The sequence below is a fragment of the Maribacter sedimenticola genome (assembly GCF_900188415.1).
GTDB lineage: Bacteria > Bacteroidota > Bacteroidia > Flavobacteriales > Flavobacteriaceae > Maribacter > Maribacter sedimenticola.
On the sequence record NZ_FZNV01000005.1, the window covers coordinates 1 to 188891 of the forward strand.

Below are 188891 nucleotides of genomic sequence, written 5' to 3' on the forward strand. Positions count from 1 at the left end.
AGCCTTCAACTCGAGGTAACGGTTCAACCGTTCGACTGCAACTCCGCAGGGCTGCAGACAAGCTATAGCATCAACGGTGCAGCGGCGGTAACGGCACAGACTCAGGTGACCATTACGGAAGGTGATGGCCTTGACCTTGGCATCTTGCCTTCCTCTACGGCATTCTCGGTATCGGGACCAAACGGGAACGACAAACCGTTGAACACCGATATCCTGAACATTGTAGATGCACAGGGCGCGGATGCAGGCACGTACACCTTTACCACTACCGAGGGCTGTAGCCTTCAACTCGAGGTAACGGTTCAACCGTTCGACTGTAGCACCGCAGAATTAGAACTTCAATATAAAATAAATGAATCTGAGGAATTTATCAATGCAAAATCAGCTATTGTATTAGAAGGAGATGTTTTGATTATTAAATTCTCGCAAGAGAATATTAGTTTTTCTTTAAGCGGCCCCAATCAAAATTCAAAACCAAATAATAAAACTGATTTTCAAATAATTGGAGCTAAAATTGAAGATGAAGGAAATTATATTTTTACCACTAGCAATGGATGTGTCTATAATTTTGAACTTACGGTAACGCCTAATGAAGCTTTAGCAAATCCAACATTAGAAGTTATTAAAATATATCCAAATCCAGTTTCAGATGGAATTCTATATTTAGGATTAAATCAATTCATGAATCAAGCTTTAACAGCTAATCTATATGATATATATGGCAAGCATATTATTTTTAAAGAGATTAATTCAAATCATGAGAGTGAGGAATCTTTAAATATTCCTACTTTAAGTGGAGGTATATATATTTTAGAAATATCACTTAGTGGTTCGGATGAAACAATTCTTAAAAAGGTGATAAAATTAGATTAAGCCAATTTATAATGAAGGTAAAAGCTACTATTTATAGTAGCTTTTATTTTTATATTAATTTAAGAGTTATAACAATAATCTAAAAAAGCATCTGTTTAACATTTAAAATATATTTAAAGGTAATTAACTAGTAAATTTGAATTATCAATATAAGCTTTATAAATAAGTACAGAATGGACATTTCAGAATTAGGTTTTAAACCTCAATATAAAGTATTAGTAACAGGAGGGGGTGGTTTTATAGGTTCCAATATAACCGAAGCACTTTTAAATAATGGAAATAGAGTCATATGTTTGGATAACTTTTCAACCGGTAGAAAAGAAAACATTAATTCATTTCTTAGTCATCCTAATTATCGTTTGATTGAAGGTGACATAAGAGATTTAAATACTTGCAAACAAGCATGTGAAGGTGTCGATTACATTTTACATCAAGCCGCATTGGGCTCTGTTCCTAGATCAATCAAGGATCCAATTACTACGAATGAAGTAAATGTAAGTGGATTTTTAAATATGTTAATTGCTGCCAGAGATGAAAAAGTAAAAAGATTTATATATGCCGCAAGTTCATCAACATATGGGGATTCAAAAAAACTTCCAAAAGTTGAAGAAATAATTGGGCAGCCTCTTTCTCCTTATGCGATTACTAAATACGTGAATGAATTATATGCTAAAATTTTCAGTACTACATATGGCCTTGAAACTATAGGACTTAGATATTTCAATGTTTTTGGCAGAAAACAAGATCCAAATGGAGCTTATGCTGCTGTTATTCCAAAATTTGTTATGCAACTTAAGAATTTAGAATCACCTGTAATTAATGGTGACGGTACTTTCTCGCGAGATTTTACATATATTGATAATGTTATACAAATGAATGTAAGGTCAATGACCACTGATAATTCAAATGCTATTAACACAGTTTATAATGTAGCATATGGCGAAAGAACTGACCTAAATACTCTTGTCTCACTATTAAAAGAACAACTTTCTAAATTTGATCCCAAGATAAAAAATGTGAAAATAAGTTATGGCGAGCAAAGACAAGGGGATATTCCTCACTCTTTAGCATCTATAATAAAAGCAAAAAATCTTTTAAAATATAATCCTAGCCATAGTATTGAGGAAGGGCTAGAGGAAGCCGTAAATTGGTATTGGGAAAATTTAAAAAATTAAACAATGAATTTAACAGTAATTGGCACAGGCTATGTAGGTTTGGTAAGTGGAACTTGTTTTGCTGAAATGGGCAATACGGTAACCTGTATTGATGTAGACGAAAAAAAAATAGAGAATTTAAAAAAAGGGATAATACCAATTTACGAACCGGGATTAGAAGCAATGGTCAATCGTAATGTCCTGAACAAAACACTCAAATTTAGTAACAATCTTTCTATAAATTTAGAAAAGTGTGATATCGCTTTCATTGCTGTTGGCACACCCATGGGTGATGATGGTTCTGCAGACTTACAATATGTGCTCCAAGTTGCAAAGGAAATTGGAAGTTACATGCAACATTCTTTAATCGTTGTTGATAAGTCTACTGTTCCTGTTGGTACTGCTGATAAAGTTCGGGATACAATTCAAAAGGAACTTGACAATAGAAATGTTAATATTTCTTTCGATGTTGTTTCCAATCCAGAATTCTTAAAGGAAGGTGATGCAATTAATGACTTTATGAAACCCGACCGTGTAATAGTCGGTTCTGACAATGAAGTAGCACAAGAAAAAATGAGAGCATTATATTCTCCATTTTTTAGAAGCAGTATGGATAGGCTCATAACAATGGATGTCCGTTCTGCTGAAATGACAAAATATGTTGCCAATGCAATGTTGGCTACCAAAATTTCATTCATGAATGAAATAGCCAATATCTGCGAATTAGTTGGTGCAGATGTAAACAAAGTAAGAATTGGAATTGGTTCTGACAGTAGAATTGGTTATAGTTTTATTTATCCAGGTAGTGGATATGGTGGATCTTGTTTTCCTAAAGATGTCAAAGCGCTGAAAAAAACAGCAGAAGAGCATGGCTACAATGCTAAATTAATAACATCAGTTGAGGACGTAAATAATGCACAGAAATTAGTTATTGCAAATAAAGTAGTCGAAAGATTTGGTGAAGATTTGAACAATAAAACCTTTGCTATATGGGGATTGGCATTTAAACCAGAAACTGACGATATGAGAGAAGCCCCATCAATCTATATTATTAAAGAATTATTGAAAAGAGGAGCAAAAATTCAGGCATATGACCCTAAAGCCATGGATAAAGCTAAACATTTTTACTTAAAAGGAATTAAAAATATTTCGTATTTTAATTCGAAATATGAAACTCTGCAAAATGCAGATGCTATGATATTATTAACTGAATGGAAAGAATTTAGATCTCCTGATTTTGAAGAATTAAAAACACAACTTAAGCACCCGTTAGTATTTGACGGAAGAAATCAATATAACTATGAGCGTATGAAAATTTTAGGTTTCGAATATTTTCAAATAGGTAAAAAATAAATTAATATAATTATACTAATATGTCTTCAACTAAAATTGCCATTATAGGCCTTGGTTATGTGGGTTTGCCTTTAGCTCGTTTATTTGCGACTAAATACCCTGTCGTAGGTTTTGATATTAATGAAAAGCGAATAAAAGAATTACAATCGGGTGTCGATAGCACCCTAGAAGTTTCAAATGAAGTTTTGCAAAAATCTTTGGTTACCAAACCCGGTAATGATATTGGCCTTTATTGTTCAAATGATTTAAATGAAATCAATGATTGCAATTACTTTATTGTTACCGTACCTACACCAGTTGACAGTACTAACAGGCCAATACTTACACCCTTATTCAAATCAAGCGAAACTGTTGGTAAAGTTTTAAAGAAAGGTGATACAGTAATCTACGAATCTACAGTATATCCTGGAGTTACTGAAGATGAATGTGTACCTGTATTAGAAAAAGTTAGTGGCCTTACCTTTAATAAAGACTTTTATGTAGGGTACTCGCCAGAACGAATTAACCCTGGAGATAAAGAACATACAGTAGAAAAAATATTAAAAGTTACTTCCGGTTCAACACCCGAAATAGCTATTAAAATTGATGAATTGTATAAATCTGTTATTACTGCAGGAACATTTTTGGCTAGTTCTATAAAAGTTGCAGAAGCTGCTAAAGTAATAGAAAATTCACAACGTGATATAAACATCGCATTTGTAAATGAATTAGCTAAGATTTTTAACCTAATGGGTATCGACACTCATGATGTTTTAGAGGCTGCAGGTACAAAATGGAATTTTCTTCCTTTTAAACCCGGTCTAGTCGGTGGTCATTGTATTGGAGTTGATCCTTATTATTTAGCGCAAAAGGCTCAAGAATTTGGATATCATCCTGAAATTATTTTAGCAGGTAGACGCATGAATGATGGAATGGGTAAATATGTTGCCTCTGAAGTTGTCAAGCTAATGGTTCAGAAAGATATTAAAGTTAAAAACTCTAAAGTGTTAGTTTTAGGAATAACTTTTAAAGAAAATTGCCCAGATGTTAGAAATACAAAAGCTGTAGACGTAATTAAAAATTTAGATTCCTATGGTATTGAAACCAAAGTTTTAGATCCTTGGGCCAAACCTGAAGAAGTTCTTCATGAATATAATATCAAATCTTTTAAAGATATAGATTCTAATGAACAGTTTGATGCTATTGTTCTTACAGTTTCTCACAAAGAATTTTTAGAAATAGATTTAAGCATGCATTTAAAAGAAAATTCTGTGTTATATGATGTTAAAGGTGTTTTAACTAAAAATGTTACAGGTAGGTTATAACTGATAAATTATATACTTTTAAAAATGAACCCTTTTAAATATTAATTTAAAAGGGTTTTTATTAATCCAAATCCACTGAAGCTTAACTTATTTACTTAAAATATGTTAAATATTCCCAAAAAAGTGCATTTCATCGAATATTTAGGTACTTAAAAGTCCAAATATATATTTCATACGTTTATTTAAATGTCGGCATATTATAAAAAGTGCATTTTATCGAAAAAAAGTGACATTTTACCGATGCGAAAATTATAATGGATATTTTTATAACCCAGATTGCTTTAACATTAAATGCCCTACTTATGAAATTAAAAAATTGTTTTACATTCTCGTTATGCTTGATTTGCATACTTTTACATTTATCCTGTTCAAAAGATAATGATTTATTATCTGAATATGTATCTATAGATTCGTCAAAAATTGATGACAATTCTCAATTTGCCGTAGATGACATTTTTTTTATGGATTCTTCATCTAGTATAGTTTTAGATGTTCTAGCTAATGACAATCTTTATAACGGTAACAATATTAAAATAATTAGTGTTTCTGAACCAAAAAATGGTATCGTTATTATCAATAATGATAATACCTTGACTTATACTCCAAATACCGGAAATACAGAAGCAGAGGAGCCTGTTATAGAGGAGCCTGCAACAGAGGACACTTCAACAGAGGACACTTCAACAGAGGACACTTCAACAGAGGACACTTCAACAGAGGACACTTCAACAGAGGACACTTCAACAGAGGAGCAACCTATAGATAACTTTACGTATGATATTGAGGTACAAAATGAAGATAATACAACCACTACTTCAACTGGAAATGTTATTGTAAATACATCTACCACAGACAAAGTATCGGAAGATGTTGCCTTTTGGCAAAGAAAATTTGACCAAGAATTTAACGACCCAGACAATCAGGTGGATAGTATCGATGCCACACAGAAATCAGAGAGCGCTAACGAAAATCAAGAATACTATTTTTTAGCTTATTATTTAGATGCTCATATATCTATGTGGCAAGCTACTGGTGAATATAAGTATTTAGATAATGCACTGAAGTTAATTGAGAATACTATAAATGACGCACAACCTTTAAATATTAAAGGTAAACAATTTCTAGGATGGCCAACTAATCCAAATCACCCTGAAGCATCAGCAAAAGGGTATCCACTATGGGAATCATTTATGTTTCGATTTGTTTCTTCACTCTTAAGAGTTATGCATAAATCCCCAAATCTTCGTTCCGATAGTAACATTCAAAAACGTTATGAAACCATTCTAAATTTTACAATTGAAAATATATGGAATAAATGGGAACATGATGGTATACATAATATGTATAGGATTAATACGCACATGTCTTCACATTGGGCGAGAATTGGAATGGATCTTTATCTTATTACGGGCGAGTCCAAATACAAGCTTGTATTTGATAATATATCTCATGGTACAATGATTGGATGGCCTTCAAATTTGAAGAATCAAATTAAAACTAATTCTGAAATAAGTTCTGCTTTAGTTTGGAATCAAAATTGGACTAATGCAGCAATTCAGGATACTTCACATGCCGGAGCGATAGTGTCTTTTTGGGTAGCCGCATATGAAAATTCCATGTATTGGGATAAAAATCATATCGATGGTTTAATTTCAACATTGAAAAATGTAATATGGACAAAATCCATGGGCGATAGATTTACTAAAAATGTTGACGGAACAGGTGGTTATGATTACTATGGCAGGCTTCACGAATGGCTACATTTAGGTAGATTTGACTCTGAGATACAACAACAAATTAAAGAGAATTATACGGGTGCTAATTTGACATATTACGGGATTCAACCACTGGGTATTGCGGCATTAAATGCAAAAATTTTACTAGATGGTGCTCCAGTATATCCAGAACAATAAAAAATTAAGTTTATTTTAAATATAAATGGTCGGGTTTTTTATCCGGCCATTTTTGTGTGATGTAAAAACATGCTTTAAATTCACGAAAAATTTATAGCAATTACATCTAATTTTCCTTTATAAATTTGAATCTTTAATATATAATATAATTATTATAAATGATTGATATTTCTATTGTAGTCCCAACATATAAGCCCATGGCTTATTTATATGAATGCTTAGATTCCTTAAGCAATCAAATTACAGTAAGCTTTACATATGAAGTGATTATTGTTTTGAATGGATCTGATGATTCCTACAAATGTGAAATAGAAAATTATTTGAAAAGGAAAAAATTAACAAACTTTATCTTCTTTGCCTTACCCAACCCAGGTGTATCTTATGCTAGAAATTTGGGAATACAAAAAGCTAAAGGAAATTACCTTTTTTTTATGGATGATGATGACATTCTAAATGAATCATATTTTGAATTGTTATTTAAACACGTTAAACCAAATAGACTAGTTTGCGGAAATATGAAAAATTTTGAACAAGATATTTCTGAAACCGAAAATAGTTATATGTCCAAGTTATTTGTAAATAATAATTTAGAAGAAGGGACAATAATTAAATTTAAACGTGTTTTTTCTATTTGTACAGGAAAACTTATTCCTAAATCAAGTATCAATAATACACTTTTTGACACAAAAATTCAGATTGGTGAAGATTCATTATTTATGTCTACAATTTCAGATAAAATACAAGATGTTGTTTTGGTTAAAAATGCAATATATTTTAGAAGAATACGATTAGGTTCGGCTATGGGACAAAAGAAAAGTTTTAAATATCAGCTCAAAAATTCTAAATATTTAATATCTAAACATTTAAATGTTTATTTATCCAATTTCAAAAATTACAGTTTCATTTTTTTTACGGTCAGGATATTAGCAATCCTTAAAGGATTTATTTGGCGTTCTGTTTTTAGATAAATTTTAAATAAAAACATACAAACATATAATAATCAATTTACTGGTAATAAGATTTATACCATTTTACAAATTTCTCTATTCCCAATTTTAATTCTGTTTTAGGTTTGAATCCATAATCTCTTGATAAACTTTCAGAATCTGATAGTGTACTAAATACATCACCGGGTTGCATGGGCATCATTTTGATAATAGCTTTTAAATTCAGACTTTTTTCAATGGCATTAACCATATTCATTAGTTTGACAGTTTGATTATTTCCGATATTATATATTTTGTACAAATGATTACTTATATTACCAGATTGAACAATTCGAACCATACTTTCAATTACATCATCAATAAATGTAAAATCTCTTTCTAACTTTCCTTGATTAAATATTTTGATTTCTTCATTTTTTAAAATAGCCTTTGTAAATAAAAATATTGCCATATCAGGTCTACCCCAAGGTCCATAAACTGTAAAAAAACGAAGTCCTGTGGTTTTTAATTTATATAAATGAGAATATGAGTGCGCCATAACTTCATTGCATTTTTTTGTTGCCGCATATAGACTAACAGGTTTGTCTGTATTGGCAGAAACATTAAAAGGCACTTCATTATCTATACCATAAACACTAGAACTACTGGCGTAGATAAAATGTTTTATTTTGAACTGTCTACAACATTCTAAAATATTAAAATAGCCTACCAAATTACTATCTATATAGGCTTTAGGGTTTTCAATACTGTATCTCACACCTGCTTGTGCAGCTAAATTACAAACCACATCAAATTTTTCTTTCTTAAAAATCAATTGTAGATTTTCCATATCTTCCAATTGGGTTCGTATAAATTTAAAATTCCCAGAACTATTAACCACTTCAAAATTCCATTTTTTAGCTTGCATTTTAGGAATACCTAACTCAAATAATCGATCATATTTTAAATTTGGATCATAATAATCATTTACCGAATCAAGCCCGACAACCTTATACCCAATATGTAATAATGCTTGGGTTAAATGATACCCAATAAAACCTGCGGCGCCAGTAATTAATATTTTCATATACAATATATTTAAGAATAGAAATGCTATCCTTATAATTTGTTTCAAAAATAACTAAGTAAATAATGATAACATCACTTTGATAATATTAAAATTTACTCTTAATAAGATTTGAGCCAAACTATATATTTATTAGAATACTCATTTATAAAAATAATCTGGTATATTATTATATACAAAATATTTCATAACCGATTTAATTACTATTTATCCAATTTATTAACGATAGATAAATGCTTATCTCTAAATTAGCTGAAATAAAAAGCATCTATATTTATGTTTTATACATTGAATACTATTTTCTTATTATAGATTTTTACATTACCATAATTTAAACTGAATAAAAGCAATATTGATTTTTAATTCCAATACAATTGTTTAACGAAAGTGACATAAAATATAATAGTAATCTTGGCTTAGGGCTCCTGATAATACTAACAATTGTGTTTCTCAATGCTTTAGGACCATATTTACAACTACAAAAGGTAACGACCTATGGTTTAGTGCCACTACTTTTTTTAATATCAGCTAAATTTTATTATTTAAATCCGTTTCAGAAAAAAAAGGAATTTTTAATAATTGTTTTAATTTTTCTTACAAGTTTAATATCAGCTTATACTTATGTAAATTATGAGCAACTGATAACAGGATATACACGACAATTCAGTGTAATTCTAATTGTATTTATTCCTTTAGCGTTAAATTATAAATATGATTATACAGATTATTTTCACATAGGTTTTATCATATCTATTTTGACACTTATCTATATTATGTATACATCTGGTCAATTCGATTTAATAAATTTCGCTAAAGATTCAGATTCACGAGATAAATTATTAATTAATGCAAACACATATTCCTATTTAATGTTTTTTGCTAATTTCTCTCTGTTTTACTTATATCAAAAATATAAGAGTAAAATATTGTTAATACTATTGATTGTCATTCCAATACTATTTGTAATAGTTTCTTTTGTTACGCAATCAAGATCGGGAATTCTAATTTTAATAATGTCCAACGTTATATATTGGCTTGTCATTAACAAGATTGAAACCCCCACAAAATTTCAAAAAATTTTTAGAATAGTTACCATTGTTTTAATTTTTTCATTTTTAGCGTTTCAATTCTGGGAGTATTATAAAGACTCGAGCATTAAGAATAGATTTGATGTAACTACAAACAGAGTTGATGCAAGAGAAATTTTACTAGTTGAGTCTTTTGATATTTTTGTTGACAATATGATTTTTGGTGTAGGTTTAGACCAAATTCCAAATTATACAAGTTTAAGATTATTTTCACATAATACTTATGTAGAAATTTTAGCGGAACAAGGTATTATTGGAGGTCTTTTGTTATTATTTTTATATGGCCTACCACTAAGGATGTGTATTAAAAATATTGTCAAATATTCTAATGATTCAATATTGAAGATAAATCTTCTATTTCTTATCATGTTTTATTTTTACAATAATTTCTATCCTTTCTACAAATTTGGATTTTCCATGCTTTATTTCTTTCTAATTCTAAGCATACAGTTCAAAAAAATAGTTGAACTCCAAAATAATTCTTCAAACAAAATTGTTATCCACAAGAAAGCAGAATCAATTAACACGAAAAAATATTTAGGTCACTAGCTCATAATACTATGTCTATAAAAAATAAAGCCATAAGTAGTTTTGGGTGGATTCTTACTGAGGGATTATTTAGCCAAGGATTTCTTTTTATGGTAGGAATAATTTTAGCAAGACTATTAACCCCTGTTGACTTTGGTGTCATTGGAATTATTACTGCAATCATAGCAATTTCAAATAGCGTTGTAGAAGGAGGTTTTGGAAGTGCATTGATTAGAAAAGTTGATGCAGATACAATAGATTATAATACTATTTTCTACTCTAACCTTACCATTGCAATAATTATCTACTTTTTTTTATTAATTGGAGCCACAACATTAGCCGGCTATTTCGATGTAGCTGTTTTAAGCAAAATAATTCCATTTGCAGGAATTTTATTAATAATAAACTCTTTTTCTATAGTTCAACGGGCTATCTTAACAAAAGTTCTAAATTTTAAAACACAAGCATTAATTTCAATAATAGCTTCTTTTGGTAGTGGCCTGACTGCCATAATTATGGCCTATCAGAATTTTGGTATTTGGAGTTTAGTAACTCTTGCTATTCTTAGACCTTTATTAAATAGTATATTACTTTGGTATCATAGTAAATGGAGGCCTTCTTTAATTTTCTCAATAAAAAGTTTTAAAGAGCTTTTCAATTATGGATATAAATTATTGATTACCAATTTAATACATAGTTTTTATAGAAATATTTATTACGTTCTTATCGGAAAATATTTTAATACACAAACTTTAGGGTATTATACAAGAGCAGAACAATTTCAAGCACCATTTTCCTCAAATATAACTACGGCTATTCAACGATTAAGTTTTCCAATACTTTCTAAAGTTCAAAATGACCATGAATTATTAAAAAGTAGGTTTATCAAATTTTTAAGATTTAGTATGTTTCTTAATTTTACTGTCATGTTTGTCATTGCTGCAATTGCAGAACCAATGGTCATTTTACTTGTAGGTGAAAAATGGAGGGCGTCAATTTTATATCTACAATTGCTTTGCGTGCCTGGTATATTATATCCTTTACAAATATTACATCTCAATTTATTATTAGTAAAAGGTTATTCTAATTTAAATTTAAAATTGGAATTAATTAAAAAAATGATTTTAATTCCTTTGGTTTTAGGCACTGCTTTACTAGGAATTGAAGCATTATTAGCAGGAATTGTTATTTTTGCTTTTATTGAATTTTTTATCAATAATCATTATACCAAAACTATCATAAATTATAGTTTAAAAGAACAATTAAAAGATATTATACCTTTTATATTGTTAGGCATAGCTTTATTCATAATAATGTACACAATAACTTTTATTGATATGGGTTATTTAGCTATGGTTATTATTCAACTTACTATTGGTATTACTTTTTTTATAAGTACAAATGAATTTATAAAACTTCCAGAATATTTAGAGATAAAAGATAAAATCATTGAATTCTTTTACAAGGCAAGAAAACATGAAAAATAAAATTCAAGTAGCATTTTTGCTTTCAAGAATTTTGGTAGATGGTGGCATCACTAGGGTTACCGCAATGCTGACACAGCAATTTGCAAATGATGAAAGGTTTCATATTCATGTAATTAGTTATCAACCAATTCAAAAAGGAGGCTATCACTGGGATTCTAATTTATCGTATTATGAACTTGTTGGTGAAGGTGTAAAAATGAAAAGAGGAATTTTCAAGGCCACATCTAAACTAAGAAAAATTCTAACTCAACAAAATATAACGACGTTAATCAGCTGTGGTCAAGAAATTGGTCCATTAGGAGCTTTAAGCACTTTAGGTAAATCAACAAAATTTGTGTATTGGTCTCACTCTAGTTTTAAGGGTAAAACACATAGTAAGTTTAAAATTTTGAATGAACTTTTTACCACTACATTTGCTGATGTAATTATAAGCTTGACCAAGGTTGATAAAATTAATTACAAAAAAGGGACTCTTGCCAAAAAGGTAGTGCAAATATATAATCCAGTAGATCCAACTCTTCTAGAGCAAACACATAATTATAATCCATCATTAAATAAAATCATAAGCGTTGGCAGACTATCATTTCAAAAAAATTTTCTTCTTTTAATTGACGTGGCTAAAAAAGTAATTATTTCTAACCCCAACATTCAATGGGATATTTATGGTGATGGATATCAAAGGGATGAATTAAAAAATAAAATCCATGAATATGGATTAGAACAACATGTTATTCTCAAAGGTCATGCTACAAATATTTATGAAATTTACAAAAACTATTCGTTAATGGTGATGACATCTAGGTTTGAAGGGTTTCCAATGAGTTTAATTGAAGGATTGGCAACAAAATTACCTTTAATTAGTTTTGACATACCAACAGGTCCAAATGAAATTATAGAAGAGGGGGTTAATGGTTTTTTAATTGAACCAGAAAATGTAGATGCAATGGCATATAAAATTGAAGAATTACTTTCTGACCAAAACAAACTTAATTCCTTTTCCAAAGCAGCCTTTAAATCTAGTGAAGCCTTTAGTATGAAAACCATTTATGACAAATGGGTTTCCCTATTCATTTCACTTGCAAAATAAACTGGAGCCATAAAAAAATTATTAATAAACGCTACCTAACCTATCAAATGACCATTCTCTATTTATATCAATATTTCACCACCCCCAAAGTATCTGGGGGAACAAGAGCTTATGATTTGGCTAAGAAGTTTGTTCAAAATGGACACGAAGTAATTTTTATAACTACATCTCATGGATTTTCTTATAAACCTGAGGGACGATGGCAATATCTAGAACTTGAACAAATGAAATTTCATGTCCTAAATATTGAAAGGACATCGAATTCTACTTCTTATTTTAAAAGGATTATTAATTTTTTAAAATTTATTTGGTTTGCCAGTTTTAAAATCTTAAAACTAAAAGGAGATGTTGTTTTAGCTTCGTCTACTCCTCTAACCATTGGCATTCCTGCCTTAATAAAAAAGTGGAAAGATAAAACACCTTTTATATTTGAAGCACGAGATGTGTGGCCCGAAGCGGTAATTGCTATTGGGGCAATTAAAAACAAAATGGCTCAATCATTATTATATAAATTAGAAGCTACAATTTACAAAAATGCTGCAGCGATTATTCCACTATCAATAGATATGAAAGCCTCTATAACAAAACGATATCCAAATTTAAAATGCCCTATAATAAGTGTTGAGAATATTGCTGCCTTAGAGCGTTTTAAAAATGAGTATAATCCTAACGTTTCGTTTATAGAAAAAAAATTAGGTTTTAAGCCAAGATTTACAATTTTATATGCTGGTACATTTGGAAGGGTAAACGGATTAAGTTACGTAATAGAACTCGCTGCGAAACTCAAAACTATAGATCCTACTATTGTTTTTGTTTTAATAGGTTTAGGGGCTGAAAAAGAGATGTTAATCGATAAGGCAGAAGAGTATGGTATTTTAAATAAAAATGTTTTTATTTTTGGACCTGTCCCTAAAGAGCAACTTCCTCAATATTACTATGAATCTGACATGGGAAGTTCATTTGTTATAGCGATTAAAGAGTTATGGGCAAATTCTGCAAATAAATTTTTTGATTCCCTCGCAGCTGGTAGACCGGTATTGATAAACCATGAAGGATGGCAAATGGATGTTTTAGAACATACTAATTCAGGTTTTGTTCTTCCATTTGATCTAAGTAAACTAGATGATCAAGTTTTGAATAATTTTATCGACTATACCTTAAACGCTTCCTTATTAAATAACCAAAAAAACAATTGCCTTAATTTAGCAGAAAGGTATTCGTTAGATGCTGCAACAAAAAAATACTTAGAATTATTTAATTCCATGGGTTTGCCCTAATAGCATCTTAAATTTTATTAAATCTAATTCAGTTATTTAAGTGTTTAAACTCCCTAAAGAAATTAATAAATTATAATTTGGATTAATAATCTATTAATTAATGGATTATAAATTAAGTAAAAATTAAAATGAAAATAGCGTTACTATTAAGTAGAATAGAACAAACAGGAGTAACAACTCATACTTTAGATTTAACTAAGGGATTAATAGATGAAGGACATGAGGTATTTCTTATTACCGGAGGTAAAGTTCAAGAAGACAATAATAGAATTGACGCATTTTATGAGCAATTTATTAGCTTAGGTGCACAAGTTAAAATTTTTAAAACTCCCAAGGGATCTTTAATAAATAAAGCAATTGTTACCGTAAGTTCAATATTTAATATCATTAAACTGATCAAATCTTGCAATCCAGATATAATTCATGCACAATCACCATATATGACTTTTATACCTTGGTTAATGGGTAAAAATTTCACTACTACTATTCACAACACCAAGCTGAAAAAAAATATAAAATTTAAGAACCCAACACATCTTATTGCAATAAGTAAGGAGTCTGAAATAATGAGTCAAAAGGTTTTTGGAATATCACCTAAAGATATTACAATAGTAAATCATGGCGTATCAGAAAGATTTGGGACATCTATTTCTGAAAGTAAAAAGAATCAGCTAAAAGATAAATTCAAAATACCCAAAGACAAGATAATAGTTGGTTTCGTTGGTCGGCTTACAAAAGATAAAGGGTGTGATATTCTATTTAATGCCATAAAAAAATTAAATGACACTGTACTTTCACAAAGTCATTTCATTTTCGTAGGTAGCACTAAAGATTCTGCAGACCATCAATGGCTTCGGCAAAATCTTGAAGAAAAAAATATTGACATTTATTGTTCTATTGTTGATTTTCAAGACCCAAAACCATTCTATGACATTTTTGATATTTTTGTACTCCCCTCTAGATTTGAATCATTTCCATTAGTTATTTTAGAAGCAATGATGAGTGAATGTGCTACTGTACGAAGTCAGGTAGAGGGTGCTCTTGAACAAATACACCATGGTGTAAATGGTATGCTTTTTCCAAATGAAGATGTTAATGCATTAAGTCTTATTCTTCAAAAGCTGATATTGAATGATGCATTTAGAACTGAGCTAGCCAATAAAGGAAAGTCAAAAGCGTTAAAAGAGTATACCATACCCGTAATGACAAAAAACACTTTAAAAGTATACGATAAAATTAGGCTGAATTGATTTACATAAAACAAACACCTACAAATTCTTAATTTAGGTATCATTAAAAGTACTTCAGATTATGTATAGCTACATTAAAAATATATTGGATTTTATTTCGGCATTATTAGCCCTATTATTATTATCACCAATTTTTGTACTTATTACAATTGTTCTGTTATTTTCCAATAAAGGAAAACCCTTTTTCATTCAAAAAAGACCAGGTAAAAATGGAAAAATTTTTAGTATTATTAAGTTCAAGACCATGAATAATAATAAAGATTCTAATGGCAAACTTTTACCAGATTATCAGAGAATAACATCATTTGGGAATTTTATAAGAGAAAAATCATTAGATGAAATACCTCAACTTTTAAATGTAATCAAAGGAGACATGTCTATTGTAGGCCCACGGCCCCTACTCGTCTCATACCTCCCCTTATATTCAACAGAGGAAGCAAAAAGACATCTAGTTAAGCCCGGTATTACAGGATGGGCTCAAGTAAATGGTAGAAACGCTATTAGTTGGAAACAGAAATTTGAATATGATGTTTGGTATGTAAACCATATAAGTTTCATGACTGATTTAAAAATACTTTTCAAAACCATAGGTAAAGTATTTAAATCTGAGGGAATATCTGCTAGTGAAGAAGTTACTATGGAATTATTTACAGGCACAAAGGATTGACAATAATGATAGAGATTATAACTGATGGAAAAGAATGGAAAAAAAGGTTAATGAAATTTGATTTTTATGACTTTTACCACACCTTTGATTATCATCATTTATCTAAAAAAGATAGAGAAACACCCTTACTTATGGTGTATTCTCAAGATGAAATTAATATTGCTATACCTTTTTTAAAGCGAGAGATTGAAGGAACACCTTATTTCGACTTAACTTCAGTATACGGCTATGCAGGTCCAATCTATAATAATCTTCCTGAAAACTTTGATAATACTATCTTTAGTAACGAACTGAAAGATTACTTAATACGTAATAAAATAATTAGTGTTTTTTCAAGGCTAAATCCATATTTTAATCAACAGTCTCTGATTTTAAATAATTTAGGTGAGACACCTATTAGTGGAAAAGTAGTAAATATAGATTTAACTAAAAGTATAGAAGAACAACGCACCCAATACGGAAAAAGCACAAAAAACCGCACCAATAAATGCCGGCGAATAGCCACTGTGAAAGAAGTCACATCGCAAGAAGATTTAGAAACTTATATTGATATATATTATGAAAATATGGACCGTTTAGGTGCTAAAGATTCATATTATTTTTCAAAAGAGTATTTTTTCAATTTTCTGAAATCTAAAGATTTTAAAACGCGTGTTTTATTAGTTATTGAGAATGAATCAGGTAAAGCAATGGCGGGATCTATGTTTGTGGAAACTAATACTATTGTACAATTCCATTTATCTGGGACTCGTACAAAATTCTTGAATTGGGCTCCAGCAAATCTTTTTTTAGATGAAATGAGATTATTAGCTACTGCAGAAGGCTATCAAATTTTTAATCTTGGTGGAGGTTTAGGCGGGCAAGAAGATTCATTATTTAATTTCAAAGCTTCTTTTTCAAAGGACCATAGAGATTTTAGGCTTTGGAAGTATATTGTTAATAATACTGCTTATTCAGAATTATCAAAAGATAAAGAAGGTGACTTTTTTCCTTTATATAGAAAATTATAATCCCCAATTCATTTTAAATAATTAAAATTTGGTTAATTGATTTCTAATATATTTTAATCCAAATATTTTACACGAATATCACTTAAAATCTTTGAAAAATTTGATTGTATTTTGGTTATTAAAATTTGTCGCAAACTTTCTATTTTAAACAAATTAAACAGTTTATTTCGTAAAATATCGATAAGCATACTTAAAAAGAAAGTTATTAAAACTGCGGTAATTGCATGCAAAATTAAATACTCCGAATTAAGATATTCTCTATTCTTAAAAACTTTATCCCAAATAAATGAGCGTAAGATTATATTATCATGAATTAAATATATTCCAAAAACTGTAGACGCCATCGTATTAATAACTGAACTATTTTTAATAGTTACATTCTTAAAATAAGAAAATAAGCTAACAGAACAAATTATTATGAAGGGGCTATTTTCACTTATAAAAAATAATGGATTAGCAAAATTCAGATAGTCTAAAATTATAATAGTTACAAAAATTCCAAAATAAGAGATAAAAAATATAGTTAAATTAACTAAACCACTTTTAGCAAACAATTTTGGATACATCTGAATGTAACCACCTAAAACATATAGAAAAATAAACCAATCAATACTGCCAAAACCTAAATTAATTGGATTTATTACATTCAATAAAATTATGGTAATCAAAAAAAATAAATGTTCCTTTTGATTCAAATTTTTGATAAAAATATTAATATATGGAATTAGTAAAAATAATACTACGAATGAAGTTATAAACCAATAGCTATTAAAAAGAACAGGTAAAAAACTTTTTAAAATTATAGTTATGTCTATTGGTATTAATTGAAAATACTGGTTCAAACTAAAGATTAATAATGAATAAAACCATGTTTGTGTAACTAGTTTTAAAAGACTATTGAATTTTATAGTTGATCTTACCATAAAAAAACCAGTAATCATCACAAATAAATTCACCCCTAGTTTACCTCCTATGCTTAAAAATTGAACAAATAATTTATTAAAGTTCAATGATGTATTCATATTCCAATCACCATGAATACTGTAATGGTGCGTTACAATTAATAACATTGCTATTATCCTTAAAAGCTCAAAATTTGAATTTCGTAATTTCATTGAAAGGTTAATACTTAATGAAAGCAATAAATTTAAATTAGATTAAATTCAATATACCGTTAATAAAAAATTTAATTTAATGTCCAGAAACTAGATATATTATTAGTAGTGCTTTATTAAAAATAACACTAATTAGAAAACTATTAGAAGTCATAAATATTGTTTAAACAAATAATTAACCAACATATACATCAAACTAAAATTATTTTAATTAGCGCATTAACTTTAATAAAAGTTAAATCTAAACAAGATTGTTAAAAATAAATGCATTTCATCGAATATATTGGTAGTTAGTAGACTAAAAATATGATTGCTCCGTATTATTACCAAGAAAAAGAATGTCTTTCAACAAACAAAGCCCCAAGCTTTTGAATACTAAAAAGAATACCTACTTATGAACCTAAGAAAAAGTCCTTTGATGATATTTATCATCATATTTATTTGTGCCCTTAATTTTACATCTTGTAGTAAAGATGCCGACCTTTTATCTGAATATGTTATTCAAGATGAACAAAATGATACTTCCTTAAGTATACTTATAGATGATAATTTTACTGCTTCCCTAAATAGTACGGTTATTTTGGATGTTCTGGCCAATGACAATATTGCCAATATCGAGAATATTAAAATCACCTCTATTAGTGATACAAAATTTGGTGTTATTGAAATTTTAGGGGATAATACCTTAAAATTTGAAGTTCCTGAAGTTTTACCCGTAGAGGTGGTAGAAGAAACTGAAGAAGTTAATAATGAGTCTTCAGAAGAAACAACTACTAATGTTGCAGTAGAAACTATAGTATATACTACTGAAACAACAAATGCAGATAATGTTGTTGAAATAGATTCTGCCACTGCTGAAGTGACTATTATAGAAGAAAAAACTAATCAGTTCCAATTTAAATACTCTGTTTCAGATTTAGAGTCTTTTGTTTATCAGGCTTTATATAGTAACGAATTACCTGCATCATTAAATGATGTAAATAATATCACTTATAGTGGAGAATATGAACGCTTAATAGCACTTGTTGAACATGGAGATCAGTGTGATATTTATAATTTAGATGCAATGCAAGGAATGATTGCGTCATTTGAAGCATCTGGCAACAAAAAGTTTTTGGATGATTTACTTATTTTAATAAACAATTTATTTAATAAAGCTTCGCCTTCTAATACATTACCTAGTGGGCAAACAGGTAATTTTGGAGATCAATTTTTAAGTTGGTATACGGACCAAAATACAGATTTAACAGGAACCAGTCCTGGTTCTGGTCAATATCAATTATGTGAATCAAGGAGTTTTATGCATATTGCCAGATTATTATGGGTTTTAAAGCATAGTCCAAATTTAAGATCTGAAAGCGTATTAGTAAATGGTAAAACATATCAAGAACATTATGAACATATCTTAAATTTTGTAGAGCAAAATTTCTGGAAAAAATGGCTTACAAGAAATTCACTTACTTACCAACACTCCGGAGTTGATAGTTCTGCAGGTTGGGCATATATTGCGTGGCATTTGTGGAGTTGTACCAATAAAGAACAATATAAACTCATTTATGATAAATTCAATTCAAATATTGGAATACAGGGAACTACTGGTGGCATGCGTGAGCATTTAGATACAAACATTAAAAACAATGAAGCCTACCAATGGAATACAAGTTTTAATGACAATTCATATCAAGGAAGACAAATAACAGATCATGGACATGCTGCTAGAGTAGTCAAATTTATGGTTGAGGATTATACTATTGGAAATAGTTTCTATAATAAAACGGATATGGTAAAATTATCGAACACGATAAATGTCTTTTGGCCTAAGTCCTTAGAAGAAAAAAATGAAATCTATTATTGGATGGACGGTGAATATCAATCTGGTTTTAATAAGACAAGAAATTTTATGCCTGAGGGTTGGTTTTGTCTCGGTAGATTTGACCCTGTTTTACAAAACCGATTTGAACAAATGAACCATACTTATTTTATTTCAAATAGAACATTATCAGTATATTGGGGCGAATTAGCATATAATAGAGCTTATTTAGAAGGAACAATTAAATATCCAGAAAATTTTTACAGCCTCAAAAATATCACTGAATGAAGTATTTTTTGATTTAACTTAAATAATACTTATAAACTTTTTTCAAAGTATTCATTGTTTGCTGCATACTAAAATTAATCGTATGCTGTCTTAAATTTTCATTTGGTGCATCTAGTGCTTTTTCCAGAGCTAGAGCAAGGGTCTCTGGGTTATCATCACATGCTGAACAGCTTATTGTTTTTTTTGCAATGATTTCTAAATCACTAACTTTTGTACTAACAAATGGTTTATTACATGCTAACATCTCTTTAACAACGTTGGGCCACCCTTCATGAGAAGAGGTAAGTAATAGAACATCCATACCATTCATAAAATCACATACCTTATTATGTGGAATTTTGCTCATAATAATCAGTTCGGTATTGGGCCTCCGTTCTTTTAATAACTCAAATGCCTGTCTTGCCAGCCAAAAACGTTTCACAGGAGTGTTGATATCTACAGCAGCAAATAAGACCTTTTTAATAGTATTGGTATTATTGATAGGTTTTGGTTTGAAAAAATCCAAATCAATAGGATCGACGATTGTCGTCACTTTAATATTTGGGAATTTATTTAAAACCTGACTTCTCATAAGATCTGACATAACTATCACATGCTGTGTCCTATTAAGTGAAAATCGTGTCATCTTATTACCCAAGATGATTCTGCCACGGTCTAAAAAAGAAGGGTCAGGTGCCGTATACCAATCAGAACCTTTTAAAGAAATTATTTTTGTGCCGTGCAACAAACTAGTAATAAACCCAACGGCAGAACCATATTGGGCATGTACAATATCATAATTTCTTGAAAGTTTTCTAAGATGTAAACAATGTTTAAGAAACGAAATAGGGTTTCGTAAATTTTTTAAATAATAAATATCGACCTCTTCTTGTAGAAATTCATATTGATTAAACATCCATCCTCCTCCCTTTCCGGTGCCTTTTTCAAAGTTATGAATCCAAAGTATTTTTTTTCTTTCATTATTATCACCCATTAGAAGACTTTATTTTTTTAATTAATTCTATCAATTTAAAAACATTTACCTCTGTTGAAAATAAACAAATTGCAGATTGTTTGATTTTATTACTTTGTATTAAAAAATCTTTGTTACCAATAATGTTGGATATTGCCTTTGGCAACAAATCAAAATTACCTTGGCAGTCTATTCCTAAATTATGATGTGTCATTAAACCATCGGGATCAGAGTTCAAGGCCACCACTGGTGTTCCACACATCCATGCTTGTATAAAAGTGTTAGAAAATCCCTCAGAAACTGAGGTATTTACCAAAACACCTGTGGTTTGCAGAAAAGAATTGATAAATGTATTTTCTTTACTACCATGATACGTTAAATTTTGGCATGATTTTATTTTTTCAAGCAGCCCTTTCCCATACTGGTTATCAGGTAATTTACCTATGACATGAAATTGATATTTATCATTCTTTAAAAGAGCTGGTAGTTGTAAGAATAGCTCCAGCTGTTTTACTTCACGGGCATTACCTATCCATAGAATACGCTTTATGTTTCTTTCAATTCTCTCATCAATTATCTCAGGATGCATGTTAGGGATTTTAGCCATAGGCTCATAACCCCACTCATTAATCTTAGAAATTTGATAATCTGTTTGACATATAATACTTGGACTTGTTTCTAATATTTTCCTAAACAAATACCGTTTTAGAGAACTACGTAATTTTTTTGAGAATTCAACAGAGTAATTATCCGCAATATGCAAAATAAACGGAATTTGTTGCTGTTTTGCAAACTTCGATAGATGAAAGGTAAAGGTATTCAGTATCCGCTGGTAAATTAAAATAGGTGCTTCATCCTTGATTATTTTATGAACCCTACACATAAAATCTTTATACAAAAAAAATCTTGCTTTAATAGCAGTATCTATTACTAATTCGTACACCTTAAAACCATCGTAAAAAGAAACCTTTTCTTTTTCATGACCTCCAGAAATAAATACAATTTCATAACCCTTTTTAGCTAATTCTTGTGCAATTATTTTAGATTGATACTCGGCTCCTCCTTTTATTAAAGGATAAAATGGCACAAAAAAACAGGCTTTAAACTTAGTCATTAATATTATTTATTTCACTACTATCTTAAATAGGCAAGTGTTTATTAATTTTTGAGAACTTTAAATCTCAGTCTTTTAAAAACATATGAAGTTATATCGCCCATACTAACAAAATTAGAATGCTTAGTATAAAGCTGAAGTAAATACTTTAGTTTTCCTTGAACAAAATATTCATGAAGATAAACAAGGATTCTATCTTTTTGATATTTTTCTTCATGTCTAGATAGAATCTCTATTGTATCAACTTGATATACTCTTGTTTTTTTTGGATTAGGTAAATTATAAGATGCCCGATTCTCCGCATCTTGTATATAATAAGATAGAACTTTATCAATTAAATAAATTTTATGTTTTCGAGCTAGTTTTTCAAAAACCTCCATGTCTTCACCATGACTTATACAAGTACTAAATAAACCTGTTTGAATCAACGTAGATTTTCTAACGCAGAAAGCAGACATATTGAGAATATGAAATCCTATTTCATTACTAACAGCAAAAAAATCAACATATCCTTTTTTATGCGCAACATAGGACTTAATAACATCTCCATTTGAAGTTCTAGTTTCATAATCTGTAGTAATCACTTGAACCTCTTTTTGTTCCTCTATTACCTCGACTATATTTTTTAAAAAATCGATGTGCCAAACATCATCAGCATCTAAAAATGAAATCCATTCATATTTTGCAGCATGTACGCCTGTATTTCGAGTACTAGAAACACCTCCATTATCTTTTTCTATAAGGCGAATTCTTTCATCCGTTATTCCATTAACAACCGCAACACTTTTATCGGTAGAACCATCATCAACTATTAGTAGTTCAAAATTTGTGTAAGATTGGCAAAGCACAGAAGAAATTGTCTTTTCTATGCTCTGTTCTTTGTTATATAATGGAATAATTATACTAATCATATTTCGAAATTTACATTAGTAAAATTTAGTCGAGATTTTTCAATCATCTCATTTTTAAATTTAGGAGGAATATAACTCTCCTTATTCTCTAAGATTTCTGAAATTTGATATACAATTCTATTAGGGTCAACATCTCCATCACCCAGAATGTAATTAGAATTTTGACCTACATCGTTTAGAAAATCAGTACATTTTTCATGATATTCAATTAAAAAAAAAGGAATATTAGCAAAACAAGCAAAGATTGAAGCGTGTAATCTACTAGAAATCATAAGGGAACATTCACTAATTTTATTCCATGTTTCTTCAACAGATTTATTATACTGAATAATTTCATAATTAATAAGGCCACTCTTATTTATAACCTCCTGAGTTACACTAAAATCACCTACCTTATCATTATCATTAATAATAAAAAAGCGAAACATATAGTTTCTTTTATTTTTTAAAGATTTAAGTAGTTCTATTATAAAATTCCTTCTTTTTTTTTCTTTATTTAAATCACCATTAAAATGCGATTCCTCATTATTAAAACTAATTCCAATCATTTCTTTATTCATTTCGAAAGATTTTTCTTTTACAGAATAAACTTCAGGAAGTAAAGCTGCTAGATCAAAAGAAGCAATAGGTTCAAAATCAAGATTTAAACTTTTTAAGAAATTGTAAGACCTATTATCACGAACACTTATAAATTCCATAATTTTTAAATACTCAATTATCTGTTTTTCATGTTCAATATTTTTAAATGGGCCAACTGAGACACCAACTGCACCTAGCTTGATTTTGTTACCTTGTTGTTTTAAAGTACTCGCTACATCTTTTATACTCCCTTTTTCAACACTATTAAATATGGAGCCACCAGCCATTATCAACCATTTTGTATTTCTCAAAAGCATTGCTTGTTGAATAGAATAGGTTTTTGGTATTGTAAGAGGAAATCCTTTTGCTCCTGCTTTAGTAGAAGGTAAATTCACTGTTTTTGCAAGAAAACGAATATTATCTACATTCCAATATTTATTACTTGCCCATTGAGCAACTTCAACAAAAGCATCGTCACCAGTATTTCGCATACCATAATATCCACTAAAAATCACATCCGTTTTAAACATATTAATTTTTTGTATTAATTTTTTTTAATGTTAATCTTCTAATAGGATTTAATATTAATTCACGCTCATAGGAATTCATACTAATAAACCAAAATAGAGGTAAGTAGATAACACTATAAATCACTATTCCGTAGAATAATTTAACAGGCGTATTAAGGTTAAAATTCATTAATGATAAATGAGTGATAACGGCTATAACAAAGGGCACAACCGCCATTTTCAAAATCTCAGTCCAGAATTTAATCATATTTAAAGCTTGTTTCTTGTGATAATAAATATTCATTATAAAAACATTACCTAAAATTAAAGCACCTGAAATTGCATATGCTACCCCTATACCGCCATACTTTTTAACCAAAATAAATTGCATAATCAAACTAACAATTGCCATAAAAAAATAGAGCCATGATCTAAACTTCATTTGATTTCTAGCCTGTAAAATAGTCATCCCCAATGTTTGTATAAGAGGTATAGAAAGAGCTATAAAAAAAAGTACAGTAATACTGTAAGCTTCCCTATAATCGGGTCCTGCCCACAAAACAATAAATTGTTTGCCAAAAAGTAAGAAACCACTTAAAATAAATGCAATAATAATAAACTGAATTCGACCAGTACGAATAAATAGATTGGAAATCTCCACCTCGTTATTTAATTTGGTTATCATTCTTGTAACTTTAGGAAGAAATACGCCAGATATTGCTAAAGACATGCCCATAAACATACCTTGAAATTGAATGGCTACAGCAAAAACTGCAACGGCGGCAGTACCGATATACATTCCTAATATAAATTGACCTGTACTCCAATATACCTTGTCAATTATAATAATAAGAAAAATATAAAAAGAATAAATACTAATTTCTTTCAGCAACCCTAGTTGCATATTCTTAAAAGAAACCTTTATTTTAATTTTTGATTTACAGTACCAAAAATTTATTGCTAATGTTAATAAATTAAGTATAGTTGCTAAAACAACCATCCCTATAGCCCTATACCCTATTTCCAAAAGAAGAATCATTATTAATGTATTTAATATTATTCTACTTAATGCAACCACTTTTACAAAGACAAAATTTTCATAAGCAGAAATGATAGAGCCAAAGATGCTCAAAGGAAAAGTAAAGGCTATATTAAAAACCATGAGCAACATCATAATTTTAGCCTTACCAAGCTCATCTAGACTCATAGTTTCACCAAATAAGTATTCAACATTAAAATAAAGTACCAAACCAATTAGAAAAGATAATAGACCAATAATAGAATAAAGAATAATGAAAAGTCCAAACATTGAATTTTGTTCTTCTAATTTTCCTTCAGCCCTAAATTTTGCAGTATAACGAATAATTGCATTACCAAATCCAAAATCTAAAATGGTTAAATAAGCAATCACCGAACCTACCAGCGCATATAATCCATACTCACTCTTTCCCATCATACGTAGCATATACGGAGTATAGAGCAACCCAACAATATTACTAACCCCCAATACTAAATAGGAAAGAAGAGCTCCTGCTTTTAATTGGTTTATAGCCATAGAGTACTAATAATTGATTTTTAATTTGAAATTATAAAATTGATTGTTTTATATATATACAATTCTTAATCTTGGAATTATATGAAATTTTAAAAAAACTTTCATATTAGTTTAATTCTTAACATTTAAGTCTAAGTTGGGATTATTCTCATAATAAATTGACGAAATAAAAATGGCAAAAAATATCCAAGCGAAAATTAATGTCATAGCCCCACCCGATTTCAACATATTTAATAAAACCACAAAAAATAGAACCAATTGAATAAATTCTCCTTTTATCTTATACACAATAAGTAATTGTTTTATAATCCTAAATAAAAATAGTAGAAAAGCAATAAAACCAATAAAGCCATAAATAAGCCAAACTTCTAAAAGAACATTATGAGGTTCGGTATATATGCCACTGTATATTTTCATTGAAGGTAAAAGACCAGAATTACCAACACCAAACATCATATTATCTTCAATAATACGATATGCAGAATCCCAAAGATGTGTGCGACCTGCTGTATCACCTTTATTTACTGTAGTTTCTATTCTTGCTTTGAAATCTTTATCATTGTCCATGATATAAATAAACAAATAGGTAGAAAACCCTAAGCCCAATAAAAATAAACCAATCTTACTTAACCAATTAGTCTTTATTAGTAGTAAAATCAAAAAGATACCTATAAAAAATGTTAATAATCCACCTCTAGAATTTGTTGAAATTAAAAGATTTAAAATAGGTAAACTTAGAATTAGAAATTGAATTATATTTTTAAAGTTTAATTTTTTTTTAATTAAAATAGAAATTAATAATAATAACGCTAATGCTGTTTTCATTGCTGTTTGGTTTGCATTTTCACCAAAAAGAAAGAGTCTTTTATCAATATATTCAACACCAACACCAAATAATGTAAATAAAAAAGCCATAGTGAACATTGCTAATATATATACATTTAAGACCCCCTTTAATAAATGTGGAAAAAGAATCATATTCGCAGTAAGTAATATCATTAACAACACTAATTGAAATATTCTAAAATTTAACACATCAGCTATACCAACAACATATATATCATTAAAGACCGATGAAAAAATTCCGGAAATAATTAAAAATAACAGCGGAGATATAAAATATAGTAAATTTTTAAAGTTTAAGAATTGTTTTAAAAAAGGAAGAACTGATAATATATATGGAATTGTAGCAATTCTAGCCAAAGAAAAATCTTTTGCAATATAAAAAGGATCCCAATATTCAAAACATGCAGCAAATATCAAAACATATAAAAATAATCTATTTAAATTTTTAAATACTTGCACCATGAAACTATTTACACCTAGTTATATCTTGAGGGTTCACCATTGTGGCAATGAACCTAAATTCTACAATATTATATTGTTTTTAATACTTAAAAATTAAGGTTTAATGTTATAAAGTTTTATTAGTACATCAACGATTCTTATAGCAGCATTACCATCCCATAATTCAGGAACCGAACCCTTTTGCCATTTCCCAGCTACAATTTTCGTGATTGCTTCTTCCATTAAACCAACATCACTACCTATCAACATATTGGTCCCAAAATCACAAGTTTCCGGTCTTTCTGTCGAATTTCTTAAAGTTAAGCAAGGTATTCCCATAACAGTAGTTTCTTCCGTGATACCACCTGAATCTGTCATAACTAAAAAGGAGTTTTTGACCAAGAAATTAAATTGTAAATAGCCTAAAGGTTCAATATAGTGTACATTAGGTAAATTTAAGTTTAACCCCTCTAAAAGTTTTTTTGTTCGAGGATGTACAGGAAAAATTATTTTAAAATCTTTTGCAATTCTACTTATATTTTGCATAAGATCGGCAAACACCTTTTCTTCATCTACGTTGCTAGGCCTATGTAAAGTAAGTACAATATATTTTTGAGAATTTAGACCAAGCCTATTAAATATTGGCGGTTCATTAAATTTAGAAATGTTATTTAGCAATGTATCAATCATAACATTACCCACAAAAAATATTTTACCTTCCTCAACACCTAACTTCAATAAATTCTCATTTGCATACGTCGATGTCGTAAAATAAAAATCTGTCAAGCTATCTGTAACAATTCTATTTATCTCCTCAGGCATACTCATATCACCAGATCTAATGCCTGCCTCAACATGGGCAACTTTCACACCTTCTTTTTTTGCTACAATTGAACAAGCCATCGTAGAGGTTACATCACCGACCACTAATACCAAATCAGCCGGAAATTTGAAAAGTTCCTTTTCAAAGCCAATCATAATCGCCGCAGTTTGTTCGGCTTGTGAACCACTTTTTACTTCCAAATTAATATTTGGTAAAGGAATTCCTAATTCTTGAAAAAAAGTATCACTTAAATTTTTATCATAATGCTGACCGGTGTGGATTAGCCTAAACGAAATATCTAATCCCTGATTTTGCTTTATTTTTATTGCGTCGATTATTGGGGCAATTTTCATGAAATTGGGCCTTGCTCCTGCTACTATAGATATTTTCATATTTTTTAATGTATGATTTAAGTATTTCCTTATGCATTTATTCAATAAACATTCAAACTTACGACTAAGGATTATTTCTTTTTAATATTATCGATAAAAACATATATTTAAATGATAATCCTTTTTACTAAAAAAACAAGTTGAAACTATTAATTTGAAGTAAATGTATTCTCAATTGCGGTAATCATTTTCTTGGCTAATTGATTTTTATCAAAATTGTATTTGGCATATTCATATGCCTTATCTCCCATTTCTTTCACCACAATTTCATTGTCAGCGAGATAAATCAATTTTTCAACAAGCTCATCTTCATTATCTGGGCTAACAGTAAAACCTGTTCTGGTTTCATGTAACATTTGTTTAATCCACCCATTGGTTGTTTGTATCACAGGGACTGATGCTGCCATGCTTTCAAACAATTTATTTGGAGAGGATGTCGCCAACATCGGAGTATTCTTTAAAGGAATTAAAGAGGTAAATGCATTTTTTACATAATTAACCAATTCATTTTTTGGCATTAAGTCTAAAAATAAGATGTTTTCAAGGTTTGAAGATTTGCTTTTTAAATCTTCTTTTAATTTTCCATCACCAATAAGAACGATTACAATATCTGTTCTATCTAATTCTTTAAGCTTTAAAGCTGCTCTAAATAATAATTCAGAGTTATTTACCATCCCAATATTACCAGTATAAATAGCAAATTTTTTATTTGTCAACGCTTTTAAACTTAATGGTTTTTTAGGCTCAGAGAACAAATCAATGTTTGCAGAATTAGTAACTGATATTACATTTGTTTTTGGATATCTTTCTAGAATATTATCTCTCATACCTGGTGATAAAGCAACCACCAAACTTGATTTTTGATAGCATTTCTTTTCAAACCAGTACGAAAATTTAGCTACAAATCTATTTTTTATAATCCCCAATTCAATTGGGGCCTCTGGCCATAAATCCCTAACTTCAAAAATTAAATTAGTTTTTTTAAACATTTTTGCAATTAACCCTGGAAAGCCAACAGTAATTGGTCCAGAACTACAGATAATTATATCATATTTAAATTTTAAAGCATAATACGTAGAAAAACTCATGTAAACTATAAACGTATAAAGCCGTTTCCAAATAGGTTGTTTATTGTCAATTACAACATTAATGATTTTTAAATTAATTCCATCAATTAATTGATTTTCGATTAGTTTGGTTGCTTGTAAGTCTGACTTAGAATATATACTCGTTACTACAGTAACTTCGTGGCCTTCTTCCACCCAATTTTTTGTGAATTCATACACCCTCGTACTCCAAGAACCTTTTGGTGTAGTGAAATATTGATAGAAATAGATTATTTTCATTTTAATTCAATTGTTAGGAATAAAGGTAATATTTATAGATTTTTCAATGTAAATAACGGCTACCTTAGCATTTTATTCCTTTAAAACGTTTATTATTTTTTTTTAGAATTACCAGTCCATTTTTTTTTAATACATAATGTGTAATTCAAACTAATAAATTGCGTTGTTAGGTGTATAACAATTTATTTAGTAACAAATAAAACACTTCATTTTGAATTGGCAATTAACCAATCCCGCTTTAAATAGAGAAATTGAAGGGTTCGCTTCTCATTCAAGTATTAATAAAGGGGAAACAATAAAACTCTATATTAATACCAAGTCCGCTTATCTATCCCTTTGTGTTTATAGAATGGGTTGGTATGCTGGTGCAGGTGCTATACAAGTAATCAGGCCCATAACTATTGAAGGTTTTCAGCAAGTTATACCTTTACCCCAAGAACACACTGGTTTAATAGCTTGTGACTGGAATCATCCTTATGAATTAGAAACAGATTTAAATTGGACATCGGGTGTTTATTTAGCTAAACTGGAAGAACAAGAATACAAAAAACAAAGCTATATAATATTTGTAGTAAGAGATGATGAGACATCTGCGGATATTCTTTTTCAACTACCAGTAACCACATATCAAGCTTACAACTATTGGGGTGGCAAGTGTCTTTATAATCATGGTAGCGGTTCTTTAGAGAATTGGGGGGCGGTTTCTGGCACAAAAGCTCAAAAAGTATCTTTCGACAGACCTTATGCTAAAAGTAATAATCCGAAAGCGGCATATGGCATGGGCGCTGGCGATTTCTTGACCAATACCAGACCAGTAACTACTCATAATTATCCTATAAGCAGCGCAGGTTGGGACTACAATATGGTAAGATGGCTAGAAAAAAATGGTTATAATGTTAAATATTGCACTAATATAGATATTCATGATAATCCTCATATCTACCTTAATAGTAAAATATTTCTTTCAAATGGTCATGATGAATACTGGTCATACGAAATGCGAAAAAACCTAACAGATGCACGTGATACTGGCACAAATTTAGCCTTCTTTTCTTCTAACACCATGTATTGGCAAATACGATTTGAACAAAACCAATTAACTGAGCAAAAAAACAGGATAATTGTATGTTATAAAGAAAAACACTTAGACCCTATACAATCTGAAAAATCTACCATTAATTTTGAAGACATACCCGAACAAGGTTCTCAGGCCAAACTAATTGGCGTGCAGTATTTTGCAGACCCTGTCCTTGGAGATATTAAAATAACTAACCCTAACCATTGGATATTTAAAAATTCTGGAGTAAAAAAAGGCACAAGATTAAAAGGGTTGTTAGGGTATGAAATTGATGGGGTCTCCAAGGATTCACCTGATAACATTACAATATTGGCCTCTACCAAATGTAGAAAAGTGAATTCTGGTTCCAAATTCATAGTAAACCATATGATTCGCAAAATAACTAATCCAATATTTCGATTTATTAACCGAATTTTAAATTTAAATAAGGAAATCACCAATTTTCAACGCATATTGGTGTTATTAATAATTGCAACAACTGCAAGCATTATTGGCATGATTATAAATGAATTCATACCATTGATAGGCTTTCTCACGGCTATCGTATTATTTTTAATATGGTTTTTAAAATTAAAATTGACTGCCCAATATGAGTCTAATATGACCATATACAATAGCGAATGTGGAAGCAAAATATTTGCAACTGGAAGCATGCAGTGGTGCTGGGGACTAGATAACTATAATGTTCCTGAATTAAGAAATGACCATACTTCGATAAGTGCCGAAATTATAACCAAAAACCTCTTGAAGGATTTTGGAGCATCGCAAAAAAATATATCTTAATATATAAATGAACATAATAACCAACCATTTTAATGGACCAACCCAAACTGAAAATTGCTTTAATATTAGAAGGTAATAAAATAGATAGATGGCAATCAGAGATGATTTCTATTCTTACAAGTTCTTATTATGCCGAGGTAAAATGGTTGATTAGATTGAATCGAAATAAATCAAATACCAAAACAAATCATCCATTTTATAAGAAATCTTTTTGGTATCAATCATTTTTAAAATTAGACCAAAAAATTTTCAAGGTAAAGCCAAATGCTTTTGATCAGATTAATTTTAATTCTATAAAATTACATGAAGAAATTAAAATATCAAGCACTGAAACATTCTTAAGCGAAGAATCTAAAAAAAGGTTAAATAAACTTATTGATAAAGAAGTCGATGTCATATTAGATTTATCTAAGACAAAACCTGAATTAAATTCACTAAACTTATCTAAATACGGAGTATGGCACCTTACATTTTCAGATTACACACCTAAAAATCCAAACTTATCAGGATTACATGAAGTTTTACTCAAAAAGGATTTTATCAATTCTAGGCTTATTGTAGATTTTGAGAATCACAGTAAAACACTAATTAACTCAAAATCTTTTGTTGATTTATCTAGTATTCATAAATCTAGAAATTCTGTTTTTTGGAAAACATGTTTATTCATACCAAGGCAAATTGAAAACCTCTACAAAGACCGTCAGAATTTTGTTTCTAATTTAAATGATCTCGAACCTGAGTCATTATTAAATGAGCTCGAAGATATTCCATACTTATTTTCGTTATTTAAGCACATATTTCTAACTGTAAAAAATATAGTGAGAAATCAAATTTTCAAACATTTTAGATTTAATCAATGGATACTTCTATTTAAATTTTCTGAAAATTATCAAACACAAAATTATTCTCAGGAATATTCAAGAATTACACCTCCCAAAGATCGTATTTGGGCTGATCCTTTCATTTATTATAAAAATGAAAAATGTTTTATCTTTATTGAAGAAATGTTGATAAACCAGAACAAGGGATTTATATCTGTAATGGAAATATATTCAGATGGCACATATTCAAAGCCCGTATCTATTATTGAAAATGATTATCATATGTCTTATCCTTTTTTATTTGAAGATAATGACCAATTATACATGATTCCTGAAACTGGTAGTAATAAAACGATAGAGCTTTACAAATGTGTGGATTTTCCTTATAAATGGGAATTTAAAAAAGTCCTACTTGAAGGAGAAAAAGCTGTAGATACAACTCTTTTCAAACATAATGAGAAATATTGGATTTTTACAAATAAAAAAGAAATGGTAGGTGCTTCAGCACATGAAGAACTATTCCTATACTATACCGATGATGTTATCGATAAAAAATGGATAGCTCATCCAAAAAACCCGATTGTTTCTGATGTTAGTTGTGCAAGATCAGCAGGCAACATTTTCGTTAAGGATAATAAAATATATAGACCTGCTCAAAACTGTATTATACGATATGGTTATGGATTGAAAATCCAAGAAATAACAGTGCTTAACGAAAATGAATACGAAGAAAAAAATATTGACTCTATTTACCCAAATTGGTCAAATGATTTATTGGGAACGCATACCATAAACCATACAGATGGTCTAACAATTATAGATGCACTTATTCAAAGATCGAAATTTTAAATAATCAGAAATCCAATTAAATTTTATGCTAACTAACTCTTATCCTATTTCATTTACTTCATATGAATTAATAGATGAAAGGGGGCCTCAATTAAATAAAATAATACAAACGGTTGAGGAAATAGATTATTACGGGTATATGAAAAATACAATTATAGGTATGTCTACTTCAATGATTGATACTCTAATAATAGGCAATGAATTTAGATTTACAAATATTAGAACAAGAAAAGATTCATACCTTTGGATAACATTACTAAAAAAAGGATTTAAGGCATATGGAATTAATCAAGTTTTAGCAAAATATAGGGTTCGAACAAATTCAATTTCTGCAAATAAAATTAAAGCTGCGAAAAGAGTTTGGTATCTATATTACAACTTGGAAAAACTTGGAATCTTTAAATCGACATATTTCTTTAGTTTTTATATTTTTAATGCTATAAAAAAAAGAATATAGTTTTATCACCAGATGTTAATTTCTATGCTAATTAACTGAAAATAAATGTAGTAAAATACTTATTTAGACTTAAATTGATTGAATTAAACCATAAATTTTAGTAGTTAAACTAGTTTATTATAATTTTACAAGAAAATTGTAATTCTCACGTTATATTTGTTCTCAAGTATGTTTTTGATAAATTGTACTAGATATAATTGTAATTAAATTCCTAAATATTATTTATGATTCCATTTTCTCCTCCATATATTAATGATAATGTCATTAAAGAAGTGGTAGATTCCTTAAAATCTGGATGGATTACGACTGGCCCAAAGGTCAAGGAATTAGAACACGAAATTGGTAAACTAGTCGGTTTGCCAAATGTACTTTGTGTCAATTCATGGACATCTGGTGCTATTATGATGTTACGTTGGCTTGGATTAGAAAAAGGAGATGAAGTTATAATACCATCATATACCTACAGTGCCACAGCTCTTGCAGTAATACATGCTGGCGGAGTACCTGTTATGGTTGATGTACACGATGATTTTAATATTAATATAGATGCGATACAGAATGCTATAACACCTAGAACTAAAGCAGTAATGTCTGTTGATTTCGCAGGATATCCATGTGATTACAGTGCTATAAAACAACTTCTTTCAAGTGAGAAAGTTATAAGTCATTTTAAGCCTACATCTGAAATTCAAAAAAAATTAGGGCGTATTCTATTTATTTCCGATGCTGCTCATTCTTTGGGTGCGGTATATAAAAATAAAGGTATTGGCCACTTTTGTGATATATCTATTTTCTCATTACATGCGGTAAAAAATATTACTACGGCAGAAGGTGGAGCTATTATAATTAATATGCCTGAACCCTTCAACAACGAAGATTTGTACGGAGAACTTCGATCCATGACTTTAAATTGTCAAACAAAAGATGCTTTTTCTAAATCTCAGGGAGGTAATTGGAAATACGATATTACAGGACTAGGAATGAAAATTAACATGGCAGATGTTAACGCTGCTATAGGCCTTGCTCAAATAAAAGAATACCCTGAATTATTAAAAAGAAGAAAGTCCATTTTTCAAAAATATAATACTGAATTCAAAAAATTAGACTGGGCTATTGAACCACCTATGTCTAGTAACAATAAAGAGTCTTCGTATCATTTATATCCTTTACGAATTAAAAACATAAATGAAAGCCAACGAGATGATATTATTAGTTTAATTAGTGCACAACAAATAGCAGTAAATGTTCATTTCATTCCACTTCCATTATTATCTTATTTTAAGGGATTAGGTTATCTAATAAAAGATCATCCAAAAGCATATGATAATTATGTGAGTGAAATTAGCCTACCTATTTATCCTCAATTATTGGATGAATCTATCGACTTAATAATTAAGACAACCATTGATTGTTACGAACAAGTAATAAGCACTGTTTCAAAAACAGTTTAATATGTTAAAACGTATTTTTGATATATTAATGGCCCTTATTGGGATAATACTTCTTCTTCCTATTTTTATTATTATATCGGTGTTTATAAAATTAGATTCATCAGAACCTATTTTTTATAAACAAATAAGAGTTGGATTGAATAATAATGATTTTAAATTATTAAAATTTAGAACCATGGCTTCAGGATCGGATAAAAAAAGTTTAATAACAATTGGGAATAACGATACTAGAATAACAAAGCCTGGAACTTTTTTACGCAAATATAAATTAGATGAATTACCGCAGTTAATTAATGTGCTTTTAGGAGATATGAGTTTAGTTGGTCCTAGACCAGAAGTTAGACGATACGTTTCTTTATATGATAAATTACAATTAAGAGTTTTATCGGTTAAACCAGGAATTACTGATCTTGCTTCTATTCAATTTAGTAATGAGAATGAATTATTAAAAGGGCAAGCCAACCCAGAGAAATTCTACATTGAAAACATAATGCCTAAAAAATTAAATTTAAATCTTGAATACATTCAGAAAATGAATTTTTTCTATGATTTAAAACTAATTATATTAACTATAAAAAAGATTTTATAAATATTCAAACTTATTTATTTAGATGCTAATCATTTCAAAATTTTTAAATTTATATCTTATCTACTCTTAAAGTTTCTTTTAAATATTAATCTTTTATTTTGGGTTAAATTTTATTTCGATAAAAGCAAAATCAAATGAATTAAATCATATTTTACTTTCCCTAAATTAGTATTTTCGCGCAAGTAATTTAAAATAAAAATTATTTGCGAATTTTATATGTCATCTATTTCCCCCAATTGATATAAAATGAAAATTATAAATACTTTTTTTGTCTTATTGGTATTTGTTTTATTTCACAGCCATTGTTTATGTCAAGATGTTTCTTATCAAGAAGCTTTTACCAATCTAAATTTTAATTTTCCGGTAGAGATCCAGAACAGTAACGATGGTACAAATCGTTTATTTGTTGTGGAACAGCCGGGTATCATAAAAGTGTTCCCTAACAGGGCCAATGTATCCGCAGGCGAACTATCCACGTTTTTAGATGTCAGTTCCATTGTTACTTATAGTGTTGGTCAAGAAATAGGACTTTTAGGTCTTGCATTTCATCCAAATTATGCATCTAACGGATATATCTATATTTACTATATAGACCGTCCCAGCAATTATAGAATTAACATAGCACGCTATCAAGTCGATAGCTCCAACCCAAATAGAATTAATCCAAATTCAGGTTTGGTACTTGCCCAGTACACCAAAAATCAAGGTGATTCTAACCATAATGGAGGTAAAATTGCTTTTGGTCCTGACGGTTATCTTTATATTTCCGTTGGCGATGGTGGTGGCGCCGCTGATCCACAAGGAAACAGCCAGAATTTAAATTCTGCTTTTGGTAAAATATTGCGCATAGATGTTGATATAGATGGTAACAACACCCAATCTCCCAATGGTAGCTATGAGATACCCTCTAACAATCCAAGAGTCGGTCAATCAGGGTTAGATGAACTCTATGCATGGGGTATACGGAATACATGGAAATTTTCATTTGATGATAACGGCAGATTATGGGGTGCGGATGTTGGTCAAAATTCCTATGAAGAGATAAATTTGATTACGAGTGGCGGCAATTATGGTTGGAACAAGTTTGAGGCCAATTCAGAACCAAGTTATGGAAGAACGACCACTTTATCCACATCACCAGATATTAAACCTATATTTTTCTACGACCATAGTGCCTCTGATGTTTCAATAACAGGAGGGTACGTGTATAATGGCTCACTTACAAGCGCAAGTCTTCAAAATAAATACATCTATGCCGATTATATTTCCGGAAGGGTTTGGGCACTAAGTTATAATGCTAGTAATGGGAGTACAAGTAATGAATTGTTGTTCCAGACCAGTGGGCAATACATATCCAGTTTTGGAGAAGATGAAGCAGGTGAACTGTACTTTTCGGATTATGGATCCAGCGTAAAAGTTTATAAATTAACGGAAACGGTTACGGGACCTGTAACCACACCGGTTAATGGTATTGGCGAATGGAAATCAATCACCTCCGGTACAAACGGCATAGTGGAAACAATTGCAGAATCCCCAGCGGAAATGAAATATGTGGGAGGTAATTTTAGTACAGCAGGTGGAATTGGTGTTAATAACCTGGCCGTACTTAACGCTTCAGATGAATGGCAAGCATCCATAAATGGTAGTAACGGTATAATTTACTCCATAGATGTGGCACCGGATGGTACGGTTTATGCCGCTGGTGACTTTACGACAATAGGGGGAATATCCGCCAATAATATTGCCAGATGGAACGGTTCATCCTGGGCTGCGGTAGGAACGGGCACCAATGGACCTATCCTAAAAATAAAGACAGATGCAACAGGTGCCCTTTATGCAGGCGGTACCTTTACAGATGCTGGAGGACTTACCGCAAACAATATTGCCAAATGGGAAAATAATGTTTGGAGTACGTTGGTCGATGCTTCTACAGGTATTGCAGGAACCAATAATGAAATTAGGTCTATTACATTTGACGATAACAATATGATATACGTTGGTGGTAATTTTGACACGGCCGGTGGGGTTTCTGCGGCAAGAATTGCCCAGTGGAATGGCACTAACTGGTCTGCTCTTGGTACAGGTACCAGTGGATTTGTGCAAGCAATCGAATCATCTGGTAATTATTTATATGTTGGTGGAAACTTTTCTATTGCTGGTGGCAATACGGTCAACAGAATTGCCAGGTACAATAAGACCAACCAATCTTGGGAAGCGCTTGGTAACGGTTTAAGCGGTAATGTTAATGCTATTGTATCCAATGGCTCCTATGTTTATGTAGGCGGAACTTTTGACACTGCAAGTGACAACGGAAACGTAGACAAAATAGTGAACAACCTCTCTAGATGGAGTGCAGCAAACGGGTGGGAAGCATTAGGACCCAATACCGATGTGGGTGTAGATGTTAGGGTAAATTCTTTGGCATTTACCAACAATGGCTCCGAGCTCATCGTTGGTGGAAATTTTGGCACGGCCGGAAATTTAAGTACCAACAATATTGCGATCTGGAGTGAGAATTTTTGTACTGAAGATAGTATAATACCTGAATATAGGGTAAACGGAGTGTTTGATAGTGGCAGCAATTCAATTACGGTCAATGAAGGTGATGAATTACTTTTAAGCATATTACCAAATGGCGTAAACTTCACCATTTTATTGCCAAATGGCACCACGGTTAATGGGGATTATGATTTAGGCTCTATGAACACTGCACTTTCCGGATCATATACCTTCGAGACCGAGCAAGGCTGTACGGAAAATTTGGAAATTATAGTTCAGGGCACAACGTCAAATGATACGGACAACGATGGTGTCATAGACGCAAATGACAATTGCCCCAATACACCAAATGGAGAAACCGTAAACGCCAATGGTTGCTCCCAGAGCCAATTGGACGACGATAATGATGGGGTTGCCAATATTGATGATTTATGTTTAAATACCCCAGATGGTGAAGCTGTGGATGTCAATGGATGTTCTTCTAGTCAATTAGATAGTGATAATGATGGGGTGTTCAATAATGTAGATACGTGTCCTAATACCCCTGAAGGAAATACGGTAGATGAAAATGGATGTTCATTAAACCAATTAGATAGTGATAATGATGGTGTAAATGATGCAAACGACGATTGCCCCAATACTCCATCCGGAGATGTAGTGGATGAAAATGGCTGCACCGTTCAAACTCCTTTAGATAGTGATAATGATGGTGTAATAGATGTCAATGATGGATGTCCGGATACCCCTGAAGGAGAACCAGTAGATTCTAATGGATGCCCAATACCACCGCTTGATGGAGATAATGATGGTATTAATGACGATGTTGATCAATGTCCAAATACACCGGCAGGTGCAACGGTAGATGAAAACGGATGTTCGCTTTCCAACTATGACAACGATCAATTTAGAATAACTACCAATGGGGCCACCTGTATAGATTTAAATAACGGTTCCTTAATGATACAATCCAAAAACACAGATAATTTCATAGCCACCCTTACGGGTCCGGTAGAGGAAATAGTTCTGCCTTTTTCAGAAGAACTTACCATATCCAATTTAGCAAATGGTTCGTATGACTTATGTATCACATCCATTAATTTTCCAGATTATTTAAATTGTTCTAAGTTTACAATTGTAGAACCAGAACCGTTACAAGTGCAATTAGATGTTGATAACATAACCAATAGTGTAGCACTTAAAATGCGGGGTGGTAATGAATATACCGTTGAAGTAAATGGTAAGAGCATGGTAACCACCAACAGTGAAATTAATTTGCCGTTATATGAAGATGTCAATATAATCAAGGTAACCTCTAATCAATTATGTCAAGGTATTTTTGAAGAAACCGTTATTTTGGAAAATATGTTTCTCATATATCCTAATCCGGTAGAAGATGTACTAAACATTGATTTGAAATCATTAACTTCAGACACTATAGATATCGCAATATATACTGAAGCGGGGCAATTGATTTCTGTAGAAACATATCTGGTAGAATCAAAAATTATAACCTTGAATACAAGTAATTTGGTAACGGGAGTTTATTTTTTAAAATTAAAAAATGAACAATTGGATAAATCTTTCAAGCTTATTAAGTCATGAGAAAAAGCTTGTTTTTTTTATTGATCGCTACCTGTTTTTCCTGTGGAGTAGATTTAGATGTTCTGGATATACTGGGCACTGATCAGACCATAGCTTTAACCTTTCCAGAAAATGATTCGGAATGTACAGAGGGCACCATAGTCTCTGACACACAGAGCGAATTAGTTTTTAAATGGCTTGATGAAAATAATTCTAGTCCGTATACCGTTCATTTAACCAATGTCTTGGCCGCTAGTACAGAAACATACGATAGCAATGAGCAGGAATTGGCAATTATTTTAGATCGTGGAGTAGTTTACTCATGGTTCGTAACAGGTAAATTGAACACAAGCAGTGAAACCTGGAATTTTTATAATGCTGGCCCTGGTGTGGCATCTACCATTCCATTACCTGCCATAGCCATTTCACCTGTATCTGGCGCTACAATATCCCAAACGAGTACAGCGGTTAATTTAATATGGCAATCGGAAGATGAGGATAATGACATTATTGGCCATGACCTTTATTTTGGGGAAACAGATGACCCAGAAATTTTTGCAGCAGATATTCTTGAAACAAGATTTGATGCCATTGAAGTTACTTCAGGTAAAGTGTATTACTGGAAAGTAGTTACCAAGGATAGTAACGGTAACGAATCAACTTCACCAATATTTACATTTACGGTAGCTTAATAATGTATTAAAAAATTTATTTGCCCCTTAATTAAACTACAATTTTTGAAAATAAAAAACCCCGCACATTTTATAATGAACGGGGTTTTTCTTTTTAATTATTTTTAAAATTCCAATACCTCAAATTCTGACCTTCTGTTGACCGCATGTTTCTCTGCTGGACAATATGTATTGTCATCACATTCATTCAACAAGCGTTGTTCTCCAAAAGCTTCTGTCATTATTCTTTCAGGTGCAACACCTTTACTTAATAAATATTCCTTTGTTCTAGTGACCCTACGCTCTGAAAGCCAATCATTATATGTAGAAGTACCTCTAGAGTCTGTATGAGATGTAACTTTTAATTTTAAAGTCGGTATTTCCTCAAAAATTTCCGCCATTGCATCTAAAACCTTCTTGGAATCATTGTTTACAAATGAGGAGTTCAAATCAAAATAAACATTGCCCAATTGCTCTATTCTTGACTTTATGGCCTGCTTCTTACGATTAAGCTCGTCTAATCTTTTCTTTTCCGCAGCGGCAAGTGCATCTTCCTCTTTCTGCTTTTTCAATTGGGCTGCCAATAATGCCTCTTCCTTTAGTCTATTGACTTCATTGATAGAATCTCTTTGGCGTTGCTTTTCTTTTTCAATAGCGGCCATAAGCGCCAATTTTTCCTCACCGCGTTTAGAAAGCCCTTTTTCAATACCAAATTGGTAAACCACACCTGCGGCGTGCTGTATATGGTTGGTAACCTCATTACTGGTCGTCATGGCCCATTTACCAGTTGAGTTAAAATCTAGTCCCCAACGGTCAGAAAACCACGTTCTAAACCCAACAACGGCATTATAGGTTCCCCTACCCTCATTATTGGCATCGGTATAACCAACACCAACTCCAATATAGGGGTCAAACCATCCGGTCTGACCAATAATTTTATTTATATCATAGGTTACCCTACCATCAAAGGCATAATAAGGTATATCTTCTAGAATAATCTCCCCATCTATAATATTCCCCTTCATATATTTGTTATACGATCCTATAGCTTCAACCCCTAGACCATTTTTAAAATATCTTCCAATGCTTACGCGAGAAGGATAAGGTACAATATTCCATTCCTGTCCAACATTGAAAATACCATCGAACACATTTCCTGAATCATCTACGGCATTTAAACCAACACCAACAATCCAAGAACTTTGAACAATGCTATCCTTGGAAGTAATTTGTAATTCATCTTGGGCAAAGGCAGAAAAACCAAAGCCTAGTAAAACCAAAAAAGTTAAAAGTTTTGAAGTTTTCATCATAATTAATTTGGGTTAAGGTGTAAAATTAAGAGAAAGTATTGAATTCTTTATAGAAGTACTATGAACAACATTATAAATCGATAGTATGTTGAAAATCCGCAATTTACCGGTGAAATCTTATTCTATGACAACAGATTCCGCATGAATTGGGAGTTTGTAGACGGTTACGGGTCTGGTTATTGCAGTCAATTCCGTATTCTTTTTAGACTTTGTCTTTCGCAAGATGAGATTTTTACCTGTACGTGATTTAATTTTTAAACCGGAATTTACATTTTCTTCCCCCGGGCTCCATACGATAACCAGCTCCTTACTAAAATCAATTTTTGGTATTGGCAGTCCTGGTTTTCTTGTTCTATTGAAAACTCCAAAAAACTCAGAGAGCGACCTTTGATCTTTGATGACCAAAAACTGTTCTGTGTTATGCCCACCATAATTATCCTTTACCAAAATCTCCATGGTTGTTGAATCTGTATTTGCAGTACTTTGTTGTCCTTTACAGGACAGCAAGAAGAAAAAAGCCAAACTGCCGGTAATCAATATAGATTTAAGCATTGTTAAACCGTCCTTTATAAGCTCTTTGATATACCTCCTCATATAAGGGCAAGACTTTTTGAATATCGAACTTATGGGCTTCTTTTACCGCATTGTTCTTAAATCTTTCCAACACTTCATCATCACTTAAAATAGTAAGTGCCTTAGAGGCCATATCTTCAATATCACCAACCTCACTAAGAAAACCGCTTACACCATCTTTATTGACTTCTGGTATACCACCGGCATTACTGGAAATTACCGGCACCTTATTGACCATGGCCTCCAATGCCGCAAGACCAAAACTTTCTGTTTCGGAAGGCAATAAAAACAAATCCGAAAAACATAAAATTTTATCTATCTCATTGCTATTGCCAAGGAATATAACCTTCTCCGCAATGCCCAGATCTTCACATAAACGTTCCGCTCCCTCTTTTTCCGGCCCTTCACCTACCATAATCAATTTAGCAGGTATGGATAGTTGAATCTTGCTAAATACCTTTACTACGTCTGCAATTCTTTTAACTTTTCTAAAATTACTGATATGGGTAATAATACGTTCATCATCATTGGCCATATTTGACCGTTGACAATCGGTAAAGGAAGTACTGTATTTTTTAGTGTCTATAAAATTAGGAATCACTTCAATTTCACCCTTAATATCAAAAATTTCCAAAGTGCCTTTCTTTAGACTTTCAGATACGGAGGTTACAACATCAGACTGATTAATACTAAAGGTTACGGCAGGTTTATAAAAAGGATGCTTGCCTACCAAGGTAATATCCGTACCATGTAAGGTCGTAATCATAGGCACATAAATACCTTCTTCTTCTAACATCTTTTTAGCCATATAGCCCGCATAAGCATGCGGAATGGCATAATGCACATGCAACAAGTCTATTTTATGTAATTTAATAGTATCTACCAGTTTACTTGATAGCGCCAACTCATAGGGCTGGTAATGAAATAAAGGATACTCCGGTACATGGACCTCATGAAAGAAAATCCTATTGTTCAATAATTCTAAACGAACGGGTTGTTTATAGGTAACAAAATGGACTTCATGTCCCCTATTGGCCAGGGCAATTCCTAATTCTGTTGCTACAACGCCACTACCGCCAAAGGTAGGGTAACATACTATTGCTATTTTCATCATAGCAAAATTACCTTTTTAATTTAAAATTGAGTCGTAAATAACTTGTTGAATTCTAGTTCTTAACCCAGATTTAACTAAAAGGGTATTGGAAGCAGACGGATACGTTCTGTTCGATAAAAAAACATACACAATTTCCTCCTCTGGATCGGCCCATGTGTAAGTACCCGTAAAACCGCTATGTCCAAAGCTTTTTCTGGAAACACAGCCACATGTTGGGCCGCTATGCTCTAACTGCGGTTTGTCAAAACCTACTCCCCTACGCACGTTTTTATCGCAAAAATAACAGGTATTGAATTTTTTAACGGTCCGGGAATCAAAAAACTTGACACCCCCATAATAACCATCTTGTAAATACATCTGCATAATTTTTGCCACATCATTGGCATTGCTAAATAGCCCGGCATGACCACCAACCCCACCTTGCATGGCTGCTCCCATATCATGAACATAGCCTTGCACAGTTCCGTACCTATAGTAATTATCCTCCTCTGAAGGGACAATGGCTTGCTTATTAAACTTATCCAAAGGATTGTACGTTGTTTTGTTTGCCCCTAGGCGGCCGTAAAGAAAATTTTGCGTTAAAAAATTTAATGGTTGGCTATAGTTCTTTTCTATTACTTTTTTCATGACATAATAGGGAACATCACTATAGCGATATCTGTTGGGCTTAAGGTCTTGTCTCCCAATTCTATTATATATACTGTCTTGATAAGCATCTGTCAAATATAGCTGGTCGTATACTTTTGTAGAAAAACCCGGCATAGGTTCCGTTCTATAAAATTCAGAGGAAGGTTTCCTATCCTTGTCCAAGGTATCGATATAAAATGCGATCCAAGCGGGCAAACGTCCATAATGGGAAAGAGCTTTCAGAACGGTTACGTTCTTTATTTCCGTATCAGAATAGTTGGGGACTAATTCCTCAAAAGTATCATTAAGTTCAATAGCTCCCTCTTCTTCCATTTTCATGACCATGGGCAATGTTGCAAGTATCTTGGTCAATGAAGCTAGATCATATATATGTTCATTGGTAATATTTTCTTTACTATCATAAGTAGGTTTACCAAAACTTTTTTGATAGACGACCTTTCCTTTTCTGGCTACCAATATTTGCGCACCCGGGAACATCAAACTATCCAAACCACCCTGGACCATACGGTCTATATTGGCCAATCCTTTGGAACTTAACCCTACCCTTTCCGGCAAGCTATACCCTAGCCTACTCAGAGATGCGGTCTTAATACCTGTATTGACCGGAAACTCCCTATGTGACGAAACCGGCAATTTACCGGATGCACCAACCGCCCCAAACAACACTTCAGCTGTTTTCTCCTGAGCTATATCACTATTTTGATACGCCATGACAACGGCATCTACACTTGCTAAATTTGCAATAGCCGAAAGTGCATATGGTTTTGCAAATACACATAAAATTAAATTAGAGGTCCGTTCATTGGCTATCTCCTGTAAGTCCCGTAATTCCTTATCCGAAAATTTGTATGATTTCCATGGGCTTTCATTGCTTTTATGGTGGCCTACGATAACCAGATTAAATTCCTTTAGTTTTATTTTTAACTGATTAATGTCATTTGCCTCAACTACCGTTACTTCTGTAAATTTTTGGAGGGCTTTTAAAAAAGCCTCGTTTTCCGCATCGCCAGATTTTACGTAAGCTATTTTTTTATTGTTCAAATTTTTAATGGCCACAAGGTCCATATTATTCTTTACCACGGTAATGGCATTTTCTATAGCTTCTTCATAAATGATATCGTTCTCCAGGCTGTTCAAATCCTCATATAGCCGATCTATGATCACGGGCCTGTAATTTTGTAGACCGGCCTTATATTTAGCCATAAGAATTTTTTTGACCGAATATGCCAAACGTTGTTCAGTTAACCTCCCTTTTTGATAAGCATTGGTTAATTTCTTCTTGGCACTTACAATATTTTCCGGCATTAACAACATATCGTTACCGGCCATAAAAGCTTTTAATTCTACCTCACCATCCGCACCTTGGGTAGAAACACCTTTCATATTAAGGGCATCTGTAAATATCAGTCCTTCATACCCCAAATCCTCTTTCAATAGTCCCGAGATAATCTGTTCAGATATAGAGGAGGGCATACCCTTTTTCAGCTCCAAGGCAGGAACCTCAAGGTGTGCCACCATTATACTACTTAATCCTGAGGCTATTACCTTTTTAAATGGATAAAGTTCTAGACTATCCAAACGGTCTTTGTTAAAAGGTATTACCGGTAAATTATGGTGAGAATCTACAGCGGTATCACCGTGTCCGGGAAAATGTTTTCCATTTGCCAAGATCCCTGCACGCTCCATTCCTTTGATAAAAGCAATTCCTTTTTGGACAACATTATCACGATCCTCACCAAACGAACGGTTTCCAATGATAGGATTTTCAGGATTAGTATTAATATCCAGATCAGGAGCAAAATTAATATGGACTCCAAGCCTTTTAGCATGTTTACCGATTTGATACCCTACTTTCTCCACGATCGTACTGTCCTGAATTGCTCCTAAAGTCATATTCCATGGAAAAGCATATGTAGAATCCAATCTCATGGACAAACCCCACTCGGCATCCATCCCAATTAACAATGGGATATTTGCAACACGTTGATATTCATTGGTTAGTTTAGCTTGGCGAACTGGTCCGCCCTTAGAAAAAATGACACCTCCCAAATGCTCTTTTTCTATAAGATCTTTAATTGCATTGGTTGACTGTTTGCTCTGATCTGAAGCAACACTTACCATAAACAACTGACCCAATTTTTGATCTAAACTCATTTGGGCATACTGCTCCTCTACCCAACGTTGCTGTGCAAGGCTGTCTACAGTGACCAAAGGATTTTGGGCATGGGCAACAAACCCATAAAAACAAGCAGTTAATATAACTAAAAATAAGCGCATAGTACGATGTGTAATGAGATAACTATAATAGAATTAAATTATTGTATTTCATCGATAAAACCCAATAAACAAAAGGAAAATGAAAGTAGTCGTCTATAAGAAACGGGCATGCCAACTTTCTGAAGCCGGCACTTCCCAAAACTCTTGGTATTCACCTTTATCGGTTACCAAATTATTGAAGACTATGGTATTCTTGGATATGGCTTTTTGTTTGGCCATTGCTTTAAAATCAAGCAAACTTTTATAGGCAATGAATTCACCTTGCTTATAAGACACATTCATTTTATCAAGTAACATTACATCATATTTTTTCTCCAGCTGCTGTATAAAATGTACAGAGGCATCTATAGAACAACCTGTGGCATTTTGTGCACTTTGATCTAAAGCAATGACGATAAAACGTCTATATCTTATTTCATAACCAGCGTTTAGATCATTGCCATGCGCCGTCCACCCCTGTAAAAAGGAATCCAAGTCCGTTTGTAACGAAACAAGTTCTTCTTGGGTGAAAGACCTGTTGCATTGATATATCCAAACTCTGGCGTTATCCGGTAATGTATTGAAATCTACTAACAAGTTATGTTATTTTAAAAGTTAAATTGGGACGTAGCATATTATAAATCTTCTGCAGTAGCTATTAACTCTGCGATATCCATAACGGCAACACTATTTTCTTTTTCTTTATTTTTTACTCCATCGGTCATCATGGTATTGCAAAAGGGACAACCTGCAGCAATGATTTCAGGTTGTGTTTCCAACGCCTGTTCTGTACGTTCAATGTTAACATCCTTATCTCCTTTTTCAGGTTCCTTGAACATTTGGGCACCACCAGCCCCACAACAAAGTCCGCGCTGCTTACAATTTTTCATTTCTACCAGTTCTGCATCTAATTTTCTGATTAGATCTCGTGGCGCTTCATATACGTCATTGGCCCTACCTAAATAACAAGGGTCATGAAAGGTTATACGTTTACCCTTAAAGGTACCGCCCTCCATAGTAATTCTACCTTCGGAAAGAAGTTGTTTTAAAAATTGCGTGTGATGAACAACCTCATAGCTACCTCCAAGACCAGGGTATTCATTTTTAATGGTATTGAAACAATGCGGACATGCCGTAACTATTTTTTTTATCTCATAGGCATTCAGCACTTCAATATTGGTAACCGCCTGCATTTGAAATAAAAATTCGTTCCCTGCACGTTTAGCTGGATCTCCGGTACAACTTTCCTCAGTACCCAATACAGCAAAAGACACATTGGCCTTGTTCAGAATCTTAACGAAGGCTTTAGTGATTTTTTTTGCTCTATCATCAAAACTACCTGCACACCCTACCCAAAATAAAACTTCAGGTACTGTACCAGATGCAAAAAATTCTGCCATTGTAGGCACTTTTAATTCGTTTGCCATAATATACTTTAAGATTCCTTACTCCAGTTTAAACGGTCCATTTGATTAAATGGCCAAGGTGCTCCATTATTTTCAATATTACCCATCATGTTATTCAAATCTGAAGGAGCCGCAGATTGTTCCATTACTAAATACTGCCTCATATCCATAATTATGGACAAAGGATCTATACTAATGGGGCAGGCTTGCACACATGCATTGCAAGAGGTACATGCCCATAATTCTTCTGGGGTAATATAATCATTCAATAATTGTTTGCCATCATCCACAAACTCCCCTTTGTTTTTATCCATAATGGCGCCAACCTCCTCCAATCGATCACGCGTATCCATCATGATTTTTCGGGGTGATAATTTTTTACCCGTTTGGTTTGCAGGGCATTCACTTGTACATCTTCCACACTCCGTACAAGTATAAGCGTTTAAAAGCTGTACCCAACTTAAATCCTGAACATCAGAAGCACCAAACTTATCAGGTACCGCCGCATCCTCTGCTGGTTCCGCATAAGGGTCTGCTTCTGGATCCATCATCATACGCACTTCATTGGTAACGGCATCCAAGTTTTTAAACTGTCCTTTGGGGGTCAATTTTCCATAATATGTATTTGGGAAAGCCAAAAGAATATGTAAATGTTTGGAATAATAGAGGTAATTCAGAAAAAACAATATTCCAGCAATATGCAACCACCAAGCTATTCGTTCAATTAGAATTAAGGTTGATACGGACATATTTTGAAAAAAAGGCGCTATAAAACTACTTATCGGATATGAACCGGCATTTACATAATGCTCCGCACCCATTTGCTGTAATTGATAATCTGCCCCGTTCATGGTCAGAAAAAGTACCATTAACACAAGTTCAATATAAAGAATAAGGTTACCATCTTGCTTTGGCCAACCTTTCATTTCCGGTTTTAAAAAACGCTTGAGCTTTATAATATTTCTTCTTGCCCAAAATATAATCACCGCTACAATGACCAGAAATGCAAGAATTTCAAAAGATCCAATTAAAAAATCATACACCGGTCCTAAAACGGAAAAAAGCCTATGTGTTCCTAATATACCGTCAAGGATAATTTCAAGTACTTCAATATTGATTATAATGAAACCTACATAAACAATGATGTGCAATATTCCTGCTATTGGCCTAACGACCATTTTGGTTTGTCCCAAGGCTATCTTAGCCATGTTTGTCCAACGTTGTGCTTTGTTATCCGTAAGATCAGCATCCTTACCTAAGAAGATATTTCTCTTAAGTCTTGAAACATTTTTGACAAAAAAACCGATCCCAGCGACCAGTAATACGATAAAAATTATATTGGGGAGATACTGCATATATTTATTCTTCTATTTTCTCTGCGGGGTCATCTTCAGGAACCGTATATTCCTTTTGTTTTTTGCCGAAAACCGAAACGTTGACATAGCGTTTGGGGTTCAACCTAAAATCCTGTAAGAGCAAATCCAGCTCTTTACTGGAATTATTTAAATTATTGTAAAGTTCCTTGTCCGTCATTAACATGCCTAAAGTACCATCACCGCTTTCTATTTTTTGTGTTACCTCGTTCAAGTTTGCCAAGGTAGCTTTTAAACTGGTTAACGTTTCACCCAATCCTGCCGCATTTAAAGAATCGGACAAGTTTGCGAAATTTGTGGTCAACTTCTCAAAATTTTGCAAAGAATTATCCAAACTTTCTTTATTGCCATTTAGAAGGGAATTTAATGAAGAAGCACTACCGTTTAAGCTAACGATAAGGTCATTTAACCCTACAATAACTTCTTTCAACTCTTTTTTTGTTTCTGTATCCAATACGGAATTTACATTTACCAACACTGAATCCGCACCAGAGATTGCAGATTCAAATTTACGCACCAACGGGGTAAGTTTCTGTTGCGCCAAATCTGTAATACCAGGTCTTGTCTGTGTTGTAAGGGTATCTCCTGATTGCGCTTCTCCCGTAGCATCAAAAACCGGTTTGATCTGTAATCCTTTACCACCAATAATTCCGGTATCATACAGTTCTACCACACTATTCTTTGAAAATTTAAATTCGTTACCAACCGTGAAAGTTACCAACAAATTTCCCTGTGCATCTAAAAACTTAATATCATTGACCTTCCCTACATTAAAACCGTTAATAGAGACCGAGGTGCCCGGCTGTAAGCCTCCAACGTTAGCATATACTGCATAAAATGTTTTGCTATTGTCAAATATGGGAGATGATTTTAAGTAACTAAACCCCATTATGAACAATAGAATTCCTCCTATAACAATAATACCCGTTTTTAATTCTCTAGATAGTTTCAAGCAAATATAATTTTAGTACTCTCAAAATTAGGAATAAAATTTACACTTTAAGGGGTTAAATCAGAAACCTGGTCAATTGCTTCTTGAATAGGAATTCTTTCCCCTAGTCTATATGCCACAATGTATGCGGTTTTGTACCCTTTATCAACCGCCCTGGACTGCATCATTTTGGCTTCCCTGTAAGATTGAGTTTCTCCGTACATATATCGGTACAAATTTTTAAAAGGTTCTTGTGACAAGTTGGTCAAACCTTTAAAATTAGCAGCATCAAGCGGCACATTTTTACTACTTGCCATTAATTGTATTTTAAAAACTATAGAAGACGCTACTTCCTTGGGCGTTATGGCCTCTTTATTCTTTTTGACCTCCACTACTGGCTCGTCGATGATTTTTTCAGGAATCTCATTTTTAGTAGTAGCTGGTGTAGTGGTGGTCTTGGCCACATCGTTTTCTTTTTGAACTGCCGGTTCTTCTTTTTTTACCACAACTACATCTTTCTTATCTTCTATTTTCTTGACCGCTTCATCCTTAATAGTATTTGCCTTTGTCTGCGCTACTGTAGTCTCAACAACACGCTCGGTAGGCTTGACCCCTTCCTTATAATTTAAGATAGCCTGGGCAATTGCCTTTCCCATTTCGGTCTGGCCTTTTTGTGAGTTCAGATAAGCACCCTCATCTTTATTGGTCAAAAAACCGGTTTCAACCAACACGCTGGGCATAAAGGTTTGATGCAAAACAATGAACCCTGCTTGCTTTACCTTTCTATCCGTTCTTTTTAAGGATTTTGAAAAATTTTCCTGAATCATGGTAGCCAACGCCACACTCTGATCTAAAAATTCTTCCTGCATAATCGTAAGTCCTATTACGGATTCCGGCGAGTTGATGTCGTAATCCGCGTACCGGTTCTCGTAGTTATCCTCTAAATAAATTACGGAGTTTTCTTTCTTGGCTATTTCAAAGTTCTGTTTGTTTGCGTGCAACCCAAGCACAAAAGTTCCCGCTCCATGGGCGTCTGATGTATGGGAGTCACAATGAACGGAAACAAATAGGTCCGCGTTGGCCTTATTGGCTATTTCCCCTCGTACGAAAAGATCTACAAAAGAGTCGTCCTTACGGGTATAGATCACCTTGATATCCTTGTTCTGTGATAACAACTCGCCCACCTTTAACACAATATTCAATGCAATTTTCTTTTCTAAATAACCATTGCCCAAGTTACCTGGATCATGACCTCCATGACCGGCATCGAGCACCACAATAAAGGGATCGTCAGATTTGATTTCTTCCACGGGAACAACAAATGATTGAAGCAGAAATGTCGTTGCCAAAACCAGTAATGTGCAAATAGCTTTTATTTTCATAAGTATTAGGGATTCTCTAGCCCCATATAATGGTTAAATTTATTGTAAGACCCTACATAGGGAATAAAAAATATATGTAAGTTTGGCATCTGAAACAATGGCTCATTGTACTGCCAAACCTTTACAAAAATAGGATATATAGCCTTGCAATCAAACAAACAACACTTACTTTTCCTATTAGCCATTATTATTGGCTCCTTTTATGTCCATGCACAAGAAGGTAAGATTACACCGTTAAATATCAAAGTTCAGGTCGATAGCATCTCTGCACCACTGTTCCCTATTGAGCGTGTAAGGGACACCACCGTTACAGACTCGTTGGCCATAGATTCACTAAATCAAAAACCACCTTTGCTATTAGATAAAATAACCTATAAGGCAAAGGACTATGTAAAACTTAGCCAAAAGGAAAACAAAATATATCTCTATAACGAGGCTGAAATCTATTATCAGGATACCGAGTTAAAAGCCGGCATCATCATAATGGATTATATAAAGAATGAAGTCTATGCAGGCAGAATAAAAGATTCTTTGGGTAATTATAGTCAATTACCCTATTTTAAACAAGGTAGCAATATTGTCATCCCAGATTCCATACGGTTTAATTTTGACACTCAAAAAGCGTTGATCTGGAATTCACGCACAGAACAACAAGCCGCCGCCGGCGCACTAGGTAGTGATGTCATGAAGGTGTATGCGGAAATTACCAAAAAAGAAAACGATTCTGTTTATTTTTTAAGTGAAGGAAAGCTTACCACCTCTGCAGACACCATTAATCCAGATTATTATATTCGCATTAGAAAAGCCAAGTTTGTCCCCAAGAAAAAAGTAATTGCCGGATTCAGCAATCTTTATATTGCAGATGTACCTACACCTATTGCTATGCCTTTTGCCTATTTTCCCTTAACGGTAGGCAGGTCTGCAGGCGTGCTGATGCCCTCTTTTGGCAATGACCCCAATACGGGCTATTTCTTACAGGATATGGGGTATTATGTTCCTTTGGGCGATTATGCCGATGTTACCTTGTCCGGAGATTTTTACACCAATGGAAGCTATGCGTTCAGGAGCGCCTCGCAATATATTAAGCGCTATAAATTTAGGGGAAATGTTAATTTAAGGTTTGAGAATCAAGTAAGAAGCCAAAAAGGATTTAGCGATTACAGTCTATCACGTAATTACAATATTCAATTTTCACATTCGCAAGACCCAAAATCCAGTCCAAATTCAAGGTTCTCTGCGTCCGTAAACTTAGGTAGTAGCGAATACTACCGCAACTCACTACAGCAACGCAACTTGCCTAATACGCAAAACAATACCTTATCCTCCTCTATTTCATATTCCAAGACGTTTCCCGCGTATCCGTCCGTAAATATGAGTTTAACGGCTACCCATTCGCAATTGACATCACCAACGGCAACGGCTTCGGACACGGACAATATCAATATGACCCTCCCTACTTTTCAAGCAAGCATGGAACGTATATATCCGTTTGCAAAAAGGGACGGAATTAAAAAAGGAATTATACAGAACATCAATTTCCAATATGACGTCAATGCACAGAACAGGTTGACCACCAATGATGAGGATTTTCTGACCGCTAGAATGTTCGATAATGCAAAAGTTGGGGCAAGACATCGCATTCCTTTAAACACCAACTTTAAGGTCGCCAAATTTTTTAGTGTCAGTGTAGGTGGTAGTTATGAGGATGTTTGGACCATGGAAACGTATAACAAAAGTTTTGATCCGGAGACTGAAACAGTTATAACCGATACCATAAGTGGGTTTGACAGGTTTAACAAATATAATTTTAGCAGTAGTGTAGGAACTACCTTGTACGGTACGTTTAATTTTGGGGAGGACAAAAAAATACAAGCTATACGCCATACTATGAGACCTTCCATAAGCTATGGGTATGCCCCATCATTTGATCAGTTTTATGATGAGTATATAGATGAAGATGGTGAAGTAGTACAGTTCAGCAGGTTTCAAGGTTCCCTTTATGGAGCGCCTTCTCTAGGTAAATCCAACAGTTTAGGGTTTTCGCTTGCCAATACGTTAGAAGCCAAAGTACGGGATAAGGACAGTACTAAATTAGAACCTAAAAAAGTATCGTTATTAAGTAACTTCAACATCTCTACAGGGTATAATTTTGAATCTGACTCTTTACGTTTAAATCCGTTGAACATTAATGGCGGTACCAATATATTGGACAATAAAATGTCCATTAACTTCTCCGCAGCTTTGGATCCATACGCCATTGACAATAACGGTACAAGAATAGACACGTGGAATGCGGATAACGGTGGGAGCTTGTTTCGCCTTACTAGAGCCAATGCAAATATTTCTTATGCCATTAGTAGTGACATGTTCGGCAAAAAGGAAAAAGATGACAAAGAGGACGAGGAGGAAGACCCGTTTGACTACGTAGCCCAAAGCGGCGGAAGGGACGACGACCTATTTGGCAGGGCAGATAATTTTAATGACAATCCTATTGATAAAGATAAGGGGCAAGATGTAGAAAACCCTATTTATGGAACAAAAATACCGTGGAACTTAAGGTTGGCCTATTCCGCCAGCTATTCCAACTCTGCACGGCAGAACGAATTTAGCAGCCACTCTTTAATGTTTACGGGAGATATTGAACTGGCACCCCGCTGGAAAGTAGGTGGTTCATCCGGTTACGATTTTAAGAACAAAGGTTTTACGCTTACCCAATTAAGGTTTCAACGTGATCTTAAAAGTTTCTCCATGCGTTTTAACTGGACACCTTTTGGACAATACAAAAGATGGTATTTCTTTATTGGTATAGATGCTTCTATTCTAAAAGACCTTAAATGGGAAAACCGCAGTCAGCCCTTTAGTAATTAATATAAACGACCAAAATCATGAAACAAATTATAAACACCAAGAATGCCCCGGCACCAATTGGCCCATATAACCAAGCTATATTAGCCAATAACACGTTATATATTTCCGGACAAATTCCACTTAATCCTGAAACAGGTGACCTGGTAACCGGTGATATTAAAAAGGAGACGGAACGGTCCATGGAAAATCTTAAGGCAATTTTAACCGAAGCGGGAATGACTTTTGAACATGTCGTAAAATCCTCTATTTTCTTGAGCGATATGAATCAATTCTCAGCGGTAAACGAGGTTTATGGCTCCTATTTTAATGCAGAAACGGCCCCTGCTAGAGAGACCGTTGAAGTTGCGAACTTACCTAAGTTCGTAAATGTTGAAATTTCTATGATTGCCATAAAATAAGTGCTTACATATTTGCACGGTGAAATTCTACGAGACCCTCTATAGGTCTTTGGCGAATAACGCCTACGATCAAATCATTTCTTTGCAATACAGATGTAAGTTCAGCTTTTAAATAATGGGCAATACTACCAACAAAATTAATTGGCACCTTTGTAGCCAACTCAAACTGCATAACGTAGTTATTGATAAATTGCTGAAATCCTTTATCAATAACCCCTTTGGCATAAGGATGTTCCTTGTTCTCGATTAAAAAACGCGCAAAAGTTGCCAAATATGTATTGGGATTAGGTTGCTTATAAAGATTTTCCTTAATCACATCAGGATCAAGGTCATGCTGTTTTGCAAATTTGTGAGCCAAATCTGCCGGCATTTTATGAAAATAATAATCCCTGATCAATTTTCTGCCAAAGAAGTTGCCACTACCATCATCCATGGGAATATACCCTAAGGAAGTCACTTTTTGGAACAATTGGTTACCATCGTAATAACTGCAATTGGAACCTGTACCCAGAATACAAACAATACCTTGGTGGCCCACTTTTGTTGTGGCAAATATTGCGGCATAAGTATCCTCTTTAACTACCGCCTTTGCATTTGGAAAGAAATCTTTAAAAATACTTTTTAAAAAAATCTTCATACGGTCCGTTCCACAACCCGCACCATAAAAATATAGATGAGATACCTTTTCCCTATTTTTAGAAAGTTCAAAGTTGTTCGCCATGCGATCTTCAATAACATCTTTCGTTAAAACCTCTGGACTTAACCCTAAGGTCTGAGTCAAAAAAAGTTGCTCCCCATTATCATCCAGTGCGATCCAATCTGACTTGGTAGCACCACTATCTACTATTAAAATCATATACAGCTTGTCTTTAAAAAATAATCCTGAAAATAAGGAAAAAAAGCCTCATTTTCAGGAATTATCCTTGTTATACTAAAATGTTTGTTATAACGTATTTACATGCTGCATTAGGTCTACCATTTTATTGGAGAAACCAGCCTCATTATCATACCAGCAAATTAATTTAAAGAACTTGGAATTTAGCTCTATACCAGCTCCGGCATCAAAAACACTTGTATGGGATTCACCTATAAAATCTTGTGAAACCAAAGCTTCCTCGGTATAACCAAGAACACCTTTCAACTCCCCTTCAGAAGCAGATTTAAATGCTTTTTTGATTTCCTCGTAAGAAGTATCCTTTTGTAAACGTACGGTCAAATCCACAACGGAAACATCCGCAGTTGGAACTCTAAACGCCATACCGGTCAATTTCCCTTTTAAAGCAGGAATTACTTTGGTTACGGCAACTGCAGCTCCAGTAGAAGCAGGAATAATGTTCAACATTGCACTTCTACCACCTCTCCAATCTTTTCTTGAAGGACCATCAACGGTCATTTGAGTAGCCGTTGTTGCGTGAACCGTTGTCATCAAAGCTTCTTCAATACCGAACTTGTCATTTAAGACCTTGGCCATAGGTGCCAAACAGTTGGTCGTACAAGAAGCATTAGATACTATTGAATCAGAAGCTTTAACTTCTTTATGGTTAACACCCATTACAAACATTGGGGCATCTTTAGAAGGAGCTGAAATCACTACTTTTTTAGCACCTCCGTCAATATGGTATTGAGCAGTTTCCAAAGTTGTGAATATACCTGTACATTCCGCTACGGTTGTTGCACCAACTTCATCCCACTTACAATTTTTTGGGTCTCTTTCCGCAGTAATACGTACTGTTTTACCATTAACTACCAAGTGACCGTCCTTAACCTCAACAGTACCATCAAAAGCACCATGAACCGAGTCATACTTAAGCAAATATGCCAAGTGCTCAACATCTAACAAATCATTGATGGCAACTACATCTACATCACCACGTTTTACCGTTGTTCTAAAGACCAATCTACCTATTCTTCCGAAACCGTTTATTCCTACTTTTAAATTTGACATTTTTTCTGTTTTAGTTTTTAAATTATGTTGTCATTATTTCAGAAACCCTAATGAGCTCCTTATCTATTTTCGTATGACCCTTGATCGCTTTTTCAATTGGAGTCAACGTAATTTGATTATCTTGAATACCGACCATTAAGCTAGTTTTACCTTCCAACAAAGCTTCTACGGCCTTTACGCCCATTCTACTTGCCAATACCCTATCATAACAGGACGGGGCACCGCCTCTTTGCATATGACCCAATACGGATACACGAACATCATATATTGGCAGATGCTCCTCTACGTATTCCTTAAGTTCAAAGACATTTTTACCAGACTTATCACCCTCTGCCACAATCACGATACTTGATGATTTACCAGACTCCTTACTTCGCTTTAAGGACTCTAACAATCTGTCAAGACCCAAGTTTTCTTCCGGAATCAATATTTCTTCAGCACCAGCACCAACTCCTGCGTTCAGTGCAATATGGCCTACGTCCCTGCCCATTACCTCTACGAAGAAAAGCCTATTGTGAGAACTTGCCGTATCACGTATCTTATCTATACATTCCACAACCGTATTCAAGGCCGTATCATACCCCAAAGTAAAGGTGGTTCCAAAAATATCGTTATCGATCGTACCCGGAATTCCTATTACGGGAAAGTTATATTCCTTGTTAAAAATCATGGCACCGGTAAAACTACCGTCACCTCCTATTACAACAAATGCATCTATACCTGCCTTTACAAGTTGATCATGGGCTTTCTTCCTTCCTTCCGGAGTCCTGAAATCATTACAACGTGCAGATTTAAGTATAGTTCCGCCTTTGTTGATTATATTGTTTACACTACGGGCATCCATTACCTTGAAATCCCCTTCTATCATACCTTGGTAGCCCCTATAAATGGCGACACAATCTACCTTTAAGTAGGCACAGGTACGTACAACTGATCTTATGGCCGCGTTCATCCCTGGAGAATCGCCACCTGAAGTCAGCACCGCTATTTTTTTTATTACTGAAGACATGGAAAAATTTAAGCCAACGAAATTACAAAATCAAAATGCAATAAAGAAATATACTAGCTCTGCTTTTTAAAGGAAATCCAAGAAAACGTTTTCGGTGTTATATTTAATTGTAAAATCTTGGAATTTTCTTTGTTTCCTAACAACTATTCTACAAAAATTTAGCGATAAATTGATTTAGGCTTATCATAGAATCTAATTAGGCTATCATTACCCATAGTAGCGGTAGGAACAGGGTTAACCTCCTTAGGTGTTTCCTGTACCGGCTTCTTTGCCAATATTTTCTGAAAAAGTTCCTTAAAATTATTAAAATCCACCTCATAAGTTAAGCCTGCACCTTGTGTAGACCCTTGCTGATCGGACAGGTATGCCTGAATTTCACTTTGCCTACTAAAGAATATGGCGCTCAAGGTGCCCTCCTCATTTAACAATACCTGAATCTCAAAATCTCCTGCAACCAATGTTTCACTCGATGCCCCAACCGGAACACCCACCTTACCATTGAATAATATCCTATCCGAAATTTGTGTAGAAACGGTGACCCCGATCCTATCATCTGTTTCAATGTCCGCAGACCTATCCAATATACCTTGCTCATAACTGAGGCCTAAATTGAATTTATCATTGCCCCCGCTCAGGATAGAATTTAATATTCCGGAAGCACTTTGAACCAAGTTTCCGGTAATGGCCTGTTGGTTAATACCACTTTGAGAATTTACAAAAGTGCCCTGTGCCAGTAGGAAAATTGCGTTTTTCTCCTCTACGGTTGGATCTTGAAGGCGATATTCCAATTCCGATTGTACAATGGAATTGGTTCCAGGAAAATCAATCCCAAAATCTATATCGGGACTTTGAAGTTCACCGGTAAGACGAATTATCACATCCGTAGGTATTCTTCTGGTAAAGCCGGGGTCGTCCAACAAAGGGGCCGGATTTGCATTTAGGGAATAGATGGCCTCCATATCCAATAAGGCCTCTAAAGGTTTTTGGTCCCAGTTTATGGTTCCGCCAGGTTCCACCTTAAATTTCTTATCTATAATGCCCCCAAATTTGTAATTATATTCCCCCGTAACCACTACGAAGTCACCATACATTTCAAACTTACCATTAGTATTTATTTGTATCAGGATAATACCTTCCCCCGTCCCTTTCAAGGAACTTCCGGTTTTGGTATCCGTAACGATTTCCACCTCTGCCTCTGGTGTGACATCAAGGTTAAACTCCAACTCTAACCCTTGATAATCCTTTAATTGTCTTTGGCGCTCAATGGTACGTTTATCATTTTTTTCTATAAAATTGATAAAGGAATAATCCCCTACACTGGCAACATCGCTCAAAGGAATCTTTAAAGAGGTACCTTCTGCCGTAGCACCGTCAACCGTAATGTTCAAAGCTGTTGTTGGTCCAAATATTCGGCCTTTTCCATTGAGGTATCCGGTACCGTAGTAAAGGTCACCTTCCTTAAATTCAGTATTTAAAATTAAAAAACGTTCATTGTTCGTATTCACATCCAGATCCAATACCCAATTATCAAAATAACTATGTGTAATGGTACCATCTAAATTTGCTTTTGTTCCTTTTGCCACATCCTGTAAGGCAATTTGCTCAAAATTAAAGGTTTGGTTGGCAAGTACTACGCGGGACCTGGGCGCAAAGCTATAATCTACATTAAGATACGGCACAGCAATACCCGCATTATCCAAGGTTAACAGGCCATCAAAATTTGGATTATCCACACTACCCGTAATCCTGACCCTACCGTCAATATCTCCCCTAATATGATCTATGACCCCCTCACCCAATGGACTGAACGGTTCTAGGTCAAAGTTGTTAAAATTAGCGATTAAGTTAGCCTTAGGTATTGCTTCTTTATTTTCAATTTTACCTACCACACTGAACTTTTCCAGATTATTTTCAGAAAGTTGGGAATTCACTTGAAATTCCGTTAAATCCTTATTTCCTATTATATTGATGACGAGGTCTCCCAACGGTATATCATTAATACCAAAATCGCCTATATTAAGATTGGAAGATGGTAGATATATTCCATCTTTCTGTAAAATATTCAAGGTACCATTGACCTCGCCTTGCAGTTTAAGACTATCTATTACCGGGGTAATCTTGTCTAAAGACACAATTTTAAACTGTAGCTGAAGGTCTTTATAGGTAGAATCCGCAAGCTGCCCCTTTAACCTTATTTGCTCCTTTTCCTCATTGTTCATTACAATTTCCTGTATTGTAATACTGTCAAGAGCCCTGTTTAAAATAACTTTATTCTTGCTATCTCCATCTTTATTGAGCACCCATTTATTTCCCTTGAAATTTACATCTGAAGTCTTGAGCCCTATTACGGATTTGTTCTGCTTATTAAAGGTGTGGTAAAAGTTTAGGTTATAGGAATCATCAAAATCACTACCGCCCTTAAACTCCGATCTAAAGAACAACGTATCTTTTAGGGTAGTGTTGATCAGATTAAAATCCTTAAAATTATAGTACGGGGTATCTAACTCTCCTACGGACACAAATGTATTGAATAGAGGGTTCTTATTATCTATCCGCACTTCTATTTGATCGGCCGCCGTACCAAAGGCCTCTATACTTGGAGATTCAAAATTCAATTTAAAATCACCTTCATCTGCAATAATATTACCTTTTATAAACGTATTGGGGTCAAACCTAACCTCTGGAAAAAACACATCTACGATCTTGTTGTAAATCTTGAAGTTAAACGAAAGGTTTTGACCATCAGATATTTGAAAAGGTCTGTAATTGGTATAAATACTACCCAAAGAATTCTGGACTAACTTACCAAGTTCCCTTACCTTAAAATTACCTTTCATATACCCGGTAATGATATCGGGAGAATTTATTTGAATTGTTCTGGAATTTTCATTGTCAAAACTTGATGTTATGGCAAAATCATCAAAATAATAGGTGTCGTTTACATTTTGATAATTGGTTTTGGTAAACTGGATGTCCCCTACGATATTATCCAAAGAGGTACCCGTAATATCCATACTTACATTTCCTTTAAAAATACTGACACTATCATTTATGAAATTCAATCTTTTTAAATCCGCATAATCAACTGAGGCTATAAAGTTGAAATTGTTTCTTGATTCGGCAACATTGGCCAACCCTTTAAAACTGAATTTCAAGTTTTCATCATTACTTACCAAGGAACCATCAAACAATTGATCCTTGACAATACCAGATACTCTTAAGTCTTGATAATTATACTTGTTAAACTCAATGGAATAAATTTGCCCAATAACCTCAGTGTTCAATTTTTCCTTTACAAACCCTTTTCCTTCAACATTAAAATCCAGGGTGGTCTTTCCCAAGTTTTTATTTTCGGCAAAATCACCAAGGTCAAAATCGATCAAAGAGATGAACCCCTTATAAGTTGCATTATCAATATTATTAAAATTGCTTAATACTATATCTGCATAACTACTACCAATAGCCGTATTTAAGTTGACTTTTGCATCTATGGAAGAATTGGTTATGAACGCGTTTCCCCTAATGGTAAACTGCCCCAACTTACTAAATGTAGAAGGCAAGGAATTTCCAATTAAATTGGGCAGTAAGGCATTTAGCTGGTAATAACTGCTGGTTACGTTTTTCATGTCGGCATCCAGACTGAAAGGCTTTTGTTTGCTGAACAAATTCTTAAAATTAAAATCGCCCCTAATACCCGTATTGTCTGAAAACAAAAACAGATTATCCGTATTTAAATCATTGAGAACACCATTGATATCTGCGCTGAAGGTAACTTCCTTACCTTTTCCAAATTCGTTGTAGAGTAAATTTACCTCATCAAAAGCCACTTTAGACTCCTTAAAATCTGCCACAACGTTTACCTTGTTCAAAAAATCACGAAAATCTTCCCGGTTATAATTAAATACCAAATTCCCGTCCAATTTGGAGAGTGGGGTATTGATTTTTAATGAATCAAACCGCATTTGCTGCTTGGTATATTTAAAATTGGTAGCCAATTTATTCAGTTTTAAGCCCCTATTGCTAAAAAGGGACATATCTTGGATATCTGCGGAAACCTCCGGTCCAAGAATCTGAAAATTACCGGCATTTATATTTAAGCTATCAAAATTAAGAATGGTCTCTTTCTCAAGGTTTTCATCCAGGTATTTAAATCTACTTTTTTGGATTTCCACATAGGAAGATGACAACTTAAAAGGGGGGGTACCCGGAGCCCTAGGCTTACCATCGTCCAATTTATCCACAAAAACCTCTAGGTTGGTATCTTGTTCGCCGTAATAGGTCTTTAACTTAAAATTGAGTTCATCTACCTCTATATCCCCAAATTCCAAATTACCCTGCGCAAGATTACCAATACTTAGGATAGAGGTTCTTAGTTCATTAACGTAAAACAATGTGTCTTTTTGATAGTCCTCAATAAACACACCTTCCAGAGCAGTATCCCAAGAAATCAAGGATAATTTTAAACGCTCAATATTGATATGGGTTCCATATTGGTTGTTGATTTTTTTGGTGGCATATTGAGCCAATAACGTTTGTACAAAAGGCAAAGAAAAAATTAGGGTACTAAAAACGCATATCAGTAGCAACACCAATACAATTCTTATCAATATTTTCCTAAGTTTTTTGATAGGGCTATATGTTTTACCTTTGTTATTCAAATTTTATTCCAAACATGCTGGAACACAAACCAATTTACATTCTTGCAATAGAGTCTTCCTGTGACGATACTTCTGCGGCAGTTTTAATGAACGATAAAGTGCTAAGCAACGTGGTGGCAACCCAAGCTATTCATGAGGAATATGGGGGGGTCGTACCAGAATTAGCATCTAGAGCGCATCAACAAAATATTGTTCCTGTTGTGGACCAAGCAATAGCCAGAGCAAATATCGATAAAAAACAATTATCCGCCATAGCATTTACACGTGGACCTGGTCTTATGGGATCATTGCTGGTAGGCACCTCTTTTGCAAAATCCTTATCATTAGGTTTAGACATTCCTTTAATAGAGGTCAACCACATGAAGGCCCATATTCTGGCCCATTTTATAGCGGACGAAAAGATGACCTCCCCCAAATTTCCTTTTTTGGCCTTGACCATTAGCGGAGGCCATACCCAAGTTGTACAGGTAAACGATTATTTTGACATGAAAATAATTGGCCAGACCTTGGACGACGCCGTGGGAGAGGCTTTCGACAAAAGTGCAAAAATCTTGGGATTGCCTTATCCAGGGGGTCCATTAATAGATAAACATGCGGCCAATGGAAACCCACATAAATTTGAATTTCCTATACCAAAGGTTAAAGATTTAAATTTTAGTTTTAGTGGTTTAAAAACCAATATTCTTTATTTCATACAACGCAATACAAAGGACAACCCCAATTTCATAAACGAGAATTTAGAGGATATCTGTGCATCAATTCAATATACGATTATTGAAATTTTAATGCGTAAATTGAAAAAAGCCGTAAAACAGACAGGTATTAAAGAAGTGGCCATTGGCGGAGGAGTGTCAGCAAATTCCGGGATACGTAAAGCATTGACAGATGCCCAGGAAAAGTACGGATGGAAAACCTATATACCCCAATTTCAATACTGCACGGATAATGCGGCCATGATAGGAATTGTTGGGTATCATAAGTTTAAAAATGAAATCTTTTCAAAGCAAGATATCACCGCACAAGCTAGATATGTGATATCTTGATGTTTAAATAGATCATATGCAATTATTCTACAATCCAAATCTGGAAGAAAAAGACACCGCGTTTACATTTGACAGCAGTGAGAGCAAGCATATTGTTAAGGTATTGAGGAAAAAAAATGGCGATGAACTAAACATTACCAATGGTAAAGGATTCTTGTTTACCGCCAAAATTATTTCAGACAATGTAAAAAAATGTGAAGTTGAAATTAATTCCTGCAATAGAACCTACCCAAAAGCATACAGACTACATTTGGCAGTGGCCCCCACTAAAATGAACGATCGTTATGAATGGTTCCTGGAAAAGGCCACCGAAATAGGGGTAGATGAAATTACCCCCTTGATTTGCAAACGTTCTGAACGCAAAATTGTAAAATTGGACCGTATGCAAAGGGTCATTGAAGCAGCTATGAAACAATCTTTACAGACCTATTTACCTAAAATAAACGAACCAATTGCCTTTTCTGAATTTATGGACCAACCTACCAATGGGTTAAAGTTCATAGCGCATTGTGAGGAAACCGAACGTCATGAACTAAAACGAAGAATAGCCGCCGATCAAGATGTTACCATATTAATTGGCCCCGAAGGAGATTTTACGTTAAGTGAAATAAAAAAGGCATACACCGTAGGATATCAACCCGTTGCCATGGGCAATACAAGGCTCCGTACAGAGACCGCAGCCATTGTAGCTTGTACTATCGTCGCCTCAATTAACAACGGATAAGGAAATAATTTCAATACTAGACAGGCCCAAAAGTTTTTCCATTACCTAATTTACTAAATTTGGGCATGAAAAAATTTGTGGTCTTAATAGCTATCATGCTTACATCCATTATACTGCATGGACAAGAAATTGCCATTTTAAAATATAATGGTGGTGGCGATTGGTATGCCAACCCAACGGCATTGCCTAATTTAATTAAGTTTTGCAATTCCAATATTGGCACCACGTTAAAAAATAAACCGGAAACGGTAGAAGTGGGTAGTACATCTATTTTTCAATACCCATTTTTACACATGACAGGCCACGGCAATGTTATATTATCCGATGATGAAATAGAAAATCTGCGTACATATCTTTTATCCGGTGGATTTTTACATATCGATGATAACTATGGTATGAAGCCGTATATTACAAGAGAAATAAAAAGGCTGTTTCCTAACAAACCTTTAGAGGAATTGGGATTGGACCATCCAATTTTCTCTATAGCATATAAATTTCCACAAGGGCTACCTAAAATCCATGAACATGACGGTGAACGTCCACAAGCTTTTTCCATTGTTCATAATAACAGGATTGTTCTATTGTTCACCTCCGAAAGTGATTTAGGTGATGGTTGGGAAGACCCTACCGTGCATAATGACCCAGATGAAATAAGACAAATTGCCTTGAAAATGGGAGCCAATATCATCTCCTATGCTTTTAAAAATTAACTATGACCGCAAAAACCATTTCTAAAGGAATACTAAGGGCTGTTGGCGTAATGGTGGGTATTGTACTCCTACTCTATTTTCTTTATACGATTAGGTCCGTATTGGCCTATTTGACCATTGCGGCCGTGGTGGCACTTATTGGCAGCCCTTTGGTCAGGTTTTTTAGGCTTAGGCTAAAACTTCCAAATATTTTGGCCGTAATAATCACCATGCTTTTAATGGTCGGTATTTTAGCCGGTATTTTTGCCTTGTTCATACCCCTACTCTCGGAACAAAGTAAAAACCTATCTCTTTTAGATATAGATGGTTTACAAAAAAGCATTAACACCCTTTACCATCAGATCACCAATTATTTGGGGCTTTCATCCAATATGGTGGAAAATGTCATTGACGATGTTAAATTGGAAAGGAATATTTTAGAAGGTCTTGATATTGGGTTTATTCCCAACTTTTTAAACTCATTTCTAACAGTTTTAAGTTCGGCAAGCATTGGCTTGTTTTCTGTACTCTTTATTTCTTTTTTCTTTTTAAAGGATAGAAAACTTTTTGAATATGGATTGCTCATATTTGTCCCAAAGGATAAAAAACAAGGCACTACAAATTCCATTGAAAAAATAAATGGATTGTTATCAAGATATTTTGTTGGATTATTGTTACAGATTTTCATTCTATTTATAATCTACACCATAGTATTGCTCATTGTAGGTATAGAAAATGCGGTGGTTATTGCCTTTCTTTGCGCATTGTTTAATATCATTCCATATATTGGCCCAATTATAGGTGGGGTAATGATGTTGACCTTGACTATGACCAGTAACTTGGGTCAAGATTTTAGTGAAATTATCTTACCAAAGACAGGCTATGTGTTAATAGGATTGGTTTTTGGGCAGCTAGTTGATAATTTTTTCTCCCAACCTTTTATTTTTTCCAACAGTGTAAAATCCCATCCATTGGAAATATTCTTGATCATCATTATTGCAGGTCTTTTATTTGGTGTAGTAGGTATGATTGTTGCCATACCGGGATATACCGCAATTAAGGTGATTTTAAAAGAATTTTTATCGGACAATCAAATAGTAAAATCACTCACGCAAAATCTATAAACTTTAGTGAATCCTGCAGTTTTAAGTGATGAAGTTCAACAGTTCATTAATGAACATCTATCAACTGACGTTCATAAATTACTGTTGAAAAAATCCCCTTTTGTAGAGATTACATCCAAAGAATTGGTGGAGCAAATAGAATCCAAGGCAAAAGCAAAGCATAAGTTACCTACTTGGTTCAATACGGAAAAAATCTATTACCCCAATAAACTAAACCTTTCCCAAACGTCTTCAGAAATTACGGCCGCTTATAAAGCTTCATTATTGCATGGCTCATCATTAATTGATTTAACAGGTGGTTTTGGAGTAGATACATATGCTTTTGCCAAAATAATGCAACAGGTAGTCCATATTGAAAAAAATATGATGCTTTCAAAAATTGCAGGCCACAATTTTGAACAATTGGGTATAGCTAATATTGACTTTCATAATGAGGATGGAGTAGCTTTTTTAAGGTCCAATGACCTTATATATGATTGGATTTTTATTGACCCCTCTAGAAGAGATAAGGATAACAAAAAAGTCTTCTATTTAAAAGACTGCGAACCTAATATAACTGAACAGTTTGATTTTCTTTTTAGCAAGGCCAACAACATCATGGTAAAAACAGGTCCTTTATTGGACATTAATAATGGTCTTACCCAAATGGCCCATGTAAAGGAAATTCATATTATTGCCGTGTCCAATGATGTAAAGGAGCTGCTATGGATTTTAAACAAGGACTATACCGGTGAGCCACACATTAAAACAATAAATTTCAAAGACGCCAACCCACAACTATTTGACTTTATTCTAAGTGATGAAAAAAATGCACTCGCTAATTATTCATTACCTAGACAATACCTCTATGAACCTAATGCTTCTATTTTAAAATCCGGAGCCTTTCAACATATAGCAAATGCTTTTTCCCTTTATAAACTGCATTTACATTCCCATATATATACCTCGGACAAATTAATTAGTTTTCCAGGTAGGCGATTTAAAATTTTGGAAACTTTGGATTATTCCAAAAAATCCATAAAGCAATTAAAATTGAACAAAGCCAATTTAACTACCAGAAATTTTCCAGATACCGTTAAGGAAATAAGGAAAAAACTCAAATTAAAGGAAGGCGGATTCAATTATCTCTTTTGTACCACCACCTATGATGAAAGATTAAAAATCCTAATTTGCCAGCAAATCTTTTAAAAAGAAATAGGCCTTATTTATATTTTTTTTAACTATAAGTTTTCTTAAAAATATAGGGAAAAACTATTCTCTACACACCACTATAACGTTTTAGAAAGCGCAACTACAACGTTATATTTTTAAAAAATTACATACAATTATCAGTTATAATGTTAAAATTTTAACATTTAAAAATATAAATTCTACTTGGCTTTATTTTTTAAAAAATCAACAAATACGGGCAGTTCAAGAGTTTTCGTGTAGTTGTTTTTTAAAATTGCCAATTATGGACTCCATAATTTTCATAAATGATTTATGCCTATTTGACATTTAATTGCTATTATTATATCGGATTTTGATTTTTTTAACATTTGATAGCTCAATCAATTAAACAACAAATCAACTTGCCGAAATTTATTTAAACTAACAAACAACAACGATTATGAATCAAAAACGTGATTTCAGGTCGGTAAAGTTCCAAAAAAGGTCTTCCTTTTTTAAATCTGGAATTTTATCGGCACTCATCTGTCTTGGAGCCCAAATGGCACAGGCAAATGAGAAAACAAAAGCTTCAACAGAATTTGAAGTTAACACAGTACAATCTACAGTTACGGGTACGGTAACAGATGAACTTGGAACGCCACTCCCAGGAACCAATGTGGTAGAAAAAGGTACTACGAACGGTACCCAAACAGATTTTGACGGTAACTTTACACTAAATGTTCAACCAGGAGCAACATTAGTGTTTAGCTATATAGGGTTTCAAGCTAAGGAAGTAGCGGTAAATGGTCAATCCGTCATAAACACTTCCTTATCTGAAGATGCAGCGGCCTTGGATGAAGTTGTAGTAACAGGATATCAAGTACAGACCAAAAGGGAAACAACAGCTGCAGTTTCTATAGTAGCAGCTGAAGATTTAGCAGCGGTACCTTCTGGAAACATAGAACAACAATTACAAGGTAGGGTTGCCGGTGTTACCGTATTGACAAATGGTCAACCGGGTACTACAAGTCAAATTAGGGTTAGGGGTTTTAACTCATTTGGTAACAATGCACCGTTATATGTAGTGGATGGAGTCCCAACGCGAAATGTGGACTTTATAAATCCAGATGACGTACAAACCGCAACTGTACTTAAAGATGCGGCCGCCGCCTCTATCTATGGTGCAAGAGCTGCAAACGGGGTAATAGTATATACCACCAAACAAGGATCAAGATCAAAAAGAAAAACTACCATGACATTAAATGTCAACAGTGGTGTTGTTGACCCAAATGTTGCCGGTGCCCCACAAATGCTAAGTCCGTTAGAAATGGCAAGGTATACGCATATAGGATATGAGAACAATGCAGCCGCCAATGGTACTGCTGTTCAATATACACATCCGCAATATGGTACCAATGCTACGCCAACAATTCCAGACTACTTACATGCAAATGGCCAGAACGGAGTAAGTGCTGCAAATGTAGATTTAGCCGCTGTAAGAGCAGCATATGAATCTGATCCAGATAACACGTTCTTGATCAGACCTAATTTACAAGGTACCAACTGGTATAAGGAAATTACGCGTATAGCACCCCAGAGCAGGGTTTCTTTAGGATTTGATGGTGGAACGGAAAATGGTCGTTTTTACATGGGTATTTCAGCACAAAACCAAGACGGTATAGTTCTGGCCCAGGAATTTTCTCGTTACGCAGCCCGTTTTAATTCTGAATGGGACGTTACGCCTTGGTTGAGCGTTGGTGAAAACTTTCAGGTTACTTACAGATCTGCTATTGGTATTGCCGGTGGAGCCGGTGGTGTAGAAGTAGCGGATGATGAATCTGAAGTTCTTTCCGCTTTTAGAATGCCTACCATAATTCCGGTAAGGGATGAATTTGGCAGCTATGCAAGTACGAAAGCAGCTGGTTTCAACAACCCAAGAAACCCTGTAAGAAGATTAAAACTTAACAATGGTGATGACAAATCATACAACATTGGTGGATTTGGAAATGTTTATGCATTGATTAAACCTTTAGAAGGTTTAACCTTACGTTCCAGTCTTGGTGGTAGTTATGGTAATTACCATTATGTAGATTACAACTACAGATATTTAGGGGATTCTGAGCCAGAAGCCAGTAACTCATTCGGCGAAGGTAGTGGCTATGGTTTTTCATGGACGTTTACAAATACCTTTAGCTATGAAAAACTTTTTGGGCAACATAAGCTGACCGCTTTTGGTGGTATAGAGGCATTGAATACCGGAAGAGGTAGAAATATTTCAGGTTTTGGTATCAATCCATTTTCTACAGATTTAGATTTTCAAAGCTTAAGTGTTGTGCAGAGTCCTGTAGTCCAAAGTAACCAGTTTAAGGGATCTACCTACTTTTCTACTTTTGGAAAGTTAGATTATAACTTTAACGAAAAGTATTATTTAACAGGTGTACTTCGTCGTGATGGTTCATCTCGTTTTGGTGAAAACAAAAGATATGGTGTTTTCCCTGCAGTTTCAGCCGCTTGGAGGGTTATTGACGAACCATTTATGCAAAACCAAGATATCATTTCTGATTTAAAAATTAGAGGTGGTTGGGGTGAAATGGGTAGTGATTCCAACGTATCGCCCAATAACCAATACTCTTTATTTGCTTCTGATCGTGGCAATACGTTTTATCCAATTGATGGTCAAAACAGTGGTGCCAACGAAGGATTTGCCGCAAGTAGAATTGGAAATCCAAATGCACAATGGGAAACCTCTGAAACAACGAACATAGGTTTTGACCTTTCCATGTTCAATAATAAATTGGAATTTATCCTGGATTGGTGGAAAAAAGACACTAGAGATCTTCTTTACCAAGTGCCGTTACCAGGTGTAGCAGGTAATTACGCCGCTTCACCATCAGTTAACATTGGTGGTATGAGCAACAAAGGGGTAGACTTCCAGATAATTGGTAGAGGTAATATTACCGAAGACCTTTCTTTTGAAGTAACCAGTACAAATTCATTCCTTAAGAATGAAATTACCGCTTTGGCTCCAGGTATTGATGCTTTTGGTGATAACATTGCCTATAGAGGTATAGCACCAATTCGTAATTCCGTAGGAGAATCCATTTCTACGTTCTTCGGTTATAATGTAATAGGATACTTCAACTCAGCTGAAGAAGTTGCAAATTCACCAGATCAAGCGGATAAGGCCCTAGGTCGTTTTAGATATGAGGACGTAAACGGTGATGGCGCCATTACTCCGGACGATAGAACGGTTATTGGTAGTGCAGTACCGGATTTTACCGGTGGTTTGGATTTAATCTTACGTTATAAGAACTTAGAGTTCCAGACCTATTGGTATGGTTCCGTAGGTAATGAAATTTTCAACCAATCCAAATGGTTTACTGATTTCTTTGGTACGTTTGAAGGTTCTGCAAAAGGTGTGGCCGCTTATGGTTCATGGACACCGGAATTAGGTAACAATGCAACTGCCCCAATTTGGGAAAGTGCCTCTAACTTAAGTACGAGTGGAGCATCTAACTCCTGGTATGTAGAAGACGGTAGCTACTTAAGGTTGGTTCAACTGAGAATAGGTTATAATTTCGATGCAGACTTAGTTGAAAGCATGGGACTTAGCAAGTTTTCCGTAGGATTATCCGCAAACAACATTTGGACAATTACGGATTACAGTGGACTTGATCCACAAGTTGCCGGACCAGATACCAACTTTGGTATAGATGTAGGTAACTTCCCAGTAACTCCAAGCTACGCAATTACCTTAGAAATAGGCATTTAAGAGTTAAAACATAAAATTAACAATACAATATTTAGTAACTTTAAGAAAAAGTAAACTATGAAAACATTTAAATTAAAAAAAACGTCGTTACTCTTAGGCGCGTTGCTTCTAGCATCGATGTCATGTAGCGATGAATTTTTGCAGGTAGCCCCAACGGACTCCCTTGCAGATTCACAGGTTAGTACCAAGGCAGGTATTGACGGTTTATTGATCGGTACATATTCTGCCCTGAACGGAGTTTTTGGAAATAGATTTGAAGGTCCTAACCACTGGGCCACAGGATCAGTTGTTGGTGGAGATGCCAACAAAGGAACAGATGCAGGGGATTATAGCTCCCTTAATCCCATTCAACGTTATGAGGCCAGTCCCGTAGACCCTAACAATGATTTTAACAATCTTTGGAGAGGTAGGTATGAAGGGGTAAGCCGTGCCAATAAGGTGTTATCGGCCATTGCCAATTCCACTGAATTGACCGCTGCAGATGCTACAAGACTTTCTGGGGAAGCTAGAATGTTAAGGGGCCACTTTTATTTTGACCTTAAAAAGCATTTTAACAATATTGTTGTTTTTGATGAAACCGTAGCTCCAGAAGATTTGGCAACATTGCCAAATAATGGTGATGCTTGGGCTATCATTGAATCTGATCTTCAATATGCCTATGACAACTTACCTGCGGTAAACGGTGCCGGTAGAGTAAACAAATGGGCAGCAGGAGCACTTTTGGCAAAGGCCAAATTATACCAACAAAAATTTGGTGAAGCCAAGGACTTGTTTGACGATGTAATTGAAAATGGTGTAACATCCAACGGTCTTAAGTATGATCTGTTAGATGATTACGCGCAAATTTACAATGCAGAAAATGACAACCATGCAGAAGCCGTCTTTGATGTGGAATCTGCAAATAATACGGGTAACGTACAAAATGCAAATGCCTTTGACGACTTGAACTACCCTTATAATACCGGTCCTGATGGTCCTGGTAACTGCTGTGGATTCTTTCAACCAAGTTTTGAAATGGCAAATTCATATAGAACAGGTGCAGACGGACTTCCTTTATTGGATAAATCATATAACAACCCAGAAAATGTGGTGAAAAATGATTTTGGTCTGGAAGCGGATGAACCGTTCGTTGAAGATGATGGTCCGTTAGATCCTAGAATTGATCATGCTATAGGAAGAAGAGGTATTCCTTATTTAGATTGGATAGAACATCCAGGTAAAGCTTGGATCCGTAGCCAACCTTATGCCGGTCCCTATTCCCCTAAAAAGTATATCTATTACAGAAGTCAGGAAAATAGCTTTACGGATGGTAGTTCCTGGACACGTGGTTATGCAACAATGAACTATACCATCATCCGTTTTGCAGATGTACTTCTAATGGCTGCAGAAGCAGAAATTGAAGCACCGGGCGGTTCATTGGACAAAGCATTGGAATATGTAAATAGAGTGAGAAGAAGAGCTGCAAATTCAGAACATTGGGTAAAAGAATATGATTCTGATGAGAATGCCGCAAATTATGTAATTTCTGAATATACGTCGTTTCCAAATGCAGATTTTGCTAGGGATGCCGTACGTTTTGAAAGAAAACTTGAACTTTCTGGCGAAGGTCACCGTTTCTTTGATTTAGTAAGATGGGGTGTTGCAGCAGAAGAGCTTAATGAATATTTGGATTATGAATCTACATTACTGGTAACCAAGTTTGGTGGTGCTAGTTTCGTAGCTGGGAAAAATGAGTACTTCCCTATTCCACAAGCTCAAATTGATATTACTGGTTCTGATGTCCTACAACAAAATCCAGGATATTAATTCATAGAAATCACTATTGAATACATAAAAAAGGCTACCAATCATGGTAGCCTTTTCTTTGTAAATCTTTTTATGTTCCCGCATATTTGTATATGCACATTAATAATGAAAATGAATAGATTACCACAACCCCTATTTCTATTATGTAGTTTTTTCCTATACTTGGGATGCAATGATAATAATCCCAAAAAACTTTTTACAGTCCTTGATGCAACTACCACCGGATTAAATTTTTCCAATCCCATTTTTGAGAATGATTCCATAAATATTATTGACAATGAATTTGTATACAACGGTGCCGGTGTAGCCATTGCAGATATAAATGGTGACGGTCTTGATGATATTTTCCTAGCTGGAAATCAGGTAGACAATGCCTTGTTTTTAAATGAAGGAAATTTAAAATTCAGAGATGTAAGCAAGGAATCAAACATTGGTAAGACAGATAGTTTACAATGGTCATCCGGAGTCACAGTTCTTGACATTAATTTAGATGGTCTTCAAGATATCTATGTTTGTAATACTTTCAGAAAAGATAGTACTCAAAGAAAAAACTTATTATTTATAAACCAAGGAAACAACAATAAAAACGTTCCGGTTTTTAAGGAAGAAGCTTCCAAGTATGGATTGGATGATACAACATATTCCTCGCACGCCCAATTTTTTGATTATGATAATGATGGTGATTTAGATGTTTTTATTGGGGTTAACCGTATAGAAGGCATCAACCCAAATCAGTTTAGTCCCTTAACAGATGATGGCACCTCTAAAAGCAAAGATATTTTATATGAAAATGTATTTGTAGATAGCATATCAGAACCAAGGTTCATAGATGTATCGACCAAGGCAGGCATACGCTATCATGGTTACAGTCATAGTACGCTCATACATGATTTTAATGAAGATGGTTGGTTGGACATTTACGTGGCCAATGACTTTTTAAGCAACGACCTAATTTACATCAACAATAAAGATGGATCATTTACCAATAAGGCGGGAGATATATTTAAACACTTTAGCCTTTCATCCATGGGCAGTGATATTACTGATGTGGATAACGATGGGCGCATGGATATATTTACCACAGAAATGCAGCCCTACTATAACAAAAGAAAAAAACTTTTTCAGGGCCCGAGCAGTTATCAAAAAGAAATTTTTACCAAGAAATTTTTATATGAACACCAGTATACCAGGAATACTTTACAGCAAAACCTTGGTGTAAGTCCAGAAACAGGTCTACCCATATTTGGTGAAATTGGCATGTATATGGGCATACAGGAAACAGATTGGAGCTGGGCTCCATTATTTGCTGATTTTGACAACGATAGTTGGAAAGATTTGCTCATCACCAATGGATTCCCAAAAGATGTGACCGATCGTGATTTTGGTGATTTTAGAATCTCGGCAAGTAGATTGGTAAGCAAACAAACCTTGATCGATGCCATACCTGAAATTAAAATTCCAAATTTCATCTTTAAAAATATAGAGGGGAAAATGTTTTATGATGCTACCCAAGATTGGGGACTGGACTTCGGTACATTCTCTAATGGTGCGGCTTATGGAGACCTTGATAATGATGGGGATTTGGATCTTGTCATCAACAATATTAACGACCCGGTCTTACTTTTGGAAAACAATGCTAACGAATTGTTTCCTGAAAAGAATTACCTAAGAATAAAGCTATCCGGGGATAAAAAAAATCCAGAAGCATTTGGTAGTACCATAGTAACTTATTACGGTAATAAGGTACAGCGACAGTCACTTTTAACGGGAAGGGGTTATTTATCTCAGCCAGAGAAAACGTTCCATGTGGGTTTAGGAAAATTCCAAAAAGTGGATAGCCTAAAAATTATTTGGCCAAATGGTGACATTCAGCTTGAAATAAACCCTGCTCTTAATAAACTAAACGAATATACGTACCGTCCTGTCAACAAATTATCACTTCTAAAAAAGAATCCGGTTTTTAAAAAAGCTTCGCAAAACTTGGGCTTAAACCATGTCACTAAGGATGATGACTTTATCGATTTCAACTTTCAAAGAACCATACCGCATAAATTTTCACAATATGGTCCATCTATCGCTGTAGGTGATATTAATGGAGATGGCTTAGACGATATATTCATTGCAGCAAGTAGAGGGCAAGAGGAAACTTGGTTTATACAAACCGCTAATAGCACATTTAAAAAAACTATGGTATCCTATAAAAGTGATGAAAAATTAGAAGATGATTCCGGTTCATTATTATTTGATGCCGATAATGATGGAGACTTAGATCTTTATTTGGCAAGAGGTAGCGCCCAATATCCTGCAGGTCATGAATTATATAAGGATAAATTATTATTGAATGATGGATTTGGAAATTTTACAGAAGCCACCAATTCTATCCCAAATATGTTTTCAAATACAAATTGTGTAAAAGCTGCCGATATTGACAAAGATGGCGACCTAGACCTTTTTGTAGGTAGTAGGGTTTTACCATTTTCTTACCCTTCTGCGGATAGATCGTACATTTTGGAAAATCAATCCAACGGAACTGATATAAAATTTGTAGATGCTACTTCCAAAATTAATGCAGATTTAAAGTTTCCAGGATTGATAAGTGATGCCATATGGTCCGATTTTAACAATGATTTTTGGCCAGATTTAATATTGGTCGGTGAATGGATGCCCATTAGGTTCTTTGAAAATAAAAACGGAACCCTCATAGAACAAAAGGAAAATGCCAATATACAAGATAAACATGGCTGGTGGAACAGTATAGCTGCTGGAGATTTGGATAATGACGGTGATGTAGATTATGTAGTTGGCAATGTTGGCCGTAATTTAAATTTCACAGGAACCAAAGAGCAGCCTGTAAGGCTTTATGCCAAGGATTTGGATAATAATGGTACCATAGACCCCCTTTTATCATTTTATCTCAGGGATAGTCTTGGGACCAAAAAAGAATATCTGTACCACCCCTGGCAAGATGTTACCAAACAATATGTTGGCATTAGAAAAAAATATAATTCATTTGGTGAATTTGGTGCAGCCACTCTAGCAGAAATGTTCAATGATGGGCTATTGCAAGATGCCGTAAAACTTAAACTCAATTACATGGAAACTTCTTTAATAGAAAATATGGGAAGTGGCAAATTTAAGATTCATGCATTACCTATAGCAAGTCAATATGCACCAATTTACGGTATTATGCTACAAGATATTAACGCTAATGGATTCTTGGATGTTATGCTTGTGGGCAATGATTTCGGAATGGAAGTACAACAAGGTATGGCAGATGCTTTCAACGGGCTTTTAATTAAGAATGAAGGTAATTTAAAATTAAGCCCCGTATCTCTTGAAGATTCACATTTTTGGGTACCTGGTGACGCAAAATCATTGGTAAATGTGCACTTACAGGACAATAAGGAATTGGTTATAGCTTCGCAAAATAATGATTCATTGAAAATCCATGAATATAATGACCAAAGAATAGGCTCACCTATCAATTTTAAACATGGTGAAGTAAAGGCACGTATAACGTTTAAAAATGGAAGAAAAAGAATTCAGGAAGTGTATTGGGGCAATAGTTTCAATTCTCAGTTCACACCACGTGTGTTCATGACCGCTAGCGTAAAGGAACTAGACTTTTACGACGTAAACGGGGCAATAACCAGAAATATCATGAATTAAATAGGACACCTTTAAAACAATATATTAACTGAATTTAAATACTACTATTTACTTCACATGTTTATACAGTAAATTATGAAAGTTTACAACCGTGTATTTTAAAATTCAGCGTAAATTAAGGGTGTCATTTAAACCAATCTATACCAAATGCGTTTTCTATCAACCTTTACAATTCTAATTACATTTCTTGTTTTATGTTCATGCACAGAAGATCCCAAGACCTTGTTTGAAACTCTTCCGGCATCTGAAACGGGAATTGAATTCAATAATCTTATCGTTGAGACAGATAGCTTTAATATTCTTACCAGTGAATATATTTTTAACGGTGGCGGTGTAGCCATTGGTGATTTCAACAATGATGACAAACCAGATATTTTCTTCAGCGGAAATCAAGTACCCAACAAATTATACTTGAACCAGGGAAATTTTAAATTCAAGGATGTTTCAAAGGAAGCAGGTATAGAATCTATAAATACTTGGAATACCGGTATTGCACTTGCGGATATCAATAACGATGGGTTTTTGGATATATATGTGTGTTCTGCAATGCTTAACGAAGAAGAGAATAAAAAAAACCTTCTCTTCATTAACCAAGGATTAAATAATAACCAAGTTCCAGTATTCTCAAATAAGGCGGAAGAATACGGTATTGAAGAATCGGGCAACAGTATGGGAGCCACATTTTTTGATTACAATAAGGACGGTCTTTTAGACCTATATGTATTAAACAATGTGGATATACATGTACTTCCTGCAAATTATCGTAAAAAAACAACTGATGGATCTGCCCTTAGTAATGACAGGTTATACAAAAATAATGGTAACGGCACATTTACAGATGTTACCCTAGAAGCAGGTATTACTATAGAAGGTTATGGTTTAGGTTTAGCTATTTCAGATTTGAATTATGATGGTTGGCCGGACATTTATGTCAGTAATGACTACTTGACCAATGATGTTCTTTACATTAACAACCAAGATGGCACGTTTAGTAATAAAATCAAGGAGCAGGTAAAACACCAGAGTAAATTCTCTATGGGCAATGACATCTCGGATTTTAACAATGATGGCTATCTGGACATTCTGACCTTGGACATGCTTGGAGAAACCAATCAAAGACTTAAAACTACATTATCAGGACATAAGTATACAGAATATATTCTTAATGAAAGGTATGACTATGAATATCAGCACACTAGGAATATGCTTCAAAAAGGCAATGGTAGTAATCTTCCTTTTAGTGAAATAGGATTATTGGCAGGAGTATCCAAAACAGATTGGAGCTGGTCTCCCCTATTTGCAGATATGGACAATGATGGCTATAAGGATATTTTGATCACCAATGGTTTTCCCAGGGATATTACCGACCTTGATTTTGGTGATTTTAAGTTTAATGTTAGTAGATATTTAAGTCCTGCACAAATCTTGGATTCTATTCCAAAAATTAAAATACCCAATTATGCCTTTAAAAACAACGGAAATAATACGTTTGAAGATGTGAGTACTACTTGGGGACTTGGGGTTCCATCATTTTCCAACGGGGCTGCATTTGCAGATTTAGACAATGATGGTGACTTGGATTATGTCGTAAACAATATAAATGACAAAGCTTTGCTTTTTAGAAACACCGCAGATAAGCTAGATCAAAAAAAACATAATTTTTTGACCATAAAGCTAACTGCAAACAATGCCCTTACTGTTGGTGCCAAATTGGTTCTAACATTGTCAGACGGCACATTTCAGTACCATGAACACAATACCTATAGGGGCTATATGTCCACAGTAGAAGATATTGTTCATTTTGGTTTGGGTCAAAATAACGAAATACAAAGTGTGGAGGTGTTATGGCCAGATGGCAAATTTCAAAAATTGGACAATATTAAGGCCAATGAAAAAATAGTACTGGAACACGCAAATGCAGCTTTGGTTTCATTGAATGAACTAAAATTTCCCCTAGCCCAAAATCTCCCTGAAACAATTTTCCAGGAAGTCTCAAAATCCATTGGCATACAATTTAAACATGTGGAAACGGATAAGATAGATTTTAATATTCAGCGAACGTTACCGCACAAGCTTACACAAAATGGCCCGCAAATTGCCGTGGCGGATATTAATGGTGATGGCACGGAAGACTTCATTATAGGAAGTTCTTCCGGAACTTCGCCACAATTGTTCACACAGGATACCAACGGTACTTTTAGTCAACGATCTCTATATATCGATGAGGAAGATTTTAAGTTTGAAGAAGAGAGTATAGTATTTTTCGATTTGGAGAACGATGGCGATTTAGATCTATATCTAGTATCTGGCAGTAATGAATTTGCTTTGGGCGACACATCTTATAACGACCAACTTTTACTCAATGATGGTAATGGTAATTTCACTCAATCCAAAAACAAAGCACCTGAAATAAACTCAAGCGGATCGGTAGTCATAGCCAATGATTTTGACAAAGATGGCTTTACAGACCTTTTTATTGGAGGACGAACACCTTATGGCCAATACCCTACCCCAGAAAAAAGTTATTTATTAAAAAACATAAACGGAACCTTAAAAGATGTTACCAATGAACTAGCTCCCCAAATAAATGAACTGGGTATGGTAACGGATGCTATTTGGGCAGATGTGGACATGGATAATTATGATGATCTTATAGTAGTAGGTGAGCTAATGCCCATTTCTATTTTTAAGAATAATGGTAGTGGTTTTCAAAAGCTAGAAAACACGGGAGTTGATAATTTACGTGGTTGGTGGGAAAGTATTTCTAAAGTTGATATGGACAATGATGGAGATCTGGATTTTATAATAGGCAATTTAGGTACCAATAATTTTTACCGCCCAACACTGGAAAGACCTACTACGGTGATCGCCAAGGATTTTGACAATAATGGTACCATAGACCCTGTTGTATTTTCCTATTTTAAAGAAAGCTTTGAAAATCCGGTCCAAAAATCTTTTCCTGTACATTTTTGGGCGGACTTAAATGGGCAAAGTCCTATGTTCCGCGCAAAATTCAATTCGTTTAAATCATATTCCAAAGCAACAATCAAAAATCTTTTCAATGAAAGTGAAATAAAAGGCGCAACTACATTGACCGCAAATTTTGATAAAAGTATTTTTCTTGAGAATCTTGGCAATGGAACTTTTAGTCATTCCGAATTACCTATAGAAGCTCAATTTGCCCCAATCAACGACATAGCTATCCTAGATTATAATAATGACTCATTAAAAGATATCCTTTTGGTTGGAAACAATTTTGGAAATGAGGTATTTATAGGTAGAAATGATGCATTTAACGGTTTGCTTATAAAGAATGAAGGAAACGGTAAATTAACCACCATACCAACTCCGGAAAGTGGGTTTTTAGTACCTGGAGATTCAAAAAGCATGGCTATCGTTAACAGCAATAAAGAAAAATTCCCATATTATATAGTTACCCAAAACAGGGATTCCCTAAAGGTATTTCAGAAAAATTAATACGTTTACGACACCTTAAAATATCGGTTGGTAAAACAAGAAAGTTTACCAACCGATAATATTTTGGTTAAATACTGCCATAAGTGGATTCTCTAATTGAGATTTAGAATAATATCACATTCCCGTTAATTAAATTATCGTTATTTATTTAGCATTTTAGTAACCAATAGATGTAATCTTCCCCATTTATCACTGTAGGATTTTACGACCAACAACATCTCATAGACGATAAACGCCATTCCTAAATAGCTTAATGCAATATTTTAAAATATAACGTAAATTATTGGTTATTTCATAAAATATTAACTAATATTATGATAATTTAATATAATTTTTAACCTTGATTAAGAATTATTAATAAATCAACAATTTAACTAAACAACAACTTATTATGAACAAAAAACCAGATTTTAAATCGGTAAAATCCAGAGAAAGCTTATCATTTCTTGGCAAAGGATTTTTACTGATTGTAGCATGCATTTGCACCCATAGTATGGTTGCAAATGAAAAACTGAATGTTATGGCAGGTATTGAATCGCCGGTACCCCAGTCAGTAGTCACCGGTACTGTATCCGATGAAATGGGGCCGTTACCCGGCGCCAGTGTTCTTGTCAAAGGAACTACAAATGGTACTCAAACAGATTTTGATGGTAATTTCACCATTGAAGCCCCTAATGATGCAATTTTGGTCATCAGCTACATAGGGTATAAGACAATGGAGGTTGCCGTTGACAGTCAAACGACCATAAATGTAACCCTTCTGGAAGATGCCAGTAAATTGGATGAAGTAGTCGTTACGGGATATGGCACTCAGGCCAAAAAAGACTTGACCGGTGCAGTATCCGTTGTGGATACTGATGAGCTTTTAGCTACACCTGCCACCACTTTTGCCCAACAACTTCAAGGTAGGGCTGCCGGTGTCAGTATCGTTAACGATGCAAGACCAGGTGGGGAAGCCACCGTACGTATTAGAGGTTTTGGTACAGTTGGCAACAATGACCCATTATATGTAATTGATGGGGTCCCAACCCAGGCCCAAGCCAATTTGAACCCTAATGATATAGAATCCTTACAAATATTAAAAGATGCTTCTGCAGCATCCATTTATGGATCCAGGGCCGCAAACGGTGTAATTATCATTACGACCAAGAAAGGAAAAATGGGAAAACCTACTATTTCCTATGATACCTATTACGGAATGCAAACTGCGGACAATGACGTGGAGGCGTTGAACGCCAGGGAGCTGGGACAATATTTATATTTGGCAGATTTGTATGCCGGTAAAACCCCAGGTCATGGTCAATATACGTTTGGGCCCAATGGTGAGGTTACCATACCGGATTATGTATTTCCTAGTGGAGCCAATGAAGGCGATGCTGGAACTGACCCAAATCTCTATGCATTGGAAGAAGGTAACATCTACGCCATTACCAGATCGGCAGATACGGATTGGTGGAAAGAAGTAACTAGGTCCGCTCCTATTCAAAGCCATAACATCTCTGCTTCCGGTGCTACGGACAAAGCCCGTTACGCATTTTCACTTGGTTATTTTACGGCAGATTACATTACTAAATTCAGTAGTTACGATAGAATTTCCTTAAGGGCAAATACAGAATTCAAGGCCATAGGCGACAAACTGACCATTGGTGAGAATTTTACGGCCTCTTTTGATAATACTAAAGGACAATATCAAAATGATGAAGAACAAAACGCCGTATCCGCAGGATATAAACATCATCCCCTATTGCCTATCTATGATATAGCAGGAAACTTTGCAGGAAGTAGAGGTGCCAACTTGGGTAACAATTTCAACCCGTATGCTTCATTAAAGAGAAATGAGGACGATCGCGTGTATAGATTAAGACTGTTGGGTAATGTTTTTGCTAATTACGAGCTTACAAAAAACTTAGCCATAAGATCAAGTTTTGGTGTTGACGTGCGTGCCCAAAGAGAAAGGGACTTAGGTAGGCCACAACCGGAATATGTTGAAGGTAATTTTATCAATAGTTCAGAATCAAGGGAACAATATGAATACCAATGGACATGGACCAATACCCTAAGTTATACCAAGACATTTAACGAAGTTCACAATTTTCAGGCATATGTAGGTATAGAATCCATTCAACAATTTGAAGAGCGTTTTGGAGCAAGAAGGGAACGTTTTGCCTTTGAGACCCCTAATATTCTTAGCTATTTAAACCTTGGTAATGCTACCACCTCAACTAATTATGGCTTCGTTGAGCAAGATTACTCCTTGTGGTCTCAATTTGGAAAGCTAAACTATGATTATCAAGGAAGGTATTTAGCCCAATTCATTTTAAGAAATGATTCATCCTCAAGGTTCCAATCTGCTTCAAGAAGTGCGGTATTCCCGGCATTTAGTTTAGGATGGAGGGTTTCTGATGAAACCTTTATGAGCAATATAGAATGGATCAATGATTTAAAGGTCAGATATGGCTGGGGCCAAACAGGTAACCAACAGATTGGGGACTATAATGCATTTACCACCTTCCGTTCTGATATTGGAACCGGCGGTTATCCAATTGATGGTAGCACAGGTTCACCAACCATAGGCTTTTCCACCCGCGCATTTGGTAATCCAAACGCAAAATGGGAAACTACTACGTCCAATAACTTTGGGTTGGATTTATTAATGTTCAACAGTAAAGTAAACTTCAATTTAGATATCTGGAATCGTGTTACAACAGATATGCTGTTCCAAGTTCCTGTGACCTACACGGCCGGTCAAGCAGATGAACCTAGGTTCAACGTGGGCGGTGTCACTAATAAAGGTGTTGACTTTACCTTAGGGTTTAATGATACCAAAGGTGATTTTGGCTACGGCATAAGTGCTAACGTTTCTCAATACACCAATAATGTAGACCAATTAAGCGAAAGTGCGGATACTAGGTTTTTTGGTAGTTCAAGAAGGGTTCCGGCATTAACCGTAACCCAAGCAGGATCTCCGTTATCATCTTTCTATGGTTTTAAAACCGTTGGCATATTTCAATCGCAGGCAGAAGCGGATGCATGGCCAGAGTATGGAGATTACAACGCTCCTGGTAAGCTAAAGGTTGCGGATATCAATAATGACGGGGTCATAAACGATGATGATCGTACCGTTATAGGCAACCCCCATCCAGATTTTACGTATGGTATCAATTTGGACTTTACCTACAAGAACTTAGCATTGAATATTTTCGGAAACGGGTCACAGGGTAATGATATCTATAATTACGTACGCTATTTCGCAGATTTTAACACCTTTCAGGGAAATAGGTCAAGGAGGGCGCTATATGATGCTTGGCAACCCACAAATCCCACTGCCGATCCAAGTACATGGGTAGCCGCCAATCCTAACGCTACCGTTCCTATAATGGATGCCAACGACCAGATAAGTAGTAGACCATCATCCTATTTCATAGAAGATGGTAGTTTCTTTAGAATTAAGAACGTTCAATTAACGTATAGTTTTACTGAAAATCTGCTGTCCTCCATTGGTGGAATTTCAAGGGCATCTATTTATATACAGGGACAAAATTTAGCCACATTTACAAAATATACTGGCTTAAATCCTGAAATACAGACGGGTAACAATACCAACCTTGGGTATGACGGTGGTTTCTTACCGGTATCAAGAACCTTTTTAATGGGCCTTAACATTACCTTAAACTAATTGAAATGCATAAAATATATATCATGAAAAAGAGGAACATATTAATCACGGCTTGTGTCACCGCCCTGGTGTTTATAACAGGATGTAGTGATGAATTTTTAAATAGAGAACCCGAGGGCAGTTTCAGCGAAAGTGATGTTGCAACTGCAGATGGGGTTGAAGGACTTTTAATTGGCGCATATACCATGGTACCGGGAGGTGGACTAGAAGGCCAAACTTGGCACAATGACATTCATAGTTGGGTATTTAATATTGCCTCAGATGATGCCCTAAAAGGTACTGATGCCGGTGACCAACCAGAACAATCGTTCATAGAAGGATATGACTTTCAATCCTTTAATATTCATATAAGGGATAAATGGAGAGGACTTTATAAGGGTGTAGCCGCCACTAATATTGTTCTTACCACGCTAGCGGAAGTAGAGGATATTAGTGATGAAAGAAGAGCCCAAATAGTGGCAGAAGCAAGATTCTTAAGAGGATTGTTCCATATGGAGGCGCGAAAAATGTGGAGAATGCCAACTTATATAAGTGATGAAAATTTCGCCTTAAACGATCTTGAAAGCACGAAAATTCCGAACGACAGGGAAATTTGGCCATTGATCGAAGCGGATTTTGAGGCTGCGGCAGCAGTGTTGCCCGCTACGCAAGGAGATGTAGGAAGACCAACTAGTTGGGCCGCAAAAGCGTTTTTGGGCAAAGCCAAGATATATCAAGGGTTTGACGAGAACGGCACGGCCAACCTGACCAAGATGGGCGAAGCAAAAGTAATTTTCGATGATATTATCGAAAATGGTCCTTTTACTTTAATGGATAAGTTTGAGGATAACTTTAAAGTTGCCACACGTAATAATACCGAATCTATCTTTGAGGTACAATACGCAATTAGCAGTGCATCTGGAGATGCAGCCAATAGAGGTATTGGCCTGGCACACCCGTATACCGATCCTTGGGGTTGCTGTGGTTTTTACCAAGCGTCTCAAAACTTGGTGAACGCATATAAAACCGAGGAGGGATTACCACTATTGGACACGTTCAACGAAACCAACGTATCCGCAGATGTGGATGAAACCACAACATTGTCGACCTATACAGGTACATTGGATCCCCGTTTGGACCATACGGTAGGAAGACCGGGTATTTTATATAAGGGCTTTAAAATTTACCAAACAGATTTTGTCAGGGACCTTTCGTATGCCGGACCATTTTTCTCCATGAAGCATGTTGCGGAACCTGAAGCTTTTGGTCAAGGAGGATGGGGAAATCTTTCTGCCAACAATTATAGGATCATGAGGCTAGATATGATATATCTATGGCTTGCTGAAGCAGAGGTTGAATTAGGTGATTTGGAAAGGGCTCGTACCTTGGTCAATGAAATAAGAAGTAGGGCGGCTAATCCTGAAGGATTTGTACCCCTTGCCACCCAAGGTACGGACCGAAACGATTTTACCATTGAAGCCGGTACACCTGCTGCCAATTATGAAATTGCAACCTATGATGAAGTTTGGACAGACCCCGTCTTGGCAAGAAAAGCGGTTAGATTTGAAACACGATTGGAATTTGCCTTGGAAGGTCACCGATTTTTTGACCTACAGCGTTGGGGAATTGCAGCAGATGTATTAAATGCATACATAGCAAGCGAATCTGAGTTGAGGACGTATTTATCGGGAAAATCCTTTACAAAAGGAAAACATGAATATTTTCCTATACCCATAGAAGCCATAGATCGCTCTGCAGTGGATGGGCAACCAACCATAACCCAAGACCCTAATTATTAAAATTTAAGTTTTATCATTTGTTCGTTCAAGAGAGGTTGAAATTTATGTTCAACCTCTCTTTTCGTTTAAAGGTTTTCAGTCATATATCCCTATTAAATGGGTACGTATGTAAACCGGTATTTCATCTTCCTGACCCTCAACGCTTAGTTTCATAACTTTGGATGGAGATAATGGCATATGGCAAGAAATACAATTTTGGTCTACTGTATGTTTAACATCCAAATTATCAGTATTGATACTATTAACATTATGGCAGGTTAGACATTTATTGTTGAAATGGTCAGCATTGCCACGCTCGGCTTTATGTGGGTCATGACATGTCATACAATCCATTTTAGGAGTATTTACAAAACATGCACTTTTACTCAAAAGTCCCATTTGATTTCCATGTACATCCAGTTCCAATGGAAGGTTATAACTTCTAAAGTTTTTAGAATATAATGATAGTGTGTCCCCAGCTAAAAAAGAGAAAGGGTTACCTTTTATTTGTTGAGCCTGAAGTCCGGAATGGCATACCGCACAGGCATCTAAACGTTGTTGCCTAGAATACGTACTATAGTCATCAACATAAGCAGCAGATTTTGAATTGGGCGTATTTCGATGGTATACCACATGTTTTTCCAAAGGACCATGGCATCTTTGACAATCTATACCTAACAGCAACTTTTCACGATCATAAGTATTACTATTACCCTTTGGGTTGGTATTCTTTGCAAAGGTTACATGGCATTTTAAACACGTATCATCAACTTCTCTACGCACGGCGTATTCCGGAAAGCTTGGACTATTGACCCACGAACCTGTAGGCTGAAAATAGGATGGCTGTAATTGATAAAGTTCATTACCGTTCCAAGTTAGATAACTCTGCCCTTTTACACCGGAACCAATGTCCAAATCTAATTTTGACCTTACTTCCAAGGTGTCTCCAAACTTTGCTTTTGCATATTGATAGAGATGATTGTTTAACTCGGTCATTTTAAAACGAACACCGGTAAGGTTCAGTTCATTGTAACCCTCGGTAAAGCTTCCTTTTACATGTTCGTTATCCGCAATAGCTGAAGTGTTGTAATGAGCGGTTTCCAAATGAGATTTGTAAATATCCGGATGACATTCCATACATGTTTCAGAACCAACAAAATTAGCCCCGTTATAATGTGTAGCCACTATTTCAGGCTCAAGATAATCCGAAATCTTCATAGAGTTCCTTATGGACCAAATCCCATAAGCCAGCAGCAGGAGCAGAATTAAAATTAAAGTGTATTTAATATTCCGTCTGCTATCCATGCCCTATACCTCTAACTAGTTTAATTCCTGATTCATAAACCAGTCGTACAATGCATCGGTCTCATAAGCCTTTATCCATGCACTATGCCCAACATTTGGATATTTGGTAAATAGGACATCATACCCCATTTCCTTAAGTCGATCCACCATAGTTTCAGATTCTTCAATTGGGATAGACTTATCCTTTTCTCCATGAAACACCCAAATTGGCATTTTTTTATTGATCCAAGATGCATAGGGCACCGGCGTCATACCACAAACAACGGCCATTGCGGCAAAGGTTTCAGGGTACTGAACCGCAAGTTCCCACGCAGCACCTCCGCCTCTACTAAGGCCCGTTAAGTAGATACGTTTTTTATCTATTCTATTGGTCGCCACTATAGAGTCCAACAATTGTTTCACGGCCCTAGTGTTCCACCATTTTTTTTCATTGGGGTTTTGAGGGGCCAAAATCAAAAAAGGAAATTTCTTCCCTTGGGCAATAAGTTTTGGAGGTCCATTTCGTTTAACGGTCACCAGGCTATCGCCAGATTCGCCTCCACCGTGCAAAAAAAGCAAAATAGGAAAATCCTTTTCTGGCTCGGTTTCGTAATTTTCCGGATAGTATAGGTAATAGGCAAGATGCTCCCTTACATTGGTCTCCATGGCATCATCGATTAAGATTGCTCTTTCTTGGGAAGCACAATTTTGAAATAGCACAAGTAGAATTACATATAAAATATACTTCATTGATGACAGTGAATTAGTCTATCAAATGTACCAAAAAAGGATGGGTTACAGTTTAAAATAATAATACGCTAAAGGAATTATAATCCTACCGGTGAAAGCCCATATAACCTGTTTGTATAAAAAAAGAGCTAAAATGTTTTAGCTCTTTTTTTACTTTAAAGTGTATTTACCTATCTATATAAGGTAAAATGGCCAACATATCTTATTTCTGCGGTATTGGCATTGACAACATACCAATAATCTCCAGTAGGCACTTCTTTACCTTCGTAGGTTCCGTCCCAACCACTTACCTCGTCCAGAACTGCTACAACCCTACCGTAACGGTCATATATTTTAACGACAACCCCATCAAACAGGTCTCTATTGTTAGGAGACCAAATATCGTTCAGGTTATCTCCATCTGGTGAAAAGAAATTTGGAAACTCCAACATTCCCGTAAACTCAAATGGCACATCTAATTGCAGCTCACATCCCATTTGGTCCACTACCCTAACATTTACCATTCCGCTTTCATTTGTCGTATACGTAGTTTCCGTACCATAAGACCTACTATTAAAGAAAAATTCGTAGTTACCAAAACCACCTGTGGCCACGGCCACAATTTCATTTGGACCAGTTTTATCAACGGAAAGACTTAAGGGCTCATAACTATCTATAGAAAATTCCACACTATTTGTACACCCATTCTCATGATAGATATAGACTGTATGGTCCCCAGGTGGCAAATCTCCCCAAATATATTCCTCCGTTGCATTGGCACTAATAGGGTCTGTAGGATCTATGGGGTCTAAAGCGAACATTAATTGTGATGCCTGAACATCTCCGCCCCAGTTGATCGTAGTGGTATTTGTTGGAAATATACCATCACAACCGTATTGAACTTGTGGTTCGGCAGAAAGGTCAACCCCAATATTTACGGTAAAAACTTCCATGGTTCCACAGAGATTTACATCCTGAACATAGATTGCATAAGAAGCCCCTCCTTGTAAGTTTTCTATACGATCGCCTAAATAGGGTTGAAAAGTTGCCGTTCCTGTTTCATCAACTGGATCGATCATTTCAATTTTATATTCATAGTATGGGGTATTACTGACCAATACGTCCGTGAAAGGGGTACCACCAATAATGTTAAAGGACATTGAGCCATCATTGGCACCTATACATAGTTCTGCCATGGTCTCTATATCCACTATCTGTATTTGATCGGGAGCCTCAATGGTAATGACATCTTTTTCAAAACAACCATTTTCGTCCTGTATCAAAATTTCATAAGATCCGGCTTCAAGTTCATCAAACGTATAACTGCCAGGATTTTCAGCATCGCTAAAGAATTCATTAAAATTAGGTGCGATCGCAAATTGTATTAAACCAACACCTCCTTCACTAACGGTTATAGTTATAGAACCGTCCTCCTCACCGCTACAGGTGACATTGGTAGCAACGGCATCAAAAACAATAGGTTCCGGTCTAACAATCTCAAATGGTCCCGCTATATCCATACAAGTGGATCCACTCGTTACCGCTATATAATAATTTGTTCCTTCCGGAAGGCCTTCAAAAGTTCCATTGTCCTGAGGTCCCCTAACCATAGTAGCGGTTGCAACAGGGTTAAAAGCATCAATTGGATCACCTTCAAAAAGGTAAAACAGGTCTTCGCCCACACCACCATTAACAAAGGATTCTATACGGCCATCCAACTCAGAGGCACAGGAAATATCATCAGGTAAATTGGGCAATAACGTAATTCCGGTAGCATTGGTCATAGTAATACCGTTACTCCTAATTGAAGGACAAGCACCGGCGGAATTTACCTTTCTCACATCAAATTGATAAGTAATTCCTTCTACTCCGGATATTAATATTGAAGTACCGTTCATAGGTTCGTAACCACCTATTGCCACATTGTTCTCTACCCTTAAATACTCATAAGAAAAAGAAGGATCGGGATTTTCAACGGTCAACCTCATTTCGCCGTCACCACCACAACCTGGTACTCTGGTCTGCACCAAAAGGGGTTGGATCGGCGGAGGTGGGTCAACATAATAGGCATCGGTAACAAAAGAACATCCAAAACTGGAAGAAACCTCAATTGCATACCAACCAGCACTAATGTAACCTCCACTATCACCAATAAAGGTAGGTGTATTCTGTAATCCACTTTGGGAAACGATATCCGTATTATCATTACTATTAAGGTAAAGCAAAGTGTAATTATATCCTGCACCGGCAAAACCACCACTTGCACCGGCAATTGCCGTAGCACTATCGCCAGAGGTAATATCAAAAGCCTCCAGTACCGCATTGTTCCCATTAGGGCAGTCAAGGCCTTGGGGCTCTCTAATACCTGCTACAATTTGTGGAACTTCATCCAATTCAATTTCAAAAGTGTCCGTACACAGTTCAGAATCACGTATTTCCACTTGATAAAAACCATAAGATAATCCCGTAAAGTTATTGACGTTAGAAAATGCCGCTATTTCCGTGGTATATGTTGCCCCACCATCTGCGCTCATTAACAAACGGTATTCATAAGGAACGTTGTCCCATCCTCCGGTACCTGTGGCTTCTATTTCACCTGTATCGTTCGTACAACTAACATTACCAATTGCAACTGCATTAACCGTTAACGGTCCGTTAGGGGTTCTAATATTAGCTACGTTACTGGTTGCCGAACAGAATGGCATACCTACGGATACTATATCCACAATCAGGTTTCCACCGGGTAAATTCTCTATTCTTGCTTCATCACCATTACCATCCGGATAATTGGCCGTATTGAACGTTCCCGTAGCCAATGGAGTTGTTCTTGAAATGTCATCCGCCTCATAGACGGTATAATCAAATATACCGGAATAATCACTGACCGTAATGAACAATGCGCCATCATTTCCTGGGTTAGCACAACTTACGGGTTTAGCCTCGCTTATGACGACCCTTGGTTGCAGAGGTTCAATAACCGTATGAACCGGCATAGGATACGTACAGCCAACCGTATTATCAACAACTTCAAAAAGATAATCGCCGGCAGCAGGCAATAAGACATCTACATAGTCATTTCCTGTTGTATTATTTACAGGAGTAACGCTTGCGACCGAAATTGTATTCACCGTAAAATCCGTAGTACCCAAAACTTGGATACGTACCACTTCATCATCCCTACAATTTAGAGGTTCCACATTAATTATAGATGGAACCACATCCGTAGGCGGGTAGATTCTAGGCACATCAAAAGTAGTTTGACATCCATTACCATCTATTGCATAAACGGTTATGTCCTGTGGATAACCATTATCCACAATTTCAAACGTATTGCCAGATTGATAGTTGGAGAACCCGGTGATACTATACTGATACCCAGATCCAACAGTGCCCGGATCTAAAACATTTATTGAAATAATGGTTGAGCTATAACGGTTTGCACCCGGTTCACAAGCAAAATCCGGAGCCGAAGCTTCTATTGAAAATACCGCAGGTTCGCTAATTGTTACCTCTACAAGGTCCGTACATCCCAGATCTGTTACAACCTCAGCAACATAATCCCCTGCACTTAAACCTGTAAATGAACCAGACAGGTTAGTAGTCGTTGGCGTTGCCGAACTGGGTAATGGTAAGGTACCTGTGTATAAATTATATGCGGCAATCCCATCCACATCTGATCCACCGGCCAATATTATGTTGATACTACCGTCATCCGCCCCGTTACAACTTATATTGTTTGCCCCGTCAGCTATAATACTAGGAGCCGTAGGTATGGTACTTATAATATCATATACGGTAAACGGACAATAAATGGTACCGTCATTTACAAGATCATCCACCAGCACAACTTGGTATTCCCCTGCCGGTATTCCTGTAAATACTCCTGTAGCATTATCAGCGATATAATTTCCTAAGCTATCCTGTAATTCAAAATTAAAATTACCGCTACCACCATTGGCATAAACCGTAATTTCCCCATCAGAATCCGTACAATTTGGTGGTCTGGAGAATTCACCTGTTGCGGATAATACCTGATACACTTCAGGATCGGCAGCACCAACACAGCCGTTTGCATCCATAACATCTACATGGTACACCCCTACACTGTTTACGGTAAAGGTTGTGGTCCAAGGATCGGTATCATTGGCCCTGGTACCTAATTGACTTACACCGCCCAAGGTAAAGGTTGGCGTATTAATATAGGCCGGTAAGGATAGATCAATGGTAAAGCTAGCCGCAGTTACATCACATTGGTTACTTACCAAAAAAGTGGGCGCCGGCAATGGTGGGTCTTCCGTAATTATTGCCGCTGAAATCCTATAGGAGCAATTTCTGGAATCCCTCACCCAAATATCATATTCAATTCCCGCTCCGGGAGCACCAGGCAACGTAACGGTAGAGGCATCCGTAAAATCGTCAGACGGATCACCGGGAGTAAGTGTTCCATTTTCATCTACAGGGGTACCTGCAGGCACGTAAGCATATTCATAAGGACTACCGGTAGCAAAAGGTGCACCACCACTACCCCTTACGGTAAGTTGGCCTTCCGCATTACAGTTAGAGTTTATATTTTCCAAAATATCCACCCTTGGAGCATTCAAAAGAGCTTCTGCCTGTGCACCATCTGAACATTGTGTACCATTATCAAAAACCAAGATACTATAAGCACCTTCTGGAACTTGGTATGTGAAATTTGTTTCTGATCTTGTTTCGGCAATAAACAGGTCTCCTGTCTCTGTATTTCGTATTTCAATATCCAATAACCCCGTAGTACCTGTAACAGAATAGGTCAATCCTACTTCATTTCCAGGAATACAGGTAGCATTATCAATAGCAAGGTTTACGTCTACGGTAGAAGGTCCTTGCGGCACCCCAATAATTTCTTGGTACATACAACCCGAGAACGTATCTACTACCTCAACCGTAAATACCTCCCCAAATTGAATATTTGGAAAACAATACCTTCTTATTTCACTTGGAGGTGTACCTCCCAATGAAATATACGGCGGATTAGTACCATCTAAAATACGGATATCAAATGGTCCAGTACCACCAACAATATCTACGCAATAGGGAAATCCGCCCGGTGTACATGTTGGCGGCAATAACGTATTATCCGGTTGAATCTGTACCGTTGCATTACCAATTGTAACCGTATCCACATCCCTACAACCTCTAGAGTCCAAAGTAACCAATTGATAGTTTCCTTGTACAATATCTGGATGGGTGATGTTTAAAGGGTAAATTGTTGAACCATCCGTTTCCACTCTAGTAATTTCATTTCCAAAAAGGTCTTCAACGATATACACAAATTCTGGCACACCTCCACTTACGGTAGTTATTTCAATACCTCCGGAAACCACATTACCAATACAGGTAGCATCAATTGGCGCAACCGTTGCATTTGGTGCCACTGTACCATCTGCAGCTACCGTTACTGTTACAACACCAGGTATTAAACAACCTCTACCATCCTTGACCACGTACTCATAATCACCGATCGGTAACCCAGAATATGTAGTTTGAGAAGAATATTGGTATGCACCGTCATCTGCCACGGAATAACTTAAACTACCGGCAGGTCCAAATTTAATTTCATACGGTGGTATACCTACCGTAGGATCTGGCGTAATATCTATAAAACCACTGTTGGCATCGCCACAACTGGGACCAACAACTCTATGCGTAGCGGTAATGGTAGATGGAGCTTCAAAAATGATAGGTTCGCTTATATCCGTACAACCATTATTGTCCTCTACAGAAACGGTATATGTACCATGTTCCAGGGAACCAATTGCAAAATCAAATGAATTTGATGGCAATTGAAGACCTGTTGCGGACGCTACCGGAGACCCATCCTTGAAAATGGTATATGAGGTATTGGTCAAATCGGATATATTACCACCATTAACAGTAATACCCATGGTACCGCTACCGGCACATGGTATTTCATCAACAACGGATAATTGAACATTGATCTGTGGTGGTATTGTTATATTAACAGAACTTCGACAATTGTTATCATCCTGCACTTCAATAGTATAAGTTCCCGGAAACAAATTGTTGAACGTAGGTGATGCGGTAAAGCCCCCGTTATTTATTCTATAAACATGTCCTGTTCCCCCACCTGAACTTGTAACGGTTACAGACGGAGTATTGGTTGGCGAATAACACAGGTCTGCAGCTGCAATACTAATACTTGGTGCAGTCCTAGCCTCAAGGTCAAAGGTAAAGGTGGTACTACAACCTTCACTATCAATAGCCGTTAATGTATATACATCGGATGGATCTAGCGCATCCGTAGTTTCTGTCAGATTACCGAATATGTTACCTGATACGACTCCAGTATTATAACCGGAAGGATATTCAAGTGCATATTTATATCCTCCCCATCCTCCAGTGGTTATTGCTTCTACCCTACCAATATTATTATTATCACAACTCATTGGTGTTACTACACTTGAGGTCAAGTCCAAGGTGGTCGCTTCCTCAATATCAAAAGAAGCGGTATCCGTACACCCTGTATCCGAGTCCGTTATAGTAATGGTATATGTACCTGCACCGGATAATGGCAAGATAACTTCAGCGTCATTTTGGGGCCCACCGGTATAAAGTCCACCATTTATATCATAGGTATATGTATTTGAAAAACCATCAACGATAAAAGTACCGGAACCATCTGCAGCACCGCTACATACCCTTAAATCTCCTCCAGATTTTACGCGCACTCTAATAGAGCTGGTAACTATAGGCCTAAAACCTTCCGTATAGGTACATCCGTTTACATCAGTGATTTGAAAAATATAAGCTTGTGAAGTCAGTAGACCAATAAAAGTATCATTGTTACCATTATCAACGTAAGATGGGCTAATAATTTCATACCTATTGATGGCCGCATTGCTGGTTGGCGTCAATTGTACATCAGATGTCCCGGCGGAACAACTCACGTTAGATTGTACAAAAGCCAAATCCGTAGGTGGATCAATATCCAAAATTTCAATTGACGTCAATTCCAATCGGCAACCACCGGCATCACGGATTATAGGTGTGTACGTACCCGGAGACAAATCAGAATAAGAGGTAATACTCGAAAAATGCACACCATCTATACTAAATTCATAACCGCTACCAGAACCACCTGAAAATGGTCCCACAAAATCTATTTGTCCACCTACGGTACCACTACTGGTACAGGTAACATCAGAAACTTTATTGGCCGATCCCGTTAAAGAGCCTACCGTATTAACGGTAATGGAAGGCATTGCCAAGGTACACTCAAAGTCGCCTTGTTGATAACGAACTTCTATATCATTATATGTACCTGCAGCAACAGATATCTGGGGAGTGCTCACCCAAGGGGCAGAGGCACTTTCACGAAAAGAGATATTATACCCCCGTCCATTGTTTATGGTAAAATCCAATTTAGCACCACCATTACTACAGCTACCATCAATACCGGCCACAGTTACATCTGGTGGAGACAGTGTTTCAACATCTGATGAAGCACTAATGGTACAACCATTACTATCCGTAATAATAAAATCATAGGTACCAGCGGAAGTTACGGTAAAGATCGTACTTCCCGTATCCGTAGAAGCATTACCAAAAGCAGGTTGTACCGCACCATTGTTCACCGTAAATGTATAAGGCGCAGAACCGCCATTTGTATTTAAAATAATATCCACACTTGAAATATCCGAACAGCCAAAACTGCTATTGACCTCTGTAGAGGCGTCCAAGGCAGAGGCACCCGCACCAATGGTCAACGTATTTCCATTAACATCTAAATGCTGCCTTGGAGGATTGATTCCGTTACCCGGATCACCCGTACATTGATAGGTTTCCACTTGTACGATATAAGAACCAAAACCTACCGCAGAGAACGTATAGGAACTGTCTGGCATAAATGCGGTAAATTCCTGACGTACACCGTTGGAATTCAGCAAAGTATATTTGTAAGGCCCTGGCACTCCTGAAGCATTTACGGTGATGCTACCGGTGTCGCCATTACATAGCGCATCTTGGAAAGTTGCGGTAATATCAATATTTCTTTCTTCAATAATTATAGGCTCATAAGGATATTCACAGGTATTCGCCGTATTTTTTAATCGAGCTTTAACATTATAGGTACCCGCTGCCAAATTAGGGAATATAGGTCCTTGCCAAGCCCCAAAACCACTGCCATCGTTAATACTGAATTCATAAGCACTGGACAAGTTGGTAATTTGGATCCTACCATCTACTCCACAGATGAAGTCTTGCTTTTCATAAGTTTGGTTTATGGTACTTTTCTTAACTTTAAAATAATAGATTTGACCATTGGCTACAACACGATATTCCGCACCTTGTGTAGAAGGCACGGAACTGGCGTCCAAGGTAAAGGTCTGTTGATCGGCAACTTCCGTGTAACATGCACCGGTATTTGGACATTCCGTATTAATATCCGGACTACACGACCCACCCAATACTTGCCATGAGACATTACTGTAAGGCCCACCGGAAAGACTTATGATACGGTCATCATAGTCACCGCAAAGATTAAAGCGTGCGACCGTAAAACCGTTGTCGTCACAATTTTCAAGATTATCCGCCCCTTGAATGATTGTTGCAAACATTGCCGTTGAAGTTGCTTTGGCAACAAGTTGCGCATTCTTTTTCTTGGTTTGTTGGGGTTGTTTTTTTTCTGTGGTAGAAACAGCCTTATCAAAAGCTAAAGACACTTCCTCAAAAAGGGTACTTACCTTAGAGTTGGCTATTGCAGTTGTACCAGCTACGGATATCAATATCAGTAATAGTACAACCAACGTATACCGTTGTTGTTTTGGGAGCATAGGTTAAGTGAAATTTTAAGAACAATGCGATTTGGGATCTTTACCGTTCTTTGTTGTAATTTTTTATACTTATATTTTATCTTTAAATAATGATTAGTCCTTTAATATATTTCTAACGTCTCAATATGAAAAAAAGTATCGTTCTACAGCTTTTATTTGTTGTAATGCTCAATTCCTCTTGTGCACAAAATATTGAAAACAAAGTAATTACACCAAACACTTCTGTTTTTGACGCAGAGTTGTTCGTCGATCAGCTACAGATTCCATGGGGGTTTGCATTCCTTCCGGATAAAAGTATATTGATTACAGAAAAATCGGGAAAATTGATTCATTTTAAGGATGGCAAAAAATCGATGATCGGTAATGTTCCCGATGTTTATCAGCGTGGTCAGGGTGGGCTTCTGGATATTGCCCTGCACCCGAATTACGACAAAAACGGATGGATTTATATCACTCTCGCCTCTGCATCGGGCGATGAAAAAGGAGGTAACACCGCACTAATGAGGGCTAAATTGAGCAATGATAAACTAACGGATGTTGAACAATTGTACAAGGCCGTACCCAATACCACCAAAGGCCAACATTTTGGGTCCAGAATAGCGTTTGACAATGAAGGCTACCTCTACTTTTCCATAGGGGAAAGAGGCGACCGGGATATCAACCCACAGGACATAAAACGAGATGGCGGTAAAATCTATCGATTACATGATGATGGCAGAATTCCAGCGGATAATCCTTTTATAGGTGTGGATGGTGCCAAAACGGCAATCTATAGCTACGGACACCGTAATCCCCAAGGATTGATAAAACATCCCGTTACGGGAGAAATTTGGGACAATGAGCACGGACCTAGAGGCGGGGATGAAATCAACATTATTAAAAAAGGAGCTAACTACGGATGGCCATTGGCCACTTATGGCATTAACTATAGCGGTACACCAATAACGGATCAAAAGAGTATTTCCGGTATGGAGAACCCCGTACACTACTGGGTGCCTTCCATTGCCCCTAGCGGTATGGCCTATGTAACGTCAAACAAATATAAGGGATGGAAAGGTAGCTTACTGGTAGGGTCTTTGGCCTTTCAATACCTTGAACGTTTGGAACTGAACGGAAACAAGGTGACCTTACGCGAGAAACTTATGCCAAATTTAGGAAGGGTCAGGGCAGTAAAGGAAGGCCCGGATGGCTTAATTTATGTAGCGGTAGAAGGAAAAGGAATTTACAGGTTAGTCCCCAAAAAATGATTATTCAGGAACTATTAATTCTGTTTAAAAAAGTATAAATTCAATTACCCTTAACAGACTCTACCGCTAATTTAACGGACCCATATTTTTTGAGAAGTTTTTCAGCTTCCGCATAGCCAATACCTAAATCCTCCATAATGTAGCGGGTTCCTCGGTCCACCAGCTTATCATTGCTCATTTGCATATTTACCATTTTGTTCCCCTTTACCCTTCCAATTTTTATCATCAACGCGGTAGAAATCATGTTCAATGCCAATTTTTGCGATGTACCACTTTTCATTCTTGTACTACCGGTAAGGAACTCTGGACCAACATTGATTTCTATGGGGACATCTGCAATTTTAGCAATCGGCGACCCAGGGTTATTGGTAATGGCAGCAGTAAAGATCCCATTGGCCTTTGCCGCTTTAAGCCCACCAACCACATAAGGCGTACTACCGGATGCTGCTATACCAACTACAACATCCTTTTCCGTAATTTGATGCTCTTTTAAATCTACCCATGCCTGTTCCATTGCATCTTCTGCATTTTCTACAGCTTTTCTGATCGCAGTATCACCGCCCGCGATAAGACCTACCACTCGTTCATGGGGCATTCCAAAAGTTGGGGGTATTTCAGAAGCATCCAGAATACCTAAACGACCACTTGTACCTGCACCTATGTAAAACAGTCTACCACCTTGATCAAAACGGTTTGCCAGCGCATCTACTAAAATTGTAATCTGTGGTATGGTTTTTTTTACCGCAGCCGCAATTTTTTCATCCTCCTCGTTCATTTTTTGCAAGATTGTTGCGGTATCCATCATTTCCAAATGGTCGTGATTGGATGGCATTTCGGTAATTTTTTTGTAATCCATATACTTAAATAATTTTTATATCATGGTTTTTAAACGCATTGAGCAGGGTGTTTTCCGGTTTTAATTCCGTAATCATAGTATTAATGGAATTGATATCACAGGTTTTATAGCGGTGTTGTGAGTTCAATTTTTCAGAAATGGACAACAGAACCGTTTTTTTTGATGCCTTGATTACCGCTTTTTTAATCTGAACGATATCCCAATCAAACTCCGTTAGCCCATAAATAGCATCTACATAACCCGTACCTATAAAACTATAGTCAAACCTAATTTCCGATAAATGGTGTATGGCATTTGCCCCAATTGCTATCTGTGCTTCCTTTGCAATTTGTCCTCCAATGGAAATTACACTGATATTTTCTTTATTGGAAAGTTCCATTGCGACCGGCAGACTTATTGTAAAACAGGTAAGGTTTAGGTTTTCCGGTATAATTCTGGCCATTTCCAAACAAGTTGTGCCCCCATCTATAAAGATAACGGCACCATCTTTCAATAAACTTATTGCCTTGGTGGCGATCGCCATTTTTTGGTCTAGCTTATAAATTTTGGTATTACGTGCACTATTGCTCATAAAACCCATGGATATGGCACCACCGTGTACTTTTCGTAATTTTTTCTCCGCATCCAGCTCCTTAACATCTCTTCTAACGGTATCGATAGATACATCCAAGGCCTCTGCGATATCGGTCAATAAAATTCTATTATGAAGATCTACCTCATTTAAAATAGTTCTGTGACGTTCCTCTTTTAGCATTTTACAACAACATATTTTAGCGAATTAAGGCAAAGATAACATTTTAATTTACTTGCCGTTTTATGACGTTAAAGTTAATAAAACAACATATCAATATTAATTAACAGCAAAATAAAGCAAATTTTATTGCAAAAAACGGCATAAATGCAAAATAGTGCATATATTTGCATGAATTTAAAACCAAAATTTTATTGCTGTCCTATGAAAAACGCCTTACAAGATTCTAAGATTGATATCAGCCATAAACCCATTGGCCAATTTGAGGAAACTCGTTTTGAAAAAATCCATAATGTAATCTTCCAAGATTCCAACATTGCATCCATTAAAGTTGCGGAAGAAATTGCCAACCTGATCAAGAAAAGACAGGGGCAAAAAAGAAAGTGTGTACTAGGACTGGCAACCGGCTCTTCCCCAATTAGGGTATATGAAGAATTGGTACGTATGCACAAGGAAGAAGGATTAAGTTTTAAAAACGTGGTTACTTTTAATTTGGATGAATATCTACCTATGGAGCCCAATAACATACAAAGTTATTTTTACTTCATGCACGAACATTTGTTCAACCATATAGATATCCCAGAAGAAAACATTCATATTCCAGACGGTACGGTCAGCAGTGATGAAACTACCGCTTATTGCCTTTCCTACGAAAGAAAGATCAAAGAACATGGAGGTCTTGATTTTCAATTGTTGGGCATAGGTAGAACAGGCCATATAGGTTTTAACGAACCAGGATCACATTTGAATTCCGGTACAAGGGTCATAACCTTGGACCACATTACTCGCGTAGATGCGGCTCCATCGTTCTTGGGAATAGACAATGTTCCCAGAAAAGCCATTACAATGGGTATTTCAACAGTAAAAAAGGCTAAACGCATTATACTCTTGGGCTGGGGTCAAAACAAGGCGGATATTATCAAAAAAACTATAGAGGGGGAAATATCCTCACATGTACCCGCCACCTACTTGCAGGACCATGACAATTGTACGTTTGTTCTAGATACAAGTGCCGGTACCGAGCTTACCAGAAATAAGACTCCATGGCTGGTAGATGCCTGTACCTGGACGGACGAGCTAAAATCCAAAGCTATGGTTTGGCTATGCGAAACTACCGGTAAAACAATATTGAGTTTAACGGATAAGGATTATAATGACAATGGTATGGCAGATCTCTTAGCACAGGAAGATGCCTATAACCTAAACATTAAAATGTTCAACAAACTTCAGCATACCATTACAGGTTGGCCCGGGGGCAAGCCCAATGCCGATGACACCCACAGACCGGAACGCGCAACCCCGGCACAAAAAAGGGTCATTATCTTTAGTCCACACCCAGATGATGACGTCATTTCAATGGGCGGTACTTTTGACAGGTTGGTTGAACAAGGTCATGATGTACATATTGTCTACCAAACCTCAGGAAATATTGCGGTATCTGATGTTGATGCAAGAAAATATGCGGAAATAGCGATGCAGATCACCCCTTCTTCCGAAGCGGAAAAAATCATAAAATCCATTACGGACAAAAATGAGACCAGGATAGATTCTCCCGAAGTCAGAAATCTAAAAGGTAAGATCAGACGCGGGGAAAGCTATGCGGCAACAAGATATATGGGACTACAGGATGAAAATGTACACTTCTTGGACCTGCCATTTTATGAAACAGGAACCATTAAAAAGAAAAATTTAAGCGCTAAGGACATTGCATTAATGGTGGAGATTATTAGTAAGATAAAACCTCATCAAATTTATGCCGCAGGAGATTTGGCAGACCCGCACGGAACGCATAAAGTTTGTCTAGATGCTGTTTTTGCAGCCTGTGAGCAATTGAAATCAGAACCGTTTATGAAAGATTGCTGGTTATGGCTGTATAGAGGAGCTTGGCATGAATGGGATATCAACGAAATTGAGATGGCCGTACCAATGAGTCCGGGGCAGGTATTGAAAAAACGAAATGCCATATTTTGCCATCAATCTCAAAAAGATGGGGTCATGTTCCAAGGAGATGACTCTAGGGAATTTTGGATGCGCGCCGAGGAACGTAACCGTGACACGGCCAATAAATATAAGGCGTTAGGACTTTCTTCCTATGCCGCTATGGAAGCCTTTGTACGCCATAAATTCAATTAACATATTCTTTATTCAAAAAGGCCTATTTTAGTTCTAAAATGGGCCTTTTTCATTCCTATATATGTCAAAATACATCATCTTAATAATTTGCATTCTTTTATTTCATTCCTGTGGAGTTTTTAAAACCTATGAGAAACATCCTAAAACAGAATTTAGAGGGGTTTGGATCGCAACCGTAGTAAATATTGACTGGCCAAAAAATGGAAATGACACTTCTAAGAAACAAAAGGAAGACTATTTAAAAATTCTAGATTTTTACCAAAAAGAGAATTACAATGCAGTCATTGTACAAATACGTGCTGCAGGTGATGCCTTTTACGATTCTGAATTTGCTCCTTGGTCTAGATTTCTGTCCGGTGAAGAAGGAAAAGCTCCAGAATGGAATACCGATGTGCTGGACTGGATGATCAAAGAAGCGCATTTGCGGGGAATGGAATTTCATGCATGGTTAAATCCGTACAGGGCAACTTTCGATGAAAATTTTGAAGTTCTTTCAAAATCCCATGATTACTGTACCCACCCAGAATGGATGGTGCATTACGGAAAAAAGAATTATTACAATCCCGGGTTACCAGAGGTTCAAAAAAGATTCTCTGAAATTGTGGGTGAAATAGTTACCAATTATGATATAGATGCCATACATTTTGATGATTATTTTTACCCCTATAGAATTAAGGATGAAATCTTCAATGATTCAACAGCATTTAAAACCTATGCAAAGCCAAATCAAAATTTAGAGGATTGGAGACGTAGTAATATTGATTCTTTGGTACTACAGACCCACCGCACCATTAAATCCATTAAACCATATGTCCAGTTTGGAATAAGTCCGTTTGGGGTATGGAAAAATAAAACAACAGACCCAAGTGGGTCCAATACCAAAGCTGGTCAAACTACCTTTGAGGACTTATATGCAGATCCGTTATTATGGATGAAAAATGGGTGGATAGATTACTTAGCTCCACAAATTTATTGGAGCATGGATCTCAAAGCGGCACCACACGCAACTTTGGTAGATTGGTGGGCCAATAACAGCTACAATACCAACATATATATAGGTAATGGCGCATATAAAGTCAAAAACAACAGTGACCCCGCCTGGAACAATCCAAAGGAACTTCCTCAGCAATTAGAACTGGCTAGAAAAACCCCTGAGGTATTTGGAAATATTATGTTCAGTGCAAAATCATTAATGAACGACAATGAGGATGTTGTGAACGCAATACGCAAAGATTTTTATAAGGTACCGGCCTTGACCCCTTCATTTTCATCCTTGAACATAACAGCAGTGCCTACACCGCGTTTGGCAATTACTGAACTAAACGATCAAGAATTTATTCTGCACATAGAAGATATCGTCAATATGAGATATGCAGTGTTATACAAATCTGGCCGTAAGGTAAAGGAGGCATACAAAATGAAGAAATTGGTAAAAAAAATATTTTTGGATGAAAACCCCAACACCATAAGTATTCCAAAAACAGCTATTAGCGACAATTTTATAGCCCTTAGTTTCATAGACAAATATGGTGTAGAAACAGCGGCAACCGTAATTAATATTAAGAAATTAAAAAAGAATGGTACAAAAAGATAAAGGAGCTTGGGCATGGGTACCGGTCTTATATTTTACACAAGGTTTGCCTTATGTTTTAGTAGTTACCGTATCAGTAATCATGTACAAAAAACTTGGTGTAAGCAATGAAGATATAGGTCTATATACCAGCTTATTGTACTTGCCTTGGGTGTTAAAACCACTATGGAGCCCTTTTGTGGATTTAAAAAGCACAAAGCGTAACTGGTTTCTAGCCATGCAATTGCTAATAGCTATTGCCCTATTGGGCGTAGGCCTTACCCTACCTACCAATATGTTCTTTATCTCCTCCCTTGCTTGTTTCTGGATGGCCGCTTTTGCTTCTGCTACCAATGATATTGCTTCAGATGGTTATTATATGCTGGGACTAACGGAAAAAAAACAATCTTTTTTTGTGGGGATGCGCAGTACGTTTTATAGATTGGCCATGGTCACGGGAGAAGGATTAATTGTTGTTTTGGCAGGTTTCCTTGAAAATAAGTATGGTGACAATACCAAGGCATGGAGCATTACCATGTCCGCGGCAGCATTCTTAATGCTGATCATGACGGTGACCAATTTTTTTGTAACCCCAAAATATGAATCGGAAAATGGGATAAATAACGAAAAAGCTACTGGCTTCTTGGAAGTTTTTTCTTCATTTTTCAAAAAGCCGGGTATAGGAATTGCTCTAGCTTTTATTTTAACTTACCGTTTAGGAGAATCGCAATTGGTTAAAATGGCATCGCCTTTTTTGTTGGACACACCAGATAAAGGCGGCTTAGGATATTCCACGGAACAGTTGGGAACCATATTTGGTACGGCTGGCGTAATTTTTCTATCCATTGGAGGTATATTGGGAGGAATCTTGATTTCTAAGGATGGATTAAAAAAATGGATGCTACCTATGGTCCTTTCGTTAAACCTTCCAAATATTTTATATGCGGTGTTGGCATTCACGAATACCACCAACATATATGCAGTGACCGCAACGGTTATATTTGAGAAATTTGGCTATGGGTTTGGTTTTGCAGCCTTCTTGATGTATTTAATCTATATAGCGGATGGCAAATCAAAAACATCACATTATGCAATTGCTACTGGTTTTATGGCCTTAGGAATGATGCTGCCCGGCATGATCAGCGGTTATATGCAACAGTGGTTAGGTTATGACGGCTTTTTTATCTGGGTGGTCATTGCGGCCCTCCCTGCCCTATTACTATTAAAGTTTATAACCTATCCAGCAGATTTCGGTAAAAAAACAGCAGTTCCCAATGAATAAGATTATGCTAACCCAAGAGACACTAGACCAACTTACAACTACGGAAAAAGTAGGTCAATTATTTATGCCTGCCGCTTTTATCAATGATACCGAAGATGAGATACGAGATCTAGAAAATTTAATAGCCAATTACCATATTGGAGGATTGTGTTTTTTTCATTCCAGAGCAAGTGCAGCTACAAATTTTGAAGGAAAGAAAAAGATAGCTCACAATGCGCACAGTTTTGAGGTGCTTAAACAACTGATTAACCGTTACCAACAAGCAGCTAAACACCCCCTTTTAATAGCAATTGATGCGGAATGGGGGTTGGCAATGCGTATTGAAAATACACCACAATACCCTTATGCCATAACCTTAGGGGCTAATACCGACAATTTGGATTTGGTGTTTGAAGTTGGAAAACAAATTGCAATAGACTGTAAAGCGGCTGGTATACATTGGAATCTCTCTCCGGTAGTGGACATAAATACCAACCCCAATAATCCAGTAATTGGTTATCGTTCCTTTGGTGAAAACAAAGACCATGTAACCTCATTGGCAACCGCATATGTAAATGGAACGCAGAGCGAAGGCATCCTTACGAGTATTAAACATTTTCCAGGACATGGTGATACTGCTACAGATTCACATTTAGGATTACCTGTAATAGACAAAACCAAGGCCGAGCTTTTGGAAAATGAACTATATCCTTTTCAACAGCTCATTAAAAATGGGGTAAATTCCATAATGGTAGGCCATTTATCAGTACCTGCACTGACAGCGGATAGAAGTTTACCCTCTAGTATCAATAAAGATATTATTACGGGAATATTAAGAAACGAAATGGGTTTTGACGGAGTAGTCATATCCGATGCGCTGAACATGCATGCCGTATCAAAAAACTATCCTACACCAGGGCAATTAGAATGGCTGGCATTTAATGCCGGAAATGACGTTTTGTGTTTTGCGGAGCATATAAAAGAAGGTATCGACATGATACTAAAAAACGCATCAATTGCCCAAATTAACAAAAGTCTTGAACGAATTTGGAAGCTTAAAACAAAGGCTTTTCAAAATACAGACCCAAATATTGAGCTCACCAACCCTAGTTCCTTAAACCGAAAGATTGCAGAGCGATCGCTCACGTTACAGGTTGGTACTACAAAGGCAATTGAAAAATTCAGACAAACAAATCACTGCACTATTACAATAAAACGCTATAGTGCTGATCAATCCGAAAAAGAAATATTAGCATCCTTGAAAGAAATGCAGAATGATGTTGCAGATGAGACAGATGCGTTGATACTACTGACCCCACCACAAATAAAACCCACGAACAATTTTGGATTCCTGAAGGAAGAAATTGAGTTCATAAATCATCTTATAAAAAGAAAAAACGTAGTGCTGTATCATTTTGGCAATCCCTATGCCCTTAAATTTTTTGATATAGACAAGACAACAGCTACGGTAATTGTCTATCAAAATTTTAAGGAATTTCAAGACGTGGCCACCGCTCATTTTTTGGGAACAATTGAAGCTCATGGAAGACTTCCGGTGGCATTAAATTAATTAGATCATTTAAATATCATTCAAATGAAGGTTTATAAAATTCTTGGTCTTATGTCCGGCACATCTTTAGATGGACTGGACTTGGCATACTGTCACATTTGGGAAAACAAAGGGTCTTGGAAATTTGAAATTAAGGCCTCCAAAAGTATATCGTATTCCAAGGAAATGTTAGTTGAACTTAAAGATGCTATTGGTTTATCCGCCGAAAAACTGATTGAACTTCATAATACATATGGAACTTGGCTTGGGGAACAATCCTTACAATTTATTAAAGATCATCATTTAGAAGTTGAGTATATAGCCAGTCATGGCCATACCACGCACCACCGTCCGGAGATGGGACTTACTTTCCAAATTGGATCAGGTCAACATTTGGCCAATGTCAGCGGAATTAAGGTCATTGCGGATTTTAGGACCAATGACATGGCCCTTGGCGGTCAGGGAGCTCCTTTAGTCCCCATTGGCGACCGACTTTTCTTTGACGAGTATGACTTCTGTCTAAATCTTGGGGGCATTAGCAATATATCCTTTGAGGTAAAGAACAAACGTATTGCCTATGATATAGGTTTGGCAAATATGATATTGAACTATATCACCAGAAAAGTTGATTTGGAATATGATGAAGATGGAAGATTAGCAAGCAGCGGGGCCATAAATGAAACGATGTTAAAACGACTGAACGATTTACAGTACTACCTTTTGCCCCATCCAAAATCAATTGGTTATGAATGGTTTTTGGAAGAAGTCTTACCAATCGTTGAAGAAACGGAAGACACCATAGAAAATTTACTCCACACCAGCATTCACCATGTGTGCGATAAAATAGCACAACAGGTAAAATTGAACACAAAGAAAAAAACGCAACGATTATTGGTAACTGGTGGCGGTGCATTAAACTCTTTCCTTATAAGGATATTACAGCAAAAGCTAGGTCAGGGCACAGAAATCGTTATACCAGAAAAAATAATCATTGAATTCAAGGAAGCACTTGTATTTGCATTAATGGGGGTGTTAAGGGTAGAACAACAAACAAATGTTCTGTCTTCTGTTACAGGAGCCAAAAAAGATTCCTCTAGTGGAGTATTGTTCATACCAAATTGAACTTTTTTACCTAATTTACTGGATTGTAAATCAACTTAAAGATGTCAGAAAAACAAAAGAAAGCAACTGCTTACTGGAAAGAGAACGTAAAATATCTTTTCATTTTATTGACTATTTGGTTCCTGGTTTCGTTCGGTGCGGGAATTTTATTAAAAGATGCCTTGGATTCCATTACCATAGGTGGATTTAAACTAGGGTTTTGGTTTGCACAACAGGGTGCCATCTATGTGTTTGTTATCCTCATATTTGTATATGTAAGGCTCATGAACAAATTGGATAAAAAATACCAATACAACGACTAGACCATTCTCTAACCAACCAAAATTACCAACAATATGAGTGTTCAAACCTGGACGTATATTTTAGTAGGGCTTACCTTTGCCCTTTATATCGGCATAGCTATTTGGTCAAGGGCCGGTTCAACAAAAGATTTTTATGTAGCCGGTGGGGGCGTATCTCCCCTTGCCAATGGCATGGCTACCGCAGCGGATTGGATGTCAGCTGCATCATTTATTTCAATGGCCGGAATAATTTCATTTGCAGGCTATGACGGTTCCGTTTACCTAATGGGCTGGACCGGCGGGTATGTACTGTTGGCACTTTTATTGGCTCCCTACCTTCGTAAATTTGGAAAGTTTACGGTGCCTGATTTCATAGGCGACCGCTATTATTCAAAAACAGCTCGCATTGTGGCCGTCATCTGCGCACTTATCGTATCCTTCACGTATGTAGCTGGGCAAATGCGTGGTGTAGGTGTCGTTTTCTCCAGGTTTTTACAAGTAGATATCAATACAGGTGTAATTATAGGTATGGTGATTGTCCTATTTTATGCGGTTCTTGGCGGAATGAAAGGCATAACCTATACACAGGTTGCCCAGTATTGCGTATTGATATTTGCCTTTATGGTTCCAGCCATATTCATATCCATACAAATGACAGGCAACCCAATTCCACAATTGGGCATGGGGGCTACCCTCAACGATGGTTCCGGTACTTATTTACTGGAAAAGTTGGATGGTCTCTCCACTGAACTTGGTTTTAATGAATATACCAATGGGTCAAAATCTATCACCGATATATTTGCAATAACACTTGCCTTAATGGTCGGAACCGCAGGTTTGCCCCATGTTATCGTTCGTTTCTTCACCGTAAAAAAAGTAAAGGATGCACGTAAGTCTGCAGGGCTGGCGCTTTTGCTGATTGCCATACTATACACAACGGCACCAGCGGTAGCCGTTTTTGCAAAAACAAATTTAATTGATACGGTAAGTAACCAAGAATATTCCAGTATGCCCGTTTGGTTTAAAAACTGGGAGGAAACCGGCCTACTTTCTTTTGATGATAAAAATGAAGATGGAAAAATTCAATATGTAGCGGATAAAGTAAAAAATGAGCTTACGATCGACAATGACATTATGGTATTGGCAAATCCTGAAATTGCAAACTTACCTGCTTGGGTAATTGCCTTGGTAGCAGCAGGTGGTCTTGCCGCCGCACTTTCAACCGCCGCAGGTTTATTGTTGGTGATATCAGCTTCCGTTTCCCATGATTTGGTAAAAAAGGTATTTAACCCCAACATATCGGACAAGGCAGAATTATGGGTGGCAAGAGGTTCTGCAACTGTTGCAGTCGCAATAGCAGGTTACTTTGGCATTAATCCGCCTGGTTTTGTAGCTGCCGTAGTGGCTTTGGCATTTGGGCTGGCAGCGGCTTCATTTTTTCCGGCCATTGTACTAGGTATTTTTTATAAAAAAATGAATAAGGAAGGAGCTATTAGCGGTATGGTAGTAGGAATTCTACTTATGCTTTTTTATATGACTAAATTTAAATTCGGTTGGTTTGGTGGAGGAACACAAGACGACTGGTGGTTTGGTATTTCACCGGAAGGATTTGGTAGTATTGCCATGATCGCTAACTTTATAGTATCGATCATTGTTTTACAATTTACACCTGAGCCGCCGGAAGATGTTCAAGAAATTGTGGAGAATATTAGAATTCCAAGCGGAGCAGGAGAAGCAACCGGTCACTGATTTGAAAACAACTTTTATCAACAACCATAGGGATGTAAAATCCTTGAATAATATAATTAACGCATACAATGAGTAATTATCACATTAAGCATTTAGAGGAATATTTTCAGGTTTATAGAAAATCCATTCGAAACCCTGAAGCCTTTTGGGAGGAAATTGCAGAAGAGCATTTTGTTTGGCGCAAGCGCTGGGACAATGTGTTGAGCTGGGATTTTAAAAAACCGGAGATTAAATGGTTTGAAGGGGCAAAACTGAACATAACGGAAAATTGTTTGGACCGCCACCTACCCACAAGGGGAGATAAAACGGCCATAATTTTTGAACCTAACGACCCCAAGGAAGAAGCAACCCATATTACCTATAGACAATTACATGAACGGGTATGCCGCATGGCTAATGTACTTTTAGACCACGGTGTTAAAAAAGGAGATAGGGTTTGCATCTATTTACCCATGATTCCCGAACTGGCCGTAGCCTTATTGGCATGTGCTAGAATTGGCGCTATCCACTCTGTAGTATTTGCAGGTTTTTCCGCAAATGCGCTATCTACCAGAATTAATGACAGTGACTGTAAGATGGTACTCACCTCAGATGGATCCTTTAGGGGTTCCAAGTCTATTGACCTAAAAGGTATAGTTGACAAGGCCTTGGAAGACTGCCCAGGTGTAGAACATGTATTGGTAGCAAAACGTACAGGCACGGATATACATATGGAAAAAGGAAGGGATAAATGGTTACAGCCCTTGTTAGATGAAGCATATGCGGATTGCGTAGCGGAAATCATGGATGCAGAAGACCCACTGTTTATCTTATACACTTCTGGTTCAACCGGCACTCCAAAAGGTATGGTACATACTACCGCAGGATATATGGTCTATACGGCCTATACTTTTAAAAATGTTTTTCAATATCGAGAACATGATGTGTACTGGTGTACTGCGGATATTGGATGGATAACCGGACATTCTTATATAGTGTACGGACCATTGGCCAATGGTGCAACCACCTTAATGTTTGAAGGGGTTCCCTCCTACCCGGATTATGGTCGTTTTTGGGAAGTTGTAGAAAAGCATAAAGTCAATCAGTTCTATACAGCACCTACCGCTATTAGAGCATTGGCCAAAGAAAATCTGGATTATGTAGAAAAACATGACCTTTCTAGCCTAAAGGTTTTAGGATCTGTAGGCGAACCCATCAATGAAGAGGCATGGCATTGGTACAATAATAATGTGGGGAAGAAAAACAGTCCTATTGTTGATACCTGGTGGCAAACAGAAACCGGTGGTATTATGATTACCCCAATACCGTATGTTACACCAACGGCCCCAACGTATGCAACGCTGCCATTTATTGGTATTCAACCAGCTTTAATGGATGAAAATGCAAAAGAAATCAAAGGGAACCAAGTAGATGGCCGACTTTGTATTAAATTTCCATGGCCTTCAATTGCCCGTACTATTTGGGGCAATCATGACCGTTATAGAGACACCTATTTTAGCGCTTATGAAGACATGTATTTTACGGGTGATGGAGCCCTAAGGGATGCTGTAGGATATTATAGAATTACTGGTAGAGTCGATGATGTTATCATTGTATCCGGTCATAACCTTGGAACAGCACCAATAGAGGATTCCATTAACGAGCACCCTGCCGTAGCAGAGTCCGCAATTGTAGGTTTTCCACATGATGTCAAGGGTAACGCCCTATATGGTTATGTTATTCTAAAAGAGACGGGAGAAAGTAGGGATAGGGACAACCTTAGAAAAGAAATCAATCAACAGATTACAGAACAGATAGGGCCAATTGCAAAATTGGATAAAATCCAGTTTGTTTCTGGCTTGCCAAAAACGCGTAGTGGTAAAATTATGCGCCGCATTTTACGCAAGATTGCAAGTAACGACACCAGCAACCTTGGAGACACAAGTACACTTCTAAATCCAGAAGTTGTTCAAGAAATTATGGATAATGCCCTATAATTTCAAATCATAGAAAAAGTTTTAAGTGTAAATTTCGCCAGACATATTTAAAAAATGGGTCTGGCGAAATTTATTTTATACGGGAAATAGATATATCAATATCAGCATTCTCCCAGCTTTGAATTAATTGCCCTCAATTTCTTTTACCCTTTATACATAATTTAGATTTTGATAAGCCAGTTTTAATCCGTGTAAAGCCCTTCCGTTTTTATAAAGTCTAACTAAGTCTTCATTGTACATTCTTATTACATCTTGGTATATGCCAGCTTCTATATAAATAGCTCCTAGGTGATGCCTTACCCAAAAAAATCAATCTGGTGGTTCGGTATAATTCAGAGCATTTTCAAGTTGATATCGGGCTCCATGCCCGCGTTATAATTTGGACCTAGCACATGAACGGTCTATGCAAAATATTCTCTACCCTACCCATATTCTTACAAGCAATGATAATAAGAAACAGTTCTAAAAAATAAACGGTTGTGTTTTTTACAATTCTCAACATTAAGCTTTTTAAACAATGAAGTTGAAAATATATGTTCATCAATACCAACAACTTAACGTGCGAACAGTGTAGAATAACGTATAAATTACAATTCGTTAAATCTCCGGACAGCCAGATGCTACTAGAAAATATTAGTTGTAATTATTTGGAAAACGCATGGTTGTTGGCAAATAATGGCCTTGTCTTAAAGGTCATGAACAACACTACGGAAAGTAGTCCGCAAATACCTAAGCCTGCAAACAAGGCCCAAACGGAATCTTTTATAAAACTACCTACAAAGATAGAAATAGGAATGGACAAAATAGTGGATACAAAACCGGTTATTGCCGCTCCTATACCTGCTATATGGCCTATTGGTTCCATGGCAATGGAGCGCATATTGCCCCAAATAAAACCAAGACACAAAAACAAGAGCGATAGAAAAACCAAAAGTATGGTAATATTAGGGTCATGGGAATTAACGAACAAAATGCTATAGGTCAACGCTATTGTCGTAAATGCTACCAAAGCCATAAACGAAAGGTTGCGCATGCCAAAACGTAGTACCAAAGTGCCGTTCATTAATGTGGAAAGTCCTACGGACAATGCCAGGCCGGCAAACACGTAAGGAAAAGTATCCGTTAGACCATAAAGGTCTTCAAATACATGTTGGGCAGAACTTAAATACACCAAAAAAGACCCTGTTATAAGTCCGGAAATAATTGTACAGGAAACAGTTTCCTTATACTTGAATATTTCCTTGGTCCCTTTGATGAACACTTTAAAGGAAAATGGAACTTTGTAAGCCGGACTCAATGTTTCTTGTTGTCTCTTAAAAAACCAAATGCCTACGATTAGGGCAAAGAACAATTGCATATAAAAAATGCCCTGCCAACCTGTATACCCCATTACCGCTTTTCCAATGGCCGGTGCCACAACAGGCACCAAAATAAAAAATGCGGTTACAAAGGACATGATCTTGGCCATATAGTCTCCACGATAAGTATCCCTAATAATGGATATACTTATCGTCCTGGGCGCAGAAAGTCCAACACCCTGTAAAATTCTGCCTACCAGCATAATTTCAAGGTTTGGTGCCACCAAACAAATGATACTGGCAATAAAAAAGATGATAAATCCAAAATAGACAATTGGTTTTCTCCCTAAACTATCTGACAAAGGTCCAAAAAACAACTGCCCTACACCCAGTCCAAGAAAAATCATGGTGACCAACAGTTGATTTTGCGTAGGGTCCAAACTGTTTATTGCGATACCAATATCTGCCATTGCCGGTAAAATTGCATCTATGGTAAGTGCCACAATGGACATTAACGAAGCCATTAATGCTACAAATTCAAAATTTGGTTTTGTATGTTCTTGTTGCATCATGCAAAAATAAGGCTTACCATCTCAAGGGGTGTTAATAAAAGTTGAATTTTAAGTTTTATGCATTTTTGATATTCAAATATGTATTTTTGCATCAAAGCAATTGGTATGTTGATTATTGGGATAGCCGGAGGGACCGGGTGTGGAAAAACAACGGTAGTAAATCAAATTATAAATGAATTACCTAATGAGGAAGTGGGTGTAATTTCCCAAGATTCCTATTACAATGATCTCTCACATCTATCACTTGAAGAAAGAAGAAAAACCAACTTTGACCACCCAAATTCTATTGACTTTGCACTTTTGGAAGAGCATTTAAATGCATTGCGAAACGGCAAATCCATTGAACAGCCCGTGTATTCATTTTTAGAGTGCAATAGAACGGCCAAAACAATCCTTACCCACCCTACCAAGGTAATTATCGTAGAAGGTATTTTGATCATGACGAATCCTGCCATCAGAAAGATGTTCGACATTAAGATTTTTGTACATGCAGATACGGATGAGCGACTAATTCGCAGATTAAAAAGAGATGTAAACGAACGAGGTTGGAATTTAGATGAGACCCTAGAGAAGTATCAGGCCATAATAAAACCTATGCACGAGCAATTTATTGAGCCAACCAAGGAATATGCGGATATTATAATACCAAATAATAAATACAATACGGTTGCCGTTGAAATCGTAAAGAGTATAATCAACGAAAAATTAATGCAGTCCTAATGTCGTTCAAAGATCTAAAACAAAAGAAGTGGTTTAAGGTAGTGACCAATATGTATGTATTGGTACTTTCCGCTTTTGTTATTTGGATGCTTTTTTTTGACACCAACTCCTTAATGATTCATTTAGAGTTGAGGAAAGAAATCAAGAAATTGGAAAAAACCCAGGATTTTTTGAAAAAGGAAATTGCAAAGGATAAAAAGATTATAGAAAAACTCTCAAGTGAAGGGGAATTGGAAAAATTTGCCAGAGAAGAGTACTACCTTAAAAAAAAGAATGAGGAAATCTATCTAATTGAATATGAGGATAGCCTAAAACTAAAGGAAAAGGAGTAGACAATTGCATGCTTAATAAGTTGTTGAAAGAAATTTAAAGGCCGTATACTACAAAACATAAGCCTTTCATTTTAAATAAATTAACGCTTTTTTAATGAATTCAATTTCATTATTCACTTAGTGTTAACAAAATCCTTTCATAAGCCCCGTAAATAATTGTATTTTTACGGCCTAACTTACTTTAAATATGGGCAAGATTATTGCTATAGCCAATCAGAAAGGTGGGGTAGGTAAAACTACCACTACAGTGAACTTAGCCGCCTCGCTAGGTGTATTGGAAAAAAAAGTGTTGTTGATCGATGCTGACCCACAAGCCAATGCCACATCTGGCCTTGGAATAGATGTAGATGGAGTGGAATTGGGCTCTTACCAATTATTGGAACATACTAAGAGTGCAAAGGAGACGATTATACCAACCACTTCCCCAAATGTAGACCTTATCCCGGCACATATAGATTTGGTGGCCATTGAAATAGAACTAGTGGATAAGGATGAGCGGGAATATATGATGAAAAAGGCCATTTTGGACCTTAAGAACGATTATGACTTTATCCTTATAGACTGTGCCCCTTCCTTGGGTCTTTTGACCTTGAATGCACTTACTGCAGCAGATTCGGTAATAATTCCTATACAATGTGAATATTTTGCCCTTGAAGGATTGGGAAAACTTTTGAATACCATAAAAAGCGTTCAACGATTGCATAATGCGGAATTGGATATTGAAGGAATGTTATTGACCATGTATGATTCTAGGTTACGATTGTCCAACCAAGTGGTAGATGAAGTAAGAAAACATTTTGGCGATATGGTATTCGATACGGTTATACAGCGTAATGTACGATTGAGCGAAGCACCAAGTTATGGGGAAAGTATTATTAAATATGATGCTTCTAGTAAGGGAGCGACCAACTATCTGAATTTGGCAGATGAGATAGTCAAAAAAAATAAGCAGACGGTTTAATATGGCAAAAGCGACAAAAAAACAAGCTTTAGGTAGAGGACTTTCGGCTCTATTAAAAGATCCGGAAAATGATATTAATACGGCAACCGATAAAAATGCAGATAAGGTAGTAGGCAATATTATTGAGCTGGATTTGGAGCATATAGAGGTAAATCCTTTTCAACCACGCTCCAACTTCAATGACGAATCCATTAAGGAATTGGCTACTTCTATAAAAGAATTGGGTGTTATTCAACCCATAACGGTTCGCAAACTAGGTTTTAACGAATACCAGTTGGTTTCTGGCGAAAGAAGGTTTCGTGCATCCAAACTGTTGGGACTGGAAACCATACCCGCTTACATTCGTATTGCAAATGACCAGGAGTCTTTGGAAATGGCATTGGTCGAAAATATTCAGCGCCAGGATTTAGACCCTATTGAAATAGCACTCTCATATCAGAGATTGATAGATGAGATTAACCTTACCCAAGAAAAATTAAGTGACCGTGTTGGTAAAAAAAGGTCTACCATAGCAAACTATTTAAGGTTGTTGAAATTGGACCCAATTATCCAGACAGGTATGCGCGATGGTTTTTTAAGCATGGGGCATGGCAGGGCCTTGGTCAATATTGACAAGAAACAGGATCAGTTGGCACTTTATGAAAAAATCATTACCAACAACCTATCTGTTAGGGATACTGAAAGTGCAGTTAAATCCTACCATACGGACGCTTCTGATAAATCTTCAAAAGAAGTAAAGAAAACGGGAAAAAAGGACCCCGCAGTTTTTGTACGTAAAGGAATCAAGGAACTTACCGATGCCCTTTCCGTGAAAGTGGACATCAAAGCTTCGGATAAGGCACAGGGAAAAATTACTATTCCTTTTAAATCACAAGAAGAATTTGACCGTATCAAAAAATTGATTACTGGTGCGTAGCAAGCTATCCCTTTTAACTTTTCTATTAATAGTATCAGGTTTTTGCTATGCGCAAGAAGAGGAACCAACCGTACCTACAGTGGTAACGGATAGCGTACCAGAAATACGTGAGAATGAAGTTGTGGTAATCAATGATTCTGTTGCATTAAAAAAAACAGAACGGGAATTTAAGCCCTTAGCGCCAAGTAAAGCCGCTTTTTATTCCGCATTGGTTCCCGGACTAGGTCAAGTCTACAATAAAAAATATTGGAAAGTACCTCTAGTCTATGGTGCCATAGGTGGAAGTATATATGCTTACACTTGGAACAATGACAATTATCAAAGCTTTAGAACTGCATTTAAAAGAAGGTTGGCCGGTTTTACGGACGATGAATATTATGATATCAACAATGATAATTTACCGGGTGATCCACCAGATTTAGATCAAGATGATCTGGAATATCAACAGGAACGGTTTCAAAGTGACCGCGACCTGTGGTTGGTAGTTGCCATTGGCATGTATGCGTTGAATATTGTGGATGCCAATGTAGATGCACATTTAAAACAATTTAATATTGACGATGATTTAAGTATAGATTTTGAACCTTACTTTGACTTAAATCAGGTGACCAACAGCCCAAATTACGGTATGGCCCTAATTATAAAATTTTAAGAATGAGAATCGCACTTTTTGGATATGGGAAAATGGGCAAGATGATAGAGCAGATAGCTTTATCTCGTGGTCATGAAATTGCGGCAAGAATTGATGAAAATACAGGTCAAATTGATTTTGGCGCCATGGATGTGGCAATAGATTTTAGCATGCCCAATGCCGCCTATAACAATATTAGCACCTGTTTGAACAATAATATCCCAGTCATATCCGGTACTACAGGATGGTTGGATCGCTATGATGATGCGGTGTCACTTTGCAATAAGAACAATGGTGCATTCATTTATGCATCTAACTTTAGTTTAGGGGTGAACATTTTTTTTGAACTGAATAACTATTTGGCAAAAATGATGCAAAACCTCCCCGAGTATAAAGTTTCCATTGAGGAAATCCATCACACTCAAAAATTAGATGCCCCAAGTGGTACAGCCATAACTTTGGCAGAAGGTATTATTGAAAATTCTGACTATGGGCAATGGAAGTTAGACGAGGATACCCAGGGTACAATACCGATAACGGCAAAAAGAATTGGCCAAACACCGGGTACACATACTATAGATTATACTAATAACATAGATAGCATTGAGATAAAGCATACTGCCCATAATAGGGAAGGATTTGCGCTTGGTGCAGTAACCGCTGCAGAATGGATTGTTGGCAAAAAAGGTGTATTTTCCATGCGCGATGTGTTAAACCTTGGTTAAAAAACGTAACAATAGATAGTTGTAAAGACTGATGGATCATTGATGCCTTACACTGTGGTTAGCAGTGGGTCTTGATTATAAAAACAAAACATATGAATGCAACCCAGTGGATAATTTTTATTTTAATTGTTCAAGTCATACATTTTTTAGGCACTTGGAAACTTTACGTCAAAGCAGGAAGAAAAGCTTGGGAGGCAGCAGTTCCCGTATATAATGCAATAGTGTTGATGCAAATTATCAAAAGACCTAAGTGGTGGGTTATTTTGCTTTTCATACCTATTATCAATCTATTGATGTTCCCGGTAATTTGGGTGGAGACCATTAGAAGTTTTGGAAGAAACAGTACGTTGGAGACATGGATAGTAATAGGTACCCTTGGTTTCTATATTTATTACGTAAACTATTCCTTGGAAGTATCCTATATTCAAGATCGCAGCTTACAACCTAAGACAGCAACGGGAGAATGGATAAGTTCCATACTATTTGCTATTGTGGCCGCTACATTGGTTCACACTTATTTTATACAGCCCTACGTAATACCTACGGGCTCGTTGGAGCGTACATTGCGCATTGGTGATTTCCTTTTTGTAAGTAAGTTTCATTATGGGGCAAGAACACCAATGACAACGGTTGCAGCACCTATGGTGCATGACACCTTGCCCATATTGGGAACACCTTCATATTTAAAAAAACCACAACTACCCTATTTTAGGCTGCCCGGTTTTACCAAGGTAGACCGTAATGATATTGTAGTATTCAGTTGGCCAGCAGATACGGTCCGTGTATTCTTTAAAAAAGAAAAAGGGGTAAAAAAACCAATTGATAAAAAATCAAATTATGTAAAACGGTGTGTAGGACTCCCAGGGGATTCATTGGAAGTACGTAATGGCTATGTATTTATAGATGGCAAACAATTGGAATTACCTGGAAGTGCCAAACCACAGTTTGATTATACCATTTATAGTGCTAAAGGAGTTTCTTCCAGATTACTGTTGCAAAAAGGTATAACCAGTTTTACCCGTAAGTACATTTCAGGACCCATAAATCAAGAGCAGGTCAACGGGTTACAAGGTTATGTGGTAGGCTTTAATCAATCCGCCAATGGGCAAATAGAATTATATACCGGTAGTTCAGGGATACCGGCCAATGTAATTTCCAATTATAGACTATCCTTGAAAGAAGTAACGGATCGGGAACGAACCATACCCTTGACCGCTGATATGGTAAGGGCACTTAAGTCAGATTCTAGCATAGATTCTGTGGTTCAAAATGTCCAGCCAAAAGGTAAAAGAGGAACCAATTTATTTCCACAGAGTACGGACTATCCTTGGAACTATAGTCAAATGGGACCAATTTATATTCCTAAAAAAGGGGCTACCGTAGATTTAAATTTAAAAGTATTACCGCTCTATAAAAAAATAATAAGGGAGTATGAAGGCAACGAAATATCCGTTGCAGGAAATCAGATTAGTATTAACGGCACACCAACGGACACCTATACCTTTCAGCAAGATTATTATTGGATGATGGGTGATAATAGGGACCATTCAGAAGACAGTAGGGCTTGGGGCTATGTACCTGAAAACCATATTGTAGGCACCCCTATCTTCATTTGGATGAGCTTTGATAATTTTGTCGATGCAAATGGAAACCCGAATAAAATATGGAAATGGAAACCTAGATGGGACCGCATATTCACCACCGTTAACGGTGAAGGACAACCACAATCCTATTTCAAATATTTCTTGATTCTTTTAGGTGTTTATTTTGTTGGAAATTGGTTCTGGAAACGAAAAAAATCAAAATAGGTATAAATAAGTAGTTTAGGCGATTGTAACGTAACTACCTGATCATTATAAATATACTTTGACGTAATTAAAAATATATAATGAAGATGAAACTAATTCATCCTACATATTTTCCAAATATCCATACATTTAGTTTTATCGCAAATGAAAGTATCTGCTGGGAACTAGAGGATAATTACCAAAAGCAGACTTTTAGGAACAGGACATATATTTCTACGGATCGCGGAAAACATATTTTAAGCATACCAATTGTTCATGTAGGGAAAGAATTTGGAAGACAACGCTATAAGTCAGTGGCATTGGACCACACCTATCCTTGGCAACGCCAACATTGGAGAACATTGGAAACAGCTTATAGAACCTCTCCTTTTTTTGAATTCTATGAAGATGAGATAAGACCGCTATACACCCAGCCTTTTGATTTGTTGATGGATTTTAACTTAAAGACCATTGAAGTAATATTAGATTGCCTTCAATTACAAATGCCCTCAGAAACAACCAGCTCTTACGAAGACAAACCTGCTTTATACAAGGACTACAGGTTTTTGGTAAATGCCAAATTAGACCATGATCTACATTTTGAACCTTACACCCAGGTTTTTGGCGATCGGCATGGGTTTATCCCTAATTTAAGCATATTGGACCTCTTATTTAACTTGGGTCCAAATGCACTGAGTTATTTGAAGCAAGGTATTTTGCCTAAAACACATGGTTAGATTTATTGCCCACTACGGCATACATTTTATAGTACCCTTAGTTATCGCCTTTTATTTTTATAAGGAAAATAGATTACTGGCTACGCTTATTCTTTTATCAGGAATACTTATTGATCTTGATCACGTTTTGGCCACCCCAATGTTTCAGACAAATAGATGCAGTATAGACTTTCATCCGTTGCACAGTTATTTAGCCATTGCTATTTATATATTGTTATTTACGTTTAAAAAAACTAGAATTTACGGTTTGGCGCTTCTACTGCATATTCTGGCAGATACGGTAGATTGCCTTTTTATTCGTTCCCAATTTTAATCGTAGCCATAATAGGCTCATGATCAGAGAGATTTATTTCATAATTATGATGAGACAGTACTTCATAGACGGGGTCTACCAGAATAAAATCTATCCTAAAAGGAAATTTCCAAAAATTAATGGTTTTGCCATATCCATTTCCCTTTTTCAAAAAAGTATCGTTTAAACTACCCTTTATGGTAAAATACGAATTGGAAAATTGCGTATTGTTGAAATCTCCGCAGACAATTATAGGATATGGACTTTTATTGATAAGGCTGCGCACAATAGTAGATTGCTGTTGTTGCTTGGAGAATGAGTTTCGTAGTCTTACGAACAATTTATCCGATCGTTCCCTCTTAATACTGGAAGGTCTTATGTTTAAGGATTCTAAATGTAAATTATAGACCCTAATAGTATCTTTTTGAACTATAACATCTGCATAAACCGCACTGTTAGATGACTCGGGAAACTCTATTATTTCCTTATTGATGATCTTGTGTTTTGAATAAATTGCCTGAATTACCTTATCCTCGTCAACATCAAAATTAAAATCAACATATTTATACGGGTATTCTTCAAAAAAGTGCGAGCGTATTTTTCTATAATCGAACTCTTGAAAACAAACAATATCCGGATTCTCTCGTTGTATAAATTTTACTATGGTATCTCCAGCCGTACTCTTCCACTCATCTTCCTTTCCCCTAAACCCTAAACTATTAAAACTCATAATGGATAGGGTATTAGAAGTATCTTCCACTTCTTCAATGCTATTGAATACTACAAACGTATCCAAAGCAAAATATCCATAAATTAGGACCGAGAGCGATAATAGCATTCTAATATTGAACTTAAAAAGCCAATAAAGAAAAAACAGCATATTCACGAACACCAAAACCGGTACGGCCAAACTTACAAAAGCCAAACTTGCTGATGCTGTATATGGTACAATACATGCCAGCAATAGAATGAGGAAAAAAATCATGTTTAAAGCAAACATGATCTTAGCGAAAAATGAAGATATTCGCATATACTAATTTTCTTTGCCCGCTTTAAATAAAAAATCCTTTTCTGCTTTGGAAAGGCTCTCATAACCGGACTTACTGATTTTATCCAAAATGGCATCTATTTTTTTCTGATGCGTTTTTTTGTCATAATCCTGAGAAGACCCAAAGTTAGCAGTTCTCTTCTTGTTTTTATAAACCGTTTTCATAGGGGCTTTTTTACCTGTGGTCTTGAACACGTTGACCACATTGTCCATTAATTTTGAAAAACCGGAACCTATATCCGTACCTTTCAATAACTGACTGGCATAAAAATATCCTAGAAATGCACCTCCCAAATGTGCTAAATGTCCACCGGAATTACTTATGGGCAACTGAATCAGGTCCAAGAGAACCACCCCGGCACCTACCATCCAAAGCTTTACGTTAAAAAAAATGAGTCTAACTTCTTGATTTGGCAAATAGGTACAAATAAAAATAAGAACCGCACTGGCCCCCGCAGAAGCCCCTATCAAATAGGCATTGGTATTAAAAAAAGCAGGAAATATATTGTAGCCCAGTACAAAAGTAAGCCCTCCTAGAATGACCCCCAAAAGGTATACCGTTAAAAAACGCTTGGCATCAAAAAGGTTAAGGAATATTCTACCAACAAAATATATGAGCAACATGTTCCAGAACAGATGACCAATGCCTCCATGAAAAAAAGAATAGGTAATGATGGACCATGGCTGATAAACAATATCCATCAAGTTATTGGGTAGCTCAAACCATTGTACAATGCTATTTTTAGAAATCCCCAATAAAAAAGGTACAAGTCCGTTGACGACAAAGACCAGTACATTTATGGCAATAAGCTTTTCAGCTACGTTTAATCTACTCCATTGATATCTTATATCCGGTTGTGCCATAATTTAATTCCACCTATTGTTATTAAATTGATTTTTTTTCCAGTACCACATCATTAGGAAGCCGAACAATGCACCACCTACGTGGGCAAAATGTGCAATACCTTGACCAAACAAACTATAGCCCGTTACCCCAGAAAATAAATCTAAAGCTATTAAAACCGGAATAAAATACTTGGCCTTAATTGGTACTGGCAAAAACAATAAAAATAGTTCACTGTTAGGGTAAGACATACCAAAGGCCACCAAAACTCCGTAGATGGCCCCAGAAGCTCCCACTACTGGAGTATTAAAGGCTCCCAAAAAGTTATCTATGGTAGATTTACCTGCAATCTCATACCATTGCGTACTATACTGCCCACTATTGATAATTTCCAGAATATTACTTTCAGTCAACCCTGCACTCAAAAGGGCGTTCATACCCGCATTGTAATAATAATAATTGACACCTATATGAATCAAGGCCGCCCCAAGTCCTGCTGAGATATAAAAGAACAAAAACTTGTTTCTACCCCACATACGCTCCAAAGGTGAACCAAATGCATACAATGCATACATGTTGAATAAAATATGCATAAACCCACCATGCATAAACATGTGGGTAACAATTTGCCATAATTGAAAATGGTCGTTTTTAGGAAAATACAGCGAAAACCACTCGTACATTTGGTCTCCGTACATATTCGTTGCAATAAAAAACAGTACGTTTATTATTAGCAAATGTTTAATGGTCTCGGTCAATCTACCCATTTATATAAATTTTCGTTCTATATCGTTCTCTGTAATCATTATATATACTTTCTTATTAAACGGGCTCAAGGTAGATTCCTTACAGGCGAACAAGTCATTGACCAGTTTTTGCTGTGAAAATTCATCCAAGGTTTCTCCCGTTTTTACGGATAGCGTTTTGGCCAATGTTTTTGCCAACATATCACTTTGTGAAAAACTATCTCCTGGAACTTCCTGCTGAAAATCTGACATAAGCTGCTCCATGATCATCTGCACCTCGCTTTCTGCTACCAGTACAGGAACACCCTTGATTTCCACACCTTCATTGGACACCTCTCCAAATACAAAACCAACCGTACAAAGGTTATCCTTTATCTCATCTAATATTTCTATTTCACTTGGGGTAAATGACAAGGTCAAGGGAAACAACAACTGTTGGCTTACCGCTTCCTTTATGGTAATGTTCTTTAAAAAATTCTCATATAATACCCGCTGATGAGCCCTGCTTTGGTTAATGACCACCATACCGGATTTGATAGTGGTAATAATATACTTTTTCCGTAACTGAAACGTGTGGGTTACATGGTCCGCCGCTTCATTATCAGATTCAAAAATACTACTGTTCACGACTTCAGATTCAAATTCCAAAGTACTATTATTACTGCTAGGATGATCTACGGCGACCTCTAGACCGGCATACATGTTTTCCCAACCCTTGGCACTTGTTTTAGTGTAATTTCCAGAAGTACCGCCTTTAGATTTTTTGACCTCTTCAAAAGGATTGAACGAAGCATCTACGACAACTTGTGGAATACCAACTTTTTTACCTTTGTAGGCATATGGAGTTTCCAAATTCTGGTCCTGCTCAAAATCAAGTGCAGGTATAACGTTAAATTGGCCCAAACTATGTTTCACCGCAGATTTTAGCATGGCGTAAAGAGTGTGCTCATCGTCAAACTTCACTTCGGTTTTAGTAGGATGAATATTAATATCTATGGTACCGGGATCAACCTCTAAATTTAAAAAATAACCAGGATGCGTACCCGGTCGTATCAACCCTTCAAACGCACCTAAAATGGCATGGTGCAGATACGGACTTTTTATAAATCGATTATTGGCAAAAAAGAACTGTTCTCCCCTACTCTTTTTGGCAAATTCAGGTTTCTGAATATAACCCGATATTTTTACCACCTGTGTATCCTCTTCTACAGGCACTAACTTTTCGTCTGTTTTCCTGCCGAATATATGGACAATACGCTTTCTAAAATCATTGCCGGGCAATTGAAAAACATCACTGCCATTATTGTAAAAACTGAATGCAACTTGAGGATGCGCCAATGAAATTCTATGAAACTCGTCTGTAATATGCCTATACTCTACCTGATCGGATTTAAGGAAATTACGTCTGGCGGGAATATTGAAAAACAAGTTTTTAACCAACATGGAGGTACCCTTAGGGGCCACCACCACTTCTTGAGCTACGACCTTGGAACCCTCTATCTTAATTTTGGTGCCTATTTCATCATCTTCAGTCTTGGTAAGCATCTCTACATGTGCAATTGCCGCAATAGAAGCGAGCGCTTCTCCCCTAAAACCTTTGGTATGCAAATTAAATAAGTCCTCTGCCTTCTGGATTTTAGATGTGGCATGGCGTTCAAAACTCAACCTGGCATCGGTACCGCTCATACCTTTACCATTATCAACTACCTGAATCAAAGTCTTACCCCCATCCTTAATTATAAGTTTTATTTCAGTGGCGCCTGCATCTATGGCATTCTCCAACAATTCCTTGACTACGGATGATGGGCGCTGAACCACTTCTCCTGCAGCAATTTGGTTCGCTACATGGTCTGGTAATAATCTAATAATATCGGCCATTATTAAGAAAAGAAAATTGAGAGTTCAAAATCAATAATATAGAGAAAAATAAGTATGAGTACCGCCAAAATTACGGCCATTCTTATTTTAATGTTCCGATCACCCTTTCTTTTGGTATCTTCAAGAGCACTATTGATTTTATTTTTAAGTCCCCTAGAGGTATGTAAGGTACTTCTAAACTGATCGAACTTTGGTTCTATTTTGTAAGGGTTGGCTTTATCCTTGTTATCATAATACCTAGGATTATATTCAAACTGCCTGTTTTTTCGTAACCTCGTTATTTTACTCAACATCCCCATAATACCAAAGTTACTTAAAATAGAAAAATAGCACCCTAAAGGAATGCCAAAATTTGTTAACAGCTATATGGACTGTAGAACTAATCTATAATCAGTTAACAAATAAGTAAATAAACAGAAAGCGCTAGTTTCCTAGAACAGCCATTTTAATGGCGGCTATGGCAGCCTCAGTACCTTTATTGCCATGTTTTCCACCACTGCGATCAATGGATTGTTGTATGTTATTATCCGTAAGTACACAGAAAATAACGGGTACATCCATTAAAACATTCAGGTCCTTAATTCCTTGGGCGGTTGCATCACATACGAAATCAAAATGTTTGGTCTCACCCTGTATTACGCTACCTATGGCAATAACCGCGTCTACTTTTTGCGTTTGGATCATTTTTTTTGCACCAAAGGTAAGTTCAAAACTACCTGGAACATTCCACCGTAAAATATCCGTTTCCGTTACCCCACAATCTAACAATGCCTCCATGGCACCCGAAAAAAGTCCTTCCGTAATTTGGGAATTCCATTCAGAAACAACAATCCCAAACCGAAGTCCTTTCGCGTTTGGGATTGTTGCTTTATCGTAAACTGATAAATTTTTATTGATCGTAGCCATTATGCACCACTTTTAGCCATTCCTATAAATGCATCGATACTACCGGCATTTTCAGATTTTGGATACTCGTCCTTTATTCTTTGGAAAAAGCCCAAAGCTTTGTCCTTATCACCCATTTCAAGAGCGGTAACACCTGCCTTGTAAAGAAATTTAGGCGTAGTATAATCATTGGTACTGTGGGCCACTGCTGCCTCATAATATCCCAAGGCATCTTCCGGCTGATCTAATTGCATAAAGGCATCACCCAATCCGCCTTTGGCAAGTGCCCCCAATATGGCATCATCGGAACTGAAGTTTTCCAAATAATTGATTGCCTCTTGGTATTTGTTCATATTCAAGTAGGACATACCGGCACCATAGTTTGCCAAGTTTGCAGCTTGGGTACCACTATATTCCTCTATAATATCCTTAAAGCCGTACTTACCTTCTGCACCTTCCAAAGCCAATGTAAACAATGAATCTTTGGCAGTTGTACTTGTCAACGCCTGATCAAAGTATTGCTGGGGATAATACATTTCGTTAGCCGCACTGGTCTCCTTTGGTTTTACCACAAATTGACTATAGGCCAAATATCCCAAAACACTAATTGCAATAACCCCTATAGCACCCAATATATAATTTTGGTTTCTAGAAACCCACTCCTCTGACCTTGAAGCCCCTTCGTCCAAGGAACTAAATACTTCTGCGGTAGTACTTTCTTGCTCATCGAATTCTTGCTTTTCAGCCTTTGTTTCAGGTTTGTATCCTCTTTTCTTATATGTAGCCATCTCTAATTTTATTGGTCGCGCAAAAATAAAGTTTTTATTGAAATCCAATGGTGTATTTATTCGTTATTTTTGGATATTATAGGGTAGTTATCGCCTAATAAATCCCAAATTCAAGAATTTTAATGTTACTGAGACAATTATCATTAATCAATTATAAAAATTTCGAATCAAAAGAATTAGTGTTCGATGCTAAGATTAATTGTTTTGTGGGTGATAATGGGGTTGGCAAAACCAATATTCTGGATGCCATTTATCATTTATCCTTTGGTAAGAGTTATTTTAACCCTGTTTCCTCCCAAAATATAAAACATGGCACCGATTTTTTCGTCATTGACGGATTATTTGAGAAAGACGACCGTGAAGAAAAAATCGTTTGCAGCTTAAAGAAGAACAATAAAAAAATAATTAAACGTAATGGCAAAGCCTATGACCGTTTTTCCGACCATATTGGTTTTTTGCCTTTGGTCATAATTTCCCCGGCAGACCGTGACCTCATTGTTGAGGGAAGTGATACGCGCAGGAAATTTATGGACGGGGTCATATCACAATCTGACAAGGGATATCTTCAACACTTGATCAATTATAATAAGATATTGTCCCAGCGCAATGCACTCCTAAAGTATTTTGCGGCCAACAGAACCTTCAATAAGGACACATTAGCAGTATATAACGAGCAACTTGCCGCGTATGGTACCGCTATCTTTGAAAAGAGAACAGCGTTTATAGAAACTTTTATTCCCATCTTTCAGGAGCAGTATAGGGCAATTACCGGTGGCAACGAACATGTAAGGCTCACCTATAACAGTAAGCTTTTGGATAATGGACTAATTGATCTATTGGAAAAAAACCTGGATAAGGACAGAGCGCTACAATATACGAGCGTAGGTATACACAAGGACGACCTTAACTTTGAGATCAACGAATATCCTATTAAGAAATTTGGGAGCCAAGGACAACAAAAATCATATTTGATCGCCCTTAAATTTGCCCAATTTCATTTTATGAAATCGCAAAGTAATACTACCCCGATCTTAATTTTGGATGATATTTTCGATAAATTGGACGAGCATCGTGTTGCACATATTATATCTTTGGTTAACAATGAAAATTTTGGCCAGATCTTTATAAGCGACACCCATGCCGATCGAACGGAGGACGTGGTAAAAAAAATTCATCAGTCCTATAGAATCTTTAAATTATAAACATGCGTTATATAGCGTTACTAACATTGTTTCTAGCAACTTCCTGCAGCACCGCCGTGGATACCAAGGACCTTCCAAACTTAAATGGTTATTGGGAAATTAAGGAAGTACGCTTTACCGATGGCACAAAAAAGGAATATAAGGTTAACAGTATGGTAGATTATATTACGCTAGATAGCTTAAACGGTTTTCGTAAAAAAGTACAGCCAAAATTTGATGGTTCTTTTGTAACCTCCAATGATGCAGAGCCGTTCAAGATCCTTATACAGAACGATTCCATTTTTATGGAATACAATAATGACCTTACCCATTGGCGAGAAGCTTTACTTTCAATTAGCCAAGATTTTTTTTCCGTTAGGAACGAAGAAGGTATTATTTATCATTATCAAAGATTTGAACCAATAAACATTACACCATAATGTCAAAAAGACAAAACGATAACCTATCAATGAAAGAAGCCCTTTCCGCTTTTATCCAGAAAAACAAATTGGAAAAAGGAATGGATAAGGTGAATGCAAAGGATGCATGGGTGAGGTTAATGGGTAACGGGGTAAATAATTACACTACCGCTGTTGAACTCAGGAACGAAACACTTTATATATCGCTCTCCTCTTCCGTTCTGCGTGAAGAACTGAGTTTGGGAAAATCCAAAATCATTACCATGATGAACGAGGAATTGGGAAAAGAACTTATAAAAAAATTGATCTTACGGTAAAAGATTGTTTGACCTTAAACCATTATCAAATCTTATTAAAACAAAGAACCGGCCTAATAGGCCGGTTCTTTTGTTTATAACCTATTTAAGTACTTAGTAAATTTCCCTTCCTGAAAAGTGAAATGCACCTTCTATTGCTGCATTTTCATCACTATCAGAACCATGGACCGCATTTTCTGCAATATCCGTAGCGAACAGTTTACGAATGGTACCCTCTGCTGCCTCCGCAGGATTGGTTGCACCTATCAATGCCCTAAAATCTTCCACTGCATTTTCTTTCTCCAAAATGGCGGCAACAATTGGTCCTCTGGTCATAAATTCAACCAATTCACCAAAGAAAGGACGCTCTCTATGTATACCATAAAATTCTTGCGCATCCCTTAAGCTAAGTTGCGTATATTTCATGGCCACTATTTTAAATCCAGAAGCGGTAATCTTTTCCAATATAGCCCCTATATGTCCATTTTCAACGGCATCTGGCTTAATCATAGTAAATGTTCTATTCGTACTCATATCTTAATTTTTGCGCAAAAATACATTTTTCCCCATAACTGACAACTATTCAAAAGACTTGTTCCATTTTCTCGAGCACCACTCCACCGTCACCAACAATTTGAAAATCAATCTTTTTTGCTTTAAAATTGAAATTTAAAAGACCAAAACTTTCCGTAAAAATAACCTTACCTACCCTATAAGGGTTTGGTTCTCCTGTAAATCCTCTATAAGTATGGGTAAGACCACTACTTGTAAAATCTATAAGCGGATACTCCATTCCGTCAAGGCTTTTTCTTGAAAATTCAGATATGTGTCTATCACCGGATAATAGGACAACCCCTTTGGCCTTGGACTTAACGATAGTTTGCTCCAAACGGTCTACTTCATGGGGAAAGTTCCCCCAAGTTTCAAAACCATGCTCCCGTGAGAGAAATTGAATACTGCTTACGATAATATTAAAATCGGCTTTGGAATGGATCAGTTCATTTTCTAACCACACCCATTGCCCTTCTCCCAAAATAGTTCCAATACCATATTCATTAGGTTTAATACGTTTCTTCGTTTCATGGTCAGGGGTCAAAGGGGTTCTAAAGTATCGGGTATCCAAAATAATGATTTTAATGCTGCCCTGATCTATATTAAAATCCTTGGTACGGTAGACCCCTTTTTGGGTTCTTAACGGGCTTTGCATAGGAACACGCATAAAGTTCCAAAATTCTTGTTGACTTTCATCTTTAGAGGTATATTCTACGCCCCCATCGTTTAAACCGTAATCATGGTCGTCCCATGTGCCCAAAACCTCTGTGACATTGACCAGTTTGCTATAACCAGGTACGGCCTGTTGGGCATCATACATTGCACGCAATAAGGACATATCACCTGTATCCGCATAAATATTATCTCCACCCCAAATCCAAACATTAGGATTAGAATCAACTATATCGTCCCATAATAAATTAGGAAGTTCTGTCTTATTGCAGGAACCAAAGGCCAAAGTGAAATCTACCTCATGTGCGGAGTCTACCACCCCATGCTTAGGGGCAGAGCAAGATAGAATCAAGACCGCTATCAAATAACTGAGCGTTTTTTTCATGTCATAAATTTATGGACAAGTAAAATTAAACGATTCCATTTAAAGCCTATATTATTAAATTGTATCTTTGCCGCCATGAATTTAGAGCACCTAAACGCGCTTAAACAGTTACTTTCCACACCAAGGAAAATTGCGATTATACCCCATAAAAATCCGGATGGTGATGCCATAGGTTCAACCTTGGCGCTCTGGCATTATGCAATTAATAAAGGTCATAATGCCAGTATCGTTTCACCTAACGATGCTCCAAAATTTTTAAAATGGATGCCCGGAGCGGATAAAATCCTAAATTTTGAAAAACAGAATACCCAAGCCAAATCATGTATTGGAGCGGCAGACGTAATCTTCACATTGGATTTCAACCACTTGGGACGTGTTGGGCAAATGAGCGAACTATTGGAAGAATCATCCGCTACATTCGTAATGGTTGACCACCATCAAGAACCATCGGATTATGCAAAAATCATGTATTCCGATGTAACCATGAGCTCCACTTGTGAAATGGTATATCATCTTATAGGACTATTGGGCGACGTAAATCAAATTACTAAAGAAATGGCCAATTGCATCTATACCGGTATCATGACCGATACCGGGTCGTTTAAATTTGCTGCAACTACAAGTAATACGCATAGGGTGGTCGCAGATTTAATGGACAGAGGTGCAGAAGGTACAGAAATTCACCATCGTATTTACGACACCAATTCACCCAGTAGATTACATTTACTAGGATGTGCCTTAAAAAACATGGTCATTTTGGAAGAGTACCATACCGCTTATATCACCTTAAGCCAAGAAGAGTTGGATAAGTACAACTATCAAAAAGGAGACACCGAAGGTTTTGTAAACTATGGGTTAACCTTGGACGGCATTAATTTTGCCGTAATTTTTATTGAAAACAAGGAGGAAGGCATATTGAAAATATCTTTTAGGTCGGTAGGTGATTTTTCCGTGAACGATTTTGCAAGAAAACACTTTAATGGCGGCGGCCATACCAATGCCGCTGGAGGAAAGAGTGAAGATTCCATTGAAGATACTATCAAATATTTTACTTCGTTATTACCACAATACCAGAATCAATTACAGTCATGAGAGTAGTTTTTTTAGCATTACTTTTAATACTTGTATATAGCTGCAATGGGCCCGAGCCAAGAAAACCTGTACAGACAAAAAGCGGCAGTTTTTTTAAGGCTTCAATAGAAAGAAGCAGAAAATTATTGGAACAAGAAGAAAAAAAGATCCAGCAACTTATTAAAGCGGATTCATTAAAACATTATACCCATAGTTCATCTGGATCTTGGTATACTTACTTGGCCGTTAACGACACCACGGACTATACCCCACAAACAGATGATATCGTAGTCTTCAATTATGATGTATTAACCTTGGACAATGACACTATTTATTCTAAAAAAGATATCGGTGTAGTTACCTACAAAGTAGATAAACAGGAACTTTTTCAAGGCCTTAGGGATGCCGTCAAGCTATTAAAGGAAAATGAGCGTGCCACATTTCTTTTTCCATCATCCTTGGCATTTGGTTATCATGGTGACGAAAACAAGATTGGCAGCAATGTTCCCATAAAATCTACAATTACAATTTTACAAATAGAAAAACAACAGGAAAATTAAAATGAATATTATGATTAAGAACATGTATATTATTGCAGTTGTTGGGCTAGTTATGGCCAGCTGCAATACTAGTAAAAGAGCAGATTTGGGCGATGGTCTTTTTGCTGATATAAAAACCAATAAAGGAGATATCATTGTTAGGTTAGAGCAGGAAAAAACACCTATAACGGTAGCCAATTTTGTTTCCCTTGCAGAAGGTAAAAATCCGTTTGTCAGCGAGCAGTACAAAAACAAAAAATTCTATGACAGTTTAACATTCCATAGAGTAATGAAAGATTTTATGATCCAGGGAGGGGACCCATTAGGAAACGGGCAAGGCAATCCTGGATACCGTTTTATTGATGAGTTCAATGACTCACTGGTTCATGATAAAAAAGGAATACTGTCCATGGCCAATTCTGGCCCTTCTACCAATGGCAGTCAATTTTTTATAACCCATAAGGCAACGCCTTGGCTGAACAATAAGCATTCCGTTTTTGGCGAAGTGGTGGAAGGGTTGAACATTGTTGACTCTATTGCCAATGTTCCTGTAGGAGCAGGAAACAAACCCATAGAACCCGTAACAATGAATACTATAGAGATTATCAGAAATGGTAAGGAAGCACGTAAATTCGATGCCGTAGAGGTCATGACCAACTATTTTGACAACGAAGAGGAAAGACTAGCGGCCATAGAAAAGGAAAAAGCTGAAAAATTGGCGGAAGTACAAAAAATAAAAGCTGAATTTGCCTCTCAAATAGAAGCACAAAAAGCAAAAGCAACGGCATTGGCATCTGGTCTAAAGGTTTTGACATTGAACGAAGGTTCTGGAGATAAACCAAAAGTTGGCCAAAAAGTAAATGTAATGTATGCAGGTTACTTAATGGACGGTAGCTTGTTTGATAGTAATTATGTAGAAATTGCCAAAAAATACGGCACCTTTGATTGGAACAGGGAACAAGCTGGTGGTTACATGCCAATTCCTATGGATTATTCACCGGAATCCCGTTTGATTGCTGGTTTTAGGGAAGGTTTATTGACCATGAACGTAGGTGATAAAGTACGTTTGTTCATACCTTCACATTTGGGCTACGGAGCTCAAGGTGGTGGTCCCATCCCTGCAAATGCAGATTTGGTGTTCGATGTTGAGATTACAGGAGTAGTAGAATAAAAATTTACAAAGACCAATATAATCGGTAACTTTATACAGATATGTATAGAGCAATTCATTTACCGATTGTATTGGTTCTTTTTTTAAGCATCAATTTATCATGCGCCTCTAAAAATGAAATTGGAGCCGCGCCAAATTCCAACCAAGAACAATCCACCTCCACACCTACCGGCACCAATGAGGTGAACGAAAAAGAGTCTTTTGTATCCCTTCATGGACAATTGCGCGTAGAAGGTAATAAAATAGTGGATGAGTATGGAAATGCCGTACAATTAAGAGGCATGTCTTTTTTCTGGAGTCAATGGATGGGCAAATACTATACTCCCGAAACGGTTTCATGGCTAAAGGAAGATTGGCAATGTACCGTGGTAAGGGCTGCAATGGGCATTGAAGATTCTGAAGGCTATATAACCAATCCACAAGCCGAAAAAGACAAAATTTTTACCGTTATAGATGCAGCAATAGCCAATGGAATCTATGTTATTGTAGATTGGCATAGTCATCATGCAGAGGATTATGAAGATGAGGCCAAACTATTTTTTACCGAAATAGCACAAAAATATGGAGCCCGCCCAAATATAATTTATGAACTGTACAATGAACCCTTGGACGTTTCTTGGATTAATGTTCTTAAGCCATATCATGAAGCGGTCATAACGGAAATAAGAAAATATGATCCGGATAATATTGTTATCTGCGGTACCAGAAATTGGTCACAACAGGTAAATGAAGTCATAGGCAATGAAATTGAAGATGATAATGTAGCCTACACATTGCACTACTATGCCTCATCGCATAAACAGGACTTACGTGATATAGCCCAAAGCGCGCTGGACAATGATATTGCCTTATTTGTTACGGAGTTCGGCACTACGGATTATTCGGGTGATGGATTGATTGATGTACAAGAAACCAATACCTGGTGGAAGTTTTTGGATGACAATGCCATTTCCTGGTGCAATTGGTCCATAGCGGATAAAAACGAAAATTCTGCAGCATTACAGCCAAATGCAAGTACCAGTGGTCAATGGCCAGATAGTGCAATTACCCAAAGTGGCCGGTTAGTACGTGAAGAATTAAGAAATAAAAATCCTAAGTTTCAATAACCCTTTAAAAGGTTTTCTTTTGGTTTATCTATGATCTATGGGGTACGCCGTAAGATTTCCTGTAAAAATTTCCAAAACTTCTGAACCGAACCAATATGAACACGTTCATCTGGGGAATGCGCCCCTAAAATGGTAGGCCCAAAACTAATCATATCAATCTCTGGGTAATTCTGTCCTAAAATACCACATTCCAAACCTGCATGGCAGGCTACCACCCTAGGCTCATGCTGAAATAAATTGGTATATGTCTCTTTTGCTATAGCCAATATGCGTGAATTTGGATTAGGGTTCCAACCAGGGTAGGAACCACTGTAAGCTACTTCAAAACCAGCCAATTCAAAAACCGAACGCAAGGAATTTGCCAAATCCAATTTAGCGGAATCCACAGATGAACGCGTTAAACAGCCCACCAAGATTTCACCATCCTTGACCATTACCTTGGCTATGTTATTGGAAGTTTCCACCAATCCTTCTATTGTGGCACTCATAGCATAAACTCCATTGGTTGCTCCATATAATGCTTTTATCAATTTTCCCTGCGCACCAAGGCCCATGACCATTTTGGCCGGCTTAACTTCTGCAAGGGATATTTCCAATTCAGGTTCCTGGGCAAGTAACTCGTTTTTGATTGCTTTTGAAATTTCATTGAATTTTGCAGTAAAGTCGCCAACAGACTTTTTACCAATATTTAAAATACACGTACTTTCCCTTGGTATTGCATTACGTAAACTTCCTCCTTCTAAATATGCAATACGCATATTATAAGGTAAACCTACGTACAATAGGCGGTTCATAATTTTATTGGCATTGCCCAACCCCTTTACTATATCCATTCCACTATGTCCACCCTTAAGGCCTTTAACAGAAATTTGATAGCCAATATCACCGTGCACACTAGATTTTTGATTGTAGTTTCTGGTGGCCGTAACATCTATACCTCCGGCACAACCAATATCTATCTCATCATCTTCTTCCGTATCAAGGTTTAAAAGAATTTCACCTTTTAGGACACCACCTTTTAATCCAAAAGCTCCGGTCATTCCCGTTTCCTCATCTATGGTAAATAAGGCTTCCAAAGCCGGATGTTCAATAGTATTGCTCTCCAGTAAGGCCATTATAGCGGCAACGCCCATTCCATTATCCGCTCCTAGTGTGGTTCCCTTGGCTTTTACCCATTCTTGGTCAATGAACATTTCTATACCTTGGGTTTCAAAATTAAATTGGGTATCGGTATTTTTCTGATGCACCATATCCAAATGGCTTTGTAGGGTAACCATTTTCCTATTCTCAAATCCCAAAGTAGCGGGTTTTCTAATAATCACGTTACCAATTTCATCTGAGAAGGTTTCCAGCCCCAATTGTTTGCCAAAATCTATCATAAAGGCAATGACCTGTTCCTCTTTTTTGGAAGCTCTGGGCACCGCATTCAGATTTGCAAAATTTCTCCAGACGGATTTTGGTTCCAATTGATCAATATTCATATTATTTGTTCATAGTTAGTGATGGCAAAAATACTGATAGAAAAAGGATTTCGCTATTTTTGAATCAATGAAGATATCGTTTAAAGATGCAGTAGCCATTTCGCTTATCCCCCAAATAATCATAATAAAATGGTTAGGGAAACACACACAATGGATAGAGATATATTACAGTAAAGGTATATATCCGTTTGTTTCCAAAATCTTCAGGACCCTATTTGGTTGGATACCTTTTTCCGTTGGCGACATTATTTATTTTGCCTTAATTTTTAGTGCCCTCTATTATTTAATCCGATACTTTTCCCATATCAAAACACACAAACTTGCATTTTTAAGAGATGTGGCCATGGTACTTTCTATTGCGTATTTTACCTTTCATTTAATGTGGGGACTAAATTATTACAGGGAACCCTTGTCTACATCCTTAAATTTGACCGAAACCAAGGATTACCAACAGTTGGTCACTTTTACCCAGCAATTAATAGAAAAAACCAACCAAGCACAGATCAACATTACCAAAGACTCAACAATAGCGGTAAATGTACCCTATACCCATAAGCAAATGTTTGAAAAAACCTTGGAAGGTTATGAAAATTTGGCAACCCTTCACCCTTTCTTAAACTATACGACGCCCAGCATTAAAACATCCTTGTTCAGTACCGGGCTGACCTATATGGGCTATGCAGGATACCTAAACCCTTTCACCAATGAGGCACAAGTTAACCGCCTTCTGCCCAATTTTAGGTTTCCTATTGTTGCCGGTCACGAAATAGGACATCAATTGGGATACTCTGCTGAAAACGAGACCAATTTTATAGGATACTTGGTCACGGCCAAAAATAAAGACCCCTATTTTCAATATGCGGCTTATGCATATGCACTAGGATATTGCTTAAACGATGTTAGGCGCGGAGACATTGAAGTGTTCAATGAATTACTGTTAGGACTAAACCCAGGCGTAAAAACTAATTTTCAGGAGATGGCGGTTTTTTGGAACTCCTATGAAAACCCGCTGGAGCCAATGTTTAAATCTGTATTCAACACATTTCTAAAAGCCAATAATCAGTCACAAGGCATAAAGAGTTACAATGCTGTGGTAGCTTTATTGATTGCGTATCATAAAGAGCATCCGTTATAGATGATCGCATGTTGTAAAATCCGTAATTACAATCATAAAAACCAAGCCATCGTTCAATAATTTAAGATTAAAATACAGATTTCCAATTTTGGCTTGGACAACTGTTAAACAAAAGCGAAAAATACGGGATATACTATTGAATCCCAGTATTTTTAAACAACTAATTCAAACTAACAAAAATGAAAAAACTGACGTTGGCCCTATGCCTTTTATGGTGTAGCACATCTTTATTTGCACAAGAGTATTTTCCGGAAAATGCAGGAGTAAAAGCAAATAACAATAATTACACTGCTTTTACGAATGCGAAGATTTATGTTTCTCCCACGGAAATTATCGAAAAAGGAACCTTACTTATTCAACATGGAAAAATTGTAAATGCGGCAGCATCCGTAAACCTACCAAAAAACACGGTCGTCATTGATGTCAAGGGTAAGTCCATTTACCCTTCTTTTATTGATGTATATTCAGAATTTGGTGTAGAACAACCCAAAAGAAAACCGGGCGGCGGTCGCTCTGCCCAATATGAACCTTCTAGGGAAGGTTATTATTGGAACGACCATATCATGCCGGAAAATAAGGCAATTGCTAAATTTTCTTATGATGACAAAAAAGCCAAAGAATTACGTGAAGCTGGTTTTGGTGTGGTAAACAGTCATATCCAAGATGGAATAGCACGTGGAACCGGCGTACTAATTGCACTTAATTCAGAAGGTACGGATGCCAACAGAATTCTTGAGGACGAATCCGCACAATATTTTTCATTAAAGAAAAGTATATTGAAAAGACAATCTTATCCCGGTTCCTTAATGGGAACCTTGGCCCTATTGCGACAAATGTATAGTGATGCCGATTGGTATGCCAAGGGAAATGCCTCTACTACGGACCTTTCATTAGAAGCATTGAACGCCAATAAAAGTCTGGTACAGATATTTGAGGCAAAGGATAAGGGTAATGATTTACGGGCAGACAAAATTGGTGATGCCAATGGTATACAATACACCATTCTTGGTGGTGGAAACGAATTTGAACGCATAGCGGAGATAAAGGCGACCAATGCTAAATATATCATTCCAATAAATTTTCCTGATGCCTATGATGTTTCTGACCCTTATGCAGAAGGCTATGTATCCTTAAGTGATATGCGCTATTGGAACCAAGCACCTGCCAACCCCAAAATTCTGTCAGAAAACGGAGTTGTGTTTTCATTGACATTGCATGATTTAAAGTCCCCTGCGAAATTTAAGGAAAAACTGGCAAAGGCTATTGAATATGGATTGCCAAAAACAAAGGCATTAGAAGCCCTGACTACCGTTCCAGCACAAATCTTAGGGAAATCCAACATCATAGGATCCTTGAAAAAAGGTTCATTGGCCAATTTTTTAATTACTTCCGGAGATGTATTTGAATCTTCCACCACATTGTACGAAAATTGGGTACAGGGTACTAAAAATGTAATCAATGATATGGATATTAAGGACATTCGTGGAGATTACGATATGGTGATCCAGGGCAAAACTTATACCATGTCCGTTACGGGTGAACTGTCAAAACCAAAAGTTGAAGTAAAACAGGATACCGTAAAGTTAAGTTCAAAAATTTCCTATGACAATGACTGGGTAAATGTTTCCTTTACCACCAAAGAGGAAGATACGTTTAGAATGACCGGTGCCGTACTACCTACGACCGATAATCTTTCCGGCAGATTAATATTACCAAACGGTACACAGACCCAGTTTACGGCCAACAAGACAAAATCCTTTGAGGAAAAAAATGATAAAGATTCCCCAGCGGAAGAATCCGTAAAAATTATGCCCGTAACTTTTCCCAATGTAGGTTATGGTTTTGCCGTTAAACCTCAACAGGAAACAATGTTGTTCAAGAACGCGACGGTTTGGACCAGTGAAGATGCAGGCATTCTAGAAAATACAGATGTACTTATTAAAAATGGTAAGATCACTAAAATTGGGAAAGATTTAAGTGCCGGTGGTGCAAAGGTCATTGATGCTACGGGAAAACATTTGACCGCGGGCATAATAGATGAACATAGCCATATTGCGGCATTGGCAGTAAATGAAGCAGGTCAAAATAGTTCTGCGGAAGTTAAAATGGAAGATGTAGTAGACCCGGAGCATATGGGTATCTATCATTCACTTGCAGGTGGTGTAACCTCGTTACAGTTACTTCATGGCTCCGCCAACCCTATAGGTGGCAGATCGGCCATATTAAAATTAAAATGGGGTGAAGAGGCAGACGGTCTCATCTATGATAATTCACCCAAATTTATAAAGTTTGCCTTGGGTGAAAACGTAAAACAGAGCAATTGGCAAAGTTATTCCCGTTTTCCACAGACACGTATGGGTGTAGAACAAATGTTGATGAATTATTTTCAGCGTGCTAAAGAATATGATACAAAAAAGAAAAGCGGTGTACCATATCGTTATGATGAGGAAATGGAAGTCTTGGCAGAAATCATCAATGGGGAACGTTTTATCTCTTGCCACTCTTATGTACAGAGCGAAATTAATATGATGATGAAGGTTGCTGAACATTTTGGTTTCAAGGTCAATACCTTCACCCATATTCTAGAAGGTTATAAAGTTGCCGATAAAATGGCCGAACATGGCGTGGGCGCAGGTACCTTTAGTGATTGGTGGGCTTATAAATATGAGGTGAACGATGCAATTCCCTATAATGCTGCAATTATGCAAAAGCAAGGTGTAGTTACTGCTATTAATAGTGATGATCGTGAAATGATGAGAAGATTAAACCAAGAAGCTGCCAAAACAATCAAATATGGAGGTATGATAGAATTGGAAGCTTGGAAGATGGTAACCATTAATCCTGCAAAACTTTTACACTTGGACAATCGCGTAGGTAGCATTAAAGAAGGTAAGGATGCAGATGTGGTTCTATGGTCCGGTAATCCCTTGTCCGTATATTCCAAAGCAGAAAAAACGATTATTGAAGGAGTTACTTATTTTGATTTGGAAATGGACAAGCAAAAGCGAGATGCTATAAAAAAAGAAAGAAATGAACTGGTGACCATGATGCTCAAGGAAAAAGCGGGCGGTAAGAAAATGCAAGGTCCAAAAAAATCAATAAAAAAGAATTTTACCTGTGAAAGCCTGTAACCATATCATCAGTAAGCAGTATCTAAACTTAAAATCATTAAAATGAAAAAACATATATATATTCTACTGGCCTTGGGAATCTTCTTTCAAACCACGGCACAACAGACACCGGCTCCAAAGCAAACGGAAGCCATAACTATAGAAGGCGCTACTGCCCATTTAGGAAACGGAGAAGTCATTGAAAGTTCCTTAATCATGTTTGAGGATGGTAAAATTACTTTTGTAGGTGACTCCAAGATGAGGATTGCCCGTAAAGGAAAAATTATAGATGCAACCGGAAAACACGTCTACCCCGGTTTTATTGCTCCTGGAAAAACCTTGGGGTTAGTGGAAATTGATGCCGTAAGGGCCACTAATGACAAGGACGAGTTAGGGGAACTCATTCCACATGTACGCAGTTTAATTGCGTACAATGCCGAATCTAAAGTGGTAGAAAGTATGCGCCCCAATGGAGTACTTTTGGCACAGATTGCACCTGAAGGCGGATTAATATCCGGTACCTCATCCATTGTTCAATTTGATGCCTGGAATTGGGAAGATGCCGCTATTAAAGTAGATGACGGTATACACCTGCATTGGCCCAATACGTTTAAACAAGGACGCTGGTGGGCTGGTGAAGAACCTGGTTACCAACCTAACAAGGAATATGCTAAACAAGTGCAAAAAGTAACGGACTTCATGCAAAACGCCATTGTATATGAAGATGGAACAGCCAAGGAAATGAATCCGGCATTTGCTGCCATGAAAGGAGCGTTTGATGGTTCTAAAAAATTATATGTCTATGCAGATGGGGAAAAAGAAATTATAGATGCGATCAATACATTAAAGAACAATAAAGTAAAGGAGATTGTATTAATGGGCGGTTACCATGCCTATAAAATTACCGATTTTCTTAAAAGTCATAATATCCCGGTAATGGTTCAGTACACTCATAATCTGCCCGTATTTGAGGATGATGATTATGACCTACCATATAAACTTCCAAAACTGTTGGTAGATGCGGGTCTGTTTGTGGCCATACAAAATTCGGATGCGGAAAATTTCCAGACTAGAAATCTACCTTTCTATGCAGGCCAGGTAGTGCAGCAAGGACTTGATAAAGAAGTTGCCGTGCAATTATTAACGGGCAATACAGCAAAAATTTTAGGTATTGATGATTCTTACGGTACTTTGGAAAATGGCAAAAGTGCCACATTGTTCATATCTGAAGGAGATGCCTTGGATATGGCAGGTAACCAACTTACCCACGCCTTCATAGATGGCAGGTCGGTTTCACTGGAAACACACCAAACTAAACTATGGAAACGGTATTCTGAAAAATACGAAGCTGAATAACGGACAGTATTTAAACATTAAAAGCCCACATGTTATGTGGGCTTTTTTATTGCTCAAATAAATCTTCGGCATTATTTTTTTCCCGAGAGTATCCAACCCAGGTAAGCCATGGGAATATATGCTACTATTAAATCCAGAGCACTAAACCACAAAGGTCCACCCAGCATGGAAATATTAATAGTTCCTCCAATTAAAAAACAAAACCCTACGATCAAGGCCATCAACAATTTTCTGGTTCCGGCCAGTTTGGCCGCAACAAAAGCACCAACCAATGTACCTAGCGCATGGGCCAGAAAAGGAAACAGGAAATGCTTTGGTTCAAATAAATGAATGGTAGATTTTAAATCCTCCATTGTTGTTATATCTCCCCCTTCTGGAGGAGGAATGACGGAACCGCTTATCATAACGATGCCCATATTCACTATACTGCCCACTATAAGTCCGGCAACGACCGCTAAAATATTTCTTAAGATGGTATTCATATGTATATATTTATGGTTAATTATTTCGTACTAATAAACGCCACCAATTCTCCTGACCTATACCCTTTCTCTCTTGGTTGCAAACAAATAAATCCGTTAGATTTGGATAGGCTTAACAAATCTCCCGATCCATTTTCACTAATTGGTACTGCATAAATACCCCCTTTTTCTCTTTTTGTACATACTTGAATAAAACGTGTTAAAGGTGGCTTAATATGTATTTCCCCGGAAAGCTTAATATATTGGTTGGCAACTGGGATATTCCAACATTTATGAAGCCAAGGTAAAAAATAGACATGAAAATTGGCAAATGTGGAAACCGGGTTTCCTGGAAAAGAAAATATGACCGTTTTCAGTTCTTTATGCACACCGAACCAAAATGGTTTTCCTGGTCTTTGAGCAACCCTATGAAAAACCTTTTCCACTCCCAGGGATTCCATAACCTCAGGGATAAAATCAAATTTTCCTTTAGAAACACCCCCACTCAGTAGCAACACATCATTTTGTTCCAATGCAGTTTGAAGTGATTTAGACAGTGCCTCCTTATTATCTATAAGATGTAGGGTATTAGTAGGTATAGCCCTTGTTTGCAAAGCGGCCTCCAAGGTTATGGTATTGGATTTCCGTATTTGATGTGGTAACGGTACTGCATCAACCTCTACTAGTTCATTACCTGTAGCTATCGTGGTGATTTTTGGGTTTGCCTTTACCGTTACATATGATTTGCCCACAGTTGCCATTACCCCTATTTCCGCAGCCGTAATCTTAATACCTTTTGTCAATAGAACAGCCCCAGCTTTTTCATCGCTTCCTTTGTAATGTATGTTTTGCCCTTTGGTAACCTTTTCATTGATTACCGCTACGTTATCGGTTATGGATATGTGTTCGTACATAATCACCGTATCGGTATTCTTGGGCACCACCGCTCCGGTCATAACTTCTACGCAATTACCCACAGTACGTAACTCCTGCTGTGGTGCACCAGCTGCAGCTACTCCTTCAATTTGAAAGATATGGTCCGTATTAATGTGGTCAGAATAATTAATAGCAATCCCGTCCTTTGTAGCACGGTCAAAAGGTGGAAAATCCCTATCCGCACAAATATCCTCTGCTAAAACCCTCTGCAGGCTTTGCATAAGTGGAACCACTTCAACACCCAATTCCAAAGTATGTTCCAATACATGAGTATAGGCCTGATCAAATGAAATCATATCATAAAGATAAAAATTACCTTAGGAAAAGGTAAGAAATTAAAAAACACCTAGACCATTTACCAATAGCACACGAATACCAACCAACAAAACCAGTAATGACGTAACCCTTTTTATGCCTTTGGCAGATAATTTTTTTAAACTGATGCGAATACCCAACTGCCCCCCTAAAAGAACAGCTATTAAAAAGCAAATGGTCTCGCGCCAAGGTAATGATAATGCATTGCTTGTCACTAACCCAAACAAACCGGAAATTGAATTTACCAGAATGAAAAAACTCGCCAATGCCGCAATTTTAATGGCTTTGTCCCATTTTATATGATTTAGTACCGGGGCCAGAAAAATACCCCCACCAATGCCTACCAACCCAGACAGGAAACCAATACCCGATCCAAGTATGTAGCTTAGATAATTAGGATATGCCTTGGTCTCAGCGGTATTGTTCAAATTAAATGTCTGTAACGCCAAAGAAATTGCCGACAGAATTAGCGCACTTCCTAAAATGATAAAAAATATATGTTCTTTTAACCGAAACGACGCACCTAAAAACGCCAAGGGTATACTTGCGACTACAAAAGGTAGAAAATCCTTTAATTTGGCGTGGCCATTTTTAAAATATAAATAGGTACTTCCAGATACTACTACCAAATTACACACCAAGGCTATTGACCTAATTGCAAAAAAACTGGATAAGAAAAGGGTCAATAATGCTAGATAACTTGAGCCCCCACCAAAACCTACGGAGGAATACAATGTGGCAATCATAAAAAACCCGATACACAAAAGTGCTAATTCATCAATGGGTAAGAGCATATACATCTATATGGTTCATTCCACCCAAAACATTGACAAATTCATTGGATGGAAAAAGTTCACGAAGTAGAGCGATCGCTTTTTTACTACGTACTCCAGACTGGCATATTATATATACAGGTGCTCTCAAATCAATTTCATTTGCCCTTTCCTTAAGCTCGCTCAAAGGAATATGTTTTGCCCCTGCTATATGTTGTCTTGAAAACTCCTTAATAGTTCTTACATCTACCAACTCTGTACCGCCAGGCGTATATATTTGTTGAAAATTCTTGGCCTCTATGGATGCAATAGGAATTTCACACTCAAATTCATAACTTTTTTCCAACTGTATTATGCTTTTGTTCTTGGGGTTTAAACTCAAATTCATACGTTGGAAACGTTGGGACAATCCGTCAAACAATAATAGTACTCCAGATAGCACCTCCCCTATTCCAGTAATTATCTTAACGGTTTCCAAGGCCTGTAGATTACCAATTATTCCTGGTACTATCCCCAGAACGCCATGATCATTGCAGTTGGGTACGGCATCTGCCCCTGGCATTTCCGGAAACAAACAACGATATGTTGGCCCATCCCCATAGTTAAATACACTTACCTGTCCTTCAAAACCATGTAATGCACCGTAAACAAAAGGTTTGTTTAAAATAACACATGCATCATTGATTAAGTACCTTGTAGGAAAGTTATCCGTGGCATCAATGACCACATCATAATCACCAATGATTTGTAAAGCGTTCAAAACAGTTAAAAAAGTTTGATGCACAATGATTTCAGTATCGGAGTTTTGCGCAAGCAATTGGTTTTTGGCGGCCAACACCTTTGGTTGCCCCACCATTTTTTCCGTATATAGGACTTGACGGTGTAAATTTGATAAGGAAACCACATCGTTATCAACAATACCTAAGGTACCAACGCCCATTGCATTTAAATAGGTAAGGACAGGAACCCCCAACCCCCCAGCACCTACAACCAAGACCTTTGCCGACCTTAGTTTTTGCTGGCCTTCATTACCAAAACTTTTTAAAGTTGTCTGTCGTAGGTATCTATTATCGTTCATAATCCCAATTTTTGCAATGCCTGGGAATAATCTTCCTTGGAATTTGCATTTAACAACACTTCCTTATTTCTTGGGAACACTAAATGAATATCTGTATTAATTAAAAATTTACGTGGACACGACCCATTTCCATTATTTAGATAGGCAATGGATTGCTCTAAGGACTCCGGTTCCCAAATAGCACACAATGGTTCCGGTAAAGGGTCATCCACATTGGCAAAAGCACTTGCTATTTTTTGGGTATTGCGACCTGCAACCAATTCTTGTAGAGCCTTAATATCAATTAACGGAAGATCACATGCCAAAACAAGCCAAGCCACCTCAGGATAGGCCGCGTGTGCAGATAGTAAACCGTTATAAGGCCCCCTATATTCATCTTGATCTATGATCGTTTCAAAATCCTGGGAAATTTCTTCTTCCTGATCACTACGTATACTTAAAAAGGTACGTTCACAAACTTTACTCAACAATTGATATAAATGTTCCCGTTGTGGGAGCTGGTGGTATGTAATCAACCCCTTATCATTACCCATTCTTGTACTTTTACCCCCAGAAAGTACTAATCCGTATAGCTTAACGTTGGAAATCATGCTTACCTCCAGTTTTTTGTTCCAGTTGAATTGTACCGATGACGATATCCTGTGATAATGCTTTGCACATATCATAAATGGTAAGTGCGGCAATGGATACTCCTGTCAACGCTTCCATTTCCACACCGGTCTTCTCATTACATTTTACGGTACACGTTATTTTAAATTGGTGCTCACCCGGAACTATTTCCACATTTATTTTAGAAAGGTTTATTTGATGGCATAGCGGAATTAGTTCTGCTGTTTTTTTTACCCCTTGAATTCCTGCAATTACCGCCGTTTGTACAATACTCCCTTTTTTACCTACAAAATCCTGGTCTGTCAAGGATTTGAACACTGTATGGGGAAATGTGACCGTACCGGAGGCTATAGCTTGCCTTACAGATGCATCTTTTAGCGAAACATCTACCATGGTAGCATTACCAGATTCGTCTATGTGTGATAACTTTTTTTCCATCATCCTCCTATAGAAGTCATTGAATTACTGAATACATCCTTATACTTTTCTTGAGCCTCAAAACCTGTTTTGGCCCTGCTTCCTACCGCTTGTAAAATTGCGGATTTTATGTTCGCTTCAACATCATCCGCCCGCATGATATCCCTTAAATTGGCACTTGCTTTTGCATATAGACAGGTGATTACGTCACCCGTAGCGGAAATCCGTAACCTGTTGCAACTGCCACAGAACGTTCTACTGAACGAAGGAATGACGCCAAAAGTTCCCTTAAAACCGGGAATTTTATAGTTAATGGAGGTAGAAGTTTTAGGGGATTGCAATTTATAATAGCCAGGATGCGCCTCTTTAATATGCGCAAGAATTGCCCTAAAATCCCATTTTATGGACTGAAATTCCTTGGAACCACCATTGAACGGCATTTCCTCTAAAAAACGAACCGACACGTTATAATGTTTGGTAAGTTCTAACATAGGAATAATATCCTCTATATTCTGACCATCCAATGCGATAAAATTTATCCGGACATTGAACCCTTCGGTAATTAGCCGTATCATATTATTATACACTACATCATAATGGTTGCGACGCGTAATACGTTCAAAAGTTTCGCGATTGATGGCATCCATACTGACATTTATATTCTTAATGCCCAATTCTTTCAATTCATCTATATACGGACCGATTAAGGTAGCATTGGTGGTCACTGAAATATCTTTTAAACCTGTAAGGGATGCCAGATTGCGTAACAAAACCATTAAATCCTTTCGTACAAAAGGCTCTCCCCCGGTAATACGGATCTTATCTATACCTTGTGAAACCATAAGGGAACTCAAACGAACCAATTCATCTATTGTGAACAATTTGTCGTTTTTGGCAAAATTGATTCCTTCCTCTGGCATACAATAATTGCACCGCAAATTACATCGGTCCGTAACGGCCAATCGTAAGTAATTAATGGTCCTATTATGATTATCTACTAGCATTTACCTTATTCAAGTTCAACATCAAACACATTTAATCTACTTTCTAAACTTACTCCTTTTAAAACAACTTATGGATGTGCCGAAACCCAGACCGACTTGTTCTTGAATTTCTCCTTTTTCCAAATAGGCACAGTTTCCTTTAGCGTATCGATTAAAAACCTACAAGCTTCAAAACAGGCATCCCTATGAGCAGAAGATGCCCCAACTATTACAACAGGCTCTGCCACTCCTTTCTCTCCCACTGCATGGCGCAGGACCACCTTATTAAGATTCCATTTTTCAATTGCCGTATCGGCAATTTTTTCCATTTCCTTTAAGGCCATGTCTCTGTAGGTTTCGAACTCCAAGGCAATTACCTGTTCTTGGTTTGTAAATTCACGAACCGTACCCACAAAAACGCAAATACCGCCGCTTTCAACATGGTTCAATTCGGTATACACCTTAGCGGTATCTATAACATCTACTATTTCTACTACTATTTTCATTAGCCCCCGCTTACTGGTGGTATTATTGCAATTTCATCATTGCCGCTCAAAGTTACATCATCATTGGCATATTCACTATTAACGGCCACGGCAAGGGTCTTTAATTTTAAGAACTCCGGATAATTCTTAATCAAATCCTTTTTTAACGCGGCAACCGTTGCCGGCTTGGCCTCCTCATCAGAAAACAAGATTTCCGAACTACCAACAATATCCTTGGCTATTCCAAAAAACAATACGTTCATCTGCTTCAAAATTATTTGAATTTCAAGTTAGTTATAAAAACTAAGGTGCCATAAAAATGACACCTTTATTAACTAAATAATAATAATTTGATCCACAATCAATCCACCACCTTTGCATTGGAAGGTTTGGCAAAAAATGTTGTTGGCTCAGCGCTTTTTAACAGTTTGGCATTTTCAAACTTAACCGTATTCACCCGGTCCTTTACATTATTGTTTTCAGTAGAATACCAGGAAATAGCACTCGGTAAAAGTACCTCTCCTACTTTATTCCAATTTGCATATTCTATCCAGCTGATCTCGTTGGATGGTATACCGCTAAAATAGGTTACGGTATATCCCAACCATTTCATTTGAAAAGTTTCTGGATCATAGTGTAGAAAATATTCGTCTTTAGATGAGGCACCTACACCGTTGTTAAAAGTAATATGGAATCCCGGATAGGAAACCCCATCCACGACCAATGCAGGTATCTCCTCATAATTAAGCCCTTCATCTGCCAGCACAAAGGGCATGGCATAAAAATAAAACATTAGATTATGGTAAAACTTAGGTTTACCCTCGTACGAACCGGCCTCATCCATCAACCAAACATCTTTCCCGTCAAAACCTAAACTGTAAGTTTCCGCTATGATCTTATCGGTCCTTCTGTATAGGTCAACTATATGGGTTTCTACACTAGCCGGTTTTGGTAAATCAAAACGTAAGGTTTTATACTGTTTCCAATTATCCAACCCACCGTGTGCATTCAATACCTTAAAAAATTCTTGCGGATAGGTATTTAAGGTAATTTGTTCTTCAGTTTGGGCCGCGGTGTCTATAATCTCCTCTTTTTTTGGAGCTTCCTTGCACGAAAAGGCAAATGATACTAGCAAGCACCCTAAAATGTATTTCTTCATATTTTCTTAGGTTAATTTGAATTCTCTTGGTCGATATTATTTAGCCTACTTAACAGATTAGATTACTTTTGTACCTAATGCACGAACATAAACATATAAGTAGCGCCCAAAACCCTTTAATCAAAAAGGCTGTTTTATTAAAGGATAAGGCTAGGGAACGCAAAAAGACAGGACTCTTTTTATTAGAGGGACTGCGTGAATTGAGCATTGCCATTAAGGCCGAATATGAAATTACGACCATTTTTTATTGTGCTGATATTTTTGAGAACAGCGATGGCAATAGCCTTTTAAAAGATTTTCCTGAAAATAAAATAATTTCCGTTAGTCATGAAATCTATAAAAAACTAGCTTATAGAGATACTACAGAAGGTATTTTGGCCATTGCAAAAGGAAAAGACCATACTTTGTCCACTTTAGCGTTCAACAAACCCAATCCGCTTATCCTTGTTGCTGAGGCCCCTGAAAAACCAGGAAATATAGGTGCGTTGTTAAGAACGGCAGATGCTGCCAATTTAGACGCCGTTTTTATTGCAAACCCAAAAACGGACCTGTATAATCCCAACATTATACGATCAAGCGTTGGATGTGTATTTTCAAGGACAATCAAGACAGGGAGCACACAAGAAATTATTTCCTATTTACAACAGGAACGGTTTGGCATTTTCTGTGCCGCATTGACCGCATCAAAAGAATACACCTCAATAAACTATACTGGCCCTACAGCTATAGTGGTCGGCACCGAACATGATGGACTTAGCAAGGAATGGCTTTCCAATTCAACTCAAAATATTATAATACCAATGGAAGGAGAAATAGACTCCATGAACGTTTCGGTATCAGCGGCAATACTTATCTTTGAGGTCAAAAGACAACAAAAACTTGGGCGTTAACCCGTTAACCATTAAACAAAAAACCAATAGCATTTTTTATGGATAGCACCTTCGTTTTTTATTGTATCCTAATTATCTTGGTTGCCGAGTTTTTATTGGCCACTGCATTAAATTTTCTGAACGCCCAAAAATTCAAAGACCCTGTTCCAAAAGATTTGGAGGATGTTTACAATATTAAGGAATATGAAAAATCCCAAGCTTATAAGCTCACCAATTACAGATTTGGAATTTTGACCTCTACCTTTTCATTGGCACTTATACTTGGGTTTATAGTTTTTGGAGGATTTAATTGGGTAGACCAAATTGCTCAAAATAGTACAGACCACCCTATTGGCCAGGCCTTACTATTTTTTGGAATTATTTTATTGGGCAGTGATATCATCAATATACCGTTTACCTATTACCAAACATTTGTCATAGAAGAAAAATTTGGGTTCAACAAAACAACACATAACACCTTTATCTTGGACAAAATAAAGCAATGGGCACTAACTTTAATTGTTGGTGGTGGTATTTTAGCGTTGATCATATGGTTTTTTCAGACCGTAGGCACAAATTTCTGGTGGTACACCTGGATTGCCATTGCATTTTTTACCTTAATCGTTAATTTATTTTACAGCAAATTAATTGTTCCTTTATTCAACAAACAAGAACCCTTGGAAGCTGGTAGCCTTAAAGAGAAAATAGAACATTATGCGGCCAATGTAGGTTTTGACCTTAAGCACATATTCGTTATAAATGGATCAAAACGGTCTACAAAGGCCAACGCTTATTTTTCCGGATTTGGCAAGGAAAAAAGAGTGACCCTATATGACACATTGATCAATGATTTGGAAGAAGAAGAAATAGTTGCCGTTTTGGCACATGAAGTGGGCCATTACAAACGAAAGCACATTATTTTTAATTTGGCATCTTCCATTTTACTTACCGGCTTAATGCTGTTTTTGCTATCATTGTTCATTAATAATCCTGAACTATCTTTAGCTATAGGTGTAGATAGACCCAGCTTTCACGCCGCTCTAATTGGTTTTGGTATACTATACAGTCCGGTTTCAGAACTTACGGGGCTGTTAATGAATTATTTTTCCAGAAAATTTGAATACCAAGCAGATGATTATGCAAAGAACACTTATGCCGCAACGCCGTTGGTAACTTCCCTAAAGAAATTATCAAAAAACAGTTTAAGCAACCTGACCCCTCATCCGGCCTATGTTTTTATGCATTATTCCCACCCACCGCTAATTGACCGCATACGTAATTTAAAGGCATAATTTTTGTTGTTCATCATTTAAGATTATCTTATTTTTAATCTAGTATGACACAGGCAGCGATAGAAAAGGAAAACAAGCTTATAGCTCAAGAGTATAAGGAACTTTTACGTATTAGTTACCAAACCTTAACAGATGAGGACAAAACTTTAATACGAAGTGCTTTTGAGGTAGCTGTTGACGCGCACAAAAACCAAAGAAGAAAATCTGGTGAAGCTTATATCTTCCACCCAATAGCAGTTGCTAAAATCGTAGCATCCGAGATAGGTCTAGATGCCGTATCCATTGCCTCTGCCCTTTTACACGATGTAGTTGAGGATACAGAATATACTTTGGACGACCTAGACCGGATGTTCGGTGAGACCGTAGCACGTATTGTTGATGGGCTTACTAAAATTGCCCATTTAAAAAAAGAGATGAACATCTCTCAACAAGCGGAGAATTTTAGAAAAATGCTGCTGACCTTAAATGATGATGTTCGTGTTATTATCATTAAGATAGCCGACCGTTACCATAATATGCTTACCATGGACTCCATGCCGGAGCATAAACAGGTTAAAATAGCGTCTGAAACCTTATACATATACGCCCCGTTGGCCCACAGGATCGGCCTTTATAATATAAAGACCGAACTGGAGGACCTGAGCCTTAAGTACACAGAGCCCGAAGTATATAATTCCATAAAGGATAAAATTGAGGAAAGCAAGGAGGAACAACAGGCGTATATCGATGCATTTTCCGCTACAATAGACAATTCATTAAAAAAAGAAGGCTTAAACTACATTATAAAAGGTAGAATGAAATCTATCTTTTCAATGAGAAGAAAGATGCTGGCGCAAAATGTCACATATGAAGAAATCTATGATAAGTTCGCCATAAGAATCATCTATGAGTCAGATGCGCAGAATGAAAAATTCTTGGCCTGGAAAATATATTCCATTGTTACGGACCACTTTACACCTAATCCCGTACGTCTTCGTGATTGGATTTCCTCTCCAAAGTCCACAGGTTACGAAGCTCTGCATATAACGGTAATGGGGCCTCAGGGTAAATGGGTTGAAGTACAGATAAGAAGTGAGCGCATGCATGAAATTGCAGAAAAAGGATATGCGGCCCATTTTAAATATAAGCATGGCAACCAAAAAGAACAAGGTATTGAAGTCTGGTTGAACAAACTTCAGGAAGCTTTGGAAAATGCAAATACAAATGCAGTGGATTTTGTGGAGGAATTTAAACTCAACCTCTACTCCAAGGAAATTTTTGTATTTACCCCTAAAGGGGATTTAAAATCCTTACCAAAAGGTGCTACACCGTTAGATTTTTCCTTTAACATACATACCGAGGTAGGTATGCGTACAAGGGGTGCAAAAGTGAACGGAAAATTGGTTCCTTTGAACACCACGCTACAAAGTGGCGACCAAGTAGAAATTATAACTTCAGAACAGGCCAGGCCCAATCAAAACTGGTTGGACTATGCCACAACGGCCAGGGCCAGGGCAAAAATAAAATCTGTATTAAGGGAAGAGAAAAAATCCGTTGCAGAAGAAGGAAAAGAAATATTAAGAAGAAAGTTAAAGTCCCAAAAAATTAATTTGAACGAGGACTCCATCAACAAAATGGTGACCTATTTCAAATTAAAGACCAGTCTAGATTTATTTTACAGGGTGGGTATTGGTTCTATAGACAACACCATGTTAAAGGATTTTGCATCTTCTTACAACAATGCATTTATCAGTTTTTTTAAAAACAGAATGCGCCGTACGCCAGCTCCTGAGGAAATCAATAAAGATGAAATTACGTCTAAATATGATATGCTGGTTTTTGGCAAGGAAGAGGAAAAACTGGAATACAAATTATCCCAGTGCTGTAATCCTATACCAGGTGATAGTGTTTTTGGTTTTGTCAGTGTATCCGAAGGTATTAAAGTACACAAAAAGAACTGTCCCAACGCTATATCGCTTCAGTCTAATTACGCCTATAGAATCATTACCGCAAAATGGATAGATTCCTCTCAACAAGAATATCAGGCAGATATTGAATTAACGGGAATAGATAACCTAGGACTTATCAATGACATTACGGAAGTCATTTCGGATATTATGCATGTTAATATGCGAAACCTTAATTTTAGTACGGACGGGGGCACCTTCAAAGGCAAGATTACCGTAGTGGTCAAGAACAAGTCAATCCTTAAAAAACTGACCGATAATCTTAAGGAGATACACGGTATTGACAAAGTAACCCGAATTTAGAAAAAGGAAATTAAAATTTAACTGTACATTTGTATATTAATGCAGTAAATATGTCTTCGGATAAAAATCAAGAAATTGTAAAAAATGTCTTCACAACCTTTTTAGAGGACAAAGGACATAGAAAAACCCCAGAACGCTACGCTATACTTCAGGAAATATATGAAAGTGACGAACATTTTGATATAGAATCGCTGTATATCAACATGAAGAACAAGAACTATCGTGTTAGCCGGGCTACTTTATACAATACCATTGAACTTCTTTTAGATTGCAAGTTGGTACGCAAACACCAATTTGGAAAAAACCAGGCACAGTATGAAAAATCATATTTTGACCGTCAGCATGACCATGTCATACTTACCGATACCGGTGAGGTTATGGAATTTTGCGACCCAAGAATTCAATCTATAAAAAAAACCATAGAGGAGGTTTTTGATATAACCATTAACACGCACTCCTTATATTTTTACGGAACAAAGAATACGCCCACCAAAGAGGTAGGCAAAAAATAAAATAACTAACCTAGTATATAAAATTAAATGGCAGTAGATTTATTGTTGGGCCTACAATGGGGTGACGAAGGAAAAGGAAAAATCGTAGATGTATTAACCGCAAATTATGATATCATTGCTCGTTTTCAAGGTGGACCAAATGCAGGCCACACGCTTGAATTTGATGGTATAAAGCATGTGTTACACACCATACCCTCTGGAATTTTTCATAAAAATGCAGTAAACGTGGTAGGTAACGGGGTTGTTATAGACCCGGTTATATTTAAAAAGGAATTGGATGCGCTAAAGAAATTCAATCTTGACATCAATGCCAAGTTGCTTATTTCTAGAAAAGCACATTTAATATTACCTACACACCGTTTATTGGATGCCGCATCGGAAGCTTCAAAAGGTAAGGCAAAAATAGGTTCTACTCTTAAAGGTATTGGGCCCACGTATATGGACAAGACCGGGAGAAATGGTATGCGCGTAGGTGATTTGGAATTAAGTGATTGGAAAGAAAAATACAGAAACCTGGCCAATAAACATGAAGCCATGATCAGCTTCTATGACGTGGATATACAATATGACCTAGCAGAATTAGAAGCAGATTTCTTTAAGGCAGTAGCAGCGCTAAAGGATTTGACCTTTATTGATAGTGAGGAATATTTGTACCAAGCTCAAAAACAAGGCAAGAAAATTTTAGCTGAAGGTGCACAGGGATCCTTATTGGATATTGATTTTGGCACCTACCCATTTGTAACCTCATCCAATACAACGGCTGCCGGAGCATGTACAGGATTGGGCGTAGCTCCAAACCAAATTGGAGAAGTAAAAGGAATCTTCAAGGCATATACTACAAGGGTTGGTAGCGGCCCTTTCCCTACGGAATTGTTTGATGAGGACGGTGAGACCATGGGTCGGGTGGGAAATGAATTTGGAGCCACCACAGGAAGACCGAGAAGATGTGGATGGTTAGACTTAGTAGCCCTAAAATATGCGGTACGCATTAATGGCGTAACGGAACTCATGATGATGAAGGGCGATGTGCTTAGTGGTTTTGATAAACTTAAAGTGTGTACCGCCTACAATTACAAAGGAGAGCAAATAGACCATTTTCCATATAATATTGAAGCGGAAAACGTTACACCCGTTTATACAGAAGTTAATGGTTGGAAAGAGGATTTGACAAAAATGACCGCTGCGGATCAATTACCAAAAAATTTAATGGACTATATTTTGTTCTTGGAAAAAGAATTGGAGGTACCCATTAAAATAGTCTCCGTTGGTCCAGATAGGACACAGACGATCCATAGATAAACTTTCAGCGACCCATAGAGGTTGTTCAACTTTAAAGAATGGCGATATAGGGAAATACCTTTATCGCCATTCTTTTTTTTTGTACTTTACATAATGTGCTTTTTACCAACAACGATGTTAAAATAATAGCGACTTATGAAAAAATTAACGTACCCAACTATCTTATCTGTAATTTTACTTATCACATCCTGTAAAACAGAAAAGAACAAACCTGAAGGTCAAGAAGAAAATACGGTACAACAAACGCAAGAAGAATGGATACCCTTGTTTGACGGTAAGACTACAAAAGGTTGGCGGGCCTATAATGGTGATGAATTGCCACCGGGGTGGATCGTTAAGAACGGAGAATTGACCTTTGACACCGAGCTTGGTAAGGAACAGGATTATACGGGTGGTACAGATATCATATATGGAGCGGAAGAGTTTGATAATTTTGAACTTTATCTTGAATGGAAACTTCCAAAAGGAGGAAATAGCGGCATTTTTTACCATTTAAAGGAAGGGTATGATTCGCCGCCGGAAGTAGCTCCGGAATACCAATTGATCGATGATGAAAATTATGCAAGCATACATGACCTAACAGCGTACAATCTAAGTTTGGGCTATACGGACAAACCAGAGGAGCTGAAACCTCTACAACAAACAGGGTCGGATTATGCCATGCATGCAGCAGATCCAAATGGTAAAATCCTTAACCCGGTAGGAACATGGAACACTACCAGAATAATCTTTACGCCCAATCAGGTAGAACACTGGCTGAACGGCAAAAAAGTAGTATCTTTTGTTCCATGGGACGATGCCTGGTACGAGAAAAAAAATTCCGACAAATGGAAAAATAGTGAAGATTACGGAAAATACAAGACCGGTTTCATAGGACTACAGGATCATTCGAGTCCAATTTGGTTCCGGAACATTAAAATCAAAAAATTATAACCAACTACCAATGAACAAAAGAGATTTTATCAAAAATGCAGCTGCATTGTCCACGTTTGTATTATTGCCATCAGGACTTTGGTCGTGCAAAAACGAAGCCTCTAAGGCCAAACCAAAACGTTTGCGCACCGCACATATAGGTGTTGGCAATATGGGTGCGGAAGACCTAAAAGCAATATCATCGCACCAAAAAGTAGATGTTACCGCTTTGTGCGATGTAGATGCCAACAACTTGGCTGCTGCTAAGGAGCTGCACCCCAATGCAAAGACGTATTCTGACTATAGGATCATGTTAAAGGAAATGGGCGACGAAATAGATGCGGTAATAGTGTCCACTCCTGATCACACCCATGCACCCGCATCTATGATGGCTATGGAAATGGACAAACCGGTCTACTGCCAAAAACCATTGACCCATTACGTATCCGAAGCGCGGGCAATGAATAAATTGGCAGCGGAAAAAGGCCTAGTAACCCAAATGGGAATTCAGGTACACTCCTTTTATGATTATAAATTAGCTACACTTTTAATTCAGTCCGGCATAATCGGAAAAGTACATACCGTACGAGCATGGTCACCCAAAGATTGGGGGTATGATGGCGATGAACCAAACGGGGAGGACCCCGTACCAGAGACTTTGGACTGGAACCTATGGCTGGGTACCTCAGCCCAAAGGCCATATATAGAAGGTTTTTACCATCCAGGAAACTGGAGAAAATTGGTAGACTATGGATGTGGTACTTTAGGAGATATGGGCGTTCATATTTTTGATACACCTTACAATGCCCTGGATCTTCAAGTACCAAGGACCATTAAGAATGAATGCAGGGAACCAAACGGATTTGGCTACCCTCAAAAAAATAAGGTTACCTATGAGTTTCCACAGACAAAGTATACTGCAGAAACGCTAACATGGGTTTGGTATGATGGGCCAGGAGCCCCAGAAGATCATGAAGATTTATTATTGCCAGGCGCTGAAAATGTCTCAACAAATAGTGATAGCGGAGATGATACCTTAGAGGACAAAATGTCTTTGGAAACCAAAACCGCCGGTGAAGGAACGTTGCCGGATCAAGGAGCTATGTTCATAGGTGACAAAGGCAGATTGCTACTTCCTCATTTCATGCAGCTCCCCAAAAAGATAGTGGATGGAAAATATGTGGATATTTCTGCAGAGATAGAAGCGGTAGAAAAAGCCAATAATATGGGCAAACCCATTCGTAATTACGATACTGAAGGACCTAAACATTATCACCAATTCGTTGATGCTTGTTTGGGCACGGGAGAAACTACGGCTCCTTTCTCATACGCATCACGTTTAACGGAAACAATTTTATTAGGTGTCATTGCAGGTAGGTTCCCCAACCAAGTATTACATTGGGACAGTGAAAAGGCAAAATTTGCCGAAGAAGAGGCAAATGCTTTTTTAGAAGGAGATTATAGAAATTTTTAATGAACAGTTTCAAAATTACAAAAACCACTTTCGAGTGGTTTTTTTATATCTATATTTAAAGAACAATTTACTTCAACCAATTAACAAACCATGAAAAGCAAACCAACCGATCAACTTTTCAAACTTACCATTAGCATTTCCTGTTTACTTTTGGCCATAGGTTGTACCAAAAAAAAAGACCCTTTAATTTCAATTGAACCACATTCCTCCATTGTTTTAATCGGCAACAATTTAGGATCGCGAATGTTGAATTACGGTAGTTTTGAAACAGAAATGCACTTACGCCATCCCAAGGATTCCTTATTAATAAGAAATATTTGCGATGGTGGCGACACCCCGGGCTTTAGGCCCCATTCAGGCAGAGTGTCTCCGTGGGCTTTTCCAGGAGCCGATAAATTTCAAAATGAACTGGCCCAAAATTCTGGTAGCGAAGGCGTATTTGAAACGCCTGATGAATGGTTGGCTCGTTTAAAGGCAGATATTGTAATAGGTTTTTTTGGATTCAACGAATCTTTTGAGGGGGACCAAGGTTTAGAAAATTTTAAGGCAGAACTAAATGCTTTTATCGAACATTCCCTTAAACAAACATATAATGGCTCCACCCCTCCAGAATTGGTAATTGTTTCCCCTATAGCTTTTGAAGACCTCTCCGATCATATGGATGTACCCAATGGAATTCAGGAAAACAAAAACTTGGATTTATATTCCCAGGCCATGGAAGAAATTTGTGCATTGAAGAATGTAGCTTTTATCAATGTATTTAAGGAGTCCAAAAAATGGTTTAAGGAAAAAAAAGAAGATTACACCATAGATGGATCACAACTAAATAAATTCGGCTACGAAGTGTTTGCCCGTTTTTTGGCCAATGAACTCACTGGAAACAAAAAGATTACCAATGAAGACTATAGGTTAGCAGTCAATAAAGCGGTAAACGAGAAAAATTTTTATTGGCATAATGACTTCAAGATTCCCAATGGTGTTCACGTTTTTGGAAGACGTCATGCCCCATATGGTCCGGACAATTATCCGTTTGAAATACAAAAAACAAGGGAATTGACTTCGGTAAGGGATACCTTGATATGGTCCTCTGTACAAAATAAATCTTTTGACATTGAGGCTGCAGATGCACGAACAAGTAAACTACCACCGGTAGAAACCAATTATAATTTAGGAAACAAAGAGGATATCGTGCATTACAAGTATGGTGAGGATGCTCTTGAAACACTAACAGTACCTGAAGGATACAAAGTTGAACTGTTTGCTTCGGAAAAGGAATTTCCAGATTTGGCAAACCCAGCACAGATTTCTTTTGATAACGAAGGTAGGTTATGGGTGGCTACCCTCCCCTCTTATCCCCACTACAAACCAGGAGATCCTAAACCAAATGATAAAATAATAATTCTGGAGGATACCGATAAGGATGGCAAAGCAGATAAACAAACGGTATTTGCGGACCAGTTACATTTGCCGATCGGCTTTGAATTTGCACCGGAAGGCGTATACGTTAGTCAAGGCACCAACCTCAAGTTATTTACGGACACCGATGGTGATGACAAAGCAGATAAAATAGAAATTGTTTTAAGCGGTTTTGACGATCATGATACCCACCATGCCATTTCTGCATTTTGCGCAGACCCCTCTGGCGCATTCTATATGTCTGAAGGTATTTTTCTTCACACCAATGTAGAAACATCCTACGGGCCCGTACGCGCCACCAATGGTGGTTTTTACAGATATAATCCGCAACGTAAAAAATTGGAACGTACATTACAGGTAGCCATACCCAACCCTTGGGGCATTGCTTTTGATGAATGGGGGCAAGATTTCTTTTTGCATACTTCGGGCCCAAAAGTTAATTGGATGATGCCAAGTTCCCTAAAACCAATATATGGCGTCTTTTCGCCCTTGACAGAAGAATTGATAGAAAAGGAGCATAGGGTTAGACCCACATCAGGTATGGAGTTTATTTCAAGCAGACATTTTCCGGATGATGTCCAAGGTGATATGCTGTTGGCAAACTCCATAGGATTTTTAGGACTAAAACAACATGAGATGATGGAGGACGGTACGGGGTACAAAACCAAACATCGTCAAGACTTGATTACAAGTACGGATCCCAACTTTAGACCCGTGGAAATGGAGTTTGCCCCAGACGGGTCATTGTATGTCGTAGATTGGCACAATGTGCTTATAGGCCATATGCAACACAACGCTCGTGACCCTTTGCGCGACCATGTTCATGGCAGAATATACAGGATAACCTACCCATCTAGACCATTGGTACAACCGGCAATGGTAAATGGTGCATCATTGGCACAATTATTTGAAAATTTAAAATTACCGGAATATAGGACTCGTTACCGTACCCGTAGGGAACTAAGGGGAAGAAATACGGAAGAAGTCCTTAAAACTGCCAAAGAGTGGGTCAAAAACCTAGATGAAGATGACCCAAATTATGACCATAACAGATTAGAGGCGTTATGGGTTTCATGGGGAATGAACAAGGTAGATGCCGAACTGCTAATGGCGCTATCCAAATCAAAAGATCATAGGGTACGCGCAGCAGTGGTCAGGGTAGTTAGGTATATGGGCCACCAAGTGAAAAATTCACAGGAAATATTGATGCAGGCAGCCTCCGATGTTCATGGCAGGGTTAGACTTGAAGCAATTACCGCGGCATCATGGTTGCCACAAGCAGAAGGTATGGAAATACTTGATATAGCAAGACAACACCCGTTGGACGAGTGGATGTTGGATTCTTTCAATTTTGCGGAAACAAGGTTGACCGGAAACTTTTTGGAGAAAGCAGATGAAAAAATTTTGGCATCACACCTAAAGGGTGAAGATTTAAAAATATTCACTAAAGGGAAAAAAATTTATGAGACAGAAGGGTATTGCATAACCTGTCATCAAGAAAGCGGCAGTGGACTCCAAAAAGCCGGATACCCCACCTTAGTTGGCCAACAATGGGTTTTAGGCGACCAGGACAGACTAATTAAACTTGTCCTGCATGGACTTTATGGACCAATGGATATTATGGGCAACCATTATGACGGGCAAGTACCCATGATGGCGTTCAAGGGATTATTGACCGATGAGGAAATTGCAGCGGTACTGACCTATGTAAGAAATTCATTTGGCAATAAAGCTTCGGTCATAAATAAGGAACAAGTACAAAAAATTAGGGAAGCAACTAAGACCCGGGAAGCTTTTTATACCCCAGAAGAATTATTGAAAGAACATCCCATGCAATAAAAAAAGACCAATCACCACCTATGAAACACATATTTGATAAAATAGTTTTTACAATGGTCGCCATTGCCTCCATATTGGCCTGCGGAGAGAACAAGAAAGAGAAACAAAAATTGGACGAAGGGACTGCGCCACCTCCCCATATTGTTTTTGTAACCGGCGACGAAGAATACCGTTCTGAAGAATCCATGCCAATGCTGGCCAAATTGGCAAAGCGTGAGCTAGGTGCCAAAGTCACTGTTTTATATGCGCTGGACAGCCTTGGTTTTATAGACCCTAACAGAACCGATCATATTGCAGGTTTGGAAGCATTGAAAAATGCGGATTTAATGGTCATATTTACAAGATTCAGGAACCTGCCTAATGAAGAGCGCACCTATATTACAGATTATGTAGAATCTGGAAAACCTATTATGGGATTTAGAACGGCTACCCATGCGTTTATGTACAAGAAAGATTCTTCCCTAACAGTATTTAACGGGGAATGGCCCGCCAAGGTATTTGGCCAACAATGGATAACACACCATGGCCATTTTGATGATGGCAAGTTTCAAGTAACCAATGTAACGGTCAAGGAAGGACAGGAAACACATCCTATATTAAGGGGTTTCAATGATTTTAAGGCATATTCCTGGTTATACCATGTTGATGGCGGCGGTTGGAAACTACAAGGAGACAGCAAGCCAATTCTTATGGGGCACTCCACAAAATCACAGCATGAAATTGATGGCAAGTTGAACAAGTATCCTTTGGATAACCCCGTTGCATGGACCAAAAGTTATACGGGCTCTTCTGGAATCAAGGCCAGAGTTTTCTTCACAACTCTTGGCCATCCTTTTGACTTTAAAATTCCCGAAGCTAGAAAAATTGCTTTGAACGGTATTTTTTGGGCCTTGGGAAAGGAAAATCTTATTCCAGAAGATGGTGCAAACGTTGTGTTGGACGAAGCCTATATGCCCAACAACTCAGGATTTGGACAAAAGTTTAAAAAGAACAGGAAACCAGAGCTAATACCCTAAGCGTTTCCTAAATGTATACTAATAGTATTATCCGCTCTTGGAAATTGTTCTATTTTTGAAAAAAAAAGTAGATTGAAAACTATCGGTTTATTCGCCCTATTACTTTTGGCATTTGCAAATCATGGTCTAGCCCAAAATAGAGCGGATCAAGAAGAAGCCAAACAAATTAATATTGTTCATGGGGCCAATTTCACAAAGAACGAAGTAGACTATCCCGGAGCTTCAATATTCAGCAAAGATGAACGACAGGTACAATTTGAACATCAAGGTGCAGACCTTTGGTGCGATGTAGCCATTTATTACCAACTTGAGAACCGCTTGGAAGCCATTGGCAATGTAATTCTGAAACAAGGGGACTCGGTTCAAATGACCAGTAAAAAAATCAATTACCTAGGGGACGATAAATTGGCAAAAGCATGGGGCAACGTCATTTTAAAAAATGCCTCCATGACCTTAAAAACGGACACCCTGAGATTTGACAGGGAAAAACAAGAGGCCTTTTATCGTGACAATGGTACTGTAATTGATTCGGCAAATACGTTGACCAGCAAGATTGGCAAATACTTCATGGAATTGAAAAAGTATCAATTTTTGGATAGCGTACATGTTCAAAATCCAGAATACACCTTAGATTCCGAACAGTTGGATTATTACACTACCTCTAAAAATGCATACATGTACGGCCCCTCGACAATTGTAGGGGAAGCCTATAAAATTTACTGTGAACGTGGATTTTACGATACCAAAATAGAAAGCGGTTATGGTATTAAAAATACACGTATAGATTATAATAATAGAATAATTGAAGGGGATAGCGTTTATTTTAACAAAGCCAATGAATTTGCATCTGCTACCAATAATATTACCGTAACGGATACCATTAACAAGGGTATCATAAGGGCACATTATGCAGAGGTACATAAAGCAAAAGACTCTGTATTTGCCACCAGAAGAGCGGTATCTATTTCAGTACAGCAACAAGACTCGCTCTATGTACATGGAGACACTTTGATGGTTACCGGCAAACCTGAAGAACGCTTGCTCAGGGCATTTAGAAATGCCAAATTCTATAAGACAGATTTGAGCGGTAAGTGCGATAGCATACACTCGGAGCAAAAGACAGGTATCACCCAATTGATCAAGAATCCGGTTATATGGAACGGTGCCAATCAAATGACAGGAGATAGCATCCATTTAAAATCCAATCTAAAAACTGAAAAACTAGATTCCTTAAAAGTATTAAGAAATGCCTTTATAATTTCTTTGGATAGTGTTAGCATGACTGGTTATAACCAGGCAAAGGGCATTAACCTATTTGGCAAGTTCATAGAAAACGAATTAAAATTAATTGACCTGGTACAAAATACGGAGGTGGTCTACTACATGTATAACGATGACGATGAACTTATTGGGATAGATAAAACGGTATGTAGCAAGATTAGGATAACCATGGAAGAGAACGATATAGAAAACCTTACTTTTTTTACGGATCCTGATGGTGATATATTTCCCGAAAAGGACCTGCCCGAAAATAGCAGGATATTAAAAGGATTTGTGTGGCGGGGCGATGAGCGTATTTTGACCAAGGAGGATATTTTTGACGAGGACGACAATAATTTGGAACTGGTGGTCATTCAAGGAATAGACAATCCTATTGACATAGATGCAGAAGAACAGCAGCGCGGTCAAAATGAGTCTGACCCCGTTAATAAGATCAAAACGGACAATGCCATAGACCCAAAAGCAAAGGCAACCAAAAAGAAGGTGAATTAAATAGTTCCCATGACCAAGGACTTTTTAAAATATCAGGCACAAACCTCACCCTATCCTTTAGGGATGGAAATTTCACATGCCAGTGGTAGCTATATTTATGATACTGCCGGTAACGCACATTTAGATTTTGTTGCAGGGGTTTCTGCCTGTACCTTGGGGCACAGTAATCCTAACGTGGTAGAGGCCGTACAGAAACAAGCTGCAAAATACATGCATGTAATGGTTTATGGTGAATATGCACAATCGCCCGCAACGGACTATGTAAAGTTGTTGGCCGCACAATTGCCTCAGCCCTTGGAGGTTACTTATCTGGTAAATTCAGGAACGGAAGCAATTGAGGGAGCTTTAAAATTGGCAAGGAGGTATACGGGGAGATCACAGATAATATCCGCAAGGAACGCGTATCATGGCAATACGATGGGAAGCTTAAGTTTAATGGATTTTGAGGAACGCAAAAGTGTGTTTAGGCCATTGCTCCCAGACGTGTATCACATAACCTTCAATAATGAAAAGGAATTAAATAAAATTACCACCAAGACGGCGTGTGTAATTTTGGAGACCATACAAGGAGGTGCCGGATTTATTGAACCCCAAAACCGGTATTTGGAAAAGGTAAGAAAACGTTGTGATGAAACTGGTGCGTTATTGATACTGGATGAGATACAGCCTGGTTTTGGACGAACCGGTAAACTATTTGCTTTTGAACATTACAATTGTGTACCGGATATATTGGTCATTGGTAAGGGAATGGCATCGGGTATGCCCGTTGGGGCCTTCGTGTCTAGTCCTAAAATAATGGGTACGCTAAGTGAACGGCCTAAAATGGGTCATATTACCACATTTGGAGGACATCCGGTGGTAGCATCGGCCAGTTTGGCCACCTTAAACGAGCTACTGCAGACCACATTAATAAAAGATACTTTGTCCAAAGAACAAGTATTCAGAAAGCATTTGGTCCATCCAAGGATAAAAGAGATACGCGGAAGAGGATTAATGCTCGCATTGATAATGGATACTGCAGATACGGCCAACTCCGTCGTGCTTAAAGCTAAAGAGAAAAATTTAATATTGTTCTGGCTATTATTTGAAAATAAGGCAGTAAGAATTACCCCTCCCTTAACCATTTCCGTAGAGGAAATTAAAGAAGGATGTGCTATAGTTTTAGGTATTTTGGATAAGCTGTAATTTAAGGTTGTTAACTAATTTGTTAATAATATAGCCACTATCACCTACCCTAACACGCTTCAAACACTTACTTTTAATTATCTAGAAATCCCAAAAAGTTCCTATGGCGTTAGAATCTAACGAGAAACCGGACAAGCCAATTACAAAATTTGAATCGATGCTCAAGACAGACGATGTCTATTTCTTTGATGCGGAGGATTTTGAAGATATTGTTCACCATTATCTAAACCACGGGAAAATTTCCTTGGCCAAAAAAGGCATTAAGATAGGGTTACAACAGCATCCTGCATCAATTGAATTAAAATTGCTTCAAGTTGAAGTATTGGTGTTTGAAAATCAAATAGAAAAAGCGGAAGCCTTATTGGATGAACTGCAACTGTTAGACCACCAAAACGAAGAAATATATATACAAAGAGCAAATATTTTCTCCAAGCAGGACAATCATGAAGCTGCGGTTGAACTATTGCGCCAAGCCCTAGCCTTCAGCACCAATAGTTTTGACATTTATAGCTTACTTGGAATGGAATATCTGTTCATGGACGATTTTAAAGAAGCTAAGAAAAGCTTTATGAAATGTGTTGAATATGATGAACAGGATTATTCATCGCTCTACAATGTAATTTACTGTTTTGAGTTTTTGGAAGATTACGATGGGGCCATCATATACTTGAACGACTATTTGGAAAGTAATCCGTATTGCGAAGTAGCTTGGCACCAACTAGGTAAGCAATATTCGTACATAGAAATGTACGCAGAGGCATTGACCGCCTTTGAGTTTGCCATTATATCAGATGACAGTTTTATAGGTGCATATTTTGAAAAAGGAAAGGTGTTGGAGAAATTAGGTAGACATAAAGAGGCCATAGAAAATTATGAGACCACAATATCTATTGAAGATCCCACCTCACATGCATTCTTAAGAATAGGAAAATGCTATGAAAAGCTAAAAGATATTGAAATGGCCAAATATTACTTTTACCAAACGGTACATGAAGATCCGTTATTGGATAAAGGATGGTTGGCCATTACCAATCTTTATTACAATATTAAAGACTTTGAAAAGGCAGTTTTTTACATCAACAAAGCACTTAACATAGATGGGGAAAACCCACTATACTGGAAAAAGTGTGCACAGATTCATACAGCGCTCAAAAATTATGACCAAGCAGATTTTGCCTTTAAACAAACCGTGGATTTAGGTAATTATGAATTGGATACGTGGTTGAAATGGGCAGACGTGGTGCATATAAATGGGGAAACCCATGCCGCAATAGAAATTCTGGCACAGGGAAGGGAATTTTATCCTGACAATCTTAAGCTTTTATATAAATCTGTAGGATTTCAATGTATGGCCAATGATTTGATCAATGCCAGAATAACTTTAATGGATGCGCTAAAGATTGACAAAAATCAAAAAAAGCTTCATCTGTTCAAAGAAAAATTTCCTGAATTTGGCAATTCTGAATGGACCCAGAAAATTGTAAATAAATACAATAAAGCCTCTTAGAACGGGTTCTACATTTCATGGAAAATAGAAAACCAATAGATTACATATTTATTAGCCTTAAAGGCATGGCCATGGGCATTGCGGAACTGGTCCCCGGGGTATCGGGAGGAACCATAGCTTTTGTTACAGGAATATATGAAGAATTCATAACCTCAATCAACAACGTTAATTTAACGACATTAAAATTGTTTAGGGAAAAAGGTTTTGCCACCTTTTGGGACAAATTGAACGGAAATTTTTTAGTAGCTCTTTGTTTGGGAATGCTTATTAGTATACTCTCACTTTCAAAAGTAATTTCCTGGCTTCTGGATACCCACCCCATACCTACTTGGGCATTTTTCTTCGGGTTGGTTCTGGCAAGTGTACTATTTGTTGCAAAATCAATTAAAAAATGGGGTATACTGGCTATAGCGCTGTTCATTTTAGGAACCGTATCCGCCTTCTATATTACTACGCTACCACCATCAACCAGTACGGGTAGCCTACCATTTATATTTCTATCCGGCGCCATAGCCATTTGTGCAATGGTCTTACCAGGTATATCCGGGTCTTTTATTTTAGTATTGCTCGGCTCTTACAAAACAGTGCTAGAAGCGGTAAACGATAAGGACCTCGCCATAGTAACGACCTTCGCCGCAGGGGTAATTTTTGGTATTTTGAGTTTTGCAAGAATCTTAAAATGGATGTTCACCAACTACAAAGATGCTACTCTAGCCATTTTAACAGGTTTTATACTAGGTTCATTGAACAAAATATGGCCTTGGAAAAACATTACCGAGGTTATACAGATTGGCAAAAAGGAGATTATTATAGATGAAAACATATCGCCATTTTCTTTTACGGGCGATAATCATTTAACCTTTGCAATTGTAGCTGCTGTCATTGGTTTTTCCCTTATTTTTATATTGGAAAAATCAGCTTCCAAGAAGTAAGCAATAAAACTACATGAACCATCCCAGATCCTTAACCGATAAAATTTTCTTGGTCATAAAAGGATTATGCATGGGTACAGCCAACAAAGTACCCGGCGTATCTGGGGGCATCGTTGCCTTTGTCGGAGGGTTTTACGAGGAATTTATATACTCGCTTCAAAAAATCAATGCAAAGGCGTTCAAATTATTGATCGGCGGAAGATTTAAAAGCTTTTATAGATATATAAACGGACCCTTTTTAACCCTGTTGATCTTTGGTATGCTCATAAGTTATTTCAGCATATCCAAACTACTGGATTATTTTTTGGTCAAAAAAGAATTACTGGTTTGGTCCACTTTTTTTGGTATGATATTAGGTTCTATCTATTATATAGGTAAGGATTTTGATTATTGGAAAAAGAAAACCTTTACCGCTGCACTCATAGGATTAGGTATTGGTGTGGCCATTAGTTTTTTGAGTCCGGCAAAGGAAAACGACAATTTAATATTCATATTTCTATGTGGTATGATCAGTGTATCCGGCATGACCTTACCAGGACTTTCGGGTTCTTTTATATTAATTCTCTTGGGCAATTATGTGCTGCTTTTAGTAGATTCCGTAAATGCCCTGTATGATACTTTTTCAGAAATAATTGTTGGTGATTTTAGCTTCACTTCTAATAGTGAACGATTGCATACCTTAAAAATATTAGCGGTGTTTACATTGGGCTCCGCAACAGGCTTGGTAACATTATCACACGTATTAAGTTTTGTCCTAAAACATTATAAACATATTACAACTGCCACCATATTAGGTTTTATTACTGGTTCTTTGGGCGTAGTATGGCCTTGGAAAAAAACAATTTATAAAATTGGTGAAGATGGCAATGTATTACTGGATTCCAATGGAAAAAGGATAATCATGAACTATGAACGTTTTCTACCGGACATGGGCATTTTAGAAAATTGGACCGCTATTTTATTTATCGTTATTGGTATTAGCATTTTGTTACTTTTAGATTGGTATGGAAAAAACAGAACAACATAAATTTGGCTTGGTAGGAAAGAATATTTCGTACTCTTTCTCCCGGGGATATTTCAAAAAAAAATTCCAAGATTTAGGTCTTGAAAATTATAGTTACGAAAATTTTGACTTGAATTCCATAGAAGTGTTTCCATCAATATTTTCAAAAAACAATACAATTAGCGGACTCAATGTAACCATTCCCTATAAAGAAGAGGTTATTCCTTACTTGGACCATATTGATCATGCGGCTCAACAAATTGGAGCGGTGAACACCATAAAAATTGATGAGAATGGCCTTACAGGCTTTAATACGGATGCCTATGGTTTTAAAAACGCCATATTGCCCCACATACAACCTCACCACAACGATGCATTGATATTGGGTACCGGAGGCGCTTCAAAAGCAATAGCTTTTGTACTTGATGAATTGGGAATTGATTATAGATTTGTATCAAGGTCAGGCAAAAAAAATGGTTTTAGATATGATGAGTTAACTGGTGATACTATCGAAAAACATACCTTGATCATTAATTGTTCTCCTGTAGGAACCTTTCCTAATATAGAGGAAAAACCTGCCTTACCCTATACTTCTATTGGCCAAAAACATTTATTGTTCGACCTTATTTATAACCCGGAGGTTACGGCATTTTTGCAAACGGGTAAATTAAATGGAGCACGTATTTGCAACGGGTTAAGAATGTTAGAGTTGCAAGCGGAGAAAGCATGGTCTATTTGGAACAATATTTAATAAAGAAAAAAACACTATAGTCTAAAATGAATAAAAAAACACAATCCTAAAGCCTGTCAATGCACCGTAGGCCAATACTAAAAATAGACGCTAATACTTTGCAATTCTAGGGGTAGTCACTATCTTGTAAACATATAATTAAGGAATATGTCCGAGGATAAAGAACACCAATTACCAGAATCATCAACAGAAGAAAATTCTACTACGGATACTTCAAGTAACGTTGCGGAAGGTCAAGATGTACAGAAGGAAATTACAGAAGAGCAAAAAACGGAAGAATCTTTAGATTCAGCCGCAAAAGAACCTAATGCCATAGATGAAATAGATGAGTCCAATGCAGAGGACGCGGAAGATGAAGATACCGTAAAAAGACATGAAATACCTATGCCGGATTATCATGAAATGAACATGGAAAACCTGGTTGGGGAACTGCAACGCTTAGTTAAAAATGAAAAGGTACAGGCCATACGTAAACATGTAGATTCCATTAAAGATGAATTCAACCAAAAGTTCGATGAATTTATAGAAGAAAAAAAGGAAGAATTCATAGCCAATGGTGGAAATGAAATTGACTTTAGGTACAACTCCGTTGACAAAAGACAATTCAACGAAGTGTATGCAGAATATAGGGAGAAAAGAAATCAGTATTACAAAAGCTTAGAAAAAAGCCATAAAGAAAATCTCGCCTATCGGTTAGATTTAATAGAACAGTTAAAAGCTTTGGTAAATGTTGAGGAGGATATTAACACAACCTACAACAACTTTAAGGACATACAGGCCAAATGGAGGCACGCGGGTCCTATACCTAAGGCCAATTACAACAATGTTTGGAAAACGTATCACCACCACATTGAAATTTTTTATGATTTCTTAAATATCAACCGGGAATTAAGGGATCTTGATTTTAAGCACAATCTGGAAGAGAAAAGCAAAATAGTCACAAGAGCTGAAGAACTTGCAAAAGAACCAGATTTAAATAGGGCCTTTAGGGAATTACAAGTATTACATAAAATTTGGAAAGAAGATTTGGGACCGGTTGGCAAAGAGCATCGGGAGGAAATCTGGGGCCGCTTTAGCGCGGCTACCAAAACTATTCACGAAAGAAGACAGGACTATTTTAAGAACCTTGATCAAATCAAGGAAGAAAATTTAGAGCGCAAGAATGCCATCATAGAAGAAATAAAGGAAATAGCATCTTCTGTTTCTTCCAATCATGGTACTTTGCAGCAACAAATAAAAAAGATTGAGGAATTAAGGGAGACATTCTTTAAGGCCGGCCAAGTTCCCCAAAAGGTGAATTCAAAAACATGGAATGCGTTTAAAAGCGCAGTACGTGAATTCAACCAAAACAAAAATGCCTTTTACAAAAACTTAAAAAAAGAACAACAGGAAAACCTGCAAAAGAAAAGGGAGCTCCTTGATTTGGCTATATCATTAAAAGATAGTGAGGATTGGGATGTAACCACCTCAGAAATGAAGCGTATACAAAGCCAATGGAAAAAGATAGGCCATGTTCCGCGTAAGTATTCAGATAAAATTTGGAAGGATTTTAAAAATGCCTGTAACCATTATTTTGACAGATTAAATGCACTTAAGAATGATGCATTTAAGGAAGAAGAAGAAAATTACAAGAAAAAAGATGCCTGTATTGAGCGTCTAAAGGATTTTAAATTGAGCGGCGAAAAAGAAAAGGACCTCGCAGCTATTAAGGAATTTACAGAAGAATGGAAAAAAATTGGTAAAGTTCCGTTCAAGAAAAAGAACATTAACCAAAAATTCGACAAAATAATTGATGCCTTGTTCTATAAATGTGGAGTTAGCAAGCAAGAGTCTGAACTGTTGAAATATGGTAATAAAATTCAACAGCTCAAAACAACGGATAACCAAGAACAGGCAATTCAAAACGAACGCGCTTTTATTAGGAAAAAAATAGATGAGAGCAAGAGCGAAATAAGGCAGTTGGAAAACAATCTTGAATTTTTCTCGAATGCATCTGAAAGCAATCCGTTGGTACAGGATGTGATAAAACGAGTCAATCAGCATAAAGAATCGCTAGCTGCTTGGAAAGCGAAATTGAAAAAATTGAATATTCTCAAAAATAATTTGACCAAGGATGTAGATGAAAGTGAAGGTGTTGCCGGTGAGGAAGAATAAAAACAAATGTAGTTGACCGCAATTCTGAATAGTATTAATCGATAGTATTAAGGTCAACATTATCATGAAGCATCTTATACTTTTGTCAATTATGTTCGTTATAGGTGTATTTAATAGACCCCTATCAACAAATAACATAGTTCCCTATTCATTTCCCCAAGAAAATACCCAAGAGAATGCCTATATCATTCTTATGGACCAATGTAATGGTTGTCATATTACTAAACAAAGAGGTATGGTGTTTACTCGTGATAATATGAATCGTTATTCCTTGGCTATAGAACAGCAAGTATTTGTAAAGAAAAGAATGCCAAAAGGCAAAAAGAATAAGCTTACCTCAACAGAACTGAACAAGCTTAGATTATGGTTGGATAGCTTAAATAATCATTGACATAAAAAAAGCCTCTATCAATAAGAAGCTTTTTTTCACTATATGATTTATTATTACTTGGCTACATTCACCGCCCTAGTCTCCCTGATAACCGTAACTTTTACTTGACCAGGATAGGTCATATCCGTTTGAATTTTTTGTGAAATCTCAAAGGACAATTGTGCTGCCCTTTCATCATTTACTTTTTCGCTCTCAACAATAACCCTTAGTTCTCTACCGGCCTGTATAGCATAGGCTTTCTGCACCCCGCTAAAACCAAATGCAATTTCTTCCAAGTCTTTTAAACGTTGAATATACGAATCCAATACCTGTCTTCTAGCACCTGGCCTAGCACCGCTTATGGCATCACAGACCTGTACTATTGGAGCTATAAGAGTCTTCATTTCTATTTCATCATGGTGTGCTCCAATGGCATTACAGACCTCAGCTTTTTCTCCAAATTTCTCCGCCCATTGCATACCAAGGATAGCATGCGGAGTCTCCACTTCATTTTCAGTATTGGGCACTTTGCCAATATCATGCAATAGACCTGCTCGTTTGGCAATTTTAGGGTTAAGCCCAAGTTCAGATGCCATAACACCACACAATTTAGCCACTTCCCTAGAGTGCTGCAACAAATTTTGGCCATATGAAGAACGATATTTCATTCTACCCACGGCGCGTATAAGTTCAGGGTGCAATCCATGAATACCTAAATCAATGACCGTACGCTTACCAATTTCAACAATCTCCGCCTCTATTTGTTTCTCGGTCTTTTTAACTATTTCCTCAATTCTAGCCGGGTGTATTCTACCGTCTGTCACTAATTTATGTAACGACAATCTTGCCACTTCTCTACGTACAGAATCAAAACAGGAAAGGATGATAGCTTCAGGAGTGTCATCAACAATGATTTCCACACCAGTAGCCGCCTCCAATGCCCTAATGTTCCTACCTTCCCTACCAATAATTCTACCCTTAACGTCATCAGATTCAATATTGAATACAGAAACACAGTTCTCTACTGCTTCTTCCGTACCAATTCGTTGAATGGTATTGATAATGATCTTACGGGCTTCTTGTTGGGCGGTAAGTTTGGATTCTTCTACCGTAGATTGTATAAAGGCCATAGCGTCTGACTTGGCAGTCTCCTTAAGGCTTTCCACCAATTGATTTTTAGCTTCATCTGCAGAAAGTCCAGATATGACCTCTAGTTGCTGAACTTGGCTTTTATGCATCTTGTCCAGTTCTTCGTGTCTTTTTTCAAACAAGGCCCTTTTCTGCTCTACTTCCTTTAGTTTTCCGTCTAATTGGGAGTTCATTTGCTTGTTTTTGGCAAGCTCGCTACTTACTTGAGATTCCTTATCTCGCGTACGCTTTTCCGCCTCGCTAATTTTTTTGTCCTTCCCGTAAATTACTTTTTCATGTTCGGCCTTTAGTTCTAAAAACTTTTCTTTGGCCTGTAATATTTTTTCCTTCTTAATGCTTTCCCCTTCCTTATTAGCTTCCTTTATAATGCGCTCAGCATCTTTCTTTGCATTTATTATGGTTTTAGAGGCTTTCCCTTTTTCCAAAAATTTTGCTATTGCAAAACCGATTGCCAGCCCAACTATTGCGGCAATAATTATCATTGTACTATCCATAGTCTAATTAATTAATAAAAAAAAAGCCCACATTGGAGAAGTTTTGATCAAACTCCGGTAAACAGGTTTAGGGCTAACAGACTGATCAAGGATCCCTATACGAGTAGGGCCTGCTTTTACAATCTAAACTCACCCTTTTTAAAAAAATAAATGTTGAGTTTGTCAAAAGGTATTACCAATGTGGGCAGTAACTTAATGTATTTTAAAGAACGTTTTTTTTTACAAAGCCAATTTAGAGTTCACCAAATCGTTCAACGCTTTTAAACGTTGTTCGGCCTCTTTGGATCCTTCCGTTTGCTCAATGCCGTTTTGCTCAATTTTAGATGCAAATTGCAGGGCACACATGGCCAATACATCTTGCTTATCTCTAACTGCATAATTCTGCTCAAATTTTTTGGCCAACTGTTCAATATTTTTAGCGGCCTTTCTTAAACCTTCCTCTTGCGCAGGATCGATCGTCAACGGATATACCCTATCTGCAATAGAAAGTTTTATTTTGAGCTTTTCTGACATATTTTATAGACATTATTCTGAAAGTTGGGCTATACAATGGTCCAACTCCCGTATCAATGTATTTATTTTAAGCTTAGCTTCTGTTTTGTTTGTATTACTGCCAAGCATTGAATTTGCCAGTTTAAGAGAATTGTACTTCTCTTCCCATTCGGATACCGTTTTACTTGCATTCTCCTGTGAAGATTTTATATTCTTCAATTCCTTTTCCAACTCTAAATTAGCCTTGTTCAGCACTTCCAGCTTATGCAACAATTTGCTAATTTTATCTTCTAAGGAATCAACGATTTTAATCAATTCGCCCATACATCAAAATCAATGCGATTTACACAAAGTTAACATAGATTAGATGACTTAGCAATAGTTTTGTGAAATATTCCAAAATGAACTGTAATTAAATTGACAATTATATAGCCAAGATGTCTTTATAAAAATTTTAGCACGGGCAACTTCATAGAATTGTGGTTGTTTAATTATTTTCGCACTATTGCAATCTACCATATGAAAAATTCACCCTGCGTCCTATTCTTTCTTTTTTGTCTAACATTACTAGGTCAAGAACAATATCCTAAGGATGTTTTTGGCCCTCCAATGGACATACCTATTATTTTGGCCGGGACGTTCGGTGAGCTACGTTCCAATCATTTTCATGCGGGTCTGGACATCAAGACACAGCAGCGGGAAGGAATTCCGGTCAACGCCATAGGTGACGGAACGGTTACCCGTATTAAGGTTTCCTTATGGGGATATGGCAAAGTGCTGTACATTGCCCACCCAAACGGCTACACCTCGGTATATGGCCACCTACAGAAGTTTTCACCTACCATAGAAGCCTATATTAAAAAACTCCAATATGAAAAAAAATCATTTGAGGTTGAAGTTTTTCCTGATTATGGGGAAATAAAGGTCACCAAAGGAGAATTAATTGCATATAGCGGAAACACGGGTGGCTCTGCTGGTCCACACCTACACTTTGAAATTAGAAGTAGTATATCAGAAAAGCCAACGAACCCGTTTCTTTATGGAATGCATGTAGCTGATGCAACAAATCCTATTTTGGAAAAACTATTTGCATATCCGTTAAGCGACAACGCGCACATTAATCATAACCAAGAAAGGACACAGATCAATTTTAGTAGACAGGATGATGGCACCTATTTGGCAGATAAGGTCGAAGCCCTTGGAGAAATAGGTTTTGGATTCATTGGGTATGATAGATTGGATATGGCTGCAAATAAAAACGGGGTTTACTCCGTAGAATTCAACGTCAACGGAAAAATTTATTCGCTATATAATTTTGAGTCGTTCTCATTTGGCGAAACCAGATACATCAATACATTGATAGACTATGATTATTATGGTAGGCATAGGCAGCGCATACAGAAAAGTTTTAAATCTCCCGGTAACAACTTAAGCATTTACAAGGAGCTTTATAATGAAGGTAAGGTCAAAGTAAATAAAGGGCTTAGCTATACTGCTAATCTAATCATTAAGGATTATGCCGGTAACACGGTTAAACTTGCCATTCCTATTGAAGGGAAGGAAAATCAAGGCCCCAGCACAAACAATGATAACGTGACCGATAATTTTTTGGTAGCCAAAAAGCCAAATAACTATGACTTGGGGGGCGCAAAAGTCTATTTTCCTGCAAATACATTTTATGAAGATTTTTATATCGATTTAAAAAAAGGTGCCGATACGGTTACCATACATAGCAATACTGTACCGGCCCATAGGAATTTCACTATTACTTTTGACGCATCAAAATATCCCAAGGAAACGCACAAACAGTTGTTCATTGCAAGATTGAACGATAAAATACAGCCAAATTTTACCAACACATACAAACGCGGCGATCTGTTTACCGCACGTACCAGAAATTTGGGAACCTATACCATTGCACAAGACACTACACCGCCAACCATTAGAACAAAAAATTTTAAGGAAAAGCAATGGCTCAACAACTACAAATACCTTAGTGTAAGCATTGCGGACGATTTAAGCGGAATTGATTCATATACGGCAACTTTGAACGGTGAATGGATATTGATGGAATATGAACCTAAACGCAATACATTGACGTATAATTTTGATGATAAGATTGCCGACCAAACGCAATGTGTTCTTAAAGTGACCGTTACAGATAATGTAGGCAATGTAAGTACGCTTACCACCTCTTTTTATAGAAAATAGATATTTGAGACCATTTAGTGTTCTGGGGGCTATCATAGTATTGTGCAACACCATTGTTTTTGCGCAAAATGCCACCATTACGGGTATTGTGTTGGATGAAAATAACAACGCCTTGTCCAACGTAAATATTTCTGCTGGAACTTTAGGAACCACCACAAATGATATAGGGTATTATTCGCTAGAGCTTGTTGCGGACCAAGAAAACACTATTATCTTTTCCCATATTGCATTCAAGGATGTAGTGTTGGAAAATTTGATTCTTACTACGAACGACATATTTGAGTTTAACCCAGTACTAAAAAATAATACCATACAAATTGGTGGCGTAACGGTATTGGCAAACGGAGAACGGGCAACAGAAACAATTTTAAATATCGCCCCCGCAACTATCAGAAAAATCCCAGGAGCCAATGCGGGAGTAGAAACTATTTTAAAATTACTTCCAGGCGTAAATGCCAATAACGAACTTTCCACCCAATATGCGGTAAGGGGAGGCAATTATGACGAAAATTTGGTCTATGTAAACGAAATTGAAGTGTACAGACCTTTTTTAATAAGGTCTGCCCAACAAGAAGGTCTTAGTTTCGTTAATAGCGACCTTGTCCAAAATGTTAAGTTTTCCGCAGGAGGATTTCAGGCCAAGTACGGAGATAAATTATCTTCTGTATTGGATATCAAATACAAGACCCCTACGGTATTTTCCTTACGTATGGAAGGCAGCTTTTTAGGGGCACAAGCTAGTGTGGAAACTGTATCTAAAAATGGCAAGTTCAGTAGCTTATCCGGTTTAAGATATAGGAATAATGCCTTATTGGTCAACACCCAACAGACACAAAGCAATTTTAATCCTTCATTTACGGATGTACAGAGTTATTTAACCTACCGGTTCAACCCAAAATTTAAATTGGATTTTTTAGGCAATTTGGCCCTTAACGATTATGTTAACGAGCCATTGAACAGGCAGACCAATTTTGGCACCTTAGAGAACCCACAAGCTTTAATCGTTTATTATGAAGGGTTGGAGAAAAACAGATATACCACAGCATTGGGGGCTTTAAAAGGTACGTATCAATTAAATGAAAATACGGTTTTAAAGCTAATATCTTCGCTATACCATACTACTGAAGAGGAATACTCAGATGTTATCGCAACCTATGGTCTGGGCCAAGTAGACAGCAATTTTACCAGTGAGACCATGGGCAGTGCATTGAACCCTAGAGGCATAGGCTCTCAATTTAATAGAACCCGAAATGACTTGGACGCCCTAATTTTAAATGTTGAACATAAAGGCTCCCATACAATGAACAACTCCATTCTTGAATGGGGTACAAAATATACCCATGAAGATATAAGGGACCAATTAAGGGAATCAGAATTTATAGATTCTGTCGGGTTTTCAATTAGACCTCCACGACCAGAATTTGTAAACAATCAACCTTTAGACCCTTACAATGCTCCCTTAGTTGCCTATAACAGTTTAAACGCCTTAAATTTTGTTCAGACCGACCGTTTCTCCGGTTATGCGCAATTTGGTACACAAAATAAATGGAACAAAGCCAATGTATATTATAATCTAGGTATAAGATTTCATCATTGGTCCGTTAGCGATGATACCGGTGAACAAGTATCCCAAACCGTATATAGTCCAAGGTTACAATTGGCCCTTAAACCAGATTGGAATAAGGATATGTTATTCCGGTTTTCTACGGGACTCTACCACCAACCACCATTTTATAGGGAATTAAGGGATGTTACTGGTGTGGTTATACCTTCGGTAAAGGCACAAAGGGCAATACATTTTGTTCTTGGTAGTGAGTACAGTTTTCTTTTATGGGAACGGGCCTTTAAACTATTGGGCGAGGCCTATTATAAAAAATTGGAACATGTAAATCCCTATACCTTAGAAGATGTGCGCATTCGGTATAGTGCAAATAATGATACGGAGGCCTATGTTTACGGTGCAGAGTTACGTATGAACGGGGCGTTTGTACCTGGAACAGAATCTTGGATCAGTGTAGGTTATTTAAAGACTGAAGAAAACAGGAATAACCGGGGTTATATTTCTAGGCCTACAGATCAACGCTTGAAAATAGGAGTACTGTTCCAGGATTACATTCCTAAAATTCCAGATTTAAAAATGTACCTTAACCTGGTTTATCAAACCGGTGTACCGGGAGGTTCGCCCAGCTATGCAGATCCGTATATTTTTCAGAATAGATTAAGGGATTATAAACGTGCAGATTTAGGAATTTCCTATATTTTTGTAGGCAAGGACAAGCAATTTCCTGCCACGCATTGGTTACACGCCTTTAAAGAGCTAAGCCTAGGGTTTGAAATCTTTAATTTATTCAACAACCAAAACTCCATAACCAATACATGGGTTAGAGATGTGGACAGTAAGAACGAATTTGCCGTGCCCAATTATTTAACATCAAGGGTATTGAATCTAAAATTAGGAATACACCTTTAAAATTAACAGATGAAAAGAATACTTTTCTTATTGACCACATTGTACTGTATAGCAGCCCTTGGACAAAAGAACATTTATGAAAGCCCAAATTTTGATGAATTAAGTGAAGATCATGCCGTATTGGCCATAATTCCTTTTCTAACAAATCTAGACCTTAACGAACCCATTTCCAGGGAGGAACAAAAAAGACTTGAAGAAAATGAAGGATATGCTGTACAAAATGCTTTGGAAACTTATTTTTCCAGAAGAAGTAAAAAGAAAAAGTTACCGGTAAAGTTTCAGAATATAAAAAATACTACCGCTATTTTGGCACAAAACAATGTAACCTATGAAAATATAGATGTCTACACCACCAAACAATTAAGTGAAATTTTGGGTGTAGATGGTATAATTAGCGGAACTTTAGATTTAAACATATTACTTTCTAGCGGTATACCTACAGAGTTCAGCTTTACAGATTATATTTCCGGTGGAGCAGATTATGGCCGAATTGGCATAAAGATCAGCGATGGCGACACTGGAAGACTGCTATGGAAATATGAAAAGGAGATTAATAAAAAAACTGGCAAAAACACCACGGACCTCATTGACCGTATGATGAAATTGGCCATTAGAAAATTTCCATACGAAAGGGAAAGAAAACGAGACCGCAACAAAAATTAAACTAACTTTCTATTATATCCTTGAGCACCTTAATGGTGTAATCAATTTCCTCCCTCGTGTTATAGGTAGAAAATGAAAAACGCACAGATGGTTTTTTCATGTCTTCCTTGGACAAAATTTGGGTAAGGACATGACTACCGGTATCGCTCCCTGATTGACATGCACTTCCTTTTGAACACGCTATACCTTTAATATCCAAGTTGAACAAAAGCATCATAGCCTTATCTTCCGTAATGGGCAAACAAACGTTCACCAACGTATAGGTGCTTTTTTCCATATCTGCGGAATGTCCGTTAAATTTGGCTTCCGGTATATCCTTTCTTACCTGTTCTATAAAATACCTCTTAAGTCCTTCAACATATTTCTTTTCCGTTTCCAAATTATCATAGGCGTGCACAAACGCTTCTTGGAGACCAACAATATTATGGAAAGACTCCGTACCTGCCCTGAGCCCACGTTCTTGAGACCCTCCGGATATCATACAGCTCATACCTGAATTTTTTCGGATAAAAGCAAAACCAATACCTTTAGGCCCATGAAATTTATGAGCTGCTGCAGCTAGAAAATCTATTGGAAACTTTTTTACATCCCATTCATAATGACCTAAAGATTGAACAGTATCGGAATGTACCAAGGCATCGTATTTTTTGGATAATAAGGTAATCTGTTCCAAATCTATTTTATTGCCTATTTCGTTGTTCACATGCATAAGGCTTACCAATTTTTTAGAACCATTGCTTTTCAATAGTTCTTCCAAATGCAACAAATCAGGATTGCCATAAGCGTCCAAATTAACATATTGCAATTCTATAAGACCTTTTGCTTCCAGTTCCTCTACCGTATGTAGTACTGCATGATGTTCTATTCTAGTAGTGATTATAGTCTTTACCCCTAGATCACGCACCGCACATCTTAATATCATGTTATCCGCCTCAGTACCTCCACTGGTAAAAATAATTTCAGAGGGCTGTGCATTAATATATTTGGCAATTGTCTTTCTTGCACTTTCTATGGCCGTTTTCGCTGTTCTGCCAAAACTATGTGTAGAAGAAGGATTTCCGTAGGAATTAGCCAATGCATCCTGCATTTTTGAAATTACCTTAGGGTGAACCTGTGTTGTTGCCGCATTATCTAAATATACCTGTTTCATCAAAGCCTGCTCTAATAAATAAAGAACAAAAATAGCTCAAATAAAGTTAATTTACCCATAAATGGAGGGTGTGCTTTCCATGGGTTTATAATTTTTAAATTAAATTTGATGTATGAAAAAATACCTACTAATTGGTTGTTTATTTTTATTGTTTGCCTGTGACGATGGCGACCTTCAAATAGAAACGGTGGACTTTGATAGCATAGACAATGTCCAAAATTGTGGAACGTTATCCACATCTTCTACCAACGTGGTTTTTAAGATCAATGGTGACGAGTCCTTGATCATTACCTTGGCTAGCGGACTCCTAAAAAATGAAGTAACCACGACGGATAGGGAAAGTGCAGTTCCCGGAAACTCACAAGTAAGCTATCGTATATTTTCTGAAACCGTAACCAGTGCCTATTTTTGTGATGCACCACCACCACTTACACCAACGGTCATTGAAGAAATTGAGGCTGAAGGCGGCTCTGTTACCGTTAGTACTACAACGGCGGATAGCGTAACCTTTACGCACACTATCAAGCTAAGTGGCATTACATTTGTCAATGAAAACGGAAGTAGAATTACGGATCTGCAGATTAATGAGTTTGGTGAAGTAACTACTGGAGGATAATCTAAGGGTTTTGGTAGACATAAACTTCTGTTGCCCCTAGGCCATATTTTTGATACTCTGCATCATAATATTTAATATTCTCATATTTATTGAAAAGGTAACGTAGTTCTTCCTTTAGAATTCCTTCCCCTACTCCGTGGATAAAGACAATTTTTTGAATGCGTTTGGCTATGGCAAAATCCAATTGCCTTTTTGCGGTTTCCAATTGCAGGTTCAGAATAGCATAGTTGTCCAGTTGTTTAGGATTTTTTACCAATTGGTTAATATGCAGGTCCACTTCCATCTTAGGTGCGTTACGCTCTTTTGGCTTAACAATGGTAGATTTTTTCCGCTTTGGTATTTCCTTTTCTTTTTTAATGCGAGCAATATCAAAATTAGAGACACGTATATCGTTGGCCATTAACACAAGTTCATGGGGCTCATAGACTAGAGGAAAACCATCATCGCTAATGATTGTTATATCCTTACCGTTAATGGCATTTACCCTTCCCTTGATAACATCATCAATTGTTTCTACAATATCGCCTATCTGAAATTGAGACATGTTTTTATTTTGAATACACAAAAATAATGGTAATTTTCCAACTTAGAATTTCTATAAAATGCGATTAAGGGCATTATTTATTTATTTGGGGTTGGATAATTTTATGTTGCCCTGTTTCACCAAAAAATTAATAGGGATAGATTGCCCAGGTTGCGGTATGCAACGTGCCATACTTTTTTTGACCAAGGGAGAATTTATTGAGGCATTTAAAATGTATCCTGCCATTTATCCTATGCTATTACTTTTGGCTTTTTTGGGAGCAAACAAATTATATACAATAAAGTATGCTAACACCATTACAATAATTCTCATGATTAGCACCGTAGGATTTATATTGACCAATTATATATTAAAATTTATCTAACTAAACCTTTAAATTATGGAACAACAAAAATTACCTAATGTAACATTGATATTAGTGCTCGGCATAGCTTCAATCATTCTATGCTGGTGTTATGGTATTTTAGGGCTAATTCTTAGTATCATTGGTTTGGTACTTGCACTTAATACTACCAAGCTCTATAATGCAAATCCAAATGATTACACTAATTACTCCGCCCTTAAAACGGCAAAGCTGGTTACCATCATAGGTCTGGTACTGAACATTTTATTTTTACTGTTCATGATTTGGTTTATTATGTGGATCGGTTGGGATGTAATCATGAGTCAAGATCAAGAGCTTATACAGGAGCGAATGAACGAATTATTAAATCAATAATAATGGAAGAAAAAATTCCAGGTTCCAGTAATGCATTAACATTTGGCATTCTATCTATAGTATTGACCCTTTTCTGTTGTGGGCCTTTTGGTGCAATTTTTAGTTTCATAGGTTTGAACTATGCTAAAAAAGCAAAAGCTTTCCATGAAGCCAATCCGGGCAATTATAGTGGTTATGATAACATACAGACCGGTAGAGTGCTCTCTTATATAGGCCTGGCCCTTTCAGTTATATTATTAATACTTACCATTATTTATTTTGGATTGATCATTGCGTTTTTTGCTACGGCAGATTTCCAATAACCAATAGTAAGCAAAGAAAAATCCCCGAACATGTTCGGGGATTTTTTTATTGTTTAAATGTTTGCAAGGTTCTTATGATAATGGACACACAGTCCAACAACTCTGCTTTTGTCATAACCAAAGGTGGTGCAAAACGAATTATGTTACCGTGTGTTGGTTTAGCAAGAAGACCGTTTTCCTTTAATGCCATACAAATATCCCATGCAGTGGAACTTTCTTCTGTATCGTTGATAAGAATTGCATTTAAAAGTCCCTTGCCCCTAACACTTTTCACAAGGTCACAAGTAGGAATAAACTCATTGAGTTCTTTCCTGAAAATTTCACCTAGAACATAAGCGTTTTCAGCAAGTTTTTCTTCTTTGACAACACCTAGGGCCGCCATACCTACGGCCGCGGCAATTGGGTTACCTCCAAAGGTACTTCCGTGATTGCCTGGGCGAATTACATTCATGATGGCATCATTGGCCAAAACGGCAGAAACTGGGTATGCACCACCGGATAATGCCTTTCCTAAGATTAATATATCCGGTTTTACTTCTGGTTCTCCGCTACAATGTTTGTCCACACAAGAGCAATTACCGCATGTGGCAAGTAAACGACCCGTACGGGCAATACCTGTCTGTACTTCATCTGCAATGAACAATACGTTATATTTTTCACATAATGCCTTAGCACCTTTTAAATAACCTTCAGATGGCACATAAACCCCAGCTTCACCTTGAATTGGTTCAACCAAGAACCCAGCTACATTTTCATTGGTTTTCAAGGCCTCTTCCAGAGCCATTAAATTATCGTATTCTATTTTAATGAATCCGTCCGTATACGGGCCAAAATTCTTACGAGCCACCGGGTCATTTGAAAAGGAGATGATTGTTGTGGTACGACCATGAAAATTATTTTCACAAACAATGATTTCCGCAGCATTTTCTGCTATACCCTTTTTTTCATAAGCCCATTTCCTACATATTTTCAATGCGGTCTCAACAGCCTCTGCCCCCGTATTCATTGGTAAGAGCTTGTCAAAATGAAAAGTCTCCGTTGCATACTTTTCATATTTCCCCAACATATCATTATAAAACGCCCTAGAGGTCAAGGATAGCGTTTTAGCCTGATCAACCATTGCATTAACTATTGTTGGGTGACAATGCCCTTGGTTAACGGCAGAATAGGCCGAAAGAAAATCATAATACTTTTTTCCTTCCACATCCCAAACGAAAACACCTTCACCCCTGCTTAAAACAACAGGCAATGGGTGATAATTATGGGCTCCGTGTTTTTCTTCCAAGGCAATTGCATCCTTAGAAGTAATCTTTTCTAAAACTGACATGATAAAATTACTTTAAATAAAACTTTAGCAATTCCTTCTATACCTTTTTCCTTTCGAAGAGTCGAAAATTCAGCGTAGGAGAGAAATCATCCCTGTAGAATTCCAAAAATACAAATTAATGCTGTCATAATAAATAATACCGTCCAACGTATTTAATTACTTGTTAATACTATCAATAACAGTATTCGCAATCCAAAGAAACCTTTTATTTTTGCGCTATGCGAAAAAAGACAAAGCGACTGGTTTTTGAAAAGGTTACGGTCCTAGATGCGGCAGCCAAGGGTAAAACCATAGGAAAAGCTCCGGATGGAAGGGTAATCTTTTTAACCAATACCGTACCGGGTGATGTGGTTGATGTACAGACCACAAAAAAAAGAAAAGCATATTTTGAAGGTGTGGCGACCAATTTTCATACCCTATCGAAAAAAAGGGTTGATCCGGTCTGCCAACATTTTGGTGTATGTGGAGGATGCAAGTGGCAAGATATGGGTTATGAGCACCAACTTTTTTATAAACAAAAAGAGGTTGAGAATAACTTAAAAAGAATAGGCCATATTGAGCTACCGGAAGTAACACCGATCTTAGGATCAAAAGAACAATATTTCTATAGGAATAAAATGGAATTTTCATTTTCCGATAGTCGTTGGCTTACCTTGAACGAAATTCAGTCCGATCAACAGATAGAAGATAGAAACGCTTTAGGTTTTCATATTCCAGGAATGTGGGATAAAATTTTGGATATAAAAAAATGTCATTTACAACGTGACCCTTCCAATGCCATACGCTTACAGACCAAAAAATTTGCTGCGGTAAATGGCCTCACCTTTTTTAATCCAAGAAACCAACATGGTCTTTTACGAACATTAATGATCCGTACCACCTCTATTGGTGAAGTAATGGTAATGGTACAATTTTTTGAGGATGATAAAGAGAAAAGAGAATTGTTGCTAAACCATCTTACTAAAACATTTCCAGAGATAACATCCTTGTTATATGTTATCAACCCAAAACAGAACGACACCATTTATGATCAAGAAATTATTTGTTTTTCGGGTAGAGACCATATTTTAGAAGAAATGGAAGGGTTGAAGTTTAAGATAAACGCCAAATCTTTTTACCAAACCAATTCTGAACAGGCCTATGAATTATATAAAATCACAAGAAATTTTGCAGATTTAAAAGGTGATGAATTGGTATATGATTTATATACAGGCACAGGAACCATTGCTCAGTTCGTTTCTAAAAAAGCTAAAAAGGTAGTTGGAATTGAATCTGTACCTGAAGCAATTTTAGATGCCAAGGCAAATGCAGAGCGAAACAATATTGAAAACGTGGATTTCTTTGTTGGAGATATGAAAAATGTATTCAACGAACAATTTATAGCTCAAAACGGTGTGCCAGATGTAATCATCACTGATCCCCCACGAGATGGTATGCATAAAGACGTTGTTCAACAAATCTTGAATATTGCACCTAACAAAGTGGTTTATGTAAGTTGTAACAGTGCCACGCAAGCCAGGGATTTGGAACTTATGAAAGATATGTACAAGGTTACCAAGGTGCAGCCAGTAGATATGTTTCCACAAACCCACCATGTAGAAAATGTTGTACTTTTAGAAAAGAAAGAATTAGATGAGTAGGCTGCGAACTGTAATATTGTGTTTCTTGTGTATCATAGCAATATCCTCATGCGAAAAGGATGATATTTGTGTTGAAGGAGACACTCCTCTCTTGGTCATAGAGTTTTATAATATTTTGGACACTAGTGCTTTAAAAAATGTCCCCACCTTAAGAGTGGTCGGTGTAGGCCAAAATGTTACGGTCAATACAGTGGCGGACAGAACGGCTTTAAGTACCATCTCCATACCACTAAAGACGGATGCTGATATTACCAGCTTTATAATGATCAATAGTTCCGCCACTAACGATGAAGGTATAGAAACCGGAAATATAGATACGATAAACTTTTCCTATCAAAGAGTAGAAGACTTTCTTTCAAGAGGTTGTGGGTTTATTGTTAACTATGATGAATTACAAGCTACCATAACAACAGATTCCGAAAATTGGATTCAGGATATAGAAATAACAAGAAGTCAAGTAATCAATTCAGATTCTACCCATGTCAAGATTTTTCATTAATCTTTTTTTCATTTTCTTTAGCTGCTTGGCCATTTGCCAAAATAAGCCCATAGACCTAAATCCAAAAGATACGATTACCTATAAACAATCTTATGGATTACGTCTTGGAGTGGATTTAAGTAGAATCCTAAGAACATCTCTGGATGATAATTACAAAGGATTGGAATTGGTTGCTGACTATAGATTAACACAAAATTTATATATAGCCGCAGAAATAGGTAATGAAGAAAAGACCAAACAGGAAGACTTATATAATTTTACCACATCTGGTAGTTACATTAAGGTTGGGGTAAATAAGAACAACTATGCCAATTGGTATGGTGAGCAAAATTTGATTTATATTGGAGGAAGGTTAGCATTCAGTACATTTGAAAATACGCTTAACAACTATCAATATTTTGACACCAATCGTTATTGGAGCTCAGAGGATTTTTCGAGCGGATCGGATATACCTGAAAATTTTTCTGGTCTTTCCGCCACTTGGCTAGAGGCGGTCTTTGGCACCAAAGTAGAATTATTCAAGAACCTTTATTTAGGTGCTAGTATACGGCTAGGAATTATAATATCCCAAAAAGAAGATGACAGATTTCCAAATCTATATATTCCAGGATTTAATAAGGTTACTGATGATAGCCGATTTGGAGTAGGTTACAACTACAGTATTTCTTATTTTTTACCTTTTTACAAAAAAAATAAGAAGGCCACTACCCTGCCCGAATCAGAAGAGCCCAATAGTGGAGAATTATAAAACCCTAAAACCTTTAATAAAAATCCACTTCATTACCATTTTCTCCTTTCCTTCTTTATTTACCAAAGCAAATTTAGGTGCCAATAATGAAGCGGCAATGGCCGAAATCAAGGAGATAAAGAACGAATATTCCTTATACACAAAACCAATCCCAAAACGTAGGATTACAAACAGAACGGCAAAGCAAACAAAATTTAAGATCAGTACTTTATGTTTTAATTTCATTCTTTTGTATTTCCTTGATATTTAGCTTTCTTACTTCCTTCATACATTTCATACTTGACCAAGCGAGACTCCAGATGACTATTAAAAACCTTAATCTTGCGTGAAGGTCTTAAACCAACAAATTTTAAAGCCTGAAGATTACTTGTAATGAACCAGGCATTGGTACCAGGGTATCCTTGCTTTAAGGTATCCCCAATTGCACCATAAAAGTTTTCCATCTCAATATCCAATCGTTCTCCATAAGGTGGATTAAAACACATATGTAAAGTACCCTCCGTAGATTTTACGGTTTTAAAAAAATTCTTTCTCTCAACGGTAATATATTCCTCTAAATGAGCATTCTCAATATTATCCTGAGCCTTTCTCACTGCGGACGGAGCTTTGTCATAACCAATTATTTTATGATGAAACTCTCTGGTTTTTTTTAAACTGGCATCAGTGATTTTCTCAAATAATTCCGCATCAAAATCTGGCCACTTTTCAAAAGCAAATCCCTTTCTGTTAATATTAGCAGGTATATTACATGCGATCATAGCCGCTTCTGTCAACATGGTTCCACTTCCGCACATGGGATCCAGAAAATCACATTGTCCGTCCCAACCACTTAAAAGTAATAGCCCAGAAGCCAACACCTCATTTATGGGAGCAATATTCGTAGCCGTTCTATAGCCTCTTCGATGTAAAGAAGTACCTGAACTATCCAAAGATACATTACATTCATTATTATGGATATGGATATTAATACGTAAATCTGGATTCTTGACATCCACATCTGGTCTAGATCCATCTGTATCCCTAAATTTGTCCACTATGGCATCTTTCGCTTTTTGGGAAACATATAAGGAATGCGTAAAGTTATCGGAATTGACCGTAGTATCTATTGCGAACGTTTCCGAAACAGAAAGGTGTTCTGTCCAATCCATAGCATAGATTTTTTTATACAGGTCATTTTCATCCCTCACATAAAAAAAATGAATGGGCTTAATGATTTTTATTGCGGTTCGTAAGCATAGGTTTGCCTTGTACATAAAACCGGTATCTCCTTCAAATGAGACATTCCTAACGCCTTCTACCACATTACTAGCTCCAAGATTTCTAAGTTCTTTAGACAAAAGCTCTTCAAAACCAAATAAAGTCTTGGCGACCATTTTAAAATTATTACCCATATCCTTCTTTTCTCGTACCGCAAAAATACGCTAATTTTGAAGTCTGATTAATTAAAGTCCTAATTCCTTTAATTAAAGCCAAACCAGCATTTACATGATTTACTTATTACCCATTTTGGGAGTATTGCTTAGCTTTTTATTTGTAGTCATAGCAAAACCAAAAAAAAACGAATATTTTAAGCTATTATTGGCATTTAGCGGTGCGTTTTTATTGGCTTTGACAATTTTTGAAATGTTACCGGAAGTATATATAGATTCCGATGCAAAAACGATTGGGGTTTTTATCATGTTAGGAATTCTATTTCAGATTTTCTTGGAATTTTTTTCCAAAGGTGCGGAACATGGCCATGTACATATTTCAAAAGATAGATTAAACTTTCCTTGGTTATTATTTTTTAGCTTAAGTATACATTCCTTATTGGAAGGATTACCCATAGAAACCAATGATACTATTATATATGGTATACTGATACATAAAATTCCTATTGCCATAATTCTTAGCATATTTCTTTTAAGTTCAAAAATTAAAAAATTACATGCCGGATTTTTTATGTTGCTTTTTTCTATCATGACCCCGTTAGGTACATTTTTAGCCCATAATGTAGAATTTCTATCTACATATTCTGTCTATTTACATGCTTTGGTTATAGGAGTTTTATTGCACATATCTACCGTAATTTTATTTGAAAGCTCCGAAGGTCATAAATTCAACCTACATAAACTTTTGGTCATTGTTTTAGGGATAGTCATCGCATATTTTTTATAAATGTTCAGTAAAGAAGACTCAAGAAAATTACGAGAAGACTTTTGGATTTCTTTTGGAAAATCCTTCCCTGTTAAATGGACTTTATACAAGACAGGTATTAAGGGTCTTTCATTTAAGTTTCATTTTAATTTAAAAGCTGCAATGGTCTCTATTGATGTTGATACTGACTTTGACCAACGTATAAAAGTTTGGGACAAATTAGTTGCCTTAAAATCTATTCTAATTGATGACTACTTACCAAATGCTATTTATGAAGACTTTTATACTCTAGAAAATCAAAAAGAGATATCTAGAATATATGTTGAATTAAACGATGTATCTATCCACAATAAAAATAGCTGGAGAGAAACTATGGAGTTTTTAAACCAAACTATGTTACAAATTGAGAAATTTTATGAAGACTATATGGATGTAATAGATTCTTAATAGCATACAGCACTATAAAGTATTTTAAGATTTAAATGACATCTAAATAAATAAAGAACCAGTGACTTATTGCGCCTCCAAGTACAAATAGGTGCCAAATAAAATGATTATATGAAATTCTTCTAACGGCATAAAAAATGATGCCTATAGTATAGAATGCCCCTCCAAGCATCAACAGCTCTATTCCTACTTCAGATGTATTAGCTAGTAGATTCTGGAAATCAAATACGATTAGCCAACCCATAAGTAAGTACAAGAGCAATGACACTATTTCATATTTACCAGTAAAAAATAGCTTTAATATAGTACCTACAGCTGCAATTGCCCATACTGTAAAGAATATTTGCCAACCATTACCATTTATTAATGTTATTAGCGCAACCGGAGTATAAGTACCTGCTATGAGATAATAAATATTTATATGATCGAGTATTCTCATTCTCAACTTCCAAATTCTATTATCCATGGCATGATATACTGACGAAACAACCAGCATACTAATTAGAGATATACTATAAATTATAATTCCCCAAGTAGCATAGGGTGATTTATCCGTATTGCAATACATTAAAACTACCATACCAATAATAGCTAATAAGGCACCTATACCGTGAGAAATGGCATTAAATTTTTCCTCTTTATCCAATGAATTAAAATATGACATTTGTTTTATAAAATGTGTAGCTCTTAAATAAAGTATGATTTACAATATTAAATAAATTCCCAGATATATATTTGAATTTACGGCATAAAAAAAGCCCCTTACATAGTTGTAAGGGGCTTTCGAAAAAGGCGGCTACCTACTCTCCCACTTGGTATAGCAGTACCATCGGCGCAAACGGTCTTAACTTCCCTGTTCGGAATGGTAAGGGGTGGGCCCCGTCGCCATGGCCACCTAAGTTTTGGATCGGGATGTTCCCGATCGCGGCCTCCGCCGCAATATCGTTGACATGAATGGAACAGGATTCCTATAAAGGAAAGTAACACGTATAGTATTATAGTAACGTATGATAAAAAGAAAGAAGTAAAGACCCTCGTCCGCCCCGTTCCAAGGAACGGGACGAGCGTATGCGCAAGCCTGACGGGCAATTAGTACTACTCGGCTACGGACGTTACCGCCCTTCCACCTATAGCCTATCGACGTGGTCATCTCCCACGGCCCTTTAAAGAAATCTCATCTTGTGGCGGGTTTCGCGCTTATATGCTTTCAGCGCTTATCCCATCCCGACATAGCTACCCAGCGATGCTCCTGGCGGAACAACTGGTGCACCAGCGGTCGGTCCAACTCGGTCCTCTCGTACTAGAGTCAGATCCACTCAAAT

Annotated in this window: 149 protein-coding genes, 2 rRNA genes and 1 other RNA gene; 91 read left to right on the forward strand and 61 right to left on the reverse strand. The window is 36.6% G+C overall.

All coding sequences use genetic code 11. The annotated features are described in order from the left end of the window. From CHB68_RS13795 to CHB68_RS13820, 6 genes are all read left to right on the forward strand, one after another. Window positions 1-873: T9SS type A sorting domain-containing protein (locus CHB68_RS13795; RefSeq protein ID WP_143815213.1), on the forward strand; the 873-nt coding region annotated here is incomplete at its 5' end. A gap of 173 nt (window positions 874-1046) precedes the next feature. Then, complete coding sequence (locus CHB68_RS13800; protein WP_089261639.1) at window positions 1047-2048, forward strand: SDR family oxidoreductase; 1002 nt, start codon at window positions 1047-1049, stop codon at window positions 2046-2048. Window positions 2049-2051: 3 nt separating this feature from the next. Then, on the forward strand, window positions 2052-3380 hold the full coding sequence (locus tag CHB68_RS13805; RefSeq protein WP_089261641.1) for a UDP-glucose dehydrogenase family protein: 1329 nt from the start codon (window positions 2052-2054) through the stop codon (window positions 3378-3380). A gap of 20 nt (window positions 3381-3400) precedes the next feature. Then, window positions 3401-4684: a nucleotide sugar dehydrogenase gene (locus CHB68_RS13810; RefSeq protein WP_089261643.1), complete on the forward strand. Its 1284-nt coding sequence runs from the start codon at window positions 3401-3403 to the stop codon at window positions 4682-4684. Between the two features lie 302 nt (window positions 4685-4986). After that, a complete protein-coding gene (locus CHB68_RS18870) occupies window positions 4987-6597 on the forward strand; it encodes an Ig-like domain-containing protein (protein WP_262494238.1) in 1611 nt (536 codons plus the stop codon). A gap of 158 nt (window positions 6598-6755) precedes the next feature. Then, window positions 6756-7565, forward strand: a complete 810-nt coding sequence (locus tag CHB68_RS13820) for a glycosyltransferase family 2 protein (RefSeq protein WP_089261645.1) — start codon at window positions 6756-6758, stop codon at window positions 7563-7565. Window positions 7566-7602: 37 nt separating this feature from the next. Here CHB68_RS13820 and CHB68_RS13825 read toward each other — a convergent pair whose 3' ends face one another. Then, window positions 7603-8610 (reverse strand): NAD-dependent epimerase/dehydratase family protein, encoded by a 1008-nt coding sequence (locus CHB68_RS13825; RefSeq protein WP_089261647.1) that lies wholly within the window; start codon window positions 8608-8610, stop codon window positions 7603-7605. A gap of 374 nt (window positions 8611-8984) precedes the next feature. On the opposite strand from CHB68_RS13825, the gene CHB68_RS13830 reads away from it, so the two are divergent. The 7 genes from CHB68_RS13830 to CHB68_RS13860 all read left to right on the forward strand — a co-directional run bounded on the left by CHB68_RS13830 (window position 8985) and on the right by CHB68_RS13860 (window position 17004). Continuing rightward, window positions 8985-10247, forward strand: a complete 1263-nt coding sequence (locus tag CHB68_RS13830; protein ID WP_143815214.1) for an O-antigen ligase family protein — start codon at window positions 8985-8987, stop codon at window positions 10245-10247. Between the two features lie 11 nt (window positions 10248-10258). Then, window positions 10259-11713, forward strand: a complete 1455-nt coding sequence (locus tag CHB68_RS13835; protein ID WP_089261651.1) for a lipopolysaccharide biosynthesis protein — start codon at window positions 10259-10261, stop codon at window positions 11711-11713. Next, entirely contained in the window at window positions 11703-12800 is a 1098-nt protein-coding gene (locus CHB68_RS13840) for a glycosyltransferase family 4 protein (protein ID WP_089261653.1), read from the forward strand. Before CHB68_RS13835 ends, CHB68_RS13840 begins: the two co-directional genes overlap by 11 nt. A 47-nt stretch (window positions 12801-12847) precedes the next feature. Then, on the forward strand, window positions 12848-14077 hold the full coding sequence (locus CHB68_RS13845; RefSeq protein WP_179213206.1) for a glycosyltransferase family 4 protein: 1230 nt from the start codon (window positions 12848-12850) through the stop codon (window positions 14075-14077). A 128-nt stretch (window positions 14078-14205) separates the two neighbouring features. Further along, window positions 14206-15327: a glycosyltransferase family 4 protein gene (locus CHB68_RS13850; protein WP_089261657.1), complete on the forward strand. Its 1122-nt coding sequence runs from the start codon at window positions 14206-14208 to the stop codon at window positions 15325-15327. A 61-nt stretch (window positions 15328-15388) separates the two neighbouring features. Beyond that, window positions 15389-15994, forward strand: a complete 606-nt coding sequence (locus tag CHB68_RS13855) for a sugar transferase (RefSeq protein ID WP_089261659.1) — start codon at window positions 15389-15391, stop codon at window positions 15992-15994. Window positions 15995-15999: 5 nt separating this feature from the next. After that, on the forward strand, window positions 16000-17004 hold the full coding sequence (locus CHB68_RS13860) for a GNAT family N-acetyltransferase (RefSeq protein ID WP_245838946.1): 1005 nt from the start codon (window positions 16000-16002) through the stop codon (window positions 17002-17004). A gap of 53 nt (window positions 17005-17057) precedes the next feature. Here the strand turns inward: CHB68_RS13860 and CHB68_RS13865 are convergent, their stop codons facing one another. Next, window positions 17058-18119 carry an acyltransferase gene (locus tag CHB68_RS13865; protein WP_089261663.1) on the reverse strand — a complete coding sequence of 354 codons (1062 nt, stop codon included), beginning with the start codon at window positions 18117-18119 and terminating at the stop codon, window positions 17058-17060. A 394-nt stretch (window positions 18120-18513) separates the two neighbouring features. On the opposite strand from CHB68_RS13865, the gene CHB68_RS13870 reads away from it, so the two are divergent. Beyond that, a complete protein-coding gene (locus CHB68_RS13870) occupies window positions 18514-20217 on the forward strand; it encodes a hypothetical protein (RefSeq protein WP_089261665.1) in 1704 nt (567 codons plus the stop codon). A 13-nt stretch (window positions 20218-20230) separates the two neighbouring features. Here the strand turns inward: CHB68_RS13870 and CHB68_RS13875 are convergent, their stop codons facing one another. From CHB68_RS13875 to CHB68_RS13910, 8 genes are all read right to left on the reverse strand, one after another. Beyond that, window positions 20231-21190: a glycosyltransferase gene (locus CHB68_RS13875; protein WP_089261667.1), complete on the reverse strand. Its 960-nt coding sequence runs from the start codon at window positions 21188-21190 to the stop codon at window positions 20231-20233. After that, window positions 21183-22283: a glycosyltransferase family 4 protein gene (locus tag CHB68_RS13880; protein ID WP_089261669.1), complete on the reverse strand. Its 1101-nt coding sequence runs from the start codon at window positions 22281-22283 to the stop codon at window positions 21183-21185. The genes CHB68_RS13875 and CHB68_RS13880 overlap by 8 nt, the downstream gene beginning before the upstream one ends. Before the next feature lie 44 nt (window positions 22284-22327). Next, a complete protein-coding gene (locus CHB68_RS13885; RefSeq protein WP_089261671.1) occupies window positions 22328-23194 on the reverse strand; it encodes a glycosyltransferase family 2 protein in 867 nt (288 codons plus the stop codon). Beyond that, window positions 23191-24303, reverse strand: coding sequence for a polysaccharide pyruvyl transferase family protein (locus CHB68_RS13890; RefSeq protein ID WP_089261673.1), 1113 nt, complete (start codon window positions 24301-24303; stop codon window positions 23191-23193). The genes CHB68_RS13885 and CHB68_RS13890 overlap by 4 nt, the downstream gene beginning before the upstream one ends. Window position 24304: 1 nt before the next feature. Then, window positions 24305-25837 (reverse strand): oligosaccharide flippase family protein, encoded by a 1533-nt coding sequence (locus CHB68_RS13895; protein WP_089261675.1) that lies wholly within the window; start codon window positions 25835-25837, stop codon window positions 24305-24307. A gap of 111 nt (window positions 25838-25948) precedes the next feature. Next, the gene (locus CHB68_RS13900; RefSeq protein WP_089261677.1) at window positions 25949-27145 is read right to left on the reverse strand and encodes an O-antigen ligase family protein; all 1197 of its coding nucleotides are present in this window, start codon (window positions 27143-27145) and stop codon (window positions 25949-25951) included. Window positions 27146-27238: 93 nt separating this feature from the next. Beyond that, window positions 27239-28339 (reverse strand): non-hydrolyzing UDP-N-acetylglucosamine 2-epimerase, encoded by a 1101-nt coding sequence (wecB, locus tag CHB68_RS13905; protein WP_089261679.1) that lies wholly within the window; start codon window positions 28337-28339, stop codon window positions 27239-27241. Window positions 28340-28488: 149 nt separating this feature from the next. Then, window positions 28489-29685: a glycosyltransferase family 4 protein gene (locus CHB68_RS13910; protein WP_089261681.1), complete on the reverse strand. Its 1197-nt coding sequence runs from the start codon at window positions 29683-29685 to the stop codon at window positions 28489-28491. A 211-nt stretch (window positions 29686-29896) separates the two neighbouring features. Between CHB68_RS13910 and CHB68_RS13915 the strand changes: the two genes are divergently transcribed. From CHB68_RS13915 to CHB68_RS13945, 7 genes are all read left to right on the forward strand, one after another. After that, window positions 29897-31546 (forward strand): N,N-dimethylformamidase beta subunit family domain-containing protein, encoded by a 1650-nt coding sequence (locus CHB68_RS13915; protein ID WP_089261683.1) that lies wholly within the window; start codon window positions 29897-29899, stop codon window positions 31544-31546. 32 nt (window positions 31547-31578) lie between these two features. Then, window positions 31579-33216, forward strand: a complete 1638-nt coding sequence (locus CHB68_RS13920; RefSeq protein WP_089261685.1) for a glucosamine inositolphosphorylceramide transferase family protein — start codon at window positions 31579-31581, stop codon at window positions 33214-33216. A gap of 25 nt (window positions 33217-33241) precedes the next feature. Then, window positions 33242-33673 carry a hypothetical protein gene (locus tag CHB68_RS13925; RefSeq protein ID WP_089261687.1) on the forward strand — a complete coding sequence of 144 codons (432 nt, stop codon included), beginning with the start codon at window positions 33242-33244 and terminating at the stop codon, window positions 33671-33673. Window positions 33674-33897: 224 nt separating this feature from the next. Next, window positions 33898-35124, forward strand: a complete 1227-nt coding sequence (locus CHB68_RS13930; protein ID WP_089261689.1) for a DegT/DnrJ/EryC1/StrS family aminotransferase — start codon at window positions 33898-33900, stop codon at window positions 35122-35124. 1 nt (window position 35125) lies between these two features. Next, the gene (locus CHB68_RS13935; RefSeq protein WP_089261691.1) at window positions 35126-35713 is read left to right on the forward strand and encodes a sugar transferase; all 588 of its coding nucleotides are present in this window, start codon (window positions 35126-35128) and stop codon (window positions 35711-35713) included. Between the two features lie 246 nt (window positions 35714-35959). Further along, window positions 35960-39814 carry a PQQ-dependent sugar dehydrogenase gene (locus tag CHB68_RS13940; protein WP_089261693.1) on the forward strand — a complete coding sequence of 1285 codons (3855 nt, stop codon included), beginning with the start codon at window positions 35960-35962 and terminating at the stop codon, window positions 39812-39814. Further along, window positions 39811-40485 carry a fibronectin type III domain-containing protein gene (locus tag CHB68_RS13945; RefSeq protein WP_089261695.1) on the forward strand — a complete coding sequence of 225 codons (675 nt, stop codon included), beginning with the start codon at window positions 39811-39813 and terminating at the stop codon, window positions 40483-40485. The genes CHB68_RS13940 and CHB68_RS13945 overlap by 4 nt, the downstream gene beginning before the upstream one ends. A gap of 104 nt (window positions 40486-40589) precedes the next feature. On the opposite strand, the gene CHB68_RS13950 is transcribed toward CHB68_RS13945, so the two are convergent. The 9 genes from CHB68_RS13950 to CHB68_RS13990 form a co-directional block, all read right to left on the reverse strand. After that, complete coding sequence (locus CHB68_RS13950) at window positions 40590-41774, reverse strand: OmpA family protein (RefSeq protein WP_245838947.1); 1185 nt, start codon at window positions 41772-41774, stop codon at window positions 40590-40592. 117 nt (window positions 41775-41891) lie between these two features. After that, window positions 41892-42326: a hypothetical protein gene (locus CHB68_RS13955; RefSeq protein ID WP_089261699.1), complete on the reverse strand. Its 435-nt coding sequence runs from the start codon at window positions 42324-42326 to the stop codon at window positions 41892-41894. After that, window positions 42319-43458 (reverse strand): N-acetyl-alpha-D-glucosaminyl L-malate synthase BshA, encoded by a 1140-nt coding sequence (gene bshA / locus CHB68_RS13960; protein ID WP_089261701.1) that lies wholly within the window; start codon window positions 43456-43458, stop codon window positions 42319-42321. Before bshA ends, CHB68_RS13955 begins: the two co-directional genes overlap by 8 nt. A gap of 18 nt (window positions 43459-43476) precedes the next feature. Then, a complete protein-coding gene (locus CHB68_RS13965) occupies window positions 43477-46386 on the reverse strand; it encodes a glycoside hydrolase family 3 N-terminal domain-containing protein (protein ID WP_089261703.1) in 2910 nt (969 codons plus the stop codon). A 93-nt stretch (window positions 46387-46479) separates the two neighbouring features. Further along, the gene (locus CHB68_RS13970) at window positions 46480-46962 is read right to left on the reverse strand and encodes an ABC transporter ATPase (protein WP_089261705.1); all 483 of its coding nucleotides are present in this window, start codon (window positions 46960-46962) and stop codon (window positions 46480-46482) included. Window positions 46963-47000: 38 nt separating this feature from the next. After that, window positions 47001-47792: a (Fe-S)-binding protein gene (locus CHB68_RS13975; RefSeq protein WP_089261707.1), complete on the reverse strand. Its 792-nt coding sequence runs from the start codon at window positions 47790-47792 to the stop codon at window positions 47001-47003. A gap of 8 nt (window positions 47793-47800) precedes the next feature. Further along, entirely contained in the window at window positions 47801-49126 is a 1326-nt protein-coding gene (locus tag CHB68_RS13980; protein WP_089261709.1) for a (Fe-S)-binding protein, read from the reverse strand. Between the two features lie 4 nt (window positions 49127-49130). Beyond that, window positions 49131-50096 (reverse strand): MlaD family protein, encoded by a 966-nt coding sequence (locus tag CHB68_RS13985; protein WP_089261711.1) that lies wholly within the window; start codon window positions 50094-50096, stop codon window positions 49131-49133. A gap of 47 nt (window positions 50097-50143) precedes the next feature. Beyond that, window positions 50144-51457: an N-acetylmuramoyl-L-alanine amidase family protein gene (locus CHB68_RS13990; protein WP_089261713.1), complete on the reverse strand. Its 1314-nt coding sequence runs from the start codon at window positions 51455-51457 to the stop codon at window positions 50144-50146. A gap of 144 nt (window positions 51458-51601) precedes the next feature. Here CHB68_RS13990 and CHB68_RS13995 point away from each other — a divergent pair, with 144 nt between their 5' ends. Beyond that, a complete protein-coding gene (locus tag CHB68_RS13995; protein ID WP_089261906.1) occupies window positions 51602-54325 on the forward strand; it encodes a putative LPS assembly protein LptD in 2724 nt (907 codons plus the stop codon). Between the two features lie 17 nt (window positions 54326-54342). After that, window positions 54343-54723 carry a RidA family protein gene (locus tag CHB68_RS14000; RefSeq protein ID WP_089261715.1) on the forward strand — a complete coding sequence of 127 codons (381 nt, stop codon included), beginning with the start codon at window positions 54343-54345 and terminating at the stop codon, window positions 54721-54723. Between the two features lie 4 nt (window positions 54724-54727). Here the strand turns inward: CHB68_RS14000 and CHB68_RS14005 are convergent, their stop codons facing one another. The 4 genes from CHB68_RS14005 to CHB68_RS14020 all read right to left on the reverse strand — a co-directional run bounded on the left by CHB68_RS14005 (window position 54728) and on the right by CHB68_RS14020 (window position 62266). Continuing rightward, entirely contained in the window at window positions 54728-55579 is an 852-nt protein-coding gene (locus tag CHB68_RS14005; RefSeq protein ID WP_089261717.1) for an N-acetylglucosamine kinase, read from the reverse strand. Between the two features lie 87 nt (window positions 55580-55666). Then, complete coding sequence (gene gap / locus CHB68_RS14010; RefSeq protein ID WP_089261719.1) at window positions 55667-56668, reverse strand: type I glyceraldehyde-3-phosphate dehydrogenase; 1002 nt, start codon at window positions 56666-56668, stop codon at window positions 55667-55669. A 22-nt stretch (window positions 56669-56690) separates the two neighbouring features. Then, window positions 56691-57677 (reverse strand): 6-phosphofructokinase, encoded by a 987-nt coding sequence (gene pfkA, locus CHB68_RS14015; RefSeq protein WP_089261721.1) that lies wholly within the window; start codon window positions 57675-57677, stop codon window positions 56691-56693. A 158-nt stretch (window positions 57678-57835) separates the two neighbouring features. Then, window positions 57836-62266, reverse strand: coding sequence for a translocation/assembly module TamB domain-containing protein (locus CHB68_RS14020; protein WP_449405334.1), 4431 nt, complete (start codon window positions 62264-62266; stop codon window positions 57836-57838). An 83-nt stretch (window positions 62267-62349) separates the two neighbouring features. Between CHB68_RS14020 and tsaD the strand changes: the two genes are divergently transcribed. The 11 genes from tsaD (at window position 62350) to CHB68_RS14075 (ending at window position 85242) form a co-directional block, all read left to right on the forward strand. Further along, window positions 62350-63378: a tRNA (adenosine(37)-N6)-threonylcarbamoyltransferase complex transferase subunit TsaD gene (tsaD, locus tag CHB68_RS14025; protein ID WP_394339890.1), complete on the forward strand. Its 1029-nt coding sequence runs from the start codon at window positions 62350-62352 to the stop codon at window positions 63376-63378. A 16-nt stretch (window positions 63379-63394) separates the two neighbouring features. Further along, a complete protein-coding gene (locus CHB68_RS14030) occupies window positions 63395-64102 on the forward strand; it encodes a 16S rRNA (uracil(1498)-N(3))-methyltransferase (RefSeq protein WP_089261723.1) in 708 nt (235 codons plus the stop codon). 65 nt (window positions 64103-64167) lie between these two features. Beyond that, entirely contained in the window at window positions 64168-64812 is a 645-nt protein-coding gene (locus tag CHB68_RS14035) for a DUF4159 domain-containing protein (protein WP_089261725.1), read from the forward strand. Window positions 64813-64814: 2 nt separating this feature from the next. Then, on the forward strand, window positions 64815-65915 hold the full coding sequence (locus CHB68_RS14040; protein WP_089261727.1) for an AI-2E family transporter: 1101 nt from the start codon (window positions 64815-64817) through the stop codon (window positions 65913-65915). 6 nt (window positions 65916-65921) lie between these two features. Further along, entirely contained in the window at window positions 65922-67103 is a 1182-nt protein-coding gene (locus CHB68_RS14045; RefSeq protein WP_089261729.1) for a class I SAM-dependent methyltransferase, read from the forward strand. 421 nt (window positions 67104-67524) lie between these two features. Next, complete coding sequence (locus CHB68_RS14050; protein ID WP_089261731.1) at window positions 67525-70836, forward strand: SusC/RagA family TonB-linked outer membrane protein; 3312 nt, start codon at window positions 67525-67527, stop codon at window positions 70834-70836. Window positions 70837-70893: 57 nt separating this feature from the next. After that, a complete protein-coding gene (locus tag CHB68_RS14055; RefSeq protein WP_089261733.1) occupies window positions 70894-72642 on the forward strand; it encodes a RagB/SusD family nutrient uptake outer membrane protein in 1749 nt (582 codons plus the stop codon). A 111-nt stretch (window positions 72643-72753) separates the two neighbouring features. Continuing rightward, a complete protein-coding gene (locus CHB68_RS14060) occupies window positions 72754-76311 on the forward strand; it encodes a VCBS repeat-containing protein (RefSeq protein WP_089261912.1) in 3558 nt (1185 codons plus the stop codon). A 147-nt stretch (window positions 76312-76458) separates the two neighbouring features. Then, window positions 76459-79788 carry a VCBS repeat-containing protein gene (locus tag CHB68_RS14065; protein ID WP_089261735.1) on the forward strand — a complete coding sequence of 1110 codons (3330 nt, stop codon included), beginning with the start codon at window positions 76459-76461 and terminating at the stop codon, window positions 79786-79788. Window positions 79789-80179: 391 nt separating this feature from the next. Further along, the gene (locus CHB68_RS14070; RefSeq protein WP_245838948.1) at window positions 80180-83464 is read left to right on the forward strand and encodes a SusC/RagA family TonB-linked outer membrane protein; all 3285 of its coding nucleotides are present in this window, start codon (window positions 80180-80182) and stop codon (window positions 83462-83464) included. Window positions 83465-83487: 23 nt separating this feature from the next. Next, window positions 83488-85242: a RagB/SusD family nutrient uptake outer membrane protein gene (locus CHB68_RS14075; protein ID WP_089261916.1), complete on the forward strand. Its 1755-nt coding sequence runs from the start codon at window positions 83488-83490 to the stop codon at window positions 85240-85242. A 75-nt stretch (window positions 85243-85317) separates the two neighbouring features. Here the strand turns inward: CHB68_RS14075 and CHB68_RS14080 are convergent, their stop codons facing one another. From CHB68_RS14080 to CHB68_RS14090, 3 genes are all read right to left on the reverse strand, one after another. Continuing rightward, on the reverse strand, window positions 85318-86439 hold the full coding sequence (locus CHB68_RS14080) for a multiheme c-type cytochrome (RefSeq protein WP_179213207.1): 1122 nt from the start codon (window positions 86437-86439) through the stop codon (window positions 85318-85320). A gap of 102 nt (window positions 86440-86541) precedes the next feature. Continuing rightward, on the reverse strand, window positions 86542-87255 hold the full coding sequence (locus CHB68_RS14085; RefSeq protein WP_089261739.1) for a carboxylesterase family protein: 714 nt from the start codon (window positions 87253-87255) through the stop codon (window positions 86542-86544). A 170-nt stretch (window positions 87256-87425) separates the two neighbouring features. Further along, entirely contained in the window at window positions 87426-96065 is an 8640-nt protein-coding gene (locus CHB68_RS14090) for a T9SS type B sorting domain-containing protein (protein ID WP_089261741.1), read from the reverse strand. A 125-nt stretch (window positions 96066-96190) separates the two neighbouring features. Here CHB68_RS14090 and CHB68_RS14095 point away from each other — a divergent pair, with 125 nt between their 5' ends. Beyond that, the gene (locus tag CHB68_RS14095; protein WP_089261743.1) at window positions 96191-97312 is read left to right on the forward strand and encodes a PQQ-dependent sugar dehydrogenase; all 1122 of its coding nucleotides are present in this window, start codon (window positions 96191-96193) and stop codon (window positions 97310-97312) included. A gap of 40 nt (window positions 97313-97352) precedes the next feature. Here the strand turns inward: CHB68_RS14095 and murQ are convergent, their stop codons facing one another. Both murQ and CHB68_RS14105 read right to left on the reverse strand, forming a co-directional pair. Beyond that, entirely contained in the window at window positions 97353-98168 is an 816-nt protein-coding gene (gene murQ, locus CHB68_RS14100) for an N-acetylmuramic acid 6-phosphate etherase (protein ID WP_089261745.1), read from the reverse strand. Window positions 98169-98172: 4 nt separating this feature from the next. Further along, entirely contained in the window at window positions 98173-98922 is a 750-nt protein-coding gene (locus tag CHB68_RS14105) for a DeoR/GlpR family DNA-binding transcription regulator (RefSeq protein ID WP_089261747.1), read from the reverse strand. A 201-nt stretch (window positions 98923-99123) separates the two neighbouring features. On the opposite strand from CHB68_RS14105, the gene nagB reads away from it, so the two are divergent. The 8 genes from nagB (at window position 99124) to acs (ending at window position 110560) form a co-directional block, all read left to right on the forward strand. Next, window positions 99124-101052, forward strand: coding sequence for a glucosamine-6-phosphate deaminase (nagB, locus tag CHB68_RS14110; RefSeq protein ID WP_089261750.1), 1929 nt, complete (start codon window positions 99124-99126; stop codon window positions 101050-101052). A gap of 61 nt (window positions 101053-101113) precedes the next feature. Then, window positions 101114-102646 carry a glycoside hydrolase family 10 protein gene (locus CHB68_RS14115; RefSeq protein WP_089261752.1) on the forward strand — a complete coding sequence of 511 codons (1533 nt, stop codon included), beginning with the start codon at window positions 101114-101116 and terminating at the stop codon, window positions 102644-102646. Continuing rightward, window positions 102630-103904 carry an MFS transporter gene (locus tag CHB68_RS14120; protein ID WP_089261754.1) on the forward strand — a complete coding sequence of 425 codons (1275 nt, stop codon included), beginning with the start codon at window positions 102630-102632 and terminating at the stop codon, window positions 103902-103904. The genes CHB68_RS14115 and CHB68_RS14120 overlap by 17 nt, the downstream gene beginning before the upstream one ends. Then, complete coding sequence (locus CHB68_RS14125) at window positions 103897-105453, forward strand: glycoside hydrolase family 3 protein (RefSeq protein WP_089261756.1); 1557 nt, start codon at window positions 103897-103899, stop codon at window positions 105451-105453. The genes CHB68_RS14120 and CHB68_RS14125 overlap by 8 nt, the downstream gene beginning before the upstream one ends. Before the next feature lie 24 nt (window positions 105454-105477). Beyond that, window positions 105478-106554 carry an anhydro-N-acetylmuramic acid kinase gene (locus CHB68_RS14130; protein ID WP_089261758.1) on the forward strand — a complete coding sequence of 359 codons (1077 nt, stop codon included), beginning with the start codon at window positions 105478-105480 and terminating at the stop codon, window positions 106552-106554. A gap of 41 nt (window positions 106555-106595) precedes the next feature. Further along, entirely contained in the window at window positions 106596-106856 is a 261-nt protein-coding gene (locus CHB68_RS14135) for a DUF4212 domain-containing protein (RefSeq protein ID WP_089261760.1), read from the forward strand. A 33-nt stretch (window positions 106857-106889) separates the two neighbouring features. After that, the gene (locus CHB68_RS14140) at window positions 106890-108584 is read left to right on the forward strand and encodes a sodium:solute symporter family protein (RefSeq protein ID WP_089261762.1); all 1695 of its coding nucleotides are present in this window, start codon (window positions 106890-106892) and stop codon (window positions 108582-108584) included. Between the two features lie 68 nt (window positions 108585-108652). Beyond that, window positions 108653-110560, forward strand: a complete 1908-nt coding sequence (acs, locus tag CHB68_RS14145; protein WP_089261764.1) for an acetate--CoA ligase — start codon at window positions 108653-108655, stop codon at window positions 110558-110560. A 643-nt stretch (window positions 110561-111203) separates the two neighbouring features. Here acs and CHB68_RS14150 read toward each other — a convergent pair. Next, window positions 111204-112427, reverse strand: a complete 1224-nt coding sequence (locus tag CHB68_RS14150; protein ID WP_089261766.1) for an MFS transporter — start codon at window positions 112425-112427, stop codon at window positions 111204-111206. Window positions 112428-112535: 108 nt separating this feature from the next. Here CHB68_RS14150 and udk point away from each other — a divergent pair, with 108 nt between their 5' ends. The 9 genes from udk (at window position 112536) to CHB68_RS14195 (ending at window position 119552) form a co-directional block, all read left to right on the forward strand. Beyond that, window positions 112536-113150 carry a uridine kinase gene (gene udk, locus CHB68_RS14155; protein WP_089261918.1) on the forward strand — a complete coding sequence of 205 codons (615 nt, stop codon included), beginning with the start codon at window positions 112536-112538 and terminating at the stop codon, window positions 113148-113150. After that, window positions 113150-113482, forward strand: a complete 333-nt coding sequence (locus CHB68_RS14160; protein WP_089261768.1) for an FtsB family cell division protein — start codon at window positions 113150-113152, stop codon at window positions 113480-113482. The genes udk and CHB68_RS14160 overlap by 1 nt, the downstream gene beginning before the upstream one ends. Before the next feature lie 187 nt (window positions 113483-113669). After that, window positions 113670-114443 (forward strand): ParA family protein, encoded by a 774-nt coding sequence (locus CHB68_RS14165; protein ID WP_089261770.1) that lies wholly within the window; start codon window positions 113670-113672, stop codon window positions 114441-114443. A 1-nt stretch (window position 114444) separates the two neighbouring features. Further along, complete coding sequence (locus CHB68_RS14170) at window positions 114445-115359, forward strand: ParB/RepB/Spo0J family partition protein (protein WP_089261772.1); 915 nt, start codon at window positions 114445-114447, stop codon at window positions 115357-115359. Further along, window positions 115352-116011, forward strand: a complete 660-nt coding sequence (locus tag CHB68_RS14175; RefSeq protein WP_179213208.1) for a DUF5683 domain-containing protein — start codon at window positions 115352-115354, stop codon at window positions 116009-116011. Before CHB68_RS14170 ends, CHB68_RS14175 begins: the two co-directional genes overlap by 8 nt. Window positions 116012-116013: 2 nt before the next feature. Continuing rightward, window positions 116014-116715 carry a 4-hydroxy-tetrahydrodipicolinate reductase gene (gene dapB / locus CHB68_RS14180; protein WP_089261774.1) on the forward strand — a complete coding sequence of 234 codons (702 nt, stop codon included), beginning with the start codon at window positions 116014-116016 and terminating at the stop codon, window positions 116713-116715. Between the two features lie 92 nt (window positions 116716-116807). Further along, entirely contained in the window at window positions 116808-118523 is a 1716-nt protein-coding gene (gene lepB / locus CHB68_RS14185) for a signal peptidase I (protein ID WP_089261776.1), read from the forward strand. An 80-nt stretch (window positions 118524-118603) separates the two neighbouring features. Then, a complete protein-coding gene (locus CHB68_RS14190) occupies window positions 118604-119239 on the forward strand; it encodes a WbqC family protein (protein ID WP_317043830.1) in 636 nt (211 codons plus the stop codon). After that, window positions 119232-119552, forward strand: coding sequence for a DUF6122 family protein (locus CHB68_RS14195; protein WP_089261780.1), 321 nt, complete (start codon window positions 119232-119234; stop codon window positions 119550-119552). Before CHB68_RS14190 ends, CHB68_RS14195 begins: the two co-directional genes overlap by 8 nt. Here the strand turns inward: CHB68_RS14195 and CHB68_RS14200 are convergent. The 7 genes from CHB68_RS14200 to CHB68_RS14230 form a co-directional block, all read right to left on the reverse strand. Then, window positions 119533-120516: an endonuclease/exonuclease/phosphatase family protein gene (locus CHB68_RS14200; protein ID WP_179213209.1), complete on the reverse strand. Its 984-nt coding sequence runs from the start codon at window positions 120514-120516 to the stop codon at window positions 119533-119535. The genes CHB68_RS14195 and CHB68_RS14200 overlap by 20 nt on opposite strands. Before the next feature lie 48 nt (window positions 120517-120564). After that, window positions 120565-121443 (reverse strand): rhomboid family intramembrane serine protease, encoded by an 879-nt coding sequence (locus tag CHB68_RS14205; RefSeq protein ID WP_089261784.1) that lies wholly within the window; start codon window positions 121441-121443, stop codon window positions 120565-120567. 3 nt (window positions 121444-121446) lie between these two features. After that, window positions 121447-122190, reverse strand: coding sequence for a rhomboid family intramembrane serine protease (locus CHB68_RS14210; RefSeq protein WP_089261786.1), 744 nt, complete (start codon window positions 122188-122190; stop codon window positions 121447-121449). Beyond that, window positions 122191-124047 carry a DNA mismatch repair endonuclease MutL gene (mutL, locus tag CHB68_RS14215; RefSeq protein WP_089261788.1) on the reverse strand — a complete coding sequence of 619 codons (1857 nt, stop codon included), beginning with the start codon at window positions 124045-124047 and terminating at the stop codon, window positions 122191-122193. It lies immediately after the preceding gene. Window positions 124048-124049: 2 nt separating this feature from the next. Beyond that, complete coding sequence (locus CHB68_RS14220) at window positions 124050-124346, reverse strand: riboflavin synthase subunit beta (RefSeq protein WP_089261790.1); 297 nt, start codon at window positions 124344-124346, stop codon at window positions 124050-124052. Window positions 124347-124470: 124 nt separating this feature from the next. After that, window positions 124471-124953, reverse strand: coding sequence for a 6,7-dimethyl-8-ribityllumazine synthase (gene ribH / locus CHB68_RS14225; protein WP_089261792.1), 483 nt, complete (start codon window positions 124951-124953; stop codon window positions 124471-124473). Next, window positions 124953-125720, reverse strand: a complete 768-nt coding sequence (locus tag CHB68_RS14230) for a tetratricopeptide repeat protein (RefSeq protein WP_089261794.1) — start codon at window positions 125718-125720, stop codon at window positions 124953-124955. Before CHB68_RS14230 ends, ribH begins: the two co-directional genes overlap by 1 nt. Window positions 125721-125842: 122 nt before the next feature. Here CHB68_RS14230 and recF point away from each other — a divergent pair, with 122 nt between their 5' ends. From recF to CHB68_RS14245, 3 genes are read left to right on the forward strand one after another with little or no spacing between them, the layout of a single operon-like run. Further along, window positions 125843-126922 carry a DNA replication/repair protein RecF gene (recF, locus tag CHB68_RS14235; RefSeq protein WP_089261796.1) on the forward strand — a complete coding sequence of 360 codons (1080 nt, stop codon included), beginning with the start codon at window positions 125843-125845 and terminating at the stop codon, window positions 126920-126922. Between the two features lie 2 nt (window positions 126923-126924). Then, complete coding sequence (locus CHB68_RS14240; protein ID WP_089261798.1) at window positions 126925-127341, forward strand: hypothetical protein; 417 nt, start codon at window positions 126925-126927, stop codon at window positions 127339-127341. After that, on the forward strand, window positions 127341-127637 hold the full coding sequence (locus tag CHB68_RS14245; protein WP_089261800.1) for a DUF721 domain-containing protein: 297 nt from the start codon (window positions 127341-127343) through the stop codon (window positions 127635-127637). The genes CHB68_RS14240 and CHB68_RS14245 overlap by 1 nt, the downstream gene beginning before the upstream one ends. Before the next feature lie 93 nt (window positions 127638-127730). Here CHB68_RS14245 and CHB68_RS14250 read toward each other — a convergent pair whose 3' ends face one another. Together CHB68_RS14250 and CHB68_RS14255 are read right to left on the reverse strand one after the other, a co-directional pair. Beyond that, window positions 127731-128150, reverse strand: coding sequence for a nucleoside-diphosphate kinase (locus tag CHB68_RS14250; protein WP_089261802.1), 420 nt, complete (start codon window positions 128148-128150; stop codon window positions 127731-127733). A gap of 49 nt (window positions 128151-128199) precedes the next feature. Then, window positions 128200-129225 (reverse strand): alkaline phosphatase D family protein, encoded by a 1026-nt coding sequence (locus CHB68_RS14255; RefSeq protein ID WP_089261804.1) that lies wholly within the window; start codon window positions 129223-129225, stop codon window positions 128200-128202. Window positions 129226-129300: 75 nt separating this feature from the next. Between CHB68_RS14255 and CHB68_RS14260 the strand changes: the two genes are divergently transcribed. The 4 genes from CHB68_RS14260 to CHB68_RS14275 are packed head-to-tail and all read left to right on the forward strand — an operon-like array spanning window position 129301 to window position 133112. Then, a complete protein-coding gene (locus CHB68_RS14260) occupies window positions 129301-130317 on the forward strand; it encodes a DHH family phosphoesterase (protein WP_089261806.1) in 1017 nt (338 codons plus the stop codon). Continuing rightward, entirely contained in the window at window positions 130314-130856 is a 543-nt protein-coding gene (gene gldI, locus CHB68_RS14265) for a gliding motility-associated peptidyl-prolyl isomerase GldI (protein WP_089261808.1), read from the forward strand. Before CHB68_RS14260 ends, gldI begins: the two co-directional genes overlap by 4 nt. A 10-nt stretch (window positions 130857-130866) precedes the next feature. Continuing rightward, a complete protein-coding gene (locus tag CHB68_RS14270) occupies window positions 130867-132006 on the forward strand; it encodes a peptidylprolyl isomerase (protein WP_089261923.1) in 1140 nt (379 codons plus the stop codon). A 41-nt stretch (window positions 132007-132047) separates the two neighbouring features. Continuing rightward, window positions 132048-133112, forward strand: a complete 1065-nt coding sequence (locus CHB68_RS14275) for a glycoside hydrolase family 5 protein (RefSeq protein ID WP_089261810.1) — start codon at window positions 132048-132050, stop codon at window positions 133110-133112. Window positions 133113-133147: 35 nt separating this feature from the next. Here CHB68_RS14275 and CHB68_RS14280 read toward each other — a convergent pair whose 3' ends face one another. Beyond that, complete coding sequence (locus CHB68_RS14280; RefSeq protein WP_089261812.1) at window positions 133148-134593, reverse strand: aminoacyl-histidine dipeptidase; 1446 nt, start codon at window positions 134591-134593, stop codon at window positions 133148-133150. 67 nt (window positions 134594-134660) lie between these two features. Here CHB68_RS14280 and CHB68_RS14285 point away from each other — a divergent pair, with 67 nt between their 5' ends. The 3 genes from CHB68_RS14285 (at window position 134661) to CHB68_RS14295 (ending at window position 140194) form a co-directional block, all read left to right on the forward strand. Next, a complete protein-coding gene (locus CHB68_RS14285) occupies window positions 134661-135728 on the forward strand; it encodes a DUF3810 domain-containing protein (RefSeq protein WP_089261814.1) in 1068 nt (355 codons plus the stop codon). A gap of 179 nt (window positions 135729-135907) precedes the next feature. After that, on the forward strand, window positions 135908-138859 hold the full coding sequence (locus CHB68_RS14290; RefSeq protein WP_089261816.1) for an amidohydrolase family protein: 2952 nt from the start codon (window positions 135908-135910) through the stop codon (window positions 138857-138859). Window positions 138860-138901: 42 nt separating this feature from the next. Then, on the forward strand, window positions 138902-140194 hold the full coding sequence (locus tag CHB68_RS14295) for an amidohydrolase family protein (RefSeq protein ID WP_089261818.1): 1293 nt from the start codon (window positions 138902-138904) through the stop codon (window positions 140192-140194). A gap of 71 nt (window positions 140195-140265) precedes the next feature. Here the strand turns inward: CHB68_RS14295 and CHB68_RS14300 are convergent, their stop codons facing one another. The 10 genes from CHB68_RS14300 to CHB68_RS14345 form a co-directional block, all read right to left on the reverse strand. After that, window positions 140266-140676 carry a hypothetical protein gene (locus tag CHB68_RS14300; RefSeq protein ID WP_089261820.1) on the reverse strand — a complete coding sequence of 137 codons (411 nt, stop codon included), beginning with the start codon at window positions 140674-140676 and terminating at the stop codon, window positions 140266-140268. Between the two features lie 20 nt (window positions 140677-140696). After that, a complete protein-coding gene (locus CHB68_RS14305; protein ID WP_089261822.1) occupies window positions 140697-141887 on the reverse strand; it encodes a molybdopterin molybdotransferase MoeA in 1191 nt (396 codons plus the stop codon). A 39-nt stretch (window positions 141888-141926) separates the two neighbouring features. Continuing rightward, complete coding sequence (locus tag CHB68_RS14310) at window positions 141927-142700, reverse strand: sulfite exporter TauE/SafE family protein (protein WP_089261925.1); 774 nt, start codon at window positions 142698-142700, stop codon at window positions 141927-141929. Beyond that, window positions 142684-143757 carry a HesA/MoeB/ThiF family protein gene (locus CHB68_RS14315; RefSeq protein WP_089261824.1) on the reverse strand — a complete coding sequence of 358 codons (1074 nt, stop codon included), beginning with the start codon at window positions 143755-143757 and terminating at the stop codon, window positions 142684-142686. The genes CHB68_RS14310 and CHB68_RS14315 overlap by 17 nt, the downstream gene beginning before the upstream one ends. Continuing rightward, entirely contained in the window at window positions 143754-144347 is a 594-nt protein-coding gene (locus CHB68_RS14320) for an NTP transferase domain-containing protein (RefSeq protein ID WP_089261826.1), read from the reverse strand. Before CHB68_RS14320 ends, CHB68_RS14315 begins: the two co-directional genes overlap by 4 nt. Continuing rightward, window positions 144331-144807, reverse strand: coding sequence for a cyclic pyranopterin monophosphate synthase MoaC (gene moaC, locus CHB68_RS14325; RefSeq protein ID WP_317043831.1), 477 nt, complete (start codon window positions 144805-144807; stop codon window positions 144331-144333). Before moaC ends, CHB68_RS14320 begins: the two co-directional genes overlap by 17 nt. Then, window positions 144804-145787, reverse strand: coding sequence for a GTP 3',8-cyclase MoaA (gene moaA, locus CHB68_RS14330; protein ID WP_089261828.1), 984 nt, complete (start codon window positions 145785-145787; stop codon window positions 144804-144806). The genes moaC and moaA overlap by 4 nt, the downstream gene beginning before the upstream one ends. Before the next feature lie 68 nt (window positions 145788-145855). Then, a complete protein-coding gene (locus CHB68_RS14335; protein WP_089261830.1) occupies window positions 145856-146272 on the reverse strand; it encodes a molybdenum cofactor biosynthesis protein MoaE in 417 nt (138 codons plus the stop codon). Continuing rightward, window positions 146272-146514 (reverse strand): MoaD/ThiS family protein, encoded by a 243-nt coding sequence (locus tag CHB68_RS14340; protein ID WP_089261832.1) that lies wholly within the window; start codon window positions 146512-146514, stop codon window positions 146272-146274. The genes CHB68_RS14335 and CHB68_RS14340 overlap by 1 nt, the downstream gene beginning before the upstream one ends. A 98-nt stretch (window positions 146515-146612) precedes the next feature. Beyond that, the gene (locus tag CHB68_RS14345) at window positions 146613-147410 is read right to left on the reverse strand and encodes a DUF6503 family protein (RefSeq protein WP_089261834.1); all 798 of its coding nucleotides are present in this window, start codon (window positions 147408-147410) and stop codon (window positions 146613-146615) included. A gap of 77 nt (window positions 147411-147487) precedes the next feature. Here CHB68_RS14345 and CHB68_RS14350 point away from each other — a divergent pair, with 77 nt between their 5' ends. From CHB68_RS14350 to CHB68_RS14430, 17 genes are all read left to right on the forward strand, one after another. After that, window positions 147488-148300 (forward strand): TrmH family RNA methyltransferase, encoded by an 813-nt coding sequence (locus CHB68_RS14350; RefSeq protein ID WP_089261836.1) that lies wholly within the window; start codon window positions 147488-147490, stop codon window positions 148298-148300. Between the two features lie 38 nt (window positions 148301-148338). Then, a complete protein-coding gene (locus tag CHB68_RS14355) occupies window positions 148339-149571 on the forward strand; it encodes a M48 family metallopeptidase (protein ID WP_089261838.1) in 1233 nt (410 codons plus the stop codon). Window positions 149572-149615: 44 nt separating this feature from the next. Then, the gene (locus tag CHB68_RS14360; protein WP_089261840.1) at window positions 149616-151820 is read left to right on the forward strand and encodes a RelA/SpoT family protein; all 2205 of its coding nucleotides are present in this window, start codon (window positions 149616-149618) and stop codon (window positions 151818-151820) included. Window positions 151821-151870: 50 nt separating this feature from the next. Then, window positions 151871-152332 (forward strand): Fur family transcriptional regulator, encoded by a 462-nt coding sequence (locus CHB68_RS14365; RefSeq protein WP_089261842.1) that lies wholly within the window; start codon window positions 151871-151873, stop codon window positions 152330-152332. A gap of 27 nt (window positions 152333-152359) precedes the next feature. Continuing rightward, on the forward strand, window positions 152360-153631 hold the full coding sequence (locus CHB68_RS14370; protein WP_089261844.1) for an adenylosuccinate synthase: 1272 nt from the start codon (window positions 152360-152362) through the stop codon (window positions 153629-153631). Between the two features lie 135 nt (window positions 153632-153766). Then, entirely contained in the window at window positions 153767-154564 is a 798-nt protein-coding gene (locus CHB68_RS14375) for a 3-keto-disaccharide hydrolase (RefSeq protein ID WP_089261846.1), read from the forward strand. Window positions 154565-154574: 10 nt separating this feature from the next. After that, window positions 154575-156017 (forward strand): Gfo/Idh/MocA family protein, encoded by a 1443-nt coding sequence (locus CHB68_RS14380; RefSeq protein WP_089261848.1) that lies wholly within the window; start codon window positions 154575-154577, stop codon window positions 156015-156017. A gap of 90 nt (window positions 156018-156107) precedes the next feature. Continuing rightward, window positions 156108-159272, forward strand: a complete 3165-nt coding sequence (locus CHB68_RS14385) for a PVC-type heme-binding CxxCH protein (protein ID WP_089261850.1) — start codon at window positions 156108-156110, stop codon at window positions 159270-159272. A gap of 20 nt (window positions 159273-159292) precedes the next feature. After that, window positions 159293-160288 carry a ThuA domain-containing protein gene (locus CHB68_RS14390; RefSeq protein WP_218822510.1) on the forward strand — a complete coding sequence of 332 codons (996 nt, stop codon included), beginning with the start codon at window positions 159293-159295 and terminating at the stop codon, window positions 160286-160288. Window positions 160289-160393: 105 nt separating this feature from the next. Then, window positions 160394-162061: an OstA-like protein gene (locus CHB68_RS14395; protein WP_245838952.1), complete on the forward strand. Its 1668-nt coding sequence runs from the start codon at window positions 160394-160396 to the stop codon at window positions 162059-162061. Window positions 162062-162070: 9 nt separating this feature from the next. After that, window positions 162071-163246: an aspartate aminotransferase family protein gene (locus CHB68_RS14400; protein WP_089261854.1), complete on the forward strand. Its 1176-nt coding sequence runs from the start codon at window positions 162071-162073 to the stop codon at window positions 163244-163246. Between the two features lie 103 nt (window positions 163247-163349). Further along, entirely contained in the window at window positions 163350-164753 is a 1404-nt protein-coding gene (locus CHB68_RS14405; RefSeq protein WP_089261856.1) for a tetratricopeptide repeat protein, read from the forward strand. A gap of 17 nt (window positions 164754-164770) precedes the next feature. Continuing rightward, window positions 164771-165685: a DUF368 domain-containing protein gene (locus tag CHB68_RS14410; RefSeq protein ID WP_089261858.1), complete on the forward strand. Its 915-nt coding sequence runs from the start codon at window positions 164771-164773 to the stop codon at window positions 165683-165685. 13 nt (window positions 165686-165698) lie between these two features. After that, window positions 165699-166712, forward strand: coding sequence for a DUF368 domain-containing protein (locus CHB68_RS14415; protein WP_089261860.1), 1014 nt, complete (start codon window positions 165699-165701; stop codon window positions 166710-166712). Then, window positions 166690-167439: a shikimate dehydrogenase family protein gene (locus CHB68_RS14420; protein ID WP_089261862.1), complete on the forward strand. Its 750-nt coding sequence runs from the start codon at window positions 166690-166692 to the stop codon at window positions 167437-167439. Before CHB68_RS14415 ends, CHB68_RS14420 begins: the two co-directional genes overlap by 23 nt. 147 nt (window positions 167440-167586) lie before the next feature. Next, the gene (locus CHB68_RS14425; RefSeq protein ID WP_089261864.1) at window positions 167587-169593 is read left to right on the forward strand and encodes a DUF349 domain-containing protein; all 2007 of its coding nucleotides are present in this window, start codon (window positions 167587-167589) and stop codon (window positions 169591-169593) included. A 64-nt stretch (window positions 169594-169657) separates the two neighbouring features. Then, window positions 169658-169984 carry a hypothetical protein gene (locus CHB68_RS14430; RefSeq protein WP_143815216.1) on the forward strand — a complete coding sequence of 109 codons (327 nt, stop codon included), beginning with the start codon at window positions 169658-169660 and terminating at the stop codon, window positions 169982-169984. A 53-nt stretch (window positions 169985-170037) separates the two neighbouring features. Here the strand turns inward: CHB68_RS14430 and rny are convergent, their stop codons facing one another. The 4 genes from rny to CHB68_RS14450 form a co-directional block, all read right to left on the reverse strand. Continuing rightward, window positions 170038-171606, reverse strand: coding sequence for a ribonuclease Y (gene rny, locus CHB68_RS14435; RefSeq protein WP_089261868.1), 1569 nt, complete (start codon window positions 171604-171606; stop codon window positions 170038-170040). 49 nt (window positions 171607-171655) lie between these two features. Continuing rightward, window positions 171656-171765: non-coding RNA, 6S RNA (gene ssrS / locus CHB68_RS14440), on the reverse strand. Between the two features lie 60 nt (window positions 171766-171825). After that, window positions 171826-172119 (reverse strand): cell division protein ZapA, encoded by a 294-nt coding sequence (locus CHB68_RS14445; protein ID WP_089261870.1) that lies wholly within the window; start codon window positions 172117-172119, stop codon window positions 171826-171828. A gap of 12 nt (window positions 172120-172131) precedes the next feature. Then, the gene (locus tag CHB68_RS14450; RefSeq protein ID WP_089261872.1) at window positions 172132-172422 is read right to left on the reverse strand and encodes a hypothetical protein; all 291 of its coding nucleotides are present in this window, start codon (window positions 172420-172422) and stop codon (window positions 172132-172134) included. Window positions 172423-172617: 195 nt separating this feature from the next. Between CHB68_RS14450 and CHB68_RS14455 the strand changes: the two genes are divergently transcribed. From CHB68_RS14455 to CHB68_RS14465, 3 genes are read left to right on the forward strand one after another with little or no spacing between them, the layout of a single operon-like run. Then, the gene (locus CHB68_RS14455; protein WP_089261874.1) at window positions 172618-174309 is read left to right on the forward strand and encodes a M23 family metallopeptidase; all 1692 of its coding nucleotides are present in this window, start codon (window positions 172618-172620) and stop codon (window positions 174307-174309) included. Between the two features lie 4 nt (window positions 174310-174313). Then, a complete protein-coding gene (locus CHB68_RS14460; protein WP_245838949.1) occupies window positions 174314-176779 on the forward strand; it encodes a carboxypeptidase regulatory-like domain-containing protein in 2466 nt (821 codons plus the stop codon). Window positions 176780-176788: 9 nt separating this feature from the next. Continuing rightward, window positions 176789-177442 (forward strand): hypothetical protein, encoded by a 654-nt coding sequence (locus CHB68_RS14465; protein WP_089261876.1) that lies wholly within the window; start codon window positions 176789-176791, stop codon window positions 177440-177442. Between the two features lies 1 nt (window position 177443). On the opposite strand, the gene CHB68_RS14470 is transcribed toward CHB68_RS14465, so the two are convergent. Then, window positions 177444-178592 (reverse strand): cysteine desulfurase family protein, encoded by a 1149-nt coding sequence (locus CHB68_RS14470; RefSeq protein ID WP_089261878.1) that lies wholly within the window; start codon window positions 178590-178592, stop codon window positions 177444-177446. A 112-nt stretch (window positions 178593-178704) separates the two neighbouring features. Between CHB68_RS14470 and CHB68_RS14475 the strand changes: the two genes are divergently transcribed. Further along, on the forward strand, window positions 178705-179208 hold the full coding sequence (locus tag CHB68_RS14475; protein WP_089261880.1) for a hypothetical protein: 504 nt from the start codon (window positions 178705-178707) through the stop codon (window positions 179206-179208). A gap of 1 nt (window position 179209) precedes the next feature. On the opposite strand, the gene CHB68_RS14480 is transcribed toward CHB68_RS14475, so the two are convergent. Then, on the reverse strand, window positions 179210-179752 hold the full coding sequence (locus tag CHB68_RS14480; RefSeq protein ID WP_089261882.1) for a Smr/MutS family protein: 543 nt from the start codon (window positions 179750-179752) through the stop codon (window positions 179210-179212). 58 nt (window positions 179753-179810) lie between these two features. Here CHB68_RS14480 and CHB68_RS14485 point away from each other — a divergent pair, with 58 nt between their 5' ends. The 3 genes from CHB68_RS14485 to CHB68_RS14495 are packed head-to-tail and all read left to right on the forward strand — an operon-like array spanning window position 179811 to window position 180772. Then, a complete protein-coding gene (locus CHB68_RS14485; RefSeq protein ID WP_089261884.1) occupies window positions 179811-180116 on the forward strand; it encodes a DUF2752 domain-containing protein in 306 nt (101 codons plus the stop codon). Between the two features lie 15 nt (window positions 180117-180131). Further along, window positions 180132-180470: a CCC motif membrane protein gene (locus tag CHB68_RS14490; RefSeq protein ID WP_089261886.1), complete on the forward strand. Its 339-nt coding sequence runs from the start codon at window positions 180132-180134 to the stop codon at window positions 180468-180470. A gap of 2 nt (window positions 180471-180472) precedes the next feature. Beyond that, on the forward strand, window positions 180473-180772 hold the full coding sequence (locus CHB68_RS14495; protein ID WP_245838950.1) for a CCC motif membrane protein: 300 nt from the start codon (window positions 180473-180475) through the stop codon (window positions 180770-180772). Between the two features lie 46 nt (window positions 180773-180818). On the opposite strand, the gene rocD is transcribed toward CHB68_RS14495, so the two are convergent. Further along, on the reverse strand, window positions 180819-182099 hold the full coding sequence (gene rocD / locus CHB68_RS14500; protein WP_089261888.1) for an ornithine--oxo-acid transaminase: 1281 nt from the start codon (window positions 182097-182099) through the stop codon (window positions 180819-180821). A 218-nt stretch (window positions 182100-182317) separates the two neighbouring features. Between rocD and rlmD the strand changes: the two genes are divergently transcribed. From rlmD to CHB68_RS14515, 3 genes are read left to right on the forward strand one after another with little or no spacing between them, the layout of a single operon-like run. Continuing rightward, window positions 182318-183739 (forward strand): 23S rRNA (uracil(1939)-C(5))-methyltransferase RlmD, encoded by a 1422-nt coding sequence (rlmD, locus tag CHB68_RS14505; protein ID WP_089261890.1) that lies wholly within the window; start codon window positions 182318-182320, stop codon window positions 183737-183739. 25 nt (window positions 183740-183764) lie between these two features. After that, window positions 183765-184238 carry a DUF6452 family protein gene (locus tag CHB68_RS14510; protein WP_245838951.1) on the forward strand — a complete coding sequence of 158 codons (474 nt, stop codon included), beginning with the start codon at window positions 183765-183767 and terminating at the stop codon, window positions 184236-184238. After that, window positions 184219-184986, forward strand: coding sequence for a DUF6048 family protein (locus tag CHB68_RS14515; protein WP_089261894.1), 768 nt, complete (start codon window positions 184219-184221; stop codon window positions 184984-184986). Before CHB68_RS14510 ends, CHB68_RS14515 begins: the two co-directional genes overlap by 20 nt. Here the strand turns inward: CHB68_RS14515 and CHB68_RS14520 are convergent. Both CHB68_RS14520 and CHB68_RS14525 read right to left on the reverse strand, forming a co-directional pair. Beyond that, window positions 184981-185211: a hypothetical protein gene (locus CHB68_RS14520; RefSeq protein WP_089261896.1), complete on the reverse strand. Its 231-nt coding sequence runs from the start codon at window positions 185209-185211 to the stop codon at window positions 184981-184983. The two genes, CHB68_RS14515 and CHB68_RS14520, sit on opposite strands and share 6 nt — an antisense overlap. After that, window positions 185208-186377: a THUMP domain-containing class I SAM-dependent RNA methyltransferase gene (locus CHB68_RS14525; protein WP_089261898.1), complete on the reverse strand. Its 1170-nt coding sequence runs from the start codon at window positions 186375-186377 to the stop codon at window positions 185208-185210. Before CHB68_RS14525 ends, CHB68_RS14520 begins: the two co-directional genes overlap by 4 nt. Before the next feature lie 94 nt (window positions 186378-186471). Between CHB68_RS14525 and CHB68_RS14530 the strand changes: the two genes are divergently transcribed. Next, window positions 186472-187143, forward strand: a complete 672-nt coding sequence (locus tag CHB68_RS14530) for a ZIP family metal transporter (RefSeq protein WP_089261900.1) — start codon at window positions 186472-186474, stop codon at window positions 187141-187143. Further along, on the forward strand, window positions 187144-187569 hold the full coding sequence (locus CHB68_RS14535) for a DUF4268 domain-containing protein (protein ID WP_089261902.1): 426 nt from the start codon (window positions 187144-187146) through the stop codon (window positions 187567-187569). Window positions 187570-187600: 31 nt separating this feature from the next. On the opposite strand, the gene trhA is transcribed toward CHB68_RS14535, so the two are convergent. The 3 genes from trhA to CHB68_RS14550 all read right to left on the reverse strand — a co-directional run. Then, window positions 187601-188215: a PAQR family membrane homeostasis protein TrhA gene (gene trhA, locus CHB68_RS14540; protein ID WP_315897759.1), complete on the reverse strand. Its 615-nt coding sequence runs from the start codon at window positions 188213-188215 to the stop codon at window positions 187601-187603. A 141-nt stretch (window positions 188216-188356) separates the two neighbouring features. Continuing rightward, a 5S ribosomal RNA gene (gene rrf / locus CHB68_RS14545) occupies window positions 188357-188468 on the reverse strand. A 169-nt stretch (window positions 188469-188637) separates the two neighbouring features. Further along, window positions 188638-188891 (reverse strand): 23S ribosomal RNA (locus CHB68_RS14550); the annotation flags it as partial.

Excerpts from the sequence above, each read along its gene's own strand:
- CHB68_RS13800 (WP_089261639.1), top strand. The coding sequence starts at position 1,047 with ATGGACATTTCAGAATTAGGTTTTAAACCTCAATATAAAGTATTAGTA.
- CHB68_RS13805 (WP_089261641.1), top strand. The coding sequence starts at position 2,052 with ATGAATTTAACAGTAATTGGCACAGGCTATGTAGGTTTGGTAAGTGGA.
- CHB68_RS13810 (WP_089261643.1), top strand. The coding sequence starts at position 3,401 with ATGTCTTCAACTAAAATTGCCATTATAGGCCTTGGTTATGTGGGTTTG.
- CHB68_RS18870 (WP_262494238.1), top strand. The coding sequence starts at position 4,987 with ATGAAATTAAAAAATTGTTTTACATTCTCGTTATGCTTGATTTGCATA.
- CHB68_RS13820 (WP_089261645.1), top strand. The coding sequence starts at position 6,756 with ATGATTGATATTTCTATTGTAGTCCCAACATATAAGCCCATGGCTTAT.
- CHB68_RS13825 (WP_089261647.1), bottom strand. The coding sequence starts at position 8,610 with ATGAAAATATTAATTACTGGCGCCGCAGGTTTTATTGGGTATCATTTA.
- CHB68_RS13835 (WP_089261651.1), top strand. The coding sequence starts at position 10,259 with ATGTCTATAAAAAATAAAGCCATAAGTAGTTTTGGGTGGATTCTTACT.
- CHB68_RS13840 (WP_089261653.1), top strand. The coding sequence starts at position 11,703 with ATGAAAAATAAAATTCAAGTAGCATTTTTGCTTTCAAGAATTTTGGTA.
- CHB68_RS13845 (WP_179213206.1), top strand. The coding sequence starts at position 12,848 with ATGACCATTCTCTATTTATATCAATATTTCACCACCCCCAAAGTATCT.
- CHB68_RS13850 (WP_089261657.1), top strand. The coding sequence starts at position 14,206 with ATGAAAATAGCGTTACTATTAAGTAGAATAGAACAAACAGGAGTAACA.
- CHB68_RS13855 (WP_089261659.1), top strand. The coding sequence starts at position 15,389 with ATGTATAGCTACATTAAAAATATATTGGATTTTATTTCGGCATTATTA.
- CHB68_RS13860 (WP_245838946.1), top strand. The coding sequence starts at position 16,000 with ATGATAGAGATTATAACTGATGGAAAAGAATGGAAAAAAAGGTTAATG.
- CHB68_RS13865 (WP_089261663.1), bottom strand. The coding sequence starts at position 18,119 with ATGAAATTACGAAATTCAAATTTTGAGCTTTTAAGGATAATAGCAATG.
- CHB68_RS13870 (WP_089261665.1), top strand. The coding sequence starts at position 18,514 with ATGAACCTAAGAAAAAGTCCTTTGATGATATTTATCATCATATTTATT.
- CHB68_RS13875 (WP_089261667.1), bottom strand. The coding sequence starts at position 21,190 with ATGGGTGATAATAATGAAAGAAAAAAAATACTTTGGATTCATAACTTT.
- CHB68_RS13880 (WP_089261669.1), bottom strand. The coding sequence starts at position 22,283 with ATGACTAAGTTTAAAGCCTGTTTTTTTGTGCCATTTTATCCTTTAATA.
- CHB68_RS13885 (WP_089261671.1), bottom strand. The coding sequence starts at position 23,194 with ATGATTAGTATAATTATTCCATTATATAACAAAGAACAGAGCATAGAA.
- CHB68_RS13890 (WP_089261673.1), bottom strand. The coding sequence starts at position 24,303 with ATGTTTAAAACGGATGTGATTTTTAGTGGATATTATGGTATGCGAAAT.
- CHB68_RS13895 (WP_089261675.1), bottom strand. The coding sequence starts at position 25,837 with ATGGCTATAAACCAATTAAAAGCAGGAGCTCTTCTTTCCTATTTAGTA.
- CHB68_RS13900 (WP_089261677.1), bottom strand. The coding sequence starts at position 27,145 with ATGGTGCAAGTATTTAAAAATTTAAATAGATTATTTTTATATGTTTTG.
- wecB (WP_089261679.1), bottom strand. The coding sequence starts at position 28,339 with ATGAAAATATCTATAGTAGCAGGAGCAAGGCCCAATTTCATGAAAATT.
- CHB68_RS13910 (WP_089261681.1), bottom strand. The coding sequence starts at position 29,685 with ATGAAAATAATCTATTTCTATCAATATTTCACTACACCAAAAGGTTCT.
- CHB68_RS13920 (WP_089261685.1), top strand. The coding sequence starts at position 31,579 with ATGGACCAACCCAAACTGAAAATTGCTTTAATATTAGAAGGTAATAAA.
- CHB68_RS13925 (WP_089261687.1), top strand. The coding sequence starts at position 33,242 with ATGCTAACTAACTCTTATCCTATTTCATTTACTTCATATGAATTAATA.
- CHB68_RS13930 (WP_089261689.1), top strand. The coding sequence starts at position 33,898 with ATGATTCCATTTTCTCCTCCATATATTAATGATAATGTCATTAAAGAA.
- CHB68_RS13935 (WP_089261691.1), top strand. The coding sequence starts at position 35,126 with ATGTTAAAACGTATTTTTGATATATTAATGGCCCTTATTGGGATAATA.
- CHB68_RS13940 (WP_089261693.1), top strand. The coding sequence starts at position 35,960 with ATGAAAATTATAAATACTTTTTTTGTCTTATTGGTATTTGTTTTATTT.
- CHB68_RS13945 (WP_089261695.1), top strand. The coding sequence starts at position 39,811 with ATGAGAAAAAGCTTGTTTTTTTTATTGATCGCTACCTGTTTTTCCTGT.
- CHB68_RS13950 (WP_245838947.1), bottom strand. The coding sequence starts at position 41,774 with ATGATGAAAACTTCAAAACTTTTAACTTTTTTGGTTTTACTAGGCTTT.
- CHB68_RS13955 (WP_089261699.1), bottom strand. The coding sequence starts at position 42,326 with ATGCTTAAATCTATATTGATTACCGGCAGTTTGGCTTTTTTCTTCTTG.
- bshA (WP_089261701.1), bottom strand. The coding sequence starts at position 43,458 with ATGAAAATAGCAATAGTATGTTACCCTACCTTTGGCGGTAGTGGCGTT.
- CHB68_RS13965 (WP_089261703.1), bottom strand. The coding sequence starts at position 46,386 with ATGCGCTTATTTTTAGTTATATTAACTGCTTGTTTTTATGGGTTTGTT.
- CHB68_RS13975 (WP_089261707.1), bottom strand. The coding sequence starts at position 47,792 with ATGGCAAACGAATTAAAAGTGCCTACAATGGCAGAATTTTTTGCATCT.
- CHB68_RS13980 (WP_089261709.1), bottom strand. The coding sequence starts at position 49,126 with ATGCAGTATCTCCCCAATATAATTTTTATCGTATTACTGGTCGCTGGG.
- CHB68_RS13990 (WP_089261713.1), bottom strand. The coding sequence starts at position 51,457 with ATGAAAATAAAAGCTATTTGCACATTACTGGTTTTGGCAACGACATTT.
- CHB68_RS14000 (WP_089261715.1), top strand. The coding sequence starts at position 54,343 with ATGAAACAAATTATAAACACCAAGAATGCCCCGGCACCAATTGGCCCA.
- CHB68_RS14005 (WP_089261717.1), bottom strand. The coding sequence starts at position 55,579 with ATGATTTTAATAGTAGATAGTGGTGCTACCAAGTCAGATTGGATCGCA.
- gap (WP_089261719.1), bottom strand. The coding sequence starts at position 56,668 with ATGTCAAATTTAAAAGTAGGAATAAACGGTTTCGGAAGAATAGGTAGA.
- pfkA (WP_089261721.1), bottom strand. The coding sequence starts at position 57,677 with ATGTCTTCAGTAATAAAAAAAATAGCGGTGCTGACTTCAGGTGGCGAT.
- tsaD (WP_394339890.1), top strand. The coding sequence starts at position 62,350 with ATGCTGGAACACAAACCAATTTACATTCTTGCAATAGAGTCTTCCTGT.
- CHB68_RS14030 (WP_089261723.1), top strand. The coding sequence starts at position 63,395 with ATGCAATTATTCTACAATCCAAATCTGGAAGAAAAAGACACCGCGTTT.
- CHB68_RS14035 (WP_089261725.1), top strand. The coding sequence starts at position 64,168 with ATGAAAAAATTTGTGGTCTTAATAGCTATCATGCTTACATCCATTATA.
- CHB68_RS14040 (WP_089261727.1), top strand. The coding sequence starts at position 64,815 with ATGACCGCAAAAACCATTTCTAAAGGAATACTAAGGGCTGTTGGCGTA.
- CHB68_RS14050 (WP_089261731.1), top strand. The coding sequence starts at position 67,525 with ATGAATCAAAAACGTGATTTCAGGTCGGTAAAGTTCCAAAAAAGGTCT.
- CHB68_RS14055 (WP_089261733.1), top strand. The coding sequence starts at position 70,894 with ATGAAAACATTTAAATTAAAAAAAACGTCGTTACTCTTAGGCGCGTTG.
- CHB68_RS14060 (WP_089261912.1), top strand. The coding sequence starts at position 72,754 with ATGAATAGATTACCACAACCCCTATTTCTATTATGTAGTTTTTTCCTA.
- CHB68_RS14065 (WP_089261735.1), top strand. The coding sequence starts at position 76,459 with ATGCGTTTTCTATCAACCTTTACAATTCTAATTACATTTCTTGTTTTA.
- CHB68_RS14070 (WP_245838948.1), top strand. The coding sequence starts at position 80,180 with ATGAACAAAAAACCAGATTTTAAATCGGTAAAATCCAGAGAAAGCTTA.
- CHB68_RS14075 (WP_089261916.1), top strand. The coding sequence starts at position 83,488 with ATGAAAAAGAGGAACATATTAATCACGGCTTGTGTCACCGCCCTGGTG.
- CHB68_RS14080 (WP_179213207.1), bottom strand. The coding sequence starts at position 86,439 with ATGAAGATTTCGGATTATCTTGAGCCTGAAATAGTGGCTACACATTAT.
- CHB68_RS14085 (WP_089261739.1), bottom strand. The coding sequence starts at position 87,255 with ATGAAGTATATTTTATATGTAATTCTACTTGTGCTATTTCAAAATTGT.
- CHB68_RS14090 (WP_089261741.1), bottom strand. The coding sequence starts at position 96,065 with ATGCTCCCAAAACAACAACGGTATACGTTGGTTGTACTATTACTGATA.
- CHB68_RS14095 (WP_089261743.1), top strand. The coding sequence starts at position 96,191 with ATGAAAAAAAGTATCGTTCTACAGCTTTTATTTGTTGTAATGCTCAAT.
- murQ (WP_089261745.1), bottom strand. The coding sequence starts at position 98,168 with ATGGATTACAAAAAAATTACCGAAATGCCATCCAATCACGACCATTTG.
- CHB68_RS14105 (WP_089261747.1), bottom strand. The coding sequence starts at position 98,922 with ATGCTAAAAGAGGAACGTCACAGAACTATTTTAAATGAGGTAGATCTT.
- nagB (WP_089261750.1), top strand. The coding sequence starts at position 99,124 with ATGAAAAACGCCTTACAAGATTCTAAGATTGATATCAGCCATAAACCC.
- CHB68_RS14115 (WP_089261752.1), top strand. The coding sequence starts at position 101,114 with ATGTCAAAATACATCATCTTAATAATTTGCATTCTTTTATTTCATTCC.
- CHB68_RS14120 (WP_089261754.1), top strand. The coding sequence starts at position 102,630 with ATGGTACAAAAAGATAAAGGAGCTTGGGCATGGGTACCGGTCTTATAT.
- CHB68_RS14125 (WP_089261756.1), top strand. The coding sequence starts at position 103,897 with ATGAATAAGATTATGCTAACCCAAGAGACACTAGACCAACTTACAACT.
- CHB68_RS14130 (WP_089261758.1), top strand. The coding sequence starts at position 105,478 with ATGAAGGTTTATAAAATTCTTGGTCTTATGTCCGGCACATCTTTAGAT.
- CHB68_RS14135 (WP_089261760.1), top strand. The coding sequence starts at position 106,596 with ATGTCAGAAAAACAAAAGAAAGCAACTGCTTACTGGAAAGAGAACGTA.
- CHB68_RS14140 (WP_089261762.1), top strand. The coding sequence starts at position 106,890 with ATGAGTGTTCAAACCTGGACGTATATTTTAGTAGGGCTTACCTTTGCC.
- acs (WP_089261764.1), top strand. The coding sequence starts at position 108,653 with ATGAGTAATTATCACATTAAGCATTTAGAGGAATATTTTCAGGTTTAT.
- CHB68_RS14150 (WP_089261766.1), bottom strand. The coding sequence starts at position 112,427 with ATGCAACAAGAACATACAAAACCAAATTTTGAATTTGTAGCATTAATG.
- udk (WP_089261918.1), top strand. The coding sequence starts at position 112,536 with ATGTTGATTATTGGGATAGCCGGAGGGACCGGGTGTGGAAAAACAACG.
- CHB68_RS14160 (WP_089261768.1), top strand. The coding sequence starts at position 113,150 with ATGTCGTTCAAAGATCTAAAACAAAAGAAGTGGTTTAAGGTAGTGACC.
- CHB68_RS14165 (WP_089261770.1), top strand. The coding sequence starts at position 113,670 with ATGGGCAAGATTATTGCTATAGCCAATCAGAAAGGTGGGGTAGGTAAA.
- CHB68_RS14170 (WP_089261772.1), top strand. The coding sequence starts at position 114,445 with ATGGCAAAAGCGACAAAAAAACAAGCTTTAGGTAGAGGACTTTCGGCT.
- dapB (WP_089261774.1), top strand. The coding sequence starts at position 116,014 with ATGAGAATCGCACTTTTTGGATATGGGAAAATGGGCAAGATGATAGAG.
- lepB (WP_089261776.1), top strand. The coding sequence starts at position 116,808 with ATGAATGCAACCCAGTGGATAATTTTTATTTTAATTGTTCAAGTCATA.
- CHB68_RS14190 (WP_317043830.1), top strand. The coding sequence starts at position 118,604 with ATGAAGATGAAACTAATTCATCCTACATATTTTCCAAATATCCATACA.
- CHB68_RS14195 (WP_089261780.1), top strand. The coding sequence starts at position 119,232 with ATGGTTAGATTTATTGCCCACTACGGCATACATTTTATAGTACCCTTA.
- CHB68_RS14200 (WP_179213209.1), bottom strand. The coding sequence starts at position 120,516 with ATGATTTTTTTCCTCATTCTATTGCTGGCATGTATTGTACCATATACA.
- CHB68_RS14205 (WP_089261784.1), bottom strand. The coding sequence starts at position 121,443 with ATGGCACAACCGGATATAAGATATCAATGGAGTAGATTAAACGTAGCT.
- CHB68_RS14210 (WP_089261786.1), bottom strand. The coding sequence starts at position 122,190 with ATGGGTAGATTGACCGAGACCATTAAACATTTGCTAATAATAAACGTA.
- mutL (WP_089261788.1), bottom strand. The coding sequence starts at position 124,047 with ATGGCCGATATTATTAGATTATTACCAGACCATGTAGCGAACCAAATT.
- CHB68_RS14220 (WP_089261790.1), bottom strand. The coding sequence starts at position 124,346 with ATGGGGATGTTGAGTAAAATAACGAGGTTACGAAAAAACAGGCAGTTT.
- ribH (WP_089261792.1), bottom strand. The coding sequence starts at position 124,953 with ATGGCTACGATCAATAAAAATTTATCAGTTTACGATAAAGCAACAATC.
- CHB68_RS14230 (WP_089261794.1), bottom strand. The coding sequence starts at position 125,720 with ATGGCTACATATAAGAAAAGAGGATACAAACCTGAAACAAAGGCTGAA.
- recF (WP_089261796.1), top strand. The coding sequence starts at position 125,843 with ATGTTACTGAGACAATTATCATTAATCAATTATAAAAATTTCGAATCA.
- CHB68_RS14240 (WP_089261798.1), top strand. The coding sequence starts at position 126,925 with ATGCGTTATATAGCGTTACTAACATTGTTTCTAGCAACTTCCTGCAGC.
- CHB68_RS14245 (WP_089261800.1), top strand. The coding sequence starts at position 127,341 with ATGTCAAAAAGACAAAACGATAACCTATCAATGAAAGAAGCCCTTTCC.
- CHB68_RS14250 (WP_089261802.1), bottom strand. The coding sequence starts at position 128,150 with ATGAGTACGAATAGAACATTTACTATGATTAAGCCAGATGCCGTTGAA.
- CHB68_RS14255 (WP_089261804.1), bottom strand. The coding sequence starts at position 129,225 with ATGAAAAAAACGCTCAGTTATTTGATAGCGGTCTTGATTCTATCTTGC.
- CHB68_RS14260 (WP_089261806.1), top strand. The coding sequence starts at position 129,301 with ATGAATTTAGAGCACCTAAACGCGCTTAAACAGTTACTTTCCACACCA.
- gldI (WP_089261808.1), top strand. The coding sequence starts at position 130,314 with ATGAGAGTAGTTTTTTTAGCATTACTTTTAATACTTGTATATAGCTGC.
- CHB68_RS14270 (WP_089261923.1), top strand. The coding sequence starts at position 130,867 with ATGATTAAGAACATGTATATTATTGCAGTTGTTGGGCTAGTTATGGCC.
- CHB68_RS14275 (WP_089261810.1), top strand. The coding sequence starts at position 132,048 with ATGTATAGAGCAATTCATTTACCGATTGTATTGGTTCTTTTTTTAAGC.
- CHB68_RS14280 (WP_089261812.1), bottom strand. The coding sequence starts at position 134,593 with ATGAATATTGATCAATTGGAACCAAAATCCGTCTGGAGAAATTTTGCA.
- CHB68_RS14285 (WP_089261814.1), top strand. The coding sequence starts at position 134,661 with ATGAAGATATCGTTTAAAGATGCAGTAGCCATTTCGCTTATCCCCCAA.
- CHB68_RS14290 (WP_089261816.1), top strand. The coding sequence starts at position 135,908 with ATGAAAAAACTGACGTTGGCCCTATGCCTTTTATGGTGTAGCACATCT.
- CHB68_RS14295 (WP_089261818.1), top strand. The coding sequence starts at position 138,902 with ATGAAAAAACATATATATATTCTACTGGCCTTGGGAATCTTCTTTCAA.
- CHB68_RS14300 (WP_089261820.1), bottom strand. The coding sequence starts at position 140,676 with ATGAATACCATCTTAAGAAATATTTTAGCGGTCGTTGCCGGACTTATA.
- CHB68_RS14305 (WP_089261822.1), bottom strand. The coding sequence starts at position 141,887 with ATGATTTCATTTGATCAGGCCTATACTCATGTATTGGAACATACTTTG.
- CHB68_RS14310 (WP_089261925.1), bottom strand. The coding sequence starts at position 142,700 with ATGCTCTTACCCATTGATGAATTAGCACTTTTGTGTATCGGGTTTTTT.
- CHB68_RS14315 (WP_089261824.1), bottom strand. The coding sequence starts at position 143,757 with ATGAACGATAATAGATACCTACGACAGACAACTTTAAAAAGTTTTGGT.
- CHB68_RS14320 (WP_089261826.1), bottom strand. The coding sequence starts at position 144,347 with ATGATTTCCAACGTTAAGCTATACGGATTAGTACTTTCTGGGGGTAAA.
- moaC (WP_317043831.1), bottom strand. The coding sequence starts at position 144,807 with ATGATGGAAAAAAAGTTATCACACATAGACGAATCTGGTAATGCTACC.
- moaA (WP_089261828.1), bottom strand. The coding sequence starts at position 145,787 with ATGCTAGTAGATAATCATAATAGGACCATTAATTACTTACGATTGGCC.
- CHB68_RS14335 (WP_089261830.1), bottom strand. The coding sequence starts at position 146,272 with ATGAAAATAGTAGTAGAAATAGTAGATGTTATAGATACCGCTAAGGTG.
- CHB68_RS14340 (WP_089261832.1), bottom strand. The coding sequence starts at position 146,514 with ATGAACGTATTGTTTTTTGGAATAGCCAAGGATATTGTTGGTAGTTCG.
- CHB68_RS14345 (WP_089261834.1), bottom strand. The coding sequence starts at position 147,410 with ATGAAGAAATACATTTTAGGGTGCTTGCTAGTATCATTTGCCTTTTCG.
- CHB68_RS14350 (WP_089261836.1), top strand. The coding sequence starts at position 147,488 with ATGCACGAACATAAACATATAAGTAGCGCCCAAAACCCTTTAATCAAA.
- CHB68_RS14355 (WP_089261838.1), top strand. The coding sequence starts at position 148,339 with ATGGATAGCACCTTCGTTTTTTATTGTATCCTAATTATCTTGGTTGCC.
- CHB68_RS14360 (WP_089261840.1), top strand. The coding sequence starts at position 149,616 with ATGACACAGGCAGCGATAGAAAAGGAAAACAAGCTTATAGCTCAAGAG.
- CHB68_RS14365 (WP_089261842.1), top strand. The coding sequence starts at position 151,871 with ATGTCTTCGGATAAAAATCAAGAAATTGTAAAAAATGTCTTCACAACC.
- CHB68_RS14370 (WP_089261844.1), top strand. The coding sequence starts at position 152,360 with ATGGCAGTAGATTTATTGTTGGGCCTACAATGGGGTGACGAAGGAAAA.
- CHB68_RS14375 (WP_089261846.1), top strand. The coding sequence starts at position 153,767 with ATGAAAAAATTAACGTACCCAACTATCTTATCTGTAATTTTACTTATC.
- CHB68_RS14380 (WP_089261848.1), top strand. The coding sequence starts at position 154,575 with ATGAACAAAAGAGATTTTATCAAAAATGCAGCTGCATTGTCCACGTTT.
- CHB68_RS14385 (WP_089261850.1), top strand. The coding sequence starts at position 156,108 with ATGAAAAGCAAACCAACCGATCAACTTTTCAAACTTACCATTAGCATT.
- CHB68_RS14390 (WP_218822510.1), top strand. The coding sequence starts at position 159,293 with ATGAAACACATATTTGATAAAATAGTTTTTACAATGGTCGCCATTGCC.
- CHB68_RS14400 (WP_089261854.1), top strand. The coding sequence starts at position 162,071 with ATGACCAAGGACTTTTTAAAATATCAGGCACAAACCTCACCCTATCCT.
- CHB68_RS14405 (WP_089261856.1), top strand. The coding sequence starts at position 163,350 with ATGGCGTTAGAATCTAACGAGAAACCGGACAAGCCAATTACAAAATTT.
- CHB68_RS14410 (WP_089261858.1), top strand. The coding sequence starts at position 164,771 with ATGGAAAATAGAAAACCAATAGATTACATATTTATTAGCCTTAAAGGC.
- CHB68_RS14415 (WP_089261860.1), top strand. The coding sequence starts at position 165,699 with ATGAACCATCCCAGATCCTTAACCGATAAAATTTTCTTGGTCATAAAA.
- CHB68_RS14420 (WP_089261862.1), top strand. The coding sequence starts at position 166,690 with ATGGAAAAAACAGAACAACATAAATTTGGCTTGGTAGGAAAGAATATT.
- CHB68_RS14425 (WP_089261864.1), top strand. The coding sequence starts at position 167,587 with ATGTCCGAGGATAAAGAACACCAATTACCAGAATCATCAACAGAAGAA.
- CHB68_RS14430 (WP_143815216.1), top strand. The coding sequence starts at position 169,658 with ATGAAGCATCTTATACTTTTGTCAATTATGTTCGTTATAGGTGTATTT.
- rny (WP_089261868.1), bottom strand. The coding sequence starts at position 171,606 with ATGGATAGTACAATGATAATTATTGCCGCAATAGTTGGGCTGGCAATC.
- CHB68_RS14445 (WP_089261870.1), bottom strand. The coding sequence starts at position 172,119 with ATGTCAGAAAAGCTCAAAATAAAACTTTCTATTGCAGATAGGGTATAT.
- CHB68_RS14450 (WP_089261872.1), bottom strand. The coding sequence starts at position 172,422 with ATGGGCGAATTGATTAAAATCGTTGATTCCTTAGAAGATAAAATTAGC.
- CHB68_RS14455 (WP_089261874.1), top strand. The coding sequence starts at position 172,618 with ATGAAAAATTCACCCTGCGTCCTATTCTTTCTTTTTTGTCTAACATTA.
- CHB68_RS14465 (WP_089261876.1), top strand. The coding sequence starts at position 176,789 with ATGAAAAGAATACTTTTCTTATTGACCACATTGTACTGTATAGCAGCC.
- CHB68_RS14470 (WP_089261878.1), bottom strand. The coding sequence starts at position 178,592 with ATGAAACAGGTATATTTAGATAATGCGGCAACAACACAGGTTCACCCT.
- CHB68_RS14475 (WP_089261880.1), top strand. The coding sequence starts at position 178,705 with ATGAAAAAATACCTACTAATTGGTTGTTTATTTTTATTGTTTGCCTGT.
- CHB68_RS14480 (WP_089261882.1), bottom strand. The coding sequence starts at position 179,752 with ATGTCTCAATTTCAGATAGGCGATATTGTAGAAACAATTGATGATGTT.
- CHB68_RS14485 (WP_089261884.1), top strand. The coding sequence starts at position 179,811 with ATGCGATTAAGGGCATTATTTATTTATTTGGGGTTGGATAATTTTATG.
- CHB68_RS14490 (WP_089261886.1), top strand. The coding sequence starts at position 180,132 with ATGGAACAACAAAAATTACCTAATGTAACATTGATATTAGTGCTCGGC.
- CHB68_RS14495 (WP_245838950.1), top strand. The coding sequence starts at position 180,473 with ATGGAAGAAAAAATTCCAGGTTCCAGTAATGCATTAACATTTGGCATT.
- rocD (WP_089261888.1), bottom strand. The coding sequence starts at position 182,099 with ATGTCAGTTTTAGAAAAGATTACTTCTAAGGATGCAATTGCCTTGGAA.
- rlmD (WP_089261890.1), top strand. The coding sequence starts at position 182,318 with ATGCGAAAAAAGACAAAGCGACTGGTTTTTGAAAAGGTTACGGTCCTA.
- CHB68_RS14515 (WP_089261894.1), top strand. The coding sequence starts at position 184,219 with ATGTCAAGATTTTTCATTAATCTTTTTTTCATTTTCTTTAGCTGCTTG.
- CHB68_RS14520 (WP_089261896.1), bottom strand. The coding sequence starts at position 185,211 with ATGAAATTAAAACATAAAGTACTGATCTTAAATTTTGTTTGCTTTGCC.
- CHB68_RS14525 (WP_089261898.1), bottom strand. The coding sequence starts at position 186,377 with ATGGGTAATAATTTTAAAATGGTCGCCAAGACTTTATTTGGTTTTGAA.
- CHB68_RS14530 (WP_089261900.1), top strand. The coding sequence starts at position 186,472 with ATGATTTACTTATTACCCATTTTGGGAGTATTGCTTAGCTTTTTATTT.
- CHB68_RS14535 (WP_089261902.1), top strand. The coding sequence starts at position 187,144 with ATGTTCAGTAAAGAAGACTCAAGAAAATTACGAGAAGACTTTTGGATT.